This window comes from Streptomyces composti (assembly GCF_012034205.1).
Classification (GTDB): domain Bacteria; phylum Actinomycetota; class Actinomycetes; order Streptomycetales; family Streptomycetaceae; genus Streptomyces; species Streptomyces composti.
In genome coordinates this window covers 112,468-311,720 of sequence record NZ_JAATEM010000002.1, presented here as the reverse complement: position 1 = coordinate 311,720, position 199,253 = coordinate 112,468, and the positions used below count along the sequence as shown (strand labels likewise).

General features: G+C 72.6%; 167 protein-coding genes, 7 tRNA genes, 4 pseudogenes and 1 riboswitch (1 of these 179 running past the window's edge). Of the genes and pseudogenes, 48 read left to right on the top strand and 130 right to left on the bottom strand.

Going from position 1 to position 199,253, the window contains the following annotated elements; all coding sequences use genetic code 11:
- Positions 1 to 321 precede the first annotated feature (321 nt).
- Positions 322 to 771: a PTS sugar transporter subunit IIA gene (locus tag HCJ93_RS03060; protein WP_167990821.1), complete on the top strand. Its 450-nt coding sequence runs from the start codon at positions 322 to 324 to the stop codon at positions 769 to 771.
- A 102-nt stretch (positions 772 to 873) separates the two neighbouring features.
- The gene (gene ptsP / locus HCJ93_RS03055; protein ID WP_167990820.1) at positions 874 to 2,544 is read left to right on the top strand and encodes a phosphoenolpyruvate--protein phosphotransferase; all 1,671 of its coding nucleotides are present in this window, start codon (positions 874 to 876) and stop codon (positions 2,542 to 2,544) included.
- 140 nt (positions 2,545 to 2,684) lie between these two features.
- Here the strand turns inward: ptsP and HCJ93_RS03050 are convergent, their stop codons facing one another.
- Together HCJ93_RS03050 and HCJ93_RS03045 are read right to left on the bottom strand one after the other, a co-directional pair.
- Positions 2,685 to 3,596, bottom strand: coding sequence for a DUF8829 domain-containing protein (locus HCJ93_RS03050; RefSeq protein ID WP_167990819.1), 912 nt, complete (start codon positions 3,594 to 3,596; stop codon positions 2,685 to 2,687).
- Between the two features lie 178 nt (positions 3,597 to 3,774).
- Entirely contained in the window at positions 3,775 to 5,742 is a 1,968-nt protein-coding gene (locus HCJ93_RS03045) for an acetoacetate--CoA ligase (RefSeq protein ID WP_167990818.1), read from the bottom strand.
- Positions 5,743 to 5,954: 212 nt separating this feature from the next.
- On the opposite strand from HCJ93_RS03045, the pseudogene HCJ93_RS03040 reads away from it, so the two are divergent.
- Positions 5,955 to 8,314 (top strand): annotated as a pseudogene (locus HCJ93_RS03040) (glycoside hydrolase family 31 protein).
- A 77-nt stretch (positions 8,315 to 8,391) separates the two neighbouring features.
- On the opposite strand, the gene HCJ93_RS03035 reads toward HCJ93_RS03040, so the two are convergent.
- The gene (locus tag HCJ93_RS03035; protein ID WP_167990816.1) at positions 8,392 to 8,922 is read right to left on the bottom strand and encodes an NUDIX domain-containing protein; all 531 of its coding nucleotides are present in this window, start codon (positions 8,920 to 8,922) and stop codon (positions 8,392 to 8,394) included.
- Positions 8,923 to 8,980: 58 nt separating this feature from the next.
- Positions 8,981 to 9,811: a M15 family metallopeptidase gene (locus HCJ93_RS03030; protein WP_167990814.1), complete on the bottom strand. Its 831-nt coding sequence runs from the start codon at positions 9,809 to 9,811 to the stop codon at positions 8,981 to 8,983.
- Between the two features lie 156 nt (positions 9,812 to 9,967).
- Here HCJ93_RS03030 and HCJ93_RS29240 point away from each other — a divergent pair.
- From HCJ93_RS29240 to glpK, 4 genes and pseudogenes are all read left to right on the top strand, one after another.
- Positions 9,968 to 10,471: pseudogene (locus HCJ93_RS29240) on the top strand (Zn-ribbon domain-containing OB-fold protein).
- Positions 10,444 to 11,649 (top strand): annotated as a pseudogene (locus HCJ93_RS29110) (lipid-transfer protein). The pseudogenes HCJ93_RS29240 and HCJ93_RS29110 overlap by 28 nt, the downstream one beginning before the upstream one ends.
- 566 nt (positions 11,650 to 12,215) lie before the next feature.
- Entirely contained in the window at positions 12,216 to 12,941 is a 726-nt protein-coding gene (locus tag HCJ93_RS03015) for an MIP/aquaporin family protein (protein ID WP_167990812.1), read from the top strand.
- Positions 12,942 to 13,085: 144 nt separating this feature from the next.
- On the top strand, positions 13,086 to 14,597 hold the full coding sequence (glpK, locus tag HCJ93_RS03010; protein WP_167990811.1) for a glycerol kinase GlpK: 1,512 nt from the start codon (positions 13,086 to 13,088) through the stop codon (positions 14,595 to 14,597).
- Between the two features lie 193 nt (positions 14,598 to 14,790).
- Here glpK and HCJ93_RS03005 read toward each other — a convergent pair whose 3' ends face one another.
- Genes HCJ93_RS03005 through HCJ93_RS02985 form a run of 5 tightly spaced genes read right to left on the bottom strand, consistent with a single transcriptional unit; the run spans position 14,791 to position 23,016 of the window.
- Complete coding sequence (locus HCJ93_RS03005; RefSeq protein ID WP_167990809.1) at positions 14,791 to 15,396, bottom strand: GTP-binding protein; 606 nt, start codon at positions 15,394 to 15,396, stop codon at positions 14,791 to 14,793.
- Positions 15,377 to 19,090, bottom strand: coding sequence for a hydantoinase B/oxoprolinase family protein (locus HCJ93_RS03000; RefSeq protein ID WP_167990806.1), 3,714 nt, complete (start codon positions 19,088 to 19,090; stop codon positions 15,377 to 15,379). The genes HCJ93_RS03005 and HCJ93_RS03000 overlap by 20 nt, the downstream gene beginning before the upstream one ends.
- Before the next feature lie 24 nt (positions 19,091 to 19,114).
- Positions 19,115 to 19,510, bottom strand: a complete 396-nt coding sequence (locus HCJ93_RS02995) for a DUF742 domain-containing protein (RefSeq protein ID WP_167990804.1) — start codon at positions 19,508 to 19,510, stop codon at positions 19,115 to 19,117.
- A gap of 9 nt (positions 19,511 to 19,519) precedes the next feature.
- On the bottom strand, positions 19,520 to 19,954 hold the full coding sequence (locus tag HCJ93_RS02990) for a roadblock/LC7 domain-containing protein (protein WP_167990803.1): 435 nt from the start codon (positions 19,952 to 19,954) through the stop codon (positions 19,520 to 19,522).
- Positions 19,951 to 23,016: a nitrate- and nitrite sensing domain-containing protein gene (locus tag HCJ93_RS02985; protein ID WP_167990801.1), complete on the bottom strand. Its 3,066-nt coding sequence runs from the start codon at positions 23,014 to 23,016 to the stop codon at positions 19,951 to 19,953. Before HCJ93_RS02985 ends, HCJ93_RS02990 begins: the two co-directional genes overlap by 4 nt.
- A 415-nt stretch (positions 23,017 to 23,431) precedes the next feature.
- Here HCJ93_RS02985 and HCJ93_RS02980 point away from each other — a divergent pair, with 415 nt between their 5' ends.
- Together HCJ93_RS02980 and HCJ93_RS02975 are read left to right on the top strand one after the other, a co-directional pair.
- A complete protein-coding gene (locus HCJ93_RS02980; RefSeq protein WP_167990841.1) occupies positions 23,432 to 24,034 on the top strand; it encodes a hypothetical protein in 603 nt (200 codons plus the stop codon).
- Between the two features lie 227 nt (positions 24,035 to 24,261).
- Positions 24,262 to 25,032, top strand: a complete 771-nt coding sequence (locus HCJ93_RS02975; protein WP_206316715.1) for an IclR family transcriptional regulator — start codon at positions 24,262 to 24,264, stop codon at positions 25,030 to 25,032.
- Between the two features lie 87 nt (positions 25,033 to 25,119).
- Here HCJ93_RS02975 and HCJ93_RS02970 read toward each other — a convergent pair whose 3' ends face one another.
- The 5 genes from HCJ93_RS02970 to HCJ93_RS02950 form a co-directional block, all read right to left on the bottom strand.
- Positions 25,120 to 29,817 carry a coiled-coil domain-containing protein gene (locus tag HCJ93_RS02970; RefSeq protein ID WP_167990799.1) on the bottom strand — a complete coding sequence of 1,566 codons (4,698 nt, stop codon included), beginning with the start codon at positions 29,815 to 29,817 and terminating at the stop codon, positions 25,120 to 25,122.
- Positions 29,818 to 29,873: 56 nt separating this feature from the next.
- A complete protein-coding gene (locus HCJ93_RS02965; protein WP_167990798.1) occupies positions 29,874 to 30,755 on the bottom strand; it encodes a hypothetical protein in 882 nt (293 codons plus the stop codon).
- Positions 30,756 to 30,858: 103 nt separating this feature from the next.
- Positions 30,859 to 32,370, bottom strand: a complete 1,512-nt coding sequence (locus tag HCJ93_RS02960) for a hypothetical protein (RefSeq protein WP_167990796.1) — start codon at positions 32,368 to 32,370, stop codon at positions 30,859 to 30,861.
- Positions 32,371 to 32,665: 295 nt separating this feature from the next.
- Positions 32,666 to 34,084, bottom strand: a complete 1,419-nt coding sequence (locus HCJ93_RS02955) for a HEAT repeat domain-containing protein (RefSeq protein WP_167990793.1) — start codon at positions 34,082 to 34,084, stop codon at positions 32,666 to 32,668.
- A 326-nt stretch (positions 34,085 to 34,410) separates the two neighbouring features.
- Positions 34,411 to 34,803 carry an ankyrin repeat domain-containing protein gene (locus HCJ93_RS02950; RefSeq protein ID WP_167990792.1) on the bottom strand — a complete coding sequence of 131 codons (393 nt, stop codon included), beginning with the start codon at positions 34,801 to 34,803 and terminating at the stop codon, positions 34,411 to 34,413.
- A 306-nt stretch (positions 34,804 to 35,109) separates the two neighbouring features.
- Between HCJ93_RS02950 and HCJ93_RS02945 the strand changes: the two genes are divergently transcribed.
- Positions 35,110 to 35,304: a hypothetical protein gene (locus HCJ93_RS02945; RefSeq protein ID WP_167990790.1), complete on the top strand. Its 195-nt coding sequence runs from the start codon at positions 35,110 to 35,112 to the stop codon at positions 35,302 to 35,304.
- 49 nt (positions 35,305 to 35,353) lie between these two features.
- Entirely contained in the window at positions 35,354 to 37,093 is a 1,740-nt protein-coding gene (locus HCJ93_RS02940) for a hypothetical protein (RefSeq protein WP_167990788.1), read from the top strand.
- A 70-nt stretch (positions 37,094 to 37,163) separates the two neighbouring features.
- On the opposite strand, the gene HCJ93_RS02935 is transcribed toward HCJ93_RS02940, so the two are convergent.
- The gene (locus tag HCJ93_RS02935) at positions 37,164 to 38,663 is read right to left on the bottom strand and encodes an SCO1417 family PLP biosynthesis transcription factor (protein ID WP_167990787.1); all 1,500 of its coding nucleotides are present in this window, start codon (positions 38,661 to 38,663) and stop codon (positions 37,164 to 37,166) included.
- Positions 38,664 to 38,773: 110 nt separating this feature from the next.
- On the opposite strand from HCJ93_RS02935, the gene yczE reads away from it, so the two are divergent.
- The 4 genes from yczE to HCJ93_RS02915 all read left to right on the top strand — a co-directional run bounded on the left by yczE (position 38,774) and on the right by HCJ93_RS02915 (position 42,274).
- The gene (gene yczE / locus HCJ93_RS02930) at positions 38,774 to 39,439 is read left to right on the top strand and encodes a membrane protein YczE (RefSeq protein WP_167990785.1); all 666 of its coding nucleotides are present in this window, start codon (positions 38,774 to 38,776) and stop codon (positions 39,437 to 39,439) included.
- On the top strand, positions 39,436 to 40,212 hold the full coding sequence (locus HCJ93_RS02925) for a glycerophosphodiester phosphodiesterase family protein (protein WP_167990784.1): 777 nt from the start codon (positions 39,436 to 39,438) through the stop codon (positions 40,210 to 40,212). The genes yczE and HCJ93_RS02925 overlap by 4 nt, the downstream gene beginning before the upstream one ends.
- A 53-nt stretch (positions 40,213 to 40,265) precedes the next feature.
- Positions 40,266 to 41,621 carry an MFS transporter gene (locus tag HCJ93_RS02920; RefSeq protein WP_167990782.1) on the top strand — a complete coding sequence of 452 codons (1,356 nt, stop codon included), beginning with the start codon at positions 40,266 to 40,268 and terminating at the stop codon, positions 41,619 to 41,621.
- 278 nt (positions 41,622 to 41,899) lie between these two features.
- Positions 41,900 to 42,274, top strand: coding sequence for an RNA polymerase-binding protein RbpA (locus HCJ93_RS02915; protein WP_125496038.1), 375 nt, complete (start codon positions 41,900 to 41,902; stop codon positions 42,272 to 42,274).
- Positions 42,275 to 42,585: 311 nt separating this feature from the next.
- Here HCJ93_RS02915 and fxsA read toward each other — a convergent pair whose 3' ends face one another.
- From fxsA to HCJ93_RS02895, 4 genes are all read right to left on the bottom strand, one after another.
- Complete coding sequence (fxsA, locus tag HCJ93_RS02910) at positions 42,586 to 43,167, bottom strand: FxsA family membrane protein (protein WP_167990780.1); 582 nt, start codon at positions 43,165 to 43,167, stop codon at positions 42,586 to 42,588.
- 63 nt (positions 43,168 to 43,230) lie between these two features.
- Positions 43,231 to 44,043 (bottom strand): polyprenol monophosphomannose synthase, encoded by an 813-nt coding sequence (locus HCJ93_RS02905; RefSeq protein WP_167990778.1) that lies wholly within the window; start codon positions 44,041 to 44,043, stop codon positions 43,231 to 43,233.
- 508 nt (positions 44,044 to 44,551) lie between these two features.
- The gene (locus HCJ93_RS02900) at positions 44,552 to 46,156 is read right to left on the bottom strand and encodes an amidohydrolase (protein WP_167990777.1); all 1,605 of its coding nucleotides are present in this window, start codon (positions 46,154 to 46,156) and stop codon (positions 44,552 to 44,554) included.
- Between the two features lie 117 nt (positions 46,157 to 46,273).
- Positions 46,274 to 46,714, bottom strand: coding sequence for an Lrp/AsnC family transcriptional regulator (locus HCJ93_RS02895; protein WP_167990775.1), 441 nt, complete (start codon positions 46,712 to 46,714; stop codon positions 46,274 to 46,276).
- A 213-nt stretch (positions 46,715 to 46,927) separates the two neighbouring features.
- On the opposite strand from HCJ93_RS02895, the gene HCJ93_RS02890 reads away from it, so the two are divergent.
- On the top strand, positions 46,928 to 47,359 hold the full coding sequence (locus HCJ93_RS02890) for a hypothetical protein (protein ID WP_167990774.1): 432 nt from the start codon (positions 46,928 to 46,930) through the stop codon (positions 47,357 to 47,359).
- A 444-nt stretch (positions 47,360 to 47,803) separates the two neighbouring features.
- Here HCJ93_RS02890 and HCJ93_RS02880 read toward each other — a convergent pair whose 3' ends face one another.
- The 3 genes from HCJ93_RS02880 to HCJ93_RS02870 form a co-directional block, all read right to left on the bottom strand.
- Complete coding sequence (locus HCJ93_RS02880) at positions 47,804 to 48,976, bottom strand: acyl-CoA dehydrogenase family protein (RefSeq protein WP_167990771.1); 1,173 nt, start codon at positions 48,974 to 48,976, stop codon at positions 47,804 to 47,806.
- Between the two features lie 628 nt (positions 48,977 to 49,604).
- Positions 49,605 to 49,745: an SCO1431 family membrane protein gene (locus HCJ93_RS02875; RefSeq protein ID WP_167990770.1), complete on the bottom strand. Its 141-nt coding sequence runs from the start codon at positions 49,743 to 49,745 to the stop codon at positions 49,605 to 49,607.
- Positions 49,746 to 49,878: 133 nt separating this feature from the next.
- Positions 49,879 to 51,255 carry a C39 family peptidase gene (locus HCJ93_RS02870; protein WP_167990769.1) on the bottom strand — a complete coding sequence of 459 codons (1,377 nt, stop codon included), beginning with the start codon at positions 51,253 to 51,255 and terminating at the stop codon, positions 49,879 to 49,881.
- A gap of 221 nt (positions 51,256 to 51,476) precedes the next feature.
- On the opposite strand from HCJ93_RS02870, the gene HCJ93_RS02865 reads away from it, so the two are divergent.
- Both HCJ93_RS02865 and HCJ93_RS02860 read left to right on the top strand, forming a co-directional pair.
- Entirely contained in the window at positions 51,477 to 52,121 is a 645-nt protein-coding gene (locus tag HCJ93_RS02865; RefSeq protein WP_167990838.1) for a uridine kinase family protein, read from the top strand.
- 430 nt (positions 52,122 to 52,551) lie between these two features.
- A complete protein-coding gene (locus HCJ93_RS02860; RefSeq protein WP_167990768.1) occupies positions 52,552 to 54,405 on the top strand; it encodes an AAA family ATPase in 1,854 nt (617 codons plus the stop codon).
- 101 nt (positions 54,406 to 54,506) lie between these two features.
- Here the strand turns inward: HCJ93_RS02860 and HCJ93_RS02855 are convergent, their stop codons facing one another.
- The 9 genes from HCJ93_RS02855 to HCJ93_RS02815 form a co-directional block, all read right to left on the bottom strand.
- Positions 54,507 to 55,541 carry a hemolysin family protein gene (locus HCJ93_RS02855; protein ID WP_167990767.1) on the bottom strand — a complete coding sequence of 345 codons (1,035 nt, stop codon included), beginning with the start codon at positions 55,539 to 55,541 and terminating at the stop codon, positions 54,507 to 54,509.
- The gene (locus HCJ93_RS02850) at positions 55,538 to 56,869 is read right to left on the bottom strand and encodes a hemolysin family protein (RefSeq protein WP_167990766.1); all 1,332 of its coding nucleotides are present in this window, start codon (positions 56,867 to 56,869) and stop codon (positions 55,538 to 55,540) included. The genes HCJ93_RS02855 and HCJ93_RS02850 overlap by 4 nt, the downstream gene beginning before the upstream one ends.
- A gap of 239 nt (positions 56,870 to 57,108) precedes the next feature.
- Entirely contained in the window at positions 57,109 to 57,564 is a 456-nt protein-coding gene (locus HCJ93_RS02845; protein ID WP_167990765.1) for a PH domain-containing protein, read from the bottom strand.
- A 66-nt stretch (positions 57,565 to 57,630) separates the two neighbouring features.
- A complete protein-coding gene (gene hisG / locus HCJ93_RS02840) occupies positions 57,631 to 58,494 on the bottom strand; it encodes an ATP phosphoribosyltransferase (protein ID WP_167990764.1) in 864 nt (287 codons plus the stop codon).
- A 49-nt stretch (positions 58,495 to 58,543) separates the two neighbouring features.
- Positions 58,544 to 58,816 carry a phosphoribosyl-ATP diphosphatase gene (locus HCJ93_RS02835; RefSeq protein ID WP_004990764.1) on the bottom strand — a complete coding sequence of 91 codons (273 nt, stop codon included), beginning with the start codon at positions 58,814 to 58,816 and terminating at the stop codon, positions 58,544 to 58,546.
- A gap of 34 nt (positions 58,817 to 58,850) precedes the next feature.
- Positions 58,851 to 59,336 (bottom strand): 6,7-dimethyl-8-ribityllumazine synthase, encoded by a 486-nt coding sequence (gene ribH / locus HCJ93_RS02830; RefSeq protein ID WP_167990762.1) that lies wholly within the window; start codon positions 59,334 to 59,336, stop codon positions 58,851 to 58,853.
- Between the two features lie 82 nt (positions 59,337 to 59,418).
- The gene (locus HCJ93_RS02825; RefSeq protein ID WP_167990760.1) at positions 59,419 to 60,708 is read right to left on the bottom strand and encodes a bifunctional 3,4-dihydroxy-2-butanone-4-phosphate synthase/GTP cyclohydrolase II; all 1,290 of its coding nucleotides are present in this window, start codon (positions 60,706 to 60,708) and stop codon (positions 59,419 to 59,421) included.
- Positions 60,705 to 61,346 carry a nicotinamide mononucleotide transporter family protein gene (locus HCJ93_RS02820; RefSeq protein WP_167990758.1) on the bottom strand — a complete coding sequence of 214 codons (642 nt, stop codon included), beginning with the start codon at positions 61,344 to 61,346 and terminating at the stop codon, positions 60,705 to 60,707. Before HCJ93_RS02820 ends, HCJ93_RS02825 begins: the two co-directional genes overlap by 4 nt.
- Positions 61,343 to 61,957 (bottom strand): riboflavin synthase, encoded by a 615-nt coding sequence (locus HCJ93_RS02815; protein ID WP_167990756.1) that lies wholly within the window; start codon positions 61,955 to 61,957, stop codon positions 61,343 to 61,345. Before HCJ93_RS02815 ends, HCJ93_RS02820 begins: the two co-directional genes overlap by 4 nt.
- Before the next feature lie 146 nt (positions 61,958 to 62,103).
- Positions 62,104 to 62,234: riboswitch (FMN riboswitch) on the bottom strand.
- Positions 62,235 to 62,776: 542 nt separating this feature from the next.
- Here HCJ93_RS02815 and HCJ93_RS02810 point away from each other — a divergent pair.
- On the top strand, positions 62,777 to 63,535 hold the full coding sequence (locus HCJ93_RS02810) for an SDR family oxidoreductase (protein WP_167990754.1): 759 nt from the start codon (positions 62,777 to 62,779) through the stop codon (positions 63,533 to 63,535).
- Positions 63,536 to 63,561: 26 nt separating this feature from the next.
- On the opposite strand, the gene HCJ93_RS02805 is transcribed toward HCJ93_RS02810, so the two are convergent.
- Complete coding sequence (locus HCJ93_RS02805) at positions 63,562 to 64,779, bottom strand: ROK family transcriptional regulator (protein ID WP_167990753.1); 1,218 nt, start codon at positions 64,777 to 64,779, stop codon at positions 63,562 to 63,564.
- Positions 64,780 to 64,940: 161 nt separating this feature from the next.
- Between HCJ93_RS02805 and HCJ93_RS02800 the strand changes: the two genes are divergently transcribed.
- A complete protein-coding gene (locus tag HCJ93_RS02800; RefSeq protein WP_167990751.1) occupies positions 64,941 to 66,146 on the top strand; it encodes an MFS transporter in 1,206 nt (401 codons plus the stop codon).
- Here HCJ93_RS02800 and HCJ93_RS02795 read toward each other — a convergent pair.
- Positions 66,106 to 66,564 carry an acyl-CoA thioesterase gene (locus HCJ93_RS02795; protein WP_167990749.1) on the bottom strand — a complete coding sequence of 153 codons (459 nt, stop codon included), beginning with the start codon at positions 66,562 to 66,564 and terminating at the stop codon, positions 66,106 to 66,108. The two genes, HCJ93_RS02800 and HCJ93_RS02795, sit on opposite strands and share 41 nt — an antisense overlap.
- A 129-nt stretch (positions 66,565 to 66,693) precedes the next feature.
- Here HCJ93_RS02795 and HCJ93_RS02790 point away from each other — a divergent pair, with 129 nt between their 5' ends.
- Positions 66,694 to 68,088, top strand: coding sequence for a uracil-xanthine permease family protein (locus HCJ93_RS02790; protein WP_167990747.1), 1,395 nt, complete (start codon positions 66,694 to 66,696; stop codon positions 68,086 to 68,088).
- Here HCJ93_RS02790 and HCJ93_RS02785 read toward each other — a convergent pair.
- Entirely contained in the window at positions 68,070 to 69,185 is a 1,116-nt protein-coding gene (locus tag HCJ93_RS02785) for a glycoside hydrolase family 6 protein (RefSeq protein ID WP_167990836.1), read from the bottom strand. The two genes, HCJ93_RS02790 and HCJ93_RS02785, sit on opposite strands and share 19 nt — an antisense overlap.
- Positions 69,186 to 69,357: 172 nt before the next feature.
- Between HCJ93_RS02785 and HCJ93_RS02780 the strand changes: the two genes are divergently transcribed.
- Positions 69,358 to 70,044 carry a DUF5995 family protein gene (locus HCJ93_RS02780; RefSeq protein WP_167990746.1) on the top strand — a complete coding sequence of 229 codons (687 nt, stop codon included), beginning with the start codon at positions 69,358 to 69,360 and terminating at the stop codon, positions 70,042 to 70,044.
- A 29-nt stretch (positions 70,045 to 70,073) separates the two neighbouring features.
- On the opposite strand, the gene HCJ93_RS02775 is transcribed toward HCJ93_RS02780, so the two are convergent.
- The 10 genes from HCJ93_RS02775 to rpe form a co-directional block, all read right to left on the bottom strand.
- Positions 70,074 to 71,771 (bottom strand): flavin monoamine oxidase family protein, encoded by a 1,698-nt coding sequence (locus tag HCJ93_RS02775; protein WP_167990744.1) that lies wholly within the window; start codon positions 71,769 to 71,771, stop codon positions 70,074 to 70,076.
- Positions 71,772 to 71,827: 56 nt separating this feature from the next.
- Positions 71,828 to 72,616, bottom strand: coding sequence for a carbon-nitrogen hydrolase family protein (locus HCJ93_RS02770; RefSeq protein WP_167990742.1), 789 nt, complete (start codon positions 72,614 to 72,616; stop codon positions 71,828 to 71,830).
- Positions 72,617 to 72,889: 273 nt separating this feature from the next.
- Positions 72,890 to 74,125, bottom strand: coding sequence for an MFS transporter (locus HCJ93_RS02765; protein ID WP_167990740.1), 1,236 nt, complete (start codon positions 74,123 to 74,125; stop codon positions 72,890 to 72,892).
- 332 nt (positions 74,126 to 74,457) lie between these two features.
- Complete coding sequence (locus HCJ93_RS02760) at positions 74,458 to 75,156, bottom strand: hypothetical protein (RefSeq protein WP_167990738.1); 699 nt, start codon at positions 75,154 to 75,156, stop codon at positions 74,458 to 74,460.
- 232 nt (positions 75,157 to 75,388) lie between these two features.
- Positions 75,389 to 75,841 carry an Lrp/AsnC family transcriptional regulator gene (locus HCJ93_RS02755; RefSeq protein WP_095748338.1) on the bottom strand — a complete coding sequence of 151 codons (453 nt, stop codon included), beginning with the start codon at positions 75,839 to 75,841 and terminating at the stop codon, positions 75,389 to 75,391.
- A 10-nt stretch (positions 75,842 to 75,851) separates the two neighbouring features.
- Positions 75,852 to 77,318, bottom strand: coding sequence for an amino acid permease (locus tag HCJ93_RS02750; protein WP_167990737.1), 1,467 nt, complete (start codon positions 77,316 to 77,318; stop codon positions 75,852 to 75,854).
- A 322-nt stretch (positions 77,319 to 77,640) separates the two neighbouring features.
- Complete coding sequence (locus HCJ93_RS02745; protein ID WP_167990735.1) at positions 77,641 to 79,083, bottom strand: GuaB1 family IMP dehydrogenase-related protein; 1,443 nt, start codon at positions 79,081 to 79,083, stop codon at positions 77,641 to 77,643.
- A 173-nt stretch (positions 79,084 to 79,256) separates the two neighbouring features.
- A complete protein-coding gene (locus HCJ93_RS02740; protein WP_167990734.1) occupies positions 79,257 to 79,577 on the bottom strand; it encodes a barstar family protein in 321 nt (106 codons plus the stop codon).
- A gap of 40 nt (positions 79,578 to 79,617) precedes the next feature.
- A complete protein-coding gene (locus HCJ93_RS02735; protein WP_167990732.1) occupies positions 79,618 to 80,661 on the bottom strand; it encodes a sugar-binding transcriptional regulator in 1,044 nt (347 codons plus the stop codon).
- Positions 80,662 to 80,739: 78 nt separating this feature from the next.
- The gene (gene rpe, locus HCJ93_RS02730) at positions 80,740 to 81,426 is read right to left on the bottom strand and encodes a ribulose-phosphate 3-epimerase (protein WP_167990730.1); all 687 of its coding nucleotides are present in this window, start codon (positions 81,424 to 81,426) and stop codon (positions 80,740 to 80,742) included.
- A 152-nt stretch (positions 81,427 to 81,578) separates the two neighbouring features.
- Here rpe and HCJ93_RS02725 point away from each other — a divergent pair, with 152 nt between their 5' ends.
- A complete protein-coding gene (locus HCJ93_RS02725) occupies positions 81,579 to 83,717 on the top strand; it encodes an MMPL family transporter (protein ID WP_167990728.1) in 2,139 nt (712 codons plus the stop codon).
- 56 nt (positions 83,718 to 83,773) lie between these two features.
- Here HCJ93_RS02725 and HCJ93_RS02720 read toward each other — a convergent pair whose 3' ends face one another.
- Positions 83,774 to 85,192 (bottom strand): RsmB/NOP family class I SAM-dependent RNA methyltransferase, encoded by a 1,419-nt coding sequence (locus tag HCJ93_RS02720; protein WP_167990726.1) that lies wholly within the window; start codon positions 85,190 to 85,192, stop codon positions 83,774 to 83,776.
- A gap of 75 nt (positions 85,193 to 85,267) precedes the next feature.
- Positions 85,268 to 86,200 (bottom strand): methionyl-tRNA formyltransferase, encoded by a 933-nt coding sequence (fmt, locus tag HCJ93_RS02715; protein WP_167990725.1) that lies wholly within the window; start codon positions 86,198 to 86,200, stop codon positions 85,268 to 85,270.
- A gap of 293 nt (positions 86,201 to 86,493) precedes the next feature.
- Between fmt and HCJ93_RS02710 the strand changes: the two genes are divergently transcribed.
- The gene (locus tag HCJ93_RS02710; RefSeq protein WP_167990723.1) at positions 86,494 to 87,042 is read left to right on the top strand and encodes a hypothetical protein; all 549 of its coding nucleotides are present in this window, start codon (positions 86,494 to 86,496) and stop codon (positions 87,040 to 87,042) included.
- Positions 87,043 to 87,201: 159 nt separating this feature from the next.
- Here HCJ93_RS02710 and HCJ93_RS02705 read toward each other — a convergent pair whose 3' ends face one another.
- The 14 genes from HCJ93_RS02705 to pyrR all read right to left on the bottom strand — a co-directional run bounded on the left by HCJ93_RS02705 (position 87,202) and on the right by pyrR (position 104,072).
- Positions 87,202 to 89,355 (bottom strand): primosomal protein N', encoded by a 2,154-nt coding sequence (locus HCJ93_RS02705; RefSeq protein WP_167990721.1) that lies wholly within the window; start codon positions 89,353 to 89,355, stop codon positions 87,202 to 87,204.
- Positions 89,356 to 89,674: 319 nt separating this feature from the next.
- Entirely contained in the window at positions 89,675 to 90,883 is a 1,209-nt protein-coding gene (gene metK, locus HCJ93_RS02700) for a methionine adenosyltransferase (protein WP_167990720.1), read from the bottom strand.
- Positions 90,884 to 91,120: 237 nt separating this feature from the next.
- A complete protein-coding gene (gene coaBC, locus HCJ93_RS02695) occupies positions 91,121 to 92,323 on the bottom strand; it encodes a bifunctional phosphopantothenoylcysteine decarboxylase/phosphopantothenate--cysteine ligase CoaBC (RefSeq protein WP_167990718.1) in 1,203 nt (400 codons plus the stop codon).
- A gap of 110 nt (positions 92,324 to 92,433) precedes the next feature.
- Positions 92,434 to 92,706 carry a DNA-directed RNA polymerase subunit omega gene (gene rpoZ, locus HCJ93_RS02690; RefSeq protein WP_004933985.1) on the bottom strand — a complete coding sequence of 91 codons (273 nt, stop codon included), beginning with the start codon at positions 92,704 to 92,706 and terminating at the stop codon, positions 92,434 to 92,436.
- A gap of 62 nt (positions 92,707 to 92,768) precedes the next feature.
- Positions 92,769 to 93,362, bottom strand: a complete 594-nt coding sequence (gene gmk, locus HCJ93_RS02685) for a guanylate kinase (protein ID WP_167990716.1) — start codon at positions 93,360 to 93,362, stop codon at positions 92,769 to 92,771.
- Positions 93,363 to 93,399: 37 nt separating this feature from the next.
- A complete protein-coding gene (locus HCJ93_RS02680) occupies positions 93,400 to 93,723 on the bottom strand; it encodes an integration host factor (RefSeq protein WP_003977346.1) in 324 nt (107 codons plus the stop codon).
- 255 nt (positions 93,724 to 93,978) lie between these two features.
- Complete coding sequence (pyrF, locus tag HCJ93_RS02675) at positions 93,979 to 94,824, bottom strand: orotidine-5'-phosphate decarboxylase (RefSeq protein WP_167990715.1); 846 nt, start codon at positions 94,822 to 94,824, stop codon at positions 93,979 to 93,981.
- Positions 94,821 to 95,927 (bottom strand): quinone-dependent dihydroorotate dehydrogenase, encoded by a 1,107-nt coding sequence (locus HCJ93_RS02670; protein WP_167990713.1) that lies wholly within the window; start codon positions 95,925 to 95,927, stop codon positions 94,821 to 94,823. The genes pyrF and HCJ93_RS02670 overlap by 4 nt, the downstream gene beginning before the upstream one ends.
- A 127-nt stretch (positions 95,928 to 96,054) precedes the next feature.
- On the bottom strand, positions 96,055 to 99,363 hold the full coding sequence (carB, locus tag HCJ93_RS02665) for a carbamoyl-phosphate synthase large subunit (protein WP_167990711.1): 3,309 nt from the start codon (positions 99,361 to 99,363) through the stop codon (positions 96,055 to 96,057).
- The gene (carA, locus tag HCJ93_RS02660) at positions 99,356 to 100,510 is read right to left on the bottom strand and encodes a glutamine-hydrolyzing carbamoyl-phosphate synthase small subunit (protein WP_167990709.1); all 1,155 of its coding nucleotides are present in this window, start codon (positions 100,508 to 100,510) and stop codon (positions 99,356 to 99,358) included. The genes carB and carA overlap by 8 nt, the downstream gene beginning before the upstream one ends.
- Entirely contained in the window at positions 100,507 to 101,076 is a 570-nt protein-coding gene (locus tag HCJ93_RS02655; RefSeq protein ID WP_167990702.1) for a PH-like domain-containing protein, read from the bottom strand. The genes carA and HCJ93_RS02655 overlap by 4 nt, the downstream gene beginning before the upstream one ends.
- Entirely contained in the window at positions 101,073 to 102,359 is a 1,287-nt protein-coding gene (locus HCJ93_RS02650; RefSeq protein ID WP_167990701.1) for a dihydroorotase, read from the bottom strand. Before HCJ93_RS02650 ends, HCJ93_RS02655 begins: the two co-directional genes overlap by 4 nt.
- 5 nt (positions 102,360 to 102,364) lie before the next feature.
- Positions 102,365 to 103,345, bottom strand: coding sequence for an aspartate carbamoyltransferase catalytic subunit (locus HCJ93_RS02645; protein ID WP_167990699.1), 981 nt, complete (start codon positions 103,343 to 103,345; stop codon positions 102,365 to 102,367).
- A gap of 142 nt (positions 103,346 to 103,487) precedes the next feature.
- The gene (gene pyrR, locus HCJ93_RS02640) at positions 103,488 to 104,072 is read right to left on the bottom strand and encodes a bifunctional pyr operon transcriptional regulator/uracil phosphoribosyltransferase PyrR (RefSeq protein ID WP_167990697.1); all 585 of its coding nucleotides are present in this window, start codon (positions 104,070 to 104,072) and stop codon (positions 103,488 to 103,490) included.
- 284 nt (positions 104,073 to 104,356) lie between these two features.
- On the opposite strand from pyrR, the gene bldD reads away from it, so the two are divergent.
- The gene (bldD, locus tag HCJ93_RS02635; RefSeq protein WP_006131213.1) at positions 104,357 to 104,860 is read left to right on the top strand and encodes a transcriptional regulator BldD; all 504 of its coding nucleotides are present in this window, start codon (positions 104,357 to 104,359) and stop codon (positions 104,858 to 104,860) included.
- Between the two features lie 170 nt (positions 104,861 to 105,030).
- Here the strand turns inward: bldD and nusB are convergent, their stop codons facing one another.
- From nusB to HCJ93_RS02545, 18 genes are all read right to left on the bottom strand, one after another.
- The gene (gene nusB / locus HCJ93_RS02630) at positions 105,031 to 105,462 is read right to left on the bottom strand and encodes a transcription antitermination factor NusB (RefSeq protein ID WP_167990696.1); all 432 of its coding nucleotides are present in this window, start codon (positions 105,460 to 105,462) and stop codon (positions 105,031 to 105,033) included.
- Between the two features lie 2 nt (positions 105,463 to 105,464).
- Entirely contained in the window at positions 105,465 to 106,031 is a 567-nt protein-coding gene (gene efp, locus HCJ93_RS02625; RefSeq protein WP_167990694.1) for an elongation factor P, read from the bottom strand.
- Between the two features lie 66 nt (positions 106,032 to 106,097).
- A complete protein-coding gene (locus HCJ93_RS02620; protein WP_167990692.1) occupies positions 106,098 to 107,213 on the bottom strand; it encodes an aminopeptidase P family protein in 1,116 nt (371 codons plus the stop codon).
- A gap of 246 nt (positions 107,214 to 107,459) precedes the next feature.
- Complete coding sequence (locus HCJ93_RS02615) at positions 107,460 to 108,302, bottom strand: Pro-rich N-terminal domain-containing protein (protein ID WP_167990691.1); 843 nt, start codon at positions 108,300 to 108,302, stop codon at positions 107,460 to 107,462.
- Between the two features lie 149 nt (positions 108,303 to 108,451).
- Positions 108,452 to 110,089 (bottom strand): 3-dehydroquinate synthase, encoded by a 1,638-nt coding sequence (gene aroB / locus HCJ93_RS02610; RefSeq protein WP_167990690.1) that lies wholly within the window; start codon positions 110,087 to 110,089, stop codon positions 108,452 to 108,454.
- Complete coding sequence (gene aroC, locus HCJ93_RS02605) at positions 110,086 to 111,270, bottom strand: chorismate synthase (protein ID WP_167990689.1); 1,185 nt, start codon at positions 111,268 to 111,270, stop codon at positions 110,086 to 110,088. The genes aroB and aroC overlap by 4 nt, the downstream gene beginning before the upstream one ends.
- A 160-nt stretch (positions 111,271 to 111,430) precedes the next feature.
- Positions 111,431 to 111,775: a hypothetical protein gene (locus HCJ93_RS02600; protein ID WP_167990687.1), complete on the bottom strand. Its 345-nt coding sequence runs from the start codon at positions 111,773 to 111,775 to the stop codon at positions 111,431 to 111,433.
- A 48-nt stretch (positions 111,776 to 111,823) separates the two neighbouring features.
- On the bottom strand, positions 111,824 to 112,651 hold the full coding sequence (locus HCJ93_RS02595) for a shikimate dehydrogenase (RefSeq protein ID WP_167990686.1): 828 nt from the start codon (positions 112,649 to 112,651) through the stop codon (positions 111,824 to 111,826).
- Positions 112,648 to 114,330: an endolytic transglycosylase MltG gene (mltG, locus tag HCJ93_RS02590; RefSeq protein WP_167990685.1), complete on the bottom strand. Its 1,683-nt coding sequence runs from the start codon at positions 114,328 to 114,330 to the stop codon at positions 112,648 to 112,650. The genes HCJ93_RS02595 and mltG overlap by 4 nt, the downstream gene beginning before the upstream one ends.
- Positions 114,331 to 114,455: 125 nt before the next feature.
- Entirely contained in the window at positions 114,456 to 114,920 is a 465-nt protein-coding gene (ruvX, locus tag HCJ93_RS02585; protein WP_167990684.1) for a Holliday junction resolvase RuvX, read from the bottom strand.
- Positions 114,920 to 117,592 (bottom strand): alanine--tRNA ligase, encoded by a 2,673-nt coding sequence (gene alaS, locus HCJ93_RS02580; RefSeq protein WP_167990682.1) that lies wholly within the window; start codon positions 117,590 to 117,592, stop codon positions 114,920 to 114,922. The genes ruvX and alaS overlap by 1 nt, the downstream gene beginning before the upstream one ends.
- Positions 117,592 to 117,951, bottom strand: a complete 360-nt coding sequence (locus HCJ93_RS02575; RefSeq protein WP_167990680.1) for a hypothetical protein — start codon at positions 117,949 to 117,951, stop codon at positions 117,592 to 117,594. The genes alaS and HCJ93_RS02575 overlap by 1 nt, the downstream gene beginning before the upstream one ends.
- Before the next feature lie 7 nt (positions 117,952 to 117,958).
- Entirely contained in the window at positions 117,959 to 118,414 is a 456-nt protein-coding gene (locus tag HCJ93_RS02570) for a DUF948 domain-containing protein (RefSeq protein ID WP_167990679.1), read from the bottom strand.
- Between the two features lie 1,119 nt (positions 118,415 to 119,533).
- Positions 119,534 to 120,148, bottom strand: a complete 615-nt coding sequence (rpsD, locus tag HCJ93_RS02565; RefSeq protein ID WP_167990677.1) for a 30S ribosomal protein S4 — start codon at positions 120,146 to 120,148, stop codon at positions 119,534 to 119,536.
- 301 nt (positions 120,149 to 120,449) lie between these two features.
- A complete protein-coding gene (locus HCJ93_RS02560; protein WP_167990667.1) occupies positions 120,450 to 121,805 on the bottom strand; it encodes a replication-associated recombination protein A in 1,356 nt (451 codons plus the stop codon).
- A 44-nt stretch (positions 121,806 to 121,849) separates the two neighbouring features.
- Positions 121,850 to 122,515, bottom strand: a complete 666-nt coding sequence (locus tag HCJ93_RS02555) for a vitamin K epoxide reductase family protein (RefSeq protein ID WP_167990666.1) — start codon at positions 122,513 to 122,515, stop codon at positions 121,850 to 121,852.
- Between the two features lie 233 nt (positions 122,516 to 122,748).
- Positions 122,749 to 124,011, bottom strand: a complete 1,263-nt coding sequence (gene hisS, locus HCJ93_RS02550) for a histidine--tRNA ligase (protein WP_167990664.1) — start codon at positions 124,009 to 124,011, stop codon at positions 122,749 to 122,751.
- A gap of 11 nt (positions 124,012 to 124,022) precedes the next feature.
- A complete protein-coding gene (locus tag HCJ93_RS02545) occupies positions 124,023 to 124,730 on the bottom strand; it encodes an MBL fold metallo-hydrolase (RefSeq protein ID WP_167990663.1) in 708 nt (235 codons plus the stop codon).
- Positions 124,731 to 124,909: 179 nt separating this feature from the next.
- Here HCJ93_RS02545 and HCJ93_RS02540 point away from each other — a divergent pair, with 179 nt between their 5' ends.
- The gene (locus HCJ93_RS02540; protein ID WP_167990661.1) at positions 124,910 to 125,731 is read left to right on the top strand and encodes a peptidylprolyl isomerase; all 822 of its coding nucleotides are present in this window, start codon (positions 124,910 to 124,912) and stop codon (positions 125,729 to 125,731) included.
- 135 nt (positions 125,732 to 125,866) lie between these two features.
- Positions 125,867 to 127,096 (top strand): DUF349 domain-containing protein, encoded by a 1,230-nt coding sequence (locus HCJ93_RS02535; RefSeq protein WP_167990660.1) that lies wholly within the window; start codon positions 125,867 to 125,869, stop codon positions 127,094 to 127,096.
- A 150-nt stretch (positions 127,097 to 127,246) separates the two neighbouring features.
- Here HCJ93_RS02535 and relA read toward each other — a convergent pair whose 3' ends face one another.
- From relA to pgsA, 15 genes and pseudogenes are all read right to left on the bottom strand, one after another.
- Positions 127,247 to 129,775: a GTP pyrophosphokinase gene (gene relA, locus HCJ93_RS02530; RefSeq protein WP_167990658.1), complete on the bottom strand. Its 2,529-nt coding sequence runs from the start codon at positions 129,773 to 129,775 to the stop codon at positions 127,247 to 127,249.
- Between the two features lie 266 nt (positions 129,776 to 130,041).
- Positions 130,042 to 130,581: an adenine phosphoribosyltransferase gene (locus HCJ93_RS02525; RefSeq protein WP_167990657.1), complete on the bottom strand. Its 540-nt coding sequence runs from the start codon at positions 130,579 to 130,581 to the stop codon at positions 130,042 to 130,044.
- On the bottom strand, positions 130,578 to 131,690 hold the full coding sequence (gene secF / locus HCJ93_RS02520; RefSeq protein WP_167990655.1) for a protein translocase subunit SecF: 1,113 nt from the start codon (positions 131,688 to 131,690) through the stop codon (positions 130,578 to 130,580). Before secF ends, HCJ93_RS02525 begins: the two co-directional genes overlap by 4 nt.
- Positions 131,691 to 131,693: 3 nt before the next feature.
- Positions 131,694 to 133,451: a protein translocase subunit SecD gene (secD, locus tag HCJ93_RS02515; protein WP_167990653.1), complete on the bottom strand. Its 1,758-nt coding sequence runs from the start codon at positions 133,449 to 133,451 to the stop codon at positions 131,694 to 131,696.
- Between the two features lie 134 nt (positions 133,452 to 133,585).
- Positions 133,586 to 134,062 (bottom strand): preprotein translocase subunit YajC, encoded by a 477-nt coding sequence (yajC, locus tag HCJ93_RS02510; RefSeq protein ID WP_167990651.1) that lies wholly within the window; start codon positions 134,060 to 134,062, stop codon positions 133,586 to 133,588.
- A 165-nt stretch (positions 134,063 to 134,227) separates the two neighbouring features.
- Positions 134,228 to 135,298 carry a Holliday junction branch migration DNA helicase RuvB gene (gene ruvB / locus HCJ93_RS02505; protein WP_167990649.1) on the bottom strand — a complete coding sequence of 357 codons (1,071 nt, stop codon included), beginning with the start codon at positions 135,296 to 135,298 and terminating at the stop codon, positions 134,228 to 134,230.
- Positions 135,299 to 135,323: 25 nt separating this feature from the next.
- Positions 135,324 to 135,929 carry a Holliday junction branch migration protein RuvA gene (gene ruvA / locus HCJ93_RS02500; RefSeq protein ID WP_167990647.1) on the bottom strand — a complete coding sequence of 202 codons (606 nt, stop codon included), beginning with the start codon at positions 135,927 to 135,929 and terminating at the stop codon, positions 135,324 to 135,326.
- Entirely contained in the window at positions 135,926 to 136,456 is a 531-nt protein-coding gene (gene ruvC, locus HCJ93_RS02495) for a crossover junction endodeoxyribonuclease RuvC (protein WP_167990834.1), read from the bottom strand. Before ruvC ends, ruvA begins: the two co-directional genes overlap by 4 nt.
- A gap of 117 nt (positions 136,457 to 136,573) precedes the next feature.
- On the bottom strand, positions 136,574 to 137,326 hold the full coding sequence (locus HCJ93_RS02490; RefSeq protein ID WP_167990645.1) for a YebC/PmpR family DNA-binding transcriptional regulator: 753 nt from the start codon (positions 137,324 to 137,326) through the stop codon (positions 136,574 to 136,576).
- A 47-nt stretch (positions 137,327 to 137,373) separates the two neighbouring features.
- The gene (pdxT, locus tag HCJ93_RS02485) at positions 137,374 to 137,979 is read right to left on the bottom strand and encodes a pyridoxal 5'-phosphate synthase glutaminase subunit PdxT (RefSeq protein ID WP_167990643.1); all 606 of its coding nucleotides are present in this window, start codon (positions 137,977 to 137,979) and stop codon (positions 137,374 to 137,376) included.
- Between the two features lie 7 nt (positions 137,980 to 137,986).
- Entirely contained in the window at positions 137,987 to 138,898 is a 912-nt protein-coding gene (gene pdxS / locus HCJ93_RS02480; protein ID WP_167990641.1) for a pyridoxal 5'-phosphate synthase lyase subunit PdxS, read from the bottom strand.
- A gap of 208 nt (positions 138,899 to 139,106) precedes the next feature.
- Complete coding sequence (locus HCJ93_RS02475) at positions 139,107 to 139,649, bottom strand: LemA family protein (RefSeq protein ID WP_167990639.1); 543 nt, start codon at positions 139,647 to 139,649, stop codon at positions 139,107 to 139,109.
- 97 nt (positions 139,650 to 139,746) lie between these two features.
- Complete coding sequence (locus tag HCJ93_RS02470) at positions 139,747 to 140,910, bottom strand: glycosyltransferase family 4 protein (protein WP_167990638.1); 1,164 nt, start codon at positions 140,908 to 140,910, stop codon at positions 139,747 to 139,749.
- Positions 140,907 to 141,815 carry a phosphatidylinositol mannoside acyltransferase gene (locus tag HCJ93_RS02465; RefSeq protein ID WP_167990636.1) on the bottom strand — a complete coding sequence of 303 codons (909 nt, stop codon included), beginning with the start codon at positions 141,813 to 141,815 and terminating at the stop codon, positions 140,907 to 140,909. The genes HCJ93_RS02470 and HCJ93_RS02465 overlap by 4 nt, the downstream gene beginning before the upstream one ends.
- Positions 141,812 to 142,536 (bottom strand): annotated as a pseudogene (gene pgsA, locus HCJ93_RS02460) (phosphatidylinositol phosphate synthase). Before pgsA ends, HCJ93_RS02465 begins: the two are co-directional and overlap by 4 nt.
- A 344-nt stretch (positions 142,537 to 142,880) precedes the next feature.
- On the opposite strand from pgsA, the gene HCJ93_RS02455 reads away from it, so the two are divergent.
- Positions 142,881 to 145,076 (top strand): elongation factor G-like protein EF-G2, encoded by a 2,196-nt coding sequence (locus HCJ93_RS02455; protein ID WP_167990633.1) that lies wholly within the window; start codon positions 142,881 to 142,883, stop codon positions 145,074 to 145,076.
- Between the two features lie 220 nt (positions 145,077 to 145,296).
- Positions 145,297 to 146,952 carry an AbeC-like domain-containing protein gene (locus tag HCJ93_RS02450; protein WP_167990631.1) on the top strand — a complete coding sequence of 552 codons (1,656 nt, stop codon included), beginning with the start codon at positions 145,297 to 145,299 and terminating at the stop codon, positions 146,950 to 146,952.
- Between the two features lie 129 nt (positions 146,953 to 147,081).
- Here HCJ93_RS02450 and HCJ93_RS02445 read toward each other — a convergent pair whose 3' ends face one another.
- The 4 genes from HCJ93_RS02445 to HCJ93_RS02430 form a co-directional block, all read right to left on the bottom strand.
- Complete coding sequence (locus tag HCJ93_RS02445; protein WP_167990629.1) at positions 147,082 to 147,630, bottom strand: HIT family protein; 549 nt, start codon at positions 147,628 to 147,630, stop codon at positions 147,082 to 147,084.
- 91 nt (positions 147,631 to 147,721) lie between these two features.
- Entirely contained in the window at positions 147,722 to 149,698 is a 1,977-nt protein-coding gene (gene thrS / locus HCJ93_RS02440) for a threonine--tRNA ligase (protein ID WP_167990628.1), read from the bottom strand.
- A 93-nt stretch (positions 149,699 to 149,791) separates the two neighbouring features.
- Positions 149,792 to 151,078 (bottom strand): hypothetical protein, encoded by a 1,287-nt coding sequence (locus HCJ93_RS02435; RefSeq protein WP_167990626.1) that lies wholly within the window; start codon positions 151,076 to 151,078, stop codon positions 149,792 to 149,794.
- Positions 151,075 to 151,641, bottom strand: a complete 567-nt coding sequence (locus tag HCJ93_RS02430; protein ID WP_167990625.1) for a DUF4365 domain-containing protein — start codon at positions 151,639 to 151,641, stop codon at positions 151,075 to 151,077. Before HCJ93_RS02430 ends, HCJ93_RS02435 begins: the two co-directional genes overlap by 4 nt.
- Positions 151,642 to 151,810: 169 nt before the next feature.
- On the opposite strand from HCJ93_RS02430, the gene HCJ93_RS02425 reads away from it, so the two are divergent.
- The gene (locus tag HCJ93_RS02425; protein WP_167990623.1) at positions 151,811 to 152,536 is read left to right on the top strand and encodes an exonuclease domain-containing protein; all 726 of its coding nucleotides are present in this window, start codon (positions 151,811 to 151,813) and stop codon (positions 152,534 to 152,536) included.
- Positions 152,537 to 152,719: 183 nt separating this feature from the next.
- Here the strand turns inward: HCJ93_RS02425 and HCJ93_RS02420 are convergent.
- From HCJ93_RS02420 to HCJ93_RS02405, 4 genes are all read right to left on the bottom strand, one after another.
- Positions 152,720 to 152,791, bottom strand: a tRNA-Val gene (locus tag HCJ93_RS02420).
- Between the two features lie 39 nt (positions 152,792 to 152,830).
- Positions 152,831 to 153,280 carry an SRPBCC family protein gene (locus HCJ93_RS02415; RefSeq protein ID WP_167990621.1) on the bottom strand — a complete coding sequence of 150 codons (450 nt, stop codon included), beginning with the start codon at positions 153,278 to 153,280 and terminating at the stop codon, positions 152,831 to 152,833.
- A gap of 495 nt (positions 153,281 to 153,775) precedes the next feature.
- Positions 153,776 to 153,847: transfer RNA gene (locus HCJ93_RS02410), tRNA-Val, on the bottom strand.
- Between the two features lie 79 nt (positions 153,848 to 153,926).
- The gene (locus tag HCJ93_RS02405; RefSeq protein ID WP_167990619.1) at positions 153,927 to 154,409 is read right to left on the bottom strand and encodes a TIGR02611 family protein; all 483 of its coding nucleotides are present in this window, start codon (positions 154,407 to 154,409) and stop codon (positions 153,927 to 153,929) included.
- 191 nt (positions 154,410 to 154,600) lie between these two features.
- On the opposite strand from HCJ93_RS02405, the gene HCJ93_RS02400 reads away from it, so the two are divergent.
- Positions 154,601 to 155,014 carry an SsgA family sporulation/cell division regulator gene (locus HCJ93_RS02400; protein ID WP_167990618.1) on the top strand — a complete coding sequence of 138 codons (414 nt, stop codon included), beginning with the start codon at positions 154,601 to 154,603 and terminating at the stop codon, positions 155,012 to 155,014.
- A gap of 359 nt (positions 155,015 to 155,373) precedes the next feature.
- The gene (locus HCJ93_RS02395) at positions 155,374 to 155,934 is read left to right on the top strand and encodes a CGNR zinc finger domain-containing protein (RefSeq protein ID WP_167990616.1); all 561 of its coding nucleotides are present in this window, start codon (positions 155,374 to 155,376) and stop codon (positions 155,932 to 155,934) included.
- A gap of 75 nt (positions 155,935 to 156,009) precedes the next feature.
- On the opposite strand, the gene HCJ93_RS02390 is transcribed toward HCJ93_RS02395, so the two are convergent.
- Both HCJ93_RS02390 and HCJ93_RS02385 read right to left on the bottom strand, forming a co-directional pair.
- Positions 156,010 to 156,162 (bottom strand): hypothetical protein, encoded by a 153-nt coding sequence (locus HCJ93_RS02390; protein ID WP_167990614.1) that lies wholly within the window; start codon positions 156,160 to 156,162, stop codon positions 156,010 to 156,012.
- Between the two features lie 171 nt (positions 156,163 to 156,333).
- Positions 156,334 to 156,771 (bottom strand): hypothetical protein, encoded by a 438-nt coding sequence (locus tag HCJ93_RS02385; RefSeq protein ID WP_167990612.1) that lies wholly within the window; start codon positions 156,769 to 156,771, stop codon positions 156,334 to 156,336.
- Positions 156,772 to 156,992: 221 nt separating this feature from the next.
- Here HCJ93_RS02385 and HCJ93_RS02380 point away from each other — a divergent pair, with 221 nt between their 5' ends.
- Complete coding sequence (locus HCJ93_RS02380; RefSeq protein ID WP_167990611.1) at positions 156,993 to 157,508, top strand: DsbA family protein; 516 nt, start codon at positions 156,993 to 156,995, stop codon at positions 157,506 to 157,508.
- A gap of 34 nt (positions 157,509 to 157,542) precedes the next feature.
- On the opposite strand, the gene HCJ93_RS02375 is transcribed toward HCJ93_RS02380, so the two are convergent.
- The 3 genes from HCJ93_RS02375 to HCJ93_RS02365 are packed head-to-tail and all read right to left on the bottom strand — an operon-like array spanning position 157,543 to position 160,289.
- Positions 157,543 to 158,367 carry a GNAT family N-acetyltransferase gene (locus tag HCJ93_RS02375; protein WP_167990609.1) on the bottom strand — a complete coding sequence of 275 codons (825 nt, stop codon included), beginning with the start codon at positions 158,365 to 158,367 and terminating at the stop codon, positions 157,543 to 157,545.
- A 51-nt stretch (positions 158,368 to 158,418) separates the two neighbouring features.
- A complete protein-coding gene (locus HCJ93_RS02370) occupies positions 158,419 to 159,240 on the bottom strand; it encodes an aminotransferase class IV (RefSeq protein ID WP_167990608.1) in 822 nt (273 codons plus the stop codon).
- The gene (locus HCJ93_RS02365) at positions 159,237 to 160,289 is read right to left on the bottom strand and encodes a chorismate-binding protein (RefSeq protein ID WP_167990606.1); all 1,053 of its coding nucleotides are present in this window, start codon (positions 160,287 to 160,289) and stop codon (positions 159,237 to 159,239) included. Before HCJ93_RS02365 ends, HCJ93_RS02370 begins: the two co-directional genes overlap by 4 nt.
- A gap of 132 nt (positions 160,290 to 160,421) precedes the next feature.
- Between HCJ93_RS02365 and HCJ93_RS02360 the strand changes: the two genes are divergently transcribed.
- The 5 genes from HCJ93_RS02360 to HCJ93_RS02340 all read left to right on the top strand — a co-directional run bounded on the left by HCJ93_RS02360 (position 160,422) and on the right by HCJ93_RS02340 (position 160,892).
- Positions 160,422 to 160,494: transfer RNA gene (locus tag HCJ93_RS02360), tRNA-Gly, on the top strand.
- Positions 160,495 to 160,531: 37 nt separating this feature from the next.
- Positions 160,532 to 160,605 (top strand) — tRNA-Cys (locus HCJ93_RS02355).
- A 1-nt stretch (position 160,606) separates the two neighbouring features.
- Positions 160,607 to 160,678 (top strand) — tRNA-Val (locus HCJ93_RS02350).
- A 24-nt stretch (positions 160,679 to 160,702) separates the two neighbouring features.
- Positions 160,703 to 160,774 (top strand) — tRNA-Val (locus HCJ93_RS02345).
- Between the two features lie 46 nt (positions 160,775 to 160,820).
- Positions 160,821 to 160,892: transfer RNA gene (locus tag HCJ93_RS02340), tRNA-Val, on the top strand.
- A gap of 59 nt (positions 160,893 to 160,951) precedes the next feature.
- Here HCJ93_RS02340 and HCJ93_RS02335 read toward each other — a convergent pair.
- The 3 genes from HCJ93_RS02335 to HCJ93_RS02325 all read right to left on the bottom strand — a co-directional run bounded on the left by HCJ93_RS02335 (position 160,952) and on the right by HCJ93_RS02325 (position 162,648).
- Positions 160,952 to 161,233, bottom strand: a complete 282-nt coding sequence (locus tag HCJ93_RS02335; protein WP_167990604.1) for a TFIIB-type zinc ribbon-containing protein — start codon at positions 161,231 to 161,233, stop codon at positions 160,952 to 160,954.
- A gap of 81 nt (positions 161,234 to 161,314) precedes the next feature.
- Positions 161,315 to 162,262: an aminoglycoside phosphotransferase family protein gene (locus tag HCJ93_RS02330; protein WP_309141288.1), complete on the bottom strand. Its 948-nt coding sequence runs from the start codon at positions 162,260 to 162,262 to the stop codon at positions 161,315 to 161,317.
- Between the two features lie 206 nt (positions 162,263 to 162,468).
- Positions 162,469 to 162,648 carry a hypothetical protein gene (locus HCJ93_RS02325; protein ID WP_167990602.1) on the bottom strand — a complete coding sequence of 60 codons (180 nt, stop codon included), beginning with the start codon at positions 162,646 to 162,648 and terminating at the stop codon, positions 162,469 to 162,471.
- 587 nt (positions 162,649 to 163,235) lie between these two features.
- On the opposite strand from HCJ93_RS02325, the gene HCJ93_RS02320 reads away from it, so the two are divergent.
- Positions 163,236 to 164,819, top strand: coding sequence for a serine/threonine-protein kinase (locus HCJ93_RS02320; protein WP_240967407.1), 1,584 nt, complete (start codon positions 163,236 to 163,238; stop codon positions 164,817 to 164,819).
- A 62-nt stretch (positions 164,820 to 164,881) separates the two neighbouring features.
- Here HCJ93_RS02320 and HCJ93_RS02315 read toward each other — a convergent pair whose 3' ends face one another.
- From HCJ93_RS02315 to HCJ93_RS02280, 8 genes are all read right to left on the bottom strand, one after another.
- Positions 164,882 to 165,700: a TrmH family RNA methyltransferase gene (locus tag HCJ93_RS02315; RefSeq protein WP_167990601.1), complete on the bottom strand. Its 819-nt coding sequence runs from the start codon at positions 165,698 to 165,700 to the stop codon at positions 164,882 to 164,884.
- Between the two features lie 64 nt (positions 165,701 to 165,764).
- On the bottom strand, positions 165,765 to 167,009 hold the full coding sequence (cobA, locus tag HCJ93_RS02310) for a uroporphyrinogen-III C-methyltransferase (protein WP_167990599.1): 1,245 nt from the start codon (positions 167,007 to 167,009) through the stop codon (positions 165,765 to 165,767).
- Between the two features lie 220 nt (positions 167,010 to 167,229).
- Positions 167,230 to 171,894, bottom strand: a complete 4,665-nt coding sequence (gene cobT, locus HCJ93_RS02305; protein WP_167990598.1) for a nicotinate-nucleotide--dimethylbenzimidazole phosphoribosyltransferase — start codon at positions 171,892 to 171,894, stop codon at positions 167,230 to 167,232.
- A 367-nt stretch (positions 171,895 to 172,261) separates the two neighbouring features.
- Entirely contained in the window at positions 172,262 to 173,473 is a 1,212-nt protein-coding gene (gene cbiE, locus HCJ93_RS02300; protein WP_167990597.1) for a precorrin-6y C5,15-methyltransferase (decarboxylating) subunit CbiE, read from the bottom strand.
- A 116-nt stretch (positions 173,474 to 173,589) separates the two neighbouring features.
- Positions 173,590 to 174,228, bottom strand: coding sequence for a GNAT family N-acetyltransferase (locus tag HCJ93_RS02295; protein WP_167990595.1), 639 nt, complete (start codon positions 174,226 to 174,228; stop codon positions 173,590 to 173,592).
- A gap of 137 nt (positions 174,229 to 174,365) precedes the next feature.
- Complete coding sequence (locus HCJ93_RS02290) at positions 174,366 to 175,208, bottom strand: MetQ/NlpA family ABC transporter substrate-binding protein (protein ID WP_167990594.1); 843 nt, start codon at positions 175,206 to 175,208, stop codon at positions 174,366 to 174,368.
- Between the two features lie 74 nt (positions 175,209 to 175,282).
- Positions 175,283 to 176,023: a methionine ABC transporter permease gene (locus HCJ93_RS02285; protein WP_167990591.1), complete on the bottom strand. Its 741-nt coding sequence runs from the start codon at positions 176,021 to 176,023 to the stop codon at positions 175,283 to 175,285.
- Positions 176,020 to 177,099: a methionine ABC transporter ATP-binding protein gene (locus HCJ93_RS02280; RefSeq protein ID WP_167990589.1), complete on the bottom strand. Its 1,080-nt coding sequence runs from the start codon at positions 177,097 to 177,099 to the stop codon at positions 176,020 to 176,022. Before HCJ93_RS02280 ends, HCJ93_RS02285 begins: the two co-directional genes overlap by 4 nt.
- Positions 177,100 to 177,666: 567 nt before the next feature.
- Here HCJ93_RS02280 and HCJ93_RS02275 point away from each other — a divergent pair.
- Positions 177,667 to 178,026 carry a hypothetical protein gene (locus HCJ93_RS02275; RefSeq protein WP_167990587.1) on the top strand — a complete coding sequence of 120 codons (360 nt, stop codon included), beginning with the start codon at positions 177,667 to 177,669 and terminating at the stop codon, positions 178,024 to 178,026.
- A complete protein-coding gene (locus HCJ93_RS02270; protein ID WP_167990585.1) occupies positions 178,007 to 178,432 on the top strand; it encodes a hypothetical protein in 426 nt (141 codons plus the stop codon). The genes HCJ93_RS02275 and HCJ93_RS02270 overlap by 20 nt, the downstream gene beginning before the upstream one ends.
- 88 nt (positions 178,433 to 178,520) lie before the next feature.
- Here the strand turns inward: HCJ93_RS02270 and HCJ93_RS02265 are convergent, their stop codons facing one another.
- The 3 genes from HCJ93_RS02265 to HCJ93_RS02255 form a co-directional block, all read right to left on the bottom strand.
- Positions 178,521 to 179,018 carry a GNAT family N-acetyltransferase gene (locus tag HCJ93_RS02265; RefSeq protein ID WP_167990833.1) on the bottom strand — a complete coding sequence of 166 codons (498 nt, stop codon included), beginning with the start codon at positions 179,016 to 179,018 and terminating at the stop codon, positions 178,521 to 178,523.
- Between the two features lie 57 nt (positions 179,019 to 179,075).
- Positions 179,076 to 179,570 (bottom strand): sigma-70 family RNA polymerase sigma factor, encoded by a 495-nt coding sequence (locus HCJ93_RS02260; RefSeq protein ID WP_167990583.1) that lies wholly within the window; start codon positions 179,568 to 179,570, stop codon positions 179,076 to 179,078.
- 90 nt (positions 179,571 to 179,660) lie between these two features.
- The gene (locus HCJ93_RS02255) at positions 179,661 to 180,860 is read right to left on the bottom strand and encodes a glycerophosphodiester phosphodiesterase (RefSeq protein ID WP_167990581.1); all 1,200 of its coding nucleotides are present in this window, start codon (positions 180,858 to 180,860) and stop codon (positions 179,661 to 179,663) included.
- Positions 180,861 to 181,261: 401 nt separating this feature from the next.
- On the opposite strand from HCJ93_RS02255, the gene HCJ93_RS02250 reads away from it, so the two are divergent.
- Entirely contained in the window at positions 181,262 to 181,936 is a 675-nt protein-coding gene (locus tag HCJ93_RS02250) for a lysophospholipid acyltransferase family protein (RefSeq protein WP_167990580.1), read from the top strand.
- Between the two features lie 116 nt (positions 181,937 to 182,052).
- Here the strand turns inward: HCJ93_RS02250 and HCJ93_RS02245 are convergent, their stop codons facing one another.
- The 5 genes from HCJ93_RS02245 to HCJ93_RS02225 form a co-directional block, all read right to left on the bottom strand.
- Positions 182,053 to 183,576, bottom strand: a complete 1,524-nt coding sequence (locus HCJ93_RS02245) for an MFS transporter (protein WP_167990578.1) — start codon at positions 183,574 to 183,576, stop codon at positions 182,053 to 182,055.
- A complete protein-coding gene (locus HCJ93_RS02240) occupies positions 183,573 to 184,154 on the bottom strand; it encodes a TetR/AcrR family transcriptional regulator (protein ID WP_206316707.1) in 582 nt (193 codons plus the stop codon). The genes HCJ93_RS02245 and HCJ93_RS02240 overlap by 4 nt, the downstream gene beginning before the upstream one ends.
- 160 nt (positions 184,155 to 184,314) lie before the next feature.
- Positions 184,315 to 185,286, bottom strand: a complete 972-nt coding sequence (locus HCJ93_RS02235; protein ID WP_167990576.1) for an aldo/keto reductase — start codon at positions 185,284 to 185,286, stop codon at positions 184,315 to 184,317.
- A gap of 129 nt (positions 185,287 to 185,415) precedes the next feature.
- Positions 185,416 to 186,849, bottom strand: a complete 1,434-nt coding sequence (argH, locus tag HCJ93_RS02230; protein ID WP_167990574.1) for an argininosuccinate lyase — start codon at positions 186,847 to 186,849, stop codon at positions 185,416 to 185,418.
- Between the two features lie 150 nt (positions 186,850 to 186,999).
- The gene (locus tag HCJ93_RS02225) at positions 187,000 to 188,193 is read right to left on the bottom strand and encodes an argininosuccinate synthase (protein WP_309141287.1); all 1,194 of its coding nucleotides are present in this window, start codon (positions 188,191 to 188,193) and stop codon (positions 187,000 to 187,002) included.
- Between the two features lie 178 nt (positions 188,194 to 188,371).
- Between HCJ93_RS02225 and HCJ93_RS02220 the strand changes: the two genes are divergently transcribed.
- The 4 genes from HCJ93_RS02220 (at position 188,372) to HCJ93_RS02205 (ending at position 192,166) form a co-directional block, all read left to right on the top strand.
- Positions 188,372 to 189,076 (top strand): L,D-transpeptidase family protein, encoded by a 705-nt coding sequence (locus tag HCJ93_RS02220; RefSeq protein ID WP_167990570.1) that lies wholly within the window; start codon positions 188,372 to 188,374, stop codon positions 189,074 to 189,076.
- A gap of 98 nt (positions 189,077 to 189,174) precedes the next feature.
- A complete protein-coding gene (locus HCJ93_RS02215) occupies positions 189,175 to 190,557 on the top strand; it encodes a ferredoxin reductase family protein (RefSeq protein WP_167990568.1) in 1,383 nt (460 codons plus the stop codon).
- Positions 190,558 to 190,617: 60 nt separating this feature from the next.
- Entirely contained in the window at positions 190,618 to 191,373 is a 756-nt protein-coding gene (locus HCJ93_RS02210) for an FMN-binding protein (RefSeq protein ID WP_167990567.1), read from the top strand.
- Between the two features lie 55 nt (positions 191,374 to 191,428).
- Entirely contained in the window at positions 191,429 to 192,166 is a 738-nt protein-coding gene (locus HCJ93_RS02205) for an FAD:protein FMN transferase (RefSeq protein WP_167990830.1), read from the top strand.
- Positions 192,167 to 192,313: 147 nt separating this feature from the next.
- Here HCJ93_RS02205 and HCJ93_RS02200 read toward each other — a convergent pair whose 3' ends face one another.
- From HCJ93_RS02200 to argC, 5 genes are all read right to left on the bottom strand, one after another.
- Entirely contained in the window at positions 192,314 to 192,862 is a 549-nt protein-coding gene (locus tag HCJ93_RS02200; RefSeq protein ID WP_167990565.1) for an arginine repressor, read from the bottom strand.
- 7 nt (positions 192,863 to 192,869) lie between these two features.
- On the bottom strand, positions 192,870 to 194,066 hold the full coding sequence (locus tag HCJ93_RS02195) for an acetylornithine transaminase (protein ID WP_167990563.1): 1,197 nt from the start codon (positions 194,064 to 194,066) through the stop codon (positions 192,870 to 192,872).
- Positions 194,063 to 194,974 (bottom strand): acetylglutamate kinase, encoded by a 912-nt coding sequence (argB, locus tag HCJ93_RS02190; RefSeq protein WP_167990560.1) that lies wholly within the window; start codon positions 194,972 to 194,974, stop codon positions 194,063 to 194,065. The genes HCJ93_RS02195 and argB overlap by 4 nt, the downstream gene beginning before the upstream one ends.
- Complete coding sequence (gene argJ / locus HCJ93_RS02185; RefSeq protein WP_167990559.1) at positions 194,971 to 196,122, bottom strand: bifunctional glutamate N-acetyltransferase/amino-acid acetyltransferase ArgJ; 1,152 nt, start codon at positions 196,120 to 196,122, stop codon at positions 194,971 to 194,973. Before argJ ends, argB begins: the two co-directional genes overlap by 4 nt.
- A gap of 82 nt (positions 196,123 to 196,204) precedes the next feature.
- On the bottom strand, positions 196,205 to 197,233 hold the full coding sequence (gene argC, locus HCJ93_RS02180) for an N-acetyl-gamma-glutamyl-phosphate reductase (RefSeq protein ID WP_167990557.1): 1,029 nt from the start codon (positions 197,231 to 197,233) through the stop codon (positions 196,205 to 196,207).
- Positions 197,234 to 197,773: 540 nt separating this feature from the next.
- Here argC and HCJ93_RS02175 point away from each other — a divergent pair.
- A complete protein-coding gene (locus HCJ93_RS02175) occupies positions 197,774 to 199,249 on the top strand; it encodes a xanthine dehydrogenase small subunit (protein WP_167990555.1) in 1,476 nt (491 codons plus the stop codon).
- Positions 199,246 to 199,253, top strand: the beginning of a protein-coding gene (gene xdhB, locus HCJ93_RS02170; protein WP_167990553.1) for a xanthine dehydrogenase molybdopterin binding subunit. It continues 2,404 nt past the right edge of the window; 8 of the gene's 2,412 nt are visible here — the first part of the coding sequence; its start codon is at positions 199,246 to 199,248; its stop codon lies off the right edge, out of view. Before HCJ93_RS02175 ends, xdhB begins: the two co-directional genes overlap by 4 nt.

Genomic DNA, 199,253 nt, shown 5'->3' with positions numbered 1-199,253 from the left:
CCAGTGATTTTCCGTCTCCATGACCACCCTCCTGCAGGCATGCAGAAGGAATCCCGGAGAGGATCCTGAAGAGTTGGTTTGCTGCTCGGGTCGGGGCTATGAGATCAGCCCTTCACCCCCAGGCAGGACTGACGACTGTACACGGGGTCGCGGATGGCGTGCAAATCGATTATCGTAGGTGGTCTAGACCTCTAGTCTAGACCACACCGGGACCATTCCCCCGGAATCGGTACTTCATATGACATACCCTGCTGCACAGTGCGTCGTCAGCGACAGGCGGTGACGGCCTCCATGCAGATCTCCACCCCTGGGAGGTTTTCCATGACCACCGTGACGTCCCCGCTCGAAGGGCGTGCCATCGGGCTCGCCGCCGTGCCCGACCCGGTCTTCTCCGGCGCCATGGTCGGCCCGGGCACCGCGATCGACCCGGTCCGCAAGCCCTCCGAGGCCGTCTCTCCGGTCGACGGCGTGATCGTCTCCCTTCACCCGCATGCCTTCGTCGTCGTGGACGACAACGGCCACGGCGTGCTCACGCACCTCGGTATCGACACGGTGCAGCTCAACGGCGAGGGCTTCCAGCTGCTCGTCAACAAGGGCGACACCGTCAAGCGCGGACAGAGCATCGTCCGCTGGGACCCGGCCGCCGTCGAGGCCGCCGGCAAGTCTCCCGTCTGCCCGGTCGTCGCCCTGGAGGCCACCGCGGAGGCGCTCTCGGAGTTGCGCGAGGAGGGCGACGTCAAGACCGGCGACAGCCTCTTCCTCTGGAAGTGACGTGACGAAGTGACGTCCGGGGCGACGTCACTCGCCGTCCGTGACGGCACGTGGACAACCAACGCGGTGGCGAGGCCCGCCGCACTAACGGAGACGGGTGAGATGGAGACAACGCTGCGAGGCGTCGGCGTGAGCCATGGGGTGGCCATCGGCGAGGTCCGGCACATGGGAACCGCGGTGCTCGAACCGCCGGCCAAGCAGATTCCCGCGGAGGAGGCGGAGCGCGAACAGGGGCGTGCTCGCAAGGCCGTGGAGGCGGTGGCGGCCGATCTGACGGCGCGCGGCAACCTGGCGGGCGGGGAGGCGCAGGCCGTGCTCGAGGCACAGGCCCTGATGGCGCAGGACCCCGAACTGTTGGCGGACGTGGAGCGGCGCATCGCCGTGGGCAGCACCGCCGAGCGTGCGGTGTACGACGCGTTCGCCGCCTATCGCGAGCTGCTGGCCGGGGCCGGCGAGTATCTGGCGGGCCGGGTGGCGGACCTGGACGACGTGCGGAACCGCATTGTGGCGCGGCTGCTCGGGGTTCCGATGCCGGGTGTCCCCGACAGCGACCGGCCGTATGTGCTGGTGGCCCGGGATCTGGCGCCGGCCGACACGGCGCTGCTCGATCCGGCGCTGGTGCTCGGCTTCGTGACCGAGGAGGGCGGTCCTACCAGTCACAGCGCGATCCTGGCGCGGGCTCTCGGGGTGCCGGCCGTGGTGGCGCTGCCGGGCGCGGGTGAGATCGCCGAGGGCACGGTGATCGCCGTGGACGGCAGCAGTGGCGAGGTCTTCGTCAATCCGAGCGAGGAGAAGAAGGCACAGCTGGAGGCTGCCGCCGCCGAGCGGAAGGCGGCGCTGGCCGCGGCCACCGGGCCGGGTGCGACGGCCGACGGGCACAAGGTGCCGCTGCTGGCGAACATCGGTGGTCCGGGTGATGTGAAGGCAGCCGTCGAGGCGGGCGCCGAGGGTGTCGGTCTCTTCCGTACGGAATTCCTGTTCCTGGACGACAACAAGCAGGCTCCTTCCGAGGAGAAGCAGGTCGCGGCCTACCGTCAGGTGCTCGAGGCGTTCCCCGAGGGCCGTGTGGTGGTGCGGGTGCTGGACGCGGGCGCGGACAAGCCGCTGGACTTCCTCACCCCGGGTGACGAGCCGAACCCGGCGCTGGGCGTGCGGGGGCTGCGTACCCTGCTGGACCACCCGGAGGTGCTGCGCACCCAGCTGACGGCGCTGGCCAGGGCGGCCGAGGGGCTGCCCGTGTCTCTCGAGGTCATGGCGCCGATGGTGGCGGACCGCACCGACGCCAGGGCGTTCGCGGACGCGTGCCGGGAGGCCGGGCTGCGGGCGAAGTTCGGTGCGATGGTGGAGATTCCCTCGGCCGCGCTGCGCGCCCGTTCGGTGCTTCAGGAGGTGGAGTTCCTGTCGCTCGGCACGAACGATCTCGCGCAGTACACCTTCGCCGCCGACCGGCAGGTGGGCGCGGTGTCCCGGTACCAGGACCCGTGGCAGCCGGCGCTGCTGGATCTGGTGGCGCTGGCGGCGGAGGCGGCGAAGGCCGAGGGCAAGAGCTGCGGCGTCTGCGGTGAGGCCGCCTCGGATCCGCTGCTGGCGTGTGTGCTGACCGGCCTGGGTGTCACCTCTCTCTCCATGGGTGCGGCGTCGATTCCGTATGTGCGGGCGACGCTGGTGAAGCACACGCTGGCGCAGTGCGAGCGTGCGGCGGCAGCGGCGCGCGCCGCGGACAGTGCGGACGAGGCCCGGCGCGCGGCCCAGGCGGTGCTGTCGGGCGAGTAGCCGACGAGGGCCCGAGCGACGAGGGGCCCGAGGGCCTTGCAGGCCGGAGCCCTGTGGGGTCGTCGGGTCGAAGGGGGCGCTCCACCCGGAGGTGGGGCGCCCTTCGCGTGTCCGGGTGCCGTTGCGGCTTCCGGCGGCGGTCAGTGGTGGTGGGGTGTGTCCGGGCCGGGGCCCAGGTCAGGGGGTGCGCAGTAGTCGACGTTGGACTCGGGTGCGATGAGGTCTCCGGTCTCGATGTCGGTGCAGTAGGCGTCGAAGACCTCGGCGGCGGTGAGGGGTTCCAGGGTGTGGGCGCGCAGGCGCCATCCGTAGACGCGGTCGGGACGGCCGGGGGCCATGGTGCGCATCACGAGTCCGCCGGGGCTGTCCGTGGCCAGGCCGACCGCCAGGACGGAGGTGAACTCGAGAGCCTCGGCCTCGTCCAGGTCCAGCCGGCCGGTGAGGGGGCCGGTGGGATCGTCGGTGAGATCGTCGGCGTGGAGGACGGCGACCAGGGGTTCGGGTGGGCCGGAGACGTTGCACACCAGGTGCCGTCGGCCCGGTGGGGCGGTGTCGAGGATGCGGGTCAGCAGGTGCGCGGCGCGGGTGAAGGCGGCGCGGCCCAGGTCCTCCCCGCAGGAGGCGCAGGCGCCGAGGCGGCTGAGCAGGGTGGTCGAGTACTCCCAGGTCGCCTGGCGGATGGCCTCGTCCACGAGGGTGGGCAGCAGGTCGGCGAGCGGGCGGCCGTCGTAGGGGACGGTGGGGCCGGTGGTGGCGAGTTCGGCGGTGAAGCGGGTGCGGCTGGCCGGGCTGTCGGGGTCCAGGCCGTGCCGGGTGCAGTAGTCGGCGTAGTCCTCCGGGTCGAAGAGGGCGACCGAGGTGTGGCTGCCCTGCCGGGCCCGGGTCCTGAGGACGGCTTCGACGTGTTCCAGGTATGCGCTGTGGTCGTGGAAGGTGAAACTGCGGTAACGCCGCATGGCGGAGAAGTCGTGCTCGTCGGTGAGCAGGCCGATGGTGCCGGCGATCTCTCGCCGCAGGGCTCGTCGCAGGGTCCGGCGGTCGCTGTGCGTCATGGGTCCCCCTGTGCACGGTCGATCAATGCTCACTCACAGTAATCGGGGGTACTGACAGCGGTGGCGGACCGGCGGACACGGCAGACCGGACGCGGAGACGGGCCGGCCCCGGACCGAAGGCCCGTCGAGGGGCGTGTCCGGGGCCGGATGCGCAGGGTTGGCCGCGCGGTGCGGCGGCTCAGGCGCGCTTGCGGGCCAGGTCCTCGTAGAAGGTGAGCAGGTCGAGGTTGTCGATGGAGCCGGGGTTGACGGCCTTCTCCAGCGGGGTGCCCTGCAGGAGGCGCTTGACCGGGACCTCGATGCGCTTGCCGGTGAGGGTGTGCGGGACTCCGGGCACCTCGATGATCTCGTCGGGGACGTGGCGGGGCGAGAGCTGCTCCCGGATGGTCTGCTTGATGCGGTTGAGCAGGTCGTCGTCGAGCCGGGCGCCGGGGGCCAGGTGGACGAAGAGGGGCATCCAGTAGCCGCCGTCGGGCTGTTCGATGCCGACGACGAGGGACTCCTTGATCTCGGGGAGGCGTTCGACGACCTCGTAGATGTCGGCGGAGCCCATGCGGACGCCCTGGCGGTTGAGCGTGGAGTCGGAGCGGCCGTGGATGATCACCGAGCCGCGTGAGGTGACGGTGATCCAGTCGCCGTGCCGCCAGACGCCGGGATAGACGGAGAAGTAGCTGTCGCGGTAGCGGCTGCCGTCGGGGTCGTTCCAGAAGCGGATCGGCATGGACGGCATGGGGTTGGTGACGACGAGCTCGCCGACCTCGTCGGTGAGGGGTTCGCCGGCCGGGTCCCAGGACTGCAGGTCGGTGCCCAGGCAGGCGGCCTGCAGTTCGCCCACGTACACGGGGAGGGTGGGAACGGCGCCGGCGAAACAGGAGCAGACGTCGGTGCCGCCGCTGACCGAGGCGATCCACAGGTCGTCGCGGACCTCGTCGTGCAGCCAGCGGAAGCCGTCGGGCGGCAGCGGGGAGCCGGTGGTGGCGACGCACTTGACCGCGGAGAGGTCGTGGTCGCGGCCCGGGTGCACCTCGGCCTTGCGGCAGGCCATCACGTAGGCGGCCGAGGTGCCGAAGAGGGTGGCGCCGGTGCGTTCGGCGACCCGCCACTGGGCGCCGGTGTCGGGGTAGCCGGGGCTGCCGTCGTACAGGACGATCGTGGTGCCGGTGAGCAGGCCGGAGACGAGGAAGTTCCACATCATCCAGCCGGTGGAGGTGTACCAGAAGAAGCGGTCCTCGGGGCCGAGGTCGCAGTGCAGGCCGAGCTGCTTGAGGTGCTCGACCAGGATGCCGCCCTGGGACTGGACGATGGCCTTGGGCAGCCCGGTGGTGCCGGAGGAGTACAGCACCCACAGCGGGTGGTCGAAGGGCACCTGCTCGAACTCCGGCTCGGTGTCGGCGGCGGTCAGGGCCGACCAGTCCAGGGCGCCGTCGGGGGCCTCGGTGCCGAGCAGCGGGATGTGCACGACGGCGCGCAGCGAGGGCAGTTCCCTGCGGAGTTCGGCGACGATCTCGCGGCGGTCGTGCTCCTTGCCGCCGTAGCGGTATCCGTCGACGGTGAACAGGACGACCGGCTCCACCTGCTGGAAGCGGTCCAGGACGCTGCGGGCGCCGAAGTCGGGTGCGCAGGAGGTCCACACGCCGCCGACCGCGGCGGTGGCGAGCAGGGCGACGACCGCCTGCGGGATGTTGGGCAGGTAGCCGCTGACGCGGTCTCCGGGGCGTACGCCGAGGGCCCGCAGTTCGGCCGCGAGGGAGCCGACCTGGCGGCGCAGCTCGGCCCAGGTGACCGGGCGGGCCTCATGGGTCTCGTCGACGTGCAGCAGGGCCGGCTGGTCGGCCCGGTCCGCGGCGGCCCGCAGGGCGTGCTCGGCGTAGTTGAGGGTGGCGCCGGGGAACCACTGGGCGCCGGGCATCGAGCGGTCGCCCAGCACGCGGCTGAAGGGAGTGGAGAAGCGGACGTCGAACCACTCGGTGACCGCGCGCCAGAACGTCTCCAGCTCCTCCACGGACCAGCGGTGGAGCGCCGGGTACCCGCCGTCGGCGGGGGCGCCGTGGTGCTCCGCTGCCCAGGCCTGGAACTTGGTCACCTGTGCCTGAGCGATGCGCTGCGGATCGGGCTGCCAGAGCGGCTGGGGGTTCAGGGTCGACATGTACGGCTCCCGGACTGTGCGCGTCGTGTGCGTCCTCCGCGCACGGGCTGGGGTGTGCGCGTGACGCGGCTGACACGGACGATGCCATGTGATCGACTTCCGCACCAGGGTGCACCCCACATAGTCCGCGTCGTGGCGGTGTGGTCCCATCACGGGTGAACGGGAGTTGAACGCCACATCTGCCGAGCGCGGTCAGTGGCAGGGTGAGCAGCATGAACGGTCGTGACCTGGTGCGTTCGATACAGGCGGTCGAGTGGTGAGGGCGGCGCAGGGGTTGCGAACCGTACGAGCAGCGTGGCGCAGGTGGCGGGCCGATGCCACCGGGCTGCCTCCGCGCGGGCGTGAGCGGGCCCGGGTGCCCGGTGTGCTGCGGGAGGTGACGCCGGAGCCCGGGGGCGGCGTCGTCCGGTTCGCCCGGGCCCGGCTGCGGATCATGGTGGTGGCGGGCGGGGCGGTCTTCTGGGGCTGGGACGGGGCGGAGCCCGAGCCCTCGTACGCACTGGCCGGGCGCTGCCCGGAGGCGGATCCGCGGGCGGTGCTCGAGCCGGACAAGGACGGCGGCTGGCGGGTGGTGGCCGAGCGGGTGACCGTCGCGGTGTCGCGGCACGGCGCGGTGGAGGTGCGCACGCCGGGCGGCGCGACGCTGCGGCGGGATCTGCCGCCCCGCTGGTGGGAGCCGGTCGGTGGCGGTCCGGCGCGCTGGATGCAGCGCTCGGAGGTGGCGGCGGACGCGCGCTTCTTCGGCCTGGGCGGCCGGGCGTGCGGGCCCCGGCTGCGGGACGGCACCTACCGGTTGTGGAACACCGACCCGGGGCGGGCGTTCGGGCCGGGCGATGATCCGCTGCATCTGACGATGCCGGTGCAGCTGGTGGTGGCCGATGCGGGCACGCATCTGGTGTTCCACGACAACTCCTGGGACGGCCGGGTGACGTTGCGCGAGGGTGAGGAGGGCGAGGGGTCCGGCCATGACCGGGCGGGGACGAGCGAGCTGCGCATGGACGGCGGCCCGCTGCGGTGCTGGGTGATGCAGGGGACCCCGGCCCGGGTGCTGTTCGCCTGGGCCTCGCTCACGGGCGCGCCCGCGCTGCCGCCTGCGTGGGCGTTGGGGCACCATCACGCGCGGTGGGGCCTGGACGACGAGCGCGAGGTGCGGCGGCTGGTCGCCGCCTACCGGGAGCGCGGGCTGCCGCTCGACGCGCTTCATCTCGGCGTCGGCCGGCCCGGCGCCCGGCAGGGGTTGACCGTGGACCGGGGGCGGTTCTCGGGGCTCGGGGGCCTCGCCGAGGACCTGCGGCGCGATGGGGTGCGGCTGGTGTCGGTGGTGGATCCCGCGGTGCCCGCCGTTGCCGGGAACGCGGTGTTCGCGGAGGGGGCGGGGCAGGACGCGTTCGTGCGGGAGGCCTCGGGTGCACTGGTGCGGGGGGTCTCCTGGCCGGGCGAGGTGGTGTTCCCGGACGTCACGCGGGCGGATGTGCGGGAGTGGTGGGGTGGTCTGTACGCGGAGCGGCTGGCGCAGGGGTTCACGGGTTTCTGGCACGACCGGGACGAGCCGACGTCGTTCACGGCCTTCGGCGAGTCCACGCTCCCCCGCTCGGCCCGGCACGCCCTCGACGGGCGGGGCGGGGACCACCGGGAGGCGCACAACGTCTACGGCCTGTGTCTGTCCCGGGCGGCGTACGAGGGTTTGCGGAAGCTGGCGCCGGAGGAACAGCCGCTGGTCCTGTCCCGTTCCGGGTGGGCCGGGCTGCAGCGGTACGGCGGTGCCTGGCTGGGCCGGGTGGCGACGGACTGGCCGGGGCTGCGGGCCTCGCTGGGGCTGGTCGTGGGGCTCGGCCTGTGCGGGGTGCCGTTCTCCGGCGCGGACGTGGGCGGCTCCGGCGGGGACCCGTCCCCGGAGCTGTTCCTGCGGTGGTTGCAGCTGGGCGCGTATCTGCCGCTGTTCCGCACCCTGGCCGGCCCGCGGGCGGGGCGGGGTGAGCCCTGGGAGTTCGGTCCCGAGGTGCTGGAGCACGCGCGGGCGGCACTGCTGGAACGGCGGCGCCTGCTGCCGTACGTCATGACGCTGGCGCATCTGGCCCGGCGCACCGGCGCGCCCCCGGTCCGGCCGCTGTGGTGGGCGGCGCCCGAGGAGCGCGCGCTGCGCGACTGCGAGGACGCCTTCCTGCTGGGCGACTGCCTGCTGGTGGCGCCGGTGCTGGGTCCTGGCACGGTCCGGCGGGTCGTGCAGCTGCCGCGGGGGCGGTGGTACGACGTGCGGACGGAGCGGGCCCACCAGGGTCCGGCCCAGGTCCTGGTGGAGGCTCCCCTGGACCGCATCCCGGTGTTCGCCCGCGCGGGCTCCGTCGTTCCGGTGCGCGGGGAGGACGGCGGGCTGGAGCTGGAGGTGTGGGCTCCGGCGCGGGGGCGGACGGGCGGCGGACTCGTCGTACCGGACGACGGTCAGGGGCGGGCCGAGGCGGACGTCGAGCGCTGGACCGTCCGCTGGACGGGCCCGCGCCTGGTCGTCGAGCGGGAGGGCGGGGCCGGCGGGCCCGGCCGCCCGGTGCGGGTGCGCGGGCTCGGGCAGGGGTGAGCAGGTGGCGGCCGCCGAGGCGGGACGCGGCGGCCGCCGGGGACGGACGTCCGCCGGGACCAGGTGTCCCGAGGAGGTCAGATGTAGCGCCCCTCGAACCAGGCCCGAACGGCCAGGGTGTGGAGAGGGAAGGCGAGTTCCCGGGGGCGGCGCAGGAGGTGCCAGCCCTCCGTCTCGGAGGTGGCGGCGGACGGCGGCAGGGACTCCACGGGGCGTTCCGGGAGGAGTCCGAACAGGAGCAGGTGGCCGTCGGGGGAACTCATCGCGTCGGCGAGGCGGACGTCGCGGCTCGCCGCGTCGATACCCGTCTCCTCCTTGAGTTCGCGGACCACGGCCCGGCGCCAGTCCTCTCGGTCGTCGATGTAGCCGCCGGGCAGGGCCGTTCCGCCGCGTGCGGGGGCGACGGTGCGGGTGATCACGACCAGGGCGGTGCCCTTGGTGTCGTACACGGGCTGGAGGGCCACCGCTACGGGCAGCGGGTTGCGGTGGGCGACGGTGCCGCACGCGGCGCAGGTGCGGGGCCAGCCGGAGACGCCCTCTCCATAGGGCGTGCCGCAGCTCGAACAGTGAGAGTCCGGTGCGGGAACGGAGGTGTGAGTTTCGGACACGCGGCGGACTGTATCCGATCACCGGGCGGGCGTCTCCGGGAGCCGGCCGAGACCTGCCCTAGCGGTGGCCGGTGAGCGACCGGCGGGAGACCGGGAAGTCGAAGTAGGTGTCCGGGTACGCCTCCGGCTTGAAGGTGTAGTGCCACCACTCCTCGGCGAGGTTCTCGAACCCGAGGTTCTCCAGCGTGTTCTTCAGCAGCAGCCGGTTGGCGCGCTGTTCGCCCTGTATGCGGGGGTCCAGGGTGTGGCTGAGGGTGTCGAAGCAGTCGTAGCCGGTACCCATGTCGACGGAGTTGTCCGGGAAGCGCTGGTCCTTGGGCGCGTAGCAGGGGGTGAGCGGTTCGCCGGGGCGGTACGGGCGGGTCGGTGCGGCCGGGAGCTTCACCAGGGTGAGGTCGACGGTGGAGCCGCGGCTGTGGCCGGACTTCTCGGCGATGTAGCCGTCGGCGAACAGCCGGGTCTTGTCGACCCGCGGGTAGAACTCGTCCTTCATGGACTGGTCCGACAGGTCCTCGGCCCAGCGCACGAAGTGGTCCACGGCGCGCTGCGGGCGATAGCAGTCGTAGACCTTGAGCGAGTAGCCCCGGCGGAGCAGCTGCCGTTGTGCCGTGTGCAGGGCCTGGGCGGCGGGCCGGGTGAGGATGCACATCGGCTGCCGGTAGCCGTCGATGCGTTCGCCGACGAAGTTGTGGCGGGTGAAGTAGCGGATCTCCTGGATGATCGTGGCGTCGACGCTGCTCAGCGCGACGAAGTCCTCAGGAGCCCTCGGTTCGGTGTGGGCCCGGGCGGGTACGGAGGCGGCGGTCGTGGCCAGCAGGGCGGCGAGGGTGGTGACCAGTCCGCGCACCGCGGTGGCGGACCGGACCGCGGAGAGAAGTCGTCGTGTCATGTCCCCTGCATCTATCAGGGAGAAGACCGGCCGGGGAAGGACCTGTCGCGGGCGGGCCGCACCTGGCACACTTCTGACGCATCCTCATATCTGATTCATCGTCAGTTCTGCATCGGCACCAAGTCGGTTCTCTCGGGAGAGACCTCGGGAGGAGCCATGGCACAGACGCGTCGGCCGGTCGTCGAGGGGTGGTTCACCGAGCAGGGCGACGGGAGCGCCGGAGGGGCGGCCGGGAGCGGCTTCCGGCTGCTGGGCACGCGCTGTTCCGCCCGCGGATCCGTCTTCTTCCCGCCCGTGGGCGGGCTCTGCCGGAACCCGCTGCGGGGCGGAGGGCCTGGTGACGGTCGCCCTGTCGCGGCGCGGGCGGATCTGGTCGTACACGGACTGCCGGTACCGGCCCCCGGCACCGTATGTGAGCGAACCGGACGTGCCCTGGGAGCCGGGCCCGGTGATCGCGGCGGAACTGGAGGCCGAGCGGATGGTGGTGCTGGGCCAGCGGCCCCCGGCGTCACCGTCGCCGATCCGGCGGTGGGCATGGCGGTGGAGGTCGTCCCCGGAATCCTGTACGTGGACGACGAGTACGACGGCAGCCCGCACGGCGCAGGGACCGCGACGGTTCGGACGACGTGGAACTGGCGGCCGACGGGGGTGACGGGGTGACCGGCGGCGACGTGGCGGTGCTCGGAGCGGAGCGGCACATCCGGGGCAAGCAGGACGGCCCTTCCGGGAGTACGGAGTGGCGGCGGCCCGTGCCGCGCCGGCCGACGCCGGGCCGGACTGGCGGGAGGCCGGCTCGGTCGTCGGCGCGGACACCGTGCGCGGCGGCTGTCCGGGGTATGCCGCCGGAGCGACCTTCGCCAGGGCGCCGGGCTGGCGGGGAGCCAGGATCACCAGCGTCTACGCGACGTGTGCGTCCGGGGCCCAGGCGATCGACACCGCGCGGGCGCCGATCCTGGCGGGGCTGGCCGACGTCGTGCTGGTGGCCGGCGCCGACGCGGCGCCCGAGGGGTTCTTCCGGCCGGCGGGGACCGGCCCGACGGCCCGGACTGGCTGCGGTTCCGCGTCCTCGGCGCCACCAACCCCGCCTGGTTCGGGCCGTACGCCCGGCGGCGCTGGCCGTGCACGGCGACACGTTGGCGGACTTGGCACAGGTCAAGGTGAAGAACGCGGCCATGGGCGCGCTCAACCCGAACACGCGCTACCGCAGGCGGGTCACCGCGCGGGAGGTCGCCGCCCCGCCGTGGTCGCCGACCCCCTGCGGTTGCTCGACATCTGCGCGACCTCCGACGGCGGGACGGCGCTGGTCGGGACCGGCCTGGAGTTCGCGCGGCGGCGCGGTGTCACGGACCCGGTGCGGATCCGGGCGGTGCCCACGGTGACGCCGCGCTGCCCGGACACGGTGCTGGACCTGCCGGACATGGCCACCGACTCCGCCGCGGCGGCCCGACCCGGTCACCTTCCGGAAGTCCATCGCGCGGGCCGCGTGCGAGCAGGCGGGCCTCGGTCCCGAGGACCTGTCGCCGGCCGAGGCCCACGACCTGTCGACCGCTCTGGAGCTGCAGTGGTACGAGGACCTGGGGCTGTGCGGCCCGGGCGAGGCGGTCACGTTGCTGCGGACCGGGGCGACGGCGGTCGGCGGGCGCACGCCCGTGAACATGAGCGGCGGTCCGGCTTCCTTCGGCGAGGCGGTCCCGGCGCAGGCCGCCACCCAGGTGTGCGGGCTGACCTGGCAGCTGAGGGGCGCGGCCGGTGCCCGGCAGGTGGCCGGGGCGCGGGTCGGCATCAGCGCGAGCCAGGGGCTGTTCGGCCACGGTTCGGCGGTGGTCGTCGTGCGCTGAGCGGGGTCGGGCGCCGAAAGGGGATCGCCGCCAGCCGTGTCGGCCCCGTCGGTGTACGTACGCATCGGGCCCTGCCCGCCTGCGTGCACTGCCGCTGTCCGCAGCCCCGGGACCGGACCGGACGTGTCCCGCGGTCGCACCGGACGTGTCCCACGACCGCACCGGACGTGTCCTGCGGTTTTCGCGCAACGGTCCGGTGCCACGGACGTACGGGCGGAACTCCCCGGCGATCGTTCCCGGGTCGCCGGCATCGTTTGACCGATGGCCGGGAAGGCACCCTGCAATCGATCCGGTCGGCCTCCTTGACGCCCTCCGGGCGCCGGGGAACACTTCCGGTGTCAGTCGACATCGCCGTACATCTCGGCGGTTTTCCGGCACGCCGCTGCTGGGGCCCTCGTGCGTCAAGGCCCACTCCCCACGGGCGATTCGGCTGCGACGGCACGCTCGTCACGGTCGCCGGGCGGGGTGCGGGTTCTCCCTGCCTTCGGCCGACGTAGCCATGGGAAACGCACCCTGCACGTGAGGTCCGGGGGCCGCTGGTCCCGGGCCAGGGCCTAGGAGTCGCCATGAGCAATGCAGATGTATTCGTCGGCGAGATCATCGGCACAGCGATCCTCATCCTCTTCGGTGCCGGTGTCGTCGCGGCGGTCGTCCTGAACTACTCCAAGGCGAAGGACGCCGGCTGGGTGGTCATCGCGTTCGGCTGGGGCTTCGGCGTGATGGCCGGGGCGTACACCGCGGCGCCGCTGTCCGGCGGACACCTCAACCCCGCCGTCACCCTGGGCATCGCGATCGACACCGGGGACTGGGACCAGTTCCACATCTATGTCGCCGGGCAGATGGTGGGCGCCATGCTGGGCGCCGTCCTGTGCTGGTTGGTCTACTACGCGCAGTTCCGGGCCAACGCCGAGGAGGACATCGCCCAGCCCACGCTGGGAATCTTCTCCACCTCCCCGACCATCCGCCAGCCCGTCGCCAACCTCGTCACCGAGATCATCGCGACCAGCGCCCTGGTGCTGCCGATCCTGGCGTTCGGTCTCACCAAGGGGCTCGGCGAGTCGGGCACCGCGATCCTGATCGTCTCGTTCCTGGTGGTCGGCATCGGCCTGTCCCTCGGCGGTCCCACCGGATACGCCATCAACCCCGCCCGTGACCTGGGCCCGCGCATCGTGCACTCGCTGCTGCCGATCCCCAACAAGGGCACCTCGGACTGGGGGTACGCCTGGGTGCCGGTGGTCGGGCCGATGATCGGCGCCGGTCTGTCCGGGCTGCTCTTCAACGCCGCCTTCTGAGCCACGCCCGCGGGCCCGGGCGCCGGCGTACCCGCCGCCCCCTCAGCCGATGGCGGTGCTCGCACACAACCGTCCGATACGAAACGGTAGGGAACGGCACGGAACGGACCGCAGACTTCAGCACCAACCGACGAAGGGGACGTCATGACGGACAAGTTCGTCGCCGCGATCGATCAGGGCACCACTTCCAGCCGCTGCATCATCTTCAACCAGGACGGCGCGATCGTGGCCGTCGACCAGCGCGAGCACCGCCAGATCTTCCCCAAGCCGGGATGGGTGGAGCACGACGCCACCGAGATCTGGTCCAAGGTCCAGGCCGTGGTCGCCGGGGCGCTCGCCAAGGCCGGGCTGCGCGCCGACCAGCTCAGCGCGCTCGGCATCACCAACCAGCGCGAGACCACCGTGCTGTGGGACCGCGCCACCGGCAAACCCGTGCACAACGCCATCGTCTGGCAGGACACCCGCACGGCCGCCCTGTGCAACCAGCTGGGCGGCTCGGACGGGCAGGACCGTTTCCGCGAGCAGACCGGCCTGCCGCTGGCCAGCTACTTCTCCGGACCCAAGGCGGCCTGGCTGCTGGACAACGTGCCCGGGCTCAGGGCCCGCGCCGAGAACGGCGAGATCGCCTTCGGCACCATCGACTCCTGGCTCATCTGGAATCTGACCGGCGGCACCGACGGCGGACGCCATGTCACCGATGTGACCAACGCCGGCCGGACCATGCTGATGAACCTGGAGACGCTCCAGTGGGACCCGTCCATCCTCTCGGCGATGAACGTGCCCGAGGCGATGCTGCCGGAGATCCGGTCGTCCGCCGAGGTGTACGGCACCGCCGTGGGCCAGCTGAGCGGCGTGCCGGTGGCGTCCGCGCTGGGCGACCAGCAGGCGGCGGTGTTCGGGCAGGCCTGCTACGACGTGGGCACCGCGAAGAACACCTACGGCACGGGCAGCTTCCTGCTGCTCAACACCGGCAACCGGCCGGTGCCGTCCAAGAGCGGTCTGCTGACCACGATGGGCTACAAGATCGGCGACGAGGCCCCGGTCTACTGCCTGGAGGGCTCGATCGCCATCACCGGCGCACTGGTGCAGTGGTTCCGCGACCAGCTCGGCATCATCCGCACCGCCGACGAGATCGAGCCGCTGGCGGCGAGTGTCGAGGACAACGGCGGGGCGTACATCGTGCCCGCGTTCTCGGGGCTGTTCGCCCCCTATTGGCGTTCCGACGCACGCGGTGTGATCACCGGTCTCACCCGGTACGTGACCAAGGCGCATCTGGCGCGTGCGGTGCTGGAGGCGACCAGCTGGCAGACGCGTGAGGTCGTGGACGCCATGTACCAGGACTCCGGGGTGCAGATCACCACCCTGAAGGTCGACGGCGGCATGACCAAGAACAACCTGCTGATGCAGCATCAGGCAGACGTGCTCGGCGTGCCGGTGATCCGGCCGAAGGTGTCGGAGACGACCTGCCTGGGCGCCGCCTATGCCGCCGGCCTGGCCACGGGCGTGTGGAACGACCTGGACGAGCTGACGTCGCACTGGCAGAAGGACGCCGAGTGGACGCCGGCCATGGACGCGTCGGTGCGGGACCGGGAGTTCCACAACTGGCGCAAGGCGGTGGAGCGCAGCTTCGGCTGGGTGGAGGACGACGACGACTGAGCCGGGGCCGGAACACGGCCGCGCCGGCACGTCGCAGCGGACCGCGGCTCGCACTCCGGTCGGCGGGAGTGCGGGCCGCCCGCATGCGCGGAGCGCCGAGGCGAGGTGGCGGCCGGGGGCGCGGCGTCGTTCGGTCGGCGGTGCCGTTCGGGCGGCGCCCTTTCGGTCGGCGCCCTTCAGGGGGCGGTGAGCCTCAGGTGGTGAGCGCCTCGCGGTGCCGGGCCGCCTGCCGCATGGCGTGCTCCACGACACCGATGAGGACCTCCTTGACCGACTCGCGGTCCCGGGCGTCGCACAGCAGCAGGGGCACGTGGTCGTCGAGGTCGAGGGCCCGCCGGACGTCCTCGACGGGATAACGCGGGGCGCCTTCGAAGCAGTTGACGCCGACCAGGAAGGGTATGGCCCGCCGTTCGAAGTAGTCGACGGCGGCGAAACAGTCCTGCAGGCGGCGGGTGTCGGCGAGCACGACCGCGCCGAGTGCGCCCTCGGACAGCTCGTCCCACATGAACCAGAAGCGCTCCTGGCCGGGTGTGCCGAAGAGATACAGCACCAGGTCCTCGCGCAGGGAGATGCGTCCGAAGTCCATGGCGACGGTGGTGGTGTGCTTGGCCTCCACACCGCTGAGGTCGTCGACCGGGCGCCCCGCCTCGGTGAGCAGTTCCTCGGTGCGCAGCGGCCTGATCTCGCTGACCGCACCCACCAGCGTGGTCTTGCCCACGCCGAAGCCGCCGGCCACCAGGATCTTGAGCGTGACGGGCTCGACCGGGGGCTTGCCGCGCTCAGAACGCCCGAAGATCATCGATCTCTTCTCCTGCGTGATGGGGGTCGGGCGGCGGGCCGTAGCCCCCGCCGCCGGGGGTTTCGATGACGAGTACGTCGCCGGGGCCCACCTCGGCCGAGTCGCTTCCGGCGAGTTCGGTGACGGTGCCGTCCGCCCGGTGGATCCGGTTGGCGCCGAGCGCTCCGGGTTCGCCGCCCGCCATGCCGTAGGGCGCGACCCTGCGGTGCTGGGACAGGGTGGAGACGGTCATGGGCTCCAGGAAGCGGATGCGGCGCACCGCCCCGTCGCCGCCGCGCCAGCGTCCCGCGCCGCCGCTGCCCCGGCGCACCGAGAACTCCTCGAGCCGGACGGGCAGCCGCCACTCCAGGACCTCGGGGTCGGTGAGCCGGGAGTTGGTCATGTGCGTCTGCACCACGGGGGCGCCATGGAAGCCGTCGCCCGCGCCGGAACCGGAGGCAACGGTCTCGTAGTACTGGTGGCGGGCGTTGCCGAAGGTGACGTTGTTCATGGTGCCGGAGCCCTCGGCCTGGACGCCGAGCGCCGCGTAGAGGGCGCCGGTGATGGCCTGGGAGGTCTCCACGTTGCCCGCGACGACCGCGGCCGGCGGGCGGGGCGCCAGCATGGAGCCGGGCGGCACGATGATCCGCAGGGGGCGCAGGCAGCCGTCGTTGAGCGGGATGTCGTCGGCGACCAGGGTGCGGAAGACGTACAGGACGGCCGCGTTGACGACGGAGAACGGCGCGTTGAAGTTGGTGGCCAGCTGCGGGGAGGTGCCGGTGAAGTCGATGGTGGCGCTGCGCTTGTCCCGGTCCACGCGGACGCGGACGCGGATGACGGCGCCGGAGTCGGTCTCGTAGGCGTACTCGCCGTCGTCGAGGGCGTCGATGACGCGCCGGACGGCCTCCTCGGCGTTGTCCTGGACGTGCTTCATGTAGGCCTGGACGACGTCGAGGCCGAAGTGCTCGATCATGCGGCCGACTTCGTCGACGCCCTTCTGGTTGGCGGCGATCTGGGCACGCAGGTCGGCGAGGTTGGTGGCCGGGTTGCGTGAGGGGTGGGGCGCCTCGGTGAGGAGGCGGAGGGTCTCCTCCTCGCGGAAGCGGCCGTTCTCGGCGAGCAGCCAGTTGTCGAAGAGGACGCCCTCCTCCTCGATGGTGCGGCTGTTCGCCGGCATGGAGCCGGGGGCGATGCCGCCGATCTCGGCGTGGTGGCCGCGGGAGGCGACGTAGAAGAGGACCGTCCGGTCACTCTCCGTGCCGCCCTCGGGGGTGTCGCCGAAGACGGGGGTGATCACGGTGACGTCGGGCAGATGGGTGCCGCCGTGGTACGGGTCGTTGACGGCGTAGGTGTCGCCGGGGCGCATGGACGAGCCGCGGCGGCGGATGACCTCTTTCACGCTGGTGCCCATGGAGCCCAGGTGGACGGGGATGTGCGGGGCGTTGGCCACCAGGTTTCCGTCGGGGTCGAAGAGCGCGCAGGAGAAGTCCAGGCGCTCCTTGATGTTGACGGACTGGGCGGTGGACTCCAGGCGGGCGCCCATCTGTTCGGCGATGGACATGAAGAGGTTGTTGAAGATCTCGAGGAGGACCGGATCGACGTCCGTGTCGAGTTCGGAACTCTCCGTGACCGCCACGCGTTCCATGACCAGATGCCCGTGACGGGTGGTCGCGGCCTGCCAGCCGTCGTCGACGACGGTGGTGGACCCGTCCTCGGCGATGATCGCGGGTCCGGTGACGGTCTGGCCGGGAGGGAGGTCCTCTCGGCGGTGCAGGGGGACGTCGCGCCAGGCTCCGCCGGTGTGCAGGCGGACGGTGACGGGTTCGGCCGGACGGCCCGTGCAGGTGGACAGGGCGGAGAGATCGGGGGGATCGGTGACGCCGGTGGCTTCCACGGAGAGGGCCTCGACGACGATCGGGCGGTCGAGGGTGAAGGAGTAGGTGGCGCGATGACGTTCCTCGAAGGCCCGGCGCATCGTGTCCGGGTCGGTGAGCTCGACGGTGAGGGTGGTGTCGGTGCCGTCGTAGCGGAGCTGGGCGCGGCGGGTGACCTCGATGCGCTCGGCGGGGACGTCCTCGGCGAGGAGTTCGTCGCGGGCGGCGGCCTCGAGGGCATCGGCGGTCTTGTGCACGCCGGGCATGGCGTCGGCTTCCAGGGGTGCCTCGACGGACTGCTCCCGCATGGCGGTGGTGTCGGCGAGGCCGATGCCGAGGGCGGAGAGCACGCCGGCCATGGGCGGCACCAGGACGGTGCGGATGCCGAGGGAGTCGGCGACCATGCAGGCGTGCTGCCCTCCGGCGCCGCCGAAGGTGGTGAGGGCGTAGCGGGTGATGTCGTGGCCCTTCTGGACCGAGATCCGCTTCACCGCGGCCGCGATGTTGGCGACGGCGATCTGCAGATAGCCCTCGGCGACCTGCTCGGGGGTGCGGTCGTCGCCGGTCTGCTCGCGGATCTCGCGGGCGAGGGCGGTGAAGCGCTCGCGGACCAGCTCGGTGTCCAGGGGCTGGTCGCCTCCGGGCCCGAACACCTTCGGGAAGTGGGCGGCCTGGATGCGGCCGAGCATGACGTTGGCGTCGGTGAGGGCGAGCGGGCCGCCGTTGCGGTAGCAGGCGGGGCCGGGGTCGGCCCCGGCCGAGTCGGGACCGACCCGGTAGCGGGAGCCGTCGAAGTGCAGGATGGAGCCGCCGCCCGCGGCGACGGTGTGGATGTCCAGCATCGGGGCGCGCAGCCTGACGCCCGCGATCTGTGTGTCGAAGACGCGTTCGTACTCGCCGTCGAAGTGGGACACGTCGGTGGAGGTGCCGCCCATGTCGAAGCCGATGACACGGTCGAAGCCGGCCAGCTGGGACAGGCGGGCCATGCCGACGATCCCGCCAGCCGGGCCGGAGAGGATGGCGTCCTTCCCGCGGAACTGACCGGCCTCCGCGAGTCCGCCGTTGGACTGCATGAACATCAGCCGCACGCCCCGGAGCTCGTCGGCGACCTGCCGGACATAGCGGCGCAGCACCGGCGAGAGATAGGCGTCGACGACCGCGGTGTCGCCGCGCGGGACGAGTTTCATCAGCGGGCTGACCTCGCTGGACAGCGAGATCTGCGGGAAGCCGATGCGGGCGGCCAGTTCGCCGATGGCCCGTTCGTGGGCGGGGTGGAGGTGGCTGTGCAGGCAGACCACGGCGATGGCGCGGATGCCGTCGTCGTACGCCTGCCGCAGCGGCCCGGCGAGGGCGTCCAGGTCCGGGGCGCGCAGCACGGTGCCGTCGGGGGCGATGCGCTCGTCGACCTCGACGACCCGCTCGTAGAGCTGCTCGGGCAGCTCGATACGGCGGGCGAAGATGGCCGGCCGGTTCTGGTAGCCGATGCGCAGCGCGTCGCGGAAGCCGCGGGTGATGACCAGCAGGGTGCGTTCGCCCTTGCGCTCGAGGAGCGCGTTGGTGGCGACGGTGGTGCCCATGCGGACGACGTCGACGACGCTGTCGATGCTGCCGCTGCCGTCGCCGGCGTCGCCGCTTGCGGTGCTGCCGGTCTCGTCGGTCCCGTCGGTCGTGCCGCCGGCGGAGCCGCCGAGCAGGGCGCGGACACCGGCGACGGCGGCGTCGGCGTACCGGCTCGGGTTGTCCGACAGCAGCTTGTGGGTGAGCAGCCGCCCGTCGGGGCGCCGCGCGACGATGTCGGTGAAGGTGCCGCCCCGATCGACCCAGAACTGCCAGCCTGCCACGTCACTACCCCGCTTCCGCGCCGGTCACAGCGCCCGGAGGCCGTTGATCACGTCGCGCAGAATACTCTCGTCCGGCAGCTCGGCCGGGGGTACCGGCCGGTTCACATGGACGAATTCGCTGTCCACCAGGTCTCCGACGAGGACGCGCACCACGCCGACCGGCAGATCGAGCTCGGCGGAGAGTTCGGCGACCGTCTGCGGAGTGCGGCGGCACAGCTCGACGATCTCCACGTGCTCGGGAGCGAGCGTGGGGTCCGTCTCCGGGTCGTCCGCGTCCGGTTCGGTGACGACCACCGCGATCAGGTCGAGGCGGTGCTGGACCGCACTGGTGGTGCGGCCGCGCGTCATGGCGTACGGACGGACGACCGGTCCGGCCTCGTCGTCGAACCAGTGGCTTCTTCCCTGACCGTCAGCGCTCATGTCATCTCACTACCCGCCGGAGGGCAGATCGGTGCGCGGAGCGGCACCCAGATGTGCGCCGACCCGCTTCACCAGCAGGGTCATCTCGTAGGCGACCTGGCCGACGTCCGAGTCGGCGTCCGCGAGGACGGCGAGGCAGCTGCCGTCGCCGGCGGCGGTGACGAACAGGAACGCCTCGTCGAGCTCGACGACGGTCTGGCGTACGTTGCCGGCCTCGAAGTGGCGGCCCACGCCCTTGGCGAGGCTGTGGAAGCCGGAGGCGACGGCCGCCAGATGCTCGCTGTCCTCCCGGGTCAGGTCCTTGGAGACCCCCGTGGGCAGACCGTCGCTGGAGAGCACGATGGCCTTGCGGATGCTGGCGACGCGGTCCACCAGGTCGTCGAGGAGCCAGTTCAGCTCTCCCTTGTCGGTCGCGGTGTGGCCGGTGGCCTTCGGTGCGGTCATCGACCGTCCCCCTTAGTCGTTCGTCGTGGTGCCGTGCCGCTGCCGGAGTCGTCGGCGGCGGCGTTCTCTGCGCGGCCGCGCTGCCAGCCGCGCTGCAGCGAGGCCATGCGGCTGCGCACTTCCTCCGCGTCCCGTTCGACGGGCTGCGCGGTCGTGTCGTTGCCTGGGGCGCTGTGTCTGAGCTGTGGGGCGAGGCTGGCCTGCCGTACGCGCCGGGGCAGTGCCGCGAGCCGTTCGGTGCCGGATTCCGGGCCGTCCGGTCGCCCGGAGTCCGCGGCGTGGCGGCCGGAGTCCGCCGTGACGTCCCGGGTCCCGGGGGCGGCCGGGGCGGAGGTGGCCTCCGATGCCGCGGCGGGGGCGTCGCGTGTCGTCCGGACGGCGTCCGGGTCGTCCGGCTCGTCCGTGCGGCGGCGGTCGCGGCGGGGCAGTTCGGGCAGGGGTGCGGACCCGCCGGCGTCGCGCCGGGACGCGGCGGAGGCAGGCGGTCCGACCGCGCGAGGTCCCGCTCCGGTGGCTCCGCGGCGACGCGAGGGCAGCGGCGGCGGGGTGTCCCCTTCCGCCTCTCCCCCACCGGTCGCGGAGCGGTCGGCGCCGGACGGGGGCGGCGAGACCGGCTCCGGCCCGCCAGGACCGCCGGTGCCCCAGCCTTGGCCGCGCCGGTCGCCCCTGCGCCGGGCGGCGCGCGGCGGCGCGGGCTCCAGACCGGTGTGCGCGGAGGTGTTGGAGGTCTCGGCCGCGTCGGGCTCGCGCCGGGTGCGCTCGTCTCCGACCGGACGTCCGTGGGAGCTGACCAGCTTCGGGGTACCGCGCCGGGGCAGCGGCACCGGGGCGGGCACCTCGTCGTCGGGGGTGTCCCCCGGGTCCCGCGGGCCGGTCACCGGGGGCTGCGCCTCGCGGCGGCGGCCGGGCGCCCCGTCCCCGGGATGCGACCGGTGCGGGCGGAACAGGCCGCCGCCGGCGCTGTCGTCGTCGCCGAGCACCTCGTCGAGGTCGCCGAGCGCGTCCAGGTCGACGGGTGCCTCCAGCTCCACCGGGCCGTCGAGGAGGGAGGCGGGCAGCCCCGGCAGCTGGACGGGCACCTGGGAGAGCGCGGTGCGGCGGCTCTCCTCCGGCTTCTTGTCCTTGGTGAGCTGGGGGCGGTCGAGACGGAAGCCGACGCCGTTGGTGTCCGGGACGTCGTCGGTCAGCAGCGCGTCCGGGATGAAGACGACCGCGGTGGTCCCGCCGTAGGGGGACGGCTGCAGGGACACCCGGACGTTCTGCCGCTGGGCGAGCCGGCTGACCACGAACAGGCCGAGCCGGTCGGTGTCGGACAGTTCGAACTCCGGGGTCTCGGCGAGCCGCAGGTTGGCGTCCAGCAGCGCCTCGGCCGTCATGCCCAGGCCCCGGTCGTGGATCTCCAGGGTGAAGCCGTTGGCGACGCGTTCGCCGAGGACCTGGACGGCGGTGTGCGGTGGGGAGAACACGGTGGCGTTCTCCAGGAGTTCCGCCACCAGGTGGGTGAGGTCGGCGACCGCCGGCCCGGTGACGGCGACCCGCGGCAGCCGGCGCACCTCGATGCGCTCGTAGTCCTCGACCTCGGCGACGGCGGCGCGGACGACGTCCATGAGCTGGACGGGCTTGCGCCACTGGCGGGAGGGCGCGGCGCCGGAGAGGATCACCAGGCCCTCGGCGTGGCGGCGCATCCGGGTGGTCAGATGGTCCAGGCGGAACAGGTCGGCGAGTTCCTGGGCGTCCTCGGTCCTGCGCTCCATGGCGTCGAGCAGGGTGAGCTGCTTGTGCAGCAGCACCTGGCTGCGGCGGGCGAGGTTGACGAAGACCTCGGAGACCCCGGCACGCAGTTCGGCCTGTTTGACGGCGGCCTCCACCGCGGCGCGCTGCAGGGTGTTGAGGGCCTGGCCGACCTCGCCCAGCTCGTTCTTGTCGTACTCCAGGCGCGGGACCTCGGTCTCCACGTCGACCTGTTCGCCGGCGGACAGGCGGCGCATCACGCTGGGCAGCCGTACCCCGGACGCCTCGTGGGCCTCCATGCGCAGCTGGCGCAGGTCGCGGATGAGGCCGCGGCCGATGCGCACGGAGAGGAACAGGGACAGCAGCAGGGCGATCAGGCCGAGCACACCGGCGACCACGGCCTGGGTGATGACGCCCATGGCGACCGGGCGGACCCGGTCCTGATAGCGGTCGGAGGCCTGGTCGTTGAGGGTGCCGAGCTCGGAGAGGACCTTGCCGGCGGCGGTGTCCCAGCTCTTGGCGGTGATCCCGCGCGGCACGCCGGCGCCGGAGGAGACCACGGCCTCCTCGCCGACGCGCAGCGGAGCGGAGGCGGCGTTGCTCCAGAAGGCCTCGTAGCGTTCGCGTTCGGAGGCGGGCAGTTCGGGCAGCGCGACCTCGTACAGCATCGTCCGCTGCGCCATGAGGTCGGAGACGTCGCGGGCCTCGGCCGCGGACAGCCTGCCGACGATCAGTGCGGAACCGAGCAGTGCGTCCTCGCGGGAGAGGAGTTCGCGGGCGCGGGCGAGGTTGACCAGCGCCCGGTACTCCTTGTCCAGGGCCACTTCGTCGACCACGTGCAGATTGGCGAGCAGGGCGTAGCAGGGATCGACCAGCTTGTTGTAGAGGTCGAGGGCCTGCGAGCGGTTGACGGTGCCGTCCTCGACGCTGCGCCGCAGGGAGTCGATGCCGCTGAACGAGTCGAGAACGGCGCCCAGTTCGTCGGTGTCCCCGCCGAGCGCTTCGCGCACCTCCGGATCCGAGGCGTTGGCCCGGACCTTGCCGACGGCCTTGTCGGTGGCGACCCGGCTGCGGCGCAGCGCCGCGAGCCCGTCGGAGGCGCGGGGATCGGCGAGGTAGACCAGCGTCTGCCGGCGCTCCTGCTGCAGGACGCGGACGGTGTCCTCTACGGGGTAGCCGACCTTTTCCATCACCGAGGACACATCGAACAGATGGCTCGCCTCGCGGCCGGTGAGCACCGTGGTGAAGGCCCAGATGGTCGTCAGGGACACCAGCGGCACGAGCAGCAACGCCACGATCTTCCGGCGGATGGACTTCCCGCGAAAGCGCATGGCCTCCCCCAGCTCGGCCCCCCGGCCGGCCGGGGGTACACATGTGCGTCAACAAACGGCGCGAGCCTACTACCGAGCCACAGTTAACTCGAAGGGCTGTCCGGAGCACGAACTGGCGCGGGGGAGCCGAGACATACGGAGTTGTCCGGGCATTGCGGGAGATTGCGTCCCGGCGTCCTGCGCGGCGGGTAACACGGTGGCCCGGAGGTGCGGTGACGGTTGGCCGAAAGTTTCCATGCCCGGGAATCTTGAGGTCGCCCCGTTCGTCCTTCTCTGTGAGACATGGGGGCGGAATCGGTCACAGGAGCCGAATCACGCACCGGGACGGCGTAAAACAGCGCAAGCCGGGCACTCAGAGGGGAGTCGGGTCTTCCGGACCCGGGTGAGTGTGCCGGCGGTGGGGAGTGACACGGTGATGGGCACGGCTGAGCGGCGCACGGCGCCCGAGGACGCCGCGGCGATGCAGGTGGCGACGCGATCGCGCACCGAGGAGCCGAGCCGGGGCGCTGCCGCGGCGGAGCGGTTGAAGGACGCCGGCGACGGCGTCCGGCCGGACGCGGGATCGCAGGGCGGCGCCACCGGACAGCCGGACGAGAGCGCGCTCCCGGACGCCCGCGAGCAGACCTTCCGCCGGCCCCTGTGGGTCGAGGAGCCCGCGCGGCGGCGCCGGCTGCCCGACCCGGTGCGGACGGCGGCGGTGCGGGCGGTCCTCATCGTCGCGGTGACCCTGATTCAGGCCATGGTGGCGTTCCTGTGCACCCTGGCCGGCTCGTGGCTGGCGTTCCCGATGGTGCTCAGCAGTGTGGTGAGCACGATCGTGGCGACCTGGGCGGTCCTGGACGTCTGGGTGACGCGCCAGGTGTGGAACCAGCGCCACGGCGTGGTGTCCGAGCCGAGCAGCACGGCGCGTGCGCTGCGGCGCGAGCGGCGCCGGGCGCGTCGCCAGGAGCGCGCCGCCGAGCGGGCGCGGGGCCGAATACGCCGGGGCGGCGGAGCGGGCCAGCTCTCCCATTCGTGACGACCCTGCGGCCGGCCACCGCACCTGTGACGGCTGCGGCCCGACGCTCCTCTGCGTCACGGCCGGACCTTCCTCTCCCTTCCGTTGATTTCCAGCCACCCCGGTACTGTTTCTTCGGACAACGCGCAGTGATGCGTGATGCGCAACAGAACCGGCAGGGCGAGGTCGCGTCAGGCGGTTCCCGGAGACGAGGCCAGGACCGGCCCGGCGGGTGGTGAGGGCGAGCCATGCAGGCCAAGGGTGCGGCGAGCGCCGTGCAGTCGGTGGACCGCGCGGTCAGCGTGCTGGAGATCCTGGCCCGGCGCGGCGAGGCGGGCGTCACCGAGATCGCGGACGAGCTGGGCGTGCACAAGTCCACGGCCTTCCGGCTGCTGGGAGTCCTGGAGAACCGGGGCCTGGTGGCCCAGTCCAAGGATCGCGGCAAGTACTACCTGGGCGCGGGGGTGCTGCGCCTCGCCGGAGCGGCGGCCCTGCGGCTGGACATCTCCCAGGAGGGCGTTCCGGTCTGCCGGGAGCTGGCCGACGAGCTGGGTGAGACGGTGAACCTCGCGGTGCTCGACGGCGACGCGGCGGTCAACATCATGCAGGCCCGTGGCACGGCGGCGGTCACCGCGCAGGACTGGCTGGGACGCCGCACTCCGCTGCACGCCACGGCCAGCGGGAAGGTGCTGCTGGCTCACCTGCCGCCGGCCCTGCGGGAGGAGCAGCTCGCCCGCCCGCTCGAGCGGTTCACGGAGCGCACGATCACCCGGGCGGCGGTGCTGCAGGGCGAGCTGGACGAGGCCCTGCGGCGCGGCTACGGCTCCACGCTGGAGGAGCTCGAGCTGGGGCTGGCGGCCGTGGCTGCGCCGGTCCGCTCGCACGACGGGGAGGTCATCGCGGCGATCAGCGTCTCGGGGCCGGTGTACCGGCTGAGCGCGGCACGCCTGCCCGAGCTGGGCGGGCGCGCCGCGGAGGCAGCGGCCGAGCTGTCCCGCCGCATGGGGTACGGCTTCTGACGGACCTGACGGCACGTCAGAAGCCTGCGGAGGCGAGAGCCGTACGGCGCCCGTCCCACCGTCCTGGCATGCCGGGCGCCCGCGTGCCTACCCCTGCGGTCCGGCCGGTGCCGGGCGCTTGAACATCCGGGTGGCCGTGATCTCGCTGTGCACGGCCTCCCCCGCCTGCGGCTGCTGGGGCAGGCCCGGCCGCAGATGCTCCTCCACGCTGATGTACTTCAGCCCGGCCCGCAGGTCGGCGTCGTTGCGCAGCCGGATGACGAGGGGGAACTCCGCGAGCGCGGTGGTGTCGAACAGGCCCGTCGTGTACAGCAGCTGCACGCCGAGGGCGTCCGCGACGGCCCGCTGGAGCTCCAGCAGATAGGTCGCGTTGGCCCGTCCGATGGGGTTGTCGAGGAACAGCGTCCCGGCATGCCGGTGCCGGTCGCGTCCGCGGTCGTTGGAGCGCAGCGCCGCCATGGTGCAGTACAGGGCGATCGCCGCGGTGAGGAGCTGGCCGCCGGAGAACACGTCGCCCATCTGGCCGACGGGGACGCGTTCGGCTCGCAGGACGGCGTCCGGCTTGAGGATCTCGACGGCGACGCCCTTCGGCTGGAGGGCGGCGGCGACTCCGCGCAGCAGCAGGGACATGCCGTCGCGCCGCAGATCGGAGTTCTTCTTCACGGCGGCGCGGGTCGCCTCGTCGATGACTTCGCCGAGGCGTTCGGTGAGGGTGGCCTGGTCGGGCTCCTCGAAGCGGATGCGCAGGAACTCCTGCCCGGACCACTCGCCGAGCCCCTCGGGCAGGCGGGACAGGCGCTGGGCGGAGCGCAGCGTCGCCAGGGCGGACTCGACGAGGCCGCGGAGCCGGTCCACGATCGAGTCGCGGTTGCGTTCCAGCTGCTCCAGCTCGTCGGTGAGCACCCTGAGCCGGGGCGCGAAGGCCTCCGCCCAGCGGCGGGCGTGCTCGGGCAGCGCGGAGGCGGGCAGCTCGCGGATCTGCTGCCGGGCGGGGGTGCGGACCTGCTCGTAGCGGGTGGAGTTGGCGTGCCGGACCAGCACGTCGCAGGCCTCCCGTACCGCGGACTCGGCGGCCGACAGGTCGGCGGCGCAGCCGCGCAGCGAGCGCCGGGCCTCGGCGGCGGCCTGCCGGGCGTCCTCCAGGCTGCCCGGGTACGGTTCGGGCTCGTCCTGCTCCTCCTCGGCGGCGTTGTCGCGCAGCAGGTCGCGGAGCAGGGCGGCGATCTCGTCGAAGGCACCGGCCGCGTCCTCGGCGGCCCGGTGGGCCCCGAGGAGTTCGGCGTGCGTCTCGCGGGCCTGCTGCAGGGCCTCGGTGCGGGAGGCGAGTTCGGCGGTGGCGGTGCGCAGCAGGGCCTGGGCGTGCTCGGCGTCGCTCGGGACCAGCTCCTGAGGCAGCTCGGTGTGGGCCTCCCCCTCCTCGGGGGCGAGCCGCTCGGCCTCGCCGCGCAGCCGGCCGAGCTGCTCACTGGCGCTGGAGGCACGGGACTCCAGGAGCTGCACCAGTTCCTCGGCCCGGGCGGCGGCGGCCTGCCGGCTGGGGCCGTCGGCGCCGTCGGGCGATGCGAGGAGCTGCTCGGCGCGGGTGCGGACCTTGTTGCTGAGCCGGTCGAGCTCGGCGCGGGCCGCGCTCTCGTCGCTCTCCGCGCGGGCCTGCTCGGCGCGCAGGTCGGCGCCGACACCGACCTTCTCGTAGACCTGGGAGGCCGCCCGGTAGGCCTCGCGCAGCGCGGGCAGCGACGCCTGGGGGGCCGGCGCGGCGCCGGCACCGTCCTCGGGCACGTCGTCGGGGGCGCCGGCGATCTCGGAACGCTCGGCGCGCAGCGCCCGCGCGGTGCGGCGGGCGTCGTCGGCGGCCCGCTGGGCGGCTCGGCGGTCCTCGTCCGCGGCGCGGGCACGTTCCAGGCACTCCTGGGCGCGGGCTTCGGCCTCGGCGGCCTCGTCGGCCAGTTCGCGCACCCGGGCCTGCCAGCCGGCGCGTTCGCGCAGCCGGAAGGCGAGCCCGGCGAGGGCGTCGGCGGCGCGCCGGGCCTTCTGCGCGGCCTCCTGCCGTTCGTCGCGGACGCGGGCCGCCTCGGCGGCGGCCTCCTCGGCCTCCGCGCGGAGGGTGCGTGCCTCGGCCAGCTCGGCCTCGGCCTCCTCGGCGAAGACGCGGGCGTCGTGGGCGGCGCGGGCCAGCTCGGCGAGCCGTCCCGCGGGGCAGCCGGTGCGCCAGGAGGCGAGCCGCGCGGCCAGTTCCCGGTCCTTGCCGAGCCGGGCGGCGAGCGTGCGGATCTCCTCGTCGCGCTCGGCGGCACGGGCGCGCAGCGCCTGGCGTTCCTCGTCGGCGGCGTGCTCGTCGTGCATGGCCGGGTTCGGCGGGACGAGGAACACCTCGCCGCTGCCGGTGTCCGCCGCGGGGGCGGGCGCGAGCAGCGCCGCGGCGGTGCCCACGGCGACGGCGGAGCGGGGCAGCAGCGCGGCGTCGCTGAGCGCCTCACGGGCGCGGGCGTGGGAGTCCGGGTCGGTGATGATGACGCCGTCGACCAGTTCGGGCCGGGCGGCCAGCACCCGGGCGTGGTCGGCGGGGTCGACGGCCTGGGCGAGGTAGCGCCAGCCGGGCAGGGCGGGGATGCCGTGCTCGCCGAGGAACTCGACCGTGGCGAGCACGTCCGGTCCGGGCGGCAGCAGACCTCCGTCACCGAGGGCGCCGAGGATCCGGGCGTCGTCGGCGGCGGCGGTGCGCAGGTCGAACAGCTGCCGTTCGGCGGAGGAGACGGCGTCGTCGAGGAGTTCGCGCAGCTCGTCGGCGAACCGGTCGAGGTCCTCGGCGCTGAGCGGCCCGTTCCCCGGACCGGCCGGGGCGGTTCTGCCGGCTCCGGGGGCGGCCGCGGGCGGGGTGGCGGTGCCGTCGGCCGTCTCGGGCGAGTCGCTGCGCTGTCCCGGTACCCCGGGGCGGGGCGCACCGGGCAGGTTGAGCAGCTCCGCCAGGCGTTCCTCCTCGGCCAGCGCCTGGGCGGTGCGGTACTCGGCCTCGTAGGCGCGGCGGGCCGCGGTGGCGGCGTCGGCGGCGCGGGCGGCGGTGAGTTCTGCCCTGGTCTCGGCGGCGGAGGCCTCGCGGGCCTGCTCGGCGGTGCGGCGGGCGGCCTCCCGGGCGGCGTCCCAGGCGGCGACGGTGGTCTTCTCGGCGTCGCTGGCGGCGAGCGCGGCGCGGGCCGGGTCGGCGTCCGGGGCGCTGTCGTCCAGCCAGCCCGCGCGGACGGCCTCGGCGGTCTCCTGCTCCACCTCGGCGAGCCGCTGCCGCAGATGCCCGATCTCGCTGCGGGCCCGCTGGGCCTCGGTGGCGGCGGCCGTGGAGTCGCGGTAGGCGGCGTCGCTGACCTCCTGGAGGGCGGCGGAGCGCTCCTCCTGCTCGTTGGCGAGGTGCTCCGCGTTCTGCGCGGCGGCGTGCAGGGCGCGCACCAGGTCGGTGGCGGCCCTGGCCCGGGCGGCCAGTGCGGGCGCCGCGTCCCGTTCCGCCTCCTGGATGGCGGCGCTGACCCTGGCCACCCGGTCGGCGGCGGCGCGGTGGCGCAGCACGGCCTCGGCGGCCTGCCAGGCCGCGTACAGCGTGCGGGCGTCGGCGAGTTCCCGCTTCTGCGCGGCGGCGGCCTTCTCGGCGGCGGCCAGGGCCAGGGAGGCGTGCCGGTAGGCGAGTTCGGCGGCGATCCGGGCGCTGCGTTCCCGGCCGGCCTCGGCGTGCGTCACCGCGTGGGCGGCGGCGGTGACGCGCTGGGCGAGGTCGGCGGCGCGGAGGCGTTCCCGGGCGCCGCGGGCGGAGAGCCGGCGGGCCAGAGTGCGGGTGCGGCGCTCGGCGCCGGCGTGGATCTCCCGGGCGCGCTGCCGCGCGTCGGCTGCCTCGACGATCCGGCCGAGCAGGTCCACCGACCCTGCGGTGAAGTCGCGTTCGGCGATCAGCTCGGCGCGCCGGCCCAGCTTGTGGCCGAAGCCGCTGACCAGGTCGGCCAGTCCGTCGGTGTCGCGGGTGTCGGTGACCGCGCGCAGCAGCAGGTCGGTGAAGTCGGAGTCCTTCTTGACCGCGAAGAGCCCGGCCGCCTCGCCCTCGTCGGCGTTCATCTCCCGCTGGTAGCGGAAGAGTTCGGGGTCGAGGCCGAGGTCGCCGAGGTGCTCGGTCCAGCGTTCGTGGATCTCCTCCCAGTGCACCTCCAGATGCGGGTAGGTGCGGCCGGCCTCGACGAGGGCGTCCCGGAAGCCCTTCATGGTGCGCCGCCTGCCGCGCGCCCCGGACTGGCCCTCGGCGGGCGGGCGTACCGCGGTCGACTCGGCGACCGGCAGGTTGTCCAGGTTGAGTCCGGGTCCCGGCCGGAAGGAGTACCAGGCCTCGGCGAACTTGCGCGGGTCGTTGGAGATCTGCCGCCCCCGCCATTCGCTGACCTTGCCGACGACGACGCACTCGCCGGTCTGCACGTGCTGCCACTCCAGGGCGACATGGCCGCAGTCGTCGGCGAGCAGGAACTTGCGCAGCACTCCGGAGCTGGCGCCGCCGAGGGTGTTGCGGTGGCCCGGCAGCATCACCGAGAAGATCAGCTTGAGCAGGACGGACTTGCCGCCCCCGTTCTCCAGGAAGAGGACGCCGGCGGGCGCGGGGCGGCGCGGCGGGCCGACGGGCTCCTCCTCGAAGAACTCCGCCTGGGTCGGCGCGGGGTCGGGCACCGGGTCGCCCACACCGCGCAGGTCAAGCACGGTGTCGGCGTAGCGCGCACCGGCGGGTCCGATGGAGTAGAGGCGGACCCGGGACAGCTCGTACATGGCGGACTCTCGTGAGGCTTCGTGAGACGGGGGTGTTCGGCGGGCGGTGGGAAGGGTCAGGTCGAGTGGAACGGCAGGCCGGCGTCGGCGACCAGGTCCAGGTCGTCCCCGTCCTCGGGCGGGAGCAGGGTCGGTGTGCCGTCGGTGACCGGTACGACGCCCAGCTCCAGCAGCTCGGCCATGGCGGCGCTGCCGGCCATGTCCCGTACCTGGAGCTGGTAGCGGGCGGTGGTGCGGTAGGTGCCGCCGTTGTCGTCGCCGGTGCGCTGCAGGAAGCCGGAGTCGGTGAGAAAGCCGACGGCCTTGGCGACGATGCCGGTGGTGGAGCCGGCGAGCCTGCGGGCGTCCTTGGTGGCGCCGGTGGCGCTGCGTCTGGCCCAGACCCGCCAGGCGGCCTCGAGTCCGGGGGCGTCGCTGACCGGGTCGGTGTTCTCGCCCTGCTCGGCCGCGCGTTCCTCGAGCCGGCGGCAGGCCTGGCGGACGAAGGCGTCGACGCCGTTGACGGTGACCCGGCCGATGTAGCCGTCGTCGGCGAGGTCCTCGGGACGCGGGAAGGCCATGGCGGCGACGGCGAGATGGGCCAGTCCGTGCAGGAAGCGGTCGGCGCCGTCGGCGGAGGTGCGCCGTGCGTAGTCGCCCATGCGAACGGCGAACACCGAGTCCTCGGCGGCGGTGACGGCCATGCCGGCGCGCGGCGACACCTCGAGCACGATCAGCCCGAGCCCGGTGGCCACGGCGTCCGCGATCCGGGCGAAGGAGGGGTCCTCCCGGTAGCGGCGCAGCAGGTCCGCGTACTCCTGGTCGCGGGCGGGCTGCAGCTTGGGCTGGAGCCCGAAGGCGACGAGCCGCGCGGCGTCGGCGGCGTCGGCGGGCGTGACGGAACCGCTTCCCGGCGCTGCGGGAGCGTCTTCCTCGCTCCAGTCGGCCTGCTCGTTCACGACGGCAACTCCTCGAACTCTGCTACGGCGGCGGGGCCGCCCCTCTCGGCCGGCACGGCGGGTCCGGCTCCGGTGCTCCGGCGGCGGCCGGTGTCGGGCGGCGTCACGCGGCCTCCGGTCCGGTCGCGTCCAGCAGGGCGGTCCCCACGATCAGGTCGGCGCCGCCGAACTCCGGGTCGTCCAGCTCGGTGCCGTCGTCGACGGCGAACAGCAGCCTGCGCTCGCCCTGGCGGACGGCCGTGCCCACCGGAGGGCTGGCCGCGTGCACGGCCAGCAGCGCCACCAGGTAGGGCAGTTCGGGGTCCTGGCGGCGGGCCTGCGCCAGCAGTCCCGAGAGCCGGCGCGGGGCGTCCGCCGGGAGGTCCAGCAGTTCGGTGGCCGCGGCCAGCTGCTCCTCGCTGAAGCGGCTGTCGTCGGGCGTGGCGATCAGGTCCGGCTCGGGCATCTCGGCGCCGAGGTGCTCCCGCTCCACGGGCGGGGTGAGCAGTATGTCGACGAGGTCGGCGACCCGCACCGACACCGGCGTGCGCAGTCCGGTGCCGTGTGTGAAGAAGGCGTCGGTGACCCGGACGGCCTGCTCCACCGGCAGCGGCAAGGAGGGCGCGAGCAGCTGGCCGTACAGGTCGGTGCCGGATGCCGCGGCGGGCGCGGCGAAGGCCTGCCGGTCCTGCTCGGCGCGGAACAGCGGGCCGGCCTCCAGCAGCCTGGACTGCAGCTGCGTATGGCGCCGGATGCAGTCCTTGACGATGTCCACCAGCTCTGCGGCGCGGCGCTTGTGCTCCGGGTCCTCGGACTCGTCGCGGGCCTTGCGGATGTTGGTGAGGATCGCGTTCTCGTGGCGGTACCGGTCGGCGACGTGATCCAGCGCCTCGGCGATCATGTCGGGGACGGCGTTGAGCCAGTCGACGGCCCGTACGTTGCGCCGGGTCGCCTCCAGGGCGCGGCGCAGCGACTCGGAGTACTGCACGGTGCGGTAGCGGGCCTGTTCGGCGGCGAGCTGGGCGTCGGCGAGCCGGCCGCGGCTGATCAGCACCTCCAGCTTGACCTCGGCGGCGATCTGGGCGCTGGTGACATCGGTGTCCAGCGCGCCGACGAGGACGTTGACGGCCTCGTCGGTGGTGCGCAGATAGACCGCGCCGCCGGGGCCGGGGACCTCCTCGATCAGCTTGAAGTCGTAGTCCCGCCGGACATAGGTGCCGTCGGGTCCGAAGACGCCGTAGACGGCGCGGAAGCCGCGGTCGACGCTGCCGACGTTGATGAGGTTCTCCAGGACCCAGCGGGCCACCCGCTCGTGCTCGGCGGCGGGGCGCTGCGGGGCCTGGGCGGCGATGCGCGGGATCAGCCGGGCGACGATCTGGTCGTGGTCGGCGCCCGTGTCGAAGTCCATGTTCAGGGTGACCAGATCGATGGCCGCGAGGGCGATCTCCGCCATGCCGTACACCGAGTACTCGCCGGCCAGATTGGCCTTGCGGGCGTCCAGGTCGTGCAGCGGCGCGGTGCAGGCGAGCGCGCGCAGCCGCCGCGCCAGTCCCTCGTCGGCGGCCGGGCCCGGTGCCGGGCGCGGCCCCGCGCTGAGCTGGGGCGGAACGCTGTCCGTCGTTGCAGGCGAAGTCACGGTGCACAGACTAGGTCCTCGGTCTGACAACATCCCAAACGACCCAGAAGCACCCCGGCTGACGGACCGTACCGCCGTCCCGCCGGCCGGGGGCGCCGCGTCCGCCCATCCCGCCGCCGCCCGGCGCCCCTGCCGCCTCGCCGAACAGGCCCGGTGCCCCGTGGACTTCACACCCGACGTCCCGAGCCGCACGAAGGCGGCCCCGCCGCGCCCTGCCCCCTGTTCCGTGGGGAGGCAAGACCGGCGGGGCCGCCCCGATCGTTCAGCGGTGCCGCTCGTCGTGCGGCGACGGGGTTCACACGGCCGTGCCCTCCTGGCCGATGCGGCTGCGGACCGCTGTCTGGACCTCGGCCTCCTCGGCCGGGTCGGCGGCGAGGCGGCGCAGGCGGTCGACGACGCGGGTGTCGCCGGTCTCGGCGTGGCGGGCGGCGAGTTCGCGGGTGGACTCCTCGCAGTCCCAGAGGCATTCGACGGCGAAGCCCCGGCCGAAGGAGGGGTCGGTGGCGGCGAGGGCGCGGGCGGCGCGGCCGCGCAGGTGCGAGGAGGCGGTCTCGCGGTAGATGTGGCGCAGGACGGGGGCGGCGCAGCCGATGCCCAGGCGTCCGGCGCCGTCGACGAGGGTCCACAGGGTGGGTGCGTCGGGTCCGTCGCCGCGCACCGCCTCGCGGAGGGCGGCGAGGACCAGGTCACGGTCCCGGACTCCGCCCCGGCAGGCGAGCACGCGGCCGGCGGCGGCGCCCAGCTGGTCGGGCCGGCGGGCCCAGGCGCGTGCCCGGTCCACTGCGGCGAGACTGTGCATACGTTCGAACGAGGCGACGGCGGCCTCCACCACGGGCGCGGCGCCGGTGGCCACCGCCTGCTCGATCAGGTCGAGCACCTCGGGGTCGTTGGTGTCGGCGAGGTAGCGCAGGGCGGTGCAGCGGGCTCCCTCGGTGCCGTCCTGGGCGGCCCGGACGATCTCGGGCCGGTCCTCGGGGCCCGCGACGGCGGTGAGACAGCGGGCGGCCGGGACGTGGAGCGCGGCGCCGCGTTCGACGCCCTGCTGGGCCCATTCCAGAACGGCCTGCACGCTCCATCCCGGCCGGGGCCCGGCCGGACGCATCTGCCGCTGCCATCGGTCGAAGCAGCCGGCCTCGTGCGCGGCCCGGACGCGGGCGGCGACGGCGGGGCGGGGATCGTCGGCCCACAGCCGCCAGGGCCTGGGTTCGAAGGAGTCCCGCACGGTCGCGGCGAGCTCCGCGTCGCCCTCGGGGCCCTCGGGGAACCGGGCCAGCACGGGCTCGGCCAGGGCGCGCAGGCCCTCGTCGTCGTCGCGCAGCGCCAGCTCGTCCAGGGCCCAGGTCCAGTTGGTGCCGCGGGCGGCGTACCCGCGCAGCAGTTCCAGGGCCTCCCGCCTGCCGTAGGACGCCAGATGGCCGAGGACGGCGAGGGCGAGTCCGGTGCGTGACTCGTCGGTGTCGAGCACGTCCTCGGGGCCGAAGAGATGGGCCTCGATCGCGTCCAGTTCGCCGTGCAGATCGAGGTAGAGGCGGGCGTAGTAGAGGGAGCGGTTCTCCACCTGCCAGTCGTGGCGCGGGTCGCGCAGCACACAGTGGTTCAGTGCCGCGAGCGCCTCGGAGCGCGGGGCGGTGAGCGCGTGCAGCGTGCCGTCGCCGCGGCCCCGCTGGAGCAGGCCGAGCAGCGTACCGCTGGGCGCTATGACCGGATCGAACATGGGAAACAGCCTCACATCAAGCGTCGACGCAACCGGGGGTGTGCATTACCTGGCCGCGTGACAACACGTCGGGGCGCCCGCCGTTTCCTGCTTGCTGTAGACCATCTTCCTCTGCCTCTCGTCGGTGGCCCTTGCGGACCGCATCACGGCCCGCGCGGTGCGGCAAGAGCTGCCCAGCCATCACGTCCGTGAACCACGTCGTCATGATGACCCGGCGGTCACATCCACCGCGACCGATATTTCGGCGGCCCTGTACCGCCTCCCCCGTTTTCGATGTCTTCACTGGTCAGAGCGCCCGGCGGGCGCTCCTCGCTCGGGTGTCCGGCTCAGCGCTCGCCGAACAGATTCAGCAGTTCGGTCCGGCCGAACATGCGCGCGGTGTCGACGGCCGAGGGCGTCCCCGTGTTCGGATCGGCGCCGCCGTCGAGGAGCGCCTTGGTCACCTCGGTGTCGCCCTTGAAGGCCGCCCCCGCGAGGGGGGTCTGGCCGCGGTCGTTGACCCGGTCGGCGTCGGCGCCGCGCTCCAGGAGCGCGCGTACGGTGCCGGCGTGCCCGTGGTAGGCGGCGAGCATCACCAGCGAGTCGCCGCGGTCGTTGGTGAGGTCGGCCGGGACGCCCGCGTCGACGTAGGCCACGAGCTCCTCGGTCCGGCCCCTGCGGGCCAGATCGAAGATCTTGGTCGCAAGCTCCACGACCTCGGGGTCGGGGGCTTCAGTCATCGGCCGGACCGCCTCTCACTTGCTTCGGGGACTGCGGGGACGAGCCGTACGCCTGCGAGCGGTGCAGCGCCGTACGGGTGAATCGCCAGGGTACTGGCTCGTGCGGCACATGAGCCGCGACGCCCGAGGTAAAGATCACGGCGGAGCGGACCGGACGCAACCACCCAGGGCGAAGGGGCGACACGCCCTCTGAGCCACGTGAGCGAAAAGCGACCAAATGCACCCAGTTGCACCTTTTATCGTATAGACACATCCTGTGAGCCTGGAAGTACTCAGGGTGACTGTCCCCGAACCAGGAGAACTCACATGTTCATCTCGATCTCATGCGTGGTGCTGCTCGGCATCGTCGTCTTCATCTTCTTCCGCAAGGACGGACTGAAGCTGTCGCACGCGCTGGTCGCCATGCTGTTCGGCTTCTACCTGGCCAGCACGGCCATCGCCCCCAGCATCAAGGCCGGTGGCGAGAGCCTGGCCAGTCTCCTGGGCGGGCTCAGGTTCTGAGCCGCCGCCCCACCCCCCGCCCGCTCGTACGCACCCTCTGGAGGCATCAGTGGCCCGGCGCCCCCTCCCCCGCATCCTCAGCCACGGCGGCGCACAGCTCGCCCGGAGCCGGGAGCTGGCCCGGACGGCGGCCGACAGCGCCACGGACGTCCTCCATCCGCTCATCACGATCACGCGCGGACTGCGCCGGCTGGCCTCGGCCGGCCGGCGCAGATGGGCGGAGACCCCCAAGGACCGGCGAGGCCCGCTGCTCTTCCTGGCGGCCTCGGTGGTCCTGGTCGTGGCGCTGATGCCGTACGGCCCGCTGCTCGCCGTCGTCACCGTGATGGCGACGGCGGCCTGGCAGGGCCGGGACCGCAGGCCCAAGGCCCCGCAGGGGCCGGACCCGTCCCGCAGCCGGCGCCTGAAGTCGCTCTACGAGGCGCTGGTGCCGTACTTCTCCACCCCGGACGACCCCGAGCCGCTCTACAGCCACGGCGGTGCGTGGGAGAAGGCGTTCCCGGAGTACGAGTTCGACGGCGGCGGCCGGATCACCCACCTGGTGATCAGCTACCCCGCCTACTTCCCCGACGGCGAGCCGGAGTCCCGCGCCCGGATCGAGCATCTGCTCGCCGCCAAGTCGGGGCGCGACCGCGAGTACCACTTCGCCTGGGACGAGGAGGGCAACCTCCTCACCCTGCGCGCCCTCGCGCCCCTGCCGGCCGACATCGCCGCCCAGCGTTTCGTCACGTCCCCCGGCGAGACCGTGCTGGGCTTCACCGACCCGATCCGGGTGCAGCGCACCCTGCCGCTCTCCTACGGCGAGGAGCGGCGCGACGTGCCGCCGGTCGTGTGGCGCACCGGCATCCGCTCCACCGCCCCGCACCTGCTGGCGCTGGGCCAGCCGGGCAGCGGCACCTCCACCCTGCTGCGCTCCATCGCGCTGCAGGCCCTCCAGCACGGGGACGTCATGATCGTCGACGGGGGCGGCACCGGCGAGTACGCCTGCCTGACCGGCCGGGACGGCGTGCTGGCCGTCGAGTGCGGCCCGGCCGGGGCGGCGGAGAGCCTGAAGTGGGCCGCGCAGGAGACCGAGCGCCGGCTGATCGCCGTCAACCGGGCGCACCAGGCGGGCGACCCGCCGCCGGAGGACACCCGGCGTCCGCTGTGGATCCTCCTCGACCGCCCGACCGTCTTCACGCACCTCGCCGCCGAGGACGGCCGCCCCGATCCCCAGGCGCTGCTGCACATGCCGCTGCGGCACGGGCGTCCGGCGAACGTCACGGTCGTGGTGGCCGACCAGCTGGACAGCCTGGAGACCCTCAGCGACGCGGTGCGGCAGCACACCCGGGCGCGGGTCGTCCTCGGCCCGGCCACCGCCGAGCAGCTGGAGTCCGTCCTCGGCGCCCCGCCGCCCAGCACGCCGGTCGACCAGATCCCGGCCGGACGCGGCTACGCCCGCCTCGGCACCGGCCCGGTCCACCGGCTCCAGGTCCCGGCCACGCCCAACCCCTACGACGACGCCACCAGCGAGGCCCTGCGCCAGGCCGTCCTGGAGCTGCTCCCGCCGCGCTCGACCCCGGCGGACGAGGAGGCGCGGCAGGACGCGCCCGCCCAGGAGGCGGCCACCCCGGCCTCACCGGTCCGCCTGGAGAAGGTCCCCTCGGACCGGACCCCCGACCGCGACGCACACGGCCGGACCACCCCGGCTCACGACGACGAGGACAAGCTCCCCGCCGAGGCCATGGCGGCCTCCCCCGCCCCCCAGCAGCCGCAGCACCGGGAAGCGGCAGTCGCCGAGTCCTCCTGATCCCGGCTGATCCCGGCAGAAGCGGCCGGCGGGACCCTCCCCCGAGGTCCCGCCGGCCGCTTCCCCGTCCTCACGCCACGAACGTCCGCGGCGGCTCCGCCCCCGACGTGCCGCCGGTCTCCACCATGCGGGCCGCTGCGGCGAGGCGGGAGGCGGCCTCCTCGGCGACGGCGCCGCCCACGGTGAAGGGCAGGCGGACGTAGCCCTCGAAGGCGCCGTCGACGCCGAAGCGGGGGCCCGAGGGGACGCGGACGCCGACGCGTTCGCCCGCCTCGGCGAGGCGGGAGCCGGAGAGGCCGCCGGTGCGGACCCAGAGGGTCAGTCCGCCCCTGGGCACCTCGAACTCCCAGTTCGGCAGCTCCCGCCGCACGGCGGCCACCAGCGCGTCCCGGTTCTCGCGGGCCTGGGTGCGGCGCACCTCGACGGCCTGCTCCCAGCCGCCGGTGCCGAACAGCCAGTGCACCGCGAGCTGCTCGAGCACCGGTGTGCCGAGGTCGGCGTAGGCGCGGGCGGCGACCAAACTGCGGATCACGTCGGGGGCGGCCCGCACCCAGCCGATGCGCATGCCGGCCCAGAAGGCCTTGCTGGCCGAGCCGACGGTGATCACGGTGGAGCCGGCCGGGTCGAAGGCGCAGACGGGGCGGGGCATCTCCACGTCCTCGTCGAGCCACAGCTCGCTCATCGTCTCGTCGGCGACCAGCACCGTCCCCGCCGAGCGGGCCGCGTCCACCAGGCGGCGCCGCTGGTCCTCGCCGGCGAGCGCCCCGGTCGGGTTGTGGAAGTCGGCGACGACGTAGGCGATCCGGGGCGCGGCCTCCCGCAGCACCTGCCGCCAGCGGTCCATGTCCCAGCCCGCGAGGCCCTCGGCCATGGCGACCGGGACGAGCCGGGCGCCCGCCTCCCGCATCAGCTGGAGGATGTTGGCGTACGAGGGCGACTCCACCGCGATGCGCTCGCCCCGGCCGCCGAAGAGGTGGCAGATGGCGTCGATGGCGCCCATCGCCCCGGTGGTCACCATGATCTGCTCGGGCATGGTCGGGATGCCGCGCGCCGTGTAGCGCTCGGCGATCATCGAGCGGAGCGCGGGCAGCCCGGCGGGATAGTCGCCGTGGGTGTGCGCGTAGGGCGGGAGCTGCTCCAGGGCGCCCTGCACGGCCCGGGTCAGCCAGGGCTCGGGCGCGGGCAGGGCCGCGCAGCCGAGGTCGATCAGCGAGCCGAGCGCCTCCGGGGGCAGCGGCTCCAGGCCCCGCGCGGGCACCGGGTTGCCGGCCGGCACGGCGGTCCAGCTGCCCGCGCCGCGCCGGGACTCCAGGAATCCCTCGCCGCGCAGCGCCTCGTAGGCGGCGGCGACGGTGGTGCGGCTGACGGACAGGGCGAGGGCCAGTTCGCGCTCGGCGGGCAGCCGGGCGGCGACCGGGACCCGGCCCTCGAGCACCAGCAGACGGATGCCGTCGGCCAGGGCCCGGTAGGCGGGCGGGCGCCGGGTGCCGGGCCCGGCGGGACGCTCCTGCTGGGACTTGAGCTGCCGGGCGAGCTGGGCAGCCCCCACCGCCGAGGTCCACTGCGCCATGAGAATCAGTCCACCTTCCCCGGATTGGCCATGGCTGGCTTCTCCGTCCAAGCCACAGGGTGGCATGCATCGGTCCACTTCCACCACCTTCCACCCCTGGGGGCATCCACGTGTCCGGTCACTCATCCCTGCCCCGGCAGCTGCCACGGCGGCTGTTCCAGCTGTACGCGGGCCTGGCGCTGTACGGGGCGAGCTCGGCGCTGCTGGTCGGATCGGGGCTGGGCCTGGAGCCGTGGAACGTGCTGCATCAGGGCCTGTCCGAGCGCACCGGGGTGTCGATGGGCCTGGTGCTGACCGCGGTGGGAGCGGCGGTGCTGCTGCTGTGGATCCCGCTGCGTCAGCGGCCCGGCCTGGGCACCGTCTCCAACGTGCTGGTGATCGGCGCGGCGATGGACGCCACGCTCGTGGTGGTGCCGGACGCGGACGGCCTGCCCGCGCGGGTGGCGTTCATGGTGGCGGGCGTGGTGCTGAACGGCGCGGCCACCGGCCTGTACATCGCGGCCCGCTTCGGCCCGGGTCCGCGGGACGGGCTGATGACCGGGCTGCACCAGCGCACGGGGCTGTCCGTCCGCCTGGTCCGCACGGTCATCGAGATCAGCGTGGTGGCGACCGGCTTCGTGCTCGGCGGCACCGTCGGTGTCGGCACGCTGCTGTACGCGCTGGCGATCGGCCCGCTGGCCCAGGTGTTCCTGCGCCTGTTCGCCGTGCCCGCGGGCCCGGAGGGCAGCACGGTGGTTGCCGCCGGGCGGCCGCTGCGAGCGATACTGCGTCGGTGACCTCGCCGATACGCCCGCCGCGCCACCCCTACCTCGACCATCCGGCCCCGATCGCCTTCGCCCACCGCGGCGGGCCGGCGGACGGCCTGGAGAACACCGTGCGGCAGTTCCGCCGGGCCGTGGCGGCGGGCTACCGGTACATCGAGACCGATGTGCACGCCACCCGCGACGGGCGGCTGGTCGCCTTCCACGACGAGACGCTGGACCGGGTGACCGACGGCGCGGGCCGGATCGCCGACCTGCCCTGGCGGGACGTGGCACAGGCGCGGGTGGCGGGCGCCGAGCCGGTGCCGCTCTTCGAGGAGCTGCTGGAGACCTTCCCCGAGGTGCGCTGGAACGTCGATGTGAAGGCGGAGCCCGCCCTGCTGCCGCTGCTCGAGCTGCTGGAGCGCACCGGCGCCTGGGACCGGATCTGTCTGGGCTCGTTCTCCGAGGCCCGCGTGGTGCGCGCCCAGCGGCTGGCCGGGCCGCGCCTTGCGACCTCGTTCGGCACCCGGGGCGTGCTGAGGCTGCGGCTGCGCTCGTGGGGCCTGCCCGCGCCGGTGCGCCGCTCGGCGGTGGCCGCCCAGGTGCCCGAGGAGCAGTCGGGCGTGACGGTGGTGGACCGGCGGTTCGTGAACACCGCGCACGCGCTCGGGCTGCAGGTGCACGTGTGGACGGTCAACGAGGCGGAGCGGATGCACCGGCTCCTGGACCTGGGCGTGGATGGCATCATGACCGATCACATCGAGACACTGCGCAAGGTCATGGAGGACCGCGGCATCTGGGTCTGAGGCCCGGTCCCCGGCACCTCGCAGCGCGTTCACGGGGAAAGCGAGGGGCACGGGTGGGCATCAGGACCGTGCGGTCACCGGCGCCGGACGAGGCGGCCGGGCGGCGCCGCGAGCAGCGCGGCTGGTACTTCTACGACTGGGCCTGCTCCGTGTACTCCACGAGCGTCCTCACCGTCTTCCTGGGCCCCTACCTGACCTCGGTCGCGGAGGCGGCGGCGGACGCGGACGGGTTCGTCCACCCGCTGGGCATCCCGGTGCGTGCGGGGAGCTTCTTCGCCTACTGCGTGTCGCTGTCGGTGATCCTTGCGGTCCTGGTGATGCCGCTGGCGGGCGCCGCCGCCGACCGCACCGGACGGAAGAAGCCGCTGCTGGCGGCCGCCGCCTACACCGGGGCCGGGGCCACGGCAGGGATGTTCTTCCTCGACGGTGAGCGCTATCTGCTCGGCGGGGGGCTCCTGGTGGTGGCGAACGCCGCGCAGTCCGTGGCGATGATGCTCTACAACGCGTACCTGCCGCAGATCGCCGCGCCCGAGGAGCGCGACGCGGTCTCCTCCCGCGGCTGGGCCTTCGGCTATGCGGCCGGCGCCCTGGTGCTCGTGGCCGATCTCGCCCTCTACACACAGCACGACGCCTTCGGGGTCTCCGAGGGTGCTGCCGTCCGGATCTGCCTGGCGTCGGCCGGTCTGTGGTGGGGGGCCTTCACCCTGGTGCCGCTGCGCCGGCTGCGCGACCGCCGCGCCGGAGCGGGGGAAGGGCGGGAGGCGGCGCTGCCCGGGTTCCGGCAGCTGGCCGCAACGCTCCGCGACATGCGGCGCCATCCGCTGACCCTGGCGTTCCTGCTGGCGTATCTCGTCTACAACGACGGCGTCCAGACGGTGATCTCCCAGGCCTCGGTCTACGGCTCCCGGGAGCTGGGGCTCGGCCAGGGCACGCTGATCGCCGCGGTGCTGCTGGTGCAGGTCCTGGCGGTGGCGGGCGCGCTGGCGCTGGGCCGGTTGGCCCAGCGCTACGGCGCGAAGCGGACCGTGCTCGGCTCGCTGGTGGCCTGGACGCTGACCCTGGCGGCCGGCTGGTTCCTCCCGGCCGGCGCACCGGGGTGGTTCTTCGTGCTGGCCGCCGGGATCGGCCTGGTGCTGGGCGGCACCCAGGCGCTGTCCCGTTCGCTGTTCTCCCACATGGTCCCGCCGGGCAAGGAGGCCGAGTACTTCTCGGCGTACGAGATCAGCGACCGCGGCATGAGCTGGCTGGGGCCGCTGCTGTTCGGGCTCACCTACCAGCTCACCGGCAGCTACCGGGACGCCATCGTCTCGCTGGTGGCGTTCTTCGTGCTGGGCTTCGTGCTGCTGGCGCGGGTCCCGGTGCGGCGTGCGATCGGCGAGGCGGGGAACCCGGTTCCCGTGCGGATTTAGCTCTCGAGGCGAAAGGGCTGTAGTGTACGCGTTTGGCCTGCCAGGCGTACCGTTACTGCGCGTCAAAGATGCCGAACCGCTGGGTCACATCTGCCCACAGAGGTGACAAACCGGACGTCGGGGGGTACTGCACTGGTTGACAAGGCTGCGGCTACGACGGCGACGCATGACCCGGAACGGGACTCGGGACGGGAATCTTTACCGCCGCCCGGACGTTGACCGGATGACGACGACAGCGACACCTGTCCTGTGGGCGACAAGCCCGGGAGGCACGATTCATGAGTGAGCGAGCTCTTCGCGGCACGCGCCTCGTGGTGACCAGCTACGAGACGGACCGCGGCATCGACCTGGCTCCGCGCCAGGCCGTGGAGTACGCATGCGAGAAGGGGCACCGCTTCGAGATGCCCTTCTCGGTCGAGGCGGAGATTCCGCCGGAGTGGGAGTGCAAGGTCTGCGGTGGCCAGGCACTTCTGGTGGACGGCGACGGCCCCGAGGAGAAGAAAGCCAAGCCCGCGCGTACGCACTGGGACATGCTGATGGAGCGGCGCACCCGAGAGGAGCTCGAAGAGGTCCTCGAGGAGCGTCTGGCCGTGCTGCGCTCCGGCGCGATGAACATCGCTGTTCATCCCCGGGACAGCCGGAAGTCGGCGTGACCCCTGCGGGGGCTTGGGCGTAGTACCCAGCGCACAGCGGTGACAGGACCGCGGGCGCGATACGGATCATCCGGTATCGCGCCCGCGGTCCTGTGCTGTGCGGTCCCCCGGCACCCCAGCACGGTGGCGACCCGCGCCTCAGCGCCGTGCGGTACCCGGCGCCTCAGCGCTGTGCGGTGCTCGGCGCCTCAGCGCTGTGCGGTACCCGGCGCCTCAGCGCTGTGCGGTGCTCGGCGCCTCAGCGCTGTGCGGTACCCGGCGCCTCAGCGCTGTGCGGTGCTCGGCGCCTCAGCGCTGCGGGTGGTCGCTCCTCAGCGGGACAGGGGCGGCCGGGGATCCTGCGGCTTGTCCGTGTCCGGTTCGTCGCGGATGACCTCGCCCTGCACCACCTTGCCGTCCGGCTGGTGGATACGAACCTGCCGGAAGACGTCCCCGAAGCCGCCCTGCGCCGCCTCGCGCAGCTTGCGCTCGAAGGTGCGCTCGGCGTAGCCGCTGACGGCCTTCTGCACCGGCGGAACGAGCAGCAGCAGGCCCAGCGCGTCCGAGACCAGGCCGGGGACGATCAGCAGCAGACCGCCGAGCATCGTCAGCCCGTTGCCCTCGCTGCCTGCCCGGCTGCCCGGGCTGCCGGGAACGACGCCGCCCTGCTGCTGTTGCAGGGTCTCGCTCAGGCTCCTGAACGCCCGCCGTCCGGCCCGCTTGATCACGACCGAGCCGAGGACCACGCCCGCCACGAGCAGCAGGAAGACCATCAGCCCGCTGGACGCCCCGGCGACCAGGGTGAGCAGCCAGATCTCCAGCACCAGCCACGCGGCCACGCCCAGCGGCAGCCAGGTGCGCAGCCGGGAGCGGCGGGGCCGGGCGGGATACGGGGTCCGAGCGCCAGTCGTCATGACTCCAGTGTGCCTGGGCCCGGCTCAGTGCGGGATAAGCGGGTCGGGCCGGTCACGCGGTGGTCAGCGGCCGCCGCGGGGCTTCCTCCCCGTGCCCCGTCCGAGCAGCTTGCCCGTCCGCTCCGACACACCCCACGCGGTGACCCGCCACAGGGCCTCGACGAGGATGTCGCGGCTCATCTTGGAGTCGCCGAGCTCCCGCTCCACGAAGGTGATGGGCACCTCGACCACGTGGTAGCCGGCCTTGACCGCGCGGCGGGCGAGGTCGACCTGGAAGCAGTAGCCCTGGGAGGCCACGTCGTCCAGTCCGAGGCCCTCCAGGGTCTCCCGGCGGAAGGCGCGGAAGCCTCCGGTGATGTCGCGCAGCGGCAGACCCAGCGCCAGGCGCGAGTAGAGGCTGCCGCCGCGCGAGATGAACTCACGGGACTTCGGCCAGTTGACCACGCGCCCGCCGGGCACCCAGCGGGAGCCGAGGACCAGGTCGGCGCCCTTGAGCGCGGTCAGCAGCCGGGGCAGCTCCTCGGGCTGGTGGGAGCCGTCGGCGTCCATCTCGACGAGCACGCCGTAGCCGTGCTCCATGCCCCAGCGGAAGCCGGCGAGATAGGCGGCGCCGAGGCCCTCCTTGCCCTTGCGGTGCAGCACCTGGACCTGCTCGTCCTCGGCGGCCAGTTCGTCGGCGAGCTTGCCGGTGCCGTCGGGGCTGTTGTCGTCGGCGACCAGGACGTGCGCCTCCGGGACGGCCTCGCGCACCCGGCCGACGATCGCCTTGATGTTCTCCGCCTCGTTGTAGGTCGGGATGATCACCAAGGTCGTGCCGAGCGGGCCGAACCGCCTCCCCTGGGTCTCCGACTCCGGGGTCCCGTCGCCGTCGTTCACTGCTGCCCCTTCATGTTCCGTCCGCAGGGTCCCCACCTTAGTGGCCGCGGCCTGCACCGACGTGACGGGACGTTCGAAGCGGCCAGTGATGCCGGTTACGGGTGCGGCGGCGGATGGAGGCCCGGCGCCCTTCGGGCCGGCCCGGGACCCGCCGGCTGCGGGTCGACCTGAAGCCGTTGTCTACTGAGCGCACGGGCCCCACCCGGGTCGCACCTCCCCGGCGGCCGGAACGTTCCCCTCGTCGCCGCGCCGACGCTGAGCCTGGCTCCCAGTGACGGTGCTCCGGTGCGGCACACCGTCCCTGACCCAGCGGCGCTGCCGAGTGGCGGAAGTTCCCCGGTCGGGGCGTCCGATGGTGGACCCGGCCGAACCTACCGGCCCCGATCCGCCGCCTGTCAACAGTCGTTTGACCTGCACAATGTGGTTCGAATGCCTGGTCAGCGCGGAGGATCCGCAGGTCGCGCGACGGCGGCGCGGCGCATGATCGTCACCGCGCCGCACCGGTAGATCACTCGCCCGGCCGTACGTACACGGTGCGCCCGCCGACCACCGTGCGCAGGCAGACCGGCAGGTCACGGCCGGGGGTCAGGTCGGGCAGTCCGGGGGTGCCGGAGCGGGGGTCGGTGGACCAGCGGGCCACCCGGTCGTCGGGGGCCTGGACGACCAGCTCCCCGGTGCGCCACACGGCGTAGTCGGCGGGCGCGCCGGGCACCAGGACGCCCGCGTCGTCACGGCCGATCGCCCGCCAGCCGCCGCGGGTGTGCGCGGTGAACGCGGCGCGCACCGAGACCCGGTGCTCCGGGGTGCGGTGGAAGGCGGCGGCACGCACGGCGCCCCACGGGTCGAGCGGGGTGACCGGACTGTCCGAGCCGAGGGCGAGCGGCACGCCGGCCCGCAGCAGGGCCGCGAAGGGGTTGAGGGTGCGGGCCCGCTCGGGGCCGAGCCGGCGGGCGTACATGCCGTCCTCGCCGCCCCAGAGGGCGTCGAAGGCGGGCTGCACGGAGGCGGTGAGGCCGAGTTCGGCGAGGGCGGCGATGGTCTCCTCGGTGAGCATCTCGGCGTGCTCGATCCGGTGCCGGGCGGCCCGGATCCGACTGAGGCCGAGCTTGTCGGCGGCGGCGCGCACGCCCTCGACCACGGTGCTGACCGCGGCGTCGCCGATGGCGTGGAAGCCCGCCTGGAGACCCGCCTCGGTGCACTCCACGACATGGGCGGCGACGGCGGCGGCGTCCAGATGCGCGGTGCCGGTGTGGCCTGCGTCGGCGTACGGCTCGTGCAGGCAGGCCGTGTGCGAGCCGAGGGCGCCGTCGGCGAACAGGTCGCCCGCGGCGCCGATCGCGCCCAGTTCACGGGCCTTGGCGGCGTCCCGCTCGGCCCAGTAGCCGACGACGCGGGGGCCGTCCTCCCCGGCGGCCAGGCGCAGCAGGCCGGTGAAGTCGTCCTCGGAGGAGATCTCCGGGCCGCCGCACTCGTGCACGGTGCCGATGCCGAGCGAGGCGGCCCGGGCCAGGGCGGCGCGCTGGGCCTCGGTGCGCTGGGCGGGCGTGACGGCGGCGAGCGCGGCGGCGCGCACGGCGTGATGGTCGTCGCCGGTGAGCGGCCGGTCCTCGCGGGTCACCGCACCGCCGACGAGGTCGAGAAGCGCGGTGGTGACGACCGCGGAGTGCACGTCGATGCGGCTGAGGTAGAGGGGCCGGCCACCGGTGGCCCGGTCCAGTTCCGCCCGCGTGGGCGGCCGTCCGCCGGGCCAGCGGGCGGCGTCCCAGCCGTGCCCGAGCAGCACCCGGTCGTGCGGGCGGGCGGCGGCGAACTCCTGTACGCGGGCGAGCGCGTCCTCGAGACTCACCGCCCCGGACAGGTCCAGCCCGGTGAGCGCGAGTCCGGTCGCGGTGGTGTGCACATGCGCGTCGGTGAACGCCGGGGTGACCAGCGCCCCGTCGAGATCGATCACCTCGTCGGCCCCGTCCGCGAAGGCGTCGGCGGCCCCTTCGGAGCCGACCCAGGCGACCTGTCCCCGCTCCACGACCATCGCGGTGGCGAAGGGGTCGGCGGGGCTGTGGATCTCTCCCCGGCGGAGCAGGACGGTGCGGGCGGGGGCGGTGCGTTCACTCATGCCGCACAGTCTCGCGCGTCGCCCGCTCCCCCCGGCAACCAGGTCGTGCCTTCCGGCAGGTCGTGCGGGCGCCTCGGGCCGGTCCGGACCGCGCCCCGGCCGGTCCGGGCCCGCCTGTCAGATGCGCGGCGGGCGCGCCTCGTACGGCGTGGAGAGGACCACGGTCGTGCGGGTCGAGACGCCCGCCAGGGAGCGGACCCGGGCGAGGAGTTCCTCGAGCTCGTGCGGGGTGGCGACCCGGACCTTGAGGATGTAGTTCTCGTCGCCCGCGACGCTGTGGCAGGCCTCGATCTCGGGCACTCCGGCGAGGCGGTCCGCGATGTCGTCGGGGGCGCTGGGGTCGAAGGGTTTGACCGAGATGAACGCCGTCATGGGCAGTCCGACGGCCTCCGCGTCGACGACCGCGGTATAGCCGCGGATGACGCCACGCTGCTCCAGCCTGCGCACCCGCTGGTGCACGGCCGACGTGGACAGGCCCGTGGCCTTGCCCAGGTCTGTGTAGCTCATCCGCCCGTCCTTGACGAGCAGCTGCACGATCTGTCGGTCCAGCTCCTCCATGGCGCTAGAACCTACAGTGCGCCTGATCTCCTCGGGTACCTGAGCAGGCCGGGCCGCACCCGGTTCGTGATCTGCCAACGGCATGTGACGAACGCCACAAGCCTCGAACGGCTTCCGTGATGTTCTCGTGATTACCCCGGATTCGCGGCGGGAAGTGCTTGCTGTGGTCGAGGCCGCAGTGCCTGAACGGCCCAGCCCGAGGGGGAGAACCCAATGCAGAGTGTCAAGCGCCCTGGTCGTAGCGTGCCCAAGCGGCGGCAGCAGGTCGTCGAGCCCGAGCCGGAGGGCGTCGAACCCGACGCCCTGGCCGAGGAGGACACGTACGACACCTTCGAGATGTACCGGGTGATCTGCCCGGACTGCGCGCAGCCCATCGCCCTGCTGGCGGACGAGGAGGTCCTGCCGGAGCACGCGCTGTGCGCCTCTCCGTGGAACCCGTTCGGCCTGACGGTGTGCCCCGGCACCGGCCGGAGCGCCGCCGAGGCCCGGCCGGCGGACGAGACCGTCACACCCCAGGAGCAGGACACGGGTCTGCTGTTGACGCTCCCTCAGGGACTCGACTGGCGGACCCAGCCGTTCTCGCACGTGGGCGGCCCGGGCTCGCGCCCCATCCGGGTTCCCGTGATGCGGCGCCACGCCGCCTGAGCGCACGTACCGGGGGGCGGCGCCCGCGCCGCCCCCGCTTCGCCGCCGGCTCACCGCGGGCCCGCCGATGACCCGGCTCGTCACCGGCAGCCCTGCGGCCGGCGGCTCGCCACCGGCACCCGGTCGCGCCTCGTCACCGGCAGCTCCCCGGTCGTCGTCCGGTCGCGGACGTCCGGCGAACGCACGCCCTATTCCGCGGGCGGTGACCTGTCCGGTGGCTCCCGCGTTGCCCAGGTATGACGACCCACACGTACGCGACGACCGGGCGTCAACGCCGTGTCTTCGTACCGCCGTCGGCCTTCCCGCCGGCCCCGCCGCAGCTGCCGGACCCGCCCATCTACCGGGACATGATGCGCACCTGGGCGGACCGCGGACGCACCCTGCCGGGGCGCCACGACCCGGAGTGGTCCCGGCTCGCGGCGCCCTGGCGGGGGCTGAGTCAGTTCAGCGTCCCTCAGGTCCCGCGAGATGACGAGCGATGACCATGCGCTGGATCTGATTGGTGCCCTCGACGATCTGCAGCACCTTGGCCTCGCGCATGAAGCGCTCGACCGGGAAGTCCGCCGTGTAGCCGTATCCGCCGAGGATCTGGACGGCGTCGGTGGTGACCCGCATCGCCGTGTCGGTGCAGTGCAGCTTGGCCATGGCCGCCTGCTTGGAGAACGGCCGGCCGGCGTCGCGCAGCCGGGCCGCCGACAGGTACAGGGCGCGGCCCGCCTCGATCTGCGTGGCCATGTCGGCCAGCATGAACCGCAGGCCCTGGAAGTCGGCGATGGGCTTGCCGAACTGGCGCCGCTCCCCGGCGTAGCGCAGCGCCTCGTCGAGCGCGGCCTGGGCCAGGCCGATGGCGCAGGCCGCGATGCCGAGCCGGCCCCCGTCCAGGGCGGCCAGGGCGATGGAGAAGCCCTGGCCCTCCTCGCCGATCCGCCGGTCGTCGGAGACGCGGACGCCGTCGAGGTGGATCTGCGCGGTGGGCGAGCCCTTCATGCCCATCTTCTTCTCGGGCGCGGCGGCGCTCAGCCCCTCCGCGTCACCGGGCACCAGGAACGCGGTGACCCCGCGCGGGCCCTCTTCTCCGGTGCGGGCCATGACCGTGTAGAAGTCGGCGATGCCGCCGTGGGTGATCCACGCCTTGGTGCCGTTGATGACCCAGTCGTCGCCGTCGCGCACCGCGCGGGTGCGCAGCGAGGCCGCGTCGGAGCCGGACGCCGGTTCGGAGAGGCAGTAGCCGCCGAGGAGGCCGCCGCCGAGCATCGCGGGCAGGTGCTCGGTCCGCTGCTCCTTGGTGCCGTGGGCGGCGAGCGCGTAGGAGGCGAGGGTGTGCACGCTGACGCCGAGTCCCACGGTCAGCCGCGCCATGGAGAGCTCTTCGAGCACCTGGAGGTAGACCTCGTAGGGCTGGTCGCCGCCGCCGTACTCGGAGTCGTAGGGCAGGCCCAGCAGCCCCGACTCGGAGAGCAGGGAGAACAGCTCGCGGGGGAAGTGCCCGGCGTCCTCCTCCTCGGCGGCCTTCGGGGCGATCTCACGCTGTGCGATGTCACGCACGAGCGAGATCAGGTCCCGGGCCTCGTCCGTGGGCAGTTGCCGGTCCACCGGCTGCGGGGCGCGGTCGGGCATGGCGACGCTCTCCTCCCATTTTCGGGCACGGGCGGCCGGGCCCTGTGGTGAGGGCGCGTCCGCCTGGTCGTTCTGACGCCTCGGCCGCGGCCGTCCCTCCGGGTCTCGAAGGGCCTGACCAGCGGCTGTGCGCTGTGAGTATGCCGGATGGGCCACCGCAAGTCACTGGTTAACGACCGCTCACTCAAGGATACCCTTCGGTGGCCTTCGCGCCTTCCTTCGTACCTGCTCTCCAGGCCCGCCGCGCGGCGGGACGGACGCGGGCCGCCGGGCGGCGGGACGGACGCGGGCCGCCGGGCCGCGGACCCGAGCGGAGGAGAGGGCCGGCGGCGGCTCGCAGGACGGGGCGGGTCGTCGACCCGGCGGGCGGGCAGGGTGGCGCCCGGGCCGACGGGAACGGCCGGGTGGCGGCGATGACGGTGCGGTGAGCGGCCCGCGGAGCGGTGCGCACGCGGGCAGCGCGGCGCACCCGCTCGGCGCGGGAGAGTCCGGGCCCGCCGACGGCGGGCGATGCCGCTTCGTGAAGCTCGTGAAGAGGAGCAGGGCGCCGCAGGAGGCGTCGCCGGACAGCCTCGGCTCGGGTGGTGAAGCGGGCGAAGCGGCGCCGGGGGGAGGTGCCCCGGACGGGTCAGAGCAGCCCGAGCTGGGTCACCAGCATCGCGATGACCACGACGAGGGTCCAGCCCGCGACGTGCTCGAGGATCTTCGGGCCGTCTTCCTGGGGCCCGCCGGTGCGGACGCGGGGCGCGGTGGCTGCGGTCGCGGTCATGGCTGCTCGCTGCTGCTCTCGGTGGTGCGGTCGTCCGCCCCGGACGACAGGGGCCGGGGCGGTGTCCACCTTGCCACCGAGAGCGGCATGTGCGGCCGAGACGTTGGTCACACGGACAGCACGGCCGTGCGGTTCAGCGCACGCCGACCGCCGCGAGCGCCTTGCGCTGCCGCGCGGTCGGGCGGGCCGGGAAGTACAGGTAGCAGACCCCTCCGGTGCCGGAGACGACCTTGCCGGAGGCGTTGTAGCGCTTGGTCCGCAGCCAGACGTTCTCGAACTCCCGCCGCTTGTAGACGCGCCGTACCGCCTCGTTGCTCGGGGATGCGGGGTCGTTGGCGATCACGTCCCCGCCGGCGGTGAAGCCGATCACCGTCATCAGATGACCCGCGGTGCCGTAGCCGGCGCCGGTCAGCTCCTCCTTCAGGAACGACTGGGAGGTGATGGCGGGGATGCCGGCCGCGATCAGCGTCTCCAGGTCGGTGAGGGACCCGAGCCGGGTGACCACGCCCTGTAGGTCCTTGAAGGTGGCCGCGTAGGCGGCGTTGAACGGCCAGTTGCCGCAGCCGGCGTACTCGTAGTCGTAGGTGTGGCGGGCCGCGTGGCAGATCTGCGGGTCGGCGTAGTCCGGGTTCACCCAGGACAGCTGCTCCTCGGTGAGGCGGCCGCCCCAGTACTCGATGATCATCTGCGAGGAGGTGGGGCTGCACCAGGCCTCGCCGCCGTTGTCGTACTCGGGGTACTGACCCTTGTGGATCTCCTGCGAGTAGCGCGGGACGATCAGCTCCTTGGCCAGGCCGGGCTCGGAGGCCGGGACGGTGAAGCGGTCGGGGATGTCGGAGCCCATGGCGCCGAGCCGCCACACGGTCGGGGTGAGCTTGGTGCCGGGCTTGCGGTAGAGGGTCAGGCGGAGGCGGTAGGAGACGATCCGCAGGCCCGAGGCGGGGTCGTCGAGGGCCAGGGTGTCGGTCCAGACGGTGCTGGTGCCGTCGCTCTGGTCGTCCACGGAGGTGCGCCGGATGTCCTGGTCGCCGGCCGCCCAGCGGCCCATCACGTACCAGGGGCTGTCCGTGCCGTCGGAGTACGTCGCCCTCAGCTCGACCTGGAGCCAGGTGCCGCCGGGGGTGTGGGCGTTCCAGGAGGCGATGAGCTCGGTGCCGGGCACGGAGAGCCGGTGGACGGGGGACGTCCAGACCGCGTACTCCCAGGCGGCGGTGCGGCCGGTGTGCGGGTCGGTGTAGTCGGTGCTGCCGGCGGGCTCGGAGATCACCACGCCGGGGCGGGTGCCGGCGACGGCGCGGGTGCCGCGGGCGGTCCCGGAACGCCAGTCGGCGTACGTGATCCAGGCCCGGTTGTCCACCCGGCGGGCGGGAGCCCGGCCGGGGGCGGCACCGCCGGCCGGGGGCACGGTGGCCGGGGTGTGCGCGGAGGCCGGGGCGGCGCCGCCCGCGACGGCGGCGACGACGGCTGCGGCCAGGAGGGTTCTGCGGGACGGCTGTTCGGCTCTGCTCATGGGTGGAGGACCCCCAAGGTGTCGAGTCGGGGCAGGACCGTGCGGGGCCGGCCGGACGGCGTGCGTCCACCGGTTGGAGCGGGTGTGCGCCCACTATGAACACAGCGGGACGGACCTGGCCAGCACCCCGGCCGGTGCCGCGCCGACCTCCATCGGACTCGACCAATGGAGGGCCTAGAGTGCTCCTGTCAGCACCCCCTCCCCCACTCCTGGAACCAGCCATTCACACACCCACGGACCCGGTCCTGCACTCCCTCGCCTGCCGCATCCGCCGGCTCCCGCCCTCCTGCGGTCCGGTGCGTCTCGTGGGTGTCGACGGGCACGCCGGGTCCGGCAAGTCCACCTTCGCCGGGAAGCTGGCCCGGGTACTGGGCGGTGCGCCGGTGCTGCGGCTCGACGACATCGCCAGCCACGAGCAGCTGTTCGACTGGACGGGGCGGTTGCTGAGCCAGGTGATCGAGCCGCTCCGCCGCGGGGCGACCGCCCACTACTCCCCCTACGACTGGCGGGCCCGCCGCTTCGGACCGGCCCGTACGCTGCCGCCCGCCCCGGTGGTCCTGGTCGAGGGCGTGGGTGCGGGGCGGCGGGCGCTGCGGCCGCATCTGGCGCTGCTGCTCTGGATGGACCTGCCCGAGGAGGAGGCCTGGGCCCGCGGCCGGACACGGGACGGGGAGGAGCAGCGGGAGTTCTGGGAGGGATGGGTCGAGGCGGAGCGCGCGCACTTCGCGGGCGACCCCTCGCGCGCTTGTGCCGATCTTCTGGTGCGGGAGCGCGAGAAGGGATACGAGGTGTTCCAGGGGCCCGGTGTGACGGGTGAGTTGGGCCCCTCCTGTACGGACGGTGACGAGCCGTCCGCGATGTGTTGAACTTGTGAAGACGAGTGTCGGACAAGTGTCCTGACTGCTCCAACTCGGCTTGACCCAAAGCCCGTACAGGTCTTACGTTCTCGGTGTGCGACTCACCGAGTCGCCGCCAGACGCGAAGCCCCCGGTTGTTCCCCCGTGATCGGGGGCTTCGTTCTGTCCTCTTCACACTTCCGGACGCCGAGCGGCGTCTCGTGCTCACCCTGGGTGAGCATGTCCGCCCCCCGCCGCCCGAGCCGGCTCCCGCCACGACCTGCTGTGCGCACTGGGTCAGGCCCCGCCCCCGCAGGTACGATGCACCCCGGTGCGACCTACGGACACTGCTTCGCGCACCTTGCAACTCCGGTCCGCGGCACCGCGGTTCGACCAGAGGCAGCCACCGGGCGAGGGGCCCGGCGGCAGACCGACGGGGGCACGGTTTGTGGGGGACGTGATGGACTTCGGCACGCAGGGCCCGCAGGCCCCGGCCGACCTCGCCTGGCTGCGAGGCGTGGACGCCTACACCATGGGCGCGTATCCGCAGGCCGAGGAGGAGTTCCGCACCGCGGTGCGGCTCGACCCGGGCATGGCCGACGCCTGGCTGGGACTGCACGCGCTGCGCGTGGACACGACGACCGCGCTGCTGCGCATGTTCCGCTACCGGGACCGCTTCGGCGAGCAGCGCGCCCGGCACCGACGCACCCTCAACTCCTGGTACTGGCTGGGCTGGTGGGTGCAGCCGGTGCTGGAGAAGCCCCGTGACCTGCTGCTGGCGCACGCCTCCCACTGGCTGGACGGCCGGCATGTACCGGAGCTGGACCGGGCGCTCGCCGGACTGCCCCCGGTGGACACCGACCCGCAGGTCCGCTTCCTGCACGCCTGCCGCGCCTACCTGGTCAAGGACTGGGAGCAGCTGGTCCGGCACACCGACCCGCTGCTGGACGATCCGATGCTCGGCATCGAAGCCGGTCTGTTCGGCGGCATGGCCCGGGTGCGCCTGGAGATGTACGGGCAGGCCGAGCCGCTGCTGTCGGCGGCCCTGATGCGCTGCCGCAGCGAGCAGCCGCAGCGCAAGGAGCTGCGCTACTGGCTCGCGCGGGCGCACGAGGGCACCGGCCGGAGCGCCGCCGCGCTCCCGCTGTACCGGGCCGTGCACCGAGTCGATCCGGCGTTCATGGACACCTCGGCCCGGCTGGCGGCGATCGCCGAGGGCGACGGCTACGACGAGTCGGCCGACCTGGCCACCGCCACGCTCACCGACCAGGGCCCGGACGTGCTGGACGGTGACACCCTCGATCCGCTGTTCGGCAGCGAGGGGCGCGAGCTGCGGTTCGGCGATCCCGAGGCCCCGCCGGTGACCACGCCGCCGGGCGGCGGCGCCGGGGTCCGGGAGCGGGCGGGTGCGGCGGGCTCTCCCGTGCCCGCAGGGCCCACCGACGCCGCATTACTCGAGGAGGCGCTCGCCCAGCTCGAGCGCATGGTGGGTCTGGAGCCGGTCAAGCGCCAGGTCAAGGCGCTGTCGGCGCAGTTGAACATGGCCCGGCTGCGGGCCGGGCAGGGGCTGCCGGTGCAGCCGCCCAAGCGGCACTTCATCTTCTCCGGCCCCTCCGGCACCGGAAAGACCACGGTGGCCCGGATCCTCGGCCGGGTCTTCTACGCCCTCGGACTCCTCGGCGGTGACCATCTGGTGGAGGCCCAGCGGGCCGACCTGGCCGGCGAGTACCTGGGGCAGACCGCCGTGAAGGCGAACGAGCTGATCGACTCCGCGCTCGGCGGGGTGCTCTTCGTCGACGAGGCGTACGCGCTGTCCAACTCCGGCTACGGCAAGGGCGACGCCTACGGCGACGAGGCGCTCCAGGTGCTGCTGAAACGCGCCGAGGACCACCGGGACCATGTGGTGGTGATCCTGGCCGGCCATCCCGAGGGCATGGACCGCCTGCTGGCCGCCAATCCGGGACTGTCCTCACGCTTCACCACCCGCATCGACTTCCCCTCCTACCGGCCCCTGGAGCTCGTGGAGATCGGCAAGGTGCTGGCCGCGGAGAACGGCGACCTCTGGGACGAGGAGGCCCTGGAGGAGCTGCGCTCCATCGCCGGGCACGTGGTGGACCAGGGCTGGATCGACGAACTGGGCAACGGGCGGTTCCTGCGCACGCTGTACGAGAAGAGCTGCGCCTACCGGGATCTGCGGCTCTCGATGTACCCGGGAGAGCTGAGCCGGGAGGATCTGGCGACGCTGCGGCTGCCGGACCTGATGCAGGCGTACGGCGAGGTCCTGTCGGGCCGGGGGCCGCAGGACCTCACCTAGGCGAGGCTCCGAGAGCCTCAGCCGGGCGCGACCCGGGATCGGGCGCCCCCCTGCGGCGCCTCCCCCGCGCCGCCGCAGGCACGAGGGAGGCACCGGTCCGGCTACGGCTGGGCGAGCTGCCGGTGCGCCGGGTCGCGCACCTCGCCGACCAGCATCTCCAGGACATCCTCCAGGGCGACCAGCCCCAGCACCTTGCCGGAGGCGTCGGTCACCTGGGCGAGGTGTGTGGCAGCGCGCCGCATCACCGTGAGGGCGTCGTCCAGGGGGAGTTCCGGGCGCAGGGTCGTCATGCGGCGCCACAGCCGCTGCGGCACCGCCCGGTCGGAGTCCTCCAGGTCGAGCACGTCCTTCACATGCAGGTAGCCCATGAAGGCGCCGTCGCCCACCGCTATCGGGAAGCGGCTGTAGCCCGTGCGGGCGGTCAGCTCCACGATCTGCGCGGGGGTCACCGCCGGGTCGACGGTGACCAGGGACTCGCGCTCGAGCAGGACGTCGGTCACCGGGCGGGAACCCAGCTCCAGGGCGTCCTCGAGGCGCTCGGCCTCCTCCGGGTCGAGCAGCCCGGCCTGGCCTGCGTCCTCCACCAGCCGGTTGAGCTGTTCGCTGGTGAAGACGGCCTCCACCTCGTCCTTCGGCTCGACCCTGAACAGCCGCAGCACCGCGCGCGAGCAGGCGCCGAGGGCCGCGGTGACCGGGCGGCACAGCCGGGCGAACCACACCAGGCCGGGGCTGAGCCAGAGCGCGGCCTTCTCGGGGGCCGCCATGGCGAGGTTCTTCGGCACCATCTCGCCGATGACCAGATGGCAGAAGACCACCACGGCCAGGGCGATGACATAGCCCAGTGGGTGGACCATGCCGTGCGGCAGACGGATCCAGGTGAAGACCGGCTCCAGCAGCCGGGCGACGGTGGGTTCGGCCACCGCGCCCAGCGTCAGCGAGCACACGGTGATGCCGAACTGGGCCGCCGCCATCATCTGCGGCAGATGCTCGAGGCCGTGGAGGACCTGGCGGGCGCGGGCCGTGCCGAGCGGCTCGATCTGGCTGCGGCGGACCGACACGAGCGCGAACTCGGCGCCGACGAAGAATCCGTTGGCCAGCACCAGCAGCGCCGCGAAGAGCAGTTGCAGCACGCTCATCCCGCCGCCTCCACCAGCGGCAGCGGCGCGGTGCGGACCAGCCGGACGCGTTCGGCGCGGTAGTGGCCGACCCTTCGCACCGACAGCTGCCAGCCGGGCAGCTCGGCCCGGTCGCCGACGGCGGGGATCCGGCCGAGCAGGTCGGCGACCAGACCGGCGACCGTCTCGTACGGGCCCTCGGGGGCGTCGAGTCCGATGCGCAGCAGGACGTCCAGGCGGGCGCTGCCGTCGACGTCCCAGGCCGGGTTGCCGTCCTCGGGCGGGGCGGCGATCAGCTCGGGGGCGTCGTGGCCGTCGTGCTCGTCGCGGACCTCGCCGACGATCTCCTCGACGATGTCCTCCAGGGTGACGACACCGGCGGTGCCGCCGTACTCGTCGACGACCACGGCGATCGGCTGCTCGCTGCGCAGCCGGGTCAGCAGCGGACGCACCGGCAGGGTCTCCGGGACGAGCAGCGCCGGACGGGCGATCTCGTGCACCGGAGTGCGCAGCCGGTCGGCCGCCGGCACCGCGAGGGCGTCCTTGAGGTGGACCATGCCGGTGATCTCGTCGATCCGCTCCCGGTAGACGGGGAAGCGGGACAGTCCGGTGGCCCGGGTGAGGTTCACCACGTCCTGCGCGGTGGCCGAGGCCTGGAGGGCGCTGACCTTCACGCGCGGGGTCATCACATGCTGGGCGGTGAGCCCGCCCAGGGACAGGGTCCGCACGAACAGGTCGGCGGTGTCCTGCTCCAGGGCTCCGGCCCGCGCCGAGTGGCAGGCCAGGGAGACCAGTTCGCCGGGGGTGCGGGCGGAGGCCAGCTCCTCGGCGGGCTCGAAGCCGAGCAGCCGCACCAGGCGGTTGGCGACCGCGTTCAGCCCGGCGATGACCGGGCGGAAGACGCGGGCGAAGACGTGCTGCGGGCCGGCCACGAAGCGGGCGACCTGGAGCGGGCGGGAGACCGCCCAGTTCTTGGGCACGAGTTCGCCGATCACCATCTGCACGGCAGAGGCCAGCAGCATGCCGACGACGACCGAGACGCCGGGCACGGCACCGCCGGGGATGCCGGCCGCCTTCAGCGGGCCGTCCAGGAGCTGGGCGAGCGCCGGTTCGGCGAGCATGCCGACGACCAGGGAGGTGATGGTGATGCCGAGCTGGGTGCCGGAGAGCTGGAAGGACAGCTCCTTGAGGGACGCGACCACGCGGCGGGCGCGGCGGTCGCCGTCCGCGGCGGCCTGCTCGGCGTCCTGTCGCTCGACGGTGACCAGGCCGAACTCGGCGGCCACGAAGAATCCGTTGGCGAGAATCAGCAGGAACGCGGCTGCGAGAAGCAGCAGAGGGATGGTCATGATGCCGCCGCCTCCGCACGGGCGCGGACTCGGTCCGCGCTATGTCGGCAGGGGGCGGCGCAGGTACTGCAGGACGATCCGTCCATCGCCGGAGGGAGTCACTCCTCATGTAGCAGGAGCCCCTGTGGCACCGGGCGGGGCGACAGGGGCGGAGGCTCTGTGAGAGCGCCTCCGTCCAACAGATTAATCAAGACAGCCCCGACTGCGGCAGGGTGGACGCCCCGGAGGTGTCCCGGACCTCATCCCTGGGGCGTGTCGGGGTGGGCCGTGGAGCGCTCCTCGGCCAGCGCCCGCAGGGCCCGTGCGTCGGCGAGGGCCTGCCGGCGGGCGATGCCGGGCTGGATGCCGAGCGCGGGCATGCTGGTGCCGTCGCTGAGGTCGAGGAACACCCAGGGGTCACCCGGACGGAGATGCACCTGGAGGATCTCCGCCCACTCCAGCCGGCGCCTCGAGGCGATGTTGACCACGGTGACGCCGCCGTCGTCGGCGACGACTTTCGGCCGCGCCAGCATCAGCAGGACGCCGGCCAGCAGGGCGGCGGTGCACACGAAGCTGATCCGCTCGCCGGGGCCGAGCTGCGGCAGCAGCACCGCGATCACGGTGATCACCACGAAGATCGCGGCTGCCGCCGTGAGCAGCACCGCGCGGGTACGCGTGGGCCGGAAGGTGACCGGCAGGTCGGGCAGCTCAGACATCTCGCGCGTCTCCCGGTACGGATCTCGATGCGGCTCGCGAAGGCGGTGCGGCCCGCGGCGGGATGCTCACAGGCGGCAGGCGTGGATCGCCGTGGTGAGGATGGCGCGGGCGCCGATGTCGTAGAGGTCGTCCATGATCCGCTGGGCCTCCTTGGCCGGGACCATGGCGCGGACCGCGACCCAGCCCTCGTTGTGCAGCGGGGAGACGGTCGGGGACTCCAGGCCCGGGGTGAGGGCGACGGCCTTCTCGAGCTGCTCGACGCGGCAGTCGTAGTCCATCATCACGTAGGTGCGGGCCACCAGGACGCCCTGCAGGCGGCGCAGGAACTGCTGCACCTTGGTCTCGACGTTCTCGTCGGCCCCTTCGGCGCCGTTGGTGCGCCGGATGACGACCGCCTCGGACTTCATGATCGGGTCGCCGAAGACCTCCAGGCCGGCGTTGCGCAGCGAGGTGCCGGTCTCCACCACGTCGGCGATGACCTCGGCGACGCCGAGCTCGATGGCGGTCTCCACGGCGCCGTCCAGGTGGACGACGGAGGCGTCGATGCCGTTGTCCTTCAGGTGCTTGCCGACGATGCCCTCGTAGGAGGTGGCGACCGTCCTGCCGTGGAGGTCGGCGAGGGTGTGCACGGTGCCGGGCTTGGTGGCGTAGCGGAAGGTGGAGCGGGCGAAGCCGAGGGCGAGGATCTCCTCGGCGTCGGCGCCGGAGTCGACCAGCAGGTCGCGGCCGGTGATGCCGATGTCGAGGCGGCCGGAGGAGACGTAGATCGCGATGTCGCGGGGGCGGAGGTAGAAGAACTCCACCTCGTTCTCCGGGTCGACGATCCGCAGTTCCTTGGACTCGCGGCGCTGCTGGTAGCCGGCCTCATGCAGCATCTCCGCCGCAGGGCCGGAGAGTGAACCCTTGTTGGGGACGGCGATGCGCAGCATGAGGTCGGCTTCCTTTGCGTGACGGGGTGTCGGTGTGTCGGACAGGTCTTTACAGGTGGGCGTAGACGTCGTCGAGGGAGATGCCGCGGGCGACCATCATCACCTGGACGTGGTACAGCAGCTGCGAGATCTCCTCGGCGGCCGCCTCCTTGCCCTCGTACTCGGCGGCCATCCAGACCTCGGCGGCCTCCTCGACGACCTTCTTGCCGATGGCATGGACCCCCTTGTCCACCAGCTCGGCGGTGCGGGAGGTGGCGGGGTCGCCGTGGGCGGCCTTGTGCTGGAGCTCGGTGAAGAGCTCCTCGAACGTCTTCTTGGACATGGTGGCGCCCACTCTACGCGGTACGGGCGCCCGCCTAGCGCCACGGTTCGGATACCGAGCGGAGCGTCGCCGCCGTCGCCACCGCCGCGGTCACCGCCTCGTGGCCCTTGTCCTCGCTGGAGCCCTCCAGACCGGCGCGGTCCAGGGCCTGCTCCTCGGTGTCGCAGGTGAGCACACCGAAGCCGACGGGCACACCGGTGTCGACCGAGACCTGGGTGAGTCCCTGGGTGACGCCCTGGCACACGTAGTCGAAGTGCGGGGTGCCGCCGCGGATCACCACGCCGAGGGCGACGATCGCGTCGTAACCCCGGCCGGCGAGGACCTTGGCGACGACGGGCAGCTCCCAGCTGCCGGGGACCCTCAGCAGGGTCGGCTCGTCGATGCCGAGGTCGTGCAGGGCGCGCAGTGCGCCGTCCACCAGCCCGTCCATCACCTTCTCGTGCCACTGCGCCGCGATGACGGCGACCCGGAGGTCACCCACATTGCGTACGGTCAGCTCCGGTGCACCCTTGCCGCTCACGTTGCTCCTCGGGGTTTTCTCTTGTGCTGGGCCGCAGACGGGCACGTCTCCTGTCCCAGCGGTCCTGCCGGTCGTGCCGGTGCTACTGGTTGCCGCAGGCGGGCACGGTCGGTCCGTCCAGCCAGGGCAGGTCGTGACCCATCCGGTCCCGCTTGGTGCGCAGATAGCGCAGGTTGTGCTCGCCCGCGGTGACGGGCATCGGTTCGCGGCCGGTGACCTCGATGCCGTGGCGGACGAGCGCCGCGGACTTGTCGGGGTTGTTGGTCATCAGGCGGACACTGCGCACGCCGAGGTCGGCGAGGATCTGCGCGCCGGCGCCGTAGTCGCGGGCGTCGGCGGGCAGGCCCAGCTCGAGGTTGGCGTCCAGGGTGTCCCGGCCGCGCTCCTGCAGCTCGTAGGCGCGCAGCTTGGACATCAGGCCGATGCCCCGGCCCTCGTGTCCGCGCAGGTAGACGACGACGCCCCGGCCCTCGGCCTGTATCCGGTCCAGGGAGGCGTCCAGCTGGGGGCCGCAGTCGCAGCGCAGGGAGCCGAACACGTCACCGGTGAGGCATTCGGAATGCATGCGCACCAGCACACCCTCGCCGTCGCCGAGGTCGCCGTGGACGAGGGCGACGTGCTCGACCCCGTCGACGGTGGAGCGGTATCCGTAGGCGGTGAAGGCGCCGTGCGAGGTGGGCAGGCGGACCTCGGCCTCGCGGCGGACGGTGGGTTCGCTGCTGCGGCGGTAGGCGATCAGGTCCTCGATGGAGATGATCGACAGGCCGTGCTTGCGGGCGAACGGGATCAGCTCCGGCAGCCGCAGCATCTGGCCGTCCTCACCGGCGATCTCGACGATGGCACCGGCGGGCCGCAGCCCGGCGAGGCGGGCGAGGTCGACGGCGGCCTCGGTGTGGCCGGGGCGCACCAGGACGCCGCCGGGCCGGGCGCGCAGCGGGAAGATGTGCCCGGGGCGCACCAGGTCGTCGGGCCCGGCCGTGCCGCTCGCCAGGAGCTTCAGGGTGGCTGCTCGGTCGGCGGCGGAGATGCCGGTGGTCACGCCGTGGGCGGCGGAGGCGTCCACGGAGACGGTGAACGCGGTGCGCATGGACTCGGTGTTGTCCTCGACCATCTGAGGGAGCTTCAGCCGGTCCAGCTCCTCGCCCTCCATGGGGGCGCAGATCAGGCCGCGGCACTCGCTCATCATGAAGGCCACGATCTCGGGGGTGACCTTCTCGGCGGCGATGACGAGGTCGCCCTCGTTCTCGCGGTCCTCGTCGTCGACCACGACGACGGGGCGGCCGGCCGCGATGTCGGCGACGGCCTGTTCGACGGGGTCGAGGGTGAAGTCCTCGGGCCCCTCGGTGCTGTACAGGATCGGTGCCGCGGTCATGCGGGCGCTCCTTCCAGGGCGGGCCGCGCGTCGCGGGAGCGCAGCCACCAGTCGCGCAGGCCCCACAGGACGAGCGCGCCGTAGACGATGTAGACGAAGCCGGAGAAGGCGAAGCCGTTGGCGAAGTTCAGCGGGACGCCGACCAGGTCGACGAGCAGCCAGGCGAACCAGAACTCGACCATTCCGCGGGCCTGGGCGTACATGGCGACGACGGTGCCGACGAAGATGTAGGCGTCGGGCCAGGGGTCCCAGGACAGCGACGGATAGAGGGTGAAGAGACCGCCGACGGCGAGGGTGCCGAGGGCGGCGGCACCGGCCAGGGTGCCGCGCTCGCGCCAGGTGGCGAAGCGGACGGCGATCGTCCCGTCCTGCGCCCGCTCCTGGCCGCGGCGCCACTGGGCGAAGCCCCAGGCGGCCACCAGCATGACCACGATCTGCTTGCCGGCGCTGCCGGAGAGGTGGGCGGTGGCGAAGGCGGCGAAGAGGATCAGCCCGGACAGGAACTGCGCGGGCCAGGTCCAGATGGAGCGCCGCCAGCCGAGGGCGAGGCCGATCAGACCGATGACGTTGCCGGTCATGTCGGACCACTTGATGTGCTGGCCGAGGAGGGTGAACGCCTCGGAGTTCAGCCAGTTCACCGGGCGGCCCCCTCGCCGACGGCACGGTCGCCGATCATCCGCTCGACGTACTTGGCGATGACGTCCACCTCGAGGTTGACCGGGTCGCCGGGCTGCTTGATGCCGAGGGTGGTCATGGCGAGCGTGGTGGGGATCAGGCTGACGGTGAAGAAGTCAGGGTCTGCGTCGACCACGGTGAGGCTGATGCCGTCGACGGTGATGGAGCCCTTCTCCACGACATAGCGGGAGAGGTCGGCGGGCAGGGAGATCTTCACGACCTCCCAGTTCTCGGAGGGCTTGCGCTCGAGGATCCGGCCGGTGCCGTCGACGTGGCCCTGCACGATGTGGCCGCCGAGCCGGGCGCCGACGGCCATGGGGCGCTCGAGGTTGACGCGGGAGCCGACGGTCAGCGCGCCGAGGCTGGAGCGGTCGAGCGTCTCGGCCATCACGTCGGCGGTGAACTCGTCGCCCTCGTGCTCGACGACGGTGAGGCAGACGCCGTTGACGGCGATGGAGTCTCCGTGCTTGGCGCCCTCGGTGACGACCGGGCCGCGCAGCCGGAATCGGCAGGCGTCGTCGAGGGTCTCGACGGCGATGACCTCGCCCAGTTCTTCGACGATTCCGGTGAACACTTCCCGGGTCCTCCTGCCTCTTCGGGCACGGACTCCGGGGCTGCCGATGACGGCAGAAGGTACGGTTCGGGACATTGCCCGCGTCGCCGGTCCACGGAACGCCTCGACGGCGAACCGGTACGGCGGCGCGCTTGAACGCCCGTCCGCCGCGCACTGCCTCCCATCCGGACTTTAACCGTCGGTCCAGGAGTTTCACCTGGTCAACCGGCCGCTGGAGGCGACCGGGTCGCGGACTGTAACCGCCGGTTCGGACTTTCACCGACCCCGGAGTGCGCTGCTACTGGTACAGGGCCAGTGTGCCACGGCTGAGGACCGTCGAAGCCCGTGGGGGGTGTGGAGTGGCTCACAGCCGGTGACAAGCCCTCTGCCCAGCGTGGCACGACGCCCCAACTCCCCCGAACCGGAACACGTTTGAACAGTCACCCCTATTGGTCCATACCTCTTGACGGCGTGGTCTAGTCCTCTTAGGGTTTCGGCCAACTTCCGCGGAGAGCAACCGGCTCCGGGCCGGCCCCGCACAGCCGGACCGCTGTGCCGGCGGCGCGGGTCGCCCCGATGAGACGGGCCCGGCGGCGGTGACGACGGCCCTTGCCCGCCGCCGGGCCGCACCAGACGCCGTGCCGTGCGGGTGCGGACCGCGGTGTTCCCGGAGAAGCTGGACTGCGTACGCCGTCAGCCGGGCGCGGCGCCGAGGCACCCGTCCGGGACCCGCCCCCGACGCCTCCGCCAGGGATGTCACGAACGGGAGCGGTCGCTTCGTCCTGGCTGACGGGCGGCGCTCCAGCAGGGGGCGCCCGTGTCCGAAGGGGCTGAACGGCGATGAGCACGATCCTGGTGACCGGCGGCACCGGAACTCTCGGCAGGCACGTCTGCGAGCGGCTGCGGTCGGACGGGCACGAGGTGCGGGTGCTCAGCCGGCACTCCCGGCCCTACGCCGTCGACCTGCGCCAGGGCGGGCCGGCGCTCGACCGGGCCGTGGCGGACGTGGAGACGGTCGTGCACTGCGCGACCAGCCCCCGCGGCGGTGACGAGCAGCCCACGCGGAATCTGATCACCGCGGCGCAGCGGGCCGGGGTGGCGCATCTGGTGTACATCTCGATCGTCGGCGTGGACCGGGTGCCGTTCCCGTACTACCGCTCCAAGCTCGCGGTGGAGCGGATGGTGGAGGATTCCGGCCTCGGCTGGACCGTCCTGCGCACGACCCAGTTCCACGATCTGGTCTTCCGGCTGCTCCGGGCGGCGTCGAAGGCGCCGGTGCTGCTGCTCCCGGCCCGGGTGAAGGACCAGCCGATCGAGGTGACCGAGGTCGCCGAGCGTCTGTCCGGGCTGGCCCAGCGAGCGCCCGCGGGGCGGGTCGACGAGATGGGCGGCCCCGAGGTGCGCACCTTCGAGTCGCTGGCCGAGTCGTATCTGCGGGCCACCGGCCGCCGCAGGCCGGTGGTCGAGGTGCCGCTGGCCGGCCAGGCCTACCGGGCCTTCCGGGCGGGCGGCCATCTGACCCCGGACCACGCGGTGGGCAAGCGGACCTTCGAGGACTATCTGGCCGAGCACGCGAGGCGGGGCGGGCGCAAGGGCTGAGGGTCCCGCACGCGGGCGCTGCCGGGTCAGCCCGCTGCCGCCGGCGCGCCGAACAGTTCGTCCTGGGCGCGGTCGCGGACGGTCAGCAGTGCGCCCCGCAGCACGGCCGCACCCCCCAGGGCGCTGGGCCGCACCTCGGTGGGCAGCGGTGACATGGAGCCGAGCCGCCGCTCCACCCGGCGGGCCAGCTCCTCTCCCCCGGCCTGCCCGATCTCCCCGCCGAGCACCACGCACCCCGGGTCCAGCAGTGCGACGGCGGCCGCGGCGCCGACGGCCACCCGGTGGGCGACGGCGTCGAGGAAGTCCGCCGCGGCGGCTGACGCGGCGTCGTCGGACTCCGGCGTGTCCAGCGCCCGTACGGCCGCCCGTACCGCTCCGGCCGCCGGCGGGTCCGCGTCCGGCTCCGGTGCGACACCGTGCCGTGCCGCGAGCTGCGCGAGGGCGGGCGCTCCCACCAGGGAGTAGAAGCCCCCGCCGCAGTCCGTGGCGGTGGGCAGGCCGCCGGTGCCGGGGACCGGGAGGAAGCCGATCTCGCCGGTGCCGCCCGAGGCGCCCCGGCGCAGCGCGCCGTCCAGGATCACGGCGGCTCCGGTGCCGTGCCCCAGCCACAGCAGGACGAAGGTGTCGCGGTCACGGGCGGCGCCGTCGCGCTGCTCGGCGAGGGCGGCGAGGTTGGTCTCGTTCTCCACGCTGACGCGGGCCCCGGGCAGCCGTTCCTGGAGGGCGGTCACCAGCCGGCGGTGCCAGGCGGGGAGCTTGGAGGTGTCCCGCAGCTCGCCGGTCGCCGGGTCGATCAGGCCGGGGGCGCCGATGCCCACGCTGTGCAGCCGGTCCGCCCCTGCCTCCTTCAGAGCCCGCTCGACCAGGGCCACCGCCTGCTCCACGGCCGGGTCCGTGCCGTCCTCCCCGGTGATCGGCACGGAGGCCTCGGCGAGCACCTCGCCCGCCAGATCGCTGACCACCACGGCGACGCCCTCGGTGCGCACATCGAGCGCGGCCAGGTGGGCGCGGTCGCCGACGAGGCCGTAGAGCTTGGCGTTGGGTCCGCGCCGCTGCGCCCCCGCCTCTCCCACGACCGCGACGAGTCCGGCGGCGGTGAGGCGGTCGATCAGGTCGGCCACGGTGGGCCGGGACAGTCCGGTGAGCTGCTTGAGCTGCGCTGCCGTCAGCGGACCCCGCTCCTGGAGGAGGCCCAGTGCGAGCCGGTCGTTGATGGCTCGGGCGGTGCTGGGGGATGCGGGCATGCCGGGATCCTAGCCGGAAAACCGCTTATCTTTCAGGCAGGGTTCCTGATAGTTTACGGCGGCGCCGCGCGGAACAGGGCCGCGGCGCGCGTACGCGCCGAGCCGGAGCGCCGGTGCGGGCGCACGGATCCGGAGAACGGCGATCAGGAGGGGCGGGGACGATGAGTGCGGTGACATACCAGCAGCGCGAGGTGAAACGGGCGCGGTACGCCGTGGCCGCCGTGTTCGCCGTGCACGGTGCCGTGACCGGATCGTTCGCGACACGGGTCCCCTGGATCCAGGATCACGCCGGGGTGAGCGCGGGCGGGCTCGGTATCGCCCTCGCCTTCCCGGCGATCGGCGCCTCGCTGGCGATGCCGCTGGCCGGGCGCATCAGCCACCGCTTCGGCGCCCGCAACGCCCTGCGCGGTCTGATCGCCCTGTGGACGCTGGCGCTGATCCTGCCGTCGCTCGCGCCGGGCATGGCGGCTCTCTGCCTCGCCCTGTTCGTCTTCGGGGCCACGGCCGGCATGGCCGACGTGGCCATGAACGCCCTCGGTGTGGAGGTGGAGAACCGCCTCGACCGGTCGATCATGTCGGGGCTGCACGGCATGTGGAGCGCGGGCGCGCTGACCGGCTCGGCGGCAGGCACACTGGCCGCGCACCTCGGGACGGACGCCCGCCTGCACCATGCGCTGACCGCCGCGGTGCTGACCGCGACGGGGGTCGGTGCCTGCGCCTGGGTGCTGGATCTGCAGCCCGCCGCGGAGGAGGAGCCCCCGCCGCGGTTCGCGCTGCCGCCGCGCTCGGCGCTGCTGATCGGCGCGATCGGGTTCTGCGCGGTGTTCGCGGAGGGCGCCAGCCTGGACTGGTCGGCGGTCTTCCTGCGCGACGAGCTGGGCACCTCGGCCGGTCTCGCCGCCGCCTGCACCACCGGCTTCACCCTCACCATGGCGATCGCCCGGATCGCCGGGGACCGGGTGGTGGACCGCTTCGGCGCGGTGCGCACGGTCCGCGTCAGCGGCATCGTCGCGGTGGCCGGCGGACTGCTGATCGTGCTGGCGGAGCACCCCGCGGCGGCGATGACCGGGTTCGCGCTGACGGGGCTCGGGATCGCGGTGGTGGTGCCGCTGTGCTTCGCCGCGGCGGGCCGCAGCGGCTCCAACCCGAGCCTGGCGATCGCCGGTGTCGCGACGATCACCTACACCTCGGGGCTCATCGCCCCCGGCGTCATCGGCCTGCTGGCCCAGGCGACCAGCCTGGTGGTGTCGTTCACGGTGGTCACCGTGCTCTCCTGCGGCGTCGCCTCGCTCGCGGGCGTGCTGCGCGCCGGGGACCGCCCGAAGGTCACACGTCCGGGTGCAGCAGTTCCCGAGCCGCGGCCCTGAAGGCGTCGCTCCAGGGCGCCGGGCGCAGCGTGGCGGCGTCGAGGCGCACCAGCACCCGGCTGCCCCGGGCGTAGGTGACCGTGCCGTCCGCCGAGCAGAAGCGGAAGCCGTAGGTGAGGCCGGTGGTGCCGAGCCGGTCCAGCCACAGATGGACGGCGTAGTCACCGGTGCGGGTGACCGGCGCCTCGTAGGTGATCCGCAGTTCCTTGACCGCGTTGCAGGCATCGCCCGCCGCCGCCCAGTCGCCCTCGAAGCGGATGCCGTTGTCCTGCCACAGCTCGGTCCAGGCCCGCTCGACCAGCAGCGGGTAGCGGGCGTTGTGCAGCAGGCCCAGCGCGTCCAGGTCGTCGAAGTGGACGGTCACGGGGATCAGCCGGCCGTACGTCAGGACGGGGGCGGGCGGGGCTTCGGCGGTCACGGGTGGTCTCCTGGGTGAGGGCCTTGCGGTGGAACGTTCAACCACTCCATCCTAAGCAGGCGCTCAGCACCCCCTGGGACCAGGGACAATGGTCGGCGCCCACTGCCCCACGACGAAAGCGACCCCCTCATGGATCTCGGCGTCCGCTGGAAACTGCACGGCGACGGACGCACCCCGGCTCCCGGTGCCGTCGTCCGCCCGGACGAACGGCTCTCCTGGCCCCGTACCGCGGGCCTCGGCGCACAGCACGTGGTCGCGATGTTCGGAGCGTCCTTCGTGGCGCCCGTGCTCATGGGTCTCGACCCCAACCTCGCGATCATGATGTCGGGCGTCGCGACCATGGTGTTCCTGCTGGCCACCCGCGGCCGGGTGCCGAGCTACCTCGGCTGCTCGCTGTCCTTCGTCGGGGTCGCCGCCGTCATCCGGGCCGACGGGGGCTCCAGCGCCACGGTGACCGGCGCCGTGCTGGTGGTCGGGGTCGCGCTGTTCCTCGCCGGCCTGGCCGTGCAGCGCTTCGGGGCACGGATCATCCACGCCGCGATGCCGCCGATCGTCACCGGCGCCGTCGTCATGCTGATCGGCTTCAACCTGGCCCCGGTGACGGCCACCACCTACTGGCCGCAGGACCAGTGGACGGCGCTGCTCGTGATGCTGTTCACCGGTCTGGCCGTGGTCTGCCTGCGCGGCTTCTGGTCCCGTGTCGCGATCTTCCTGGGACTGGTCTTCGGCTACGGGCTCTCCTGGGCCCTGGACCGGATCTTCGGGAAGATCCACTCGGTGGACGGCAGCGGCAAGGTCACCGACCACTGGCGCCTGGACCTCTCCGCGGTCGGCCAGGCCGACTGGATCGGACTGCCCTCGGTGCACGCCCCGTCCTTCGAGTGGTCGGCGATCCTGGTCGCGCTCCCGGTGGTCATCGCGCTGATCGCGGAGAACGCCGGCCACGTCAAGGCGGTCGGCGAGATGACCGGCGACCCGCTGGACGACAAGCTGGGCACCGCGATCTCCGCCGACGGCATCGGCTCGGTGCTGTCCACCGCGGCCGGCGGCCCGCCCACCACCACCTACTCCGAGAACATCGGCGTGATGGCCGCGACCCGCGTCTACTCCACGGCCGCCTACTGGGCCGCCGCCTGCTTCGCCCTGCTGTTCGGCCTGTGCCCCAAGTTCGGCGCGGTCGTGGCGGCGATCCCCGGCGGCGTGCTCGGCGGGATCACCGTCATCCTCTACGGCATGATCGGCCTGCTCGGTGCCCAGATCTGGATCAACGCCGGAGTGGACCTGCGCAATCCGCTGAACCTGGTGCCGGCCGCCGCGGGCATCATCATCGGCGTCGGCAACGTCTCCCTGGAGATCACCGACACCTTCTCGCTGAGCGGCATCGCGCTGGGCACCATCGTCGTCATCACCGGCTACCACGCGCTGCGCGCCTTCGCGCCCGCCCACCTCAAGCAGCAGCGCCCGCTGCTCGACGAGGGCACCAGCAGCTACGACGAGAGCGGCTCTCAGCGCGCCAGCTCATAGGCGTAGGACGGGGTGAAGGTGCCCGGCGCTCCCCGGCAGCCGTCGGACTCGCCGGGCAGCTTGACCCACAGGTAGGCGTCGATGCGCGGCTCGCCGGTGCTGAGCGTCGGGGCGCGGCCGAGCTTACGGCCCGCCGGGTCGCACCACTCGCCGTCCTGCGGGGCGCCCGCGCCGTTGCGGCTGGTGTCGATGACCGCGCCGAGGCTCGACGGGCCGCCGAGGGCGGCGAGCACCGCCCGGTTGTGGGCGATCTCGTCGGCGGTGCTGTGGAAGTTGGAGACGTTGCTGAAGATGCCGTCGGAGGAGGCGGTGGAGGCGGCACCGGCCTGCCGCAGCCAGCCGGCCTGCTTGGCCGGGGAGTTCCAGCCGGAGTGCCCGGCGTCGTAGTAGACCCGCGCCCGCGGATTGGCGCTCTTGATCACGCGTCCGGCGCGGGCCAGCGAGGCGAAGCGGTCGGCACGCCGGCCGGCGGAGAGGCACTCGGCCTGGGCGACCGAGTCGGGTTCGAGGATGACGATGACCTCACCGCTGCCGAGACCGGCGGCGAACTTGTCGATCCAGGCGTCGTAGGCGCCGAGGTCCGGTGCCCCGCCCTGGGAGTGGCCGCCGCAGTCGCGGTCGGGTATCGCGTACGGCACAAGCACCGGCACCCGGCCCTGGGCGGCGCCGCCCGCGGTGACCGAGCGGACCCGGGAGGTGACGGTGCCCGGAGAGTAGTCGGCGAACCAGACGGCCGCCGGCCGGCTGGCTATGCGCTCCTTGATGACGGGCTGCCGCGGGTCGCCGGGATGGGCCCGTACCCAGTCCAGGACCCGGGACTGCGGGTGCAGGTACAGCCGGGTGGAGGCGGGCGCGGAACGCGGCTTCGGCTCGGTCCTCTTCGGGCTCGGCCCGGGGCTCGCCGTCTTCTTCGGGGCCTTGGGCGAGGGCGAGGCGGACGGCGACGGGGAGGCCGACGGCCGGTGCGGGTGCGGGACCAGCAGCGGCGACGAGGTCACCTCGGGCCGGGCCTCGTCGGAACCCCGCTCCTCCCCCAGGGCGGACATCATCCCCGCCGTGGCGCCGACGGCGACCACGACGGAGGCCGCCACGGCCATCGTGCCGCGCCGGGCGGCGCGTCTGCGCTCGGCCTTCCGCGCGGCCAGGCGCTGCGCACGCGAGCCTGACACCGTACTGCTCCCCTCCCCCGCGGCGGGCGCGTTCCCCCGTTCCGGGGAAGCCCCCGGCCCGCCGCCACTGCCTCCACCCTAAAGGTGGGACTCTGCGCTCATGGCGCAACCCGAGCAAGTCCTCACCCCCGTGGACAGGGTCGTCTCCCGTATGCGCGCCCTGGACGCCGCCCTGCCCGAACGGGACGGGGTCGCCGTGTTCAACCGCGTCTACCTCGCCGTGACGGAGGAGGTGGACCGGCACATCGACGCGGGCCGGTTCGCCGACCCGCGAGCGGCGATCACCCTGGACGAGCTGTTCGCCCGCCGCTATCTGGACGCCGTCGCCCCGGCATCCGACGACCGGCGTCCGCCGGCCTGCTGGAGCCCGCTGCTGCAGTTCCGCCGCCATCCCGGCGTACGTCCCCTGCAGTTCGCGCTGGCGGGCATCAATGCGCACATCGGCCACGATCTGGCGCTGGCCGTGGTGGACAGCTGCCGTACGCTCGGCTGCGAACCCGTCCAGCTGGAGGACGAGTTCGACCAGGTGGGCGAGATGCTGGTGGCGCTGGAGGAGCGGATCCGCGAGGAGCTGATGCCCGGCCCGGACGTGCTGCAGCTCGCCGACCCGCTGACCCATCTGCTCGGCGCCTGGAGCCTGGAAAGGGCCCGGGACGCCGCATGGACGGCGGCCCGGGCCCTGTGGGCACTTCGGCATCTGCCGGACGTGGCCGAGGAATTCACGGTCCGGCTCGACAGGGCGGTCGGCTTCGCCGGCCGCATCCTGCTCACCCCGCTGCCGGACTGAGAGGTCCGGTCCGGTCCGGGCCCCGGGACTCAGTCCTCGGGGAGCTCCACCGGGGCGATCTCGTCGTAGAGGTCGCCCGGTCCGGGGTTGGACGGGTCGGTCTCGCCGCCGAAGTGGTGCATCACGCCCCAGACGGCGTTGAGTGCGGTCTGCACGGCGCCCTCGGCCCAGCCGGCCGTCCAGGAGATGTCGTCGCCGGCGAGGAAGATGCCCCGCTTGTCCTCGGGCAGCCGGTCCTGCATGAAGTGGGTGAACAGGCGCCGCTGGTAGCGGTAGTGCCCGGGCAGGTTGGCCTTGAACGCGCCCATGAAGTAGGGCTCGTTCTCCCAGGAGACGGTCACCGGGCTGCCGATGATGTGCTTGCGGATGTCGACCTTGGGGTAGATCTCGCCGAGCGACTTCAGCATGACCTCCATCCGCTCGTTCGCGGACAGCGGCAGCCACTTCAGGCTGTCGTCGCACCAGGTGTAGGACAGGCAGATCACGGCGGGCTTGTCCGGCCCGTTGTCCAGCAGATAGGTGCCGCGGGTCATGCGGTCGGTGAGCGTCATCGACATCACGTCCCGACCGGTCTCCTCGTCCTTGTCCAGCCAGAACGGCCGGTCCACCGGCACGAAGAGCTTCGAGGACTCCATGTAGTGGGTGCGCTCGATCGCGGTCCAGTGGTCGATCGGGAAGAGCGAGTCGTCGCAGTCGATCTTGGACAGCAGCATCCAGGACTGGGCGGTGAAGATGGCCGCCTTGTAGGTCCGGATGTCGCCGTCGGCGTCGGTCACGGTGATCCGGTTGCCGGCGGTGCGGTGCAGCCGGGTCACGGCCGGGCGGGGCTTGCCGTCCACGTGCAGCGACTTCAGCGAGGTGCCGTACGGCCAGTGGACGATCTTCTCCGGCTCGCGCTCCCACAGGCGCAGCGGCAGCTGCTGGGAGCCGCCGACGATGCCCCGGTGGTGGTCGTCGGCCTCGGTGTAGACGACGCGCAGGATCTCCAGGATGGAGTTGGGGAAGTCGGTGTCCCAGCCGCCGGTGCCGAAGCCGACCTGGCCGAAGATCTCGCGGTGCCGGAAGGACTTGAAGGCCTCGGAGTCGCAGAGGAAGCCGTAGAAGGTCTGGTTGTCGAGCTTCTCCACCAGGCGGGACCAGATCTCCCGGATGCGCTTGACGTCGCGCTCGCGGATGGCCCGGTTCATGTCGGAGAAGTCCGCGCCTTCCTCCAGGCACTTGTTCCACGCCTCGGCGACGTCCCGGTAGACCTGCGGCAGGTCGTCGATGGTCTCGGCGTAGTGGGTCTCGCCCTTGAGGTCGACCACGGTCGACGGGGTCGCGTCGGCCAGCGGGTTGGGGAACGGACGGGTCTCGAGCCCCACCAGGTCGATGTAGTGCTGCAGGGCGGTGGAGGACGGCGGGAAGCGCATCGCGCCCATCTCGGCGGTCAGCTCCGGGTCGCAGCCGTCGAAGCCGACGGTGCGCAGCCGGCCGCCGATCTGGTCGGCCTCGTAGACGACGGGCTTGAGGCCCATCTTCATCAGCTCGTACGCCGCGACGATGCCGGACAGACCGCCGCCGATGACGGCGACCTCGGTACCGTGCTCGGTCGCGGGTATCTGCCCGAGACCGGCCGGGTGGGCGAGGTAGTCGTCGTAGGCGTAGGGGAAGTCCGGGCCGAACATGGTGATCGGCGGCTGCTGCTCGCCGGTGTGCTCGACGGCGTTGGGCACCGTGGACGTCATGGGGTACGGACTCCTTGCAGGTGACGTTCGAGAAGTTCGAGACGAGGGGGGGAGGTTCAGGCGAGGGACCCGTACAGACCGGGGCGGCGGTCCTTCAGATACGGGTTCTGCTCGCGGGAGGCGGCGAGCAGGACGGGGTCGGCGTCGGCGAGGAGGAGTTCCTCCGTGCGGCCGGCCCGGGCGCGGGCGACGCCGTCGGGCCCGGCGAGGACGGACAGGCCCACGAACTCGAACTCGCCCTCGGGGCCGACCCGGTTGACGTAGGCGACGTACATCTGGTTCTCGAAGGCCCGCACCGGCACCACCGACTCCGCGACGAACTGGAAGGGGTGCATCTGGGCGGTGGGCACCAGCAGCAGGTCGGTCCCGGCGAGGGCGTGGGCCCGGACGTTCTCCGGGAACTCCACGTCGTAGCAGATCAGCAGACCGACGGTGAGGCCGTTCAGCCCGGCCTGGACGACCTGCTGCTCGCCCGGGGTGAAGTGGTCGCGCTCGAAGCAGCCGAACAGGTGCGTCTTGCGGTAGTTCGCCAGCCGGGTGCCGTCGGCGGAGATCAGCTGCACGGAGTTGAAGACGGCCTCGCCGTCCCGCTCGGGGTAGGCGTAGGCGATCGCCAGCCGGTTCCGGGCCGCGATCCCGGCGACCGCGTCGGCGGCGTCGCCGTCGGCGGGCTCGGCGAGGCGGGCGATGTCGTCGCCGATGGCGTAACCGGTGAGGAACATCTCGGAGGTCACCAGCAGCCCGGCGCCCGCCGCCGCGGCACGGTCCGCGGCCTCGCCGAGGACCTTGAGGTTCTCGGCGACGGCTCCGGGACGTCCGGAGCTCTGGAGCAGGGCGGTGCGCATGGGTCGTCCTCACCGGTACGCGGGGGTTTGCGGGGTCACCAAAGAAGGTACGGTCGGCCGGCTCGGCCGGACAAGGAGAAGCCGTTGCGCGCCGGTGAGCAGATCGTTGCGTGCACCACGGGGTTCGCGTCGATTCGTTGCGCGGTGCGGACAGAGGGGTCGCGGGGGCCGGCCGGCGGCTCCTTCGCAGGTCGCGGGCGGGGACCGGCCGGCCTCCGCGAGATCGGCGAGCAGGACGCGCAGGACGGTGAGTCATCCGGTTGCCGTCCGGTATCACCTGCCTGCCGGTGGGAATCGGCGGCCCCGCCACGGGACGCGCCGCCCGGACCGCGATGGCCTCACCAGCACGAGCAGCACCGCCGTCAGCAGATACGGCAGGGCGAAGACGGTGAAGGCCGTGCCGTGGTCGCCGTGCGCGGCGACCAGCGCGTATCCGCCGAACACCGTGATCGTGGCGACCTCGGTGCCCAGCCCCGCGACCGAGGTGAGGGTGGCCCGCCCGCTGTCCTCGATGCGCCGCTGCAGCCGCACGTCGGCCAGCACGGTCGCCGCCTGGAAACCGCCGAAGGCGACGGCGACGAGCAGCAGTCCGGCCGGGCTGCCGGCCGCCGCACCGGCCGCCAGGGCGAGTCCCGCTCCGGCCAGCAGCGCCGCGAGGCCGCGGACGCCCAGGCCCTCACCCCGCTCCGCCAGCAGGCTTCCCGCGGTGGCACCGGTCCAGATCAGCAGCAGCAGGTAGGGCACGGCCGCGTCGGCGACCCCCGTCTCCCGCACCAGCAGCGGCGTGTACTCGTCCAGGGCGCCCCACACCGCGCCCACGGCCGGGACGAGCAGCAGCGCACCGCGCACCGAGCGGTCGGCGCGGGCCTGTGCGAGTCCGGCACGGAGGGGCGCCGTCCAGCCCTCCCGGCCGGCCTCCGGAGTGCGGTGCTCGGGGAAGCGGGCCGCCACGGCCGCGGTGGCCAGGCACACCAGCACACTGGCGGCACCCACCGCGGTGTGTCCTCCCAGGGCGAGGACCGGCCCCGCCAGTCCCATCGCCGCCATCACCGCGACCAGCCCGGCCGCGCGGGCCCGGCCCATCACCCGGGCGTAGCGGTCGGCGGCGCCGAGGTGCTCCAGCTCGTCGTAGACCAGCGCCTCCAGGGCGCCGGAGGCCAGGGCCCCGCCGGTGCCCCACAGCACGAAGCCCAGCGCGAAGGCGCCGTAGGACGGCCAGAGCACCCACAGGGCGAAGCCGGCGGCGGTGAGCAGCGGACCGAGCCACAGCAGCAGCCGGCGCGAGACCGCGTCGGCCCAGGCACCGGAGGGCACTTCGAGCAGCACGGTGGTCAGCGACCACAGGGCGAACAGCGAGGAGATCTGCCAGACGGCGAGCCCGGTGTCGCTGAACAGCAGCACGTACACCGGGTAGAGCAGGACGAAGTCTTCGAGGAACGCGTAGCCGTACAGCGTGCCGGTCAGCCGCCGGACGCGGAGATCGGGCACGCGCGCGGGCGTGAAAGTCATGAGGCCTTCCCGAGGGGGCGGTTCGGTCACCGGACGCTTCTTGGCGCACGGCGGCCGTGGCGGCCCTCGGGAGGCGGGGCGGTGGGATCAATGTCGCCGGATCATGTCACCGATGGTAGACGCCGGCGGCGCCCGGCGGGAGGGCTCGAGGGCCGCGCGGTGACGGCCCCGGCGGCAGCAGCACGTTCCCGCTGTGCCTGAGCCGCTGCCAGGGCGGCCGGTGTCCGTCGATCGCGGTGAGGCAGCGGTGCCGGTGCGGCAGGGGCGCCCGGGTCCGCCGCGGGCCGGCTCCTCCGGTGGGCGGCGGTCGTGCGGCCAGGGGTCCCGGCGCATCAGGACGCCTCGGCCGCCGGCGGATCGGGGGATTCGGGGGCGCTGGGGTCCGCGGAAGGAGCCGAGGTGCCGGGCGCCGCCGTGTCGTCCGGCGGGGCGGACGGCGGCGTGGGGGCCTCGGGCTCGGGGGCGGGTGGCTCGGGTGCCGGAGGGTCCGGCGCGGATGGAGCGGGCGGGTCGTCACCGGGGTCCGGGGCCGCCGGGGGTTCGGGGCCGGTGGACGGGGCGCCGGGTGCCGGTGCGGCGGGAGCGGACGGTCCGCCGGCCGGCGCAGCATCCTCCGGCGACGGCGACGGCGCCGCCGGGGCGGCGGGCAGCGGGGTCCCGGCGGAGCCGGACGGCGCCGGGAGCGCGGCTCCTGCTGCGCCGGACGGTGCCAGGAGCAGCGGCAGGGCGGCGCCGGCCGGGAGGGTGAGCGGTGCGGGTGGCATCCCGGCAGCGGAGTCGGCGCCGGGGCCCTGCCGCAGGCCCGGCACCAGCTCCTCACCGGGCGGCCAGGGGGCCGCGCCGGAGCTGTCCCGGCCCGGTGCGTCGGCGCCGGTCTCGGGCAGGGGCGGAAGCATCGCGCCGGGGGCGAACGGCGTCGCGCCCAGCACGCTGAGTCCCAGCACCGCCAGGTACGCGGCGGCGAGGCCGGCGAGCCCGTATCCGCCGCGGCGGACGATCCGTGCCCGGCGGCCGGAGGAGTCGACGAACACGGGAGTGCCGGCATCGGCCTGCGCTCGCGCCCGTACCTCCGCCTTGCCAACACACCCTGAGTGTCCGGAATGCACGGTTTGCGGCATGTGGTCAGGCTACGACTGGCACGGTCCCGCGGGAACTCCCCCTGGAGAACTCGCCGCGCCCCGCCGTCACCGGTGGCGGCCGGGTGTGCGACCGCGCCCTGCCCCCACCGGCACGGTCGCTCAAGGGCCTGGAAGGGGCCTCGGCTCAGGTCGGAGAGCCGGAGGAGAACCGGCGCAGCAGCGGCGAGAGCACCAGAACGGACTTGGTCCGCTCCACGAACGGCTCCCCCGCGATGCGCTCCAGGACCCGCTCGAAGTGCCGCATGTCGGAGGCGAAGACCTGGGCGATGGCGTCCGCGTCCCCCGTGACGGTGGACGCGGCCACCACCTCCTGGTAGCGCTCCAGGCCCCGCTGGATGGTCTCCGGCGAGGTGTTGCTGCGGCAGTAGATCTCGACGAATCCCTCGGTCTCCCAGCCGAGGGCGGCCGGGTCCACACGGACGGTGAAGCCGGTGATGGCCCCGGTGGCCCGCAGCCGGTCCACGCGCCGCTTGACGGCGGGCGCGGACAGACCGACGAGCTGGCCGATGTCCGCGTAGGAACGGCGGGCGTCCTCGGCAAGGGCGTGCACGATGCGTTCGTCGAGATCGTTCAGCACTGTGGGACGTTCACTTCTCAAGCGTTGCGAGCCGGGAACGGCGGTAGCCGTACGAGAAGTAGAACACGAGACCGGCGGTCATCCAGAATGCGAAGACGACCCAGGTCACGGCGTCGAGGCTGAACATGTTGTAGGCGCAGAAGCCGAAGCCCAGCACCGGCAGCAGCGGACCGAACGGCACCCGGAACGTGCGCTCCAGCTCCGGGCGCTTGTAGCGCAGCACCACCACGGCGACGTTGACCAGCGCGAAGGCGAAGAGCGTGCCGATGCTGGTGGCGTCGACCAGCTTGCCGAGCGGGATCAGCGCGGCGAGGACACCGCAGAACAGGGACACGATCACCGTGTTGAGACGGGGCGCGCCGGTGGTGTGGTGCACCTTGCCCAGCGCACGGGGCATCAGGCCGTCGCGGGACATCGCGAAGAGGATGCGGGTCTGGCCGTAGAGCACGGTGAGCACCACGCTCGCGATCGAGATCACCGCGCCGAGGGCGAGCAGCGTGCCCCAGAAGCTCTGGCCGCTGACGTCGTGCATGATCGCGGCGAGCGAGGCGTTCGAACCCTCGAACTTCGTCCAGTGCCAGGCGCCCACGGCGACGGCCGCGACCAGGACGTACAGCGCGGTCACGATGATCAGCGAGAGCATGATCGCCCGCGGCAGGTCCTTCTTCGGGTCCTTCGCCTCCTCACCGGCGGTGGAGGCGGCGTCGAAACCGATGTACGAGAAGAACAGGGTGGCGCCGGCGGCGCTCACACCGGCCATGCCGAGCGGCATGAAGTCGGCGTAGTTGCCGGACTTGAAGCCCATGAAGCCGACCGCGCAGAACAGCACCAGAGCGGCTATCTTCACCGCGACCATGATGGTGTTGGCGCGGGCCGACTCCCGGACCCCGCCGAGCAGGAACACCATCGCCAGCAGCACCACGATCAGCGCGGGCAGGTTGACGATGCCGCCCTCGCCGGGCGCGGAGGACAGCACGGTGGGGACGGTGACGCCGATGGTGCCGTCCAGCAGCTCGTTGAGGTACTCGCCCCAGCCGACGGCGACCGCGGCCACCGAGACGCCGTACTCCAGCACCAGGCACCAGCCGCAGACCCAGGCGACCAGCTCGCCCATCGTTGCGTACGCATACGAGTACGAGGAGCCCGCGACCGGGATGCTGCCCGCCAGCTCCGCGTAGGACAGCGCCGAGAACAGGGCCGTCAGCCCGGCGATGACGAACGACAGGGTGACGGCGGGACCGGCCTCCGGCACGGCGTCACCGAGCACGACGAAGATGCCGGTGCCGAGGGTGGCACCGATGCTGATCATGGTGAGCTGCCACAGCCCGAGGGAGCGGCGCAGGCTGCCGCCCTCGCCCTGGCCGCCTTCCGCCACCAGGCGTTCCACGGGCTTGCGACGCATCAGGCGCGCACCGATACCCGAGGGCGGTGGGGCGGTGGCACTGCTGCTCTGTGAAGGTGCGCCTTGATCGAGCACGCGCTGACTCCTTGTCACTTCAGGATCTGCGCGGCCGGGACCGACGGAGCCCGCGACAGCGGGAACCCGTCGAGCGGGGTCCCCGCCACACACGTACAGCGCGTAACCCTATGAGCTAGGACGTTGCTCCTGAAATGCAGCAACCTTGCGAGCCCTCGCAAGATCATTGCGTTCCTCGGGGAAGGCCGGAATTTCGTTGCACGGGAGCTTTCGACCCTTGCACACGAACCCCGGACCAGGGCTTTCGCGCCTCCTGTGCCGGAGCCCCCGGCCTCCCCGCGCATGCGGGGGTGCCGAGGGCCCCGGAAGGAAGCGGAACCGATCAGTTCCAGCTGGCGTGCAGCGGCTTGCCTTCGGCGTAGCCGGCGGCGCTCTGGATGCCGACGACCGCCTTCTCGGCGAACTCCTCCAGGGTCGCGGCACCCGCGTAGGTGCAGGAGGAGCGGACACCCGCGATGATCGAGTCGATCAGGTCCTCCACACCCGGACGCTCCGGGTCGAGGAACATCCGGGAGGTGGAGATGCCCTCCTCGAACAGCGCCTTGCGGGCACGGTCGTAGGCCGACTCGTCCGAGGTGCGGTTGCGCACGGCGCGCGCGGAGGCCATGCCGAAGGACTCCTTGTACGGACGGCCGTCGGCGTCGTGCTGCAGGTCGCCCGGGGACTCGTAGGTCCCGGCGAACCAGGAGCCGATCATCACGTTGGACGCGCCGGCCGCGAGCGCCATCGCCACATCGCGCGGGTGCCGGACGCCGCCGTCGGCCCACACGTGCTTGCCGTACTTCTTCGCCTCGGCGGCGCACTCGAGGACCGCGGAGAACTGGGGCCGGCCGACGCCGGTCATCATGCGGGTGGTGCACATGGCGCCGGGGCCCACACCGACCTTGACGATGTCCGCGCCCGCCTCGATCAGGTCGCGCACGCCCGCCGCGGCGACCACGTTGCCGGCCACGACCGGCACCTGCGGGTCGAGGTCGCGGACCAGCTTGAGCGCGTTGATCATCGTCTCCTGGTGGCCGTGCGCGGTGTCGATGACGAGCGTGTCGACGCCCGCTTCCAGCAGCTGCCTGGCCTTGCCCGCAACGTCGCCGTTGATCCCGACGGCGGCGGCGACCCGGAGCCGGCCCTGCGCGTCGGTGGCCGGAGTGTACAGGGTGGCGCGCAGGGCGCCCTTGCGGGTCAGGATGCCCGCCAGACGGCCACCGGCGTCCACGGCGGGGGCGTAGCGCCGGTTGGCGCCGTCGAGGGTGTTGAACGCCTCGCGCGGGTCCATGCCGGCGTCGATGAGCAGCAGGTCGCGGGACATGACCTCGCTGAGCTGCGTGAAACGGTCCACGCCGGTCAGGTCCCGGTCGGTGACCACGCCGACCGGGCGGTGGTCGTCGTCCACCACCACGCCGGCGTTGTGCGCGCGCTTGGGCAGCAGGGCGAGGGCGTCGGCGACGGTCTGGTGCGGGGCCAGCACGATCGGCGTGTCGAGCACCAGATGGCGGCTCTTGACCCAGGCCACCACCTCGGTGACGACCTCGATCGGGATGTCCTGCGGGATGACCACCAGGCCGCCGCGCCGGGCCACCGTCTCGGCCATGCGGCGGCCGGCGATGGCGGTCATGTTGGCGACCACGAGCGGGATGGTGGTGCCCGTGCCGTCCGGGGACCTGAGGTCCACGCCCTGCCGGGAACCGACCGCGGAGCGGTTCGGCACCATGAAGACGTCGTCGTACGTCAGGTCGTACGGGGGCTGGATGTCATTGAGGAAACGCACGTGCTGCACATCCCAGTCGATCAGAGGCGGCCCCCGGGCAGGTCAGCCAGGGGGAGGAAAAGAGCACGTACTTCATTCTCCCACGTGGCGGCCCCCGGAAGCCCCGGGCGAAACATCCGAGCAGGCTAGGGGGTGCTTGGAGAAAGCTCCAGAAGGCCGACGGCTCGGGTGGCTCAGCCGGGGCCCAGGGTGACGAAGAGGCCGGCGGTGCGGTCGGTGGCCTCGGCGAAGACCTCCTCGGCCACCTGCCACTCGTCGGGGTGCGCCCGGGCGTACTCCCGCCAGCCGCGCACCACGAGCAGCAGGCCCCGCTCCAGCGCCCCGGCCGGCCACACCGTGCGGTCGGACAGGGAGTCGGCGAGGGCGTCCCAGTTGCGCCCGAACCAGTCGGGCAGGCGGAGCGTCTCGGCGCAGCGGTCCATCAGCCCCGCCTTGTCCGTCACCCCTTCGAGGTCGAGGGTGACGACGGTCCGCCCCGCCGGGTCCTGAGTCACGCCCTGCCCCTCTCCGCCTGCCGGTGCCGCATGCGCGTCGTCAGATCCCGTCCGGGTCGGCCCGGTTCAGCGCCGGCTTGGGCGGCGCACCGGTGGTCATCAGGTAGTCGGCGGCCGAGGTGTCCGTCACCAGGCTGGTGACCAGCCCGGAACGCAGCACCGCGTCGATCGCGGGACCCTTGCGCTGGCCCCCCGCGATGGCCACCACCTCCGGGATGCGGCGGAGCTGGTCGGCCCTGACCGTGATGCACCGCTCCTGCAGGTCCCGGCCGACCCGGCGCCCCTCCGCGTCGAAGAGGTGCGCGGACATCTCGGCGGCGACCCCGAGGGAGGCGTAGTGGGCCCGCTCCTCGTCGCTGAGCATGTCGTGCACCGTGGAGATGCCCGGCTCCCAGGACCCGATGGAGACACAGGCGACGGTGACCTTGTCGAAGTACTCGAAGGCCCGCGCGATCCCGGTCTGGTTGCGCAGCGCCGCCGCGGTGGCCGCGTCCGGCAGCAGCATCGGCGCGTAGATGGGGTGCGCGTCACCGCCCGAGACCTGCGCCGCGCGCCGCACCGCCTCCACCGAGCCGCGCTCGGCGGTCCCGGCGTCGTACACACCGGTCAGCTGCACCACCGTGCAGGGCGGCAGCCGGTCCAGGGCCGCCGCCATGTGGATGGTGGACCGGCCCCAGGCCAGCCCCAGCACATCCCCTTCGTCGACCAGCTCGCCGAGCAGGTCGGCGGCCACCTCTCCCAGGTTCTCGGGGTCGGGTGTCTCCTCGGCCTCGGCCGGGGACTCGACCACGACGGCGTGCCTGAGGCCGTAGCGGGCGCGGAGCGCGTCGGAGCGCTCGGCGTCCAGTTCGGCCGGCACACGGATCTCGATCCGTACGAGATCCCGTTCGAGGGCGGTCTCCAGGACCCGGGCCACCTTGAACCGGCTGACGCCGAACTCCTCGGCGATCTGGATCTTGGACTTGCCCTCGAGGTAGAAGCGGCGGGCCATGGCCGCCGCCTGCACCAGCTCAGCGGGTCCCATCCGCATGGCTGACCGGCCCGCCGACATACCCGACACGGCGATCTCCTCACTGCTGTTCACACTCTGGATTCGCCGTTCATCCTTGCAGATCCGGCGCGCTTGATCAGCCCTGCTGGGAGCCGTTCACATTCCCGACGCTCAGTGGCCGCATGCCCAGGACGCTTTCGCGGTCGCCGCCTCGGCCTGGTTGCGCAGTGCACGTACCGCCTCGGCCGGGTCCGAGGCGCCGTACACGGCGCTGCCCGCGACGAAGACATCGGCGCCGGCGTCGGCGCACTGCTCGATGGTGGACGCCGACACACCGCCGTCGACCTGGAGCCACAGCTCCAGCCCGTGCTTGTTGATCAACTCGCGGGTGCGGCGAATCTTGGGAAGCATGATGTCGAGGAAGGCCTGTCCCCCGAAGCCCGGCTCGACGGTCATGACCAGCAGCATGTCGAGCTCGGGGAGCAGGTCCTCGTACGGCTCGACGGGTGTGGCCGGCTTCAGCGCCATGGAGGCGCGGGCGCCCTTCGCCCTGATCTCCCTGGCGAGCCGGACCGGCGCGGCGGCGGCCTCGGCATGGAAGGTGACGGACCCGGCCCCCGCCTCCACGTACTGGGGCGCCCAGCGATCCGGGGCCTCGATCATCAGATGACAGTCCAGCGGAGTGTCCGTCGCCCGGGCGAGCGACTCCACGACCGGTACGCCGAGGGTGAGGTTGGGGACGAAATGGTTGTCCATGACGTCGACGTGGAGCCAGTCGGCCCCTCGCACCGCCTCCGCCTCGGCGGCGAGGTTGGCGAAGTCGGCGGACAGGATGCTGGGGTTGATCTGCACGGGCATGCCTCAAGCCTGCCATGCGCCCGGCCCCTCGCGTGCGGGGGTCCCGGGCGGGGCCCGTGGGGCGTCGGCCCGGGCGTGCGTCCTCCGGGGCCGGCCGGGGTGCGTCGCGCCCTCCCCCGCGCCCCGCACCCGGCGTTGCCGCGGAGGTGGCGATGACAGCGGGCCGGGGTGCCGGCCACCTGGTGTGCGGGCGGCGGGCGAAGTGGCTGGTGCTGGGTTTCTGGGTGGTGGTGCTGTTCCTGATGGCGCCGTTCGCCCAGAAGCTGACCGGCGCGCAGGACAACGACGCGGCCTCCTGGCTGCCCGGTTCGGCCGAGTCGACGCAGGTGCTGGAGATCTCCGAGGACTTCCGGCCCGAGCAGACCCCCGCGATCGTGATCTACGCGCGGGAGGACGGGCTGACCGCGGCGGACCGGGAGCGGATCGCCGAGGACGTGGCGCGGCTGAAGGAGCTGCGCGCGCACGGGATCATCGGCGACCAGACGCGCGGCCCGCTGTTCGACCGGCAGACCGGTCCGCGGGCGGCGCAGGTCTTCGTGCCGATCACCATGGACGAGAAGGGATGGGAGCGGATCGCGCCCGCCGTCGGCTCCGTCCGCGAGGAGGTGGGCTCGAGCACCGGAGGTCTCGCCGTCCACGTCACGGGCCCGGCCGGCACCTCCGCGGACTTCTCCGAGGCCTTCGAGGGCATCGACTCCACCCTGCTGTTCGCGGCGATGGGTGTCGTCGTCGTCATGCTGCTCATCACCTACCGCAGCCCCACCCTGCTGCTGGTGCCGCTGGTGTCGGTGATCTCCGCGCTGTTCACGGCGCAGGCGCTGATCTACTTCCTGGCGGAGTACGGGGGCCTGACGGTCAACGGGCAGAGCGCCGGCATCCTCACCGTGCTGGTGTTCGGCGCCGGCACCGACTACGGGCTGCTGCTGGTCGCCCGCTACCGGGAGGAGCTGCGCCGCCACGTGGACCGGCACGAGGCGATGGCGCTGGCGCTGCACCGGGCGGGTCCGGCGGTGATCGCCTCCGGCGCCACCGTGGTGCTGAGCATGCTGGTGCTGCTGGCTGCGGAGATGAACTCCACGAGCGGCCTGGGGCCGGTCGCCGCGATCGGGGTGGCCGTCGCCCTGCTGGCGATGCTGTCACTGTTCCCGGCGCTGCTGGTGATCTTCGGCCGGTGGATGTTCTGGCCGGTGATCCCGCACCACGGCGACCCGGACCCGACCGAGCGGGGCATGTGGTCCCGGATGGGCCGCCGCATCGCCCGGCGCCCGCGCACGACGTGGGCCGTCACCGCGCTGGTGCTGGCGGTCTGCTCGCTGGGCCTGGTGCAGCTGCGCGCGGAAGGCATCAGCAACGCCGACTCCTTCACCGACACCCCGGACTCGATCACCGGTCAGCGGGTCTCCGCCCGCTACTTCCCGGCCGGCAGCGGTGATCCGCTGGTGATCGTCAGCAACCGGGCCCAGGCCGAGCAGGTGGGCCGCGCGGTGGCCGCGACGGAGGGCGTCGTGCCGCAGTCGCTGGGGCTGCCGCCGGGCGCGAAACCCTCCTTCGAGGGCAAGGTGCTGTTCGAGGCGACCATGACCGCGCCGTCGGACAGCGAGGCGGCGAAGCAGACGGTCGAACGGGTCCGGGGCGCCGTGCACGCGGTGCCGGGCGCCGACGCCAAGGTGGGCGGCGGCACGGCGGCGCTGCTCGACATGGAGGCCGCGACCACCCGCGACAACGTCGTGATCATCCCGCTGGTGCTGGTGGTCGTGCTGCTGATCCTGTGCAGCCTGCTGCGCGCGCTGATCGCTCCGCTGCTGCTGATCGCGACGGTGATCCTGTCGTTCGCGGCGGCGCTCGGCCTGAGCGCGCTGGCCTTCCGGCACGTGTTCGACTACGCGGGCGAGTCGACCGACTTCCCGCTGTTCGTCTTCGTGTTCCTGGTGGCCCTCGGCATCGACTACAACATCTTCCTGACCACCCGCATCCGCGAGGAGGCCGCCCGGCAGGGCACCCGGCAGGGCGTGGTGACGGGTCTGGCCACGACCGGCGCGGTCATCACCTCGGCGGGCCTGGTCCTCGCGGGCACCTTCGCGGCGCTCGGCACCCTGCCCATGGTGGCCTTCGCCGAGATCGGCTTCGCGGTCGCCCTGGGCGTGCTGCTCGACACCTTCGTCGTGCGCTCGGTGCTGGTCACCTCGCTCTTCCTGGACGTCGGCCCGAAGGTGTGGTGGCCCCACCGCCTGTCCCGTGAGGACGCCGGCGGCGAGGCGCATCCGTCCCGGGTGGACTCCGGGGGCGGGTGAGCGCGGGGCGCCGGCGGCCGGGCGGGCCCGCCGCCTCCCTTCAATCCGGGGCGGCGTCAGCCCGTGCGGCGGATCAGCGCCAGGTACATCGCGTCGGTGCCGTGCAGATGCGGCCACAGCTGGACGTCGGGGCCCTCACCGAGGTCCGGGACGCCCGGCAGCAGCGGACGGGCGTCGATCAGCTCGGTCTCCGGGAACTGCTTGAGCAGGTCGGAGACGACCGCGCGGGTCTCGGCGAGGTGGGGCGAGCAGGTGGCGTAGCCGACCACGCCTCCGGTGCGCACCGACTCCAGCGCGGTGCGCAGCAGTCCCCGCTGGAGCGGCGCGAAGCCGTCCAGGTCCTCCGGGCGGCGCCGCCAGCGAGCCTCCGGGCGGCGGCGCAGCGCGCCGAGGCCGGTGCAGGGCACGTCGACGAGCACCCGGTCGAAGCTGCCGGGCCGCCAGGCCGGGCGGGTCGCGTCGGCGGCGACGACCTGGTAGGGCCCGGGGTTGCCGGACAGCGCGCGGGCGACCAGCCCTGCCCGGTGCGGCTGCTTCTCCGAGGCGAGCAGGACCGCGCCCCGCTCGGCGGCGAGCGCCCCGAGCAGCGCGGCCTTGCCGCCGGGTCCGGCACAGCCGTCCAGCCACAGCCGGTCGCGCCCCTCCACCGGGGCACCGGCCAGCGCGAGCGCGACGAGCTGGCTGCCCTCGTCCTGCACCCCGGCCCGGCCCTCGGCCACGGCGGGCACGGCGCCGGGCTCCCCGCCCTCGGTCAGCCGCACCGCGTACGGGGACCAGCGGCCCGGCCGGGCGGCCTCCTCGGCGAGCAGTTCCCCTGTGGTGGCGCGTCCGGGCCGGGCGACCAGGGTCACCTCCGGCCGTTCGTTGTCGGCGCGCAGCAGTTCCTCGATGCCGTCGCGCCCGCCGCCGAGGGAGTCCCAGAGCGCGGAGACCACCCAGCGCGGGTGGGAGTGGACGACGGCGAGATGGTCCTCCGGGTCCTCCTCGTAGGGCGGTGCGACCTTCTCCAGCCAGCCGTCGAGATCGTGCCGGGCGACCTTGCGCAGCACCGCGTTGACGAACTTGGCCCGGCCGTCGCCGAGCACCACCCGGGCCAGCTCCACGGTGGCCGACACGGCGGCATGGGCGGGGATGCGCGTGCCGAGCAGCTGGTGCGCGCCCAGGCTCAGCACGTCGAGCACCGGCGGGTCGACCTCGCGCAGCGGGCGGTCCACGCACTCCGCGACGACCGCGTCGTAGGTGCCCTGCCGGCGCAGCGTCCCGTACACCAGCTCGGTGGCCAGGGCGGCGTCCCGCCCGTCGAAGTCGCCCTTCTCACGCGCCTTGCGCAGCAGGGGCGGCAGCACGAGGTTGGCGTAGGCGTCCCGCTCGTCCACGGCCCGCAGGGCCTCGAAGGCGAGGATGCGGACGGGGTCCTTCTTGGGCCGGCGGTAGGGCTTGGCGGGCCTGCGGGGCCGACGGGGCTGGTCGCTCACGAAAGGTGCTCCGGATGTGGGTCTGAAGTGCGCACTCCAGCCTACGGTGCCGGCGTCCCGCGGACCGCCGCGGCCTCAGCCGCCGACGCGCTCGCCGGGGGCGATGCGCACGCCGCGCGCCCAGTCCGCCGCCCGCATCGGCTTCTTGCCCTGCGCCTGCACCCAGAGCAGCTCCACGGCGTGCGAACCGGTGCCCACGTACACGTCGTTCTTGCCTGCGGAGATCTCGCCGGGGGCGAGGTCGGTGCGGTCCGGCGCGGGGCGCACCTGGATGAGCTTGAGCCGCTCGCCGCGGAAAGTCGTCCAGGCGCCGGGGGCCGGCGTGCAGCCGCGCACCACCCGGTCGACCCGCAGCGCCGGGGCGTTCCAGTCGACGTGGGCGTCCTCGACGGTGACCTTGGGGGCGTGGCTGACGCCCTCGGCGGGCTGGGGTACCGCCTTCAGGGTGCCGTCCTCGATGCCGTCCATGGTCGCGGCGAGCAGCCCGGCGCCGGCGAAGGCGAGCCGGGTGAGCAGGTCGCCGCTGGTGTCGGTGGGGCGGATCTCCTCGGTGACGGTGCCGTACACCGGTCCGGAGTCGAGACCCTCCTCGATCAGGAAGGTGGTGGCGCCGGTGATCTCGTCGCCCGCCATCAGGGCGTGCTGCACGGGTGCCGCGCCGCGCCAGGCGGGCAGCAGGGAGAAGTGCAGATTGACCCAGCCGTGGGTGGGGATGTCGAGCGCCTCCCTGGGCAGCAGGGCGCCGTAGGCGACGACGGGGCAGCAGTCGGGCCCGATCTCCTTCAGCCGCTCCAGGAACTCCGGGTCGCGCGGCCTGACCGGCTTCAGCACCTCGATGCCGGCCTCCTGGGCGCGCTCGGCGACGGGAGAGGCGACCAGCCTCCGTCCGCGGCCCGCCGGGGCGTCGGGCCGGGTGACGACGGCGGCCACCTCGTGCCGTTCGGAGGCGAGCAGGGCGTCCAGTGCGGGAACGGCGACCTCGGGGGTACCGGCGAAGACGAGCTTCATGGGCTGGGCAGGGCCTCTCGGGCGGGGTCGGTGGGCGACGCACAAGTCTATGGGGCGAGCGGGCGCGAACCGCACCGACACCGTCCCCCGACGTGCCTGTGGACGGGCGTACGGCGACCGGGAGATGCGCCCGGGGCCGGGTGGCGCGGCCGGCGGCGGGGGCAGCGCCCGCATATGCCGCCACGCCCCCACCCCGTGACCCGGGGCGCCGAAACGCGTTGGTCAAGAAAGAGTTGACCACATCGAGCCCCTCGGGGCTCATCCCTTTCAACGCCGGTTCGAGAGGCTTGTTCATGGCCGACCACGCAACCCACGACGCCCAGGCTCGGGCCAGCCTGCACTTGCTGGTGCGGGACATCGAGCGGGTCCGCCGGCAGGTGGACGCACTGCGCACGCTCACCGCCCAGCTGGGCAATGTCTACCGCCCGCGCCGCTCCGGCCCCTCCACGGGCTTCGTCGTCTACGGACGCGCGCCCGCCCCGACCGTCCGCCTCGCCCAGGAACTCAGGGACAGCGTCGAGACGCTGGTCACCGCGGCCGTGGACTTCGACCGCTCGCTCGGCTTCTCGTGGGACGCGGTGGGTTCCGCACTCGGCGTCACCAAGCAGGCCGTGCACCGCCGTTACGGCTCCCGCCGCACCGCGGCCCGCACCGCCGCCGCCCCGGAGGCCGACCGCACCCCGGAACCGTCGGCCTCCCGCACGGTCAACGTCGGCGCCGGTGTGTCCACCGTGCCGACGGTCCCCGCCGCCCGCTCCATGCCCACCCAGCCGACCGCGGGCAGCCCCGCCCTGCGCGACGACTCACGCCCCTCCGCCTTCCCCACCCCCCGCAACGGCTGACCCGCCGCCGGCTCCCCCGCCCTCCCGGCCGCACCGCCGCCGGGAGGGCGTTCCCTTCGGGCGACTGCGCGCGGCGGGAACCCGGCCCGGCCGCGCGGCGGAAGCCCCGTCCGGCACGCGACGTCGCGCACGGGAACGGACGCGACCCGCTCCGGTGCCTCAGCCGATGTCCGGTGGGTCGATCCGGACCCAGACCGGGTCGTCGTTCCCCCGTGCCATGCGGGCCGCCTGAGCCGTTTTCAGCGCGGCGGCCAGAGCGGCTCCCCGGCCCGGCGGGACCCGGACCAGCGCGCGTTCCCAGTGCTCGCCGGGCGGCGGGGCGCCGGGGCGGCGCGGCCGCCCGGCGGGGGTGACCGGAAGCGGGACCGGGCCCAACACCTCGGCCTCCTGAGGGAGTTCGACGGCGTGCAGGAAGCCCGCCACGGCCTGCGGGGGCCCGGAGACGGCGGCCATGCGGGACACCGGCGGGAAGCGCAGCTCCGCCCGGTCGGCGAGTTCCCGCACGGCGTGTCCTGCCGGGTCCCATCGCACCAGCGCCTGCACGGGCCGCAGGGTCGGCTCGGCGACGACCACCACGGTGCCGCCCGCCGGCTGGGGGCGCACCAGGGCCGCCGCGCCGATCCAGCGGCGCAGCGCGTCCTCCCCCGCCCTCAGATCGGGCCGGTTGAGCATGGCCCAGCCGTCCAGGAGCAGGGCCGCCGCATAGCCGCCCTCGGCGACCGGTTCGGCGCCCGGCGTGCTGACCACCAGCGCGGGCGTCCCCGGCACCGTGTCCAGCACATGCTCGCGCCCCGAGGTGCGCACCGGCACCGCGGGAAAGGCCCGCCCCAGTTCCTCGGCGGTGCGCCGTGCCCCGACGACCTGGGCCCGCAGGCGGAAGCCGCCGCACTCGGGGCAGTGCCAGCCGCCCTCCTCGCGCCCGCACCAGCCGCACCGCAGACCGGCGGGGCCGGACTCCTGGGCCTGGAGCGGCCCGGAGCAGTGCCGGCACCGGGCCGGCGCCCGGCAGGCGGCGCAGGCCAGCCGCGGGACGTATCCCCGCCGCGGCACCTGCACCAGCACCGGGCCGTGCTTCAGGCCCTCCCGAGCGACCTGCCAGGCGAGGGTGGGCAGGCGGGCGGCGCGTGCCGCCTCGTCCCGGGCGAGGTCCAGATCGCTCACGGTCCGCACCAGCGGGGCGGCCGCCCGCACCCGGTCCCGCCCGGCGACCAGCGGCCGCGCCCAGCCGGTCTCCACCAGCTGTGCGGCCTCCACGGTGCAGCTCCAACCGCCCAGCAGGAAGCCGCACTTGTCCTGGGCGGCCCGCAGCAGCAGCACCTCCCGGGCGTGCGGCTGCGGGGCGTGCTGCTCGCTGTGGCTGTCGTCGCCGTCGTCCCAGACGGCCACCAGGCCGAGGTCCCGCACGGGCGCGAACATCGCCGCCCGGGTGCCCACCACGGCCCGCACCGAGCCCCGCCGCACGGCCAGCCACTGCGCGTACCGCTTCTCGGGGCCCGCGTCGGCGGTGAGCACCGCGTGCCGTCCCTCGCCGAGCAGCGCGGTGAGCGCCGCGTCCACGCGGGCGACGGCGCGGTAGTCGGGCAGGACCACCAGTGCACCCCGTCCGGAGGCCAGTGCGGCGGCCACCGCGCGGGCCAGTTCCTCGCTCCACCGGGGCCCGGGCAGGGCCTGCCACACGGCCCGTGGGGCGCCTCCGGCCGCCAGCGCCTCCAGGAACGCGGGCCCCTGCTCGTAGCGGGCCCAGGGGCCCGCGGAGGGCGCCGGGGGCGGGGGCAGGGGGTCCGGTGAGGGGCGCCGCTCGGCGCGGGCGTTGCGCGGGGGGACGGCGAGCTGCAGCACATCGGCGAGGCTTCCGGCGTACCGGTCGGCGACGGCGCGGGCCAGGCCCAGCAGCTCGGCGTCGAGCACCGGTTCGGGCGAGACCACCTGGGCCAGTGCCGCGAGGGGTCCGGAGTAGTCGGACTCGGCGAGCCGCTCCACGAGGAACCCGTCGATCAGTCCCCCGCCCTCGCGGCGTCCCTCGCGCACCCGGTGCCGTCCGGCGCCGAAGCGGACCCGTACCCGCACGCCCGGCTGAGCGTCGGCGTCCAGCTCCTCGGGGACGGCGTAGTCGAAGTACCGGTCGAGGTGGAGCACGCCCTTGTCGACGAGCACCCGGGCGACGGGCAGACGCGGGGCGAGCTTGGCTCCGCGCCAGGTACGCGGCTTGGCCCGGGGCTCCTTGGCCTTGCGCACGCTCTCCCGGATGAGCGCGAGCTGCTCGGGCGGCGCGGGCTCGCCCCCGCCGTCCGGCTGTCCGTTCTCGCTGCTCACGCTTGCATTCTTACCAAACGGCAGTGACAGCGGCGCCGGCCCGTGATCCGGCCGGATGCGGACGACGAACGGCGTGCGGCGCCTCTGCCCCGGCCGCCCGGCCGTACCGGTCAGGGACCGGCAGCAGGTTCCGGCACCCGCGAGGGGACCTCTTCGGACGTGTCCGCGCCCTTCAACACCGGGCCCGCGCTCTCGCCGGCGCAGCGCGCGTACCGCAGCCCGCCACGCCATGTGCCGCCCGGCGGGACGCGCCGAGGCCCGGCGCCCCCGGGGAGGGGCACCGGGCCTCGGTGAGACGCTCGGGTGCTGCTCGCGGGCCTTACAGCCCGGCCGCCCGGCGCAGCGCGTCGACGCGGTCGGTGCGCTCCCAGGTGAAGTCGGGCAGCTCACGGCCGAAGTGGCCGTAGGCGGCGGTCTGGGCGTAGATCGGGCGCAGCAGGTTCAGGTCGCGGATGATCGCGGCCGGGCGGAGGTCGAAGACCTCGTCGATGGCCTGCTCGATGCGCTCGGTGTCGACCTTCTCGGTGCCGAAGGTCTCCACGAACAGACCGACCGGCTCGGCCTTGCCGATCGCGTACGCCACCTGCACCTCGCAGCGCGAGGCCAGCCCGGCGGCGACCACGTTCTTGGCGACCCAGCGCATGGCGTACGCGGCGGAGCGGTCGACCTTGGACGGGTCCTTGCCGGAGAAGGCACCGCCGCCGTGGCGGGCCATGCCGCCGTAGGTGTCGATGATGATCTTGCGGCCGGTCAGGCCGGCGTCGCCCATCGGGCCGCCGATCTCGAAGCGGCCGGTGGGGTTGACCAGCAGACGGTAGTTCTCGGTGTCGAGCTTGATCCCGTCGTCCAGCAGCGCCTTGAGCTCGGGCTCCACGACGAACTCGCGGATGTCGGGCGCCAGCAGCGAGTCCAGGTCGATGTCGGAGGCGTGCTGCGAGGAGACCACCACGGTGTCCAGGCGGACGGCCTTGTCGCCGTCGTACTCGATGGTGACCTGCGTCTTGCCGTCGGGGCGCAGGTAGGGGATGGTGCCGTTCTTGCGCACGTCGGACAGCCGCTTGGACAGGCGGTGTGCCAGGAAGATCGGCAGCGGCATCAGGGTGGGCGTCTCGTCGGTGGCGTAGCCGAACATCAGGCCCTGGTCGCCGGCGCCCTGCCGGTCCAGCTCGTCGTCGTCGCCCTCGACGCGGGCCTCGTAGGCCGCGTCGACACCCTGCGCGATGTCCGGGGACTGCGATCCGATGGACACCGAGACACCGCAGGAGGCGCCGTCGAAGCCCTTCTTCGAGGAGTCGTAGCCGATCTCGAGGATCTTGCTGCGGACGAGCGTCGCGATGTCCGCGTACGTCTTGGTGGTGACCTCGCCGGCCACGTGCACCAGACCAGTGGTGATCAGAGTCTCGACGGCGACCCGGGAGGTCGGGTCGTCGCGGAGCAACGCGTCGAGGATGGTGTCGCTGATCTGGTCAGCGATCTTGTCGGGGTGACCCTCGGTCACGGACTCCGAGGTGAAGAGACGACGGGACACAACGCTCCCTGGGGTTGCAGCGGCTGCTGGCTGATCATTGGCGGACGGCGGGGGCTGCACCCGGCGCCGTCCGTGGAACAGTTTACGGGTCGCGCAAGGTCAGGGGCGCCCCCGTCTCGCCTCTCGGGAGCGCTGTGACCTGCGGCACGGGCATTGTGCCCAGCAACGGGTGGTGTTGACCAGAGGCGCCACACCCCGGTGAGCGTGGTTTCGGACGGCCGGACGGCCTACCCGGGCTCATCCGAGACGTTCGGCCACCAGGTCCCACACCGCGTCGGCCAGGGCCTCCTTGGGGCCGTGGGCGACCGGGGTCTCGGTGCCGTCGGCACCCAGGATCACGGCCTCGTTCTCCTCGGAGCCGAAGGTGCGGCGCTCCCCCACCTCGTTCACCACGAGCAGGTCGCAGCCCTTGCGCTTGAGCTTGCTGCGGCCGTTGGCGAGGACGTCGTCGGTCTCGGCGGCGAAGCCGACGATCACCTGTCCGGGGCGGGGCCGGCCGGCGGAGATCTCGGCGAGGATGTCGGGGTTGCGGACCAGGGCGATGGGGGCGGGCTCCTGGTCGTCCTTCTTCTTGATCTTGCCGGTGGCGTAGGCGGCAGGCCGGAAATCGGCGACGGCGGCGGCCATGACCACGGCGTCGGCGTCGGCGGCGGCCCGCAGCACCTCCTCGCGCAGCTGCACGGCGGTGCCCACGGGCACCACGTCCACTCCGGCCGGGTCGGGCAGGGCGGTGTTGGCGGCGATCAGGGTGACCCGGGCGCCCCGGGCGGCGGCGGTACGGGCGAGGGCGTAGCCCTGCTTGCCGGAGGAGCGGTTGCCGAGGAAGCGGACGGGGTCCAGGGGCTCGCGGGTGCCCCCGGCGCTGACGACGACGTGCCGGCCCTTGAGGTCGGGCCCGGTGACGCCGCGGGCCAGCACCCGGCGGCACACCTCGAAGATCTCGGCGGGCTCGGGCAGCCGGCCCTTGCCGGTGTCCACGCCGGTGAGGCGGCCGACGGCCGGCTCGATCACGACGGCGCCGCGGGCGCGCAGGGTGGCCACGTTGTCCCGGGTGGCCGGATGCTCCCACATCTCGGTGTGCATGGCGGGCGCGAAGACGACCGGGCAGCGGGCGGTGAGCAGGGTGTTGGTGAGCAGGTCGTCGGCGAGGCCGTGCGCGGCCCTGGCCAGCATGTCGGCGGTGGCCGGGGCGACCACCACCAGGTCGGCCTGCTGCCCGATGCGCACGTGCGGCACCTCGTGCACGTCGTCCCAGACCTCGGTCGCCACGGGGTTGCCGGAGAGCGCGGACCAGGTGGCGGCCCCGACGAAGTTCAGCGCGGAGGCCGTGGGCACGACGCGGACGTCGTGTCCGGACTCCGTCAGTCTCCGGAGCAGCTCGCACGCCTTGTACGCGGCGATGCCGCCGCTGACTCCCAGAACGACCCTCGGCTTGTCCACCGTCTCTCCCCGGACCTCGGAAATGTGCGACCACCACCATGAGACACCACAGGCCCGGCAGACGTGCTGCCGGGCCTGTGGAAAAGTCAGCGAAGACCAGCTGATACGACTTACTGACCGGGGCCCTCGACGGCCTCGGAGGTCAGCAGTCCCGCGTTGATCTCGCGCAGGGCGATCGAGAGCGGCTTCTCGTGGACATGGGTGTCGACGAGGGGACCGACGTACTCGAGGAGACCCTCGCCGAGCTGCGAGTAGTACGCGTTGATCTGACGGGCCCGCTTGGCCGCGTAGATCACGAGGCTGTACTTCGAGTCGGTGGCCTCGAGGAGCTCGTCGATCGGCGGGTTGATGATGCCCTCGGGCGCGGAGATGGAAGAGGACACGCTCTACCTTCCGATGGATGGGGATTCGGTCTCGGTGACCGCCGACGACGATTCGGCAACGATCACACGACGTTCATCAAGGCTAGCAGCTCACGGGCGACGTCCTCGACGGAGGTGTTGACCAGGGTCACATCGAACTCCGGCTCGGCCGCCAGCTCCGTCTTGGCGGCCTCGAGCCGGCGCTCGATCACCTCCGGCGGCTCGGTGCCCCGCCCGGTGAGCCTGCGCACCAGCTCCTCCCAGGAGGGCGGAGCCAGGAAGACCAGCTGTGCGTCGGCCATGGACTCCCGCACCTGCCGGGCGCCCTGGAGATCGATCTCCAGCAGCACCGGCACGCCCGCCTCCAGGTGCTCGATGACCGCCTGGCGGGGTGTGCCGTAGCGGTTGCCGGCGAACTCGGCCCACTCCAGCAGCTCACCGTTGGCGATCAGCTTGTCCATCTCCTCGTCGGAGACGAAGAAGTAGTGGACACCGTGCTGCTCGCCCGGACGGGGCTTGCGGGTCGTCGCCGACACCGAGAGCCAGACCTCGGGGTGTTCCTTGCGCATATGGGCGACGACCGTGCTCTTGCCGACCCCCGAGGGGCCGGAGAGCACGGTCAGTCGCGGACGTTCGTCCGGGGACACGGGGGTCGTCCCCCGGGGTGTTGCAGCCATGCGGCGATTATTCCAGCAAAGCCGGGGTGCCCGGGAATCAGGACCCGGTGCTGCCGAACTCACGCTCCAGGGAGGCGATCTGGTTGGACCCGAGACCCCGGACGCGGCGGCTCTCGGAGATGCCCAGTCGCTCCATGATCTGCTTGGCGCGGACCTTGCCGACGCCCGGCAGCGACTCGAGCAGGGCGGAGACCTTCATCTTGCCGATGACGTCGTTCTCCTGGCCCTGCTTGATGACCTCGTGCAGGGAGGCGCCGGAGTGCTTGAGTCGATTCTTGACCTCGGCCCGCTCCCGGCGAGCCGCGGCGGCCTTTTCGAGCGCGGCTGCGCGCTGTTCAGGGGTAAGGGGCGGAAGAGCCACGCCTACGTCACCTCGGATGTCGAACTGTCGGATACGGACCGGTGAGGAACCTAGTCGCCCCACACCTGGGGAGCCACGAGCAACACACGCTTGCCCGTTCTCTCGTCGGAGACTAGCGGTCAACTCCGCAAGAGTCAGCGAGAACAGCGGAAAAGTCCTGGTCAGCCTCCGGCAGGACGGACATTGAGGACATATTGCCCCGGTTTTGTGAAGGTATCCATACCCGAGCAGCCCTCCGTGCCCCCTGTGAGAGGCTCAGACCGCGCCCACCGCGGCCCTGATCTCCTCCGCGAACCGGTCCGCGGCGTCACGCAGCGCGACCGCGTCGGGACCGTGGCGCAACACCCCCCGGCTGACGTTCGGCACCACATTGCGCACCGCGGCGCCGAAAACCGCCGGAAGATCGGCCGCCTTCGCCCCCTGGGCGCCGATGCCGGGCGCCAGGATCGGCCCGTTGACGTCCAGGTCGTACGACGACAGGTCACCCAGCGTGGCGCCGACCACCGCGCCGAAGGACCCCAGCGGCTCCTGACCCGCGTTCTCCACCGCCAGGTGCCCGAGCATGGTGGCGCCCACGCTCCGCCCGTCCTGCCGCACCGCGTGCTGCACCTCGCCGCCCTCCGGGTTGGAGGTCAGGGCCAGCACGAACAGGCCAGTGCCGCTCTCCCGGGCCAGCGCGACGGCCGGGCTGAGCGAGCCGTAGCCGAGGTACGGCGAGACGGTGAGCGCGTCGGAGAACAGCGGGGCGTCCTTGCGCAGGAAGGCCTCGGCGTAGGCGGCCATGGTGGAGCCGATGTCGCCGCGCTTGGCGTCCATCACCACCAGCGCACCGGCCTGCCGCGCCTCCCGCACGGTCGTCTCCAGCACGGCGACGCCGCGGGAGCCGAAGCGCTCGAAGAAGGCGCTCTGCGGCTTCAGGACCGCCACCCGGTCCGCCACCGCCTCGACCACGGTGCGGCTGAACCGCTCCAGGCCCGTCACGTCGTCGTCCAGGCCCCACTCGGCCAGCAGGGAGGCGTGCGGGTCGATGCCCACGCACAGCGGTCCGCGTTCGTCCATGGCCCGGCGCAGCCGGGCGCCGAAGGGTTCGAGTCCGCTCATCGGGAAGTCCTCACATCGGCGCCCACCGCGTCGGCGAGCGTGGCGTACGGGCTGGTGCGCAGCCGAGCGGCGAGCCCCTTGTGGACGGAGCGGGCCCAGAAGGGGCCCTGGTAGATGAAGCCGCTGTACCCCTGGATCAGCGTGGCCCCGGCCAGGATGCGCTGCCAGGCGTCCTCGGCGTTCTCGATGCCGCCCACGCCGACCAGGGTGATCCGGTCGCCCACACGGGCGTACAGGCGCCGCAGCACCTCGAGGGAGCGCGCCTTCAGGGGTGCGCCGGACAGGCCGCCGGTCTCCTTCACCAGCGCGGGGTCGGAACGCAGCCCGAGCCCCTCGCGCGCGATCGTGGTGTTGGTGGCGATGATCCCGTCCAGGCCGAGGTCGACGGCCAGGTCGGCGACGGCGTCGATGTCCTCGTCGGCCAGATCGGGGGCGATCTTGACCAGCAGCGGGACCCGGCGGCCCGGCACGCTGCGGTCGGCGGCCTCGCGGACCGCGGTCAGCAGCGGCCGCAGCTGGTCCACGGCCTGCAGGTTCCGCAGCCCCGGGGTGTTCGGCGAGGAGACGTTCACGACCAGGTAGTCCGCGTACGGCGCCAGGCGCTCGGCGGACTTCACGTAGTCGGCGACGGCCTGCTCCTCGGGCACGGCCTTGGTCTTGCCGATGTTGACGCCGACGACCGTCCTGAAGACGGGCCGTCGGGCGGCGAGGCGGGCGGCGACCCGCAGGGAGCCGTCGTTGTTGAAGCCCATGCGGTTGATCAGGGCCCGGTCCTCGACCAGGCGGAACAGCCGCTTCTTGGGGTTGCCGGGCTGCGGCTCCCCGGTGACGGTGCCGATCTCGACGTGGTCGAAGCCGGTCATCGCCAGGCCGTCGATGCCGACGGCGTTCTTGTCGAAGCCCGCGGCGAGGCCGAAGGGGCTGTGCAGGCGCAGCCCCAGGGCCTCGGTGCGCAGCTCCCGGTAGCGGGGCGCCAGCACGGCGGCGACGAAGGTCCGCAGCACCGGCACCCGGGCCACCAGGCGGATCCAGCGGAAGGCGAGCTGGTGGGCCCGCTCGGGGTCCATGTGCCGGAAGACCAGGCGGAAGAAGAGCTGATACATCTCGAGTCCTCACACGGAGGGGGGACGCCGCTTCCGGCGTCCCCCCTCATCGGCGGCTAAGGGCCCGCGCCCGTAGGGGGCGCGGGGAGCTGCAGGGCCGGCCACGGCCGGACCGCGGCGGTGGACGCTAGTCGCGGGCCGCGATCAGGCGCTCGGCGTGCTCCTGCAGCGAGCGGACGCTGACCTCGCCGCGGTTGAGGGCGTCGATGCCCTGGACCGCCGCAGCCAGCGCCTGGACCGTCGTCAGGCAGGGCACCGAGCGGGCCACCGCCGCCGTGCGGATGTCGTAGCCGTCGAGGCGGCCGCCGGTGCCGTACGGGGTGTTGACGATCAGGTCGACCTCGCCGTCGTGGATGAGCTGCACGATGGTCCTCTCGCCGCCGGGGCCGGGGCCCTCGGAGTGCTTGCGCACCACCGTGGCGTTGATGCCGTTGCGCTTGAGCACCTCGGCCGTGCCGGAGGTCGCGAGCAGCTCGAACCCGTGCGCCACCAGCTCGCGCGCCGGGAAGATCATCGAGCGCTTGTCGCGGTTGGCGACCGAGATGAACGCCCGCCCCTTGGTCGGCAGCGGACCGTAGGCGCCCGCCTGCGACTTGGCGTACGCCGTGCCGAAGACGCTGTCGATGCCCATGACCTCGCCGGTGGAGCGCATCTCCGGGCCGAGCACGGTGTCGACCCCGCGGCCGTGGATGTCCCGGAAGCGGGACCAGGGCAGCACGGCCTCCTTGACGGAGATCGGAGCGTCCAGCGGCAGCTCGCCGCCGTCGCCCCTCGCCGGGAGCAGCCCCTCGGCGCGCAGCTCGGCGATGGTGGCGCCCAGCGAGATCCGGGCTGCGGCCTTGGCCAGCGGCACCGCGGTCGCCTTCGAGGTGAAGGGCACGGTGCGCGAGGCGCGCGGGTTGGCCTCGAGGACGTAGAGGATGTCGCCGGCCATCGCGAACTGGATGTTGATCAGTCCGCGCACGCCGACGCCGCGGGCGATGGCCTCGGTGGAGGCGCGCAGCCGCTTGATGTCGAAGCCGCCCAGGGTGATCGGGGGCAGGGCGCACGCCGAGTCGCCGGAGTGGATGCCGGCCTCCTCGATGTGCTCCATGACGCCGCCGAGGTACAGCTCGTGGCCGTCGTAGAGCGCGTCGACGTCGATCTCGATGGCGTCGTCGAGGAACCGGTCCACCAGGACCGGCCGGGACGGGCTGATCTCGGTCGACTCGGCGATGTACGTCTCCAGCCGGGCCTCGTCGTAGACGATCTCCATGCCGCGTCCGCCCAGCACGTAGGAGGGACGGACGAGGACCGGGTAGCCGATCTCGTCGGCGATGGCCTTGGCCTCGGCGAAGGTGGTCGCGGTGCCGTGCTTGGGGGCCGGCAGGCCGGCCTCCTTCAGGACCCGGCCGAAGGCGCCGCGGTCCTCGGCGGCGTGGATGGCCTCGGGCGGGGTGCCGACGATCGGCACCCCGTTGTCCTTGAGCGCCTGGGACAGGCCGAGCGGGGTCTGCCCGCCGAGCTGGACGATCACCCCGGCGACCGGCCCCGCCTGCTGCTCGGCGTGGACGATCTCCAGCACGTCCTCGAGCGTGAGCGGCTCGAAGTACAGGCGGTCGGAGGTGTCGTAGTCGGTGGAGACGGTCTCCGGGTTGCAGTTGACCATCACGGTCTCGTACCCGGCGTCGCTCAGCGCGAAGGAGGCGTGGACGCAGGAGTAGTCGAACTCGATGCCCTGGCCGATGCGGTTCGGTCCCGAGCCCAGGATGATCACGGCCGGCTTCTCGCGCGGCGCGACCTCGGTCTCCTCGTCGTAGGACGAGTAGAAGTACGGGGTGCGCGCGGCGAACTCGGCGGCGCAGGTGTCGACCGTCTTGTAGACCGGGCGGATGCCGAGGGCGTGCCGCACCTCGCGGACCACGTCCTCGCGCAGGCCCCGGATCCCGGCGATCTGCTGGTCGGAGAAGCCGTGCCGCTTGGCCTCGGCGAGCAGCTCGGGGGTGAGCTCGGGCGCCTCGGCGAGCTCGTCGGCGATCTCCTTGATCAGGAAGAGCTGGTCGACGAACCAGGGGTCGATCCTGGTGTGCTCGAAGATCTCCTCGGGGGTGGCGCCGGCGCGGATGGCCTGCATCACGGTGTTGATGCGGCCGTCGGTCGGGCGCACGCACTCCCTGAGCAGCTCGTCCTTGTCACCGGGGTCGCCGGTGAAGGTGAACTGGCTGCCCGTCTTCTCCAGCGAGCGCAGCGCCTTCTGGAAGGCCTCGGTGAAGTTGCGGCCGATGGCCATGGCCTCGCCGACCGACTTCATGGTGGTGGTCAGCGTGGAGTCGGCGCCGGGGAACTTCTCGAAGGCGAAGCGGGGCGCCTTGACGACCACGTAGTCCAGGGTCGGCTCGAAGGAGGCCGGGGTCTCCTGGGTGATGTCGTTGGGGATCTCGTCGAGGGTGTAGCCGACGGCGAGCTTGGCGGCGATCTTGGCGATGGGGAAGCCGGTCGCCTTGGAGGCGAGCGCCGAGGAGCGCGAGACGCGCGGGTTCATCTCGATCACGATGACGCGCCCGTCCGCCGGGTTCACCGCGAACTGGATGTTGCAGCCGCCGGTGTCGACACCGACCTCGCGGATCACGGCGATGCCGATGTCGCGCAGGATCTGGTACTCGCGGTCGGTGAGGGTCATCGCCGGCGCCACGGTGATCGAGTCACCGGTGTGCACGCCCATGGGGTCGAAGTTCTCGATGGAGCAGACGACCACCACGTTGTCGTGCTTGTCGCGCATCAGCTCCAGCTCGTACTCCTTCCAGCCGAGGATGGACTCCTCCAGGAGCACCTCGGTGGTCGGCGAGAGGGCGAGGCCCTGCCCCGCGATGCGGCGCAGTTCCTCCTCGTCGTGCGCGAAGCCGGATCCCGCGCCGCCCATGGTGAAGGAGGGCCGGACCACGACCGGGTAGCCGCCGAGTTCCTCGACGCCTTTGAGGACGTCGTCCATGGAATGGCAGATGTAGGAGCGGGCGGACTCGCCGTGGCCGGTCTTGGCGCGGACGGCCTCGACGACCTCCTTGAACTCGTCGCGGTCCTCGCCCTTGCGGATGGCCGCCACATTGGCGCCGATCAGCTCGACGCCGTACTTCTCCAGGACGCCGTTCTCGTGCAGCGAGATCGCCGTGTTCAGGGCCGTCTGGCCGCCCAGGGTGGGCAGCAGGGCGTCGGGACGCTCCTTGGCGATGATCTTCTCGACGAACTCCGGGGTGATCGGCTCGACGTAGGTGGCGTCGGCGATCTCCGGGTCGGTCATGATCGTCGCCGGGTTGGAGTTGACCAGCACGACGCGCAGGCCCTCGGCCTTGAGCACCCGGCACGCCTGGGTGCCGGAGTAGTCGAACTCGGCGGCCTGGCCGATGACGATCGGGCCGGAGCCGATGACCAGGACGGACTGGATATCGGTGCGCTTAGGCACGCTGGCCCTCCATCAGGTTGACGAAGCGGTCGAACAGGTAGGCGGCGTCGTGCGGGCCCGCTGCCGCTTCGGGGTGGTACTGGACGCTGAAGGCCGGCTTGTCGAGCAGCCTGAGACCCTCCACCACGTTGTCGTTGAGGCAGACGTGGGAGACCTCCGCGCGGCCGTAGGGGGTCTCGGAGACCTTGTCGAGCGGGGCGTCGACGGCGAAGCCGTGGTTGTGCGCGGTGACCTCCACCTTGCCGGTGGTGCGGTCCTGCACGGGCTGGTTGATGCCGCGGTGGCCGTACTTCAGCTTGTAGGTGCCGAAGCCGAGGGCGCGGCCGAGGATCTGGTTGCCGAAGCAGATGCCGAACAGCGGGGTGCCGCGCTCGAGGACGGCCCGCATCAGCGCCACGGCGTGGTCGGCGGTGGCCGGGTCGCCGGGGCCGTTGGAGAAGAAGACACCGTCGGGGTTCACCGCGTAGACGTCCTCGGTGCTCGCCGTGGCGGGCAGGACGTGCACCTCGATGCCGCGCTCGGCCATGCGGTGCGGGGTCATGCCCTTGATGCCGAGGTCGACGGCGGCGACCGTGTACTTCTTCTCGCCGAGGGCGGGCACCACGTACGGCTCGGTGGTGGAGACCTCGGCGGAGAGGTCGGCGCCCTTCATCTCGGGGACCTGGCGCACCTCGGCGAGCATGGTGCCCGCGTCGGGCAGCGCCTCGCCGGAGAAGATGCCGACGCGCATGGCGCCGCGCTCGCGCAGATGGCGGGTGAGGGCGCGGGTGTCGATGCCGCAGATGCCGACCACGCCCTGGGCGCGCAGCTCGTCGTCGAGGGTGCGGCGGGAGCGCCAGCTGGACGGGACCCGTGCGGGGTCGCGCACGACGTAGCCGGAGACCCAGATCTTCCTGGACTCCATGTCCTCGTCGTTGACCCCGGTGTTGCCGATGTGCGGGGCGGTCATCACGACCACCTGGCGGTGGTACGAGGGGTCGGTGAGGGTCTCCTGGTAGCCGGTCATCCCGGTGGAGAACACGGCTTCGCCGAAGGTCACCCCCACGGCCCCGTAGGCACGGCCCCGGAACATCCGGCCGTCCTCGAGGACGAGTACGGCGGGAGCGGTGTGCCTGTGCGAGGCCGCTCCCCTGGTGGAGGTCGTCATCGTTCGGCGCCTTCCGTGCGGTGGTTCTCGGTCATGGAGTTGAGGGTGTCGGCCCACTCGGTGTGCTCGGCGGCGTGGTCGGAGCGGAAGCCGGAGTCGATCAGCCGCTCGCCGTGCTCCCAGGTCACCACCAGCAGGCCGCCCTCGGTGAGGACCTTGCCGGCGATGCCCTTGTCGAGCCGGGCGCCGCGCAGCGCGCGGGCCGGGATGAAGAAGTCCTGCGCGCCGGGGCGCACGACGTCCAGTCCCGCGTCGGTGAGCGTGAGCTCGGCCCGGCTGCGGGTGCCCAGGCCGTGCGCCACGATGCGGTCGAGCCACTGCCCCGCGGTGGTGGAGCCGTGGTAGCGGCCGCTCATGCTCAGTCTGGCCGGGCCGGGCTCGTCCGGCGCGCTGTGCAGCTCCGGCAGGTCGCCCTGGAGCGTGCCGCGCCACTTCCAGCCCTCGCGCATCAGCCAGTAGACGAGCGCGACGAACAGGGCGAGGCCGACGACCCAGCCGATGCGGGCGGCCCAGTCGGTCACTTCCGCCGATTCCTTCTCGGCGGCCAGCAGGATCAGAGGTGTCACGTGAGCTTCCCGTCGACGAGCGTGGCCTTGCCCCGCAGCCAGGTGTGGGTGACACGGCCCGGCAGCTCGCGTCCCTCGTAGGGGGTGTTGCGGCTGCGCGAGGCGAAGCCCGCGGGGTCCACCGGGCCACGGTAGGCGGTGTCGACGAGGGTGAGGTTGGCAGGCTCACCTGCCGAGACGGGACGGCCGTGGCCCTCGGCCCGTCCGATGCGCGCGGGCGTGAAGGACATCCGCTCGGCGACGCCCGCCCAGTCCAGCAGTCCGGTGTCGACCATGGTCTCCTGGACCACCGAGAGCGCGGTCTCCAGGCCGACCATGCCCATGGCGGCCGCGGCCCACTCGCAGTCCTTGTCCTCGTGGGGGTGCGGGGCGTGGTCGGTGGCGACGATGTCGATGGTGCCGTCGGCGAGCGCCTCGCGCAGCGCCATCACGTCACGCTCGGTGCGCAGCGGCGGGTTGACCTTGTAGACCGGGTTGTAGGTGCGCACCAGCTCGTCGGTGAGCAGCAGGTGGTGCGGGGTGACCTCGGCGGTGACGTCGATGCCGCGGGACTTGGCCCAGCGGACGATCTCCACGGACCCGGCGGTCGACAGGTGGCAGATGTGCACCCGGGAGCCGACGTGGTCGGCGAGCAGCACGTCCCGGGCGATGATCGACTCCTCGGCGACGGCCGGCCAGCCGCCGAGGCCCAGCTCGGCGGAGACGACGCCCTCGTTCATCTGGGCGCCCTCGGTGAGCCGGGGCTCCTGCGCGTGCTGGGCGATCACCCCGCCGAAGGCCTTCACGTACTCCAGGGCGCGCCGCATGATCACGGCGTCGTGGACGCACTTGCCGTCGTCGGAGAAGACGGTGACCTGTGCGGCGGACTCGTGCATGGCGCCCAGCTCGGCGAGCTTCCGGCCCTCCAGGCCGACGGTGACGGCGCCGATCGGCTGCACATCGCAGTAGCCGTGCTCCTTGCCGAGCCGCCACACCTGCTCCACCACGCCGGCGGTGTCGGCGACGGGGAATGTGTTGGCCATGGCGAACACGGAGGTGTAGCCGCCGGCGGCGGCGGCGCGGGTGCCGGTGAGGACCGTCTCGGAGTCCTCACGGCCGGGCTCGCGCAGATGGGTGTGCAGGTCGACCAGGCCGGGCAGCAGCACCCTGCCGTCGGCCTCGACGACCTCGGCGCCCTCGGCGGACAGCCCGGTGCCGGTCTCGGCGATGGTCTCGCCGTCGATCAGGACGTCCTGCGCCTCGCCGCCGAGCACCTTCGCACCACGGATCAGGGTCTTGCTCATCTGTCTCACTTCTCCTCGGTGGTACGGGCGGGGGTGACGGCGGGCTCGTTGCCGCCCAGCAGCAGGTAGAGGACGGCCATCCGGATGGACACGCCGTTGGTGACCTGCTCGGTCACGGTGCAGCGGGGGGAGTCGGCGACCTCGGCGGTGATCTCCATGCCGCGGACCATCGGGCCGGGATGCATCACGACGGCGTGCTCGGGCATCCGCGCCATGCGGTCGCCGTCCAGGCCGTAGCGGCGGGAGTACTCGCGCTCGGTGGGGAAGAACGCGGCGTTCATCCGCTCGCGCTGGACGCGCAGCATCATCACGGCGTCCGACTTGGGCAGCGTGGAGTCGAGGTCGTAGGAGACCTCGCAGGGCCAGGTGTCGACGCCGACCGGCAGCAGGGTGGGCGGGGCGACCAGGGTGACCTCGGCGCCGAGGGTGTGCAGCAGGTCGACGTTGGAGCGGGCGACCCGGCTGTGCAGGACGTCGCCGACGATGGTGATGCGGCGGCCGGAGAGGTCCTGGCCGATCCCGGCGTCCGGGCCGATCAGCCGGCGCCGCATGGTGAAGGCGTCGAGCAGCGCCTGGGTGGGGTGCTGGTGGGTGCCGTCGCCGGCGTTGATGACGTGGGCGTCGATCCAGCCGGAGGTGGCCAGGCGGTAGGGGGCGCCGGAGGCTCCGTGGCGGATGACCACGGCGTCGACGCCCATCGCCTCCAGCGTCTGGGCGGTGTCCTTCAGCGACTCGCCCTTGGAGACGCTGGAGCCCTTGGCGGAGAAGTTGATGACGTCGGCGGACAGCCGCTTCTCGGCGGCCTCGAAGGAGATCCGGGTGCGGGTGGAGTCCTCGAAGAAGAGGTTGACCACGGTACGGCCGCGCAGGGTGGGCAGTTTCTTGATGGGCCGGTCCGCGACCCGGGCCATCTCCTCGGCGGTGTCGAGGATCAGGACGGCGTCGTCGCGGGTGAGGTCGGCGGCCGAGATGAGATGACGCTGCATCTGTCAGGCTCCGTAAGGCAGTTCATTCGGGAGATTCTGGGAGGAACCGGAGCAGAACCAGGGCAGAACCGGGCCGGGCGGGCGTGCGCGGGCACACGGAGGCACACGTGGGCATGCGGTGCCGGCTCTGCTGTTCTGCTCGCTACTGACCGGTCCGCTTGGCACCGAGCAGCACGGTGTCGCGACCGTCCTCCTCGGCGAGCAGGACCTTGACCGTCTCCCGCAGCGACGTGGGGAGGTTCTTGCCGACGTAGTCGGCGCGGATGGGCAGTTCTCGGTGGCCGCGGTCGACGAGCACGGCGAGCTGCACCGCGCGGGGGCGGCCGATGTCGTTGAGCGCGTCGAGGGCGGCGCGGATGGTGCGGCCGGAGAAGAGCACGTCGTCGACGAGGACGACCAGACGGCCGTCGATGCCGTCACCGGGGATGTCGGTGCGGGCCAGCGCACGCGGCGGGTGCATGCGCAGGTCGTCGCGGTACATGGTGATGTCGAGCGAGCCGACCGGAACCTTGCGCTCGGTGATCTGCTCGAGCTTGGCGGCGAGGCGCTGGGCGAGGAAGACGCCGCGGGTGGGGATGCCGAGGAGCACCACGTCGTCGGCGCCCTTGGCGCGTTCGACGATCTCGTGGGCGATGCGGGTCAGGACCCGCGCGATGTCAGGAGCCTCGAGTACGGCTCGTGCGTCGCCGGGTTGCGCATCGGACGGCGGGTCCTGCTGCTTGTCCATACGAAACGGACCTCCTTCTCCGCCTCACGGGACGGACCTTAAAGGACGTCGGGATTGCGTCACCCACCGTATCAGGTCGCCCGGAAACCCCCGGCGGCCCCCTGATCACTCCCCGAGCGGGCCGCGATCACCCGTTCGGCGTAAGCGGTCTTCGTCAGCACGGAAGAGTCGGTGTGGACCATTCGGCTTGACGCGCCAGAGTAACGCTGCGTAACCTCACAGTGAGTTACCAGCTGCGCGGCAGGAACCCCTCCCGCCGCGTCGACCCAGTGCCGGGGAGCCATATGTCCAGCGAATACGCCAAACAGCTCGGGGCGAAGCTCCGGGCGATCCGCACCCAGCAGGGCCTTTCCCTCCACGGCGTGGAGGAGAAGTCCCAGGGACGCTGGAAGGCGGTCGTGGTCGGTTCGTACGAACGCGGCGACCGCGCGGTGACCGTTCAGCGCCTCGCGGAGCTGGCGGACTTCTACGGCGTTCCGGTGCAGGAGCTGCTGCCGGGCACGACCCCTGGCGGTGCCGCCGAGCCGCCGCCGAAGCTGGTCCTCGACTTGGAGCGGCTGGCCACGGTGCCGGCCGAGAAGGCCGGCCCGCTGCAGCGCTACGCGGCGACGATCCAGTCCCAGCGCGGCGACTACAACGGCAAGGTGCTCTCGATCCGCCAGGACGACCTGCGCACCCTCGCCGTCATCTACGACCAGTCGCCCTCGGTCCTCACCGAGCAGCTGATCAGCTGGGGCGTGCTGGATGCGGACGCGCGTCGCGCGGTGGCCTCGCACGAGGATGCCTGAGGTCTCGTAAGCCCTCGCACGTCTGCGCAGAAACGTGCCGCCGGGGTGGCCGGAACCTGCTGGTTCCGGCCACCCCGGCGGCTTTTCGGTGTCTGGGGCGCGGAGCGCCTTGTGGTAGCTCGCGCGCGGAGCGCCCTGCGCGTCGTGCGCGGTGCGCCCCGCGGTGCCGCTCACGCCTCGCGGCGCAGCGACGGCTTCAGCTCCTTCAGGCGGCCGAGCAGGCCGTTGACGAACGAGGGCGACTCGTCGGTGGAGAACTCCTTGGCGAGCTGCACCATCTCGTCCAGCACCACGGCGTCCGGGGTCTCGTCGACCCAGATCAGCTCGTAGGCGCCGAGCCTGAGGATGTTGCGGTCCACCACGGGCATCCGGTCCAGCGTCCAGCCGACCGCGTACTGCGCGATCAGCTCGTCGATCCGCTTCGCGTGGTCCGCGTAGCCCTCGACGAGCTGCATCGTGTACTCGCTGACCGGGGGCTGCCGGGGGTCGGTACGCGAGTGCCGGACCCAGTCGGCGAGCACGGTCAGGACGTCGGCGCCGCGCTGGTCACCCTCGAAGAGGATCTGGAAGGCACGCTTGCGGGCCGTGTTGCGGGCAGCCACGGTTAGCTGTTCACCCGGCCGAGGTAGTCGCTGGTACGGGTGTCGACCTTGATCTTCTCACCGGTGGTGATGAAGAGCGGGACCTGGATCTGGTGGCCGGTCTCCAGCGTCGCGGGCTTGGTGCCACCGGTGGAACGGTCGCCCTGGACACCGGGCTCGGTCTCGGCGACCGTCAGCTCGACGGCGGCCGGGAGCTCGACGAAGAGCACCTCGCCGTCGTGCTGGGCGACGGTGGCCTCGAAGCCCTCGACGAGGAAGTTGGCGGCGTCGCCGACGACCTTGCGGTCCACGTGCAGCTGGTCGTAGGTCTCCATGTCCATGAAGACGAAGTAGTCGCCGTCCATGTAGGAGAACTGCATGTCACGCTTGTCGACGGTGGCCGTTTCGACCTTGACACCGGCGTTGAAGGTCTTGTCGACGATCTTGCCGGAAAGCACGTTCTTCAGCTTGGTGCGCACGAAGGCCGGGCCCTTGCCGGGCTTGACGTGCTGGAACTCGACGACGGACCAGAGCTGGCCGCCTTCGAGCTTGAGCACCATGCCGTTCTTGAGGTCGTTCGTGGAAGCCACGGTTGAGGATTCTCCTGGACTGGACTGACGTGGACGACCCCGGGGCACATGCGCACAGCGTGAGGGCTAGAGCGCGAGCAGCTCCTTGGTCGTAATGGTGAGTAGCTCGGGTCCGCCATCCGCCTCGGGGCGGACGACGAGCGTGTCATCGATCCGGACACCACCCCGGCCCGGGAGGTGGACCCCCGGTTCGACGGTGACCGGCACGCAAGCGTCCAGTTTACCCATGGCCGACGGGGCCAGCTGAGGGTCCTCGCCGATTTCGAGGCCCACACCGTGACCGGTGAGCGGCTGGAGGGCGTCGGCGTAGCCCGCGGAGTCCAGGACCTGGCGCGCGGCGTGGTCCACGTCGCGGCAGGCCGCGCCGGGTACCAGGGACTCACGGCCGGCGCGCTGGGCGGCGAAGACGAGGTCGTAGAGCTCGATCTGCCAGTCCGCGGGAGCGGTGCCGATCACGAAGGTGCGGCCGATCTCGCAGCGGTAGCCGCGGTAGGTGGCGCCCAGGCAGACGGAGAGGAAGTCGCCCTCCTCGACGCGGCGGTCGGTGGGGCGGTGGCCCCGGCGGCCGGAGTTGGGTCCGGTGCCGACGGAGGTGGGGAACGCGGGGCCGTCTGCGCCGTGGTCGACGAGGCGGCGTTCCAGCTCCAGGGCGAGGTGGCGTTCGGTGCGGCCGACGAGGATGGATTCCAGGAGCTCGCCGAGGGCCTGGTCGGCGATCTCGGCGCCGATGCGGAGGCAGGAGATCTCCTCCTCGTCCTTGACGACCCTGAGCTGCTCCACGGCCCCGCCGATGTCGGCGAGACGGAGGGTGGGGGCGGCGGAGGCGATGGCGCGGTGGCGGCTGACGGTGAGGTGGTGTTCCTCAACGGCGAGGGAATCGGCGCCCTGGGAGGCCGCCAGGGCGGCGGCGGTGAGGGTGGGGTCGGCGTTGGGGCCGGGGGCGAGGCGGACGGGGAGGTTCTCGTCGGGGCGGGACTCGGGGGTGCCGGGGGGCCGGTCGTCGGGTGTGCCGGGGCAGACGAGGACGTCGTCGGTGCGGCCCAGCAGGAGGACGGAGCCCTCGGGGGCGGGGCCGGCGAGGTAGCGCACATTGGCGGGGCGGGACACCAGCGCCGCCGCGCTGCCGCCCGCGTTGCAGCATTCCCGGAGCCGGGCACGGCGGACCGCGTACACCTCTGACATGCACCGAGCGTATGAGCTCTGGCGGAATGTCGCCGTTCGAGCGGGGCCGAGCGGGTGCGGTGACGGGGCGGTGAGGGCCGGGGGTGCGGCGGCGTCAGGGAGGGGGCCGCGGTCGCGCCCCTCCCGGCGCTGCCCCGGCTGCCCGGTGCGGGGGCCCGGCCGAGCGGCCCCGCCCCACCACCACACCCCCGCACGCCGTCGGTCCGCCGCCGCGGGCAGGCGGGCCGGCACCGGCACCGGGTGCTCTCACCACTTCGGGGGGCTTGCGATGGCCCGTGCCAGGACCTCGTCCAGGACCTTCGCCGTCTCGGGTATGTCCATCTGCGAGTTGTCGATGATGGGGAGACCGGAGCCGTACCAGCCGGCCATGCGGCCGTGGATGCGGGCGACCTCCTCGTCGCTGAGCCGCCGGTTGCCCGTGCGCTCCGCGTTGCGTTCGAGGACGATCTCGAGGCCGGGGAGCAGGACGACGGGGAGCAGCCCCGGGCCCACGTGCCGCTTCCAGCCGCCGAGGCCGACGACCGGGCGGTCGGGGAACACCGCGTCGTCGAGGATGCACGAGATGCCGTTGGCCAGGAAGTTGCGCGCGGCGAAGCCGCAGGTGCGGCGGGCCAGGCGGTACTGGGCCTCGGAGTTGTCGTTCCATCCGGCCTGCGGGTCGGCGAAGCCGGAGCGGACCCATTCGCGCACGTCGTCCAGGCTGATGTGGGCGGTGGGGACACGCCGGTGGTCGGCCCAGTACTTCGCCACGCTCGTCTTGCCCGCGCCGGCGGGGCCTATCAGCAGCACCGCGATGGTGGTGGCGGTCGGGTCGGGCGGCGCGGTGGCCTGGGGCGGGTTCGGTACGGCGACGGGGCCGCCCGGGGGCAGCGGCACATGGCCGGTGGTGTCGGGCGGCGGCGCCGAGGGGTGGCCCGCGGGAGGCGGGGGCGGGGGCACGGGGTAACCGCCCGGCGCCTGCGGCGGCGCGGGCATGGGCGCGGGCCCTTGGTGCGGACCCGGGTGGTGTGCGGCCGGTGACCAGCCGGTGGCCGGTCCCTGCCCCGGCTGATGGGGCGGCGGCAGCGGAGAACCCACTGCATGCTGCATCCGGTGCCACTCCGTCTCGTACAGGCGTTGGGGCGTGGACAGCAGGGGGTGACCCCGCTGCGTACCGAACGGTACCGCCCTCGGTCGTCATGGTGTGAACGGGCGAGGGCGGCCCTGAGTGCCCGTCATGCCGGGCTGATCGGGGTCGGTTACTCGCCGACCTCGCCGTATGCGGCGAGCAGGACGGCCGGGTCGGGCCCCTCCAGCACCGTCGGCTTGGCGAGGCCGTCCAGGACGATGAAGCGCAGCAGGTCCCCGCGGGACTTCTTGTCGACCTTCATCGTCTCCAGCAGCTTGGGCCACTGGTCGTAGCGGTAGTGCAGGGGCAGGCCCACGGCTTCGAGGATGGTGCGGTGGCGGTCGGCCGTGGCGTCGTCCAGGCGGCCGGCCAGGCGGCCGAGTTCGGCGGCGAAGTGCATGCCGACGGAGACGGCGGCGCCGTGGCGCCACGTGTAGCGCTCGTTCTTCTCGATGGCGTGGCCGAGGGTGTGGCCGTAGTTGAGGATCTCGCGCAGGCCGGACTCCTTGAGGTCGGAGGAGACGACGTCGGCCTTGACGCGGATCGAGCGTTCGATGAGTTCGGCGGTGTGCGGGCCCGCGGGGGTGCGGGCGGCCTCGGGATCGGACTCGATCAGGTCGAGGATGACCGGGTCGGCGATGAAGCCGGCCTTGATGACCTCGGCGAGACCGGAGACGTAGTCGTTGACCGAGAGGGAGTCCAGGGCGGCGAGGTCGCACAGCACGCCGGCGGGCGGGTGGAAGGCGCCGACGAGGTTCTTGCCCTCGGCGGTGTTGATGCCGGTCTTGCCGCCGACGGCCGCGTCCACCATGGCGAGGACGGTGGTGGGCACGGCGATCCAGCGGACGCCGCGCAGCCAGGTCGCCGCGACGAAACCGGCGAGGTCGGTGGTCGCGCCGCCGCCGACACCGACGATGACGTCGGTGCGGGTGAAGCCGGACTGGCCGAGCGCCTTCCAGCAGTAGGCGGCGACCTCGGCGGTCTTGGCCTCCTCGGCGTTGGGCACCTGGACCGCGATGGTCTCGTAGCCCTGTTCGGCCAGGTCGGCGCGGAGCGCCTCGCCGGTCTCGGCGAGCGCCTCGGGGTGGATGACGGCGACCCGCTTGGCCCTGGTGCCGATCAGTCCGGCCAGCTCGCCGAGGAGTTGACGGCCGACCAGGACGTCGTAGGGTTCGGTGCCCGCCGTGCCGCCGACGTGGATCCGGGTGACGGGGGCTGGCATGGCTTCCTCCTGGCGGGGGTCGGGGGTCTTCGCGGCTGCGGGCAGCTCCAGTGCGTGCAGGACGGCCTGGGCGACCTCGTCGGGGGTGCGGCCGTCGGTCGGGACGACGGCGGTGGCGACCTCCTCGTACAGGTGCCGCCTGGCCTCCATCAGTTCACGCCACTGCTTGCGCGGGTTGACCGCGAGCAGCGGGCGGGCGGCGTTGAGGCCGGTGCGCTTGACCGCCTCGTCGACGTCCATGGAGAGGTAGACGACCCGCAGTCCGGAGAGCAGTCGGCGGGTGCCGGGGTCGAGCACGGCACCGCCGCCGAGGGCGAGGACGCCCTCGTGCTCGGCGACGGCGGCGCGCACCGCCTGCTTCTCCAGGGCGCGGAAGGCGGGCTCGCCGTCCTCGACGAAGATGTCGGAGATGGAGCGGCCCTCGGCGGCGACCACGTCGTCGTCGGTGTCCCGGAAGCCGGTGCCGAGGCGCTCGGCGAGGATGCGCCCGACGGTGGACTTGCCCACGCCCATCGGGCCGACCAGCACGATCAGCGGTGCGCTCATCGGATGGCCAGGTTGTCGAGGTAGCCGCGCACATTGCGGCGGGTCTCGGTGACGCTGTCGCCGCCGAACTTCTCCGCGACCGCGTCCGCGAGGACCAGCGCCACCATGGCCTCGGCGACGATGCCGGCCGCGGGGACGGCGGAGACGTCGGAGCGCTGGTGGTGGGCCTGCGCCGGTTCGCCGGTGGTGACGTCCACGGTCTTCAGGGCGCGCGGGACGGTGGCGATCGGCTTCATCGCCGCCCGGACGCGCAGCAGCTCGCCGGTGGACAGGCCGCCCTCGGTGCCGCCGGAGCGGCCGGAGACCCGCCGGATGCCCTCGGGCGTGTTGACGATCTCGTCGTGCGCCTTGGAACCGGGCACGCGGGCGAGTTCGAAGCCGTCGCCGATCTCGACGCCCTTGATGGCCTGGATGCCCATGAGCGCCCCGGCCAGGCGGGCGTCCAGCTTGCGGTCCCAGTGGACGTGCGAGCCGAGCCCCACGGGAACGCCGTAGGCCAGCACCTCGACCACGCCGCCGAGCGTGTCGCCGTCCTTGTGCGCCCGGTCGACCTCGGCGACCATCGCCTTCGAGGTGTCCGCGTCCAGGCAGCGCAGCGGGTCGGAGTCGAGCTTCTCCACGTCGGCCGGGGTCGGGTAGACGCCCTGCGGTGCCTTGACCGAGCACAGCTCGACCACGTGGGAGACGATCTCGATGCCGGTCGTCTCCTTCAGGTACGAGCGGGCGACCGCGCCCAGCGCGACCCGGGCCGCCGTCTCCCGGGCGGAGGCGCGCTCCAGCACCGGACGGGCCTCGTCGAAGCCGTACTTCTGCATGCCGGCCAGGTCGGCGTGGCCGGGCCGGGGGCGGGTCAGCGGCGCGTTGCGCGCGAGGCCGGCCAGCACCTCCGGGTCCACCGGGTCGGCCGCCATGACCTGCTCCCACTTGGGCCACTCGGTGTTGCCGACCATGATCGCGACCGGGGAGCCGAGGGTCTTGCCGTGCCGGACGCCGCCGAGGAAGGTCACCTCGTCGCGCTCGAACTTCATCCGGGCACCGCGACCGTAGCCCAGCCGCCGCCTCGCGAGATGGTCCGCCACCATGTCCGTGGTGATCGGCACGCCGGCGGGAAGACCCTCCAGCGTCGCGACGAGTGCGGGACCGTGGGACTCCCCCGCGGTCAGCCAGCGCAACCTGCTCAACGGTGCTCCTCAGTGCTCGCGCCCGGTGTACTGCCCTGCGCACGCGCGTGCTCGCGTGCTGTGGCGCGGACGGGGTGCGCGCGTCCCCGGCCCGCCGCCTCCGATCCTCCCACGTCCGGGCCGGGTGCCCGGGCGTCGGTCCATCAGACGGACGCCCGCGTCAGCCGTCCTGCGGGTGCCGCTGCGGGGCGTAGGCGCCGAGGAAGTCCGCCCCGCTCCGCTCAGGGGCCGGCGCGGGCTGCACGTGCTGCGGGGCGTAGGCGCCGAGGTAGTCGGCGCCCCGGCCCTGGCCGGGGCGGGCGGGGGCGGTGACCGGCTGTCCGGAGCGGGCGGCGCGCCGCTGAGCGATCTTGTTCTTGATCTTCAGGCCCCAGTAGACGAGGACCGCGAGCGCCAGCAGCGCGTATGCCGTGATCTGCACCCAGTCGGGCAGGAAGCCCAGCACTGCTTCGAAGATCTGGGACTTCCAGCCGGCCAGCTGGACGCCGGCGAACCCCGTGGACATGGATGCTCCCCTCCCCTGCTCCGCCCCCTGCGGAACAGCGAGTGGATCTTAGCGGTTCGCCAGCGCCCGCTCGCCGGCTTTTCGCATGGCCTCCAGCGGCGCGGGAGTGCGTCCCGTCATCTGCTCGACCTGGAGGACTGCCTGGTGCACCAGCAGGTCGAGGCCGCTGATCACCGCCCCGCCGTACGCCGACCAGCGGGCGGCGAGGACGGTCGGCCAGGGGTCGTAGAGCACGTCGAAGAGGGCGGCCGGGCGCTCCGGGACGGCGCGGGCGAGCGGGTCGGTGACCCCGGCCGGGGTGGTGGTGATCACCAGCGGGGCGTGCAGGGCCTGCTCGGCGTCGGCCCAGTCGGCGGTGCGCACCTCGACCTGGAGCCGCTCGGCCCAGCGGCGCATCTCGGCGGCGCGTGCCGCGCTGCGGACGTAGACCGTGACCTCGCCGGTGCAGATCCGGGCGAGGGCGGCGAGGGCGGAGGAGGCGGTGGCGCCGGCGCCGAGGACGGCGGCGCTCTCCACCTGGACGATGCCGTGCTCGCGCAGCGCGGCCACCATGCCGGGGATGTCGGTGTTGTCCCCGGTGCGGCGGCCGTCGGCGGTGAGGACGACGGTGTTCACGGCGTCGACCGAGGCGGCGGTGTCGCTGATCGAGTCCAGCAGCGGGATCACCGCCCGCTTCAGCGGCATGGTCAGCGACAGGCCGGCCCACTCGGGCCCCAGCGTCTCGAGGAATCCGGGCAGCGCCTTCTCGTCGACCTCGAAGCGGTCGTACGTCCACCCCTCGAGCCCCAGTTCGGCGTACGCGGTGCGGTGCAGCACCGGGGAGAGCGAGTGTGCGATCGGGGAGCCGAGGACGGCAGCCCGGCGCGGTGAGGTCATCCGTTCTTCCTCGAGGCGTTGAACTTGTCGACCAGCTTCTGGTGCTCGGCGTTGGTCTTGGTGAACTCGCTGGTCTTCCCGTCGAGCGAGATGAAGTAGTACCAGCCGTCGTCGGTGGGGTCGAGCGCACCCTTGACCGCTTCCTCACCGGGGTTGCCGATGGGGCCGGGCGGCAGGCCCTTGTAGTAGTACGTGTTGTACGGGTTGTCGTAGTTGCGCAGTTCGGAGAGCGAGAGGTCGATCTTGCTCTGGTTCTTGATGTAGTTGTACGTGGAGTCGAACTCCAGCATGCCGTTGGTCTCGGTGTTGCCCGGCTCGAGCCGGTTGTAGATGACCTCGGCCATCTTGCGGAAGTCGCTGTGGCTGGTGCCCTCGGCCTGGACGAGGCTTGCGACGGTCACCAGCTGCCAGGGGTCCTTGAGACCGAGCCCCTCGGCCTTCGCCTCCACGTCGAGCTTCTCGTAGACCTGGTTGGCCTGGGCGACCATGTTCTTCAGGACGTCCTCGGGCTTCTGCCCCTTGGAGACGCCGTAGCTGGACGGGAAGAGGAAGCCTTCCAGCGGGTCCTTGACGTTCTTGTGGCCCTTCGCCCAGCCGGGGAGGCCGAGCTGGTCCGCCTTCTGCTTGGCGACCTTCGCGGTGGTGCCCGCCTTGAGCTCGAGGCGTTTGTCGATGAGTTCGTAGACCTGGGCGTTCCGCAGTCCCTCGCGGATGATCAGGTTGTTGCGGCTCTCCGGGCTGAGCATCAGCTCGACCGCGCTCGCGGCCGACATCTGCTTCTCCAGCGTGTAGACGCCGTCCTGGATCGACTTGCCCTGGGGGTTGCCCGCCTGCGCCGCCACGAAGGCGTCGACGCTCTTGACCACGCCGGCCCTCTTGAGCACCTGGCCGATGACCGCGCCGGTGGCGCCCTTGGGGATGGTGACGGTCACCTTCTGCCCGTTGCCGTCGCCGGCGAAGTCCGGGGCGCTGCCGAAACGATCCTGGTAGAACTGCCAGCCGTAATAGCCCGCGCCGGCCAGTCCCCCGCCGAAGACCAGGGCCACCACCAGACAGGCGCACCCGCCGCGGCGCTTCTTCTCCTTGGCGCCCTTGCCGCCCCTGCGGCGGCGGTCGCCCGGATCGTCGTAGTCGTCGTCCTCGTCGTCACCGCCGCCCGCGAAGAAGGCGTGTTCGCCCTGGTCGGGTCCGGGGTCCCAGTCGGTCGGCGGCTCGGGCTCCGGGGCGGCGCGCCTGCGGCCGGGCGGCTGGGGCGGAGGGTATCCCTCCGGGCTGCCGTAGTAGTCGGACTGCTGCCCCGGATAGCCGCCGCCCTGCCCGTAGGGGTCCTGCGCCGCGGCGGCGTAGGGATCCTGCGGGTGGGTGCCGGTGTGCCAGCCGCTGGTGTCGTAGTGCTGCTGATGCTGCTGCTGGTGGGCGTACTGCTGGTCGTACTGCGGGTACTGCTGTCCGCCGTAGCCGTTCTGGTCATGTCCGCCGTAGCCGTTCTGTTCGGCGGTACCCCAGTCCCCGTACTGCTGGTGCGTGTGCGACTGCTGCGGGTAATGCTGCTGCGGCTGGCCGGCGTAGGGAGACTGCGGGCCCTGATCGGCCTGCTGCCCTCCCCATCCGCCGTCCCCGTACAACGGGTCGTCCGGATGCCACGGTTCGGAGCCTTGGCCCCGGCCATACTCAGTCATCGATCCCCTAGAGCCGCGAGGCGGTGACCGCCGGGCCACCTGAAGACCGCGGCCGTCCTCCGCCTCTTTCTGTGCGGCGGCTGTTCGAACACCGCCGCATCGCGCGGAACGTTACCGTATCGCGATCAGATGACCACTTCGACGCCCTCGCCGGGTGCATTGCCTGACACCCGTTCGGATTCGAGGGCCTGCTGCAGGATGATCACGGCCGCTGCCTGGTCGATGACCGATCTGCCTTTCTTGGACCTCACGCCCGAGGCGCGCAGTCCCTGGCTCGCTGTGACGGTGGTCATACGTTCGTCGACGAGCCGTACCGGGACGGGGGCGATGCCCTTGGCCAGCTCCTGGGCGAAGGCGCGCACCTTGGCGGCGGCCGGCCCCTCGCCCCCCTTGAGGGAGCGAGGGAGACCGACCACGACCTCGATGGGCTCGTACTCCTCGACGAGCTGCCGCAGGCGCCGGTGTGCGGCCGGGACGTCCCGGCCGGGGACGGTCTCGACCGGTGTGGCGAGGATGCCGTCGGGGTCGCAGGAGGCGACCCCGATACGGGCGTCCCCGACGTCGACGGCGAGACGGCGTCCCCTGCGCATTACTTGGCCGTCTCCGCGACCAGGCGTTCGACGGCCTGGACGGCCTCGCCGACGGCGGCCGGGTTCTGGCCGCCGCCCTGGGCGACGTCCGGCTTGCCGCCACCACCACCGCCGAGGGTCTTGGCGGCGGTGCGGACCAGCTCACCGGCCTTCAGGCCGCGCTCGCGGGCGGCGTCGTTGGTGGCGATCACGGTGAGCGGCTTGCCGTTGTTCACGGTGAACAGGGCGACCACGGCGGCCCGTCCGCCGCGGATGCGGCCGCGCACGTCCAGGACCAGCTTGCGCAGGTCGTCGGCGGTGGTGCCGTCCGGCACCTGGCCGGTGACCACGGCGACGCCGTGGATGTCCTTGGCGGACTCGGCGAGACCGGCGGCGGCCTGCAGCACCTTCTCGGCGCGGAACTTCTCGATCTCCTTCTCGGCGTCCTTCAGCCGGCCGAGCATCGCGGAGACCTTCTCGGGCAGCTCCTCCGGGCGGCCCTTGAGCAGTTCGGTGAGCTGGTTGACGACCGTGTGCTCGCGGGCGAGGAAGCTGTAGGCGTCGACGCCGACGAGGGCCTCGATGCGGCGCACACCGGAGCCGATGGAGGACTCGCCGAGCAGTTTCACCAGGCCCAGCTGGGCGGTGTTGTGCACGTGGGTGCCGCCGCACAGCTCCTTGGAGAAGTCGCCGATGGTCACCACGCGCACCCGGTCGCCGTACTTCTCGCCGAACTCGGCGATGGCGCCCTGCTTCTTGGCCTCGTCGATGCCCATGATCTCGGCGTGCACGTCCAGGTCGCGGGCGAGCACCTCGTTGATCTTCTGCTCGACGTCGAGCATCACCGTCTGCGGCACGGCGGACGGCGAGCCGAAGTCGAAGCGGAAGCGGCCGGGCTGGTTCTCCGAACCGGCCTGGGCGGCCGTGGGGCCGAGGGCGTCGCGCAGGGCCTGGTGCGTGAGGTGGGTGGCCGAGTGGGCGCGGGCGATGGCCTTGCGGCGGGGGGCGTCGATGGCGGCGTGGGCCTTGGCACCGACGGTGACCTCGCCGACCTGGACCACGCCCTTGTGCACGTAGACGCCGGGGACCGGCTTCTGGCAGTCGCGCACCTCGATGACGGCACCGGCGTCGGTCTTGATCCGGCCGGTGTCGCCGATCTGGCCGCCGCCCTCGGCGTAGAAGGGGGTGCGGTCCAGGACGACCTCGACCTCGTCGCCCTCGGTGGCGGCCGGGGAGGAGACGCCGTCGACGAGAAGGCCCACGATCGTGGACTCGCCCTCGGTGTCGGTGTAGCCGATGAAGTCGGTGGCGCCGGCCCGGTCGGCGATCTCGCGGTAGGCGCCGAGGTCGGCGTGGCCGGTCTTCTTGGCCTGGGCGTCGGCCTTGGCGCGCTCCCGCTGCTCCTTCATCAGGCGGCGGAAGCCCTCCTCGTCCACGGACAGGCCCTGCTCGGCGGCCATCTCCAGGGTGAGGTCGATCGGGAAACCCCAGGTGTCGTGGAGCAGGAAGGCCTTGTCGCCGGGCAGCACGGTGGAGCCGGCGGCCTTGGTCTCGGCCACGGCGGTGTCGAGGATGTTGGTGCCGGCCTTGAGCGTCTTGAGGAAGGCGTTCTCCTCGGCGAGGGCGACCTTCTCGATGCGCTCGCGGTCGGTGATCAGCTCGGGGTACTGCCGGCCCATCATGCCGATGACGACGTCGATCAGGTCCTTGACGACCGGGCCGGTGGCGCCGAGCAGGCGCATGTTGCGGATGGCGCGGCGCATGATGCGGCGCAGCACGTAGCCGCGGCCCTCGTTGCCCGGGGTGACACCGTCGCCGATGAGCATGGTGGCGGTGCGCATGTGGTCGGTGACCACGCGCAGGGACACGTCCGAGTCCTCGGAGTCGCCGTAGCGGACGCCGGTCAGCTCGGTGGCCTTCTCGATCACGGCCATCGAGGTGTCGATCTCGTACATGTTCTGCACGCCCTGCAGAATCATGGCGAGCCGCTCGAGGCCGAGGCCGGTGTCGATGTTCTTGCTGGGCAGTTCGCCGAGGATCTCGAAGTCGTCCTTGCCCGTGCCCTCGCCCCGCTCGTACTGCATGAAGACGAGGTTCCAGATCTCCACGTACCGCTCGTCGTTGACGGCGGGGCCGCCCTCGGGGCCGAACTCGGGACCACGGTCGTAGTTGATCTCGGAGCAGGGGCCGCACGGGCCGGGGACGCCCATGGACCAGAAGTTGTCCTTCATGCCGAGTCGCTGGATGCGCTCCTTCGGCACGCCGATGACCTCGTGCCAGATCTGCTCGGCCTCGTCGTCGTCCTTGTAGACGGTGATCCACAGACGTTCGGGGTCGAGGCCGTAACCGCCCTTGTCCTGGGGCGTGGTGAGCAGCTCCCAGGCGAGCTTGATGGCGCCTTCCTTGAAGTAGTCGCCGAAGGAGAAGTTGCCGCACATCTGGAAGAACGTGCCGTGCCGGGTGGTCTTGCCGACCTCTTCGATGTCCGGCGTGCGCACGCACTTCTGGACGCTGGTGGCGCGGGTGAAGGGCGGCTTGACCTCGCCGAGGAAGTAGGGCTTGAAGGGCACCATGCCGGCCGGGACGAGCAGCAGAGTCGGGTCGTCCGCGATGAGCGACGCCGACGGGACGACGGTGTGCCCGCGCTCCTCGAAGAAGCTCAGCCAGCGGCGGCGGATCTCGGCCGACTCCATCAGTGGTCCTCATTCCGGTTGTACGGGTACGTCTTGTACGTCAGGCCCTCGGCGTACGGGGGCCTGCTGCGGTTCTCGATGACGGCGTAGAGCCGGGGGGCGGGCAGTTCGCGGTCGACGGGGGCGTTGAGCCCGAGCGCGTCGCCGAGTTCGGCCTCGCGCTGGGCCATGTTGTCGCGGACCTCGAGCGCGAAGTCCACCGCGCGGTCCTTCAGCCGGCCACCGGCCTCGAGCGCCTTGTTCGCGGCGGCGACGGCGAGGTGCTCGGGCGTCAGCTGCTTGAGCTTGCGGTTGACCTTGGTGGTGGCCCACACGCCGGCTGCGACGCCGGTGGTGAACCAGAACGTACGGCGGAACATCGCTCGGTCAGTCTCTCTTTCCCCGGGAGGTCCCGCGGCTGCGCCGGTCGCGGCGCGCGCCCGGGACGGTACGGCCCACGATCACGGTGCGCCCCGGCGCCCGGGCGGGCGCCTCGTCCTTGCGGCCGCTCAGGGCACGGCGCACGCCGTAGCCGAAGGCGGCGACCTTGACGAGGGGGCCGCCGAAGGTGGAGGCGACGGTGGTGGACAGCGCGGAGGCGTTGGAGGTGACCTCCTGCACGTCGGAGGCGATCGCGTCGACCCGTTCGATCTGGGTCTGCGCGGAGCGCACCGCCGCGGAGGCGTCGGCCAGCAGCGGGACGGCCTGGTCGGTCACGTCCGCCACGAGCTTGGTGGTCGCCCTGAGCGTCTGGGCCAGCCTCGCGAGAGCCACCGCGAGGAAGGAGACCAGGATCGCCCAGAAGACGGCCACCAGGATCCCGGCCACCTCTCCACCGGACACTGTGTGCACCCGCTCCCTGAAACGTGCCTGAACATCGAGAAAGTCGTGTCACCGAGCCTATCGCGCCGGTGACACGACCCCGTACCGGATTAACCTCCGGCACCGGTGGAGCCGCGGGCCCCGATTGTACGGACCGCGCCGGGCCGATCACGCCCGGCGCCCACCGGGCTTCCGCCCGCGCCGCCCCACCGGACTGGCGGGGCGTCAGGCGCAGTCGGTGAGAGCTCCGCGCACCCGGTGCGCGCCCGCGCAGAGTCGGCGAGGCGGGCTGCGGCGCCACGCCGGAGCCGCACCGGCGCCCGGCAAGCCGTGCGCGCCGCCAGACCGAGCCGCCGGGACTCGCGCCGACGGTGAGACGGCCGGGGGGCACCGCGCCGGCGCGCGGCCCGGCGGCCGGCCCCTCCGACACGCCGCATGCCCGCACGGCGGCCGGCGCCGAGCGGGCGCCTCCTCCAGGACGGCGCGGCCCACCGGCACACCGGCACACAGGCACACCGCAGGCATGGTGTGGGCTGCCCGCCGGGCCTCGAGCCCGCGGCGGTCCGCCGGTGCGCGTCGGTGCAGCTGCCGGCGCGCCGCTCGGCCGGTCCGCCGGGGCGCGCCGGATGCACGCGCGCGGGTCGGTTCCCGGCCTGCTCGGCCCCGGGCAGCGCTCGGCACGAGATGTGCGCCCCGAGGGCCCGGGCGGATGGTGCGCCGGGTGCCGTGAGGCGGACCGGGACCGGGAGATGCGGCCGGCGCGGTCAGCGTCTGCCGGACGGGCCGTGTGGCGGCACCGGAAGGCGGGGCGGGACGCCACCGGACCAGGTCCACAGGTCCACGACCGGGGCCTCCCGCCCGGGAGCGGGGCCCGGGGCGGCACGTGCCCCGGCCGGGAAGCCGGCGGTCGCCCGCGCCCCCGCCCGGGAGCGGGGCCCGGCGGCCGGGGTCGGGGCCGGAAGGAGGTGGCTCCGGGCCGGGGCGCACCGGGGCCGTGACCGGAACGCCGCCGAGCGGCCGTCCCGCCCCCACCGGGCCGGGCCGCCCTCGCCGGGCCGAGCGGGCCGGGAAGCACGAACCCGCCGCGCCCCGCCCGGAAGGGCGGGACAGCGGCGGGCCGCGGAGACGCTGCCTGCTGGGTCAGCGGGCGTAGTACTCGACGACGAGCTGCTCGTCGCAGACCACCGGGATCTCCTTGCGGTTGGGCTCGCGGTCCAGGCGGAACGCCAGGGCCTTGAGGTTCACCTGGAGGTAGCGCGGGGTCTCGCCCTCGGGGGCGAAGCCACCCTCGCGGGCGATCTGGAAGAGCGTCTTGTCCTTGGAGCGGTCACGGACCTGCACGACGTCGTCCGGGCGGACACGGAAGGAGGGCTTGTCGACCTTCTTGCCGTTGACCTGGATGTGGCCGTGCGTGACCATCTGGCGGGCCTGGTAGATCGTGCGGGCGATGCCCGAGCGCAGGACCAGCGCGTCGAGGCGCTTCTCCAGCTCCACGATCAGGGCCTCACCGGTCTTGCCCTGCACCTTGACGGCACGCTCGTAGGCGCGGACCAGCTGGCGCTCGGAGATGTCGTACTGCGCGCGCAGACGCTGCTTCTCCAGCAGACGGACCTTGTAGTCCGAGTTCTGCTTGCGCCCACGGCCGTGCTCACCGGGCGGGTACGGACGGGCCTCGAAGTACTTGACGGCCTTCGGGGTCAGCGCGATGCCGAGGGCACGCGACTTCTTGACCTTGGGGCGGGACTGGTTCGCCACTGTTACTCATTTCCTAGTGTCGGCTTGTCAGGTCTGCTGGGAGGTCGCATCCGCAGCCGGGGAATCCCTGCGGGTCCGCGAGGGACCTGCCGGGCAGCCGCTCCCCTGGTCTGGGCACATACGTGCAGCACGCGAGTGGCCCACCGACCGTTCCCGGGACTCCGGGTGGTGGTGGGCTGCCCGCGACACCGTTCGCCGGTGCGCGACGCTCCTGGAACCGATCCCGCCGGGATCGGGCTCCGGCTGACTGTCCCGCTCTGACAGCACAGGACGCAGCACTCCAGCAGAGTTTACAGGGTGCTCAGGACCGCTTGCGCCCCAGGTGCTTCCTGGTCCACTCCACGGCGTCCGCGTAGCGGGCCTCGGCCCCGTGCCGGGTGGGCTGGTAGTACTCCCGGTCCTTGAGGGCGTCCGGGGCGTACTGCTGCTGGGCGATGCCCTCGGGCAGGTCGTGCGGGTAGACGTACCCCTTGCCGTGGCCGAGCCCGGCCGCGCCCCGGTAGTGGCTGTCCCGCAGGTGGGCCGGCACCGGCCCGGCCAGGCCCTTGCGCACGTCCTCCAGCGCGGCGCCGATCGCCGTGGTCGCCGCATTGGACTTCGGGGCGAGGGCCAGGGCGATGGTGGCGTGGCTGAGGGTGAGGGCCGCCTCCGGGAAGCCGATCATGGATACGGCCTGGGCCGCGGCGACCGCGATGGGCAGCGCGTTGGGGTCGGCGAGGCCGATGTCCTCGCTGGCGGAGATCATCAGGCGCCGGGCGATGAAGCGGGGGTCCTCGCCGGCCTCGATCATGCGGGCCAGGTAGTGCAGCGCGGCGTCCACGTCGGAGCCGCGGATGGATTTGATCAGGGCGCTGGCCACGTCGTAGTGCTGGTCGCCGTCCCGGTCGTACTTCACGGCCGCCCGGTCGACGGTCTCCTCCAGCGTGGTCAGCGACACCTCGCTCTCACCCTTGTCGAGGGCGGCCCCGGCGGCCGCCTCCAGCGCGGTGAGCGCCCGGCGGGCGTCCCCGCCGGCGATGCGCAGCAGGTGGTTCTCGGTGTCCTCGGCGAGCGTGACGGCGCCCTTGAGGCCCCGCTCGTCGGTGAGCGCCCGCCGGATCAGGCCGCGGATGTCGTCGTCGGTGAGCGGTTCGAGGGTGAGCAGCAGGGAGCGGGAGAGCAGCGGGGAGATGACCGAGAAGTAGGGGTTCTCGGTGGTCGCGGCGATCAGGGTGACCCAGCGGTTCTCCACGGCGGGGAGCAGCGAGTCCTGCTGGGCCTTGCTGAAGCGGTGGATCTCGTCGAGGAAGAGGACGGTCTCCTGGCCGTAGCCGCCGGAGGCGCGGCGGGCGCCGTCGATCACCGTGCGGACCTCCTTGACGCCCGCGGTGATCGCCGACAGCTCCACGAAGCGCGCGTTGGTGGCCTTGGAGACGACGTGGGCCAGAGTCGTCTTGCCCGTGCCGGGCGGGCCCCAGAGGATCACCGAGGAGGGCCCGGCGGGGCCCGAGGCGCCCTCGCCGACCAGTCTGCGCAGCGGGGAGCCGGGCTTGAGCAGATGCTGCTGGCCCACCACCTCGTCGAGGGTGCGCGGGCGCATCCGGACCGCCAGAGGGCTGCCGGTCGGATCCTTCTCCTGGCGTTCTTCGGCTGCGGCGGTGAACAGGTCGGGCTCCACGACAAGAACCCTAAATCACCGCACCGACACCCGGGCCGGGGCCGTCAGCCGGTCCAGAAGTCCCACCAGCGGGTGAGGATCAGCATGCCGATCACGCCGATGTGCAGCACCGGCATGACCCAGGTGAACTCACCGAAGAAGCTCTTCAGCCAGGAGGGCGCGGGCAGGAAGCCCTTGCGCACGTTGAAGGAGGTCACGTACCAGAACATGATGATCGTGGCGACCCAGGCCAGGCAGCACCACAGGCACAGGGCGTTGATCCGGTACAGGGACTGGAACATCAGCCAGGCGCAGAAGGCGACGCCGAAGAGGGTGCCCGCGTTGAAGGTGAGCCAGTACCAGCGCGGGAAGCGTGCCCCGGCGAGCAGGCTCATGCCGACGCAGATCACGATGCCGTAGGTGACGAGGCCGAGCACCGGGTTGGGGAAGCCGAAGACGGAGGCCTGGTCGCTCTCCATGACGCTGCCGCAGGAGACGATCGGGTTGAGGCTGCAGCCCGGCGTGAAGGTCTCGCCTCTGACCTTGGCCTCGAGGATCTTGAACTTGTCCAGCGTGATGACCCAGGCGGCGAGCACTCCGGCCGCGCCGGTGATCACCAGCAGCAGGGCGAGGGCCCGGCTGCCGCCCTCGGTGCGCCGCCCGCCGGCGGTGCGCTGCGCGGGCGAGTGCTCGGGCTCCATGGCGACGTCCTTGAGTGTCGTCTTGCTCATCACGCCGATTCCGTCACTAGCGAGTGTGGGCCTTGCTTCGGGCAGGGGCCATTGTGCCGCACGGGCCCGCGGCGGCGCCGTTCGCCGGGCATAAGGAATGACCGGCACTCACCCGTGAGCGTTCGGTTTCGGCCGATGTTCGTCGCAGTGTCGTACGGATGTACGGCGTGCGCGCAGGCGCCGGGGGCGATCGGCCTCCGGCGCCTGCGGAACCGCGCGGGCGGAGCGGTCCCTCAGCCGAGCCGGGACTCCAGCTCCGCGACGATCTCGTTCACGCCGACCGGAACCTGCTCGCCGGACTCCATGTCCTTGAGCTGGACCACGCCCTCGGCGAGATCCCGCTCGCCGGCCACGATCGTGTAGCGGGCGCCGCTGCGGTTGGCGTTCTTCATGGCGCCCTTGAGGCCCTTGCCGCCGTAGGAGAAGTCCGCCGCGATGCCGTTCTTGCGCAGCTCGGTGACCTTGGTGAACAGCACCCGGCGGGCCTCCTCGCCCAGCGGGACGGCGAACACGCTGGTGGTGGCGGGGAGTTCGAGCTCGATGCCCTCCGCCTCCAGGGCGAGCACGGTGCGGTCGACGCCGAGGGCCCAGCCGACGGACGGCAGCGCGGGGCCGCCGATCATCTCCGACAGGCCGTCGTAGCGGCCGCCGCCGCCCACCGCCGACTGGGAGCCCAGGCCGTCGTGGACGAACTCGAAGGTGGTGCGGGTGTAGTAGTCGAGGCCGCGCACCAGCTTGGGGTCGTCCTCGAAGGCCACGCCCGCCGCGGTGATCAGCTCGCGGACCTCCTCGTGGTACGCCTTGCACGCGTCGCACAGGTAGTCCCGCAGCAGCGGGGCCCCGGCGAGCTGCTTCTGCACCGACTCCCGCTTGTCGTCGAGCACCCGCAGCGGGTTGATGTCGATGCGGCGGCGGGTGTCCTCGTCCAGGTCGAGCCCGCGCAGGAAGTCCTGCAGCGCGGCGCGGTAGACCGGGCGGCACTCCTTGTCGCCGAGGCTGTTGAGCAGGATCCGGAAGTTCTGCAGGCCCAGCGAGCGGTACGCCTGGTCGGCGAGGATGATCAGCTCGGCGTCGAGGGCCGGGTCCTCCGCGCCGATCGCCTCGGCGCCGACCTGGGAGAAGTGACGGTAGCGGCCCTTCTGCGGGCGCTCGTAGCGGTAGTACGAGCCGGAGTACCAGAGCTTGACCGGGAGGTTGCCCGCCTTGTGCAGGTTGGCCTCCAGGGCGGCGCGCAGCACGGAGGCGGTGCCCTCGGGGCGCAGGGCGAGCTTGTCGCCGCCCTTGGTCTCGAAGGCGTACATCTCCTTGGTCACGATGTCCGTGGACTCGCCGACGCCGCGGGCGAACAGCTCCACGTTCTCGAAGCCGGGCGTCTCGATGTAGCCGTAGCCGGAGTTGCGCAGCGGGGCGGCGAACGCCTCACGGACGGCGAGGTACTTGGCCGACTCCGGCGGGATCAGGTCGTACGTGCCCTTGGGGGCCTTGAAAGTGCTCACGGAAGGTCTCGTCACATTCCTCGTCGGGGAGCCTCCTGGGCTCCCAGGCCGGCGGCCACCTGCCGCAGATACGGGTTGGTGGCGCGCTCCTGGCCGATGGTGGTCTGGGGGCCGTGGCCGGACAGCACCACGGTCGAGTCGTCGAGCGGCAGGCACACGCGGGCCAGCGAGTCGAGCATCTCGGCCATGTCACCGCCGGGCAGGTCGGTGCGTCCGATGGAGCCGGCGAACAGCAGGTCGCCCGAGAACAGGATCGGCGGGATGTCCGCCGCCTCGGGCAGGCCGAAGGTCACCGACCCCTTGGTATGGCCCGGCGCGTGCGAGACGCCGAACTCCAGACCCGCCAGCTGCAGCTTCGCGCCGTCGGCCAGCTCCTTGACGTCGTCCGGCTCCCCCACGGTCAGCTCGCCGAGCAGCGGCATCCCGATGGAGCGGCCCAGCGCCTTCTCGGGGTCGCTCATCATGTACCGGTCCTCGGGGTGGATCCAGGCCGGCACGTCGTGGGCGCCGCAGACGGGGACGACCGAGGCGACGTGGTCGATGTGGCCGTGCGTGAGGACGACGGCGACCGGCTTCAGCCGGTGCTTGCGGACCGCCTCCTCCACTCCGGGCGCGGCCTGGTGGCCGGGGTCGATGATCACGCACTCCTCACCGGCTGCGGGGGCGACGAGATAACAGTTCGTCCCCCATGCTCCGGCGGGGAACCCGGCAATGAGCACGATCGTCCTTCGTTCGAGTCGGTACACAAGGCTTGCGGCGGGCCGAGCCCGCGGTCAGAGCCTACCGGCGCTGCCGAATCCTCAGCGAACCCATATACGGTACGGGTCACACGCAGACGGTCGGCTCACCGCACGCACGCGTACCGGTCGACACACGAGACGCATGAGGAGTTAACCCGGTGGTCAGCCAGGAACAGCGGCGGCGTCAGCTCGCCCGGGAGAAGTTCTTGCGGCAGCAGCAGCGGCGTATCGAAGCGCGGCGCAAGGCGCGCATCCGCAACTCGGTGATCGCTTCGGTGCTCGGCGTCGTCCTGATCGGCAGCCTGGCGCTGTACACGACCGGGGTGCTCAAGCAGGACGACGAGAAGACCAACGCGAGCGCGGAGATCACCCCCAGCGCCTCCCCGACCAGCAAGGCGCCGGACCCCTGTGACAAGCCGGCCCCGGGCGAGCCGAAGAACAAGACGTGGAAGAAGGAGCCGGCGCTCGAGATCGACAAGTCGGCGAAGTACACGCTGAAACTGGACACCACATGCGGTGAGATAGACGTGGCGATGAAGGCGTCGGCGGCGCCGCACACGGTCAACTCGTTCGAGTTCCTGGCCGGCCAGGGCTACTTCGACCACACCAAGTGCCACCGGCTGACCACTCAGGGCATTTATGTCCTGCAGTGCGGCGACCCCACGGGCATGGGCACCGGCGGGCCGGGCTACACGATCCCGGACGAGAATCTGAAGGACAAGAGCCTCAAGGACAACATCTATCCGGCCGGCACGGTCGCGATGGCGAACACCGGGCAGAAGAACAGTGGAGGCAGCCAGTTCTTCCTGGTCTACAAGGACAGCCAGCTGCCGCCCAACTACACACCGTTCGGTACGGTCTCGAAGGCCGGCATGAAGGTACTGCAGAAGATCGCCAAGGCCGGGGAGAGCACGGGCATGGGCGACGGGGCGCCCAACGCGACGGTCGTGATCGACAAGGCGAGCGTCACGAAATCCTGACCCCCATCTGCGAGATTTCGGTCGCGCGGGATGCGGACAGGCATCCCGTCGGTCGCCTATGTTGGCCGTGACGAAACTGTGGACGATGCCCGGGGGAGCACAAGCGACTCGCAGGCATCATGTGGAGGAGGCGCTGTGAGCAGCGACCCGTGGGGCCGCGTCGACGAGACGGGGACCGTGTACGTGCGTACGGCCGACGGCGAGAAGGTCGTCGGTTCCTGGCAGGCAGGCTCCCCCGAGGAGGCTCTGGCCTACTTCGAGCGCAAGTACGAGGGCCTGGTTGTCGAGATCGGCCTCCTCGAGAAGCGAGTGAAGACCACCGACCTGTCGTCGAAGGACGCCCTGGCCGCGATCGAGCACATCCGCGAGCAGGTGGACGCCCATCACGCGGTGGGTGACCTGGACGCCCTGAAGGTCCGGCTGGACAAGCTCGTGGAGCTGGTGGAGAAGCGCCGCGAGGAACGCAAGGCGCAGCGGGCCCGGCAGGCCGAGGAGGCGCGGCGGGCCAAGGAGGAGCTGGTCAGCGAGGCGGAGCAGCTGGCCACCTCCGATCAGTGGCGGGCGGCCGGTGAGCGGCTGCGGGCGCTGGTGGAGACCTGGAAGAGCCTGCCGCGGCTGGACCGCAAGTCGGACGACGAACTGTGGCACCGGTTCTCGCACGCCCGGTCGCAGTTCTCCAAGCGGCGCAAGCAGCACTTCGCGCAGCTGGACGCACAGCGCGAGGAGGCCCGCCGCATCAAGGAGCGGCTGGTCGCCGAGGCGGAGGCGCTGTCGGACTCGACGGACTGGGGTCCGACGGCGGCGCGCTACCGGGAGCTGATGGCGGAGTGGAAGGCCGCGGGACGCGCCCAGCGCGAGCACGAGGAGGACCTGTGGAACCGCTTCCGCGGCGCCCAGGACATCTTCTTCGCGGCGCGCAGCGCGGTGTTCGCCGAGCGTGACGCCGAGCAGGCGGAGAACCTCAAGCTGAAGGAGGAACTGGCCGAGGAGGCCGAGAAGCTGCTGCCGATCACGGACCTGAAGGCGGCGCGGGCCGCGTTCCGTGCGATCAACGAGCGCTGGGAGACCATCGGCCATGTGCCGCGGGACGCCCGCCCGAAGGTCGAGGGCCGGATGCACGCGGTGGAGCGGGCGATCCAGGAGGCCGAGGAGGCCGAGTGGCGGCGCACCAACCCGGAGGCCCGGGCGCGCGCCGAGGGTCTGACCGGCCAGCTGCAGGCTGCCGTGGACAAGCTCAAGGGCGAGATCGAGCAGGCCCGCGCCCAGGGCAACACCGCCAAGGCGGAGAAGCTGGAGCGCGAGCTGGAGGGCCGCCAGGCCCTGCTCGACCAGGCTCTGAAGGGTCTGCAGGAGTTCGGCGGCTGACACCGGGCACGGAAGAGGGGCTCCCGTACCGTACGGGAGCCCCTCTTGTCGTCTCGTGTCGTCGTCCTTGTCGTCGCCTCTTGTCGTTCTCGTCCCTCGCCGCCGCCGGCCGGACTCTCCGCCTCGCTCCGGGCGCTGGTGCGCCGCGGGTCAGCCGCGGTTGCGGGCCGAGGTGACGCGGTAGACGTCGTAGACGCCCTCGACGCCGCGGACGGCCTTGAGGACGTGGCCGAGGTGCTTGGGGTCGCCCATCTCGAAGGTGAAGCGGGAGGTGGCGACCCGGTCGCGGGAGGTCTGGACGGCCGCGGAGAGGATGTTGACGTGCTGGTCGGACAGCACGCGGGTGACGTCCGAGAGCAGCCGGGAGCGGTCCAGGGCCTCGACCTGGATGGCGACCAGGAAGACCGAGGACTGGGTGGGCGCCCACTCGACCTCGAGGATCCGCTCGGGCTCCTTGGACAGCGAGTCGACGTTCACGCAGTCGCTGCGGTGCACCGAGACGCCGCTGCCGCGGGTGACGAAGCCGATGATCGGGTCGCCGGGCACCGGGGTGCAGCAGCGGGCGAGCTTCACCCAGACGTCCTCGACACCCTTGACGATCACGCCGGGGTCGGCGCTGGAGCGGCGCTTGCGGCTGCGCGAGCGGGCCGGGGGCACCGCCTCGTCGATCTCCTCGCTGGCCGCCTCCTCACCGCCGAGGGCCTGCACCAGCTTCTGCACGATGTTCTGCGCGGAGACATGGCCCTCGCCGATCGCCGCGTACAGCGCGGAGATGTCCGAGTAGCGCATCTCGTGCGCCAGCGTGACCAGGGAGTCGCCGGTGAGGATGCGCTGGATCGGCAGGTTCTGCTTGCGCATGGCGCGGACGATGGCGTCCTTGCCCTGCTCGATCGCCTCGTCCCGGCGCTCCTTGGAGAACCAGGCACGGATCTTGTTGCGGGCGCGCGGCGACTTGACGAACCCCAGCCAGTCCCGGGACGGGCCGGCGCCGGGCGCCTTGGAGGTGAAGACCTCGACCAGGTCGCCGTTGTCCAGGGTGGACTCCAGCGGCACCAGGCGGCCGTTGACCCGGGCCCCTATGGTGCGGTGGCCGACCTCGGTGTGGACCGCGTAGGCGAAGTCGACCGGCGTGGCGCCGGCCGGGAGCGCGATCACGTCGCCCTTGGGCGTGAAGACGAAGACCTCGTTGCGGGACAGGTCGAAGCGCAGCGACTCCAGGAACTCGCCCGGGTCCTCGGTCTCCTTCTGCCAGTCGAGGAGCTGCCGCAGCCACGCCATGTCGTTGATGGCGTCCTTGTCCTTGCCGGACGACTTGGGCGCGTCGGTGCGGATCTTGGAGGCGCCGGCCACGGCCTCCTGCTTGTACTTCCAGTGCGCGGCGATGCCGTACTCGGCGCGGCGGTGCATGTCGAAGGTGCGGATCTGCAGCTCGACCGGTTTGCCGCCGGGGCCGATGACCGTCGTGTGCAGCGACTGGTACATGTTGAACTTCGGCATCGCGATGTAGTCCTTGAACCGGCCGGGGACCGGGTTCCATCGCGCGTGCACGGTGCCGAGGGCCGCGTAGCAGTCGCGGACGGTGTCCACGAGGACGCGGATGCCCACCAGGTCGTAGATCTCCGCGAAGTCACGGCCGCGGACGATCATCTTCTGGTAGACGCTGTAGTAGTGCTTGGGCCGGCCGGTGACGGTCGCCTTGATGCGGGCGGCGCGCAGGTCCTGCTGGACCTCGTCGGTGACGATGGCGAGGTACTCGTCGCGCTTGGGGGCGCGCTCGGCCACCAGGCGGACGATCTCGTCGTACATCTTGGGGTAGAGGATCGCGAAGGCGAGGTCCTCCAGCTCCCACTTGATGGTGTTCATGCCCAGCCGGTGGGCGAGCGGCGCGTAGATCTCCAGGGTCTCGCGCGCCTTCTTCTCCTGCTTCTCGCGCTTGAGGTAGCGCATGGTGCGCATGTTGTGCAGGCGGTCGGCGAGCTTGATGACCAGGACGCGGGGGTCCTTGGCCATGGCGACGACCATCTTGCGCACGGTCTCGGCCTGGGCGGCCTCGCCGAACTTGACCTTGTCCAGCTTGGTGACGCCGTCGACGAGCAGGGCGACGGTGTCCCCGAAGTCGCGGCGCAGCTGCTCGAGGCCGTACTCGGTGTCCTCGACGGTGTCGTGCAGCAGTCCGGCCATGAGCGTGGCCGGGTCCATGCCGAGTTCGGCGAGGATCGTGGTCACCGCGAGCGGGTGGGTGATGTACGGGTCGCCGCTCTTGCGCTTCTGCCCGCGGTGCCAGCGTTCGGCGACCTGGTAGGCCTTCTCGATCTGGCGGAGCGTGGAGTTCTCGATCTTGGGGTCGTTGCTGCGCACTATCCGCAGCAGCGGCTCCAGAACCGGGTTGTACGGGTTGGCGCGCTGCACACCGAGGCGGGCGAGCCGGGCGCGGACGCGGTTGGAGGAGCCGGAACGGGCGGGCTGGCCGGTGTTGGGGCGGGCGGTGGGGGCCAGGCGCTCCGGCGAGGCCGGCTTGGAACGCGACTGCTCGGGCTTGTCGACGGGCGCTGCCTGGGCGCGCTGGACCGGCCCGCGGGTGTCGTTCTTCGCCTGGGGCGTGTTCGGCGCGGGCTTGTCCGCGGCCGCCGAGGCGGACTCGGGCTTGGCGGCGGTCAGGTGCTGGGCCTCGTCTGGCAAGAGGACTCCTCGTGCGCGATCCGGGTCCCCCGGTCAGGCTCCGGAGATCCCATGGTAGCGATCCTGGACCGTTCGATCTCCTGTTGTCCGGTGTGAGGACGGTCAACCGGAAAAACGCCCGGGACCTGCGTCTGATTCCTCCTGGTCCGCTCCCCGCGGCGGGGCGCCGGCGCCGGGAAGGCGCCGACGCGACGGTGCCCCCGCCGCTCCCCGTCCGGGCGGGGCGGGCGGCGGGGGCACCGTCGGTGGCAGCGGACCGCTGGGCCTCACAGGCGCAGCAGGGCCTCCAGGGGGGCGCCCGCGAGGGCGGGCTCCAGGCGTTCCCGGCCGCCGAGGAAGCCGAGCTCCATCAGGACGGCCAGGCCCGCGACCTCGGCGCCGGCCCGGCGGACGAGCTGGACGGACGCCTCGGCGGTGCCGCCGGTGGCCAGCACGTCGTCGACGATCAGGACCCGGTCGTCGCCTCCCAGGTCCTCCGCGTGCACCTCGATCTCGGCGGAGCCGTACTCCAGCTCGTAGGCCTGGCTGAGGGTGGCTCCGGGGAGCTTGCCCGCCTTGCGCACGGGCACGAAGCCGAGGCCCGCGCGGACGGCCACCGGGGCGCCCAGGATGAAGCCGCGCGCCTCCAGGCCGATGACCTTGGTGGCGCCGGTCTGACCGGCGATGCCGGCCAGCTCGTCGGTGAGCGCGGTGAAGGCCGCCGGGTCCGCCAGCAGGGGCGTGATGTCCTTGAACATCACCCCCGGCTGCGGGTAGTCGGCCACGTCACGGATGCGGCTGAGCAGCAGATCCCGGATCTCGGTCATCGGCGCTTCCCCGAGGGACGGCCGCGGCCGCGGCTGCGGGACGCGGGCTGGTTGCGGGGGCCGACCACCGCGGGAGCGGCGTCCTGCGTCCCGCCTCCGAGGCCGCCGCTGCCGACGGGCTCGGGCTCCGGCGCGGACTTGCCCTGTGCCCGCTTGGCGAGCACCCGCTTCTTCAGCGCCTTCATCGCGGGGTCGCGTTCCTTGAGGTCGGCGACGAGCGGGGTGGCGATGAAGATCGAGGAGTACGCACCGGCGGCGAGGCCGACGAACAGCGACAGGGAGATGTCGTTCAGCATGCCGGCGCCCAGGACGCCGCCGCCGATGAACAGCAGTCCGGCGACCGGCAGCAGCGCGACCACCGTGGTGTTGATGGAGCGGACCAGGGTGCTGTTGATCGAGCGGTTGGCGATCTCGCTGTAGGTCCAGCGGGTCTGCTTGGTGATGTCCTTGGTCTGCTCCTTGAGGCTGTCGAAGACGACGACCGTGTCGTAGAGCGAGTAACCGAGGATGGTGAGCAGACCGATCACCGTGCCCGGGGTGACCTCGAAGCCCACCAGGGCGTAGACGCCGACGGTGATGGTGATGTCGTGGATCAGGGCGACGAACGCGGCGAACGCCATGCGCCATTCGAAGGCGATCGCCAGATAGATCACCACGAGGACCAGGAAGATGCCCAGGCCCTGCCAGGCCTTGTTGGCGATCTGCTCGCCCCAGCTGGGACCGACGAGTTCGGCGTTGATCTGCTCGGACTCGACCTTCAGGTCCTCCGACAGCTGCTCCTTGATGGTGTCCGAGGCCTTGGTGTCGATGCCCGCGACCTGGATGCGCAGGCTGCCGTCACCCAGCTTCTGGACGATGGCGTCGTGGCCCGACGCCTCCTCCGCGTACTCCTCCGCCTGGGCGACGGAGACGCTCATGTTCTTCGGGGTGCTGAAGACCGCTCCGCCCTGGAACTCGATGCCCATGTGCAGGCCGCGCACCGCCAGGCCGACGATGGCCGTGATGGTGATCAGGATGGAGATGCCGTACCAGATCTTGCGGTTCTTGACGAAGTCGTAGCCGACCTCGCCATGGTGCAACCGGGCGCCGAGGGTGCCGAGTTTCGACATCGCTCACGCCTCCTTCGTCTCGACGGGACCGGCGGGGCGGCGGGTGCGGCGCAGCGGGGGCTTGGCGCCGAGCGCCTTGGGGTCGAGGCCCGACCACTTGTGGCCGCTCGCGAAGAACTTCCGGCGGGCCATCAGCGTCAGCAGCGGCTTGGTGAACAGGAAGACCACCACCACGTCGAGGAGGGTGGTCAGGCCCAGCGTGAACGCGAAGCCCTGGACCTTGCCGACGGTGACGGCGAAGAGCACCGCGGCGGCGAGGAACGACACGAAGTCGGAGACCAGGATGGTGCGCCGGGCGCGCGGCCAGGCCCGCTCCACCGAGGGGCGCAGCGAGCGGCCCTCGCGGATCTCGTCCCGGACGCGTTCGAAGTAGACGATGAACGAGTCCGCGGTGATGCCGATGGCGACGATGGCACCGCAGACGGCCGGGAGGTTCAGCGCGAAGCCGATGGCCGGGCCGAGCAGCGACATGATCAGGTACGTGAGGGCCGCGGAGACCAGCAGCGAGGCGATCGCGATGAACGACAGGCCCCGGTAGTAGATCAGCAGGTAGGCGACGACCAGGGCGAGACCGATGGCACCGGCGATCAGACCGGCCCGCAGCTGCTCACCGCCGAGCGCGGCGGTGACGGTGGTGACGCTGTCCTCCTTGAAGGTCAGCGGCAGGGCGCCGTAGGAGAGGACGTTGGCCAGGTTCTTGGCCGATTCCTGCGTGAAGTTGCCGGAGATCTCGGCGTTGCTGCTCAGCGACTGGGTCACGTACGGGTTGGAGACCACGTTGCCGTCCAGAACGATGGCGAACTCGTTCTGCGGGGACTGCTGCTGGGCCAGCTTGCCGGTGATGCTCGCGAACTTCTTGGAGCCCTTGTCCGTGAAGCCGAGGGTGACCTTCCAGCCGGTGCCGGCCTGGGTGTCGTAGACCGCCTGGGCGTCGTCGACGTCGGTGCCGTCGACCTCGGCCGGGCCGAGCAGGTACTTCTGCCACTGGCCCTGCGAGTCCTGACCGCAGGCGACGGTGGCCTCGTCGGGCTTGGCGCCCTTGCCCGCCGTGGTCCGCTGGTCGGGCTTGGTGCAGTCGAGGGCGGCGTACTCGGCCTGCAGCTTGCTGTTCTGCGGGTCGGACGCGTCGCCCTTGCCGCCCCCGTCCCCGTCACCGGATCCCTTGGACTCGGAGGCCTTCGGGGACGGGCTCGCGTCGGCCTTGAGGCCGTCGGTGACCGCGCGTCCCTGAGAGGTGGCCGAGGGGCTGGGCGAGCTGCTCTCGTCCTTCTTCCCGTCCTTCTCCTTCGTGTCCTCCGCCTTGCCGGAGCCGGCCGAAGGACTCGAGGAAGCCTCGGGGGTGGGAGCGGCACCGCCCGCCTCCCGGGCGATCACCGGGCGGAAGTACAGCTTGGCCGTGGTGCCGACCTGTTCCCGGGCCTGCTTGGAGTTGGTGCCCTTGGGAATGTTGACGATGATGTTGCGATCGCCCTGGGTCTGGACCTCGGCCTCCGAGACGCCAAGACCGTTGACCCGGCGCTCCATGATGGAGACGGCCGTGTCCATGTTGGTCTTGTTGATCGCGGACTCCTGGCCCGCCTCGGGTTCCGCACGCAGCGTGATGCTGGTGCCGCCCGCCAGGTCGATGCCCAGTCGCGGGGTGGTCTGGCCGGAGGCGAACATTCCCGCGGTGAGCCCCACGATGGCGATCAGGATCAGGGCCAGTGAGCGCCATGGCTTGCTCTGGGCGCCCGCATTCCGGCCCTTCTTAGGTGCTGCCACCTTCTCGTACTCCCTCTCGGGCCGCCTCGCACCGGGTCGGCGGGCGGGCGGCCATGACATGGTCTAGGGATTCCGTGCGAGCTGGGCACATCGCGGGGCGCGCGGGGCCCTGCCCCGCGCGCCCCGCGACATGACTACTTCGCCTCGGAGTCGCCCTCGGACTTCTTCGGCTTCTCGTCCGTCTCCGCCTCGGCGGCGTCGTCGGCCTGGTCCTTCTTGCCGAGGTCGACGGGCGTGTCGTCGGAGGCGGCGGCAGCGTCGGAGGAGTCGTCGGTCTCGGTGAGGGAGGAGGCGTCGTCGGGCACGAGGTCGGACTTCAGGTCGTGCTCGATGCCGTGGACGATGCGGTTGTACTCGTCGTCGCTGAGCACGGCACCGATGGCGTTCTTGGCGAAGAGCAGCTCGACGCCCGGTCCGGCGTCGAGGAGGACCGTGTCCTCATTGACCTCCTTGACCGTGGCGTACATGCCCCCGATGGTGCGGACGCCGGAACCGGGCTGCATCTGGTTCCGCATCTCGATGGCCTGCTGTTGCTTCTTCTTGGCCGACCGGGTCATCAGGAACATGGCCCCGATGAGCACAATGAACGGGAGGAGGGTCAGGAGACTCACGGGTCGGAACTTCCTTCACACGACCGCGATGGTGAACGGCCTGATGGTTGGGGGTATGTGATGCCGCCGACAACGGTGGCATCGGCGGAGTCTAAGCGAGTCCGCGCGCATGGAACAACGCTCAGCATGGCACCGGGGTTCCTGCCCCGGCCACCATGCACGCCGTCACGCCCCGAACAGGTCCCCTTGTCCGTTTCCTGGGGCCTGTGAGCGCGGCGGGGTGAGGCCGAGATGCGCCCATGCCGCCGGGGTGGCGACCCGGCCGCGGGGCGTGCGCGCGAGCAGCCCTTCCCGGACCAGGAAGGGCTCGGCCACCTCCTCCACCGTCTCACGTTCCTCGCCGACCGCGACGGCGAGCGTGGACAGGCCCACCGGTCCCCCGCCGAACAGCTTCAGCAGGGCCTCCAGGACGGCCCGGTCGAGCCGGTCCAGGCCGCGGGCGTCGACCTCGTAGACGGCGAGGGCCGCCGATGCGATCTCCCGGGTGATCCTGCCGTCGGCCTTGACCTGTGCGTAGTCGCGGACGCGGCGCAGCAGGCGGTTGGCGATGCGCGGGGTGCCGCGGGAGCGGCCGGCGATCTCGGCGGCGCCGTCGGCGTCGATCTCGACGTCCAGCAGGCTCGCCGACCGGTGGATGACCCGCTCCAGCTCGGCGGGCTCGTAGAACTCCATGTGCGCGGTGAAGCCGAAGCGGTCGCGCAGCGGCGGCGGCAGCAGCCCGGCGCGGGTGGTGGCGCCGACCAGGGTGAAGGGGGGCAGCTCCAGCGGGATCGCGGTGGCGCCGGGGCCCTTGCCGACGATCACGTCGACCCGGAAGTCCTCCATGGCCATGTAGAGCATCTCCTCGGCGGGCCGGGACATGCGGTGGATCTCGTCGAGGAAGAGCACCTCTCCCTCCTGGAGGGAGGAGAGGATCGCGGCGAGGTCGCCCGCGTGCTGGATGGCCGGGCCGCTGGTGATGCGGATGGGGGCGTTCATCTCGGCCGCGATGATCATGGAGAGGGTGGTCTTGCCGAGGCCGGGGGCGCCGGAGAGCAGCACATGGTCGGCGGTGGCGCCGCGGGCGCGGGCGGCGCGCAGCACCAGGTCGAGTTGTTCGCGGACCTTCTCCTGGCCGATGAACTCGCCCAGGTCCTTGGGGCGCAGGGCGGCCTCGACGGCCTGGTCCTCGCGGTCGGCGGACGCGCCGACGAGCCGCTCGGCGGCGGGGGTGTCGGCCGTGTCGTCCCAGTTCATGCGTGTGCCTCAGCTCTCCGTACGGCTATCGGGCGCGGTTCAGCGTCTGCAGGGCGGCCTTGAGCAGCGCGCCGATCTGGGGCGGGCCCCCGGCGGCCTCGGCCTGCGGTGCCACGGCGGCGACCGCCTCGTCGGCCTCGCGGGTGGCGTAGCCGAGGCCGATCAGGGCGGCGTGCAGCTGGTCCCGCCAGCCGCTGCCCGCGGGGGCGCCCACGGCGGGCGGTCCCGCCGGTTCGCCGAGCCGGTCCTTCAGCTCGAGCAGCAGCTTCTGGGCGCCCTTCTTGCCGATGCCGGGGACGGCGGTGAGCGCCTTCTCGTCGCCGGTGGCGACGGCGCGCCGCAGAGCGTCGGGGCTGTGCACGGCGAGCATCGACTGGGCGAGCCGCGGTCCGACGCCGCTGGCGGTCTGGAGCAGCTCGAACACCTGCCGCTCGTCCTCGTCGGCGAAGCCGTACAGCGTCAGGGAGTCCTCGCGGACGACGAGGCTGGTGTGCAGTTTCGCGGGCCGGCCGACGCGCAGCTCGCTGAGCGTGGTCGGGGTGCACTGGACGGCCATGCCGACGCCGCCCACCTCGACCACCGCGGCGTCGGGGGCGAGCGCGGCGACCGTGCCGCTGACGAAGGCGATCATCTCCTACGGCCTTTCGATGCGTGCAGGGCGGCGGCCTGCTGGAGTCGGTTCTGCGCGGGGGCGCGCCAGATGTGGCAGATGGCGAGGGCGAGCGCGTCGGCGGCGTCGGCGGGCCGGGGCGGGGCGCTGAGCCGCAGCAGCCGGGTGACCATGGCGCCGACCTGTGCCTTCTCCGCGCGGCCGCTGCCGGTGACGGCGGCCTTGACCTCGCTGGGGGTGTGCAGGGCGACGGGGATGCCGCGGCGGGCGGCGCACAGCGTGGCGACGGCGCTGGCCTGGGCGGTGCCCATGACCGTGCGGACGTTGTGCTGGCTGAAGACGCGCTCCACGGCGACGTACTCCGGCCGGTACTCGTCCAGCCATTCCTCCAGGCCCTGCTCGACGGCGACCAGGCGGTGGCCCAGCTCGGCGTCCACCGGGGTGCGCACGACGCCGACGCCCAGCATGGTCAGAGGGCGGCCCGCCACCCCCTCGACGACCCCGACGCCGCACCGGGTCAGTCCCGGGTCCACCCCCAGTACGCGCACCAGCGCCCTCCCATCGATCACCTGTTTGTGCAGGCTATCGGGTGCCACCGACAACGCGACGGGCCGACGGGGTGTGTCCCGTCGGCCCGTCGGGTCCGCTTCGCCGGCGGCGCGGCGTCAGGCGCCGACCTTCTCCATGATCTCGTCGCTGACGTCGAAGTTGGCGAAGACGTTCTGCACGTCGTCGCTGTCCTCCAGCGCGTCGATGAGCTTGAAGATCTTCTTCGCGCCCTCCTCGTCCAGCTGGACCTGCATGGTCGGGACGAAGTTGGCGTCGGCGGACTCGTAGTCGATGCCGGCGTCCTGCAGCGCGGTGCGGACCGCGACCAGGTCGCCCGGCTCGCTGATCACCTCGAAGTTCTCGCCGAGGTCGTTGACCTCCTCGGCGCCCGCGTCCAGGACGGCGGCGAGGACGTCGTCCTCGGTCAGGTCGCCCTTGGGGACGATCACCACGCCCTTGCGGTTGAACAGGTACGACACCGAGCCCGGGTCGGCCATGGAGCCGCCGTTGCGGGTCATGGCGACGCGCACCTCGGAGGCGGCGCGGTTGCGGTTGTCGGTGAGGCACTCGATGAGCACCGCGACACCGTTCGGCCCGTAGCCCTCGTACATGATCGTCTCGTAGTCGGCGCCGCCGGCCTCCAGGCCCGCACCGCGCTTGACCGCCGATTCGATGTTCTTGTTGGGGACCGACGACTTCTTGGCCTTCTGGATGGCGTCGTACAGCGTCGGGTTACCGTCGGGATCGGCACCGCCCATCCGGGCCGCGACCTCGATGTTCTTGATCAGCTTCGCGAAGAGCTTGCCGCGCTTGGCATCGATCACGGCCTTCTTGTGCTTCGTCGTGGCCCATTTAGAGTGGCCGGACATCTGCCTGTCTCCTTCGCGTAACCCAGCTCTGCAACAACGCTGGAATCCTACAAGGACCGGGCCGTCGTCCATGTGCGCACCATGTCCACGAACAGGCGGTGCACCCGGTGGTCGCCGGTCAGTTCCGGGTGGAACGAGGTGGCCAGCGCGTTGTTCTGGCGGACCGCGACGATGTGACCGCCGTGCTCGGCGAGCACCTCGGCCCCGGCGCCGACGGACTCGACCCAGGGGGCGCGGATGAAGACGCCCTCCACGGGATCGCCCTCGATGCCCTTGACGTCGACCGCGGCCTCGAAGGACTCGTTCTGCCGTCCGAAGGCGTTGCGGCGCACGATCATGTCGATGCCGCCGACGGTCTCCTGCCCGGAGCGCGGGTCGAGGATCTTGTCGGCGAGCATGATCATGCCGGCGCAGGTGCCGTAGACGGGCATCCCGTCCCGCACCCGCGCCCGCAGGGGCTCCATCACACCGAACAGACGGGCGAGCTTGGAGATGGTGGTGGACTCACCGCCGGGGATGACCAGGCCGTCCACCTCGGCGAGCTCCTCGGGGCGCCGCACCGGCCTGGCCACGGCGTCGGCCGCGGCCAGGGCGACAAGGTGCTCCCGGACGTCGCCCTGGAGTGCCAGGACGCCGATGACAGGGGTGTTCATACGTGCCTTACCAGCCGCGGTTGGCGTAACGCTCGGTCTCGGGGAGGGTGTCGCAGTTGATGCCGACCATGGCCTCGCCGAGGTTGCGGGACGCGTCCGCGATGATCTTCGGGTCGTCGTAGAAGGTGGTCGCCTTGACGATGGCGGCGGCGCGCTTGGCCGGGTCGCCGGACTTGAAGATGCCGGAGCCGACGAAGACGCCCTCGGCGCCGAGCTGGCGCATCAGCGCCGCGTCGGCCGGGGTGGCCACACCCCCGGCGGAGAACAGCACGACCGGGAGCTTGCCCAGCTCGGCGACCTCCTTGACCAGCTCGTAGGGTGCGCGCAGCTCCTTGGCGGCGGCGTACAGCTCGTGGTTGTCCAGGCCGCGCAGGCGGGCGATGTCGTTCTTGATCTGGCGCAGGTGGCGGACCGCCTCGACGACGTTGCCGGTGCCGGCCTCGCCCTTGGAGCGGATCATCGCGGCGCCCTCGGCGATGCGGCGCAGGGCCTCGCCCAGGTTGGTGGCACCGCAGACGAAGGGGGTGGTGAAGGCCCACTTGTCGGAGTGGTTGACCTCGTCGGCCGGGGTGAGGACCTCGGACTCGTCGATGTAGTCGACGCCGAGCGACTGCAGCACCTGGGCCTCGACGAAGTGGCCGATGCGGGACTTGGCCATCACCGGGATGGAGACGGCGTTCATGATGCCCTCGATCATGTCCGGGTCGGACATGCGGGCCACTCCGCCGTCCTTGCGGATGTCGGCCGGGACCCGCTCCAGGGCCATCACGGCGACGGCGCCGGCGTCCTCGGCGATCTTGGCCTGCTCCGGCGTGACGACGTCCATGATCACGCCGCCCTTGAGCTGCTCGGCCATGCCGCGCTTCACACGGGCGGTGCCGGTCTCGGGACCCTGGTTCTCGGAGAGCGTGCTGGACACGAAAGACCTCACTGAAGGGGAAGGAGGGTTGTTTCCGGCACTGAGGAAACGGGACCCGACCAGTCCACAGCAAGGGCCAATGGGAAGCCGGTGGATCGTTTTGGCATCCAGGGACGCGCCGGCGTCGCCCGGATCACGTCGCCGTGGGACCGTCTGCGGACGCGGGCGAACGGGGCCAGGCGGGGCGGGACGAGGGCCGCGGGCGGGCTCAGGCGGCGCGGTCTATGAGGGCCGCGGGGGGTTCGTCGTCCATCTCGAAGGCCATGGGGAACGGGGCGTGGCCGGCCAGCCGGAACCAGCGGACCTTGCGGTGTCTGCGCAGGGCGCGGGCGGCGCGTACGGCGTCGTTGTGGAAGCGGCGGGCCATGGGGACCCGGCGGACCGCCTCGGCGAGCTCCAGCGCCGTCTCCTCTCCCCCGGGCGCGTCCTTCACCGCCTCCATCTGCTCCCGGTCGGCGAACACGGCGCGCAGCGCCTGGCTCAGCTCGCTCTCGGCGACCTCGCGCTGCTCCTCGACCGCCTGCCGGGCCGCGTGGGCCGCCTCGTAGAGCACGATCGAGGCGGCCGGGTCGAGCACCCCGGAGGTGGCCAGCTCCTGGGCCACCGACGCCCGGCGCAGCAGCTGGGCGTCGAGTGCGGCGCGCGCGGCGTCGATCCGTGCGTGCAGCCGGTCCAGCCGCCCCGCCGTCCAGCTCAGGTAGACGCCGATCAGGACGAGGACGACGAGGATCCAGATGAGGGTTGCGGTCACGGGCGGCAAGGTTACCGGGGAGGCCCGGCGGCCCGAGGGCCCCGGGCGGTCCCGGGCCCGGGCAGGCTCGCGACCGGTCCCGGGCCGGCCCGGAGGTTCAGTCCCTGGCGAGTCCGAAGCGGGACCACAGGCCGGTGGTGCGGTCGTCGGCGGCCACGGCGGCGGCTCCGGCGGTGACGGTCTCGTAGACCGAGAGGATGTCCGCGCCGACGGTGGACCAGTCGAAGCGGCGGACGTGCACGCTGCCGCGCTCGCGCAGCTCGGCGCGGCGCTCGGGGTTCCCCAGGAGCTCCAGCGCCTTGCCGGCGAGGGCGTCGGCGTCCTCGTTCGGGAACAGCTCCCCGGCCGCGCCCCGGTCGAGGACCTGGGCGAAGGCGTCCAGGTCGGAGGCGAGGACGGGGGCGCCCGCGGACATGGCCTCGACGAGGATGATGCCGAAGCTCTCGCCGCCGGTGTTGGGCGCCACGTACAGGTCGACGCTGCGCAGCAGCCGGGCCTTGTCCTCGTCGCTGATCATGCCCAGGAACTCGACCCGGGGGCGGAGTTCCCTCGGCAGGCCCTCGACGGCCTCCTTCTCGTCGCCCCGGCCCGCGACCAGCAGCCGCGTCTGCGGGCGGGCGGCGAGGATCCTCGGCAGGGCCTTCATCAGCACCGGCAGGCCCTTGCGGGGCTCGTCGATCCGGCCGATGAAGCCGATGGTGTCGCCCTGCCACTCGGGGTTGGGGTCGGCCTTGGCGAAGAAGTCGACGTCGACGCCGTTGGGGATGACCACGGCGTCGCCGCCGAGGTGCTCGACCAGCGTGCGGCGAGCGTACTCGCTCACCGCGATCCGGGCGCTGATCTTCTCCAGCGCCGCCTGCAGGATGGCGTACGCGGCGATCATCGCGCGGGAGCGCGGGTTGGACGTGTGGAAGGTGGCCACGATGGGCCCCTGGGCGGCCCAGCAGGTCAGCAGGCCGAGCGAGGGCGAGGTGGGCTCGTGGATGTGGATGACGTCGAAGGAGCCCTGCTGCAGCCACCGCCGCACCCGCGCGGCGCTGAGGAAGCCGAAGTTCAGGCGGGCCACCGAGCCGTTGTACGGCACCGGCACCGCGCGCCCGGCGGAGACCACGTAGGGCGGCAGCGGGGTGTCGTCGTCGGCCGGGGCGAGCACCGAGACGTCGTGGCCGAGGCGGATGAAGTACTCGGCCAGGTCGCGGATGTGGAACTGTACGCCCCCGGGCACGTCCCAGGAGTAGGGGCAGACGATGCCGATTCTCACGTCCGCCCCTTCGCGGGATCGAGGTCCTCGAGCCACAAGCGCTGCAGCATGTGCCAGTCCTCCGGATGCTCGGCGATCCCCGTGGCGAAGGCGTCTGCCAGGGCCTGTGTCATGACGGACGTCTTTTCCGCCCGCGTACCTGACTCGGGGACCCCGACCGGCGGGTGGACCCGCCCGTGCATCACCGGGGAGTCGCCGTACCAGAGCGTGACCGGCAGCAGCAGGGCGCCGGTCTGCTGGGCGAGCAGGGCGGGCCCTGCGGGCATCCGCGCGGTCTCGCCGAAGAACTCGACCTCGACGCCGGAGGCGGACAGGTCCCGGTCGGCGACCAGGCAGACCAGACCGCCGTCGCGCAGCCGCCGGGCCAGGGTGCCGAAGGCGCTGCCGCCGCTGTGCGGCAGCACCTCCATGCCGAGGCTCTCGCGGTAGGCGACGAACCGGTCGTAGAGCGTCTCCGGCTTCAGCCGCTCGGCGACCGTGGTGAACGGGATGCCCAGCTGGGTGGTGACCCAGGCGCCGGCCAGGTCCCAGTTGGCGAGGTGCGGCAGGGCGAGTACCACGCCCTTTCCGCGGGCCAGGCCGTCGGTGAGGTGGTGCACGTCCTTGGGGTCGAAGGCGCTCTTGATGCGCTCCGGGCTCCAGGCGGGCAGCCGGAAGGACTCCATCCAGTAGCGCAGGTAGGACCGCATCCCGGCGCGGGAGAGCTCGGCGAGCCGTTCGGGGCTCGCGTCCGGCACCACCCGGGCGTAGTTGCTCTCCAGCCGCTGCACGCCCTTGCCGCGCTGCTTCCAGGCGAGATCGGCGATGGTCCGCCCCAGCCGCACGGCGACCGGCTCGGGAAGCTTCTTCACCGTGGCCCAGCCGGCCCCGTAGAGGGCGTCGGTGAGCCGTTCCTGGGCGCTCACTTGGCGGCCTCGCTCCCCTCGGCCTCGGTGCGCCCGGCGTCCGCGGCCTCCGCCTCGGCGGACTCGCGGCGCACGGTGACCACCCGCTGGATCAGCGTGATCAGGCTGCCCACGGCGACGATCCACAGGGCGACGGGCAGCAGGTGCTGGATGCCGGGAACGCCGAACTTGTGCATGCCCGCGAAACCGGCCGCGACCAGCGAGATCACCAGCCGTTCGGCCCGCTCGACCAGCCCGTTGACGGCGACCGGCAGCCCGATCGACTCGCCGCGCGCCTTGGTGTACGACACCACCTGGCCGCTGGCCAGGCAGAAGATCGCCACCGCGCACAGCATGTCGTCGTCGCCCTGTCCGGCGTACCAGAGGGCGAAGCCGCCGAAGATCGCTCCGTCGGCCACCCGGTCGAGGGTGGAGTCGAGGAAGGCGCCCCAGCGGCTGGAGCGGCCCAGCTGGCGGGCCATGTTGCCGTCGACGAGGTCGGAGAACACGAACAGCGTGATCACCACCGTGCCCCAGAAGAACTCGCCCCTGGGGTAGAAGACCAGCGCGCCCGCGACCACGCCCGCGGTGCCGATGAGCGTGACCGTGTCGGGGCTGACCCCCCGCCGGATGAGAAACGCGGCGAACGGCGTGAGGACACGCGTGAAGAATGCACGCGCGTACTTGTTCAGCATGGCCTTCCCGACGGTCGGTGTGGCGCCGTGTGACCCCTGCTGGCCACCGGCGGGGCCCAATCGTAGTCACGCGGGCCCCCGCGCGGCGCCGGGGCACCCGCACCGCCCGGAACCCGTCCCGGGGCGAGCCGCCCCGGACCGCTCGCGTCACGCCCCGGCGCGGGGCGTCCCCGGCGTGGCGCCGCACGCCCGCTCCGGCCCGCCGGTGGTGCTCACCTCCGGCGCTGCTCCGGGCGCCCGCCCGGTCGTGGCGGGTTCCGGTCCTTCGTATGGACGCACCGTGACGGGAGTGGAAAGCTCGAAGGACCGCGGGCGTCGCCGGAGCCGCTCCGCACGCGGGTCCCGCGTGTCCGCGCCCACAGTGACCTCACCGTGCACGGGAGGCAGGATCATGGGCGACAAGGCGCACACACACCCCGGAGCCGCCGGCAGGGCACAGGCGGCCGACCATCCCACGTCCGTACGGAATGTGGTGCTGGTCGGCCACTCCGGATCGGGCAAGACGACTCTGGTGGAGGCCCTCGCGCTGACCGCGGGGGCGATCAACCGGGCGGGCCGTGTGGAGGACGGCGGCACCGTCTCCGACTACGACGAGATCGAGCACCGGCAGCAACGCTCGGTACAGCTCTCACTGGTGCCGGTCCCCTGGGACGGCATCAAGATCAACCTTCTGGACACCCCCGGATACGCCGACTTCGTCGGGGAACTCAGGGCCGGTCTGCGAGCCGCGGACGCGGCCCTTTTCGTCGTCTCGGCCTCCGACGGCGTGGACGGCTCGACCCGCATGGTGTGGGACGAGTGCGCGGCCGTCGGAATGCCCCGCGCCATCGTGATCACGCATCTGGAGGCGGCCCGCTCCGACTTCGAGGAGATGACCCGGATCTGCGCGGAGACCTTCGGCGGCGACGATCCGGACGCGGTGCTGCCGCTGTATCTGCCGCTGCGCGGACCCGAGGGTCCGGACGGCCACGCGCCCGTGACGGGGCTGATCGGGCTGCTGACGCAGAAACTGTTCGACTACTCCGGCGGCGAGCGCAAGGAGTCCGAACCCGGCCCCGACCAGCTGCCCGTGATCGAGGAGGCGCGCAACCGGCTCATCGAGGGGATCATCTCGGAGAGCGAGGACGAGACCCTGATGGACCGCTATCTCGGTGGCGAGCAGGTCGACACCGAGACCCTGATCAAGGACCTGGAGCGGGCGGTCGCCCGCGGGGTGTTCTTCCCGGTGCTGGCCGCCGCCCCCGCGGCCGAGGGCGCCCGGCAGGGCCTGGGCACGGTCGAGCTCCTCGAGCTGATCACCCGTGGCTTCCCGACCCCGCTGGAGCACGGCACCCTCCGCGTCACCACGGTGGACGGCGAACCGCGCGAGCTGAAGCCGTGCGACCCCGAGGCCCCGCTGGTCGCCGAGGTCGTCAAGACCTCCTCCGACCCGTACGTGGGCCGGCTCTCCCTGATCCGGGTGTTCTCCGGAACGCTGCGGGCCGACCAGACGGTGCACGTCTCCGGGCACGGGCTGGCCGACCGGGGCCATGAGGACCACGACGTCGACGAGCGGATCGGCACCCTGTCCACGCCGTTCGGCAAACAGCAGCGGCCGGTCTCCCATGTCATCGCCGGAGACATGGCGTGCGTGGCCAAGCTGAGCCGCGCGGAGACCGGGGACACGCTGTCCGCCAAGGACGACCCGCTGCTCCTCGAGCCGTGGGAGATGCCCGACCCGCTGCTGCCGCTGGCCATCCAGGCGCACAGCAAACCGGACGAGGACAAACTCTCGCAGGGCCTGGCCAGGCTGGTCGCCGAGGACCCGACGATGCGGCTCGAGCAGAACCAGGACACCCATCAGGTGGTGCTGTGGTGCCTGGGCGAGGCGCACGCCGACGTGGCCCTGGAGCGGCTGCGCACCCGCTACGGCGTGCAGGTCGACGTGGTGCCGCACAAGGTGCCGCTGCGGGAGACCTTCGGCAGCAAGGCGGCCGGACGCGGACGGCACGTCAAACAGTCCGGCGGCCACGGGCAGTTCGCGATCTGCGAGATCGAGGTCGAGCCGCTGCCGGGCGGTTCGGGCATCGAGTTCGTGGACAAGGTGGTCGGCGGCGCCGTGCCGCGGCAGTTCATCCCCTCGGTGGAGAAGGGCGTGAGGGCCCAGGCGGCCAAGGGCGTTGCGGCCGGCTATCCGCTGGTCGACGTGCGGGTGACGCTGCTGGACGGCAAGGCGCACTCGGTGGACTCCTCCGACGCCGCGTTCCAGACGGCCGGGGCGCTCGCCCTGCGGGAGGCGGCCGCGGACGCCAAGATCCTGCTCCTCGAGCCGGTCGCCGAGGTGAGCGTCCTGGTGGGCGACGACTACGTCGGCACGGTGATGAGCGACCTGTCCGGCCGGCGCGGCCGGGTGCTGGGCACCGAGCAGGCGCCCGGCGGGCGGACGCTGATCAGGGCCGAGGTGCCGGAGATCGAGATCGGCCGGTACGCCGTGGATCTGCGCTCGCTGTCCCACGGAACCGCCCGCTTCAGCCGGAAGTATGTGCGGCACGAGCCGATGCCGCCGCAGATCGCGGAACGGGTGCGTGAGAAGGCGCAGAGCAGCTGACCAGCGCCGCCGGGCGCCCGCGCATCCGCTGAGGGCGCCCGGCGCATGCGTACGCACAACCCTCCCGTGCCATGCTCCGGCTCACCTGTGCGGATGGCTCGGTCCGTCCGCAGACGGACGGCGCCGGCTGCCGATACGCTGAAGACCTGATCAACAGGTGTGCGCATCAAGGAAGTCGGGAAGGCCGCAGGACGTATGGTCGCGGCGATCGGGGGCGGGAATGACCGTTGACGGCGGTTACGCGGACTTCTTCGGTCCGCAGGTGCCGCGCACGGGCGACGAGGGGCAGACACCGACGTTCGCGCTGGCCTCCGCCGCCTACCGGGACAACGAGGCGAAGGAGATCCTCAAGGCCAACAACGAGTGGCACAAGTCGTCGGTGAGCGACCCGAAGATCGCGCTGTTCCGGCCGAATCTCGGGGAGGCGTTCTCCCGGGCGCTGATCGACCGCATGCTCGGCTCCGGGCGCAAGCCGCTCATCCAGTCCTTCGGCACCCAGCCGCAGGTGGTGGTGGAGCACGCCCTCGCCGCCCACCGCATCCGCCGGGAGCGGGACAACTGGCTGACCGCCGTGATGGTGCTGTGCGGGCTGCTGTTCCTGCCGGGCCTGCTGGTGTGGCTGCTGGTCTTCCAGATCCGCACCGCGATCGCCAGGCGGCCGGACAAGCGGGCCGGCGCGCTCGCCACCACGCTGCTGGTCGCGGTGGGCGCCCTGGCGGTGCTGTTCCTGATCCGCATGCCGTTCGGCGGGTTCTGGGGCTGGTACGCGCGCGCCTCGGTCGTCGCCCCCGTGGTGGGCTGGTTCTGGGCCAAGCAGATCTGTGAGCGCACCGCCCGTGACCTGCGCGAACGCTGGGACGGCCTGCTGTCGGGCACCAGTGTGGGGGCCAAGGTGCCCGAGGCGGTGCCGAGCAGCCCGGGCGAGAAGGCGGCCGAGGAGCTGCGCCAGTCCCTGGCCCGGCTCGCCGCCGAGCAGCAGTCCAACTCCGTGTTCTACGCCGGGCCCAAGGGGATACTCGGCATGGGCACGCGCTGGGGCAGCTGGCAGCTCGCCGAGGACCTGGTCCCGGCCGATCCGGACCGGGAGATCCACCCGTTCCGCAGCTGGGACGTCATCAAGGCCATCCAGGACCGGCTGCGCATGCTGGAGCGCGGTCCGCTGAACACGGGCGGCTTCCCCCGGCCGTCGATACAGCACTGGATCGTCACCCCCATCGCCGAGAACGCCACGGAGGTGGCCCGGCCCGAGGGCACGGACGTGGAGGCGTACCGGGTCAAGACGCACGCCATACAGGAGATCTGCAACAAGCAGCAGTTCGGCGCGGGCGACCGGCACTATCTCGGCGTGCAGTGGACCCTGTGGGACGGGCAGCTGGTCATCACCATGCTGATCACGGTGACGGTGCTGCACGAGACGCTGCGCATCGAGGTCACCGGGCATGCGCTGGGGCCGGTGCACTCGCTGTTCACCACCAAGCCGGCGGCCAAGGAGAAGGAGGTCCAGAAGTCGATCAAGTTCTGGGAGACCCGCAAGGTGAAGCTCCCGCTGGTCGACACGGACGAGGTGGTCCGGCTCGCCGCACGCGCCCCGCTCACCTGGTACCCCCCGCTGCTGAACTGGCTGGGCGGCACGCTGACCCTGCCCGAGCCGTTCGGTCTGCGGCACGCCTGGGCGGACCAGCCGTGGCGGCATCGCTTCATGGCGGACGACGCGCTGCGCGCGGCGACTCCGGTGCTGCGGGTGGTGCACGCGGCGGCGATCAAGGTGCTGGAGGAGAACGGCGTGGACACCGAGAAGTTCGGTGCGCGCTCCTCGTTCCTCAGCACGGCCGTGCAGGACGCGTCGCCGCGGAAGGCGGACGTGTACGACGCGTGACGCGGACGCGGGGGCGTTCACGGACGACAGGAGGACGGGCCGGAGTCGTCCGGCCCGTCCGGCGTTCCGTGAGAGGCTCCGGAGCAGGTCCCGGAGGGAGGCGTCGCGCAGGGTCGCGCCGCGCGGCCGTCACTCCGTGGGCCAGGCCTCCGTCAGCATCTTGCGGGTGTCGGCGAGCAGCTGCGGCAGCACCTTGGTGTGGCCCACCACCGGCATGAAGTTGGTGTCCCCGCCCCAGCGCGGAACGACGTGCTGGTGCAGATGGGCGGCGATGCCGGCACCCGCGACCGTGCCCTGGTTCATGCCGATGTTGAAGCCGTGCGCGCCGGAGGCCTTGCGCAGCGCGGTCATCGCCTGCTTGGTCAGCTCGGCGAGCTCGGCCGTCTCCTCGGCGGTGAGGTCGGTGTAGTCGGCGACGTGCCGGTACGGGACGGTCATCAGATGGCCGCCGGTGTAGGGGTAGAGGTTGAGCACGGCGTACACGGTCTCGCCGCGCTTGAGGATGAGCCCGTCCTCGTCGGACTTGGCCGGGATGAAGCAGAACGGGCAGCCGTCGTCGGCGCCCGGGCCGGTCGGCTTGTTCTCCCCCTGGATGTAGGCCATCCGGTGAGGCGTCCACAGGCGCTGGAACGCGTCCTGCGTCCCCACTCCCAACTGCTGCTCCGGCTCACTCGTCATGCGTGCAGCATATGGCGTTGCCGGGGCGCGCGGGAAAGGCCCCCGGGATCACTCCCGGGGGCCTTCCGGAGCCTTTCGGTCAGCCTCGCGGTCAGACCTGCGCGCGCTCCTCGACGACCTTCACGATCTTGGCGATCGCCTCGTCGACGGGGATGCCGTTCTCCTGGGAGCCGTCGCGGTAGCGGAAGGAGACGGCCCCCTTGGCCATGTCCTCGTCACCGGCGATGACCATGAACGGCACCTTCTGCTTCTGGGCGTTGCGGATCTTCTTCTGCATCCGGTCCGCGGAGGAGTCCACCTCGACCCGCAGCCCCTGCTTCTTCGCCTTGGCCGCGAACTGCTCCAGGTACTCGACGTGCGCGTCGCCGACCGGGATGCCGATCGCCTGGACGGGGGCGAGCCACGCCGGGAAAGCGCCCGCGTAGTGCTCGAGGAGCACCGCGAAGAAGCGCTCGATGGAGCCGAACAGCGCGCGGTGGATCATGACCGGACGCTGCTTGGTGCCGTCGGCGGCGGTGTACTCCAGATCGAAGCGCTCCGGCAGGTTGAAGTCCAGCTGGATGGTGGACATCTGCCAGGTGCGGCCGATGGCGTCCTTGGCCTGGACGGAGATCTTCGGGCCGTAGAAGGCGGCGCCGCCCGGGTCGGGGACGAGCGGCAGGCCCTGCTTCTCGGCGACCTGGCGCAGCGTCTCGGTGGCCTCCTCCCAGGCCTCGTCGGTGCCGACGAACTTCTCCGGGTCCTTGGTGGACAGCTCCAGGTAGAAGTCGGTCAGGCCGTAGTCGCGCAGCAGGTTCAGGACGAAGGTGAGGGTCTTGTCGAGCTCCTCGGACATCTGCTCGCGCGTGCAGTAGATGTGCGCGTCGTCCTGGGTGAAGCCGCGGGCCCGGGTCAGGCCGTGCACCACGCCCGACTTCTCGTACCGGTACACCGTCCCGAACTCGAACAGGCGCAGCGGCAGTTCGCGGTACGAACGCCCCCGCGCGTCGAAGATCAGGTTGTGCATCGGGCAGTTCATGGGCTTGAGGTAGTAGTCCACGCCCTCGTCGAGCTGCATGGGCGGGTACATGCCGTCGGCGTACCAGTCGAGGTGGCCCGAGACCTCGAAGAGCTTCCCCTTGGTGGCGTGCGGGGTGTAGACGAACTCGTAGCCCTCTTCCTCGTGGCGGCGCCGCGAGTAGTCCTCCATCACCCGGCGGATGATGCCGCCCTTGGGGTGGAAGACGGCGAGGCCGGAGCCGATCTGCTCCGGGATGGAGAACAGGTCCAGCTCGTGGCCGAGCTTGCGGTGGTCGCGCTTCTCGGCCTCGGCGAGGAACTCCAGGTGGGCCTTGAGCTCCTCCTTGGTCGGCCAGGCGGTGCCGTAGATGCGCTGCAGCATCGGGTTCTTCTCGCTGCCGCGCCAGTAGGCGCCCGCGTTGCGCATCAGCTTGAACGCCGGGATGTGGCGGGTGGTGGGCAGGTGGGGCCCCCGGCAGAGGTCCTTCCAGCACAGCTCGCCGGTCTTGGCGTCCAGGTTGTCGTACATGGTCAGCTCGCCGGCGCCGACCTCGACGTCCGCGCCGTCGTCGTGCGAGGCGGCGCCCTTGAGGCCGATCAGCTCCAGCTTGTACGGCTCGTCGGCGAGCTCCTCGCGGGCGGCCTCCTCGGTGACGACGCGGCGGGAGAAGCGCTGGCCGCGCTTCTGGATCTCCTGCATCTTCTTCTCGATGGCCTTGAGGTCATCGGGGTGGAAGGGCCGCTCGACGTCGAAGTCGTAGTAGAAGCCGTCCTTGACGGGCGGGCCGATGCCGAGCTTGGCCTCGGGGAAGAGCTCCTGCACGGCCTGGGCCATCACATGCGCGGTGGAGTGGCGCAGGATGTTCAGGCCGTCCTCGGAGGAGATCTCCACGCCCTCGACGGTGTCGCCGTCCTGCAGCTCGTAGGAGAGGTCCTTGAGCTCGCCGCCGACGCGCGCGGCGATGATCGAGCGCTCGCCGGCGAAGAGCTCGGCGGCCGTAGTGCCCGTCGTCACCACGCGTTCTTCCCGCTCGGAATCGCGTTGGATGATCACACGGACGTCTGACACCGGTTTTCTCCTGCCTGAAGTGGGGTGAGCGGGCGCCGTACCGGAGCGCGCGCGAGAACCGATCGTACCGACCGGGGACCCGCCTGGGCGAAATCAGCCCTCGTCGCCGGGGTCGTCGCCCTCGCAGACCTCGCCGAAGAAGGCCGCCACCTCGGCGTTCTCCTGGATCGCCTTCATCAGGCGGTCCCGCTCGGCCTCGTCCACCGGCACCGGCGTGAGGTCGCTCACGTCGGTCAGGCGGCGGAAGCCGGAGCGGCTCTCCAGCCGGCCGCGCATCCGGACCGGGAGTCCGACGAGGTGGGCGTGGCCGGCGATGCGGTAGTCGTCCTCGCCGAGGGTGATCCGGACATGGCCGAGGTCGGCCCCGGCGAGCACCCGCAGCCGTACCGTGCCCTCGCCGCGCGGGCCCGGCCTGCGCATCCGCACCACGGTGCCGGTGATCCGCACCGGCACGGACGGCTCCGCGCGCCGGTAGCGGGCGCCGGCCTCGCGCAGGACCGGCAGGTCGCCGGGGGTGAACTCGACCGGTTCCGGCAGGGCGGCACAGCCGTCGGGGACGCCTGCGGCCGGGGCCCAGGCGACGGCGATCCGGGCGCCCTCCGTCCCGTGGACCAGGGCGAGCAGGGCCTCGGTGAGTTCGTGGCTGACGCCCGCCTGGACGGCGGTGGTGAAGGCGTCCGTGCGGCCGGTGGCGCGCCGGTAGTCGATGGCCTCCCGGGTGGCGTGCAGCGCCTGGTGGAGCCGTACGGCGAGGGGGCGACCGCCGGTGACGGGCAGGAAGGCGGTGATCCGGTGCCCGCCGGCCGCGGGGCCGACGAGGACGGAGTCCAGCGCGGCCAGGGCGCGGCGGCGGTGCCGGGCGCCGTGGTAGCCGGCTCGCGCGCGGGTGGCGAGGGCGGCGGCGAGCAGGGTGCGGCGGGCGGCCAGGCGCAGCTGCTCCCCGGCGGTCCACACCGCCGTGCCGCCGGGTCCGTCCGGGATGTCGCGCCACCAGCGGATCTCGTCGCTGGGCACGGCGAGCGAGATCAGCACCTCGCGGGCGCCGGCCAGGCCGCTGCGGGTCAGTGCGAGCAGCGCCTCGCCGAGCAGGTCGTCGCAGTCGGGGAAGGCACGGCTCTCCGGCACCAGCAGGCTGGTGCCGCCGTCCGGCCCGGGCGGCGTCCAGCGCCCGTAGCGTCCGGCGGCCCCGCCGCGCCGCTGCCAGCCGTGCCGGTGCAGCAGCGCGCCGAGCACCGCGGGGTCGACCTCGCCGGGCTCGGGCACCCGGCCGTCCCACGGGGTGTGCGAAGGCTCGGGCCCGGGCGGTCCCGGGGGCCGGCCGGTGTCGGCGGGGTGCGGGCGTACGGGCCGCAGGGGGCCCTCGGCCGGACGGTGCGTCATGGCTTCCCTCCCGTGCCGACCCGGGTCATGATCTCGCACAGCGCCCGGTCGTCGAAGATGCGTGAGGTGGGGATCCGCACGGTGGTGCGATGCCGGCCGGTGACCGGGTGCCCGGCGAGGTTGGTCCAGTAGCAGCAGTGACGCAGGTCGAGCCGGTCGTGGCTGGCGCGCAGCCAGTCGTTCTGGGAGCGCGGCACCAGCATCACCACGAGGATCTTGTGCACGGAGACCGGGGTGCGGGCCAGCTTCGCCAGGTGCGCGTTGTCCAGCGTGAACGAGAAGAAGCGGGCCGAGGGGTCGGGCGCGATCTGGTAGGTCGCCTTCAGCTGCACCTTGATGGTGACCTCGTCGTCCACGGTGTGCCCGGGGGCGCTGTGACTGACGTGCCAGTCGATGCCGTTGTCCGGGAACGGCTGGGACAGCGAGCAGCCCGCCGCGGCCGCGACGGCGTGCAGATAGCCGACCTGCAGGGTCTCCATGCAGGCGGTGGTGGCGAGTGAGCCGCGAGACGGTGCCGTGCGATCGGGCAGCAGCCCGCCCCGTTCGGGCTGCGCGATGGCCATGGCCGAACAGCCTTCCAGAACAAGTGAATCCCCGCTGCGGGCCGCTGAACTGCAACGACCCGTACTCCTGTTGTCTCCTTCCGGAGTGAGGCGCAAACAGCCCGGGTATCACCCGTGCGGGCAGCGGACGGTGCGTCAACTGCCGATGGTGAACGAGGGGTTGGTGGGAATGACGTGCTGGTTCGAAGGGCCGCTGGCCGCCTTTGACACGGAGACCACGGGCGTGGACGTCGAGAACGACCGGATCGTGTCGGCCGCCGTCGTCGTGCAGGACGCGCCGGGCGCCCGGCCGCGGGTGTGCCGCTGGCTGGTGAACCCCGGTGTGCCGGTCCCGGCCGCCGCCACGCGGGTGCACGGCCTGTCCGAGGGCCATCTGCAGCGCAACGGCCGCTGGCCCGCACCGGTGATGTACGAGATAGCGGAGTCGCTGGCGGAGCAGGCGCGCATCGGACGCCCGGTGGTGGTGATGAACGCGCCGTTCGATCTCACGCTGCTGGACCGGGAGTTGCGCCGGCACCGCGCCTCCTCCCTGCACCGCTGGTTCGAGCGGACACCGCTGCTGGTGCTCGACCCGCTGGTGCTGGACAAGCATCTGGACCGCTACCGCAAGGGGCGCCGCACGCTCACCGATCTGTGCGCCCACTACGGGGTCAGCCTCGAGGAGGCGCACGACGCGGCGGCGGACGCGGTGGCCGCGCTGGAGGTCACGCGGGCGGTGGGGCAGCGGTTCGCCTCCCGGCTGGAGCGCCTCTCCCCCGGTGAGCTGCACACGCTGCAGGCGGTGTGGCACGCGGCCCAGGCGCGGGGCCTGCAGGCGTGGTTCGCGCGCAGCGGTACGGAGGAGGCGGTCGACCCGGCCTGGCCCCTGCGCCCGGATCTCCCGGCGGCGGCCTGAGCGGTCGGACCCGTCACGGGCGACAAGGAGCACACACCGACCGGAGAAACGCACGCCTGCGACGGACTGCATGCCGGCGAACACGGGCCGCTCCACGGATGCGTACCGGCGAACACCGGCCGGTCCGCCCGCGCGTGCGGACACAGCGAGGCCGGTCCGCCTGTGACGGACCGGCCTACCCGGTGGGCGATACTGGGTTCGAACCAGTGGCCTCTTCGGTGTGAACGAAGCGCTCTCCCACTGAGCTAATCGCCCGGGAACGCACTGAACAATACAGGTGTCGGTACGTATCCTTCAAACCGCTTCCAGCCAGGCTTCCAGTCCGCGCCGGCCCGCCCGCATCATCAGGGCGTGGTTCATCCGGAAGACGGGCCGCGCGGGCACCGCCAGCCGCCGCAGCAGCGGCTTGCGGACGTCGACCTCCTGCTCGTAGCGGGCGAGGCTGCCGCCGGGCCCGAGCCGGGTGACGGTCCAGCGGGCCCAGCCGTCGATGTCGCCGGAGAGCCCCACCTCCAGGATGCCGGTCTCGGGATCGCGCCGCCCCTCGTGCAGGGTGGCCCGCAGCTCCACGGGGAGGACCGAGCGGATGCGCACCAGCCCGCTGGTGTCGTCCAGCCGTACCACCTCGCGCACCTGCGGCCACCACCGCGGATACTCCTCGATCCGCTCCAGGACCCGGTAGACCACCGGGGCGGGTGCGGAGAGTGTCCACAGGCTGCGGAAGCGGTAATGGTTGAAGTCCATGGACGGAGTGTGCCCGGCCGGCCCCGGAGTGTGTCCGGAACCTTTCCGCGCGGATCTGACTATCCGCCAGAAATCCCGCCGCCGCCATGACCATTCGCCCGGAATCCTGTCGTCCGCCCGCGTCTTGGGGTTCTGACGAAGCGGCATTCTGCAAAATGGGCCGCGGATTCGGCCGGATCGTGCGCCCGGATCTTCGCCGGGAATCATTACCCGCCGGTGAATTCCGGCCCGTAAGAGCGGGTCCGCCGCCACCGGATACGTAACGGAGCGTCACTTTCGCGTCCGTGCGGCGGGGTGCGCCCCTCCGCCTCCCGGAGCCTCTCGGCTCTCGGCGCGGACCCCCGGGATCACCGGGACCGCCTGGACCGCCGGGACCTGCGGGGAGCCGGCGAAGCCCCGCCGGCGATCATGCCGCGGTCGCACGGGACAGCGGGCCCCGGGACACGACACAGCGGCCCGGCTCACCGTTCGGTGAGCCGGGCCGCTGTGATCCGGTGGGCGATACTGGGTTCGAACCAGTGACCTCTTCGGTGTGAACGAAGCGCTCTCCCACTGAGCTAATCGCCCGGGCGCAGGAAGAACATTACCCCATGTCAGGGGGTGCTCGTGACCACAGGGGGCCGGCCGCCCCGGCCCCCGGCCCCGATCACTGGTCCTTGATCTTCCAGGGCATGACGAGGCCGTATCTGTAGAGGTAGATCCCGGCCAGCACGGCCGCGACGACCAGGCCGACCGAGGTCAGGATGATGTTGCGGCGCCGCACCTTGGGGTCGAGGGCCCGCTGCGCCGCCTCGGTGACCTTGCGCTTGGTCCAGCGCAGCACCAGCTGGGCCCAGGCGAACTCGGTCCCCCAGATCGCCATGCCGGCGAAGATCACCACCCAGCCCGGCCCGGGCAGCGGCAGCATGATCACTCCGGCCACCACGACGGCCAGGCCGGTCACGAAGACGCCGACCTGCCAGCTGAGGTGCAGCCCGCGACGCGCCCGGATGAACTGCGGCGCCCGCGAGCCGAGCGCCCGCTCCTCGCGACCCCGGTCCGCCGTCCCGCCCGTCGCAGCCCCTTCCCGTCGGTCCGCCCGGTCGGCGGTCAGGGCCGCCTCACCGCGCTTGTCACTCCCCGTGTTCATACGGTCAAACACTACCCGAGCGATTCACATCACCGGAATGGACGCACCGCCCGAACGATCTCTCGGCCGGACGAGTTACATAAACGCACGCAAAACACTCAGAGGGGTTTACAACGGCACCGTAGGTGGCATGTCGATTTCGCCGACGTGCGAATCCCCGAGCGCACACTGAGCGAAAGGCCCTGGCGCTTATGAACACCACGGTCAGCTGCGAGCTGCACCTGCGCCTCGTTGTGTCGAGCGAGTCCTCCCTGCCTGTCCCCGCAGGCCTGCGGTACGACACGGCCGACCCCTACGCCGTGCACGCCACCTTCCACACCGGAGCCGAGGAGACCGTCGAGTGGGTGTTCGCCCGCGACCTCCTCGCCGAGGGACTTCACCGCCCCACCGGCACGGGCGACGTCCGCGTCTGGCCGTCGCGCAGTCATGGTCAGAGCGTCGTCTGCATCGCGCTGAGCTCCCCGGAGGGTGAGGCTCTGCTCGAGGCCCCCGCGCGGGCCCTGGAGTCCTTCCTGAAGCGCACCGACGCCGCCGTGCCCCCGGGCACGGAGCACCGGCATTTCGATCTCGATCAGGAGCTCTCGCACATCCTGGCCGAAAGCTAGGCGAGGCCACGAAGCTGCCCGGCGCCGTCGACTCGGGGAGACGGCTCGGACCCGAGCAGCCGCATACGGCACACACCGGCGCCGGCCGCGGACTTCCGCGACCGGCGCCCTTGTGCTGCTCAGGGCCGGTGACGGAGAGTGAAAGGAGAGTGAGAAGAGGGGCCCGGGTGCCGGCACCCCGCCGGTCCGCCATGCCGGTGCGGCCGGCCGATACCCCCCGGGGGGAACGCCGGGGCTCGTTCGGGCGTTGTATTCGATGCCATGTGCGAAGCGAGGGCGGTGGGGTGCTCCTCCGAGCCACTACTATCGCCCCAGCATCGGCGGGCGCCCCGCCCGACCCCCAGGCCAGGGAGCGAATCGTGCTGATCACCCATGACACCCGGTGTGCGCTGGACGCCGTGGTGGATCTGGTGAACACCGCACCGGAGGACGAGTCGGCGCCGGACGGACTGGCGGACGTCGCGGCGCTCGAGCAGTTCGTGCAGAAGCACAACATCAGCGAGGTCGGAGTCCTCACGGAGCTCGACCTGTCGGCGGTGCGCAGGCTCCGGTCCCGCTTCGCCGCGATCTTCGCCGCTCCCGACGCCCGTACCGCCGCCGGGCTGATCAACGAGCTGGTCGCCGCGGCCGGCACCACACCCCGCCTCACGGACCACGACGGCTACGACTGGCACATCCACTACTTCGCGCCCGGCGCCTCGGTCGCCGATCACCTGGCCGCCGACGGCGGGATGGCGCTGGCGTTCTTCGTGGTCGCCGGCGAGCGGGAACGGCTGCGCCGCTGCGAGGCCCCGGACTGCCGGCACGCCTTCGTCGACCTCTCCCGCAACCGCTCGCGCCGCTACTGCGACAGCCGGACCTGCGGCAACCGGCTGCATGTCGCCGCCTACCGGGCCCGGCGCAAGGAAGCGGCGGGCTGACCGGGCACGCCCTCTCGGCGAGTCGCCTCCGCCGACGCGGTCCCGACGGGTGACGCCGGGAACCGCGGGTACGGCTCACAGCCACAGCAGGTCGTGCAGGGCAGCCGTGAGCAGCAGACACCCGATCACCGCCAGGAAGATCATCAGCGGTGGCTGGGATAGGGCGAAGAGGCAGCCGCGCGGCTCGTCCTGAGGCGGCGCGGCATCGCTGTGTGTCGTGTCCAGCATCTCGCCGCGATGATGACGCATCCCGCGCCGCGGGAGCGATCACCACGCGCCGAGTGAACGCCGTATCGCCGATTGCGTGGGCGACGGTTCGGGTTGTGATCGTTTCCGGACGTTCCGCGATCCCCTGTGACGATTCGGCCGGCGCCCGCTCAGCTTGCGTGCTGCCCGAGGTCAGATGCCGTGCTTCTTGAGGATGGCCTCGATGTCGCTGAAGTCGTCGTCGTCGCTCGGCGCGGACTTCTGCCGCGTCGCGGGCCCGGAGCCCGCGGCGAGGGAGGGGGCGGAGGCCGCCGGGGCCACCGCATCGGGCCGGGAGGCCGCCCTGGCCGCCTTGCGCTCCTTGCGGGTGCCGCCGCGCCGGCGCTCCACGGCTCGCGTGATCATGAAGATCACCCAGGACAGGCCCAGCAGACCGAAGCCGGCCCAGGCCGTGGGGCTGAACGCGGTGTCGGCCACCCACTCGACGATGCCGGTCAGGACCAGGCCGAGCGGGACGAGTGCGTAAGCGGCGATACGGGCGGCGGCCAGGAACCGCCTGCGCCAGGCGGTGACGGCCGCGATGCCCAGGCCTGCCGCGGACACGGCGGAGCAGACGGTCTCGGCAATCATCCGGTCCTCCCGGCAGGGGTGGTTCGCTGTGCGCGCTTCGTCCCTTCCATCCTGCACCCGCCCACCCCCGCCCGGCCATGCTCGGGCCCGAGATCAGGGACATCTCCGGGTCGGCTCCTTCGCAGGTGCCGGTGCCGGAGTACGCCCCCGGACCGCGCGCCGACCGGATCACGCCAGGTCCGGTTGGGTGTCACGGGGGCGGTGCTGGGAGACTGTGCCCCATGAGCGACCCCTCCACCACCCCCGTGCCCGTCCTCGACGTCTGGTGCGATCTGCAGTGCTCGGACTGCCGCACCGCCCTCGGCGATCTGCGCGCCCTGCGCGCCCGGTACGGCGACCGTCTGGAACTGCGGCTGCGCCACTTCCCGCTGGAGAAGCACAAGCACGCCTTCGCCGCGGCCCAGGCCGCCGAGGAGGCGCTGGCGCAGGGGAAGGGCTGGGCCTACGCCGAGGCGGTGCTGGGGAAGGTCGAGGAGCTGGGCCGCAAGGGCGAGCCCTTCCTGGTCGAGGTCGCCGGGGAGCTGGGTCTGGACGCCGAGGAGTTCGACACCGCGCTGATCGACGGGCGGCACATCCTGGCCGTCGACGCGGACCAGGCCGAGGGCAAGGCGATCGGGGTGACCGGCACCCCGACCTATGTCATCGGGGGCGAGCGCCTGGACGGGGGCAGGAGCCAGGAGGGGCTGCGCGAGCGCATCGAGCAGATCGCCGACCGTCTGCTCGCCGAGCGGGCCTGAACCGGCCGGCCCCCTCCCCCACCGCGCACCGCACCTACAGCAGGTGCTTGTACATCGCGTACCGCGTGGTCCGGTAGCCGAGCGATGCGTAGAGGCGCTCGGCCGGGGTGTTGCCCGCGAAGACATTGAGCCCGATGGTCCGTTTGCCGGCCGCGACGGCCTGCGCCTCCGCAAGCAGCATGAGGGAGCGTCCGTGGCCCCGGCCGCGGTGGGCGGACCGGGTCTCCACGTCGAAGACGAAGGCCTGCTCCCCGCGCACCGACAGCCACAGGTTGCCCACGGCACTGCCCTGGTGCTCCAGGACGCTGAAGAGCATGCCCTCGGTGGCGCGCCCCTCGGGCAGCAGCTCGGCGTGGTCCCGCTCCGACTTGGCGCGTGCCTCGGCCTCCGGCACGCCGCGCTCGATCCACTGGCGTGCGAAGTCCTCCCGGCCCTGAGCCAGCCAGGGGCGGAACTCCTCCTCGGTCATGGCCCGCGCCCGGCTGCCCTCCGGCAGGGCGGGCGGGGTGCCGCCGAGCGCCTTCTCCATACCGCGGTTGCGCACGGCGTAGCCGAGCGCCGTGGCGAGCCGGAGGGCCGGCCCGGCGTCTGCGGGAACGGTCACCTCGATGCGGCGGCAGCCCCAGCCGCGTACGACCTCCTCCGCGGCGAGCGCGGCCACCGTGCCCCGGCCGCGCCTGCGGTCGGGTTCCTCGATGCGCAGGCTCATGATGCGGGCGGCCGAGGGGCCGAAGACGGGGTGCGTGCCCAGGTGGATCGTGCCGACGGGACGGCTGTTGACGCACACCTGGTAGCGGCGTGAACGCGTGCCGTCGGGGTTCTGCTGGAGCGGCTCGGCCGGCCGCAGGGTCGTGGTCATCACGGCAGTTCTACCCACTGCCGCGCCCCGGGTTTCAGCCGATTGCCGGGCTCACGGGTCGAGATCGGCCGCCGAGCGCTCGTCGAAGGTCCGCATGGCCTTGGCCGTCACCGGGCCCGGGGCGCCCGGCAGTTCACGGTCGTCGACGCGGTGGACGGCCTGGACATCGCGCAGGGTGGAGGTGAGGAAGATCTCGTCGGCCCGCTGGAGCACGTCCAGCGGCAGGTCGGTCTCCTTGGCGCCGGTCCACTCGGTGACCAGGGCCCGGGTGATGCCGGCGAGGCAGCCGGAGGCGAGCGGCGGGGTGTGGATCTCGCCGTCGAGGACGACGAAGACGTTGGAGCCGGTGCCCTCGCAGAGCTGCCCGACGGTGTTGCCGAACAGCGCCTCGCTCGCGCCCCGTTCGCGGGCCCGGGCGAGGGCCACCACGTTCTCGGCGTAGGAGGTGGTCTTCAGGCCGGTCAGCGCGCCGCGCTCGTTGCGGGTCCAGGGGACGGTGACGACGGCCGTGGAGTCGGGGCGGCGGCTGGTCTCGCCCAGGGCCACGACCAGGGTGGTCCCGTGCCCGCCGCGGTCCGAGCCCAGCGGTCCGTGGCCGCCGGTGTAGGTGATGCGCAGCCGGCCGAGCGGCATGGGGTTGGCCTCCAGCACGGCGGTGCAGGCGCGGCGGACCTCGTCGAGGTCGGGGTCGGGCAGGCCGAGGCCGCGGGCGGAGCGGGTGAGCCGGTCGAGGTGCCGGGTGAGGGCGAACGGGCGGCCGTCGACCGCCTTGACCGTCTCGAAGATGCCGTCGCCCACGGTCAGTCCGTGGTCGAAGACGGAGACGCGGGCGGACTCGGTGTCCTGCAGCCCGCCGTCGAGCCAGATCTTCACTCTGGGATCCCTTCACTCACCTCGTATGTGCCCGACGCTACCGCGAGCAGCCGGGACGCCTTCAGTTCGGTCTCCCGCCACTCCCGCTCGGGGTCGGACCCCCAGGTGATCCCGGCGCCGGTGCCGAACCGCAGCACGGCGCCGCCGTCCGCGTCCCGGTCGATCCAGAAGGTGCGTATGCCCACCGCCAGCTCGCCGGTGCCCCGGTCGGCGTCCACCCACCCGATGCCGCCGCAGTACGGTCCGCGGGGTGCCGGCTCCAGGTCGCCGATGATCCGCATGGCGCTGGACTTGGGTGCGCCGGTGACCGAGCCGGGCGGGAAGGCGGCGTCCAGCAGCTCGGGCCAGCCCGCTCCCGCACGCAGTTCCCCCCGCACCGTCGACACCAGGTGCACCAGGCCGGGGTGCTTCTCCACGGCGCACAGGTCGGGCACGGTGACGGTGCCGGTGGCGCAGACCCGGCCGATGTCGTTGCGCACCAGGTCCACGATCATCACGTTCTCGGCGTAGTCCTTCTCCAGGAGGTCGGCCTCGGTGCGCCCGGTGCCCTTGATCGGCCCCGACTCCACGACCCGGCCGTCGCGGCGCAGGAACAGCTCGGGGGAGGCGGTGGCGATCTCCACGCCGTGCCCCGGCAGACGGATCGTTCCTGCATACGGTGCCGGGTTGCCGCGGGCCAGCAGGGAGGTCAGGGCGTCCACGTCGCTGTCCGGTGCGACGGGCGCGGACAGCACCCGGCAGAGATTCGCCTGGTACACCTCGCCCTCCGCTATCCGGTCGCGGATGTACCGCACGCCCGCCGTGTACCCGGAGCGGTCCAGGGAGGTCGACCAGTCGCCGGCGTCCGGCCCCCGCCAGGCGCCGGGCACCGGCGCGGGCACCGGCTGCTCGCGCACCTCGCGGAAGCGTGCGCAGGTCAGACGGCCCTCGAAGTCCGCGCAGACGGCCCAGAAACCGTGGGAGTCCAGCGCCGCCGGGTCATCGGTGACGTCGGTCAGGCCGGTGGCGACACGGTTGCCGAAGCGGGCGAGAGGTGGCAGGTCGAGCACGCCACGAGTGTAGGGCGGGCGCCGGTGACGCGACGCAGGGCAGCACGCTGCACAAACGCGTTTTTGTACTGGCCCCGGAATCCGCTAGAGTTCAGTTCGTCGCCGGGACGCGCAAGCGGACCGAAACGACAGGCGGACGTAGCTCAGTTGGTAGAGCGCAACCTTGCCAAGGTTGAGGTCGCGAGTTCGAGCCTCGTCGTCCGCTCGCAGCACAGGGGGTCCGCCCGATCCCCTACACTCCGGGTGGAGTGGCCGAGAGGCGAGGCAACGGCCTGCAAAGCCGTCTACACGGGTTCAAATCCCGTCTCCACCTCCAAGGACGATTAGCTCAGCGGGAGAGCGCTTCCCTGACACGGAAGAGGTCACTGGTTCAATCCCAGTATCGTCCACTGGATCCCACGAGGATCCGTCCAGCGCGATTAGCTCAGCGGGAGAGCGCTTCCCTGACACGGAAGAGGTCACTGGTTCAATCCCAGTATCGCGCACGCAGTGCTCATGGCCCGCGCTCCACCGCGTGGCCGTGACCCCCGAGGACGATTAGCTCAGCGGGAGAGCGCTTCCCTGACACGGAAGAGGTCACTGGTTCAATCCCAGTATCGTCCACATCGCACCGGAGCCCCCGGCCGTCCAGCGGCCGGGGGCTCGGTCGTGCCCCGGGGTGTTCAGGACGAGAACAGCATGTGCCCGAAGCTCTTGTGCCGGCGGTGGCCGTAGTGCCCGCCGTGCGGGGCGCCCCAGGCGGGAGCGGCCGGGGCCGGCGGAGCGGCGGGGTACGCCTGCGGGGCGGCCGGCGGCGCGGGCTGGGACCACTGGGCCTCCAGCCGGGTCAGCGCCTCGAGCTCGCCGTAGTCGAGGAAGATCCCACGGCAGCCGCTGCACTGCTCGATCTGGACGCCGTTGCGGTTGTAGGTGTGCATCGGCGCACGACACTTCGGACACTGCATGGTTCGGTCAGCTCCTCGCCGGTCGGTCCTGCTTCGGATATCGCCAGGACAGACTCCGTCCGGCCCCCTGGTGGTTGCACTCTAGGCCTGGGCACCCGGTGCGGCAGGGGCCTCGACGGAGGCGATACGGGCACAGGCGTCCACCACGCACGTCTCCACCTCGTCCAGCGGCCGCCCCTCCCCCACCGCCTTGGCGATCATGCGGGCGGCGGTCTGCACGGTGAGAGCACGGGCCGGGATGTCGAGGTACGGCCACGGGTCGCCGGCGGCGGGGACGGCGGGGCCACCGGCGTTCCGGTAGGCGGCGAGGAATCGCGCCCACTCCTCTGCGTGCAGCAGGCCGCAGGCGAACCAGGCGGCGGGGCGGGCGAGGTCCCAGGCCGGGTGACCGGTCCCGAGATCGTCCACGTCGATGAGCCGCCAGCCTCCGCCGCCGGGCAGGCGGACCAGCTGGCCGAGGTGGAAGTCGCCGTGGCACAGGGCGAGGGGGCCGGGCATGGGCGCCTCCGCTCCCGCCCAGGCGGGGAGGGTGGACCAGGCCTTCAGGACCGGGGTGGTGGCCGGGTGGTCCGGGGCTTCGGCTCGGAGCCGGGTGACGGCGCGGGCAGCGTTGAGCGGGCCTCGCATGCCGGGAAGGCCGGGCGGGGCAGGGGTGCGGTGCAGACGGGCGAGGAGAGTGGCGGCGGGTTCCCAGGGGGCGGCCTCGGGGGCGTCCGGGTCGACGGGTATGCCGTAGGGCCAGAAGGTGACGGGGCGGCCGCGCAGGTCGGTGGAGGGGTGGCTGAGAGGGGCGACGAACGTGTCCCCGAGCCGACTGGCCGTCTCCATCCGTGCCCGCAGCTCGCCGGGGTCGGCGTCCCTCGCATGGGCCTTGGCGACGGTGTCGCCGTGGCGGACCACTGTGCCGTCGGGGCGGTCGGCGAGGGTGGCTGCGGCGCAGGGACAGGGTGCGGTGTGCGGTACCTGGTGGGCGACGGCGGCGGCGCGGGCGGTCAGCTCGCGGAGGAGGGGGTGGTGGTCCGGCGGCACGGGGCTCCCTGGGGTCGGCTCTGAGGGGAGCGTACGGGGTTCCGGGCAAGGTTCGTCTCCTTGCGCACGGGGGCGGAACAGAGTAATGCCGGCGCAGCTCCCCAGCTGCGCCGGCATTCTTGCCGTCCGCCGCACCCCCGTCCCCACGGGGTTTCATGGGCGGGATGTTCCCCTCCCGGACCGCTCTTCCGGGTCTGGGGCGCCGCTCAGCGCCCCAGCATCTCGCCCACGGACGACGCCTGTGTGGTCACTGTCTCCCACCCGTCGAAGACGAGGAGGAGCAGGACCGCCAGGGGAAGTGCCATCAGCGTGGCCACCAGCGGGTGCCGGCGCCCCTCGCGCCGCGCCCGCACGCGGACCAGTGCCCGCGGTGCCGTGTACGCCATGGCCCCTCTCCTGACCGCTTGTTCTGTTTCTGTGCCGCTTCGTTCCGCTTCTGCAGCGGCGGGCGTCCGACCTCGGGGGACGAGTACTGCACCCGCCGCTTGACCTCAAATCTAGGCGCCCCGCACATCCCGGGCGTCATGCCCTCGTACCGATTGCCGGGCCTCCCGGAGGATGAGCCGTCCCGCCCGCCGTACTCCCCTGGGTGGAGACGCGGTCCTACGACTCGGGGAAATCCCCGAGGGGGTACCCGCTTCGCGTGACGTCGCTCACTTCCCCCGCCCCCCCGGCGCACCTCCGCCGCCTCCCGGCGCACCGCCCCGTTCGCCACCGCCCCGTGCATCCGCGTCCCGTCCCCCGCGTCCTCGAGCGTCGTCACGCGGCCACCCCGCATGTGATCAATCCCCGTTCCGCAGCGCGCTGTTGGGATCACCGACCGCGCGAACCCGGCCCGCCCGCACGCGCCCTGACCATCCTTCAAGTCCCTCACCCGCCACTGACAATCCACCCCGCGAAGAGGGCGCGGCCTCTGCGCACAGGCGCCCGCGGAAACGTAAGCTGTGGCACGTCACAGGACCGGGCAGCGGGGATGAACATGGCGATGATGCGCCTGAGGCGCGAGGACCCGCGCGTCGTCGGCTCTTTCAGGCTTCACCGACGTCTCGGCGCGGGCGGAATGGGCGTGGTCTACCTGGGCTCCGACAAGAAGGGGCAGCGGGTCGCACTGAAGGTCATCCGGCCGGACCTCGCCGAGGACCAGGAGTTCCGTTCCCGATTCGCCCGCGAGGTCTCCGCCGCCCGCCGCATCAGGGGCGGCTGCACGGCCCGACTGGTGGCCGCCGACCTGGAGGCGGACCGTCCGTGGTTCGCCACGCAGTACGTCCCTGGCCCCTCCCTGCACGACAAGGTCGCCGACGAGGGCCCGCTCCCCGCCGCCGAGGTCGCGGCGATCGGCGCGGCCCTGTCGGAAGGCCTGGTCGCCGTGCACGAGGCCGGTGTGGTGCACCGGGACCTCAAGCCGTCGAACATCCTGCTCTCTCCCAAGGGCCCGCGGATCATCGACTTCGGCATCGCCTGGGCGACCGGCGCCTCCACGCTCACCCACGTCGGCACCGCGGTCGGCTCACCGGGCTTCCTCGCCCCGGAGCAGGTGCGCGGCGCCGCCGTCACCCCGGCCACCGACGTGTTCTCGCTGGGCGCCACGCTGGCGTACGCCTCGATGGGCGACTCCCCGTTCGGGCACGGCAGTTCGGAGGTGATGCTGTACCGGGTGGTGCACGAGGAGGCCCAGCTGGACGGCGTGCCGGACGCGCTGGCCCCGCTGATCCGGGCCTGTCTGGCGAAGGACCCGGAAGAACGGCCCAGCACGCTCCAACTGTCGCTGCGGCTCAAGGAGATCGCCGCGCGTGAGGCCCAGGGCCTCAGCGAGGCACACCCGCCGGTGCCGCGCGGCGCGGACCCCGAGCGCTCGGCCGCCCATCTCGTCGACACCTACCCGGACCGTGCGCCGGGCCGGCGCCCGGGCTCGCGCGACCCCCACGACCCGCACGACCGCCGCGACCCGCGTGCCACTCGCGACGCACGCGACCCGCGTGAAAGCCAGGGTGGCCGCACCGGCGGCCCCGGCACGCACCCCGCGCGGGGTGCGGCCCCGGCCCGTGGCGCTTCCCCGGCCGGCAGACCGGCGTCGCCGACGCCGCGGCGCGGCGGCCGCGGCGTCCCCGCGGCACGCGGCGGTGCTTCCCCGCGGAGCGGGACGGGCTCCCGCGACCGGACCCCGTCCCGCCCCTCCTCCCGCTCGACGCCCGCCTCCCGCACCCCGGCGCGCGGAGCCGCCGCCCGGAACGCCTCCCGCCCGGGTACCGGTGCCCGCAGGCCCGGCCCCCGGGCCACGGGCGCCGGCCTGCGCCCGGCCAATCCGCGCCTGCTGCGGCAGCGGCTGTTCGTGTTCGTGGTGGTGACGCTGGTGGTCGCCCTCGGCATCGCCCTGGTGCAGGGCTGCCAGGGTCCGGCGCGCGGCCTGCCGCGGGAGGGCGACAGCGGCGTACCGACGCAGCGGACGGAGCAGACACGGCAGGGGGACCGCGCTCCGGACGACGACGCCCCCTGGCGGCTGGACCAGGAGCCCCGCATGGCTCAGACGTACGTCTCGGTGCTCGAGCGGGACGACTGAGCCCGCCCCCTGGGGCGGCCCTTCGACGTCCCCCGGCGCCCCCCGTCTCCCTTCGACGTCCCCTAGGCCTCGGGCCGCCCCGTCGTCACCGCGTAGAACGCCACCGCGGCCGCCGCGCCCACGTTGAGGGAGTCGACGCCGTGCGACATCGGGATGCGGACCCACTCGTCGGCGGCGACCAGGGCCTGGGTGGACAGGCCGTCGCCCTCCGCGCCGAGCATCAGGGCCACGCGGTCCATCCGGTGCGGCGCCGCCTCGTCGAGCGTCCTGGCCTTCTCGTCGGGAGTGAGCGCGAGCAGGGTGAAGCCCGCCTCGCGCACCGACTCGAGCCCCTTGGGCCAGTTCTCGAGCCGGGCGTACGGCACGGAGAAGACCGCGCCCATGGAGACCTTGACGCTGCGCCGGTACAGCGGGTCGGCGCAGTCCGGGGAGAGCAGCACGGCGTCCATGCCGAGGGCGGCGGCCGAGCGGAAGACGGCGCCGATGTTGGTGTGGTCGTTGACCGACTCCATGATGACGACGCGGCGGGTGCTGTGCAGCAGGTCCGCCGCGGCGGGCAGCGGCTTGCGCTGCATGGAGGCGAGGGCGCCGCGGTGCACGTGGTAGCCGGTGACCCGTTCGGCGAGTTCGGGGCTCACCGCGTAGACGGGGGCGGGCAGTTCGTCGATGACGTCGCGCATGACGTCGACCCACTTGGCCGAGAGCAGCATGGACCGCATCTCGTAACCGGCGTCCTTGGCCCGTCTGATGACCTTCTCGCCCTCGGCGATGAACAGGCCTTCGGCGGGCTCACGCCTGCGGCGCAGCTCCACGTCGGTCAGGCCCGTGTAGTCGCGCAGCCGCGGGTCGTCGGGGTCGTCGATGGTGATGAGGTCCGCCACGGGGGTGATACTGCCTTGTCCTGGTTGTGCTGCCAACGTCGGGGTTCGGTCGCGTCACCTCGGGTCACTCCGCGGCTTGCTCCGCGGCCGGGAGGCCCGCGCGGACCACGTCGCCGATGACGATGACGGCGGGCGGCCTGACCTCGCGTGCCACGACCGTCTCGGCGACAGTGGCCAGGGTGGCGTCGACGCGCCGCTGGGCGGCGGTGGTGCCCTCCTGCACCAGGGCGACCGGGGTGCCGGGGGACTTGCCGTGTTCGATCAGGGTCTCGGCGATCCGGCCGATCTTGTCGACGCCCATGAGGACGACCAGGGTTCCGGTGAGCCTGGCCAGTGAGGGCCAGTCGACCAGGGAGCGCTCGTCGTCGGGGGCGACATGCCCGCTGACCACGGTGAACTCGTGGGCGACCCCGCGGTGGGTGACGGGGATCCCGGCGGCGCCCGGCACGGCGACGGAGCTGGAGATGCCGGGGACCACGGTGCAGGGGATGCCGGCCTCGGTGAGGGCGTGCACCTCCTCCATGCCCCGGCCGAAGACGTACGGATCGCCGCCCTTGAGGCGCACCACCGACTTGCCCTGCTTGGCGTGCTCGATCAGCGCGTTGTTGATGGCCTCCTGGGCCATGTACCGGCCGTAGGGGATCTTCGCGGCGTCGATGACCTCGACGTGCGGCGGCAGTTCGGCGAGCAGGTCGCGCGGGCCGAGGCGGTCGGCGATGACCACGTCGGCCTCGGCGAGCAGGCGGCGGCCGCGGACGGTGATCAGGTCCGGGTCGCCGGGGCCGCCGCCGACCAGGGCCACTCCGGGTGTGCGGGTGCGGTGGTGGGGGGCGACCAGGGTGCCGTCGCGCAGGCCCTCCACCACGGCGTCGCGGATGGCTGCGGTGTGGCGCGGGTCGCGGCCCTTGGCGTCGGTGGTGAGCACGGCGACCGTGACGCCCTCGCTGTGGCCGGTGGCCGGGGTCCAGGCGGTGGCCTGGTCGGCGTCGTCGGAGCGGACGCACCAGACGCGGTTGCGCTCGGCCTCGGCGGAGGCGCGGGCGTTGGCCTCCTTGTCGCTGGTGGCGATCAGGGCGTACCAGGCGTCGGCGAGGTCGCCCTCGGCGTAGCGCCGCCTGAGCCAGGTGATCTCGCCCGCCTCCGCCATGGCCTCCACGGACGGGGTGACCTCGGGCGACACCAGGCGGACGTCCGCTCCCGCGGCGATCAGTGCGGGCAGGCGCCGCTGGGCGACCTGGCCCCCGCCGAGGACGACCACGCGGCGGCCGGTGAGGCGGAGGCCTACGGGGTAGGCGGGGTGTTCGGCCATGGCGGTTCGGCTCCTGGTGTGCGGCGCGGCGGGGCCCTGACGTGCGGATTTTACGGCGTGGGCGGGTGGGGCGGCGGGGGTGTCCGATGGCTGGGCACCCCCGGCGCTGCGCGGTCGCGGGCGGGTGCGCCCGCCCGGGGTGGTCCGTGATGTGCCGGCCGGCGTCCGCGAAGGCGGCCGGGGACCGGCCTGCGCCGCGGACGCCGCTGCGTGCGGCCGGCTACTTCTCCGTGACGCCCGCCGAGTCGAACGTGGCGACCTCGTGCATCGCCCGGGCGGTGCTCTGGACCAGCGGGAGGGCGAGCAGCGCGCCGGTGCCCTCGCCGAGGCGCAGGTCCAGGTCGACCAGGGGGCGCAGGCCCAGCTTGTTCAAGGCGGCCACATGGCCCGGTTCGGCGCTGCGGTGGCCGGCGATGCAGGCGGCCAGCACCTCGGGGGCGATCGCGCGGGCCACCAGGGCGGCGGCGCCGGCGCTGACACCGTCGAGGATCACGGGCGTGCGCAGCGAGGCGCCGCCGAGCAGCAGGCCGACGATGGCGGCGTGTTCCAGGCCGCCGATCGCGGCGAGCACGCCGATCGGGTCGGCCGGGTCGGGCTGGTGCAGTTCCAGCGCCCGGCGGACGACCTCGGTCTTGCGGGCGAGGGTCTCGTCGTTGATGCCCGTGCCGCGGCCGGTGACCTCCGCCGGGTCCGCCCCGGTGAAGACGGAGATCAGCGCCGCGGAGGCGGTGGTGTTGGCGATGCCCATCTCGCCGGTGAGCAGCGCCTTGTTCCCGGCGGCGACCAGGTCGCGGGCGGTCTCGATGCCGACCTCGATGGCCTGCTTGGCCTCCTCGCGGGACATCGCGGGACCGGTGGTCATGTCCAAGGTGCCGGGCCGGACCTTGCGCGGCAGCAGACCGGGGGTGGCGGGCAGGTCGCCGGCGACGCCCACGTCGACGACGCAGACCTCGGCCCCGACCTGGGTGGCGAAGGCGTTGCAGACCGCTCCCCCGCCCAGGAAGTTGGCGACCATCTGCGCGGTGACCTCCTGGGGCCAGGGGGTGACGCCCTGGGCGTGCACGCCGTGGTCCCCGGCGAAGACCGCCACGGCCGCGGGCTCGGGGATCGGCGGCGGGCACTGGCGGGACAGGCCGGACAGCTGGGCGGAGATGATCTCCAGCATGCCGAGCGCCCCGGCCGGCTTGGTCATCCGCTTCTGCCGCTCCCAGGCCTCGCCGAGCGCCTTGGCGTCCAGCGGGCGGATCTGGGCGACGGTCTCGGCGAGCAGGTCGTGCGGCTCCTCGCCCGGCAGGGCGCGCCGACCGTACGTCTCCTCGTGCACCACCCAGGACAGCGGGCGGCGCTTGGACCAGCCGGCCTGCATCAGCTCGGGCTCGTCGGGGAATTCGTCGACGTACCCGACGCACAGGTAGGCGACGACCTCCAGGTGCTCGGGCAGACCGAGGGCGCGGACCATCTCGCGCTCGTCGAAGAAGCTGACCCAGCCGACGCCGAGGCCCTCGGCCCGTGCGGCGAGCCAGAGGTTCTCCACGGCGAGCGCGGAGGAGTACGGCGCCATCTGCGGCTGGGTGTGCCGGCCCAGGGTGTGGCGGCCGCCGCGGGTCGGGTCGGCGGTGACGACGATGTTGACCGGGGTGTCGAGGATGGCCTCGATCTTCAGTTCCTTGAACTGCTTGGCCCGGCCCTTGGGCAGGGACTTGGCGTAGGCCTCGCGCTGACGCATGGCCAGTTCGTGCATCGCGCGCCGGGTCTCGGCGGAGCGGATGACGACGAAGTCCCAGGGCTGGGAGTGCCCGACGGACGGGGCGGTGTGGGCGGCCTCGAGGACGCGGAGCAGCACCTCGTGCGGGATGGGGTCGCTGCGGAAGCCGTTGCGGATGTCCCGGCGTTCGCGCATCACCTTGAGCACGGCCTCGCGCTCGGCCTCGCCATAGGCGGGGGCGGGCGGGGTCGCCGCCGCGGCCTCGGGGGCGCTCCGCTCCGGGGAGTCCGTCGCCTTGCCGGGGGCGCTCTGCTCACCGGCGGCCGGGGCCGGCTGCTCCGCGGCCCGGGCCTGCTCCTCGGCGGGCTGTCCCTCCGCCGCGAAGGCCGGCGCCTGGCCCTCGGCGGGCTGGGCCTGTGCTGCCGGGGCCTGCGCTTCGGCCGGCTGGTCCTGTTCCCGGGCGGGCCGGGCCTCGTCGGCTCCGGCGCCCCGGGTGTCGAGATCGTCCGCGCTCTGCGTCACGTCGGGCGCCGCCTCCTGGCGCGCCACTGGCGTACGGGGGGCGGGAACGGAGGGAGCGGACTGCTCGGCGGGCAGCGTCAGGGGCTGCGGCGGGGTCGGCGCGAGGTGCGGCGGCGTCGGCACCGAGCCCTCGACGGGGACGAACTGGCCGATGGGCTGGTCCGGTCGGGGCTCCCCGGTGACGGTGCCGGGCACGACGGCCGAGGGGGCCTCGGCAGCCGGCGCCGGGTCGGGCGACTCGCCCGCAGGGCTCGCCGGAACACCGGCGGCGGGGTCGGCGGGCGGAGCGGCGGGGGTCTGCTGCGGTCCCTGGACGGGGTGTTCCGTCTCCGCCTGCTGGGCGGCGGGCTCGGCCGCGGGCGTCTCCGGCTCGGGTGCGGGCACCGTGGCGGTCCCTTCTGCCTCCTCGGTGGTGACCGGGACGGCGGTGCGGGTCGGTCCGCCGGCCTGCTCAGCGTCGGTGGTGCTGAGGGCCTGCGGCTGTGCGGTGTCGTCTCCGGTGGACACGGCCTGGGCCGCTCCGGTGGTTTCCGGAGACGCGGGGGTCTCGGGGGTGTCGGGGGCGTGCGCGGTTCCGGGGGCAACGGCAGCGCCCGCTTCGGCGGGCCGGACCCCCGCGGCGGGTTCCTGCGGGGCCTGTGCGGCCGGGACCTGCTCCTCCGGGGAGGAGGGGCCTTCGGTGTCGCCGGTGGCACCAAGCGCTTCGGGGCCCGCCGGGGTGTTCGTGGCAGCGGCCGGCGCGGGCTGCTGCTCGGCATCCCCGGGTGCGGTCTGCTCGCCGTCCGCCGCGGGCGCGGCCCCGGCGGGCCGCCCGGATCCGGTTTCCGGCGCGTTGTCACCGGCGGGGGCGACCGCGGCGTCTCCGGTGTCGCCGGACGGCTGCTGCCCGGGGGCGGAGTCGGTGGCGGCGGGCGCGTCCTGCGCCGCCTGTGCCTGTCCCGTGCCGCCGGTCGCGCCGTCCGCCGGAGCCGCCTCGGGGTGCGCCTGCCCGGCCGCCGTCTGCCCGTTCGCCGGCCGGCCGGTGACGCGGGCGATGGCGGCCTCGGCCGCTCCCGCAGGACCGGAAGCCGGAATAACCGTTTCCGCAGCGGGAGCCCCTGCCGGCACCGTGGCCTGTGCGCCCCAGGGCGCCGCCGGCTGCGGCGCGGCCTCGGGGGCCTGCGGAACGTCCAGGTACTCGGGGCCGAGCGTGGGCGGACCCGGCTGGCGCACCGGTGTGCGGGCCGGGCCGCGGTCGGCGAGCGAACGGACCGGGCTGGCGGAGGTGTCGGGGATGGGCGGGCCGAGGTGCAGCGGCCGCCGGTGCGGCGGTGCCGGGGCGGTGCGTGCCCGGGCGGCGGCCCGCCCGCGCGGGGCGGCACCCTCCGCCCCGCTCCTCGGTGCGGCGTCGTTCCCGGCCGCGCCCTCCTGGGCTGCCGCCTGCTCCGAGGCGGCCGAGCCGTCCTGCGGCGCCTGAGCCGCACCCGCGACGGCCTGCGGCTGCCCGGCGTTGTCGTCCTGCGAGGCGTCCGGCGCCGTGTCATCCCGGGACGCCGCGACGGCGGCGGCCTGGGCCGCGGCCTCGTCCCCAGACGCGACCGAGGCCTCGGCGCCCCCGTCCCCCTGCGGCGTGGCTCCCGTATCCGGAGCGGACTGCTCCGGCACCACCTGTTCCGAAACGGCCTGTCCCGGAACGGCCGGTTCCGAAACGGCCTGTCCCGGAACGGCCGGTTCCGAAACGGCTTGTTCCGGGACGCGCTGATCCGGGACGGCCTGATCCTGCGGGACCCGGGCCTGCCCGGCGCCCGCGCCGCCGGACGCGGCGGGCTCCGCCGAAGTCCCCGACGCCGCGGCTTCCGCAGCCGCGTGCCCGCCCTGGACCTCGGCCTGGGCGAGGACTTCCTCCCGCGGCCCCGTCTGCTCGTCCGGAACAACGCCCGCCGTCGCCTCGTCCTGCGGCAGCACACCCGCAGCGGCGGCGGCCTGCGCCTGGGCCAGCGCGGCGGCCTCGTCCTGGGACATCGTCTGCTGCCCCGGAGACTGCTCACCCGGCGACTGCTCACCCGGGACCTGCTCCCCCGCAACGGCGCCCGCCCGGCCGTCCTGCGGCACCGGCGCCGCATGCGCACCGTGCGCCGTGTGCCGGCCGTGCGGAGCAGGCCCCTCCGGTGCCGGAGCACCCTGGTGCCGACCCTGCCCCGCCGCCACCGCCGCCTGCTGGTCGGCGACGCCGGCCGGCTGTCCCTCGGAGCCCGTCGGCAGGCCGGCCGCGCCGTCCGTCGAGTGGTCCTCGGGTGCGGCCTGCCGGCTCTCGAAGGCGGCCTGCTGTTCCTCGTACCGCACGGGCTGCTCCTCGTGGGGACCGTGATGTTCCTCGGGGGTCGCATGGGCGGCGGAGTGCGTCGGGCGGGCGGCGCCGAGATCGAGGGAGCCGCTGTCGCGGCCGGAGAGCTCGTGGGGGCCCGGGGCGTGCACGGTCTCGACGAGCGGCTCGGGGGCGGGCGGCCGGACCTCGTTGCCCCAGGCGCCCGCCGCGCCCGGCAACAGCAGGTCCTCGTCGTCCTCGGCGGAGGCCGCGGAGAGGTAGGTGTACGCGCCGGGCGCGGCGACGCCCTGCTGCTCCGCCCTGCCTGCGTTCTCCGGCAGTCCCTCGCCCGGGACCTGGCCGGTGTCGGTCATGCGTACCCCTCGCCCATCGGTAATGCTCCTACGACCAGCTCACCCGGAACGGCGCACCGACCGCCCCACACTGAAGAACGAGCGTGCGTCCTCAGCGGCACGAACGGCCCGCCCGAAAAAGGCGACAAAGCCATTCACTGGCATTGTCGCGGCGGGACGGCCCTCGCGTCAGCTTGATCGGCGACGCTTCCGCTGTGGACTGCGCCACGTTGCGCTTCCTCCGGTTCCGCCGTACCACCACCCACCCCAAAACGGGCGCGGTATCGGGACATTGGACGACGAAGCGCCGGAGCCCGAGCGCGGTACAACGATCGGCCAGCCTACCGCGCGCGGTACGACAACCCGATCACGGGGACGGCCTCGCCGGTCAGCTCTCGCGGGGCGGCAGCACGCCGCTGAGCAGGAACGCGACGCTGCGTTCCTTCTCCGTCCAGGCGCGGGTGTCGAGTTCGACGGACTGGAGCAGGGCGCACTCCACGCGGTAGCCGTGCTCGGTGAGGTCGCGGCCGATGAGTTCGGCCGCGTCGCGGGTGGCGGCGTGGGCGACGATGCGCTGCGGGCGGCGGTCGGCGACCGCGGAGGCCACGGCCGCTCCCCCGCCGCCGACGCGCACGACGTCGGGTTCGGGGAGGTTCTCCAGGACCTGCGGGGCGGTGCCCTGCACCACCTGGAGCTGGACGCCGTGGCGGCGGGCGGTGGCACCGGTGCGGGCGCAGGCCCCCGGGTCGTGGTCGACGGCGATGACGGCCGCTCCGGCGCGGGCGGCCTCGGTGGCGAAGGCGCCGCTGCCGCAGCCGATGTCCCACACCAGGTCGCCCACGCGCGGTCCGAGCCGGGCGAGTTGGGCGGTGCGCAGGGGGTCGCGCTCGCCCTCGCCGAGGTCGCCGCCGTAGGCCTCGGCGGGCTGGGTCCAGCCGCGCGGGCCGGCCGAAGGGTCGCGTCCTGCGATCCAGCTGCCGTCTTCACCGGCGCCGGCCGGACCGCCGATGACCACGACGACGTTGGGGTCGCGCCAGGTGTGGTCGGCGGCCTTGTCGGAGGTGACGACGGTGACCTGCTCGCGTTCGGTGCCCAGTTCCTCGCAGATGACGAAGGTGCGGTGGATGCCGTCCAGGAGCAGGCCGAGTTCGGCGGGGCCCGCGCCGGGTGAGGTGAGGACGGCCACCTTGGTGTGGGCCCGGCACACGTTCACCGCGCGTCGCAGGGTGCGCGGGTGTGCGACGACCACTTGGGCGTCGTCCCAGGGCATGCCCGCGCGGGCGAAGGCGGCGGCCACCGAGGAGACGGCGGGGACGACCTCGACCTCCAGGCCGAACTCGGGGGCGCGCAGGGTGCGCACCACGCCGAAGAAGCCGGGGTCGCCGTCGGCGAGGACCACGGCGCTGCCGCGGTGGGCGGCGATGCGCCGGGCGGCGAGGGCGACGGAGCCGAGCCGGATGCGTTCGGCACCGGGGGGCACCTCGGGCAGCGCCAGATGGTGGGCGGCGCCCGCCACCAGGGTGGCGGCGCTCAGCGCGGCGCGTGCCGCGGCGGTCAGCGGCGAACCGTCCCAGCCGATCACCGTGACCCGGTCGGCCATGGTCGTCTGTCTCCAGGGGTTTGTGCAGGTCGTCGGCGGCTGTCGCCGCTCGCGGGCAGGCTTGGTGAGCGTACCCGGTGCCGCCGCGGCGGGCCGCACCGGTGTCCGGCGAGGGATCAGTTCCAGTCGGGGTAGACGCTGAACTGGCCGGTGTCGGCGAGCGGTCCGTCGGTGCCCTCGATGTCCTCGGGGAGCAGGCTCCACACGATGTAGTCGGTGCGTACGTCGGTCCAGGTGCCGTCGTCGGCGCGCACATGCGCTATGCAGGCGCCGCGCAGGACGCCTTCGCTGATGCAGCCGATCTTCTGGGCCACCTGCTGGCCCGCGGTGTTGTCGGCGGCGGTGCGCAGCTCGATCCGTTCGAACTTCTGGTCGCCGAAGAGCCACTGGGCGGCGGCGAGCGCGGCCTCTGAGGCGTATCCCTCGCCGCGGGCCCAGGGTGCGATGACATAGGACATCTCGGTCGATCGCACGTGCCAGTCGGTCTTGGCGAGCTGGACGACGCCGACCAGGCGCTGGGTGAGGAACTCGGTGACGGCGAGGTCGAGGCCGTGTCCGTTCTCCCGCTTGCCGGGGGCGAGCTCGGTGATCCAGGTGCGGGCGAGGTCCTCGGTGTAGGGCTGGGGGACGTCGGTCCAGGCGGCGACCTGCTCGTCGTTCATCATCTCGGCCAGGGCCGGGATGTCATCCTCGTCGAGGGGACGCAGCACCAACCGCTCCGTGCTGATGGAGATGTTGGGGAAGGTGCTCGTCATGCGCCGCTCCGTAGCCTTCGTGTCCGTCGGGTGCTGCTGAACTGCCCAGCATGCAGCATGAAAGCACTGAATCGCACCGCGGGGCCCACTCCGTGTGGCGGAGTGGACCCCGTGGGTGGCCATCGGGTGCCGGGGACTCAGAACGCGGCGACCACGGACCCGGCGTACTTCTTCTCGATGAACTTCTTCACCTCGGGGGAGGTGAGCAGCTTCGCGAGCTTCTTGACGCGCGGGTCGTTCTCGTCGCCCTTCTTCACGGCGAGGAAGTTGCCGTAGGGGTTGCCCTCGGGCGATTCGGCGGCGATCGCGTCCTCGGCGGGGCTGAGGCCGGCCTCCAGGGCGTAGTTGCCGTTGATCACGGCGGCGTCGACGTCGCCGAGGGAGCGCGGCAGCTGGGCGGCCTCCAGCTCCTTGAACGTGAGGTTCCTGGGGTTGGCGGCGATGTCCTTGGGGGTGGCGTCGTAACCGGCGCCCTTCTTGAGCTCGAGCACGCCGTTGGCCTCCAGCAGCTTCAGCGCGCGGGCCTCGTTGGTGGTGTCGTTGGGCAGGGCGACGGTGGCGCCCTTGCTCAGGTCGGCGAGCTTCTTGACGCCCTTGGCGTAGACGCCGAGCGGCTCCAGGTGCACGGTGGCGCCGGGCACGGCGACGATCTCGGTGCCGTTCTTCTTGTTGAAGTCGTCCAGGTACGGCTGGTGCTGGAAGTAGTTGGCGTCCACCTCGCCCTGCTGAACGGCCGTGTTCGGGGTCACGTAGTCGGTGAACTCCTTGACCTCGAGGTCGAGGCCGGCCTTCTCGGCGAGGTTCTCCTTGACGTAGGTGAGGATCTCGCCCTGCGGGGTGGGGGTGGCGGCGACGGTCAGCGGGGCCCCGGTGTCGGCGGCGCCGGTGCCCGTGCTCTTCTCCGAGCCGCAGGCGGAGAGCCCGAGGGTGAGGGCTCCGGCGGCGAGGACGGCGGTGGTGATCTTGGCGGTGTTACGCACGAAAAGTGCCTTTCCTTTGGTGGTGCGACCCCGGCCGGTGGTGTGGCGGGGCGTTTCCTGAGCGACCTGGACGGTCATTCGGTGGTGGTCTGAACGGTCCCGGTGGTGGGGGCGGACGCCTTCAGCAGGCGCAGCCTCGGTGCCGCGCCGGACCGGTTGCCGCGGCGGTGCAGGGAGCGGGCGGCGAGGTCGCCGGCGAACTGGATGAGGGAGATCACCACGGCGAGGATCGCGACGGTGATCCACATCAGGTCGGTCTCGAAGCGCTGGTAGCCGTAGCGGATGGCGATGTCGCCGAGTCCGCCGGCGCCGACCGTGCCGGCCATGGCGGTGTAGCCGATGAGCGCGACGACGGTGGTCGTGGTGCTGGCGATGAGGGAGGGCAGGGCCTCGGGCACGAGCACCTTGCGGACGACGGTCCAGGTGTTGCCGCCCATCGACTGCACGGCCTCGACGAGCCCGCCGTCCACTTCCCGGACGGCCGTCTCGACCAGGCGCGCGAAGAACGGGATGGCGCCGATGGCGAGCGGCACGATGGCGGCGTCGCGGCCGATGGTCGTCCCGGTCACCCAGCGGGTGAAGCCCATCAGGGCGACCATCAGGATGATGAACGGCATCGAGCGGGCGATGTTCACGATCTGCCCGATGACCTTGTTGGCCACCACGTTCTGCAGCAGGCCGCCGCGCTCGGTGAGGACGAGCAGGATGCCGAGCGGCAGGCCGCCGACGACGGCGATGACGGTGGACCAGCCGACCATGTAGAGGGTGTCCCAACAGGCCTGGGACAGCAGGGGCTGCATCTCGTTCCAGGTCACAGCCGGGCACCTTCCTTCACCAGAGCGGTCTCGGGTTCCTTCGGCACCGGCGCGGACCCGGGGGCGGCGGGCTCCCGGTCCAGGACGTCGATCTGCAGGCCCTTCTCCCGCAGGAAGCCGATCGGCACGACGTTGTCCTCGTAGCGGCCGGGCAGCTCGATGCGCATCCGGCCGATCTGGAGGCCGCCGACGGTGTCGATGGCGGCACCGAGAATCGATATGTCGATGTTGTAGGTGCGGGAGAGCTGGGAGATCACCGGCTGGGTGGCGCTCTCGCCGTGGAAGGTGACGTCGATGACCGTGCGGTCCTCGGCGGAGGCGTCGCCGCCGACCGGGAAGAGCGCGGCGGCCAGCTGGGAGCCGGGGGTGGCCAGCAGGTCGCTGACGGTGCCGGACTCGACGATCCGGCCCCGCTCCATGAGCGCGGCGGAGTCGCAGATCGACTTCACCACGTCCATCTCGTGCGTGATGAGCAGGACGGTGAGGCCCAGCTGCCGGTTGAGGTCGCGCAGCAGCTGCAGGATGGACCGGGTGGTCTCCGGGTCCAGGGCGCTGGTGGCCTCGTCGGAGAGCAGCACCTTGGGGTCGCCGGCCAGGGCGCGGGCGATGCCGACGCGCTGCTTCTGGCCGCCGGAGAGCTGGGCCGGGTAGGCCTTGGCCTTGTCGGCGAGGCCGACCAGGTCGAGCAGCTCCAGCGCCTTGGCGGAACGTTCCTTCCCCGACTTGCCGAGGATCTCGAGGGGCAGCTCGACGTTGTCCTGCACGGTCCGCGACGACAGCAGGTTGAAGTGCTGGAAGACCATGCCGATCCGGCTGCGCGCCCGCCGCAGCTCCCGGCCGGCCCGGGGACCGCGCCCGGCCAGGGCGGTGAGGTCCTCCCCGGCGACGGTCACGGTGCCAGAGGTGGGGCGCTCCAGCAGGTTGATGCAGCGGATGAGGGAGGACTTGCCGGCGCCGGACTGGCCGATGACGCCGTAGACCTCGCCTTCGCGGACGTGGAGGTCGACGCCGTCCAGGGCGGTGACCTCGCGGCCGCGCGAGCGGTAGACCTTGGTCAGGCCCGAGGTGGTGATCACGTGGGTTTCCGTCACTGTCGTGTGCGCGGCGCTCGTCGGGCGCCGGGCACGTGGCGATCAGGGTCGAAGGCAGCCGGGCGCGGTGCCGCCGCCGCGGGCACGGCTGAGAACCGGCCGGGGCGGGGAGGCGTGGCGCGCGGGGCGTGGCTCAGTCGCGCATGCGGGACACGCGGGCGGACATGAGCGGGCTCTCGCTTCGGGGCGCGAGGCTCAGCTGGTGCAGGGGCCCTCTAGAAGGCGCACATTCGGCGCGGGCACAGACAACGAGCACCGGGCGTCATCGTCGCCTCGGTCGCAGGGATGCGGTCGCTCGTCGTGGTCATGCGATCAGTAAAGCAGACGTCTGCTGCTGACCGGACATGCGTGTCCGGATGCTGGACACCCGTGGACACCCTCGGCGGCCCGGCCGAGTCGCCGCACAACCGCCCCGGCGACCAGCGCGGACAGGGCCGCGAGGAGGTGACGGGACCGAGGACGGACCGGTGTCCGCCGCGCCGCGTGTGGTCAAGGCCACGGCGGCAGGGGCGGGCGGCAGGCACGGATTCCGGACGTAATAAGGTCACTGCCATGCTTGATGTCCTGACGCTGGTGACCGGCGTCGCCGCGCTGCTGCTGGCCGCCTGGTGCGGCTGGGCCGCGTACCGCGATCAGCCGACGAAGGACTGGCACTTCATCGGCATGGCCGTGGTGACCCTGCTGGCGCTGGTGCAGCTGGTCGTCGGGATCGTGCAGCTGGCCCGGGGCGAGAAGCCGGAGCAGGGCACCACCATCTTCGTGGCCTACCTGGTGGGCTCGCTGGCCTGTGTGCCGGCGGCCGCGTTCATGTCGCTGGCCGAACGCACGCGCTGGGGATCGGTGACGGTGGCCGCCAGCGGTGTGGTGCTGGCGGTGCTGGAGGTGCGCCTGTATGACATCTGGGGAGGCTGAGGTGCCCGCGAAGCGGCTGACCGGCGGCCCCGGGCTGCTCCTGGTGTGGCTGTACGGCGTGATGGTCGTCGGGGCCGTGTCGCGCTCGGCGTACCAGATCGCCACGGAGTTCGACCGGGCGCCGCTCGCCTACTCGCTGTCCGCGCTGGCCGGTGTGGTGTACGGGTTCATCACCTACACCCTGGTGCGGGGCGGGGAGACGGCCCGGCGGGCCGCGCTGGTGTGCTGCGCGGCGGAACTGGCGGGTGTGCTCACGGTCGGGACGTGGACGCTGGTGGACCCGTCCGCCTTCCCCGACGCGACGGTCTGGTCGGACTACGGGATGGGGTACCTGTTCATCCCGGTGCTGCTGCCGGTGTCCGCCATCTACTGGCTGCGCAGGGCACGGGACCGGCAGACCGCCTGACCCGGGTCAGGCGGCCGGGGTCCGTTCCGGGCGGCCGGCCGCGGACGGCTCCCGCTGACGGGAGGTCACATCGGCGGCCGCTGCCGGGTCAGGCGGTGGTCGCGTAGGACTCCGCCTTCTTCTCCAGGACGATCATCGGGACGCCGTCGGAGCCCTTCGAGGTGCCCACCCGCTGGTAGCCGACCTTGCTGTAGAGGCGGAGGTTGCCCTCGCTGCGGTGGCCGGCCTCCAGGCGGAAGGTCTTCGCGCCGCGCTCCTCGGCGAGCGCCGCCTCTGCCGCCCTGAGCAGCCGGGCGCCGATGCCGTGCCCCTGCAGACGCGGGTGGACACAGAGCTTGCCGATGGCGGCGGTGCCGTCCTCGGTGATCCTGCCGCGGACCGAGCCGACCACCTCGTCCCCGAGGCGGGCGACGAAGACGCAGTCCTCGGCGACCTCCTGGCGGACCGAGTCCAGGGACTGGACCAGCGGGGCGATGCGGTAGTTGCCGTAGAGCGCCGCCTCGCTCTGGAAGCAGAGGTACTGCAACCTGAAGATCTGCTCCGCGTCCTGCTCGGCCGCCGCAGAGATGGTCACGCTCATGCCCATGTGCGCACGCCTCCCGCTCACCTGATCACCTGTCGTCCCTCACTCCTATCCCCGTCCTCAGCGGGCCGCAACCTCCGGTGTGAGCAAACGACGCAGACATCCCAGGCATCTGGAACGTTCCGGGCCGAGACTGCCCTGTGAGATACCCAACTCCCCCGCGATTTCCCGGTATGTCGGGTCGTCGGGTGACAGCAGGGCCTCCATCAGCCTCGGGCAGCGGCCGGGCAGCCGGCGCACCGCGTCGCGCAGCACGCGGCGGCGGGCCGCGGCCAGGGCGAGCAGCTCGGGGTCGTGCCGGGCATCGGCCGCGGGGTCCCGGATGAGCGGTGTCTCGTGGCGCGCCGCCCGCCTGCTGCGGCGGGCCTCGGCGCGGACCGCCCGGCGCAGCCAGCCGGGCGGATCGCGGGGCGGGTCCTCGGCGTCGAGGCGTTCCAGGAGGCGGAGCCAGACCGCCTGCTCCAGATCGGCGGGTTCGGTCCCGGCCGCGTACGCCTCGGCGGAGGCCTCCGCGGTGAGCAGCGGACCCAGCGCGGTGACCAGCTCGTGCGTCATGTGCCCGAGGACGCGGCCGCCGCGGGCGCAGTTGCCCGCGGCGGCCGGATATCACCCCATGGGGGGGGCGGCACTCCCGGTCGTTGACCCTCAGTGTCCGGCGAAGTCCTCCCGGGCGAGCAGCCCCGTGTCGGGCTGGTCGGTGAAGACCCCGTCGATGCCGGTGGCGAAGTAGGTGCGGTAGGCGCCGAAGACGTCGCCGTAGGCGTCGGGGTCGGTGCCCTTGCGGAAGTCGGCGGGCAGGAAGGGGTTCTCGTTGCGCAGGGTGTAGGGGTGCAGGATCAGCCCGGCACGGTGGGCGTCGCGGACCAGGGTGGTCGGCTCGGTCAGCCGGCCGTTCGCGTCGCGCGGGATGATCAGGTCGAGGGTGGGGCCGATCCCCTGGGCGTAGGAGGCGATCTCCTTCAGGCCCTCGCGGGTGATGAGGTCGGCGACGGTGCGCGGGTCGCCGGACTCGACGAAGTCCCAGGGCCTGCTGTCCGCGGCGTCCAGCAGCACCACGAGCGGGTTGTCCACGAGCCCGTTCAGCCGCTGGATGCTGGTGGGCTCGAAGGACTGCAGGATCACCGGGGCGTTCCGGCCGTCCTTGCGGTGCCTGCGCAGCACCTTGGCGACCCGCTCCTCCAGGCCGAGGCCCAGCTTGCGGAAGTAGGTGGGGTGCTTCAGCTCCGGGTAGATCCACACCGGCCGGCCGCGCCTGCGGCTCTGCTCGTCCTGCCAGCGCAGCACCTCCTCGAAGGTGGGGATCTCCCAGCGGCCGTTGTAGAGGGTGTTGTGCGGCCGGTTCTGCGGGATGCGTTCGACCGCGCGCAGCCGCTTGAGCTCGGCGAGGGTGAAGTCCTCGGTGAACCATCCGGTCACCGGGACCCCGTCCAGGGTCTTGGTGGTCCTGCGGCCGGCGAACTCGGGGTGGTCGGCGACGTCGGTGGTACCGCCGATCTCCGGCTCGTGCCGGCAGACCAGATGCCCGTCCCTGGTGGGGACCAGGTCACCGGCCTCCACGATGTCCGCTCCCATGTCGAGGGCGAGCTGATAGGCGCCGAGGGTGTGCTCGGGCCGGTAGCCGCTGGCCCCCCGGTGGCCGATGATCGTGGGGACGGGGAGACTCTTCAGGCCGCCTCGCCCGCCGCCGCGGCCGGACTCGGCGGCGGATGCGGTGCCGCCCAGTCCGAGGGCCGCACCACCGGCCGCGAGCACCGCCGCGCCGAGGAGCGCCCGGCGTCCGGTGCCGCCCGCCCGCTCGTCCCGCTCCCCCGTCCGCTCGGTCTCCCGGCTGTCCCGCGTTCTCATGAGCGCCTCCTGCCGTCGGCTGATCCAGTGCGGGCCGATCGTAGGTGTGTGCGGATGACGATCGGGAGACCTTCGGACGAACACACGGGTGGTGTCGCGTGTCCTGCGTCCGTCGTAGGCCCGTCGTATTCCGCCGGGATGTGACGTTGCGTCGGATTCGGCCGGACGGTTCGGGGCAGGCGTCCGGTACGCGGATCCGAGCGAGTTCCGTCACAGCGTGACGGACTTGTCGCACGGCCGGCGCGGCGGGCGGCCGCAGGTGAACCCGCGTCAACAGTGAGTAAGACCTCGGTTAAGCCCGGGAGCCCGATGTGCGCAACCGGCTGGGCCGCGAGTAATGTCCTCACCTGCACAGACTCAATACGGCATCCATCGACGTCCGCTTCCCACCGGAGGGCCCGTTGTCCCGCTTCGCGCTCATCAAGGCAGTGCTCGGCCCGATCATGCGCCTGATGTTCCGCCCCAAGGTGGAGGGCGCGGAGCACATCCCGGCCGAAGGTCCGGTCATCCTGGCCGGCAACCACCTGACCTTCATCGACTCGATGGTCCTCCCGCTCGTCTGCGACCGGCAGGTCTTCTTCATCGGCAAGGACGAGTACGTCACCGGCAAGGGTCTGAAGGGCCGGCTGATGGCCTGGTTCTTCACCGGCGTCGGCATGATCCCGGTCGACCGCGACGGCGGCCGGGGCGGTGTCGCGGCGCTGATGACCGGGCGGCGGGTGCTCGAGGAGGGCAAGATCTTCGGGATCTACCCGGAGGGCACGCGGTCGCCCGACGGGCGCCTGTACCGGGGGCGTACCGGCATCGCGCGGCTGACGCTGATGACGGGAGCGCCGGTGGTGCCGTTCGCGATGATCGGGACGGACAAGCTGCAGCCGGGCGGGCGGGGACTGCCCCGGCCGGGCCGGGTGACGGTCCGTTTCGGTGAGGCGATGGAGTTCTCCCGGTACGAGGGGATGGACCGGGACCGGTACGTGCTGCGCGCGGTCACCGATTCGGTGATGGCCGAGGTGATGCGGTTGTCCGGGCAGGAGTACGTGGACATGTACGCGAGCAAGGCCAAGCAGGCGGCCTGAGACTCCGGTGAGCCGAGCCGGCGGTCCGGTTCCGGGCCGGATCGGCACGGCCCACGTGCGTGATTCCTTCGCGTGTCTGAGGGAGCTGCGCGGCCCCGGACCTCGGAGGCGGGCCCTCAGGGGTGGGTCTGCAGGCGTTCGTCGCGGAGCATGTGCCAGGCCGCGGCGGAGGCGGCGAGGAGGACCGCCGCGCCGGCGCCCGCCGCGAGGGTGAGGCCGTCGACGAAGGACTGGCGGGCCGCTTCCAGCATGGGGACCGCGGTGTCCGCGGGCATCCGCGTGGCCGCTTCCACGGCGCCGCCCAGGGATTCCCGGGCGGCGGGCGGGGTGCCCGCGGGGCCGGTGAAGTCGCGGTAGACGCCGGTCACGATGGAGCCGAGGACGGCGATGCCGAGGGCGGCGCCGAGTTCGTAGGCGGTCTCGGAGACGGCGGAGGCCGCGCCCGCCTGGTCCTTGGGCACGCTGGAGAGGATCACGTCGGCGGTGACCGTGAAGGAGAAGCCGGCGCCCAGGCCGACGACCAGCAGTGCCGTTCCGAGCAGGGGGTAGCCGGTGGACTGGCCGATGACGGTCAGCGCGGCCAGGGCGAGGCCGATCGCGGCGAGACCGCCGGAGACCACCGAGCGCACCGAGAAGCGGCGGGCGGCCCGGCCCGCGAGCAGGCCGGCGGCCACCGCGCCGAGGGCGGCGGGCAGTTCGGCCAGGCCGGCCTCGAAGGGGCGCCGCCCCTGGACGAGTTGCAGGTACTGGGAGAGGAAGAACACCAGGCCGGACAGGCCGAGGATGGTCAGCAGGTCCGCCAGCACCGCTCCGCTGAACCCGCGGTGGCGGAAGAGCCGCATGTCCAGCAGGGGCACGGGGAGCGTGAGCTGGCGGCGCACGAAGCCGTACAGGGCGGCGGCGCCGAGCAGGCCGGCGGCCGCGGTGGTCCAGGTGACGCCGTGGGCCGCGGCCTCCTTCACCGCGTAGACGAGACCGACCATGCCGAGCAGTGACAGCGCCACACTGACCAGGTCCCAGGGGCCGGGGCTGGGGTTCCTGGACTCGGGCAGCATCCTGACGCCGACGAGGACCAGGACGGCCATCACCGGCAGGTTGATCAGGAAGACCGAGCCCCACCAGAAGTGCTCCAGCAGGAAGCCGCCCAGGATCGGGCCCATCGCGGTACCGGCGGAGGCGGCCGCGCCCCAGATGCCCACGGCGAGGCTGCGCTCGCGCGGGTCGTGGAAGAGGTTGCGGATCAGGGCGAGCGTGGCCGGCATCAGCGTGGCGCCGGCGACACCGAGCAGGGCACGCGCCACGATCATCAGCTCGGGGGTGGTGGCGTAGGCGTTCAGCACGGATATCGCGCCGAACGCGGTGGCGCCGAGGAGCAGGATGCGCTTGCGGCCGATGCGGTCGCCGAGGCTGCCCATGGAGACCAGCAGACCGGCGATCACGAAGGAGTAGACGTCCCCGATCCACAGCAGCTGGGTGCCGGTGGGCTCGAGGTCCTCGCTGATGTACGGGGTGGCGAGTCCGAGGACGGTCGCGTCCACGGCCACCAGCAGCACGGCGAGCACCAGCACGCCGAGCGCGAGCCACCGTCCTGGCCGCTTCACCGCCTCGGTGCTGCCGGCCGGTTGCAGGGTGCTGGTCATGATTCGTTCCTCTGGTGCTCGCGCGGTGCGCTGCCGGTCCGGCGTCGGGTGCCGCCGAGCAGCAGCTCCACGACCATGCGGGTGAAGTCCTTGGGGGCCACGCGGCCCTCGGCCACCGCCCAGGCGGCGGAGGCGAGCAGGCCGTAGAGCGCCTCGGTCAGCCAGGCCGGGGTGAGGTCGATGCGGAACTCGCCGCTCTCCTGGCCGCGCCGGAACAGGTCGGCGATGCGCTCGTCGATCCTGGTCCAGCCCTCGTTCTGCTCCTCGCCCTCGAACAGCTGGTTCTCGCTGTAGAGGAAGGCGAGCAGGCCGGCCTGCGGTTCGACCGCGGCGACCAGGCGCCGCACGGCGTCCTCGGCGGGGCCCTCCTCCGGGCGGGCGGCCTCCAGGGCGGCCTCGCACTCGGCGATGCCCAGGGCCTCCAGCGCCCGGACGAGCGCGTCGCGTCCGGCGAAGTGCCGGTGCAGGGTGGCGCGGCTGATCCCGGCGGCCCTGGCGACCTCGTCCATGGTCGCGGTGGATTTCCGGGTCAGCAGGGCCGCGGCGCTGCGCAGCACATGGTCACGATCGACAGCCATGAGACGAGAATAGACCATGTGAGATATTCATGTCTCACTCGGGGGGTGCACGTCTCAGAGACGGGTGCGGGCGCGAGAGATGGCTCGGTGCCGGGGCGGATGGCACGCGTGCCGGGCGCGGCTCGGTGCCGGGGCGGATGGCACGCGTGCCGGGCGCGGCTCAGTGCCAGGGCAGGCTGCCGCGGTGCTGCCAGTAGGAGTGCGGGTCCTCGGTCAGCGTGCCGAGGCGGTCCAGCTGCTCGTCGGTGAGGTCGACGGCCGGGGCGTGCAGGTTGGAGGTGAGCTGGACGACGGTGGCGGCTCCGGAGAGCACGACTGCCGCCCAGGGCCGGCGGAGGATCCAGGCGAGGGCGACGGCGTCGCAGTCCAGGCCGGTCTCGGCGGCGACGTCGCGCAGGAGACGCGGGGCGTGCGGGCCGGCCAGGCGGCCGTTGGCCATGCCCTCCTTGACGATGACGGTGAGCCCGGCGTCGTGAGCCTCGGCCAGGGCCGGCTCGGCGGAGGTCTCCAGCAGGTTGTACGTCGCCTGGACGGTGCGGAACAGCGGCTTGCCGTCGGCCTCGACGGCGAGCGCGGCGCGGATCGCGTCGGCCTGGGCCGGGCCGCTGGTGGAGATGCCGGGGGTCAGGCCGCCGGCCGCCGCCTCGGCGAGCCTGGCGTGCAGCTTCTTGTCGGTGAGGGCGGGGCTGTCCGGAGTCACCGAGTGGATCTGGTAGAGGTCGAGCCGCTCGCCGAGCAGCGCGTCGGTCTCGGCACGCTGGCGTTCGTAGGTGGCGAGGGAGTGGTCCTTGATCTCGTGGTGCTCGGCGTCGGTGGACCAGTCGGCGGTGTAGGTGTAGCCCCATTTGCTGCCGATGACGACGTCGTCGATGCCGGGGTTGGCGGCGAGCCAGCCGGCGAGGAACTCCTCGGCTCGGCCGTAGGAGCGGGCGGCGTCGATGTAGCGGACGCCCTGCGCGTAGGCGGCGTCGAGGAGTTCATGGGTGCGGGCGCGCAGGGCCTCGACGGTCCGCTCCTCGCCGAGATCCCGGTCGCGCCCCAGATTGATGTAGCCGGGGCGGCCGACGGCGGCGAGGCCGAGACCGATGTGGCAGGTGGGGGTGGTTGCCGTGGCCAGTCGCGCGAAGGGCACCGAGGGCTCCGATCGGTCGGTTCCGGTTCAGCTTCCGACCAACGTAACCCGCGATGCCCTCCGAGTCGGCTCGCCCGGCGCGCCCGGCGTCCCGCGTCCCTCGGTTCTGCCGAGGTCTGTCGGTTCTGCTCAGGTCAGCCGGCGCGCCGCGGCCCAGGCGTGCTGGGCGGCCACGTCCTGCCTGACCTCCGCGAGCTGGACCGCGACCGCGCTCGGGGCCGTGCCGCCCCGGCCGTTGCGGGAGGCGAGGGCGCCCGGCACGTCGAGGACCGAGCGCACCTCAGGGGTGAGATGCGGGGAGATCTTGGCGAACTGCTCGTCGGTGAGGTCGTTCAGCTCCTTGCCCTCCGCCTCGGCGACCTTGACGCACTCGCCGGCGACCTCGTGGGCGACGCGGAAGGGCACGCCCTGCCGCACCAGCCACTCGGCGATGTCGGTGGCGAGGGAGAAGCCGGCCGGGGCCAGTTCCTCCATGCGCTCCCGGTGGACGGTGAGGGTGGCCATCATCCCGGTGAAGGCGGGGAGCAGGATCTCCAGCTGGTCGATGGAGTCGAAGACCGGCTCCTTGTCCTCCTGCAGATCGCGGTTGTACGCCAGCGGGAGGGCCTTGAGGGTGGCCATCAGGCCGGTGAGGTTGCCGATGAGCCGGCCGGACTTGCCGCGGGCCAGCTCGGCGATGTCCGGGTTCTTCTTCTGCGGCATGATCGACGAGCCGGTGGAGAAGGCGTCGTGCAGGGTCACGAAGGAGAACTCCTTCGTGTTCCAGATGATGACCTCCTCGGCGATCCGGGAGACGTCCACGCCGATCATCGCGGTGATGAAGGCGAACTCGGCGACGAAGTCGCGGGAGGCGGTGCCGTCGATGGAGTTGGCCGCGCTGCCGTGCTCGAAGCCCAGGTCCGCGGCGACCGCCTCCGGGTCCAGGCCCAGGGAGGAGCCGGCCAGGGCGCCGGAGCCGTACGGGGAGACGGCGGTGCGCTCGTCCCACTGGCGCAGCCGTTCGGCGTCCCGGGACAGGGCCTGCACATGGGCGAGGACGTGGTGGGCGAAGAGCACCGGCTGGGCGTGCTGGAGGTGGGTGCGGCCGGGCATGGCCACGTCCGGGTGTGCCTCGGCGAGGCCGATCAGGGCGTCCTGGAGATCGGCGATCAGGCCGCCGATGACGCGGGCGTGGTCCCGCAGGTACATCCGGAAGAGGGTGGCCACCTGGTCGTTGCGGGACCGGCCGGCGCGAAGCTTGCCGCCGAGCTCGGGGCCGAGGCGCTCCAGCAGGCCGCGCTCCAGGGCGGTGTGCACGTCCTCGTCGGCGACGGTGCCGGTGAAGCTGCCGTCGGCCACGTCGGCCTCGAGCTGGTCGAGCCCGGCCAGCATGCGGGTCAGCTCGTCCTCGGTGAGCAGCCCGGCCCGGTGCAGCACACGGGCGTGGGCGCGGGATCCGGCGATGTCGTACGGCGCGAGCCGCCAGTCGAAGTGGACCGAGGCGGACAGCTTGGCCAGGGCCTCGGCGGGCCCGTCGGCGAACCGCCCGCCCCAGAGCCGTACGTCACCGCTGTTGCTGCTCACTGACTGTGCTCCTCAAGGAATGGTGGTGTGGGGCGCCCCGGGCTGAGGGGCGCGGGCCGTGGCCGGCTCCCGGTGTGCGGGCCGGACGGGCGCGGGGGCGCGACCGGCCGCAGCCGGTCCGCCCCCGTGCGGTGCGCCGCGGGGCGGCGCTCAGCCCAGGTCGCGCTTGGCCGCGATCTTCGCCGACAGACTGTAGATGTCGATGAAGCCCTTCGCCGCGGACTGGTCGAAGGTGTCGCCCGTGTCGTAGGTGGCGAGGTTGAAGTCGTACAGCGACTCCTCCGAGCGCCGTCCGGTCACCACCGCCCGGCCGCCGTGCAGGGTCATCCGGATGTCGCCGCTGACGTGCTGGTTGGCCTCGTTGACGAAGCCGTCGAGGGCCCGCTTCAGCGGGGAGAACCACAGGCCGTCGTAGACCAGTTCGCTCCAGCGCTGCTCGACCTGCCGCTTGTAGCGGGCGAGCTCCCGCTCGACGGTGACGTTCTCCAGCTCCTGGTGCGCGGTGATCAGGGCGATCGCGCCGGGGGCCTCGTAGACCTCGCGGGACTTGATGCCGACGAGCCGGTCCTCGACCATGTCGATCCGGCCGACGCCCTGCGCACCGGCCCGCTCGTTGAGCTGCTGGATGGCCTGGAGGACGGTGACGGGCTGGCCGTCGATGGCGACCGGGACGCCCTCCTTGAAGGTGATGACCACCTCGTCGGGCTCCCGGGGCACGGCCGGGTTCTGGGTGTACTCGTAGACGTCCTCGATGGGCGCGTTCCAGATGTCCTCGAGGAAGCCGGTCTCCACGGCACGGCCGAAGACGTTCTGGTCGATGGAGTAGGGCGACTTCTTGGTGGTCGCGATCGGCAGGCCCTTCTCCTCGCAGAAGGCGATGGCCTTGTCGCGGGTCATGGCGTAGTCGCGGACCGGGGCGATGCACTTGAGGTCGGGGGCGAGGGCCACGATGCCGGCCTCGAAGCGGACCTGGTCGTTGCCCTTGCCGGTGCAGCCGTGGGCGACGGTGGTGGCGCCGTGCTTCTTGGCGGCGGCGACGAGGTGCTTGACGATCGTCGGCCGGGACAGGGCGGAGACCAGCGGATACCGGTCCATGTAGAGGGCGTTGGCCTTGATCGCCGGGAGGCAGTACTCCTCGGCGAACTCGTCCCTGGCGTCCGCGACCTCGGCCTCGACGGCACCGCAGGCGAGCGCGCGCTTGCGGATGACGTCCAGGTCCTCGCCGCCCTGGCCGACGTCGACCGCAACGGCGATGACCTCGGCGCCCGTCTCCTCGGCGATCCAGCCGATGGCGACGGAGGTGTCCAGACCGCCTGAGTAGGCGAGTACGACGCGCTCGGTCACGGGGTTCTCCTCACAGTGCATTCGCTGACATGCATGAGTATGCAGGAGTCCGCATGATTCGTCAATCGCCCCCCGGGAGCCCCCGACGGACCTGGGCGGATACCCGGACGGACCTGGGCGAACCCGGCCGGACCAGCCAGGGCTGCCGCCGCCGGTGCCGCCGTCTACGGTCTGAGCCATGCGCCCCGGACCCCGCCTTCTCGCCGCCGCGCTCGCCCCGCTGTCGCTGCTCGCGCTCGGGGCCGCGCGGCCGTCCGCGCCGCTGCCCGACCGGATGGCCGACACCGGCGGCGGCTCGCAGCTGATCACCGCGGTGGCGCCGGAGGCCGGCTCGACGAAGGGCACCGTCACCTGGTGGGACCGCAGGGGCGGACACTGGGTGGCGGCCGGCTCCGCACCGGCCCGCTTCGGGGCGAACGGACTGGTGGAGGGCGCCGCGCGACGGCAGGGCACGAGCACCACACCGACCGGGCTGTACGGGCTGCCGTACGCCTTCGGCACCGAGGCGGCACCGCGCGGGACCCGGTACCGCTACCGGCCCGTGCGGGCGGACTCCTGGTGGTGCCAGGACGTCCGGTCACGGCACTACAACCGCTGGACCGAGCCGCGCGCGGCGGACTGCCGGGCCGCCGAGGCCGAGCATCTGATCACCTATCGCACCCAGTACGCCCACGCCCTGGTCGTCGCCTTCAACTACCACCGTCCGGTGCGCGGCCGCGGCGCCGGCATCTTCCTCCACGTGAACGGGCGCGGGGCGACTGCGGGATGCGTGTCGGTGCCCGGGGACGCGATGCGCCGGATTCTGCGCTGGGCCGACCCCGCACGCGCCCCGCATGTCGCGATCGGCACCGCATCGGGCCGAACGGCGATCACCCGGTACTGAACCGGGGACGCAGCTCAGCGGTACCTCGATCACGTCTGAACACTCGGGCGTCACGGCACGTATCTGTGGGCCAAGGGTCAAGTCCCCACGGAGGCACCGTGACCACCACGCTCGCCGGCGGCCGCGCCGCCCGCCGCCAGACGATGCGCCGCATCCGTCCGCGCCGCTCCCCTGCCGTCCCGCTGCTGCTCGCCGTGGGTGCGGGCGCGGTGGCCGTGCTGTGGTTGTGGTGGAGCAACACCCCGTCCATCGCGGACACCACGGGGAAGATCGTCGCCGCGGGCCGGATCACCGGCCTGCTCGCCGGCTATCTGATGGCGCTGGTGGTGCTGCAGATGGCCCGGGTGCCCGCTCTGGAACGCCGGGTGGGTTCGGACCGGGTCGCCCGCTGGCACGCGATGAGCGGCCGCTACACCGTCAGCCTGGTCATCGCGCATGTCTTCCTCACCATGTGGGGTTACGCGCTCCAGGCGGGCAAGTCCCTCGGCGACATCGTCGACCAGACCGTCACCTCCATCAACACCCTGCCCGACATGGGCAAGGCCGCCATCGGCACCGGTCTGCTCCTCGTGATCGCGTTCATCTCCGTCGGCGCGATCCGGCGGAGGCTGCCGTACGACGGCTGGTACCACGTGCACCTGCTGACCTACGCGGCGGTGTATCTGACGTTCTGGCACCAGATCACCACCGGCAACGAGTTCGCCGTCGAGCCGTCCGCGAAGACCTTCTGGTACGGGCTGTACGGCGGGGTGACCGCGATGGTGCTGTGGTACCGGATCCTCACCCCGATCCGGCTGAACCTGCGGCACCGGATGCGGGTCGAGGCGGTCATCGAGGAGACCCCGGGCATCGTGTCGGTGCTGATCCGCGGGCGCCGGCTGCACCGGATCGGCGCCGAGGCCGGGCAGTTCTTCCGCTGGCGCTTCCTGGCGCCGGGGATGCGGTTCAGCTCCCACCCGTACTCGCTGTCGGCGGCGCCCCGCCCCGATCTGCTGCGGATCACCGTGAAGGCGATCGGCGACCACAGCTCCCGGCTGCGCGAGCTGGAGCCCGGCACCCGGGTGTGGGCGGAGGGCCCCTACGGCGCGCTGACCGCACAGCGGCGCAGCCGCGGCAAGGTGCTGCTGGTGGCGGGCGGGGTCGGCATCACCCCGATGCGGGCGCTGTTCGAGACCCTGCCGGGCGCCGCCGGTGACATCACCCTGCTGTACCGGGCCAACAGCACGCAGGACCTCGCCCTCTGGGACGAGCTGGCCAAGATCGCCGATGAGCGCGGGGCGCGGCTGATGTACGCGGTGAACAGCCCCGACGGGGAGCGGCCGGACATCTCGGCGGAGAGCCTGAAGCGGAAGATCCCGGACGTCGACAAGCACGACGTGTTCATGTGCGGGCCGCCCGGCTTCGCCCAGCAGGTGTACGAGGCGCTGCGCGGCGCGGGTGTCCCGGCACGCCGTATCCACCACGAGTCGTTCGAGATGTGAGCGACGGGCCTGCCACGTTCTCCCACCCCATCAGGACACAGTTCAGGAGCTCGAGAAGCGATGAGGAAGTCTCACCCCGTCCGGCGTGCCGTGCTCGCCACCGCCGCAACGGTGTCCGGGATCGTGCTGCTGCTGTCGCTGAAGCCGGCCTCGGACCCGGGCGCCGCCGAGGCGGCAGGGGGTGCGGCCCCGCCGGCGGCGGCGCAGTCGCCGCAGGGCGGCTCGCAGCCGATCGGCGACGGCACGGTCACCGGGGACGCGGCCCGCACCCAGTACGGGCCGGTGCAGGTACGGCTGACCGTCAGCGGCGGGAAGATCACCAAGGCGGAGGCGATCCAGGCGCCCAAGGGCGGCCAGAGCGACCAGGTCACCTCCGACGCCGTCCCGAAGCTCAACCAGGCGGCGATCGAGGCGCAGAGCGCGGACATCGACGCGGTGTCCGGGGCGACGTACACCAGCACCGGCTACAAGAAGTCGCTCCAGTCGGCCCTCGACAAGGCCAGGTCCGCGGCGGGCGGCGGCGGTGGCGAGGCGCAGGCGCAGGCGAAGACCGTCACCGGGGACGTGGCCGACACCCAGTACGGACCCGTCCAGGTCCGCATCACCGTCGCCGGCGGGAAGATCACCAAAGCCGAAGCCGTCCAGGCGCCCAAGGGCGGCCAGAGCGACCAGGTCACCTCCGACGCCGTGCCCAAGCTCAACCAGGCCGCGGTCACCGCGGGCAGTGCCGACATCGACGCCGTCTCCGGCGCCACCTACACCAGCGCCGGGTACAAGAAGTCCCTCCAGTCCGCCCTCGACAAGGCGAGGGGCTGACATGGTGACCGGGGCGGCCGAGGCTCCCGCCGCGGAACGTCGGGTGGTGGAGACGATGGGGACCGTCTTCTCCTTCGACGTCCGCGGCGGGGAACCGGATGCCGTGCGGGCGGCGCTCGAGGAGGCGGTGGCGGGGCTGCACCGGGCCGACGAGGTGTTCAGCACCTACCGCGAGGACAGCCAGGTGACCCGGCTGGCGCGGGGCGAGCTGACGGTCGCCGAGTGCGATCCGGAGGTCGCCGAGGTGCTGGAGCTGGCGGAGGAGGCGGAGCGGGTGAGCGACGGCTGGTTCAGCCCGCGCTACGAGGGGCGGCTGGATCCGACCGGCATCGTCAAGGGCTGGGCGGTGGAACGGGCCGCGCGTCTGCTCGCTGCGGCGGGCGCCACCGGGGTGAACGTCAACGGCGGGGGCGATGTGCAGCTGCTGGGCGCGCCCGGCGAGGACCGGCCCTGGCGGGTCGGGGTGGCGGACCCCCTGCGGCCCGGAGGGCTGGCGGCGGTGGTGTCGTCGGCGGGGGCGCAGCAACTGTCCGTGGCGACCTCGGGCACGGCGGAGCGGGGCGCGCACATCGTCGATCCCCGTACCGGCCGCTCGGCGGTCACGGACCTGCTGGCGGTGACGGTGGTGACCCCGTCGCTGACCTGGGGGGACTGCTGGGCCACGGCGGCCTTCGCGATGGGGTCGCGGGAGGGTCTGGCCTGGCTGGAGTCGCTGCCGGACGTGGAGGCCCTGCTGATCACGGCGGGCGACGAGGTGCGCTGGACGGGGGGTCTGGCCGAGCGGCTCGGCTGAGCGGGGAGGTGGACGGCCGGGCCGCGTGCGCCCTCAGGGGCGCGGAGCCGGGGGCTGCCGTATCGGTGGCCCCCGGCGTCCTGCCTGCCTCGTCCGGGGCCCTGGCCGGCTCCCGGCCCCGCGGTGCCGGTAGGGGGACTCCCGGTCTCAGTGCCCGTTCTGAGCCAGCCTCAGCAGGTGGTCGGCCAGGGCCTGTCCGCCCTTGGGGTCGCGGCTGATGAGCAGCACCGTGTCGTCGCCGGCGATGGTGCCCAGGATGTCGTGCAGTTCGGCCTGGTCGATCGCCGAGGCCAGGAACTGTGCGGCGCCGGGCGGGGTGCGCAGGACGACGAGGTTGGCCGAGGCCTCCGCGGAGATCAGCAGCTCCTGCGACAGGCGCCGCATCCGCTCCTCCTTGGCCGACTCCCCCAGCGGCGCACGCGGGGTGCGGAAGCCGCCCTCGCTCGGCACCGCGTAGATCAGGTCGCCGTCGGTGTTGCGGATCTTCACCGCGTTCAGCTCGTCCAGGTCGCGGGAGAGCGTCGCCTGGGTGACGCTCAGACCGTCGTCGGCGAGCAGCTTCGCCAGCTGGCTCTGCGACCGCACCGGCTGCCGGTTGAGGATGTCCACGATCCGGCGGTGGCGTGCGGTGCGGGTCTGCGGCACGGCGGGACCGGCGTTCCCGCCCGGTCCCCGGTCCTGCGGCGCCTGGCTCATCGTCGTCTCATTCTCCGGATCGTCCGTCCCCTTGTGCGGTGTCGAGGATGCCGGGCAGCGCCCGGAGCAGCGCGTCCACCTCGTCGTCGCCGAGGTTCAGCGGCGGCATCAGCCGTACGACATCGGGGGCGGGCGCGTTCACCAGGAAACCGGCGTCCTGAGCCGCCTGCTGCACCTTCGGTGCGAGCGGCTCGGTGAGCACGATACCCAGGAGGAGTCCCGCGCCCCGGACATGGGCGATCAAAGAATGGTTCAGGGCCTCGATGCCGCTCCGCAGCCGCTCGCTCTGCCGCTTGACGTTGTCCAGCAGGCCCTCGCTCGCGATGGTGTCCAGCACGGCGAGCCCGGCGGCGCAGGCGACGGGATTGCCGCCGAAGGTGGTGCCGTGCTGGCCGGGCGCCAGCAGGTCGGCGGCGCGGCCGAAGGCGACGGTGGCGCCGAGCGGCAGTCCGCCGCCCAGGCCCTTGGCCAGGGTCACCACGTCGGGCAGGACGCCCTCGTGGGCCTGGTACGCGAACCAGTGCCCGGTGCGGCCGACGCCGGTCTGCACCTCGTCGAGGACCAGCAGGGCACCGGTGGCGGCGGTGATCGCCCGTGCCGCCTTGAGGTAGCCGGGCGGCGGGACCACCACTCCGTTCTCGCCCTGGATCGGCTCGATGATCACCAGCGCGGTGTCCTCGGTGACCGCGGCGGCCAGCGCCTGGGCGTCACCGTAGGGGACGTGGGTGACGTCGCCGGGCAGCGGCCGGAACGGGTCCTGCTTGGCGGGCTGGCCGGTGAGAGCCAGGGCGCCCATGGTGCGGCCGTGGAAACCGCCGTCGGTGGCGACCATGTGGGTGCGCCCGGTGAGCCGGCCGATCTTGGAGGCGGCCTCGTTGGCCTCGGCGCCGGAGTTGCAGAAGAAGACCTTGCCGTCGCGGCCGAAGAGTTCGAGCAGCCGCTCGGCGAGGGCGACCGGGGGTTCGGCGACGAAGAGGTTCGAGACGTGGCCGAGGGTGGCGATCTGCCGGCTCACCGCCTCCACGACGGCCGGATGGGCGTGTCCCAGGGCGTTGACGGCGATACCGCCGACGTAGTCGGTGTACTCCTTGCCGTCGGCGTCCCGCACCGTGGCGCCGGCGCCGCGCACCAGGGGCAGGCGCGGGGTGCCGTAATTGTTCATGAGCGCGCCCTGCCACCGCTCGGTGAGCTCCTGGTTGCTCATGACTCCCCCTCCGGGTCCTCGTCGGGCACGACCATCGTGCCGATGCCTTCGTCGGTGAAGATCTCCAGCAGGATCGAGTGCTGGACCCGGCCGTCGATGACGCGGGCGGTGTTGACGCCGTTGCGCACGGCGTGCAGGCAGCCCTCCATCTTGGGCACCATGCCCGAGGACAGCTCCGGCAGCAGCTTCTCGAGCTGGGACGCGGTGAGCCGGCTGATCACCTCGTCCGAGTCGGGCCAGTCCTCGTAGAGGCCCTCGACGTCGGTGAGGACCATGAGGGTCTCGGCGCCCAGCGCAGCAGCGAGTGCCGCAGCCGCCGTATCAGCATTGACGTTGTAGACATGGTGGTCGTCCTGGGAGCGGGCGATCGAGGAGACGACCGGGATGCGGCCGTCGGCGAGCAGCGCCTCGATCGCGCCGGTGTCGATGGCGGTGATCTCGCCGACCCGGCCGATGTCGACGGTCTCGCCGTCGATCTCGGGCCGGTGTTTGGTGGCCGTGATGGTGTGGGCGTCCTCGCCGGTCAGGCCGACGGCCAGCGGCCCGTGCCGGTTGAGCAGTCCGACGAGTTCGCGCTGCACCTGCCCGGCGAGCACCATGCGCACGACGTCCATGGCGTCCTCGGTGGTGACCCTGAGGCCGGCCTTGAACTCGCTGACGATGCCGTGCTTGTCGAGGGCGGCGCTGATCTGCGGCCCGCCGCCGTGCACGACGACGGGCTTGAGTCCGGCGTGGTGCAGGAACACCACGTCCTGGGCGAAGGCGGCCTTGAGTTCGTCGTCGACCATGGCGTTGCCGCCGAACTTGATGACGACGGTCTTGCCGTTGTGCCGGACCAGCCAGGGCAGCGCCTCGATGAGGATCTGCGCTTTGGGGAGGGCGGTGTGCTTCCGCGTGGGATGGGTCATGAGGAGTAGGCGCTGTTCTCGTGGACGTAGTCGGCGGTGAGGTCGTTGGTCCAGATGGTGGCGGTCTCGTCGCCGGCGGCGAGGTCGGCGACGATGTGCACCTCGCGGTAGCGCATGTCGACCTTCTCGCGGTCCTCGCCGACGCTGCCGTTCTTGCACACCCAGACGCCGTTGATGGCGACGTTGAGGCGGTCCGGTTCGAAGGCGGCGCTGGTGGTGCCGATCGCGGAGAGGACGCGGCCCCAGTTGGGGTCCTCGCCGTGCAGGGCGCACTTGAGGAGGTTGTTGCGGGCGATGGAGCGGCCCACCTCGACGGCGTCGTCCTCGGTCGCGGCGTTGATCACCTCGACCCTGATGTCCTTGCTGGCGCCCTCGGCGTCCCGGACGAGCTGCTGCCCGAGGTCGTCGCAGACGGCGCGCACGGCCTCGGCGAACTCCTCGTACCCGGGGGTGACTCCGGCGGCGCCGGAGGCGAGCAGCAGCACGGTGTCGTTGGTGGACATGCAGCCGTCGGAGTCGACGCGGTCGAAGGTGACCCGGGTGGCGGCGCGCAGAGCCTTGTCCAGGGTCTCGCTGTCCACGTCGGCGTCGGTGGTGAGGACGACCAGCATGGTGGCGAGGCCGGGGGCGAGCATGCCCGCGCCCTTGGCCATGCCGCCGACGGTCCAGCCGTCCCTGGTGACGACGGACGTCTTGTGCACGGTGTCCGTGGTCTTGATGGCGATGGCGGCCTTCTCGCCGCCGTGCTCGGACAGCTGGGCGGCGGCGGTCTCGACGCCGGGCAGCAGCTTGTCCATGGGGAGCAGGACACCGATGAGGCCGGTGGAGCAGACGGCGACCTCGCCGGCGCCGACGCCCAGCACCTCGGCGGCCTTCTCGGCGGTGGCGTGGGTGTCCTGGAAGCCCTTGGGGCCGGTGCAGGCGTTGGCGCCGCCGGAGTTGAGGACGACGGCGGTCAGCTGCCCGCTCTTGAGGACCTGCTCGGACCACAGGACGGGCGCCGCCTTGACGCGGTTGGAGGTGAAGACGCCGGCGGCGGCGCGGCGGGGACCGTTGTTGACCACGAGGGCCAGGTCCGGGTTCCCGTTCTCCTTGATCCCGGCGGCGATGCCCGCCGCCGTGAATCCCTTGGCTGCCGTGACACTCACTGCGTCTCCTCGTTCACTTCTCCGCCCGCGCGGTGCGGCGGTGCGGTGGTCGTCTGCGGCCCGGCGGCCGCCGTCGCGACGGTCACGGGGCGACCCCGGTGGCCGTCAGCCCGGTGGTCTCGTCGAGGCCGAGGGCGATGTTCATGCTCTGCACGGCACCTCCCGCGGTGCCCTTGGTCAGGTTGTCGATGGCGCTGATGGCGACGACCCGTCCCGCGGCCTCGTCGAGGGCGACCTGCACCTGGACGGCGTTGGAGCCGTACACCGACGCCGTCGCCGGCCACTGGCCCGCGGGGAGCAGGCGGACGAACGGCTCGTCGGCGTAGGCCTTCTCGTAGGCGGCGCGCACCGCGTCGGGGGTCGTGCCCCGGCGGGCCGAGGCGCTGCAGGTGGCGAGGATGCCGCGGGGCATGGGGGCGAGGGTCGGAGTGAAGGAGACGGTGACCGGCTCGCCCGCCGCGGCGCTGAGGTTCTGGATCATCTCGGGGGTGTGCCGGTGGACGCCGCCGACGCCGTAGGGCGACATGGAGCCCATGACCTCGCTGCCCAGCAGATGCGGCTTGGGCGACTTGCCCGCGCCGGAGGTGCCGGAGGCGGCGACGATCACCGCCTCGGGTTCGACCAGTCCGGCCGTGTAGGCCGGGAAGAGGGCGAGCGAGACGGCGGTCGGGTAGCAGCCGGGCACCGCGATGCGCCTGGCTCCCTCCAGCGCGGCGCGGGCACCCGGCAGTTCGGGAAGGCCGTAGGGCCAGGTCCCGGCGTGCGGGGAGCCGTAGAACCGCTCCCAGTCGCCGGCGTCCTTCAGCCGGAAGTCGGCGCCCATGTCGACGACCAGGACGTCCGGTCCGAGCTGCTCGGCGACGGCGGCGGACTGGCCGTGCGGCAGCGCGAGGAACACCACGTCGTGGCCGCTGAGGGCTTCGGCGGTGGTGACCTCCAGGACGCGGTCGGCGAGCGGGAGCAGGTGCGGCTGGAGGGTGCCGAGCCGCTGCCCGGCGTTGCTGTTGCCGGTCAGGGCACCGATCTCGACCTCGGGGTGGGACAGGAGCAGACGCAGCAGCTCCCCGCCCGCGTATCCGCTCGCTCCGGCCACTGCCGCTCGTACCGCCATGGACATCCTCCTCCTTGGAGGCATGACTATACGTCTCAATGCAGACCTATGCAATCGATGTCCGTGGGCCGGCCGGCGCCGGCACCCGCCCCCTCGCTCACCCCGGCGGTCCGGCGGATCACCGGGGGTCGTGCCGAGCCAAGCGCCCACCTCCCGCATCCGGCCTGGTCAGGAGCCTGACCTCTTGACCCGTGTGACGGCAGCCACTACGTTTCGGAGCAAAGCGACCCGATGAGGAACGGAAGGAGGCGACCGGCGGATGTACGTGCACGCTGATCTGAGTCGCCTCGCCCACCGCACGGTCTGGGTTCCGGGTCGTATCGCGCACGGCAGCTGAACCCGCCGTTTCCCGAGTGCCCGCCCGTGGCACGTATGCGTCCCCGCACGTGATGCATGCGCCCCCGCGTGGCACGTTCCGCGTCTCCCCGCTCCCTGAGCGATCCCTTCATCACTGCACGGCATGAGCCGTCCCAGCACATGCCCCTGTAGCGCCCGCTCCCCTCATCCGGTGCGCACCGAGCACAGAAAGCTGCCTGAACATTGGCGAAGACAACTGCGCGGATCACGGTCAACGGAGAAGACACACCGATCGCACCGGCCGCGCCGCACACCACGACGCTGGACTTCCTGCGCGAGCGCGGGCTCACCGGCACCAAGGAGGGCTGCGCCGAGGGTGAGTGCGGTGCCTGTTCGGTCCTGGTGGCCCGCCCCGGCGTGAACAAGCCGACCGACTGGGTGGCGGTCAACGCCTGCCTGGTGCCGGTCGCCGCACTCGACGGCCAGGAGATCGTCACCTCGGAGGGCCTCGCCGCCCGGGGAGCGCCCGGCACCCCGCCCGCGCTGCACCCGGTCCAGCAGGAGATGGCCGTCCGCGGCGGCTCCCAGTGCGGCTACTGCACCCCCGGCTTCATCTGCAGCATGGCCGCCGAGTACTACCGCCCCGACCGCTGCGCGCATCCGGAGCAGGACGGCGCGACGGACCCGGAGCACGGCCCCAACGGATTCGATCTGCACGCGCTGAGCGGGAACCTGTGCCGCTGCACCGGCTACCGCCCGATCCGCGACGCCGCGTTCGCCGTCGGGCAGCCCGACGAGGACGACCCGCTGGCCCGGCGACGCGAGCAGGCCCCGCCCGAGCCCGCCGTCACCGACTACAGCCTCGACGGCAGCAGCTTCGTGCGGCCGGCCTCCCTGGCCGAGACGCTGCGGCTGCTGCGCGAGCGCCCGGACGCGGTGGTGGTCGCCGGCAGCACCGACTGGGGCGTGGAGGTCAACCTCCGCGGCCGTCGCGCCGACTGCACGGTCGCCGTCGACCGGCTGCCGGAACTGCGCGAGCTGCGCGTGGCGGACGACCACATCGAGATCGGCGCCGCGTTGACGCTCACCGAGATCGAGCGGCGGCTGGACGGCACGGTGCCGCTGCTGGACGAGCTGTTCCCGCAGTTCGCCTCCCGGCTGATCCGCAACAGCGCGACCCTCGGCGGCAACCTCGGCACCGGCTCCCCCATCGGGGACAGTCCGCCGGTGCTCCTGGCGCTCGAGGCGTCGGTGGTGCTCGCCGGCGCCGACGGTGAGCGGGTGGTCCCGCTCGCCGAGTACTTCACCGGCTACCGGCAGAGCGTGCGCAGGCCCGATGAACTGATCCGCTCGGTGCGCATCCCGCTGCCGCTGTCGCCCGTGACCGCCTTCCACAAGATCGCCAAGCGGCGTTTCGACGACATCTCCAGCGTCGCGGTGGCGTTCGCGCTCGGTATCGAGGACGGAGTCGTGCGCAAGGCCCGCATCGGGCTCGGCGGGGTGGCCGCCACCCCGATCCGCGCGCTGGACACCGAGGCGGCCCTCGAGGGCCGGCCGTGGACGCCGGAGACCGCCGAGGCCGCCGCGCGGGTGCTGCGCGGCGAGGGGACGCCGATGGACGACCACCGGGCCAGCTCCCTCTACCGCTCCGCGATGCTCGGCCAGAGCCTGCTGAAGCTGTACGCCCAGACCCAGACCACCGAGGCGGTGTCGTCATGAGCCA

Excerpts from the sequence above, each read along its gene's own strand:
- HCJ93_RS02455 (WP_167990633.1), top strand. The coding sequence starts at position 142,881 with ATGGGCGACAAGGCGCACACACACCCCGGAGCCGCCGGCAGGGCACAG.
- HCJ93_RS02430 (WP_167990625.1), bottom strand. The coding sequence starts at position 151,641 with ATGGCCATCGCGCAGCCCGAACGGGGCGGGCTGCTGCCCGATCGCACG.
- HCJ93_RS02855 (WP_167990767.1), bottom strand. The coding sequence starts at position 55,541 with ATGAGCGTGCTGCAACTGCTCTTCGCGGCGCTGCTGGTGCTGGCCAAC.
- HCJ93_RS02200 (WP_167990565.1), bottom strand. The coding sequence starts at position 192,862 with ATGAGCCAGGCGCCGCAGGACCGGGGACCGGGCGGGAACGCCGGTCCC.
- HCJ93_RS02810 (WP_167990754.1), top strand. The coding sequence starts at position 62,777 with ATGAGCACGATCCTGGTGACCGGCGGCACCGGAACTCTCGGCAGGCAC.
- HCJ93_RS02415 (WP_167990621.1), bottom strand. The coding sequence starts at position 153,280 with ATGGACTTCAACCATTACCGCTTCCGCAGCCTGTGGACACTCTCCGCA.
- HCJ93_RS02240 (WP_206316707.1), bottom strand. The coding sequence starts at position 184,154 with ATGGCTGTCGATCGTGACCATGTGCTGCGCAGCGCCGCGGCCCTGCTG.
- fmt (WP_167990725.1), bottom strand. The coding sequence starts at position 86,200 with ATGAAGCTCGTCTTCGCCGGTACCCCCGAGGTCGCCGTTCCCGCACTG.
- HCJ93_RS02575 (WP_167990680.1), bottom strand. The coding sequence starts at position 117,951 with ATGTTCCGCCGTACGTTCTGGTTCACCACCGGCGTCGCAGCCGGCGTG.
- HCJ93_RS03060 (WP_167990821.1), top strand. The coding sequence starts at position 322 with ATGACCACCGTGACGTCCCCGCTCGAAGGGCGTGCCATCGGGCTCGCC.
- HCJ93_RS02295 (WP_167990595.1), bottom strand. The coding sequence starts at position 174,228 with ATGACGAGCACCTTCCCCAACATCTCCATCAGCACGGAGCGGTTGGTG.
- pyrR (WP_167990697.1), bottom strand. The coding sequence starts at position 104,072 with ATGGACAAGCAGCAGGACCCGCCGTCCGATGCGCAACCCGGCGACGCA.
- HCJ93_RS02800 (WP_167990751.1), top strand. The coding sequence starts at position 64,941 with ATGAGTGCGGTGACATACCAGCAGCGCGAGGTGAAACGGGCGCGGTAC.
- HCJ93_RS02450 (WP_167990631.1), top strand. The coding sequence starts at position 145,297 with ATGACCGTTGACGGCGGTTACGCGGACTTCTTCGGTCCGCAGGTGCCG.
- mltG (WP_167990685.1), bottom strand. The coding sequence starts at position 114,330 with ATGACTGAGTATGGCCGGGGCCAAGGCTCCGAACCGTGGCATCCGGAC.
- HCJ93_RS02845 (WP_167990765.1), bottom strand. The coding sequence starts at position 57,564 with ATGTCTGAGCTGCCCGACCTGCCGGTCACCTTCCGGCCCACGCGTACC.
- HCJ93_RS02205 (WP_167990830.1), top strand. The coding sequence starts at position 191,429 with ATGGGGACCGTCTTCTCCTTCGACGTCCGCGGCGGGGAACCGGATGCC.
- bldD (WP_006131213.1), top strand. The coding sequence starts at position 104,357 with ATGTCCAGCGAATACGCCAAACAGCTCGGGGCGAAGCTCCGGGCGATC.
- alaS (WP_167990682.1), bottom strand. The coding sequence starts at position 117,592 with ATGGAGTCGGCCGAGATCCGCCGCCGCTGGCTGAGCTTCTTCGAGGAG.
- HCJ93_RS02875 (WP_167990770.1), bottom strand. The coding sequence starts at position 49,745 with ATGACCGCGACCGCAGCCACCGCGCCCCGCGTCCGCACCGGCGGGCCC.
- ptsP (WP_167990820.1), top strand. The coding sequence starts at position 874 with ATGGAGACAACGCTGCGAGGCGTCGGCGTGAGCCATGGGGTGGCCATC.
- cbiE (WP_167990597.1), bottom strand. The coding sequence starts at position 173,473 with ATGGCCGACCGGGTCACGGTGATCGGCTGGGACGGTTCGCCGCTGACC.
- ruvX (WP_167990684.1), bottom strand. The coding sequence starts at position 114,920 with ATGCGCAGGGGACGCCGTCTCGCCGTCGACGTCGGGGACGCCCGTATC.
- HCJ93_RS02790 (WP_167990747.1), top strand. The coding sequence starts at position 66,694 with ATGGATCTCGGCGTCCGCTGGAAACTGCACGGCGACGGACGCACCCCG.
- HCJ93_RS02265 (WP_167990833.1), bottom strand. The coding sequence starts at position 179,018 with ATGGGCATGAGCGTGACCATCTCTGCGGCGGCCGAGCAGGACGCGGAG.
- HCJ93_RS02895 (WP_167990775.1), bottom strand. The coding sequence starts at position 46,714 with ATGGAGGAGCTGGACCGACAGATCGTGCAGCTGCTCGTCAAGGACGGG.
- secF (WP_167990655.1), bottom strand. The coding sequence starts at position 131,690 with ATGTCGAAACTCGGCACCCTCGGCGCCCGGTTGCACCATGGCGAGGTC.
- gmk (WP_167990716.1), bottom strand. The coding sequence starts at position 93,362 with ATGGCTGCAACACCCCGGGGGACGACCCCCGTGTCCCCGGACGAACGT.
- HCJ93_RS02950 (WP_167990792.1), bottom strand. The coding sequence starts at position 34,803 with ATGACTGAAGCCCCCGACCCCGAGGTCGTGGAGCTTGCGACCAAGATC.
- HCJ93_RS02375 (WP_167990609.1), bottom strand. The coding sequence starts at position 158,367 with ATGACCACGACCCTGCGGCCGGCCGAGCCGCTCCAGCAGAACCCCGAC.
- HCJ93_RS02400 (WP_167990618.1), top strand. The coding sequence starts at position 154,601 with ATGAACACCACGGTCAGCTGCGAGCTGCACCTGCGCCTCGTTGTGTCG.
- HCJ93_RS02380 (WP_167990611.1), top strand. The coding sequence starts at position 156,993 with ATGAGCGACCCCTCCACCACCCCCGTGCCCGTCCTCGACGTCTGGTGC.
- glpK (WP_167990811.1), top strand. The coding sequence starts at position 13,086 with ATGACGGACAAGTTCGTCGCCGCGATCGATCAGGGCACCACTTCCAGC.
- HCJ93_RS03005 (WP_167990809.1), bottom strand. The coding sequence starts at position 15,396 with ATGATCTTCGGGCGTTCTGAGCGCGGCAAGCCCCCGGTCGAGCCCGTC.
- rpe (WP_167990730.1), bottom strand. The coding sequence starts at position 81,426 with ATGCCCGTGCAGATCAACCCCAGCATCCTGTCCGCCGACTTCGCCAAC.
- HCJ93_RS02975 (WP_206316715.1), top strand. The coding sequence starts at position 24,262 with ATGCAGGCCAAGGGTGCGGCGAGCGCCGTGCAGTCGGTGGACCGCGCG.
- cobT (WP_167990598.1), bottom strand. The coding sequence starts at position 171,894 with ATGACCGACACCGGCCAGGTCCCGGGCGAGGGACTGCCGGAGAACGCA.
- pdxT (WP_167990643.1), bottom strand. The coding sequence starts at position 137,979 with ATGAACACCCCTGTCATCGGCGTCCTGGCACTCCAGGGCGACGTCCGG.
- HCJ93_RS02645 (WP_167990699.1), bottom strand. The coding sequence starts at position 103,345 with ATGCAGCGTCATCTCATCTCGGCCGCCGACCTCACCCGCGACGACGCC.
- HCJ93_RS02935 (WP_167990787.1), bottom strand. The coding sequence starts at position 38,663 with ATGGCGCAGTGGACCTCGGCGGTGGGGGCTGCCCAGCTCGCCCGGCAG.
- HCJ93_RS02850 (WP_167990766.1), bottom strand. The coding sequence starts at position 56,869 with ATGACCATCCCTCTGCTGCTTCTCGCAGCCGCGTTCCTGCTGATTCTC.
- HCJ93_RS02880 (WP_167990771.1), bottom strand. The coding sequence starts at position 48,976 with ATGCCCGACCGCGCCCCGCAGCCGGTGGACCGGCAACTGCCCACGGAC.
- carA (WP_167990709.1), bottom strand. The coding sequence starts at position 100,510 with ATGACGACCTCCACCAGGGGAGCGGCCTCGCACAGGCACACCGCTCCC.
- HCJ93_RS02270 (WP_167990585.1), top strand. The coding sequence starts at position 178,007 with ATGACATCTGGGGAGGCTGAGGTGCCCGCGAAGCGGCTGACCGGCGGC.
- HCJ93_RS02970 (WP_167990799.1), bottom strand. The coding sequence starts at position 29,817 with ATGTACGAGCTGTCCCGGGTCCGCCTCTACTCCATCGGACCCGCCGGT.
- HCJ93_RS02615 (WP_167990691.1), bottom strand. The coding sequence starts at position 108,302 with ATGCAGCATGCAGTGGGTTCTCCGCTGCCGCCGCCCCATCAGCCGGGG.
- HCJ93_RS02320 (WP_240967407.1), top strand. The coding sequence starts at position 163,236 with ATGAACATGGCGATGATGCGCCTGAGGCGCGAGGACCCGCGCGTCGTC.
- HCJ93_RS02770 (WP_167990742.1), bottom strand. The coding sequence starts at position 72,616 with ATGCGCACCGCCCTGCTCCAGAGCTCCGGACGTCCCGGAGCCGTCGCC.
- HCJ93_RS02335 (WP_167990604.1), bottom strand. The coding sequence starts at position 161,233 with ATGCAGTGTCCGAAGTGTCGTGCGCCGATGCACACCTACAACCGCAAC.
- pyrF (WP_167990715.1), bottom strand. The coding sequence starts at position 94,824 with ATGAGCGGACTCGAACCCTTCGGCGCCCGGCTGCGCCGGGCCATGGAC.
- HCJ93_RS03050 (WP_167990819.1), bottom strand. The coding sequence starts at position 3,596 with ATGACGCACAGCGACCGCCGGACCCTGCGACGAGCCCTGCGGCGAGAG.
- HCJ93_RS02990 (WP_167990803.1), bottom strand. The coding sequence starts at position 19,954 with ATGACCGCACCGAAGGCCACCGGCCACACCGCGACCGACAAGGGAGAG.
- HCJ93_RS02860 (WP_167990768.1), top strand. The coding sequence starts at position 52,552 with ATGGACTTCGGCACGCAGGGCCCGCAGGCCCCGGCCGACCTCGCCTGG.
- HCJ93_RS02710 (WP_167990723.1), top strand. The coding sequence starts at position 86,494 with ATGGCCGACCACGCAACCCACGACGCCCAGGCTCGGGCCAGCCTGCAC.
- aroB (WP_167990690.1), bottom strand. The coding sequence starts at position 110,089 with ATGAGCGCACCGCTGATCGTGCTGGTCGGCCCGATGGGCGTGGGCAAG.
- HCJ93_RS02805 (WP_167990753.1), bottom strand. The coding sequence starts at position 64,779 with ATGCCCGCATCCCCCAGCACCGCCCGAGCCATCAACGACCGGCTCGCA.
- fxsA (WP_167990780.1), bottom strand. The coding sequence starts at position 43,167 with ATGACGACTGGCGCTCGGACCCCGTATCCCGCCCGGCCCCGCCGCTCC.
- hisG (WP_167990764.1), bottom strand. The coding sequence starts at position 58,494 with ATGCTGCGCATCGCCGTCCCCAACAAGGGTTCACTCTCCGGCCCTGCG.
- HCJ93_RS02490 (WP_167990645.1), bottom strand. The coding sequence starts at position 137,326 with ATGTCCGGCCACTCTAAATGGGCCACGACGAAGCACAAGAAGGCCGTG.
- HCJ93_RS02775 (WP_167990744.1), bottom strand. The coding sequence starts at position 71,771 with ATGACGTCCACGGTGCCCAACGCCGTCGAGCACACCGGCGAGCAGCAG.
- HCJ93_RS02525 (WP_167990657.1), bottom strand. The coding sequence starts at position 130,581 with ATGACCGAGATCCGGGATCTGCTGCTCAGCCGCATCCGTGACGTGGCC.
- HCJ93_RS02980 (WP_167990841.1), top strand. The coding sequence starts at position 23,432 with ATGGGCACGGCTGAGCGGCGCACGGCGCCCGAGGACGCCGCGGCGATG.
- HCJ93_RS02325 (WP_167990602.1), bottom strand. The coding sequence starts at position 162,648 with ATGGCGTACACGGCACCGCGGGCACTGGTCCGCGTGCGGGCGCGGCGC.
- HCJ93_RS02955 (WP_167990793.1), bottom strand. The coding sequence starts at position 34,084 with ATGTTCGATCCGGTCATAGCGCCCAGCGGTACGCTGCTCGGCCTGCTC.
- HCJ93_RS02405 (WP_167990619.1), bottom strand. The coding sequence starts at position 154,409 with ATGAACACGGGGAGTGACAAGCGCGGTGAGGCGGCCCTGACCGCCGAC.
- HCJ93_RS02620 (WP_167990692.1), bottom strand. The coding sequence starts at position 107,213 with ATGTCAGAGGTGTACGCGGTCCGCCGTGCCCGGCTCCGGGAATGCTGC.
- HCJ93_RS02650 (WP_167990701.1), bottom strand. The coding sequence starts at position 102,359 with ATGAGCAAGACCCTGATCCGTGGTGCGAAGGTGCTCGGCGGCGAGGCG.
- HCJ93_RS02255 (WP_167990581.1), bottom strand. The coding sequence starts at position 180,860 with ATGAGAACGCGGGACAGCCGGGAGACCGAGCGGACGGGGGAGCGGGAC.
- HCJ93_RS02595 (WP_167990686.1), bottom strand. The coding sequence starts at position 112,651 with ATGACCTCACCGCGCCGGGCTGCCGTCCTCGGCTCCCCGATCGCACAC.
- HCJ93_RS02425 (WP_167990623.1), top strand. The coding sequence starts at position 151,811 with ATGACGTGCTGGTTCGAAGGGCCGCTGGCCGCCTTTGACACGGAGACC.
- HCJ93_RS02765 (WP_167990740.1), bottom strand. The coding sequence starts at position 74,125 with ATGACTTTCACGCCCGCGCGCGTGCCCGATCTCCGCGTCCGGCGGCTG.
- HCJ93_RS02780 (WP_167990746.1), top strand. The coding sequence starts at position 69,358 with ATGGCGCAACCCGAGCAAGTCCTCACCCCCGTGGACAGGGTCGTCTCC.
- HCJ93_RS02600 (WP_167990687.1), bottom strand. The coding sequence starts at position 111,775 with ATGTCCACGGGGTTCGCCGGCGTCCAGCTGGCCGGCTGGAAGTCCCAG.
- argB (WP_167990560.1), bottom strand. The coding sequence starts at position 194,974 with ATGACCCATCCCACGCGGAAGCACACCGCCCTCCCCAAAGCGCAGATC.
- HCJ93_RS02995 (WP_167990804.1), bottom strand. The coding sequence starts at position 19,510 with ATGAGCGCTGACGGTCAGGGAAGAAGCCACTGGTTCGACGACGAGGCC.
- HCJ93_RS02985 (WP_167990801.1), bottom strand. The coding sequence starts at position 23,016 with ATGCGCTTTCGCGGGAAGTCCATCCGCCGGAAGATCGTGGCGTTGCTG.
- HCJ93_RS02210 (WP_167990567.1), top strand. The coding sequence starts at position 190,618 with ATGAGGAAGTCTCACCCCGTCCGGCGTGCCGTGCTCGCCACCGCCGCA.
- HCJ93_RS02555 (WP_167990666.1), bottom strand. The coding sequence starts at position 122,515 with ATGAGCAAGACGACACTCAAGGACGTCGCCATGGAGCCCGAGCACTCG.
- HCJ93_RS03015 (WP_167990812.1), top strand. The coding sequence starts at position 12,216 with ATGAGCAATGCAGATGTATTCGTCGGCGAGATCATCGGCACAGCGATC.
- argC (WP_167990557.1), bottom strand. The coding sequence starts at position 197,233 with ATGGCGGTACGAGCGGCAGTGGCCGGAGCGAGCGGATACGCGGGCGGG.
- HCJ93_RS02915 (WP_125496038.1), top strand. The coding sequence starts at position 41,900 with ATGAGTGAGCGAGCTCTTCGCGGCACGCGCCTCGTGGTGACCAGCTAC.
- HCJ93_RS03030 (WP_167990814.1), bottom strand. The coding sequence starts at position 9,811 with ATGACACGACGACTTCTCTCCGCGGTCCGGTCCGCCACCGCGGTGCGC.
- ruvB (WP_167990649.1), bottom strand. The coding sequence starts at position 135,298 with ATGAACTGGGACGACACGGCCGACACCCCCGCCGCCGAGCGGCTCGTC.
- HCJ93_RS03045 (WP_167990818.1), bottom strand. The coding sequence starts at position 5,742 with ATGTCGACCCTGAACCCCCAGCCGCTCTGGCAGCCCGATCCGCAGCGC.
- HCJ93_RS02785 (WP_167990836.1), bottom strand. The coding sequence starts at position 69,185 with ATGGCCGTGGCGGCCTCCGTCGTGGTCGCCGTCGGCGCCACGGCGGGG.
- HCJ93_RS02275 (WP_167990587.1), top strand. The coding sequence starts at position 177,667 with ATGCTTGATGTCCTGACGCTGGTGACCGGCGTCGCCGCGCTGCTGCTG.
- HCJ93_RS02890 (WP_167990774.1), top strand. The coding sequence starts at position 46,928 with ATGCAGAGTGTCAAGCGCCCTGGTCGTAGCGTGCCCAAGCGGCGGCAG.
- HCJ93_RS02245 (WP_167990578.1), bottom strand. The coding sequence starts at position 183,576 with ATGACCAGCACCCTGCAACCGGCCGGCAGCACCGAGGCGGTGAAGCGG.
- HCJ93_RS02445 (WP_167990629.1), bottom strand. The coding sequence starts at position 147,630 with ATGACGAGTGAGCCGGAGCAGCAGTTGGGAGTGGGGACGCAGGACGCG.
- HCJ93_RS02195 (WP_167990563.1), bottom strand. The coding sequence starts at position 194,066 with ATGAGCAACCAGGAGCTCACCGAGCGGTGGCAGGGCGCGCTCATGAAC.
- HCJ93_RS02945 (WP_167990790.1), top strand. The coding sequence starts at position 35,110 with ATGTTCATCTCGATCTCATGCGTGGTGCTGCTCGGCATCGTCGTCTTC.
- HCJ93_RS02385 (WP_167990612.1), bottom strand. The coding sequence starts at position 156,771 with ATGATTGCCGAGACCGTCTGCTCCGCCGTGTCCGCGGCAGGCCTGGGC.
- HCJ93_RS02870 (WP_167990769.1), bottom strand. The coding sequence starts at position 51,255 with ATGAGCAGAGCCGAACAGCCGTCCCGCAGAACCCTCCTGGCCGCAGCC.
- HCJ93_RS02835 (WP_004990764.1), bottom strand. The coding sequence starts at position 58,816 with ATGTCCAAGAAGACGTTCGAGGAGCTCTTCACCGAGCTCCAGCACAAG.
- cobA (WP_167990599.1), bottom strand. The coding sequence starts at position 167,009 with ATGGCCGAACACCCCGCCTACCCCGTAGGCCTCCGCCTCACCGGCCGC.
- HCJ93_RS02220 (WP_167990570.1), top strand. The coding sequence starts at position 188,372 with ATGCGCCCCGGACCCCGCCTTCTCGCCGCCGCGCTCGCCCCGCTGTCG.
- ruvA (WP_167990647.1), bottom strand. The coding sequence starts at position 135,929 with ATGATCGCCTTCGTCAGCGGCACGGTCGCCGCGCTCGCCCCCGACGCC.
- HCJ93_RS02435 (WP_167990626.1), bottom strand. The coding sequence starts at position 151,078 with ATGACGCACCGTCCGGCCGAGGGCCCCCTGCGGCCCGTACGCCCGCAC.
- HCJ93_RS02260 (WP_167990583.1), bottom strand. The coding sequence starts at position 179,570 with ATGACGCACGAGCTGGTCACCGCGCTGGGTCCGCTGCTCACCGCGGAG.
- HCJ93_RS02670 (WP_167990713.1), bottom strand. The coding sequence starts at position 95,927 with ATGTATCAGCTCTTCTTCCGCCTGGTCTTCCGGCACATGGACCCCGAG.
- HCJ93_RS02825 (WP_167990760.1), bottom strand. The coding sequence starts at position 60,708 with ATGACCGCGGCACCGATCCTGTACAGCACCGAGGGGCCCGAGGACTTC.
- HCJ93_RS02900 (WP_167990777.1), bottom strand. The coding sequence starts at position 46,156 with ATGAGTGAACGCACCGCCCCCGCCCGCACCGTCCTGCTCCGCCGGGGA.
- HCJ93_RS02390 (WP_167990614.1), bottom strand. The coding sequence starts at position 156,162 with ATGCTGGACACGACACACAGCGATGCCGCGCCGCCTCAGGACGAGCCG.
- HCJ93_RS02725 (WP_167990728.1), top strand. The coding sequence starts at position 81,579 with ATGACAGCGGGCCGGGGTGCCGGCCACCTGGTGTGCGGGCGGCGGGCG.